Annotated in this window: 211 protein-coding genes, 1 tRNA gene, 2 pseudogenes and 1 riboswitch (2 of these 215 cut by a window edge); of the genes and pseudogenes, 76 read left to right on the forward strand and 138 right to left on the reverse strand. The window is 48.5% G+C overall.

The features are described 5' to 3' along the window. The 12 genes from ACJJI8_RS19220 to ACJJI8_RS19275 all read right to left on the reverse strand — a co-directional run. Positions 1-451, reverse strand: partial view of a hypothetical protein gene (locus tag ACJJI8_RS19220; protein WP_444933402.1) — the 5' portion only. 20 nt of this gene lie to the left of the window's left edge; only the first 451 of its 471 coding nucleotides appear in the window; its start codon is at positions 449-451; its stop codon lies off the left edge, out of view. Between the two features lie 151 nt (positions 452-602). Next, positions 603-761 (reverse strand): hypothetical protein, encoded by a 159-nt coding sequence (locus ACJJI8_RS19225; protein ID WP_444933403.1) that lies wholly within the window; start codon positions 759-761, stop codon positions 603-605. A 284-nt stretch (positions 762-1,045) separates the two neighbouring features. Continuing rightward, positions 1,046-3,085, reverse strand: a complete 2,040-nt coding sequence (asnB, locus tag ACJJI8_RS19230; protein ID WP_444933404.1) for an asparagine synthase (glutamine-hydrolyzing) — start codon at positions 3,083-3,085, stop codon at positions 1,046-1,048. Positions 3,086-3,126: 41 nt separating this feature from the next. Continuing rightward, positions 3,127-4,167, reverse strand: coding sequence for an aspartate/ornithine carbamoyltransferase family protein (locus tag ACJJI8_RS19235; protein WP_444933405.1), 1,041 nt, complete (start codon positions 4,165-4,167; stop codon positions 3,127-3,129). 133 nt (positions 4,168-4,300) lie between these two features. Then, complete coding sequence (locus ACJJI8_RS19240; protein ID WP_444933406.1) at positions 4,301-5,761, reverse strand: efflux transporter outer membrane subunit; 1,461 nt, start codon at positions 5,759-5,761, stop codon at positions 4,301-4,303. Between the two features lie 40 nt (positions 5,762-5,801). Next, on the reverse strand, positions 5,802-6,884 hold the full coding sequence (locus ACJJI8_RS19245) for an HlyD family secretion protein (protein ID WP_444933407.1): 1,083 nt from the start codon (positions 6,882-6,884) through the stop codon (positions 5,802-5,804). Between the two features lie 41 nt (positions 6,885-6,925). Continuing rightward, entirely contained in the window at positions 6,926-7,138 is a 213-nt protein-coding gene (locus ACJJI8_RS19250) for a DUF1656 domain-containing protein (protein ID WP_353057030.1), read from the reverse strand. Positions 7,139-7,155: 17 nt separating this feature from the next. Further along, a complete protein-coding gene (locus tag ACJJI8_RS19255) occupies positions 7,156-9,336 on the reverse strand; it encodes an FUSC family protein (protein WP_444933408.1) in 2,181 nt (726 codons plus the stop codon). A 325-nt stretch (positions 9,337-9,661) separates the two neighbouring features. After that, the gene (locus ACJJI8_RS19260) at positions 9,662-10,510 is read right to left on the reverse strand and encodes a right-handed parallel beta-helix repeat-containing protein (RefSeq protein ID WP_444933409.1); all 849 of its coding nucleotides are present in this window, start codon (positions 10,508-10,510) and stop codon (positions 9,662-9,664) included. Positions 10,511-10,739: 229 nt separating this feature from the next. Further along, positions 10,740-11,276, reverse strand: coding sequence for a Rieske (2Fe-2S) protein (locus tag ACJJI8_RS19265; RefSeq protein WP_444933410.1), 537 nt, complete (start codon positions 11,274-11,276; stop codon positions 10,740-10,742). Positions 11,277-11,528: 252 nt separating this feature from the next. Beyond that, complete coding sequence (locus ACJJI8_RS19270; protein WP_444933411.1) at positions 11,529-13,703, reverse strand: malate synthase G; 2,175 nt, start codon at positions 13,701-13,703, stop codon at positions 11,529-11,531. 176 nt (positions 13,704-13,879) lie between these two features. Continuing rightward, positions 13,880-14,815, reverse strand: coding sequence for a LysR family transcriptional regulator (locus ACJJI8_RS19275; RefSeq protein ID WP_108733532.1), 936 nt, complete (start codon positions 14,813-14,815; stop codon positions 13,880-13,882). 114 nt (positions 14,816-14,929) lie between these two features. On the opposite strand from ACJJI8_RS19275, the gene ACJJI8_RS19280 reads away from it, so the two are divergent. From ACJJI8_RS19280 to pta, 3 genes are all read left to right on the forward strand, one after another. Then, entirely contained in the window at positions 14,930-16,528 is a 1,599-nt protein-coding gene (locus ACJJI8_RS19280; RefSeq protein WP_282932507.1) for an isocitrate lyase, read from the forward strand. 235 nt (positions 16,529-16,763) lie between these two features. After that, a complete protein-coding gene (locus ACJJI8_RS19285; RefSeq protein WP_444928094.1) occupies positions 16,764-17,966 on the forward strand; it encodes an acetate/propionate family kinase in 1,203 nt (400 codons plus the stop codon). Between the two features lie 2 nt (positions 17,967-17,968). Continuing rightward, positions 17,969-20,143 carry a phosphate acetyltransferase gene (gene pta, locus ACJJI8_RS19290; protein WP_444933412.1) on the forward strand — a complete coding sequence of 725 codons (2,175 nt, stop codon included), beginning with the start codon at positions 17,969-17,971 and terminating at the stop codon, positions 20,141-20,143. Positions 20,144-20,149: 6 nt separating this feature from the next. Here pta and ACJJI8_RS19295 read toward each other — a convergent pair whose 3' ends face one another. Genes ACJJI8_RS19295 through ACJJI8_RS19305 form a run of 3 tightly spaced genes read right to left on the reverse strand, consistent with a single transcriptional unit; the run spans position 20,150 to position 24,801 of the window. After that, positions 20,150-22,357 (reverse strand): acetyl-CoA hydrolase/transferase C-terminal domain-containing protein, encoded by a 2,208-nt coding sequence (locus ACJJI8_RS19295; RefSeq protein ID WP_444933413.1) that lies wholly within the window; start codon positions 22,355-22,357, stop codon positions 20,150-20,152. A gap of 22 nt (positions 22,358-22,379) precedes the next feature. Next, positions 22,380-24,614 (reverse strand): acyl-CoA dehydrogenase, encoded by a 2,235-nt coding sequence (locus ACJJI8_RS19300; RefSeq protein WP_444933414.1) that lies wholly within the window; start codon positions 24,612-24,614, stop codon positions 22,380-22,382. After that, positions 24,562-24,801: a hypothetical protein gene (locus tag ACJJI8_RS19305; RefSeq protein ID WP_444933415.1), complete on the reverse strand. Its 240-nt coding sequence runs from the start codon at positions 24,799-24,801 to the stop codon at positions 24,562-24,564. The genes ACJJI8_RS19300 and ACJJI8_RS19305 overlap by 53 nt, the downstream gene beginning before the upstream one ends. Before the next feature lie 154 nt (positions 24,802-24,955). Between ACJJI8_RS19305 and ACJJI8_RS19310 the strand changes: the two genes are divergently transcribed. Continuing rightward, positions 24,956-26,395 (forward strand): di-heme oxidoredictase family protein, encoded by a 1,440-nt coding sequence (locus ACJJI8_RS19310; protein WP_444933416.1) that lies wholly within the window; start codon positions 24,956-24,958, stop codon positions 26,393-26,395. Positions 26,396-26,464: 69 nt separating this feature from the next. On the opposite strand, the gene rraA is transcribed toward ACJJI8_RS19310, so the two are convergent. From rraA to ppsA, 3 genes are all read right to left on the reverse strand, one after another. Then, positions 26,465-26,944, reverse strand: a complete 480-nt coding sequence (gene rraA / locus ACJJI8_RS19315) for a ribonuclease E activity regulator RraA (RefSeq protein WP_444933417.1) — start codon at positions 26,942-26,944, stop codon at positions 26,465-26,467. A 135-nt stretch (positions 26,945-27,079) separates the two neighbouring features. Further along, positions 27,080-27,649 carry a L,D-transpeptidase family protein gene (locus ACJJI8_RS19320; protein ID WP_444928099.1) on the reverse strand — a complete coding sequence of 190 codons (570 nt, stop codon included), beginning with the start codon at positions 27,647-27,649 and terminating at the stop codon, positions 27,080-27,082. A gap of 430 nt (positions 27,650-28,079) precedes the next feature. After that, entirely contained in the window at positions 28,080-30,443 is a 2,364-nt protein-coding gene (gene ppsA, locus ACJJI8_RS19325) for a phosphoenolpyruvate synthase (RefSeq protein WP_282932498.1), read from the reverse strand. A 189-nt stretch (positions 30,444-30,632) separates the two neighbouring features. Between ppsA and ppsR the strand changes: the two genes are divergently transcribed. From ppsR to ACJJI8_RS19340, 3 genes are all read left to right on the forward strand, one after another. Then, positions 30,633-31,460: a phosphoenolpyruvate synthetase regulatory kinase/phosphorylase PpsR gene (gene ppsR / locus ACJJI8_RS19330; protein WP_444896986.1), complete on the forward strand. Its 828-nt coding sequence runs from the start codon at positions 30,633-30,635 to the stop codon at positions 31,458-31,460. 73 nt (positions 31,461-31,533) lie between these two features. Further along, positions 31,534-32,865 carry an aminodeoxychorismate synthase component I gene (pabB, locus tag ACJJI8_RS19335; RefSeq protein WP_444933418.1) on the forward strand — a complete coding sequence of 444 codons (1,332 nt, stop codon included), beginning with the start codon at positions 31,534-31,536 and terminating at the stop codon, positions 32,863-32,865. 175 nt (positions 32,866-33,040) lie between these two features. Beyond that, positions 33,041-33,334 carry a hypothetical protein gene (locus tag ACJJI8_RS19340; RefSeq protein ID WP_444896984.1) on the forward strand — a complete coding sequence of 98 codons (294 nt, stop codon included), beginning with the start codon at positions 33,041-33,043 and terminating at the stop codon, positions 33,332-33,334. A 45-nt stretch (positions 33,335-33,379) separates the two neighbouring features. Here the strand turns inward: ACJJI8_RS19340 and cysB are convergent, their stop codons facing one another. After that, positions 33,380-34,351 (reverse strand): HTH-type transcriptional regulator CysB, encoded by a 972-nt coding sequence (gene cysB, locus ACJJI8_RS19345; RefSeq protein WP_282932493.1) that lies wholly within the window; start codon positions 34,349-34,351, stop codon positions 33,380-33,382. Between the two features lie 313 nt (positions 34,352-34,664). Beyond that, positions 34,665-35,567 carry a 5'-nucleotidase gene (locus ACJJI8_RS19350; protein WP_444933419.1) on the reverse strand — a complete coding sequence of 301 codons (903 nt, stop codon included), beginning with the start codon at positions 35,565-35,567 and terminating at the stop codon, positions 34,665-34,667. Between the two features lie 857 nt (positions 35,568-36,424). Here ACJJI8_RS19350 and ACJJI8_RS19355 point away from each other — a divergent pair. Further along, positions 36,425-38,230 (forward strand): M4 family metallopeptidase, encoded by a 1,806-nt coding sequence (locus ACJJI8_RS19355; protein ID WP_444933420.1) that lies wholly within the window; start codon positions 36,425-36,427, stop codon positions 38,228-38,230. 60 nt (positions 38,231-38,290) lie between these two features. On the opposite strand, the gene ACJJI8_RS19360 is transcribed toward ACJJI8_RS19355, so the two are convergent. After that, on the reverse strand, positions 38,291-39,580 hold the full coding sequence (locus ACJJI8_RS19360) for an NAD(P)/FAD-dependent oxidoreductase (RefSeq protein ID WP_444935177.1): 1,290 nt from the start codon (positions 39,578-39,580) through the stop codon (positions 38,291-38,293). Positions 39,581-39,748: 168 nt separating this feature from the next. Between ACJJI8_RS19360 and ACJJI8_RS19365 the strand changes: the two genes are divergently transcribed. Both ACJJI8_RS19365 and ACJJI8_RS19370 read left to right on the forward strand, forming a co-directional pair. Next, complete coding sequence (locus ACJJI8_RS19365) at positions 39,749-41,083, forward strand: glutamine synthetase family protein (RefSeq protein WP_444933421.1); 1,335 nt, start codon at positions 39,749-39,751, stop codon at positions 41,081-41,083. 421 nt (positions 41,084-41,504) lie between these two features. After that, positions 41,505-43,667 (forward strand): M4 family metallopeptidase, encoded by a 2,163-nt coding sequence (locus ACJJI8_RS19370; protein ID WP_444933422.1) that lies wholly within the window; start codon positions 41,505-41,507, stop codon positions 43,665-43,667. A 126-nt stretch (positions 43,668-43,793) separates the two neighbouring features. Here ACJJI8_RS19370 and ACJJI8_RS19375 read toward each other — a convergent pair whose 3' ends face one another. The 21 genes from ACJJI8_RS19375 to ACJJI8_RS19475 all read right to left on the reverse strand — a co-directional run bounded on the left by ACJJI8_RS19375 (position 43,794) and on the right by ACJJI8_RS19475 (position 61,669). Continuing rightward, positions 43,794-45,452 carry an alanine/glycine:cation symporter family protein gene (locus ACJJI8_RS19375; RefSeq protein ID WP_413662275.1) on the reverse strand — a complete coding sequence of 553 codons (1,659 nt, stop codon included), beginning with the start codon at positions 45,450-45,452 and terminating at the stop codon, positions 43,794-43,796. 109 nt (positions 45,453-45,561) lie between these two features. Next, entirely contained in the window at positions 45,562-46,587 is a 1,026-nt protein-coding gene (locus ACJJI8_RS19380) for a D-cysteine desulfhydrase family protein (protein ID WP_444933423.1), read from the reverse strand. Positions 46,588-46,950: 363 nt separating this feature from the next. After that, a complete protein-coding gene (yajC, locus tag ACJJI8_RS19385; protein WP_282932486.1) occupies positions 46,951-47,283 on the reverse strand; it encodes a preprotein translocase subunit YajC in 333 nt (110 codons plus the stop codon). A gap of 111 nt (positions 47,284-47,394) precedes the next feature. Further along, complete coding sequence (locus ACJJI8_RS19390) at positions 47,395-47,841, reverse strand: helix-turn-helix domain-containing protein (RefSeq protein WP_020415217.1); 447 nt, start codon at positions 47,839-47,841, stop codon at positions 47,395-47,397. Between the two features lie 416 nt (positions 47,842-48,257). Further along, complete coding sequence (bcp, locus tag ACJJI8_RS19395) at positions 48,258-48,734, reverse strand: thioredoxin-dependent thiol peroxidase (protein WP_444933424.1); 477 nt, start codon at positions 48,732-48,734, stop codon at positions 48,258-48,260. A gap of 83 nt (positions 48,735-48,817) precedes the next feature. Beyond that, on the reverse strand, positions 48,818-49,456 hold the full coding sequence (locus ACJJI8_RS19400; RefSeq protein WP_413662277.1) for a DUF2244 domain-containing protein: 639 nt from the start codon (positions 49,454-49,456) through the stop codon (positions 48,818-48,820). 72 nt (positions 49,457-49,528) lie between these two features. Further along, complete coding sequence (locus tag ACJJI8_RS19405; RefSeq protein WP_282932481.1) at positions 49,529-50,509, reverse strand: malate dehydrogenase; 981 nt, start codon at positions 50,507-50,509, stop codon at positions 49,529-49,531. Between the two features lie 133 nt (positions 50,510-50,642). Further along, positions 50,643-51,266, reverse strand: a complete 624-nt coding sequence (locus ACJJI8_RS19410; protein ID WP_444935178.1) for a dUTP diphosphatase — start codon at positions 51,264-51,266, stop codon at positions 50,643-50,645. A 27-nt stretch (positions 51,267-51,293) separates the two neighbouring features. Continuing rightward, positions 51,294-52,070 (reverse strand): TatD family hydrolase, encoded by a 777-nt coding sequence (locus tag ACJJI8_RS19415; RefSeq protein ID WP_444933425.1) that lies wholly within the window; start codon positions 52,068-52,070, stop codon positions 51,294-51,296. Positions 52,071-52,077: 7 nt separating this feature from the next. Beyond that, positions 52,078-52,431: a PilZ domain-containing protein gene (locus ACJJI8_RS19420; RefSeq protein WP_413662279.1), complete on the reverse strand. Its 354-nt coding sequence runs from the start codon at positions 52,429-52,431 to the stop codon at positions 52,078-52,080. 104 nt (positions 52,432-52,535) lie between these two features. Continuing rightward, positions 52,536-53,561: a DNA polymerase III subunit delta' gene (locus ACJJI8_RS19425; protein ID WP_444933426.1), complete on the reverse strand. Its 1,026-nt coding sequence runs from the start codon at positions 53,559-53,561 to the stop codon at positions 52,536-52,538. 47 nt (positions 53,562-53,608) lie between these two features. Further along, positions 53,609-54,229 carry a dTMP kinase gene (gene tmk / locus ACJJI8_RS19430; protein WP_444933427.1) on the reverse strand — a complete coding sequence of 207 codons (621 nt, stop codon included), beginning with the start codon at positions 54,227-54,229 and terminating at the stop codon, positions 53,609-53,611. Then, positions 54,229-55,293: an endolytic transglycosylase MltG gene (gene mltG, locus ACJJI8_RS19435; RefSeq protein ID WP_444933428.1), complete on the reverse strand. Its 1,065-nt coding sequence runs from the start codon at positions 55,291-55,293 to the stop codon at positions 54,229-54,231. The genes tmk and mltG overlap by 1 nt, the downstream gene beginning before the upstream one ends. Further along, positions 55,290-56,060: an aminotransferase class IV gene (locus tag ACJJI8_RS19440; RefSeq protein WP_444933429.1), complete on the reverse strand. Its 771-nt coding sequence runs from the start codon at positions 56,058-56,060 to the stop codon at positions 55,290-55,292. The genes mltG and ACJJI8_RS19440 overlap by 4 nt, the downstream gene beginning before the upstream one ends. Positions 56,061-56,105: 45 nt before the next feature. Beyond that, positions 56,106-57,347: a beta-ketoacyl-ACP synthase II gene (gene fabF / locus ACJJI8_RS19445; protein WP_413662282.1), complete on the reverse strand. Its 1,242-nt coding sequence runs from the start codon at positions 57,345-57,347 to the stop codon at positions 56,106-56,108. 191 nt (positions 57,348-57,538) lie between these two features. Further along, complete coding sequence (gene acpP, locus ACJJI8_RS19450; RefSeq protein WP_020415205.1) at positions 57,539-57,775, reverse strand: acyl carrier protein; 237 nt, start codon at positions 57,773-57,775, stop codon at positions 57,539-57,541. Between the two features lie 225 nt (positions 57,776-58,000). After that, positions 58,001-58,744 carry a 3-oxoacyl-ACP reductase FabG gene (fabG, locus tag ACJJI8_RS19455; RefSeq protein WP_444935179.1) on the reverse strand — a complete coding sequence of 248 codons (744 nt, stop codon included), beginning with the start codon at positions 58,742-58,744 and terminating at the stop codon, positions 58,001-58,003. A gap of 56 nt (positions 58,745-58,800) precedes the next feature. Next, positions 58,801-59,745: an ACP S-malonyltransferase gene (gene fabD / locus ACJJI8_RS19460; RefSeq protein ID WP_444933430.1), complete on the reverse strand. Its 945-nt coding sequence runs from the start codon at positions 59,743-59,745 to the stop codon at positions 58,801-58,803. A gap of 51 nt (positions 59,746-59,796) precedes the next feature. Continuing rightward, positions 59,797-60,855 carry a phosphate acyltransferase PlsX gene (plsX, locus tag ACJJI8_RS19465; RefSeq protein WP_282932473.1) on the reverse strand — a complete coding sequence of 353 codons (1,059 nt, stop codon included), beginning with the start codon at positions 60,853-60,855 and terminating at the stop codon, positions 59,797-59,799. A gap of 3 nt (positions 60,856-60,858) precedes the next feature. After that, entirely contained in the window at positions 60,859-61,053 is a 195-nt protein-coding gene (rpmF, locus tag ACJJI8_RS19470; protein WP_108733564.1) for a 50S ribosomal protein L32, read from the reverse strand. Positions 61,054-61,126: 73 nt separating this feature from the next. Beyond that, on the reverse strand, positions 61,127-61,669 hold the full coding sequence (locus ACJJI8_RS19475) for a YceD family protein (protein WP_444896972.1): 543 nt from the start codon (positions 61,667-61,669) through the stop codon (positions 61,127-61,129). Positions 61,670-61,775: 106 nt separating this feature from the next. On the opposite strand from ACJJI8_RS19475, the gene ACJJI8_RS19480 reads away from it, so the two are divergent. Then, complete coding sequence (locus ACJJI8_RS19480; RefSeq protein ID WP_444914007.1) at positions 61,776-62,372, forward strand: Maf family protein; 597 nt, start codon at positions 61,776-61,778, stop codon at positions 62,370-62,372. On the opposite strand, the gene ACJJI8_RS19485 is transcribed toward ACJJI8_RS19480, so the two are convergent. Together ACJJI8_RS19485 and rluC are read right to left on the reverse strand one after the other, a co-directional pair. Next, entirely contained in the window at positions 62,369-63,010 is a 642-nt protein-coding gene (locus tag ACJJI8_RS19485; protein ID WP_444933431.1) for an HAD-IA family hydrolase, read from the reverse strand. The genes ACJJI8_RS19480 and ACJJI8_RS19485 overlap by 4 nt on opposite strands. A 14-nt stretch (positions 63,011-63,024) precedes the next feature. Next, the gene (gene rluC / locus ACJJI8_RS19490; protein ID WP_444933432.1) at positions 63,025-64,020 is read right to left on the reverse strand and encodes a 23S rRNA pseudouridine(955/2504/2580) synthase RluC; all 996 of its coding nucleotides are present in this window, start codon (positions 64,018-64,020) and stop codon (positions 63,025-63,027) included. A gap of 784 nt (positions 64,021-64,804) precedes the next feature. Here rluC and ACJJI8_RS19495 point away from each other — a divergent pair. Both ACJJI8_RS19495 and ACJJI8_RS19500 read left to right on the forward strand, forming a co-directional pair. After that, entirely contained in the window at positions 64,805-67,771 is a 2,967-nt protein-coding gene (locus ACJJI8_RS19495; RefSeq protein ID WP_444933433.1) for an Rne/Rng family ribonuclease, read from the forward strand. A 165-nt stretch (positions 67,772-67,936) separates the two neighbouring features. Further along, positions 67,937-68,024: transfer RNA gene (locus tag ACJJI8_RS19500), tRNA-Ser, on the forward strand. Between the two features lie 259 nt (positions 68,025-68,283). On the opposite strand, the gene ACJJI8_RS19505 is transcribed toward ACJJI8_RS19500, so the two are convergent. From ACJJI8_RS19505 to ACJJI8_RS19515, 3 genes are all read right to left on the reverse strand, one after another. After that, positions 68,284-69,537: a Y-family DNA polymerase gene (locus ACJJI8_RS19505; RefSeq protein ID WP_444933434.1), complete on the reverse strand. Its 1,254-nt coding sequence runs from the start codon at positions 69,535-69,537 to the stop codon at positions 68,284-68,286. Next, positions 69,537-69,926, reverse strand: a complete 390-nt coding sequence (locus tag ACJJI8_RS19510; protein WP_444908054.1) for a LexA family protein — start codon at positions 69,924-69,926, stop codon at positions 69,537-69,539. The genes ACJJI8_RS19505 and ACJJI8_RS19510 overlap by 1 nt, the downstream gene beginning before the upstream one ends. Positions 69,927-70,027: 101 nt before the next feature. Then, positions 70,028-70,225 (reverse strand): hypothetical protein, encoded by a 198-nt coding sequence (locus tag ACJJI8_RS19515; protein WP_444933435.1) that lies wholly within the window; start codon positions 70,223-70,225, stop codon positions 70,028-70,030. A 156-nt stretch (positions 70,226-70,381) separates the two neighbouring features. On the opposite strand from ACJJI8_RS19515, the gene ACJJI8_RS19520 reads away from it, so the two are divergent. Then, positions 70,382-70,666, forward strand: coding sequence for a helix-turn-helix domain-containing protein (locus ACJJI8_RS19520; protein ID WP_444933436.1), 285 nt, complete (start codon positions 70,382-70,384; stop codon positions 70,664-70,666). Between the two features lie 233 nt (positions 70,667-70,899). Here ACJJI8_RS19520 and ACJJI8_RS19525 read toward each other — a convergent pair whose 3' ends face one another. Beyond that, positions 70,900-71,214 (reverse strand): hypothetical protein, encoded by a 315-nt coding sequence (locus ACJJI8_RS19525; protein ID WP_444914013.1) that lies wholly within the window; start codon positions 71,212-71,214, stop codon positions 70,900-70,902. 187 nt (positions 71,215-71,401) lie between these two features. On the opposite strand from ACJJI8_RS19525, the gene ACJJI8_RS19530 reads away from it, so the two are divergent. Then, positions 71,402-72,529: an ISAs1 family transposase gene (locus tag ACJJI8_RS19530; protein WP_444932648.1), complete on the forward strand. Its 1,128-nt coding sequence runs from the start codon at positions 71,402-71,404 to the stop codon at positions 72,527-72,529. A 400-nt stretch (positions 72,530-72,929) separates the two neighbouring features. Here the strand turns inward: ACJJI8_RS19530 and ACJJI8_RS19535 are convergent, their stop codons facing one another. The 7 genes from ACJJI8_RS19535 to ACJJI8_RS19565 all read right to left on the reverse strand — a co-directional run bounded on the left by ACJJI8_RS19535 (position 72,930) and on the right by ACJJI8_RS19565 (position 76,344). After that, entirely contained in the window at positions 72,930-73,382 is a 453-nt protein-coding gene (locus tag ACJJI8_RS19535) for a hypothetical protein (protein WP_444933437.1), read from the reverse strand. 460 nt (positions 73,383-73,842) lie between these two features. Beyond that, on the reverse strand, positions 73,843-74,274 hold the full coding sequence (locus ACJJI8_RS19540) for a hypothetical protein (RefSeq protein WP_444933438.1): 432 nt from the start codon (positions 74,272-74,274) through the stop codon (positions 73,843-73,845). 117 nt (positions 74,275-74,391) lie between these two features. Then, positions 74,392-74,682, reverse strand: coding sequence for a hypothetical protein (locus ACJJI8_RS19545; protein ID WP_444933439.1), 291 nt, complete (start codon positions 74,680-74,682; stop codon positions 74,392-74,394). 252 nt (positions 74,683-74,934) lie between these two features. Continuing rightward, entirely contained in the window at positions 74,935-75,336 is a 402-nt protein-coding gene (locus ACJJI8_RS19550) for a hypothetical protein (RefSeq protein WP_444933440.1), read from the reverse strand. A 228-nt stretch (positions 75,337-75,564) separates the two neighbouring features. Further along, positions 75,565-75,906: a DUF2793 domain-containing protein gene (locus ACJJI8_RS19555; protein ID WP_444935180.1), complete on the reverse strand. Its 342-nt coding sequence runs from the start codon at positions 75,904-75,906 to the stop codon at positions 75,565-75,567. A gap of 85 nt (positions 75,907-75,991) precedes the next feature. Beyond that, on the reverse strand, positions 75,992-76,141 hold the full coding sequence (locus ACJJI8_RS19560) for a hypothetical protein (protein ID WP_444933441.1): 150 nt from the start codon (positions 76,139-76,141) through the stop codon (positions 75,992-75,994). Continuing rightward, positions 76,138-76,344, reverse strand: a complete 207-nt coding sequence (locus tag ACJJI8_RS19565; protein ID WP_444908045.1) for a hypothetical protein — start codon at positions 76,342-76,344, stop codon at positions 76,138-76,140. The genes ACJJI8_RS19560 and ACJJI8_RS19565 overlap by 4 nt, the downstream gene beginning before the upstream one ends. A 313-nt stretch (positions 76,345-76,657) precedes the next feature. Between ACJJI8_RS19565 and ACJJI8_RS19570 the strand changes: the two genes are divergently transcribed. Continuing rightward, on the forward strand, positions 76,658-77,620 hold the full coding sequence (locus tag ACJJI8_RS19570) for a hypothetical protein (RefSeq protein ID WP_444933442.1): 963 nt from the start codon (positions 76,658-76,660) through the stop codon (positions 77,618-77,620). Positions 77,621-77,808: 188 nt separating this feature from the next. Here ACJJI8_RS19570 and ACJJI8_RS19575 read toward each other — a convergent pair whose 3' ends face one another. From ACJJI8_RS19575 to ACJJI8_RS19630, 12 genes and pseudogenes are all read right to left on the reverse strand, one after another. After that, positions 77,809-78,048 (reverse strand): hypothetical protein, encoded by a 240-nt coding sequence (locus ACJJI8_RS19575; protein WP_444933443.1) that lies wholly within the window; start codon positions 78,046-78,048, stop codon positions 77,809-77,811. A gap of 82 nt (positions 78,049-78,130) precedes the next feature. After that, a complete protein-coding gene (locus ACJJI8_RS19580) occupies positions 78,131-78,781 on the reverse strand; it encodes an alpha-ketoglutarate-dependent dioxygenase AlkB (protein ID WP_444933444.1) in 651 nt (216 codons plus the stop codon). Between the two features lie 73 nt (positions 78,782-78,854). Continuing rightward, positions 78,855-80,401: pseudogene (locus tag ACJJI8_RS19585) on the reverse strand (transposase). A 167-nt stretch (positions 80,402-80,568) separates the two neighbouring features. Then, positions 80,569-80,781 carry a hypothetical protein gene (locus ACJJI8_RS19590; RefSeq protein WP_444933445.1) on the reverse strand — a complete coding sequence of 71 codons (213 nt, stop codon included), beginning with the start codon at positions 80,779-80,781 and terminating at the stop codon, positions 80,569-80,571. 125 nt (positions 80,782-80,906) lie between these two features. Further along, positions 80,907-81,239, reverse strand: coding sequence for an immunity protein Imm33 domain-containing protein (locus tag ACJJI8_RS19595; protein WP_444932599.1), 333 nt, complete (start codon positions 81,237-81,239; stop codon positions 80,907-80,909). Positions 81,240-81,365: 126 nt separating this feature from the next. Further along, positions 81,366-81,713, reverse strand: coding sequence for a hypothetical protein (locus ACJJI8_RS19600; protein ID WP_413662916.1), 348 nt, complete (start codon positions 81,711-81,713; stop codon positions 81,366-81,368). 66 nt (positions 81,714-81,779) lie between these two features. After that, positions 81,780-82,136 (reverse strand): hypothetical protein, encoded by a 357-nt coding sequence (locus ACJJI8_RS19605; protein WP_413662934.1) that lies wholly within the window; start codon positions 82,134-82,136, stop codon positions 81,780-81,782. 147 nt (positions 82,137-82,283) lie between these two features. After that, complete coding sequence (locus ACJJI8_RS19610) at positions 82,284-82,505, reverse strand: hypothetical protein (protein WP_444915937.1); 222 nt, start codon at positions 82,503-82,505, stop codon at positions 82,284-82,286. 174 nt (positions 82,506-82,679) lie between these two features. Continuing rightward, complete coding sequence (locus ACJJI8_RS19615; protein WP_444932938.1) at positions 82,680-84,236, reverse strand: transposase; 1,557 nt, start codon at positions 84,234-84,236, stop codon at positions 82,680-82,682. Positions 84,237-84,762: 526 nt separating this feature from the next. Continuing rightward, complete coding sequence (locus ACJJI8_RS19620; RefSeq protein ID WP_444914640.1) at positions 84,763-84,969, reverse strand: hypothetical protein; 207 nt, start codon at positions 84,967-84,969, stop codon at positions 84,763-84,765. A 79-nt stretch (positions 84,970-85,048) separates the two neighbouring features. Continuing rightward, positions 85,049-85,381: a hypothetical protein gene (locus tag ACJJI8_RS19625; RefSeq protein WP_444914641.1), complete on the reverse strand. Its 333-nt coding sequence runs from the start codon at positions 85,379-85,381 to the stop codon at positions 85,049-85,051. Positions 85,382-85,948: 567 nt separating this feature from the next. Beyond that, positions 85,949-86,386, reverse strand: coding sequence for a netrin-like domain-containing protein (locus ACJJI8_RS19630; RefSeq protein ID WP_413663468.1), 438 nt, complete (start codon positions 86,384-86,386; stop codon positions 85,949-85,951). Between the two features lie 447 nt (positions 86,387-86,833). Between ACJJI8_RS19630 and ACJJI8_RS19635 the strand changes: the two genes are divergently transcribed. After that, positions 86,834-88,066 (forward strand): MFS transporter, encoded by a 1,233-nt coding sequence (locus ACJJI8_RS19635; protein ID WP_444933446.1) that lies wholly within the window; start codon positions 86,834-86,836, stop codon positions 88,064-88,066. A gap of 108 nt (positions 88,067-88,174) precedes the next feature. Here the strand turns inward: ACJJI8_RS19635 and ACJJI8_RS19640 are convergent, their stop codons facing one another. The 4 genes from ACJJI8_RS19640 to ACJJI8_RS19655 form a co-directional block, all read right to left on the reverse strand. Next, entirely contained in the window at positions 88,175-91,819 is a 3,645-nt protein-coding gene (locus ACJJI8_RS19640) for an amino acid adenylation domain-containing protein (protein WP_444933447.1), read from the reverse strand. A gap of 323 nt (positions 91,820-92,142) precedes the next feature. Next, on the reverse strand, positions 92,143-95,301 hold the full coding sequence (locus tag ACJJI8_RS19645) for an efflux RND transporter permease subunit (protein ID WP_444933448.1): 3,159 nt from the start codon (positions 95,299-95,301) through the stop codon (positions 92,143-92,145). Continuing rightward, positions 95,294-96,532, reverse strand: a complete 1,239-nt coding sequence (locus ACJJI8_RS19650; RefSeq protein WP_444933449.1) for an efflux RND transporter periplasmic adaptor subunit — start codon at positions 96,530-96,532, stop codon at positions 95,294-95,296. Before ACJJI8_RS19650 ends, ACJJI8_RS19645 begins: the two co-directional genes overlap by 8 nt. After that, a complete protein-coding gene (locus tag ACJJI8_RS19655; protein ID WP_444897037.1) occupies positions 96,532-97,968 on the reverse strand; it encodes an efflux transporter outer membrane subunit in 1,437 nt (478 codons plus the stop codon). Before ACJJI8_RS19655 ends, ACJJI8_RS19650 begins: the two co-directional genes overlap by 1 nt. Before the next feature lie 320 nt (positions 97,969-98,288). On the opposite strand from ACJJI8_RS19655, the gene ACJJI8_RS19660 reads away from it, so the two are divergent. After that, the gene (locus tag ACJJI8_RS19660; RefSeq protein WP_282932536.1) at positions 98,289-99,473 is read left to right on the forward strand and encodes an acyl-CoA dehydrogenase; all 1,185 of its coding nucleotides are present in this window, start codon (positions 98,289-98,291) and stop codon (positions 99,471-99,473) included. Between the two features lie 411 nt (positions 99,474-99,884). On the opposite strand, the gene ACJJI8_RS19665 is transcribed toward ACJJI8_RS19660, so the two are convergent. Continuing rightward, complete coding sequence (locus tag ACJJI8_RS19665) at positions 99,885-100,784, reverse strand: EamA family transporter (RefSeq protein WP_413662327.1); 900 nt, start codon at positions 100,782-100,784, stop codon at positions 99,885-99,887. Between the two features lie 215 nt (positions 100,785-100,999). Between ACJJI8_RS19665 and ACJJI8_RS19670 the strand changes: the two genes are divergently transcribed. The 3 genes from ACJJI8_RS19670 to ACJJI8_RS19680 are packed head-to-tail and all read left to right on the forward strand — an operon-like array spanning position 101,000 to position 104,226. After that, positions 101,000-101,617: a trimeric intracellular cation channel family protein gene (locus tag ACJJI8_RS19670; protein ID WP_444917379.1), complete on the forward strand. Its 618-nt coding sequence runs from the start codon at positions 101,000-101,002 to the stop codon at positions 101,615-101,617. 60 nt (positions 101,618-101,677) lie between these two features. Beyond that, positions 101,678-103,330, forward strand: a complete 1,653-nt coding sequence (locus ACJJI8_RS19675; protein ID WP_444908032.1) for an alpha/beta fold hydrolase — start codon at positions 101,678-101,680, stop codon at positions 103,328-103,330. A gap of 59 nt (positions 103,331-103,389) precedes the next feature. After that, a complete protein-coding gene (locus ACJJI8_RS19680) occupies positions 103,390-104,226 on the forward strand; it encodes a sulfurtransferase (RefSeq protein WP_444898293.1) in 837 nt (278 codons plus the stop codon). Between the two features lie 311 nt (positions 104,227-104,537). Here ACJJI8_RS19680 and ACJJI8_RS19685 read toward each other — a convergent pair whose 3' ends face one another. The 3 genes from ACJJI8_RS19685 to msrA all read right to left on the reverse strand — a co-directional run bounded on the left by ACJJI8_RS19685 (position 104,538) and on the right by msrA (position 107,694). Next, positions 104,538-105,257 carry a YopT-type cysteine protease domain-containing protein gene (locus ACJJI8_RS19685; RefSeq protein WP_444898294.1) on the reverse strand — a complete coding sequence of 240 codons (720 nt, stop codon included), beginning with the start codon at positions 105,255-105,257 and terminating at the stop codon, positions 104,538-104,540. A gap of 808 nt (positions 105,258-106,065) precedes the next feature. Beyond that, a complete protein-coding gene (locus ACJJI8_RS19690) occupies positions 106,066-106,701 on the reverse strand; it encodes a YopT-type cysteine protease domain-containing protein (protein ID WP_444933450.1) in 636 nt (211 codons plus the stop codon). 369 nt (positions 106,702-107,070) lie between these two features. Further along, positions 107,071-107,694, reverse strand: a complete 624-nt coding sequence (gene msrA, locus ACJJI8_RS19695) for a peptide-methionine (S)-S-oxide reductase MsrA (protein ID WP_444897012.1) — start codon at positions 107,692-107,694, stop codon at positions 107,071-107,073. Positions 107,695-107,851: 157 nt separating this feature from the next. Here msrA and ACJJI8_RS19700 point away from each other — a divergent pair, with 157 nt between their 5' ends. Further along, the gene (locus ACJJI8_RS19700) at positions 107,852-108,361 is read left to right on the forward strand and encodes a DnaJ domain-containing protein (RefSeq protein WP_444908014.1); all 510 of its coding nucleotides are present in this window, start codon (positions 107,852-107,854) and stop codon (positions 108,359-108,361) included. Here the strand turns inward: ACJJI8_RS19700 and ACJJI8_RS19705 are convergent. The 3 genes from ACJJI8_RS19705 to ACJJI8_RS19715 are packed head-to-tail and all read right to left on the reverse strand — an operon-like array spanning position 108,358 to position 110,195. Continuing rightward, complete coding sequence (locus tag ACJJI8_RS19705) at positions 108,358-109,149, reverse strand: methyltransferase (RefSeq protein ID WP_444933451.1); 792 nt, start codon at positions 109,147-109,149, stop codon at positions 108,358-108,360. The two genes, ACJJI8_RS19700 and ACJJI8_RS19705, sit on opposite strands and share 4 nt — an antisense overlap. Continuing rightward, on the reverse strand, positions 109,142-109,477 hold the full coding sequence (locus ACJJI8_RS19710; RefSeq protein WP_444933452.1) for a nucleotide pyrophosphohydrolase: 336 nt from the start codon (positions 109,475-109,477) through the stop codon (positions 109,142-109,144). Before ACJJI8_RS19710 ends, ACJJI8_RS19705 begins: the two co-directional genes overlap by 8 nt. Beyond that, positions 109,464-110,195: a DUF599 domain-containing protein gene (locus tag ACJJI8_RS19715; RefSeq protein ID WP_108733516.1), complete on the reverse strand. Its 732-nt coding sequence runs from the start codon at positions 110,193-110,195 to the stop codon at positions 109,464-109,466. Before ACJJI8_RS19715 ends, ACJJI8_RS19710 begins: the two co-directional genes overlap by 14 nt. A gap of 177 nt (positions 110,196-110,372) precedes the next feature. Between ACJJI8_RS19715 and ACJJI8_RS19720 the strand changes: the two genes are divergently transcribed. The 4 genes from ACJJI8_RS19720 (at position 110,373) to ACJJI8_RS19735 (ending at position 116,684) form a co-directional block, all read left to right on the forward strand. After that, complete coding sequence (locus ACJJI8_RS19720; protein WP_444933453.1) at positions 110,373-113,282, forward strand: insulinase family protein; 2,910 nt, start codon at positions 110,373-110,375, stop codon at positions 113,280-113,282. Between the two features lie 101 nt (positions 113,283-113,383). Next, complete coding sequence (gene cmoA, locus ACJJI8_RS19725) at positions 113,384-114,127, forward strand: carboxy-S-adenosyl-L-methionine synthase CmoA (RefSeq protein ID WP_444933454.1); 744 nt, start codon at positions 113,384-113,386, stop codon at positions 114,125-114,127. A 7-nt stretch (positions 114,128-114,134) separates the two neighbouring features. After that, entirely contained in the window at positions 114,135-115,112 is a 978-nt protein-coding gene (gene cmoB / locus ACJJI8_RS19730) for a tRNA 5-methoxyuridine(34)/uridine 5-oxyacetic acid(34) synthase CmoB (RefSeq protein ID WP_444933455.1), read from the forward strand. Positions 115,113-115,298: 186 nt separating this feature from the next. Then, entirely contained in the window at positions 115,299-116,684 is a 1,386-nt protein-coding gene (locus ACJJI8_RS19735) for an L-serine ammonia-lyase (RefSeq protein ID WP_444917444.1), read from the forward strand. Positions 116,685-117,058: 374 nt separating this feature from the next. Here ACJJI8_RS19735 and ACJJI8_RS19740 read toward each other — a convergent pair whose 3' ends face one another. Beyond that, entirely contained in the window at positions 117,059-117,958 is a 900-nt protein-coding gene (locus tag ACJJI8_RS19740; RefSeq protein ID WP_444933456.1) for an NAD(P)/FAD-dependent oxidoreductase, read from the reverse strand. Positions 117,959-118,073: 115 nt separating this feature from the next. Here ACJJI8_RS19740 and ACJJI8_RS19745 point away from each other — a divergent pair, with 115 nt between their 5' ends. Next, positions 118,074-118,502 (forward strand): Rrf2 family transcriptional regulator, encoded by a 429-nt coding sequence (locus ACJJI8_RS19745; RefSeq protein WP_444933457.1) that lies wholly within the window; start codon positions 118,074-118,076, stop codon positions 118,500-118,502. 636 nt (positions 118,503-119,138) lie between these two features. Here ACJJI8_RS19745 and ACJJI8_RS19750 read toward each other — a convergent pair. Continuing rightward, on the reverse strand, positions 119,139-119,348 hold the full coding sequence (locus ACJJI8_RS19750; protein ID WP_444933458.1) for a hypothetical protein: 210 nt from the start codon (positions 119,346-119,348) through the stop codon (positions 119,139-119,141). Positions 119,349-119,376: 28 nt separating this feature from the next. Here ACJJI8_RS19750 and ACJJI8_RS19755 point away from each other — a divergent pair, with 28 nt between their 5' ends. Beyond that, entirely contained in the window at positions 119,377-120,021 is a 645-nt protein-coding gene (locus ACJJI8_RS19755; protein WP_444914043.1) for a right-handed parallel beta-helix repeat-containing protein, read from the forward strand. A 153-nt stretch (positions 120,022-120,174) separates the two neighbouring features. Next, a complete protein-coding gene (locus tag ACJJI8_RS19760; RefSeq protein WP_444933459.1) occupies positions 120,175-121,338 on the forward strand; it encodes an alpha-hydroxy acid oxidase in 1,164 nt (387 codons plus the stop codon). A gap of 126 nt (positions 121,339-121,464) precedes the next feature. Here the strand turns inward: ACJJI8_RS19760 and ACJJI8_RS19765 are convergent. Further along, positions 121,465-121,665, reverse strand: a pseudogene (locus ACJJI8_RS19765) (UMUC domain-containing protein DNA-repair protein); the annotation flags it as partial. Between the two features lie 386 nt (positions 121,666-122,051). Continuing rightward, positions 122,052-122,288, reverse strand: coding sequence for a LexA family protein (locus ACJJI8_RS19770; RefSeq protein ID WP_444908003.1), 237 nt, complete (start codon positions 122,286-122,288; stop codon positions 122,052-122,054). 469 nt (positions 122,289-122,757) lie between these two features. Here ACJJI8_RS19770 and ACJJI8_RS19775 point away from each other — a divergent pair, with 469 nt between their 5' ends. The 3 genes from ACJJI8_RS19775 (at position 122,758) to ACJJI8_RS19785 (ending at position 125,761) form a co-directional block, all read left to right on the forward strand. Further along, the gene (locus ACJJI8_RS19775) at positions 122,758-123,411 is read left to right on the forward strand and encodes a class I SAM-dependent methyltransferase (RefSeq protein WP_444908002.1); all 654 of its coding nucleotides are present in this window, start codon (positions 122,758-122,760) and stop codon (positions 123,409-123,411) included. Positions 123,412-124,078: 667 nt separating this feature from the next. Next, positions 124,079-124,789: a hypothetical protein gene (locus tag ACJJI8_RS19780; protein WP_444908001.1), complete on the forward strand. Its 711-nt coding sequence runs from the start codon at positions 124,079-124,081 to the stop codon at positions 124,787-124,789. Positions 124,790-125,209: 420 nt separating this feature from the next. After that, positions 125,210-125,761: a hypothetical protein gene (locus ACJJI8_RS19785; protein WP_444908000.1), complete on the forward strand. Its 552-nt coding sequence runs from the start codon at positions 125,210-125,212 to the stop codon at positions 125,759-125,761. A 30-nt stretch (positions 125,762-125,791) separates the two neighbouring features. Here the strand turns inward: ACJJI8_RS19785 and ACJJI8_RS19790 are convergent, their stop codons facing one another. The 7 genes from ACJJI8_RS19790 to ACJJI8_RS19820 all read right to left on the reverse strand — a co-directional run bounded on the left by ACJJI8_RS19790 (position 125,792) and on the right by ACJJI8_RS19820 (position 135,218). After that, positions 125,792-126,760: a UDP-glucose 4-epimerase family protein gene (locus tag ACJJI8_RS19790; RefSeq protein WP_444933460.1), complete on the reverse strand. Its 969-nt coding sequence runs from the start codon at positions 126,758-126,760 to the stop codon at positions 125,792-125,794. 127 nt (positions 126,761-126,887) lie between these two features. Next, complete coding sequence (locus tag ACJJI8_RS19795; protein ID WP_444933461.1) at positions 126,888-127,412, reverse strand: hypothetical protein; 525 nt, start codon at positions 127,410-127,412, stop codon at positions 126,888-126,890. A 138-nt stretch (positions 127,413-127,550) separates the two neighbouring features. Next, positions 127,551-128,441 (reverse strand): AEC family transporter, encoded by an 891-nt coding sequence (locus ACJJI8_RS19800; RefSeq protein WP_444933462.1) that lies wholly within the window; start codon positions 128,439-128,441, stop codon positions 127,551-127,553. 161 nt (positions 128,442-128,602) lie between these two features. Continuing rightward, complete coding sequence (locus ACJJI8_RS19805; RefSeq protein WP_444933463.1) at positions 128,603-128,869, reverse strand: hypothetical protein; 267 nt, start codon at positions 128,867-128,869, stop codon at positions 128,603-128,605. 222 nt (positions 128,870-129,091) lie between these two features. Next, positions 129,092-132,772 (reverse strand): efflux RND transporter permease subunit, encoded by a 3,681-nt coding sequence (locus ACJJI8_RS19810; protein ID WP_444933464.1) that lies wholly within the window; start codon positions 132,770-132,772, stop codon positions 129,092-129,094. Between the two features lie 10 nt (positions 132,773-132,782). Then, positions 132,783-133,892, reverse strand: coding sequence for an efflux RND transporter periplasmic adaptor subunit (locus ACJJI8_RS19815; protein WP_444933465.1), 1,110 nt, complete (start codon positions 133,890-133,892; stop codon positions 132,783-132,785). Between the two features lie 3 nt (positions 133,893-133,895). After that, positions 133,896-135,218: a TolC family protein gene (locus ACJJI8_RS19820; protein WP_444933466.1), complete on the reverse strand. Its 1,323-nt coding sequence runs from the start codon at positions 135,216-135,218 to the stop codon at positions 133,896-133,898. Between the two features lie 367 nt (positions 135,219-135,585). Here ACJJI8_RS19820 and ACJJI8_RS19825 point away from each other — a divergent pair, with 367 nt between their 5' ends. The 9 genes from ACJJI8_RS19825 (at position 135,586) to ACJJI8_RS19865 (ending at position 144,636) form a co-directional block, all read left to right on the forward strand. After that, positions 135,586-136,293 (forward strand): TVP38/TMEM64 family protein, encoded by a 708-nt coding sequence (locus ACJJI8_RS19825; RefSeq protein ID WP_444897631.1) that lies wholly within the window; start codon positions 135,586-135,588, stop codon positions 136,291-136,293. Next, positions 136,293-138,536, forward strand: coding sequence for a glucosidase family protein (locus ACJJI8_RS19830; RefSeq protein ID WP_444933467.1), 2,244 nt, complete (start codon positions 136,293-136,295; stop codon positions 138,534-138,536). Before ACJJI8_RS19825 ends, ACJJI8_RS19830 begins: the two co-directional genes overlap by 1 nt. Next, entirely contained in the window at positions 138,533-139,807 is a 1,275-nt protein-coding gene (locus ACJJI8_RS19835) for a glycosyltransferase (protein WP_444933468.1), read from the forward strand. The genes ACJJI8_RS19830 and ACJJI8_RS19835 overlap by 4 nt, the downstream gene beginning before the upstream one ends. Positions 139,808-139,817: 10 nt before the next feature. Next, positions 139,818-142,247, forward strand: a complete 2,430-nt coding sequence (locus ACJJI8_RS19840; RefSeq protein ID WP_444907991.1) for an endonuclease/exonuclease/phosphatase family protein — start codon at positions 139,818-139,820, stop codon at positions 142,245-142,247. A gap of 239 nt (positions 142,248-142,486) precedes the next feature. Next, the gene (locus tag ACJJI8_RS19845) at positions 142,487-143,170 is read left to right on the forward strand and encodes a Bax inhibitor-1/YccA family protein (protein WP_444897635.1); all 684 of its coding nucleotides are present in this window, start codon (positions 142,487-142,489) and stop codon (positions 143,168-143,170) included. A 71-nt stretch (positions 143,171-143,241) separates the two neighbouring features. Continuing rightward, positions 143,242-143,634: a sulfurtransferase complex subunit TusD gene (gene tusD, locus ACJJI8_RS19850; RefSeq protein ID WP_444933469.1), complete on the forward strand. Its 393-nt coding sequence runs from the start codon at positions 143,242-143,244 to the stop codon at positions 143,632-143,634. Positions 143,635-143,636: 2 nt separating this feature from the next. Continuing rightward, positions 143,637-143,999 carry a sulfurtransferase complex subunit TusC gene (tusC, locus tag ACJJI8_RS19855; protein ID WP_444933470.1) on the forward strand — a complete coding sequence of 121 codons (363 nt, stop codon included), beginning with the start codon at positions 143,637-143,639 and terminating at the stop codon, positions 143,997-143,999. A 1-nt stretch (position 144,000) separates the two neighbouring features. Continuing rightward, a complete protein-coding gene (tusB, locus tag ACJJI8_RS19860) occupies positions 144,001-144,294 on the forward strand; it encodes a sulfurtransferase complex subunit TusB (protein ID WP_444933471.1) in 294 nt (97 codons plus the stop codon). A gap of 6 nt (positions 144,295-144,300) precedes the next feature. Beyond that, entirely contained in the window at positions 144,301-144,636 is a 336-nt protein-coding gene (locus tag ACJJI8_RS19865; RefSeq protein ID WP_444933472.1) for a TusE/DsrC/DsvC family sulfur relay protein, read from the forward strand. A 258-nt stretch (positions 144,637-144,894) separates the two neighbouring features. On the opposite strand, the gene ACJJI8_RS19870 is transcribed toward ACJJI8_RS19865, so the two are convergent. The 9 genes from ACJJI8_RS19870 to ACJJI8_RS19910 form a co-directional block, all read right to left on the reverse strand. Continuing rightward, positions 144,895-145,239 carry a hypothetical protein gene (locus ACJJI8_RS19870; protein ID WP_444933473.1) on the reverse strand — a complete coding sequence of 115 codons (345 nt, stop codon included), beginning with the start codon at positions 145,237-145,239 and terminating at the stop codon, positions 144,895-144,897. After that, positions 145,232-145,996, reverse strand: coding sequence for a hypothetical protein (locus ACJJI8_RS19875; RefSeq protein ID WP_444933474.1), 765 nt, complete (start codon positions 145,994-145,996; stop codon positions 145,232-145,234). Before ACJJI8_RS19875 ends, ACJJI8_RS19870 begins: the two co-directional genes overlap by 8 nt. A gap of 89 nt (positions 145,997-146,085) precedes the next feature. Next, complete coding sequence (locus tag ACJJI8_RS19880) at positions 146,086-146,268, reverse strand: hypothetical protein (RefSeq protein WP_444933475.1); 183 nt, start codon at positions 146,266-146,268, stop codon at positions 146,086-146,088. Between the two features lie 72 nt (positions 146,269-146,340). Then, positions 146,341-147,762, reverse strand: coding sequence for a group II intron reverse transcriptase/maturase (ltrA, locus tag ACJJI8_RS19885; RefSeq protein ID WP_444933476.1), 1,422 nt, complete (start codon positions 147,760-147,762; stop codon positions 146,341-146,343). Positions 147,763-148,373: 611 nt separating this feature from the next. Further along, positions 148,374-148,850: a hypothetical protein gene (locus tag ACJJI8_RS19890; RefSeq protein ID WP_444933477.1), complete on the reverse strand. Its 477-nt coding sequence runs from the start codon at positions 148,848-148,850 to the stop codon at positions 148,374-148,376. Then, positions 148,847-149,653 carry a hypothetical protein gene (locus ACJJI8_RS19895; protein ID WP_444933478.1) on the reverse strand — a complete coding sequence of 269 codons (807 nt, stop codon included), beginning with the start codon at positions 149,651-149,653 and terminating at the stop codon, positions 148,847-148,849. The genes ACJJI8_RS19890 and ACJJI8_RS19895 overlap by 4 nt, the downstream gene beginning before the upstream one ends. After that, entirely contained in the window at positions 149,650-149,895 is a 246-nt protein-coding gene (locus ACJJI8_RS19900) for a hypothetical protein (protein ID WP_444933479.1), read from the reverse strand. Before ACJJI8_RS19900 ends, ACJJI8_RS19895 begins: the two co-directional genes overlap by 4 nt. 12 nt (positions 149,896-149,907) lie before the next feature. Beyond that, positions 149,908-150,120, reverse strand: a complete 213-nt coding sequence (locus ACJJI8_RS19905) for a hypothetical protein (RefSeq protein ID WP_444933480.1) — start codon at positions 150,118-150,120, stop codon at positions 149,908-149,910. Positions 150,121-150,608: 488 nt separating this feature from the next. Next, a complete protein-coding gene (locus ACJJI8_RS19910) occupies positions 150,609-150,839 on the reverse strand; it encodes a hypothetical protein (RefSeq protein ID WP_444933481.1) in 231 nt (76 codons plus the stop codon). A gap of 219 nt (positions 150,840-151,058) precedes the next feature. On the opposite strand from ACJJI8_RS19910, the gene ACJJI8_RS19915 reads away from it, so the two are divergent. Both ACJJI8_RS19915 and ACJJI8_RS19920 read left to right on the forward strand, forming a co-directional pair. Beyond that, the gene (locus ACJJI8_RS19915; RefSeq protein WP_444933482.1) at positions 151,059-151,403 is read left to right on the forward strand and encodes a hypothetical protein; all 345 of its coding nucleotides are present in this window, start codon (positions 151,059-151,061) and stop codon (positions 151,401-151,403) included. A 278-nt stretch (positions 151,404-151,681) separates the two neighbouring features. Beyond that, positions 151,682-152,707: a Gfo/Idh/MocA family protein gene (locus ACJJI8_RS19920; protein WP_444933483.1), complete on the forward strand. Its 1,026-nt coding sequence runs from the start codon at positions 151,682-151,684 to the stop codon at positions 152,705-152,707. A 167-nt stretch (positions 152,708-152,874) separates the two neighbouring features. On the opposite strand, the gene ACJJI8_RS19925 is transcribed toward ACJJI8_RS19920, so the two are convergent. Continuing rightward, positions 152,875-153,738: a LysR family transcriptional regulator gene (locus ACJJI8_RS19925; RefSeq protein ID WP_444933484.1), complete on the reverse strand. Its 864-nt coding sequence runs from the start codon at positions 153,736-153,738 to the stop codon at positions 152,875-152,877. Positions 153,739-153,946: 208 nt separating this feature from the next. On the opposite strand from ACJJI8_RS19925, the gene rimK reads away from it, so the two are divergent. From rimK to ACJJI8_RS19955, 6 genes are all read left to right on the forward strand, one after another. Continuing rightward, on the forward strand, positions 153,947-154,852 hold the full coding sequence (gene rimK, locus ACJJI8_RS19930) for a 30S ribosomal protein S6--L-glutamate ligase (protein WP_444933485.1): 906 nt from the start codon (positions 153,947-153,949) through the stop codon (positions 154,850-154,852). Continuing rightward, positions 154,852-155,904: a succinylglutamate desuccinylase/aspartoacylase family protein gene (locus tag ACJJI8_RS19935; protein ID WP_444933486.1), complete on the forward strand. Its 1,053-nt coding sequence runs from the start codon at positions 154,852-154,854 to the stop codon at positions 155,902-155,904. The genes rimK and ACJJI8_RS19935 overlap by 1 nt, the downstream gene beginning before the upstream one ends. Positions 155,905-155,933: 29 nt before the next feature. Beyond that, positions 155,934-156,461, forward strand: a complete 528-nt coding sequence (locus ACJJI8_RS19940) for a mechanosensitive ion channel domain-containing protein (protein WP_444933487.1) — start codon at positions 155,934-155,936, stop codon at positions 156,459-156,461. Next, a complete protein-coding gene (locus tag ACJJI8_RS19945) occupies positions 156,445-156,933 on the forward strand; it encodes an ATP-dependent zinc protease family protein (RefSeq protein ID WP_444933488.1) in 489 nt (162 codons plus the stop codon). Before ACJJI8_RS19940 ends, ACJJI8_RS19945 begins: the two co-directional genes overlap by 17 nt. Next, the gene (locus ACJJI8_RS19950; RefSeq protein WP_444933489.1) at positions 156,905-157,399 is read left to right on the forward strand and encodes a DUF1003 domain-containing protein; all 495 of its coding nucleotides are present in this window, start codon (positions 156,905-156,907) and stop codon (positions 157,397-157,399) included. The genes ACJJI8_RS19945 and ACJJI8_RS19950 overlap by 29 nt, the downstream gene beginning before the upstream one ends. 287 nt (positions 157,400-157,686) lie before the next feature. After that, positions 157,687-157,893 (forward strand): hypothetical protein, encoded by a 207-nt coding sequence (locus ACJJI8_RS19955; protein ID WP_444933490.1) that lies wholly within the window; start codon positions 157,687-157,689, stop codon positions 157,891-157,893. Between the two features lie 27 nt (positions 157,894-157,920). On the opposite strand, the gene ACJJI8_RS19960 is transcribed toward ACJJI8_RS19955, so the two are convergent. Then, positions 157,921-158,325 carry a secondary thiamine-phosphate synthase enzyme YjbQ gene (locus ACJJI8_RS19960; RefSeq protein WP_444897647.1) on the reverse strand — a complete coding sequence of 135 codons (405 nt, stop codon included), beginning with the start codon at positions 158,323-158,325 and terminating at the stop codon, positions 157,921-157,923. A 53-nt stretch (positions 158,326-158,378) separates the two neighbouring features. Between ACJJI8_RS19960 and trmA the strand changes: the two genes are divergently transcribed. Continuing rightward, positions 158,379-159,467: a tRNA (uridine(54)-C5)-methyltransferase TrmA gene (gene trmA / locus ACJJI8_RS19965; protein ID WP_444933491.1), complete on the forward strand. Its 1,089-nt coding sequence runs from the start codon at positions 158,379-158,381 to the stop codon at positions 159,465-159,467. An 80-nt stretch (positions 159,468-159,547) separates the two neighbouring features. Here trmA and ACJJI8_RS19970 read toward each other — a convergent pair whose 3' ends face one another. Together ACJJI8_RS19970 and ACJJI8_RS19975 are read right to left on the reverse strand one after the other, a co-directional pair. Further along, positions 159,548-159,835, reverse strand: a complete 288-nt coding sequence (locus tag ACJJI8_RS19970) for a hypothetical protein (protein WP_444933492.1) — start codon at positions 159,833-159,835, stop codon at positions 159,548-159,550. Positions 159,836-159,874: 39 nt separating this feature from the next. Continuing rightward, complete coding sequence (locus ACJJI8_RS19975; protein WP_444933493.1) at positions 159,875-160,711, reverse strand: SDR family NAD(P)-dependent oxidoreductase; 837 nt, start codon at positions 160,709-160,711, stop codon at positions 159,875-159,877. Positions 160,712-160,772: 61 nt separating this feature from the next. After that, positions 160,773-160,888: riboswitch (TPP riboswitch) on the forward strand. Between the two features lie 55 nt (positions 160,889-160,943). Between ACJJI8_RS19975 and ACJJI8_RS19980 the strand changes: the two genes are divergently transcribed. The 6 genes from ACJJI8_RS19980 to ACJJI8_RS20005 all read left to right on the forward strand — a co-directional run bounded on the left by ACJJI8_RS19980 (position 160,944) and on the right by ACJJI8_RS20005 (position 166,181). Next, positions 160,944-163,085: a TonB-dependent receptor gene (locus ACJJI8_RS19980; RefSeq protein ID WP_444933494.1), complete on the forward strand. Its 2,142-nt coding sequence runs from the start codon at positions 160,944-160,946 to the stop codon at positions 163,083-163,085. A 61-nt stretch (positions 163,086-163,146) separates the two neighbouring features. Further along, positions 163,147-163,410 (forward strand): hypothetical protein, encoded by a 264-nt coding sequence (locus tag ACJJI8_RS19985; RefSeq protein ID WP_444893550.1) that lies wholly within the window; start codon positions 163,147-163,149, stop codon positions 163,408-163,410. Further along, a complete protein-coding gene (gene pnuC, locus ACJJI8_RS19990; RefSeq protein WP_444933495.1) occupies positions 163,403-164,053 on the forward strand; it encodes a nicotinamide riboside transporter PnuC in 651 nt (216 codons plus the stop codon). The genes ACJJI8_RS19985 and pnuC overlap by 8 nt, the downstream gene beginning before the upstream one ends. A 12-nt stretch (positions 164,054-164,065) precedes the next feature. Then, a complete protein-coding gene (locus tag ACJJI8_RS19995; RefSeq protein ID WP_444933496.1) occupies positions 164,066-164,947 on the forward strand; it encodes a phosphotransferase in 882 nt (293 codons plus the stop codon). A gap of 166 nt (positions 164,948-165,113) precedes the next feature. Beyond that, positions 165,114-165,581, forward strand: a complete 468-nt coding sequence (locus ACJJI8_RS20000) for a nuclear transport factor 2 family protein (protein WP_282932387.1) — start codon at positions 165,114-165,116, stop codon at positions 165,579-165,581. A 156-nt stretch (positions 165,582-165,737) separates the two neighbouring features. After that, complete coding sequence (locus ACJJI8_RS20005) at positions 165,738-166,181, forward strand: YtoQ family protein (protein ID WP_444893547.1); 444 nt, start codon at positions 165,738-165,740, stop codon at positions 166,179-166,181. Positions 166,182-166,515: 334 nt separating this feature from the next. Here the strand turns inward: ACJJI8_RS20005 and ACJJI8_RS20010 are convergent, their stop codons facing one another. Next, positions 166,516-166,815: a GFA family protein gene (locus ACJJI8_RS20010; protein WP_444933497.1), complete on the reverse strand. Its 300-nt coding sequence runs from the start codon at positions 166,813-166,815 to the stop codon at positions 166,516-166,518. Between the two features lie 106 nt (positions 166,816-166,921). On the opposite strand from ACJJI8_RS20010, the gene ACJJI8_RS20015 reads away from it, so the two are divergent. The 4 genes from ACJJI8_RS20015 to ACJJI8_RS20030 all read left to right on the forward strand — a co-directional run bounded on the left by ACJJI8_RS20015 (position 166,922) and on the right by ACJJI8_RS20030 (position 169,988). Next, entirely contained in the window at positions 166,922-167,833 is a 912-nt protein-coding gene (locus tag ACJJI8_RS20015; protein ID WP_444893545.1) for a LysR family transcriptional regulator, read from the forward strand. A 212-nt stretch (positions 167,834-168,045) separates the two neighbouring features. Beyond that, on the forward strand, positions 168,046-168,714 hold the full coding sequence (locus ACJJI8_RS20020; protein WP_444933498.1) for a class I SAM-dependent methyltransferase: 669 nt from the start codon (positions 168,046-168,048) through the stop codon (positions 168,712-168,714). A gap of 126 nt (positions 168,715-168,840) precedes the next feature. Beyond that, positions 168,841-169,467: a hypothetical protein gene (locus ACJJI8_RS20025; RefSeq protein ID WP_444933499.1), complete on the forward strand. Its 627-nt coding sequence runs from the start codon at positions 168,841-168,843 to the stop codon at positions 169,465-169,467. 41 nt (positions 169,468-169,508) lie between these two features. Next, entirely contained in the window at positions 169,509-169,988 is a 480-nt protein-coding gene (locus ACJJI8_RS20030) for a low molecular weight protein-tyrosine-phosphatase (RefSeq protein ID WP_444893542.1), read from the forward strand. Positions 169,989-170,006: 18 nt separating this feature from the next. On the opposite strand, the gene ACJJI8_RS20035 is transcribed toward ACJJI8_RS20030, so the two are convergent. The 5 genes from ACJJI8_RS20035 to ACJJI8_RS20055 all read right to left on the reverse strand — a co-directional run bounded on the left by ACJJI8_RS20035 (position 170,007) and on the right by ACJJI8_RS20055 (position 174,207). Continuing rightward, positions 170,007-170,954, reverse strand: a complete 948-nt coding sequence (locus ACJJI8_RS20035) for a DUF5996 family protein (protein ID WP_444907964.1) — start codon at positions 170,952-170,954, stop codon at positions 170,007-170,009. A 136-nt stretch (positions 170,955-171,090) separates the two neighbouring features. Beyond that, a complete protein-coding gene (locus ACJJI8_RS20040) occupies positions 171,091-172,047 on the reverse strand; it encodes an antibiotic biosynthesis monooxygenase (protein ID WP_444933500.1) in 957 nt (318 codons plus the stop codon). A 250-nt stretch (positions 172,048-172,297) separates the two neighbouring features. After that, a complete protein-coding gene (locus tag ACJJI8_RS20045) occupies positions 172,298-173,293 on the reverse strand; it encodes a zinc-dependent alcohol dehydrogenase family protein (RefSeq protein ID WP_444897661.1) in 996 nt (331 codons plus the stop codon). Between the two features lie 270 nt (positions 173,294-173,563). Beyond that, a complete protein-coding gene (locus ACJJI8_RS20050) occupies positions 173,564-173,785 on the reverse strand; it encodes a hypothetical protein (RefSeq protein ID WP_444933501.1) in 222 nt (73 codons plus the stop codon). A 5-nt stretch (positions 173,786-173,790) separates the two neighbouring features. Continuing rightward, positions 173,791-174,207, reverse strand: a complete 417-nt coding sequence (locus ACJJI8_RS20055) for a hypothetical protein (RefSeq protein WP_444933502.1) — start codon at positions 174,205-174,207, stop codon at positions 173,791-173,793. A gap of 677 nt (positions 174,208-174,884) precedes the next feature. On the opposite strand from ACJJI8_RS20055, the gene ACJJI8_RS20060 reads away from it, so the two are divergent. Together ACJJI8_RS20060 and ACJJI8_RS20065 are read left to right on the forward strand one after the other, a co-directional pair. After that, the gene (locus ACJJI8_RS20060) at positions 174,885-175,757 is read left to right on the forward strand and encodes a M91 family zinc metallopeptidase (protein ID WP_413662402.1); all 873 of its coding nucleotides are present in this window, start codon (positions 174,885-174,887) and stop codon (positions 175,755-175,757) included. A gap of 233 nt (positions 175,758-175,990) precedes the next feature. Then, entirely contained in the window at positions 175,991-176,365 is a 375-nt protein-coding gene (locus tag ACJJI8_RS20065) for a SirB2 family protein (RefSeq protein ID WP_444933503.1), read from the forward strand. Positions 176,366-176,408: 43 nt separating this feature from the next. Here ACJJI8_RS20065 and ACJJI8_RS20070 read toward each other — a convergent pair whose 3' ends face one another. The 4 genes from ACJJI8_RS20070 to ACJJI8_RS20085 form a co-directional block, all read right to left on the reverse strand. Next, complete coding sequence (locus ACJJI8_RS20070) at positions 176,409-177,875, reverse strand: alanine/glycine:cation symporter family protein (protein WP_444933504.1); 1,467 nt, start codon at positions 177,873-177,875, stop codon at positions 176,409-176,411. Between the two features lie 457 nt (positions 177,876-178,332). Next, the gene (locus tag ACJJI8_RS20075; RefSeq protein ID WP_444933505.1) at positions 178,333-178,674 is read right to left on the reverse strand and encodes a hypothetical protein; all 342 of its coding nucleotides are present in this window, start codon (positions 178,672-178,674) and stop codon (positions 178,333-178,335) included. A 225-nt stretch (positions 178,675-178,899) separates the two neighbouring features. Continuing rightward, positions 178,900-179,235: a hypothetical protein gene (locus ACJJI8_RS20080; protein ID WP_444933506.1), complete on the reverse strand. Its 336-nt coding sequence runs from the start codon at positions 179,233-179,235 to the stop codon at positions 178,900-178,902. Positions 179,236-179,966: 731 nt separating this feature from the next. Further along, positions 179,967-180,302, reverse strand: coding sequence for a hypothetical protein (locus ACJJI8_RS20085; RefSeq protein ID WP_444933507.1), 336 nt, complete (start codon positions 180,300-180,302; stop codon positions 179,967-179,969). Positions 180,303-180,914: 612 nt separating this feature from the next. Here ACJJI8_RS20085 and ACJJI8_RS20090 point away from each other — a divergent pair. Beyond that, positions 180,915-181,139, forward strand: a complete 225-nt coding sequence (locus ACJJI8_RS20090; RefSeq protein WP_444933508.1) for a hypothetical protein — start codon at positions 180,915-180,917, stop codon at positions 181,137-181,139. A gap of 257 nt (positions 181,140-181,396) precedes the next feature. Here ACJJI8_RS20090 and ACJJI8_RS20095 read toward each other — a convergent pair whose 3' ends face one another. Then, on the reverse strand, positions 181,397-181,747 hold the full coding sequence (locus tag ACJJI8_RS20095; RefSeq protein ID WP_444933509.1) for a DUF5992 family protein: 351 nt from the start codon (positions 181,745-181,747) through the stop codon (positions 181,397-181,399). Positions 181,748-182,706: 959 nt separating this feature from the next. On the opposite strand from ACJJI8_RS20095, the gene ACJJI8_RS20100 reads away from it, so the two are divergent. Then, complete coding sequence (locus tag ACJJI8_RS20100) at positions 182,707-182,997, forward strand: hypothetical protein (RefSeq protein WP_444933510.1); 291 nt, start codon at positions 182,707-182,709, stop codon at positions 182,995-182,997. 1,149 nt (positions 182,998-184,146) lie between these two features. Then, the gene (gene csrA / locus ACJJI8_RS20105) at positions 184,147-184,317 is read left to right on the forward strand and encodes a carbon storage regulator CsrA (RefSeq protein WP_444933511.1); all 171 of its coding nucleotides are present in this window, start codon (positions 184,147-184,149) and stop codon (positions 184,315-184,317) included. A 304-nt stretch (positions 184,318-184,621) separates the two neighbouring features. Here the strand turns inward: csrA and ACJJI8_RS20110 are convergent, their stop codons facing one another. The 4 genes from ACJJI8_RS20110 to ACJJI8_RS20125 all read right to left on the reverse strand — a co-directional run bounded on the left by ACJJI8_RS20110 (position 184,622) and on the right by ACJJI8_RS20125 (position 193,994). Beyond that, positions 184,622-184,909, reverse strand: coding sequence for a hypothetical protein (locus ACJJI8_RS20110; RefSeq protein ID WP_444933512.1), 288 nt, complete (start codon positions 184,907-184,909; stop codon positions 184,622-184,624). A 39-nt stretch (positions 184,910-184,948) separates the two neighbouring features. Then, positions 184,949-185,380 (reverse strand): hypothetical protein, encoded by a 432-nt coding sequence (locus ACJJI8_RS20115; RefSeq protein WP_444933513.1) that lies wholly within the window; start codon positions 185,378-185,380, stop codon positions 184,949-184,951. Next, the gene (locus ACJJI8_RS20120; RefSeq protein WP_444933514.1) at positions 185,374-192,600 is read right to left on the reverse strand and encodes an FG-GAP-like repeat-containing protein; all 7,227 of its coding nucleotides are present in this window, start codon (positions 192,598-192,600) and stop codon (positions 185,374-185,376) included. Before ACJJI8_RS20120 ends, ACJJI8_RS20115 begins: the two co-directional genes overlap by 7 nt. 539 nt (positions 192,601-193,139) lie before the next feature. Then, the gene (locus ACJJI8_RS20125; protein ID WP_444913362.1) at positions 193,140-193,994 is read right to left on the reverse strand and encodes a beta-keto acid cleavage family enzyme; all 855 of its coding nucleotides are present in this window, start codon (positions 193,992-193,994) and stop codon (positions 193,140-193,142) included. Positions 193,995-194,257: 263 nt separating this feature from the next. Here ACJJI8_RS20125 and ACJJI8_RS20130 point away from each other — a divergent pair, with 263 nt between their 5' ends. Both ACJJI8_RS20130 and greB read left to right on the forward strand, forming a co-directional pair. Beyond that, on the forward strand, positions 194,258-196,204 hold the full coding sequence (locus tag ACJJI8_RS20130; protein WP_444933515.1) for a S9 family peptidase: 1,947 nt from the start codon (positions 194,258-194,260) through the stop codon (positions 196,202-196,204). Between the two features lie 39 nt (positions 196,205-196,243). After that, entirely contained in the window at positions 196,244-196,744 is a 501-nt protein-coding gene (gene greB / locus ACJJI8_RS20135; protein WP_444897666.1) for a transcription elongation factor GreB, read from the forward strand. Between the two features lie 111 nt (positions 196,745-196,855). Here the strand turns inward: greB and ACJJI8_RS20140 are convergent, their stop codons facing one another. The 5 genes from ACJJI8_RS20140 to ACJJI8_RS20160 form a co-directional block, all read right to left on the reverse strand. After that, positions 196,856-198,079 (reverse strand): enterotoxin (HBL), encoded by a 1,224-nt coding sequence (locus ACJJI8_RS20140; RefSeq protein ID WP_444933516.1) that lies wholly within the window; start codon positions 198,077-198,079, stop codon positions 196,856-196,858. Between the two features lie 202 nt (positions 198,080-198,281). Further along, positions 198,282-198,701: a hypothetical protein gene (locus ACJJI8_RS20145; RefSeq protein ID WP_444933517.1), complete on the reverse strand. Its 420-nt coding sequence runs from the start codon at positions 198,699-198,701 to the stop codon at positions 198,282-198,284. A gap of 228 nt (positions 198,702-198,929) precedes the next feature. Beyond that, positions 198,930-199,274 (reverse strand): type 1 glutamine amidotransferase family protein, encoded by a 345-nt coding sequence (locus ACJJI8_RS20150; RefSeq protein ID WP_444914099.1) that lies wholly within the window; start codon positions 199,272-199,274, stop codon positions 198,930-198,932. 260 nt (positions 199,275-199,534) lie between these two features. Beyond that, positions 199,535-199,969, reverse strand: coding sequence for a type 1 glutamine amidotransferase family protein (locus tag ACJJI8_RS20155; RefSeq protein ID WP_444933518.1), 435 nt, complete (start codon positions 199,967-199,969; stop codon positions 199,535-199,537). 185 nt (positions 199,970-200,154) lie between these two features. Then, entirely contained in the window at positions 200,155-200,547 is a 393-nt protein-coding gene (locus ACJJI8_RS20160) for a hypothetical protein (RefSeq protein WP_444933519.1), read from the reverse strand. Between the two features lie 438 nt (positions 200,548-200,985). Between ACJJI8_RS20160 and ACJJI8_RS20165 the strand changes: the two genes are divergently transcribed. From ACJJI8_RS20165 to ACJJI8_RS20175, 3 genes are all read left to right on the forward strand, one after another. Then, the gene (locus tag ACJJI8_RS20165) at positions 200,986-202,710 is read left to right on the forward strand and encodes a hypothetical protein (RefSeq protein WP_444933520.1); all 1,725 of its coding nucleotides are present in this window, start codon (positions 200,986-200,988) and stop codon (positions 202,708-202,710) included. Positions 202,711-202,878: 168 nt separating this feature from the next. Continuing rightward, positions 202,879-203,328 carry a MarR family winged helix-turn-helix transcriptional regulator gene (locus ACJJI8_RS20170; RefSeq protein ID WP_444933521.1) on the forward strand — a complete coding sequence of 150 codons (450 nt, stop codon included), beginning with the start codon at positions 202,879-202,881 and terminating at the stop codon, positions 203,326-203,328. A gap of 5 nt (positions 203,329-203,333) precedes the next feature. Then, positions 203,334-204,080, forward strand: a complete 747-nt coding sequence (locus tag ACJJI8_RS20175; protein WP_444933522.1) for a siderophore-interacting protein — start codon at positions 203,334-203,336, stop codon at positions 204,078-204,080. A 46-nt stretch (positions 204,081-204,126) separates the two neighbouring features. Here the strand turns inward: ACJJI8_RS20175 and ACJJI8_RS20180 are convergent, their stop codons facing one another. Continuing rightward, positions 204,127-204,678: a hypothetical protein gene (locus ACJJI8_RS20180; protein WP_444914104.1), complete on the reverse strand. Its 552-nt coding sequence runs from the start codon at positions 204,676-204,678 to the stop codon at positions 204,127-204,129. 305 nt (positions 204,679-204,983) lie between these two features. Here ACJJI8_RS20180 and ACJJI8_RS20185 point away from each other — a divergent pair, with 305 nt between their 5' ends. The 4 genes from ACJJI8_RS20185 (at position 204,984) to ACJJI8_RS20200 (ending at position 211,261) form a co-directional block, all read left to right on the forward strand. Continuing rightward, the gene (locus ACJJI8_RS20185) at positions 204,984-205,244 is read left to right on the forward strand and encodes a hypothetical protein (RefSeq protein ID WP_444913370.1); all 261 of its coding nucleotides are present in this window, start codon (positions 204,984-204,986) and stop codon (positions 205,242-205,244) included. A gap of 472 nt (positions 205,245-205,716) precedes the next feature. Continuing rightward, entirely contained in the window at positions 205,717-207,852 is a 2,136-nt protein-coding gene (locus ACJJI8_RS20190; RefSeq protein WP_444933523.1) for an acylphosphatase, read from the forward strand. Positions 207,853-208,815: 963 nt separating this feature from the next. Then, positions 208,816-209,436 carry an NHL repeat-containing protein gene (locus ACJJI8_RS20195; protein ID WP_444933524.1) on the forward strand — a complete coding sequence of 207 codons (621 nt, stop codon included), beginning with the start codon at positions 208,816-208,818 and terminating at the stop codon, positions 209,434-209,436. Positions 209,437-209,956: 520 nt separating this feature from the next. Next, positions 209,957-211,261, forward strand: coding sequence for a patatin-like phospholipase family protein (locus ACJJI8_RS20200; protein WP_282932345.1), 1,305 nt, complete (start codon positions 209,957-209,959; stop codon positions 211,259-211,261). A gap of 44 nt (positions 211,262-211,305) precedes the next feature. Here ACJJI8_RS20200 and ACJJI8_RS20205 read toward each other — a convergent pair whose 3' ends face one another. Continuing rightward, complete coding sequence (locus tag ACJJI8_RS20205) at positions 211,306-212,985, reverse strand: NAD-dependent malic enzyme (protein WP_282932344.1); 1,680 nt, start codon at positions 212,983-212,985, stop codon at positions 211,306-211,308. Between the two features lie 282 nt (positions 212,986-213,267). On the opposite strand from ACJJI8_RS20205, the gene ACJJI8_RS20210 reads away from it, so the two are divergent. Then, positions 213,268-215,235: a DUF3604 domain-containing protein gene (locus ACJJI8_RS20210; protein ID WP_444933525.1), complete on the forward strand. Its 1,968-nt coding sequence runs from the start codon at positions 213,268-213,270 to the stop codon at positions 215,233-215,235. Between the two features lie 299 nt (positions 215,236-215,534). Here the strand turns inward: ACJJI8_RS20210 and ACJJI8_RS20215 are convergent, their stop codons facing one another. Together ACJJI8_RS20215 and ACJJI8_RS20220 are read right to left on the reverse strand one after the other, a co-directional pair. Then, a complete protein-coding gene (locus ACJJI8_RS20215; RefSeq protein ID WP_413662422.1) occupies positions 215,535-215,984 on the reverse strand; it encodes a GyrI-like domain-containing protein in 450 nt (149 codons plus the stop codon). 104 nt (positions 215,985-216,088) lie between these two features. Beyond that, positions 216,089-217,042, reverse strand: a complete 954-nt coding sequence (locus ACJJI8_RS20220; protein ID WP_444933526.1) for a helix-turn-helix transcriptional regulator — start codon at positions 217,040-217,042, stop codon at positions 216,089-216,091. 1,049 nt (positions 217,043-218,091) lie between these two features. Between ACJJI8_RS20220 and ACJJI8_RS20225 the strand changes: the two genes are divergently transcribed. Then, positions 218,092-218,427: a hypothetical protein gene (locus ACJJI8_RS20225; protein WP_413662424.1), complete on the forward strand. Its 336-nt coding sequence runs from the start codon at positions 218,092-218,094 to the stop codon at positions 218,425-218,427. Positions 218,428-218,524: 97 nt separating this feature from the next. Here the strand turns inward: ACJJI8_RS20225 and ACJJI8_RS20230 are convergent, their stop codons facing one another. The 12 genes from ACJJI8_RS20230 to ACJJI8_RS20285 all read right to left on the reverse strand — a co-directional run. Then, positions 218,525-220,108, reverse strand: coding sequence for a bifunctional AfsR/SARP family transcriptional regulator/alpha/beta hydrolase (locus ACJJI8_RS20230; protein ID WP_444933527.1), 1,584 nt, complete (start codon positions 220,106-220,108; stop codon positions 218,525-218,527). 658 nt (positions 220,109-220,766) lie between these two features. After that, positions 220,767-221,468: a YopT-type cysteine protease domain-containing protein gene (locus ACJJI8_RS20235; RefSeq protein WP_444928183.1), complete on the reverse strand. Its 702-nt coding sequence runs from the start codon at positions 221,466-221,468 to the stop codon at positions 220,767-220,769. 744 nt (positions 221,469-222,212) lie between these two features. Next, the gene (locus ACJJI8_RS20240) at positions 222,213-222,851 is read right to left on the reverse strand and encodes a LysE family translocator (protein WP_444911025.1); all 639 of its coding nucleotides are present in this window, start codon (positions 222,849-222,851) and stop codon (positions 222,213-222,215) included. A gap of 96 nt (positions 222,852-222,947) precedes the next feature. Beyond that, a complete protein-coding gene (locus ACJJI8_RS20245; protein WP_444933528.1) occupies positions 222,948-223,412 on the reverse strand; it encodes a thioesterase family protein in 465 nt (154 codons plus the stop codon). Beyond that, a complete protein-coding gene (gene sthA / locus ACJJI8_RS20250; RefSeq protein ID WP_444933529.1) occupies positions 223,409-224,806 on the reverse strand; it encodes a Si-specific NAD(P)(+) transhydrogenase in 1,398 nt (465 codons plus the stop codon). The genes ACJJI8_RS20245 and sthA overlap by 4 nt, the downstream gene beginning before the upstream one ends. Before the next feature lie 147 nt (positions 224,807-224,953). After that, complete coding sequence (nqrM, locus tag ACJJI8_RS20255) at positions 224,954-225,196, reverse strand: (Na+)-NQR maturation NqrM (protein WP_282932334.1); 243 nt, start codon at positions 225,194-225,196, stop codon at positions 224,954-224,956. Continuing rightward, on the reverse strand, positions 225,193-226,254 hold the full coding sequence (locus ACJJI8_RS20260; RefSeq protein ID WP_444933530.1) for an FAD:protein FMN transferase: 1,062 nt from the start codon (positions 226,252-226,254) through the stop codon (positions 225,193-225,195). Before ACJJI8_RS20260 ends, nqrM begins: the two co-directional genes overlap by 4 nt. Before the next feature lie 14 nt (positions 226,255-226,268). Beyond that, the gene (gene nqrF / locus ACJJI8_RS20265; RefSeq protein ID WP_108733652.1) at positions 226,269-227,492 is read right to left on the reverse strand and encodes an NADH:ubiquinone reductase (Na(+)-transporting) subunit F; all 1,224 of its coding nucleotides are present in this window, start codon (positions 227,490-227,492) and stop codon (positions 226,269-226,271) included. Positions 227,493-227,509: 17 nt separating this feature from the next. After that, entirely contained in the window at positions 227,510-228,118 is a 609-nt protein-coding gene (nqrE, locus tag ACJJI8_RS20270) for an NADH:ubiquinone reductase (Na(+)-transporting) subunit E (protein WP_020413086.1), read from the reverse strand. Between the two features lie 3 nt (positions 228,119-228,121). Continuing rightward, positions 228,122-228,778 carry an NADH:ubiquinone reductase (Na(+)-transporting) subunit D gene (locus tag ACJJI8_RS20275; RefSeq protein WP_282932331.1) on the reverse strand — a complete coding sequence of 219 codons (657 nt, stop codon included), beginning with the start codon at positions 228,776-228,778 and terminating at the stop codon, positions 228,122-228,124. Between the two features lie 2 nt (positions 228,779-228,780). Beyond that, a complete protein-coding gene (locus ACJJI8_RS20280) occupies positions 228,781-229,563 on the reverse strand; it encodes a Na(+)-translocating NADH-quinone reductase subunit C (protein ID WP_282932330.1) in 783 nt (260 codons plus the stop codon). Next, a protein-coding gene (locus ACJJI8_RS20285; RefSeq protein ID WP_108733655.1) for an NADH:ubiquinone reductase (Na(+)-transporting) subunit B crosses the window boundary here: on the reverse strand, positions 229,556-230,686 show its 3' portion. It continues 81 nt past the right edge of the window; the window shows 1,131 of its 1,212 coding nt (coding positions 82-1,212); its start codon lies beyond the right edge, outside the window; the stop codon is at positions 229,556-229,558. Before ACJJI8_RS20285 ends, ACJJI8_RS20280 begins: the two co-directional genes overlap by 8 nt.

Consider the following 230,686-nt stretch of genomic DNA (forward strand, 5'->3'; position numbering starts at 1 on the left):
TAAGATCTCCCAATCGTCCTTTAAAATTTTTTTTTGCTTTGAAGTACTCCTCGCAATCGATTCGGTATTCTAAAGCGATCAACTTCATCGCAGAAATAGCGGATTTATGTGCGTAAGAAACCATTTGTATCGGATATACGCCTTTGGGGGAATTCAATAACTTTGGATACGTCACATCCATCAGCTGAGCCATTTCGCACACTCTGCGAGGTGTTAGCATATCTGATTGAATGTTGTATTTAACAGCAACAGATGCAAAAGAAATCCAACCAACTAGTAAATTAGTGTATAACTGTGCCTCTCTATTTGGTTCTATACCCTTTTCAAGAAGATCGTACATAAAAGCGAGATTGGTTTCATGTGAGGCAATCAAATCTCGAACCTCTTTATCTTCCGCAAAAACTGGCCCAGTTAAAACTAATATTGCCATTAAAAATAAAGAATATTTCATAAGTTAATTGCCTTTATACGCCACAACATAGGAACCACCAGAACTCTCTATTGCCATCACTACTTGTATTGCTGCAGTCATCAAAGTAGCTCCATCCTTAATCGTACCCTATGACTTTACAGAACTTACTACTACAGTATTGGCTCCCGCATCAAGGATGCGCATTTTGTGCTACACCCGTCGGGATACCACCAAACTTAGAAGAAATTTTGTCATTAATTCTATCTTTTACTGAGATTGATTCCATATAATAAAATTCATTAAAATTATCTATAGCATTAACAGGTTTTTCAGGAGTCCATTGATCCATGGTCCCACGAGAGTATAACTCCCAAAGCTGATGCTCTACAGCGCAATTTGCCTTAACACCAACCTTGAGATGATCAAGCTCATCCTCGCACGAAGAGCCTGCCGAGCACCTAGAAGCACTTGAATGTAATCCTACCCAGCAGATTTCTCTCACGGTGATAAGGATATCGAATAACAGAAAAATGGCTTTACCATAGATTTAAGCGTCTATTTGTTTAACCCGAAAACTCCTATCTATGGATATCCTGAATAATTGGTGAGATATACCTCACACCCTAGCAGCCTCTAACTTTTACGATACTTAACCATACGATCTAAACTCCAACCAAGAAGAGAAGATTTTTCTTGCGCCAACAATGGCAGATCAGCCTCAATAAAACGCTTATGCAATATTTGCACTCCCAAGATATGATTGAGCATCGCATCCAATTGAACCTTTTTTGACCGATGCAGGGTCGGTAACTTATACTCTTCAATTAAAGTATCTATTTCCGAGTATCGCAGTAATCCAGCTAAATTAACCTCCTTTGGGCTGAGAAATTTCTCAATAACTCGTTGCACCCAAGTCCAAGCTCCGGTAACTGTCTCTACCGGAGGAGCCATGAATGCAAATTTTTGCTTTTTATATAGAACATCCGGAAGGACTCCCTTCATCGCTTCGCGAAGGGCATACTTTTCTGTAGTTCCGCTAATCCTGACCGATGGTGGGATTTGTATAGCAAACGCAGCCAGGTGATGATCGAGAAAGGCCGGACGGGTTTCAATGGAGTGTGCCATATCCACTCGATCACTTACCCAGCCCAATATCTGGGTCTCAAACATAGTTTTTATCCAAAGATACTGAGCAACATCCAGCGGATGTCTACCTTCAAGTTGTGATAAATCTAGCGTATCAACAATTGCCTTCCCGGCATCATAACCAGATATTTCTTTGCGCCACTCTTTGTTAAGCAATTTTTCTGCTTGATGATGACAGCTTAACCAGGATTGCAAGCATGTAGGGGTGAATCCTAAAGTCCGTTCCATTCCCTCTGATCGATAACTATCAATTGGCAGCATAGCTCCCCTAAATAAGCTATTGCTCCTTTCTAGATGTTGCTGCCAGGTTCTTCGTTTATTCAACTCAGCTTCAGATGTGCCATACAAGTAAAAATCTTTTTTAAATGCAGGATACCCAGAAAATAGCTCATCTGCCCCCTCCCCAGTAATTGCAACCTTGTAGCCATTAGACTTAACAGCTTTACTGAGCAAAAATTTAGCTACTGATAATGTATTGTAAAATGTCCTTTCGGTATGCCAGATGGTTTCTGAATAATTTTCATATATTTCTTCATCAGTTACCTTTACTATGAATTGGCTGACACCAATCTCACTCGCGGCTTCCTTTGCGATATGAGACTCATCGTAATCCGGATTTTCAAACGCTATCGTAAAGGCGGTGAGATCCTGCTGAGAAAGCGACTGCCCTACCCCAAGCAAGCTACCCGAATCAACACCACCTGAAAGATAATAGGTTACTGGGACATCAGCTTGAAGCCTCAAAGACACGGAGTCTATAATTTGTTCCCGCAAACCCTCAATATAATACTCATCAGACTTGTCACGAGCATACTCATCTGAAACCAAAAAATCGATGTCCCAATATTTATGTTGAGTAACAGCCAGTTCAGTGTTGTCTCGCTTAACTTTTGTAATGCACCCAGGTTCAACCTGGAAAACCCCTTCAAAAGCGGTTGTTCCAGGAATCGATACCTGAATGAGCTGGTGATACACTCCATGCGCTGTCAGTCTTCTTTGGACATCAGGGTGGGCAAACAAACTTTTAATTTCAGAACCAAATACTAAACCTTTTTTGATTCTAGCCCAATAAAGTGGCTTCACTCCAAACCGATCTCTAACCAAGTAGAGGCAATCCTCCATTTGATCGTAAACGGCAAATGCAAATTCTCCTCGAAGATGTTTAATAGCCCGAACAAGACCTAACTCCGCAATAAGATGCAAAATAATTTCGGAATCACTTTTACTTAAAAAATAAACTCCAGAGGCCCTCAATCTGGCTCTTATTCGCTGATAATCATAGATTTCACCATTATGAGCCAAATAGTAACGACCATCTTCTGACACATAAGGCTGAGAAGCGCGCTCATCACTCAGGTCATTGATCGATAAGCGCACATGACTCATCCCAAATCCCAGACCTGGAGGATTTGTAAAACCTACACCATCCGGGCCACGGTGGAACTGGATAGCAGCCATATTTAGAAGGAGTTGACCATCGACAGGCATTGTACGCGCACTATGAAGAATCCCAGCTATTCCGCACATAGACGATACCTTTTATTGGGGCCATTTCGAGACTGGAGAGGCTAGATAATGTCTACGACCTCACTAGGGCGGCCACAAATAGCCATTGCCAAGGCCATTCTGACGTACACACCACCTTTTGCCTGTATAAAATACCAATTATGGGGCGTATCATCCAGATTACTATCAAGCTCCCCCATTCGGGGTAAAGGATGCAGCACAATAGCTTGTTTTTTCAAAGGAGAATTATTATCTATAAAATATCCAGACCCAAAATCTCTATGACCCGCTGTTTTTAGGGATATAGCATTCATATAGACCACATCGAGCCGGGGAAGAATATCTCCAATCTTATCCGTTAACCTTATTTTTAAACCTTTTTCCTGAAGCATTGATAATTGCGCTTGCCTAAACGGTTCTTGTTCTTCCTCATCACAAAGCACAAAAACCTCTGAGAAAAACTCAGGAAAACAGCTCATGAGTATCAAGAGGCTTCTCGCCGCTCGCATTCGAGCTGGCGCTCCAATTAAGCCAATGGAGAGTTTTCGACTTTTTCCTGACAGAATGGAAGGGTTCCACTTAAGAAGTGCATATAGATCGATAAGGGATTGCGTGGGGTGCTCATCTATCCCGTTACCAGCATTGATGATTGGTATACTTAAATTATTAGACATAATTTTCACTGAATCTTCAGAAGAATCCCTCAAAACTACACAATCACCATAATTACTTACCATCTCTGCAACATCTCTTAAGCTCTCTCCGACACCAATACGTGTTGTCCCTTTATCTGTAATTGAAACAGTACTCCCTCCAAGTCGCAGCCAGGCGCTTTCAAAAGATAGCCTCGTCCTGGTGCTCGACTCAAAGAATGCGCTGATTAAGATTTTATTATTTAAATGACATGAGAATTTTCTGTTATCCAGCTCACAACGAGCGGCAAGTCTGAGTAACTGCAATATTCCATCTCTATTAAGCTGACTGCTCGATATAAGACTTTTACCAGTCAGGGACTCTAAGTATCTACCCTGCTCCGGGATAGCCTCTACCAGAGTTTTTGCCATCAAATTTGTATCTTTGTCGAACGGAGCGCTAGTCATCATAACCAAAGCCTAAATCAAATTTGAGGGGACAATTATCGCTTGAATAATCTGCGTGCAGATAAAGCACTTACAATACGGTTACTTAAATTCATACATCTAGTACCACCATCAAACTAAGAATCTTCAACCAATTTTATTGAACCTTGTTCCAATACGGTGTTCTTTCTAGCATTTCCTGCTGAATATCTTCTGGAAGAAGTTGAAATGGTGGAATTCCCTGCTGTATCTGCCATCCACCTCCGAGCGATAGATACACCTGCACCAGGTTCGCTGCCACGGCACCTCGCGCTATCGCCAAAATATCCTGCTGCTGAACATCTGATATCAGCGTAGTTATCACAGTATCAAATTCCACTTGACCATTAGTATATTGAGACAGGGAAATATCGACAGATCGCTGGGAGGCCTGGGCAGCCACCTCATAGTGAACTAATTGCCTTTGAGATTTTATATAAGCGACAATAGCGTTCTCCACATCAGCTTGCGCTAACAGAACTATTTGCTGATAGTCAGACACCAACTGCTGGAAAATCGCATCCTGTAGCCTGACATTGCTCCGAAGTCTTCCGTAGTTAAAGAGATTCCAGTCAAATTCAATAAAAAGGTCCCAGGCACTACTGCTGCCATTAAGTTGACCGCCATTGATATCGATAGCCCCTATCTCCCCACCAATACTAAAATTTGGATAGAGTTCCGCCCTCGCAACACCTATTAACTCACCTTGAGCTGCCAGCCGTCGCTCTGCTGCACGGATATCGGGTCGCTGCCTTAGTAAATCCTGAGGCATACCAACAGTAACGACTTTAGGAATCATAGGTATGGATGAGGGAAAAGAGACGATGTACCTCAAACTATTAGGAGGTATTCCCAGAAGGACTGCCAGGGCATTTTCAAACTGCTGTAAGCTTATCTCCAGTCCCGGCACACTGGCTTCTGTGTTACTGAGCAAAGCCTGCGCTTGCTCCGCATCCAGTGCACTGACCTCTCCTGCACGAAATTTGACTCTCGCGATCCTTAAACCCTCACGTTGTACGCGAATGTTTTCCCTGGCAACTTCTAGCCTGCGTTTCGTTGTGCGAATATTGATATAGGTTTGCGCCACCTGGGCAATAATAGAAACCAGCACACCATCATAGTCAGCTATGCTGGCTTCAAAATCTGCTGCGGCCGAATTAACCAGCCTTCTTAACTGCCCCCAGGTATCTAATTCCCAGGTTAAATTAAAGTTCGGGTAATATTCAGTCTGCAGATTGCCAGTGATCCCCGATCGAACATACTTTGAACGATCAATAAGTCCCTCAAGCTGCTGTGTTTGGGGATACTGGTTACCTATTGCAATAGCTAGCTGTTGCTGGGCCTGGAGAGCCCTGAGAGCCGCAGAACGCAGCTCCAGGTTATTCTCAATCGCAAGTGAGACTAATTCGTCCAGCGTCACATCTGAAAATGCCCACTGCCACCACAATGGGTTAACGGCTTCCAAGGTATCCAGTTTTGAGCTGGTTTGATAGATCCACTCACTTTCGACCTCTACCGGTGGGGGATGGTAATCTGGCCCCAGCATACAACTACTGCCGAAGATGAGCAGCAATGCCAACAGACACCCCTGTAGGCTCCGTATTAACCCTTTCCTGAAACTATTGGGATTGCACCGGTTCATCTTGCTCGGTGCCCGCAGAATTGCTCATTACTAGCACTGAGCTGGTAAATCCAACACGAAGCTTCACAGATTCGGGGACTTCTGTCAGATGAATCCTGACGGGAATACGCTGTGCAAGGCGAATCCAGTCAAATGTGGGATCTACCATTGGCAATAAGTCATTACCTGCAGTTCCATCTTTGCGAGCAATACCCCAGCCAATACTTTCAACATATCCTTCCAATTCTAGATGAGGATAAGCCATCAACTTCATAAATGCCTTATCCCCCGTAGCGATCCGACGAACAAAAGTTTCGCGAAAAAAACCATCAATACGAAAAGTGCTTATATCAACTACAGAAAGTGCAGGTTGGTTGGCGACGGCCTGATCACCGTAACGAAAATCTATATTGGTGACATAACCAGTAACCGGAGCAACAACTGTTGTGTATTCGAGATTTAGCCGCGCCTGCTCCAGCAGCGCAAAAGCCGCACGAACGCCCGGGTTATCGGCTCCAAGCGCTCCCAATTGTGCTCTAACCTGCTCCAGCTCCGCTTGGGATTGCTCCAAAGCAGCCATAGATTCCACCAAGCTGGCTTCTGCACCCGCTCGATACTCAATTGTGGATTCATACTCAGCCTGAGCCGCTTGCAATGCCCTTACTGATGTCGCTCTCTGGGGTAGCAGCTCTCTCTGCCGATCATATTCAGCTTTGGTTCTTGCAATTTCCGCATCAAGCGCGCCGATATTACTTTTTGCCAGATCAATATTTGCTATTGACTCCCTAATCCTGGCCTCATAAGCGAGAATATTCTTGTTTTGCGCTCGGTATGTATCGAGAGCTTCCTCGTACTCTGCCTTGGCCTCTTCCAAGGCTGCTTCATATATTCTCGGATCAATCTGAAACAGTAGTTCCCCTGCTTTAATAAACTGATTATTCTTAATAGGCAACTCAACTACCTGTCCAGTTACCCTGGGAGTCACTTGAATAATGTCCGCCTGCACTTTTCCATCCCTGGTCCAGGGATTATTGAGATATCTCCAGAACTGGATAATAAGTAACAGCAGTGCTACAAGCACTATTGTTCCAGTAAAAATATATTTTCTATACCTAGCCACTACTATATTCCCAAGAATATCCTTCCTATAAAAATTGAATAAATTACACTGAGGGAGATAATAACAACCGGTGGATTGGCAAAATATCGGGATAAACGATACCGATCCAAAAGCCTAGCGGTTAACAAGGCCGCAACAACACCAAACAAAGCTATCACCAATATTGGTGATAGATAGAAACTGCCTATTGATATATCGTGCGGTACTCTTTCCATTTAAAACCCTACAGACATTAAAGACACCTTTCCTCACAGAAAGCCTTCCAATCCACAGATTCTGAAACGCGACGAAACTCTGCCAGATAGTTATTGATGCAGTGGGTAACACCCAAGAAATAAAGAAAGTTTGTTACACCCTCTCTGGATTTTTCACTACATTCCCTTAGCTCCATCAACTCACCGACATCAATATTTGCCCTTTCAAATATCCTCCTATAACCTCTTCGCAGGGATTCAATATCAACCTTTTGGTTGCCACCAGAAAAATAGATAAGTATTTTGCTTGCAAGCCGCCTCCATATAAATGCCTCGCGAAGTAATCTTTTAGGAGCCACAAAATTTATTTTCTTCTTATCTATCTTATATAACAGCTTAACCTGATTGGATATCAACATAGCCAAACCTATAAGGCTTTGCATCTGGCTTCTGGTCATACCCCGCATTTTTTTATCAGAAATGCCCTCCACCCAATAGAACACTCTCTTCCTTGAGATCATAATAATATTCAGGTGGTACAATATATATAACCTGAAAAACAATGATTCTCTCTTTTTTTTCGGAATATCACCCTCCACCACCAGCCATGCGGCACTATTGAGAATCCTATCAATACTTCTCTTCAGGTTTATTTCTGGGTGAGCAGTGAAGGGGATATTTCTTGAAACGGCCAAAATACAAAAAATTATCGCCAGCACAAATAGATAATTTGTGTAAACTACAAAACTATACTCTTGAGAGTTGTTAAAATTAAAAATAATCTGGGGAAAGATAAGAACCAGGGTTCGAATCATCGACTGGGGTCCAAAGACCTTATTCGAAGAAAAGCTTACTACAAACGTCCATACAAAAATCACGACAGCCAATGAATAAAATCCGTGCAATTTCGGCATTAGAAAGAAATATATAGGTGCCGATAATATGCACACTAAAATCGTGAAAACACAGGTTTCAAACAATTGAATTTTAGGGGTCATTGAGGCGAGAATACCTATTACTGTTATCAGTAATATAACCAGCAATCCACCAATCATGTCAGGGATAAAAAGATATGCCAGATAAGCGATCCACATTCCCATCTGAACACGGACAATATTAGTCAACCTGTCCGGGTCGGGCATCAAAGCTCCAAGCCAGCCTATGCCATCACTACTTACCTGTCTCGAATAGGAGTCACCCCGTGTTTGTATATCATTTACTGAATCAATTAGAGATCGGGTTTCAACCTCCAAGTCATTTAAGGATTTTCTAGTAACGGCTAAAGCAGCGGTTTCAAAGGTTGACAACCTCTTTACTTCTTCAATATTTCCTCGAACCACTCTCCCATTGGCACTATCTATAGGCATTTCCTCTGAAAGGGCGCTTTCCACTTGCGCGAGGCGCCCCTCAATGTCAGGTATATATTCCTCTACACCAATAAGGAATTTTGATATACCCAGATCACCTGAGAGTGCTAAGCTTTCTTCCAACTTCAAGAGGGACTGCGTGACGGCTGTCGCAGATTGACCAAAGTGACCCCACTGCTTTCGACATTCCCACACCTCATAACTATCTGAGCTCGCATCGCCAATGGCTGTTTGTAAGCGCGTATCAAGCTCTAAAAGAGCAACACGCTTTTTACGCCTAATCTTTATTTTCTCGCCACTTCTAACCAGAGAAAAACAATTATCCACAAATCGACGATGTTCTCTCAATAAATCCAGAGATGCTCTTCTTAACTCACCACGACTACAGTTAGGCCAGATCAAAACGGCTACCAATCCGTAGACAATTATTCCGAGCAAGGACTCCTGAATACGTAAAACCCCAGCCTTGTAGGAGATAGAGAAGTCGCCACCAGTCACATCCCACAACAAAAAGATGACATACCCACTTGTAAGCCAAAAATACTGATAGTTTGATCTCTGTAAAAAATAAACACAGATAGACACCCAAATAGATAGGGCAATCATAAACAACCAGCGATCTTGTGGAAATAACGCGACGATTATCCAGCCAGCCAGCAAGGCAAATAGCGTCCCTAAAATCCACAAAATGGCTCGATTAAGAGACTGCCCCAAATTCGCCTGACTGCAGACAATAACAGCGAATCCAGCCCAAAAAGGCTTCTCCCAATTCAGGCCCAAGGCAATGGCATAAACGATCACTAAAGCTGTTGCTAGCTTAATAGACTCTTTAACATTACGAGACAACTGCAAAGCTTTCTCCGACCATTTCTACATACTATTGCTTCACCATTTTGATCTTTGGCACAGCAATATGTATCTACCCTAAATACAAGCTGGATAACCAAAAGGGAGTATGGCATATAAAAAGGTAGAGAAATCTAAGACCTGGGGGCTTAGCAAAAACGGCCCAAGGCCTAACAATCCGCCCACTGGTATGAAATACAAATTCTGCCAGCTTATAAAAATAAACGCCTAAAACACCAAAAGGATTAGGCATGCCTTCCTAACCTCTCTTCTCACAATCCTGAAGCCCAAGCCATCCCCCATCTTCGCCCAGCACCTTTAAATACACTAATTATAAATCCTTAAGGCAAGAAGGGAACGCGGTATCAGCGGTATTACCGGACCAAATATTAGTGCCAGAGCTACAATCTAAGGCTTCATTATCATCTAAAAGATCATCTAAGCCGCTTCCTGTTACCGTATTCCCACTGATTACATTGTCCTGATTAGGAAAATCGTATGGGCCACCAATAAAAATTCCATAACTTGCACTACCCAGCACTGAATTGCTGGCAATAACGCAAAACGATGCACCCACCGACATTCCATTAATTGGTTGCTCCGCTAGCACGATCCCCAAATCATTATCCTGCAGATTATTGTTTGAGATGTTGGAAAAGAAACCACTTGCAATTATTCCATACACAAGAAAACCTGAGATGCTGTTACCCACCACTACATTTCTCACACCGAAAACATCAATTCCAGCCGCCTCAGCGTTATTACTATTTGACAGCGTATTCTGGCGAATAAGATTGCTATCACTTTCTACATTAATAGCAATATCATCTGAATCCTCTACAGTTACCCCTACAACCGCATGAAAACCATCCCCACGTAATGACACCCCAATTCCACAGCCTCTCAGTTCCCCACCAGTTAGCCGAGCATAAGATCCAGCCATAAGTATACCAGCGCCACTACCGGTACACTCCACCGAACCATCACCTACCATGGTTAACTTACCATCGGGACCTTCAATAGTAAGAGCAGGATCTTCACTACAGGAAAGGGCCTCACTTAATTCTTGAGCATCAGTAATCGTATCACCACATTGAACATCTGCTGTGGCTAGAGAAGAAAAAGCCGAAATCGATATTATCAATCCCGCCAGATATCGTTTATTCGGAGAATTAAACATAGCTGGAGCCCCGTCGTGAAGTTGAAATTAAGCTTCAGTGTCGGACTCCCAAAGGTAGCCTGCCATAAGAATATATTCTCATTCTAACTTAAACAATAAAGATACACCTTATGACTAAGTTTTATAAAGCCAGCGCCAATGTATCGACAATCGCCCTTCTATAAAAACTTAAGCACTACCCCAGCCTATCAATTGACATGCAACCAAAGAGCATTCCCAGATTAAGAACTTAATTAATCACAATTTGTTTTTTAGGAAACCGTATAACACCGCCACTTTCCCATCGATAATTATCTTCCACTTCCAGATTCTTAAGCTGAACCCCTTCAGGATTATTAACCCCTTTAATAAATCTTCCCGAATAATCCCAAAACCCCAAATGACATGGGTCTAATAGGCCATGCAGCGGTATATCAATCGAAAATCCTGAAGAATCCTTAAGGAGACACGCTGAATGAACACCCAGCGGATAATAAACAAAAAAGTCTGGTATAGCTCCTTCACTATAGTAGGGGCCATTTGTCAATTTATTATTAGCAACAAGTTCCTTCAAATATTCTTCTGTAGGCCGATAAACTGCTAAAGGCCTACCCTCATATTCATAGATTTTCATCTTGCCTTTAGGGATTGAATAAACACTAACAGTCAAAGGCCTATCCGTTACAGCAGATGGTTTCAAGCTTTCAACAAAGGGGTATAAAGAAAATAGTAAGCCGACACAAACCACCCCCCAGACACACCGAACAAGAATTTTCCTTTTGCTCATCACAATTCCCTAAGATGCACTACCTAATTTTGCCTCAGCCACCCACTTCAATAATGAATATTAAAGATGGCAAGTTGCGCAAACCGAAGCCCCATAATACAACTTAAGAGTCAGAGGCTCCCCCACAAAATTAGCTGCGACAATCTGGATTAGCGCAGGGTAATAGAGCTAAAACCGATTAATAGCTGATGCAGATACCCCAAAATAAAAAAGGCCCCATTGGGGCCTTTTCAATCTCAATTAGCTCAGCAATTATGCATTAAGAGCTTTAAACTCGCGTCTACGACGGTGCAGAACCGGCTCGGTATAACCATTTGGCTGGGCACAACCTTCGAATACCAGCTCACAAGCAGCCTGGAAGGCAACGCTCTTATCAAAGTTCGGTGCCATATCGTTATAATTGGAGTCGCCGGCATTCTGGCGATCTACCACAGCAGCCATACGCTCCATGGTTTCACGCACTTGCTTTTCGCTAACGATACCCTGCTTGAGCCAGTTGGCGATATGCTGAGAGGAAATTCTCAGGGTTGCACGGTCTTCCATCAGGCCTACATCATTGATATCCGGCACCTTGGAGCAACCCACGCCCTGCTCTACCCAGCGCACTACATAGCCGAGAATACCTTGGGCATTGTTGTCCAACTCAAGCTGGATATCTTTAGCACTCCAGTTGGTTTCAGCCGCTACCGGAACCGTTAAAATATCTTCCAACTTAGCGTGATGGCGATGTTGAATCTCTTCCTGGCGGCGATTCACATCCACTTTGTGGTAGTGCAAGGCATGCAAGGTAGCAGCCGTGGGCGACGGTACCCACGCCGTATTGGCACCTGCCATTGGGTGGGCCAACTTAGCGTGCATCATGGCTGACATCTGGTCTGGAATTGGCCACATTCCTTTACCAATTTGCGCCCTGCCCTTCAGGCCACTGTTCAGGCCAACATCCACATTCCATTCTTCGTAGGCGCTAATCCAAGTGGATTGTTTCATATCACCCTTGCGAATCATGGGGCCTGCAAGCATGGAAGTATGAATCTCGTCACCGGTGCGATCCAGGAAGCCAGTATTAATAAAGACTACACGCTCTTTCGCTTCGGCAATACAGGCTTTGAGGTTCACTGTGGTGCGTCGCTCTTCGTCCATAATGCCCATTTTTACCGTGTAACGGGGCAGATCGAGTGCATCTTCGATTCGGTTAAACAGAGTATTGGCGAAAGCCACTTCCTCCGGGCCGTGCATCTTTGGTTTTACGATATAGATACTGCCTTCACGGGAATTCTTGATCGGGCTCTCACCACGGAGGTCATGCAAAGCGATCAAGCTGGTGATCATACCGTCGAGAATCCCTTCGGGGATTTCCTGGCCATCGCCGAACAGCACTGCATCGTTGGTCATCAGGTGGCCAACGTTGCGTACAAACATCAGACTGCGCCCCGGCAAGGTAACCTGGTTGCCATTCGGGGAGGTGTACTCACGATCTGCATTGAGCTTGCGCTCAAAGGACTTACCGCCTTTGCTGATGATTTCCTTCAGGTCGCCCTTCATCAGACCGAGCCAATTGCGGTAAACCACTACCTTATCTTCAGCATCGACAGCCGCTACCGAATCTTCGCAATCCATAATGGTGGTCAGCGCGGATTCCATTAGCACATCTTTAACACCGGCATCATCGGTTTTGCCGATGGGGCTCTCGCGATCCACCTGGATCTCAAAGTGCAAACCGTGCTGCTTCAGCAGGATGCTGGAGGGCTCTTCACTGTCACCCAAATAACCAACAAACTGCTTGGCATCTTTTAAGGTGGCGATGTCGCCACTGGCCTGTACCACTTCCAGCAGTGAACCATTGATGCGGTATTGCACCGCCTCAGCGTGACTACCGCAGGTAAGCGGGGCTGACTGATCGAGGAAGTTGCGTGCATATTCGATCACTTTAGCGCCGCGAACCGGGTTGTATTCCGTACCTTTTTCCGCGCCACCCTCTTCACTGATCACATCTGTACCGTAGAGTGCGTCGTAAAGGCTGCCCCAGCGCGCGTTTGCCGCATTGAGGGCGTAGCGTGCGTTCATTACCGGCACAACCAGCTGAGGTCCCGCCAGGATGGCGATCTCTTCATCGACATTTTCGGTAGTTGCGCTAAATTCAGCAGGCTCGTCGGCGAGGTAGCCGATCTCTCGCAGGAAAGTCTGGTAGCCTTCCAGATCGCGGAAACCCTCGGGGTTGTCCGTGTGCCAGCGATCCAGGGTCTCCTGCAGTTCATCGCGTTTTTCCAGCAAGGCGCGATTTACCGGGGCCAGATCGTGGACAATAGATTCCAATTTGGCCCAGAAAGCTTCGGCGCTAACTCCAGTTCCTGGAATCACCTCCTCGCAAACCAGGTTGTAAAGTTCTGGTGCGATTTGCAGATCGCCGATTTGGACTCGTTCCGTCATACCCAGGGCCTCTCATCAGATTGTTGGAATAGCGGCATTCTAAACAGCCATTTCCACATACCGCTAATTTATAGACACAATTCCCACTATTCATAGATCGAATTTTTATGACAAAGCAGTTGATGTGTGTTTGCCCGGACAGAACCGCGCAGACACAGCGCCCACCTGCAACATCGTTACAAAGCGCGGCCAATATCGAGAATTAAACGGCGCAGCCAGCGGTGCGGGGCGCTCTGTTGCAACAGCGGGCTCCAAGCCATTTTTAACTCCAAGTTGGGAATATCCAGGGGCGGATCACGCCTCACCACGCGGGGATTATCACTGGCCAATTGGGCCAAGCGAGTGGGCACCGTTACGATTAGATCGCTCTGTTCAGCCAGCAGCATAGCTACCTGGTAGTGACGGGTGAAAACGGAGATATCCCGCTTCTCCCCCAAACGACCTATGGCCTCATCCACCCAGCCCAAGCGCTGTACATCTTCCGGGTTAACCCCGACACCCACCCCCATACCGGTCTTGCTCACCCAGATATGCTGGGCTTCCAGATAACTCTGCAGATTGTAATCCCGGAGTATCGGGTTATCGGCGCGCATCACACAGGAGAAGCTGTCGCGCCATACGGTGGCCTGGTGAAAGCTCTGCGGCATGCTGTCAAAGCGGTTGATCACCATATCCACTTTGCCCTGCTCTACATCCACAAAGCTAACATCACTGGGCGTCATGATATCCAGGCTGATACCCGGGGCGTCATCCCGCAGTTGCTTTAACAGCGGCGGTATCAGGGTGGACTCGGCGTAGTCACTGGCCATGATGCGGAAGGTGCGGCGTGTATTGGCGGGGTCAAAATCCCGATTTGGCTGGATAACCCGATCAATGGAAGAGAGTGCTTCGCGCACCATCGGCTGCAATTCCAAAGCCCTTTCCGTGGGCATCATGCCCTCGCGGGTGCGCACCAGCAACGGATCGTCAAACAGTTCCCGCAGGCGCTTCAGGCCATTACTCATGGCCGGCTGGGACAGCCCCAGGTAATTGGCTGCACGGGTCACATTGCGTTCGCGCAGTAGCACATCGAGGTAAACCAGCAGGTTCAGGTCAGCTCTTTCCAGTTGCATACATCTATTCGCCAAATCGATAGTGAAAATAAAATCAATAAATTAGGCAAATTATGCCACTCCTCCTAAGATACTCAACACCTAATCGCAGTCACCGTTTAAGGATTTACAGTCATGTCCACTTACACTCAAGACATCGACGCGGTAGCAAAGCTCCGTGAAAGCCATGGCAGCTCCTGGGACGCCATCGATCCCGAATCTGTTGCCCGTATGCGTGCCCAGAACAAATTCAAGCACGGCCTGGATATCGCCAAGTACACCGCTGATATCATGCGCGCCGACATGGAAAACTACGACAAGGACACGTCCAAGTACACCCAGTCCCTGGGTTGCTGGCACGGTTTCATCGGTCAGCAGAAGATGATTTCTATTAAGAAGCACTTCGAAGGCAACACTGACCGCCGCTACCTGTACCTGTCCGGCTGGATGGTTGCCGCTCTGCGCAGCGAATTCGGTCCTCTGCCCGACCAGTCCATGCACGAAAAAACTTCCGTAGCCGCTCTGATCGAAGAGCTCTACACCTTCCTGCGCCAGGCTGATGCCCGCGAACTGAACGACCTGTTCCGCGAAGTGGACGCCGCTCGCGAAGCTGGCGATAAAGAAGCTGAGAAAGCTGCCCAGGACAAGATCGACAACCACAAGACTCACATTGTACCGATCATCGCCGACATCGATGCAGGTTTTGGTAACGCCGAAGCAACTTACCTGCTGGCCAAGAAAATGATCGAAGCGGGTGCTTGCTGTATCCAAATCGAAAACCAGGTTTCTGACGAGAAGCAGTGTGGTCACCAGGACGGTAAAGTAACCGTTCCTCACGAAGACTTCCTGGCCAAGATCCGTGCAGTTCGCTACGCATTCCTGGAACTGGGCGTAGACAACGGTGTTATCGTTGCCCGTACCGACTCCCTGGGCGCTGGCCTGACCAAGCAAATCGCTGTAACCAATAAGCCGGGTGACCTGGGTGACCAGTACAACTCCTTCCTGGATTGCGAAGAAATCGATGCTTCCGAGCTGGCCAACGGCGACGTAATCATCAACCGCGAAGGCAAGCTGCTGCGTCCTAAGCGTCTGGCTTCCAACCTGTTCCAGTTCCGCAAGGGCACTGGCGAAGCGCGCTGCATCCTGGACAGCATCACCTCTTTGCAGAACGGTGCAGACCTGATCTGGATCGAAACCGAGAAGCCTCACGTTCGCCAGATCGGCGGCATGATGGACGAAATCCGCAAAGTCGTTCCCGATGCGAAGCTGGTTTACAACAACAGCCCGTCCTTCAACTGGACCCTGAACTTCCGCCAGCAGGTATTCGATGCCTGGTCTGAAGAAGGTAAAGACGTATCCGCATACGACCGCGCCAACCTGATGAGCGCCGAGTACGACGACTCTGAGCTGTCTGCAGCGGCCGACGAGAAGATCCGTACCTTCCAGGCCGACGCGGCTCGCGAAGCTGGTATCTTCCACCACCTGATCACTCTGCCGACTTACCACACTGCGGCCCTGTCTACCGACAACCTGGCCAAAGAGTACTTCGGTGAGCAAGGTATGCTGGGCTATGTGAAAGGCGTACAGCGCAAAGAAATCCGCCAGAGCATCGCCTGCGTTAAGCACCAGAACATGGCTGGCTCCGACATTGGCGACGACCACAAAGAATACTTTGCTGGTGACGCTGCCCTGAAGGCTGGCGGTAAAGACAACACCATGAACCAGTTCGGTTAATCGACCGGTACGGTTTCAGTAAATTTGAGGCGGCACTTGCCGCCTCTTTTTTTGAACCTATTGGGTTCATCTCAAAGCACCGCAAGTTTGCCTATGCTTTGATCTCTGCAATTTTTATTACTTGGGCCGCTACTGCGGCCCTTTTTTATTCCGAAACTGAACTACGCCGGTTCTTTCCCTCGCAAAGACAACTCCTCGGCTAGCCTTAAAGCACCCTCGTTGAAATTCGCGCATCATGAGCGATCAAAATTTAATTCTGATATTCAATTGCGGCAGCTCGTCAGTGAAGTTTTCCGTGCTGGACCCAGATTCGGGTGCAGAACATCTTGCTGGTATCGCGGAAGCCCTTGGCACCCCCAAAGCCAAACTGAAGTGGCACTATCAAGGAACAGAAGACTCCCATCGGCTCGCGCTGGATAGCGACCACGCGGCGGTAATTAATGAGCTGGTAACACAGTTTGACCGAGCCTGGTCAGAGTTACAGGACGGGTTAAAAGCGATAGGTCACCGAGTCGTCCATGGCGGCGAGCATTTCTCCAGCTCCGTTCTGATCAATCAGAAGGTGATGGCCTGTATCGAAGAGTGCTGTGACTTAGCCCCCTTGCATAACCCCGCTGCTCTCAAGGGGATCTACGCCGCCCTCGATGCATTCCCCCAACTCCCCCAAGTCGCCGTTTTTGATACCGCCTTTCATCAGCAAATGCCGAAGTATGCGTATCTATACGGGCTCCCCTACCCACTGTACGAAGAGCACAAGATCCGCCGCTATGGCATGCATGGCAGTAGCTATCAGTACATTGGCGAGCGGTGCGCCGAACTACTGGGAAAACAGACGGCTGAACTCAATATCATTGCTGCCCACCTCGGTGGCGGCGCCTCTATTTGCGCCATCAAACAGGGTTGCAGTGTAGATACAAGCATGGGGCTTACACCTCTTGAAGGACTGGTAATGGGGAGTCGCTGCGGCGATCTGGACCCGGGAATACTCCTCTACTTACAGCAAGCGCTGGGATATACCCAAGCCTCACTTGAGCAGCTGCTAAATAGAGAAAGCGGTATGTTGGGCATATCCACCCTGAGCAGTGATTGCCGCGCACTGGAGCAAGCTGCCGAGAAAGATCATCAGGGAGCCAAACTCGCCCTGGAAATATTCTGTTACCGCCTGGCCAAATATATTGCTGCTTACACCATCCCCTTGGGTAGCGTCGATGCTTTGGTATTCACAGGCGGTATCGGGGAGAACTCCTCCGGGGTGCGAAGCCGGACCATCGAATGGCTCAAACCCTTAGGTTACCAGCTCAACCCCGAAGCCAATCAGAAAACCAAGTCGCAAGTGGAGGGCTTAATCTCTGCGCAGGAAACTCCCAACATCCTGGTAATCCCCACTAAGGAAGACTGGATTATTGCCCGAGATACATCGCGCTTGGTGCAGTCTTAAACATGCTGCGACACAGTAACGCCAGAACCCTGATGCTGGTTCCCCTGGAAGCGGGGGCCGGTATCACCTCCGTGAGCCTGGGTTTAATTCGGGCGCTAGACCGAAAAAGTATTGAGCTTCAATTTTTTAAACCCGTCGCCGAACCCCCACCACCAGACGGCACTATAGAGCGCACCACTGAAATCTTGCGGCAAACATCCAACCTGGCCATCCCCAGCTCGCTGAGTGCCGAATATGCGGACTCGATGGTATCCACCGGAAAAATGGCGGATTTACTGGAAGAGATTCTCGCCCGTTTCGGACGAATCTCGGCGAAGGCTGAAGTTAATGTGATCGAGGGCGTGCTACCCAGCCGCGACAACCCCGTGACTAACCAACTGAATTATCAAATTGCCAAAACCCTTGATGCAGAAGTGGTACTCGTCGCCTGCCCATCTCCCGGTGCCAGCGATTCAATCAAGCAACTTCGCGAGAGACTGGAATTTGCCGTACGTCTTTATGGCGGCGAGGATGCAAAGCGCGTAGTGGGCTGCATCATCAATAAAGTGGGTCTGCCTGCGGAAATTATGGATACTCCTGGAGCTCATTTAATTGGACTGCATTCACAACTGGAATCTAGTAAAGAAAGCCCCCCTAGCCTGACCCCTGAGATACTTTCAAAGCAGATTCCACTGCGTATTGTCGGTTTTATTCCCTGGAATGCAGAGCTGCTCTCCCCCCGTGCACTCGACCTGGCGCGGCACTTTAATGCAAAGGTACTCAATAAAGGAGAGCTGGAAACACGCAGGTTGCATACCGTCACTTTCTGCTCCCGCTCACTGCCCAATATGTTGAGAAGATTTAAGCCTGGGGCCATGCTGGTAACTTCTGCCGATAGGCCCGATGTGGTTGTGGGCGCATGTTTAGCCGTGATGAATGGAGTCAAAATTGGATGCCTGCTATTAACCGGCGGCTACCATTTGGACAAAGCCATTTTGAAACTGTGCACCCCGGCCATGGAAACAGGCCTACCCATTTTATTAGTGCCTTCCAATACCTGGCACACTGTGATGTCACTGCAGACTTTTAATTTACGCACCCCATCAGATGACAGAAATCGCGTGGACCGGGTACAGGAATTTTTCGCCAGTCGCCTGGATGAAGAGTGGGTGGAATCACTGAGCCAACAAAGTGAAATCCCCAAACGCCTTTCACCTCCGGCATTCCGCTACCACCTCACAGAACTGGCCCGGCGCCGCACTATGCGGATTGTCCTACCCGAGGGAACTGAACCCCGCACCATTCGCGCCGCCCAGCTCTGCCTGGAGAGAGAGATTGCACACCCGGTTTTACTGGGCGAAGAAAAAGATATTTTCAAAATTGCCGAGCAGCAAGGGTTAAAGCTCAATAAAAAGTTAGAAATTGTCGATCCCAAGGCTGTGAGGGCACACTATGTGGAGCCCATGGTTGCCCTGCGTAAAAACAAGGGACTTACTCAAGTAGTGGCACTTGAGCAGCTACAGGATAATGTGGTTCTCGGAACCATGATGTTGGCATTGGGTGAAGTGGATGGACTGGTGTCCGGAGCTATTCACACAACAGCCAATACCATTCGGCCCGCCCTGCAACTGATCAAAACCGCCCCGGATGAAGAGCTGGTTTCCTCGATATTTTTTATGCTGCTCCCTGAACAGGTACTGGTCTACGGAGATTGCGCGATCAATCCCGATCCCGATGCACAGCAACTCGCCGCTATAGCCATTCAATCAGCAGATTCCGCAGCGGCATTTGGTATAGAACCCCGAGTCGCAATGATCAGTTACTCCACCGGCACATCCGGCAGCGGCAGCGATGTCGATAAAGTCCGCAAGGCCACCCAGCTGGCCAAACAGAAGAGACCGCAGCTAATTATTGATGGCCCCCTTCAATACGATGCCGCCTTAATCCGCAATGTCGCTGCCCAAAAAGCCCCGCACAGTCCCGTGGCCGGCAGGGCCACAGTTTTTATCTTTCCCGACCTGAATACCGGCAACACTACCTACAAAGCCGTTCAACGCAGCGCTGACTTAGTGAGTATTGGGCCAATGTTGCAGGGATTGCGCAAGCCGGTTAACGACCTATCACGGGGCGCACTCGTGGATGATATTGTGTATACCATTGCCCTCACCGCCATCCAGGCCCAGGGCAAACTTCACTGATTTTATTTACTCACGGCGCAGGGGCCTTCGCTGGTCGATATACTCTTGTAACGCGGCCGCAACGGTATAGGCTTCCAGCCTGTGCTCATAGGTCTCTGTATGATCGTACCCCATTCGCTGTAAGCAGCGTTGGATATAGTCGGCACTTGAGGATTTATCGTGCCAGACCCGGCGGCCTTTAAAAATATTGGCCAACACTTTCCACCAGCTTTTATCAGCAGAGCGCAAGTGCTGTAGGGCCACCGCTAGCAGGGCTTCCTCATCAGAGAAATCAGTACCCAGTGGATAGTGAGGCAGTTCCGCCAGGCATTTTTCGTCATTGAATACACTGGCGAGATGTTCAGGTGTGTTGTTATTAAAACTCTCGGGAATCGAAAAGCTTTTTTCTATCTTCCCCGCGTGCTTGGCCTGCTCTAGCAATACAGCTTGAAAGCGGGTATCACAGATACTGAGCATAGCCACCATTACATCCCGGTCTGTTTTACCACGCAAATCGACTGCGCCATATTCCGTCACAACCACATCGCGCAAATGCCGGGGAATTGTCGTGTGAGGATATTCCCACACAATATTACTCTCGCAGATACCATCGCGCATTCGTACACTTGGGAGTGCAATAATGGATCGGGCCCCAGGCAAGTCCCAAGCCTGGGCGACAAAGTTATATTGCCCTCCCACCCCACTCACCACGTGGTTATCCACCAAGGCATCCGAGACAACCGCCCCCCCAAGGGTCACCATCATGGCTGAATTTACAAAGCGCGCATGCTGTCGCTGCGCCAGCTTTAGGTCTCTTTGGGATTGGAGGTCATTGGTAAAACTGATGTCAATCATATCGAGACCTGCACCCTCCTTAGGGTCCAGATCCCGCAACTCTCGATACATAAGTTCCGGCCCCAGATAGAAGCCACCATGTAACCAGATCCCCCCAGCGATCTTTTTATTCAGGCAACTACCAATTAGACGGCGGCGCCCATGTTCGCTGTGAAGATCACACTCCTCTTCTTCACCATCAGGAGTCAGCAACTTATGGCCCCGCCAACTGTAGCTGGGGTCCACAATGCCAAGCTGCTGTAAAAAATCTGTATCTGCCACGGTTAAAGGGCAACTGATACGGCCAGCATTCTTTAATGCAAGCAGCGTTTCTTCCTGCACAGTATCAGTAATCTGATCGCTATCGAGCAGATGTTGAATTGTCGCATCAGCGTAGACTTTACGGGTCAGAACCCCCGCTCTACGCAAATGGAGAAAACCGTGGGGCACCATTTCACTGGCCCCATAAAGGCCCCTCTGAAATGTACCGGTACACAGAGGTAATTCCTCTCGGTAGCGCTTTGTATCCTCTTCCACCAAGTCATTCAGAATCCGGCAAAAGAGGGCGTTTTCCTTATGCCTCAAGCGCAGTACATGGCAAACCGCATCTCCCAGGGCGCCGATACCTACTTGAAGGGTTCCCCCATCTTCAACCAGACTGGCGATATGGTAGGCGATACTGTATTCGGTAAAGGTTACCGGCAGGGCCGGAGCCGCAAACAGCGGCGTATCAAAAGTCTCGCCTTTCAACAAAAAGTCAAAAGCACTGGCCGGTAGCTCACTGCTTCCATGGATATAGGGCAGCTGTGTATTTACTTCACCCAATAAAAACAGGGGGTAGTCCTTGCGCTGAGCTGCCAGCTTTAGAACAGGCAGTGTCAGGTCTGGGTTACAACTTAAACTGTACTTGTCTCCACACTCTGAGGGCGCCACCATTTGCGCAATAACGTTAACCCCCCGACTGATCAGCTCACCGGGTACCTGGGTATAATTTGCACTCACGTAGTGTTGCTGTGCATAGTTGTTGCCGAGCAGCGAACCGGGCTCCATAAAGAATTCAATAACCTGGATATTACCTGGCAGGTGCCCTTTCCTCCTCGCGGGAACATAAGCAAGGTCTTGGTATTGACTGTAATGGGTATCCAGAAGTGGCTGGATAAAGCGCCGGGAAATATCACTATCCCCACGGGGGCGCTCCAGCGTCAGGGCCGTAAATATCGTCAGTGAAATCGTATGATCTTCTGCCGCTCGAGCGTATAGCGTATTAGCGAAATGGTTTGCTTTACCAAGCCCCAGCGGTAATGCCAGAACTATTTTTTTGCCGACAACTTCTAAGAGCTTATCGACACACTCCTCGGCACTGGTAAAGCTCTCTGGAGCATTCTTGTGCGCAGATTCCATCGGAGGTAGCTTTCCTCAAACCCTATTGGACTGTGCCCGCACACCCACCCAAGTGCTCGAAGTGATCCACCTGAATTGCCTTCTCTACAGCATCCGCTGCATCGTAGAGTATCTCAGCCTCTTCATCGCTGATTAGATTTTTCTTTAACCCTTTTTCCACGCTATCCCTGCTCAGGTTGCGAATACCGCCTTTTTTTAATTTTTCACGAGCCCGCTCGGAAGCGCATACCCGATCAAACGCCTGCTCAACAATATCCACTCCATCCCCGGGAGTTCCGAGAAAGACTCCACTGGTCAGCCGGTCGCGAGTCGCCGACGGCGTCAACAGTAATTCCGCACAGGCCTTGGCTTGCCGATCCGATGCAGTGTGGACACTGTGACCCCAAGGCATGGTGAGGAAGTGCATTACTTGGCCAATAAATGGCCGGGGGAAATTTTGAAACACCTCCAACAAGTTGACTTCGATCTTATGCAATCCATCTCGCATGGCAAATTCCAGCAGAGGGAGGTCATCCTTAGGGTTGCCATCATCATAAAAGCGCTTCAGGGTGCAGCTGAGCAGATACAGCTGACTCAAGACATCGCCCAATCGGGAAGAAATCAATTCTTTTCGCTTGAGTTCTCCTCCCAGGGTCATCAAGGAAAATTCGGTGACCAGAGATAGCACCGCCGAATACCGGTTCAATTGCCGGTAGTACTTGGCGGCGTGCCCTACGTTGCGGGGGCTGCTGGCAAACAAGCCCACCGTCCAGCCGTGAAAAATACCCCGACAGAGGGTTTTGAATTGAAACCACATATGCTTGGGCAGCAACTTATCCAGTTCGTCCAAACCCGCTTCATGATCCGGGTTTTCTGCCGCCAACATTTCCTTCAAAATATAGGGGTGGCAGCGAATTGCGCCCTGACCAAAGATCATCAAACTGCGAGTGAGAAGATTGGCCCCCTCTACCGTAATTGCTACCGGTATCGCTCGATAAACATTACCCAGGTAATTTAATGGACCATCCATAATGGCCTTGCCCGCATGAATATCCATTGCATCAATAATGGCCTGGCGTAGACCACAAGTAGCATTGGCTTTCATAATTGCGGTGATCACCGCTGGCTTTCGCCCCTCATCCAGGGCACGGGTAGTCGTTTTATGGGCGCTGTCCAATACAAAGGCGATAGAAGCAATTTCAGCCAAGCGGCGTTGCACGCCTTCAAAGCGGCCAACAGGCACATTAAATTGCTCTCGAACCCGGGCGTAAGCGCCGGTCATGCGCGCGGCCATTTTTGCCCCACCGGTAGACAGGGATGGCAGAGAAATTCCTCGGCCTGCGGCAAGGGCACTCATCAGCATCTCCCAACCTTTGCCGACATTCTCCTCGCCGCCAATAATCCAATCCATCGGCATAAAAACATCTTTTCCCCAGTTGGGCCCATTCTGAAATGCTTGCAGCGCTGGGAGATGCCTCTGACCAATGGAAACTCCCGGTGTATCTGTGGGAACCAGGGCAACCGTAATACCCAGCTCTTCTTCATCGCCGAGAATATGGTCCGGGTCATAGAGCTTGAAGGCCAAACCTAACACCGTGGCTATCGGGCCCAAGGTGATATAGCGCTTGTGCCAATTAACACGCATACCAAGGACCTTTTCGCCTTGATATTCGCCGTAACAGACTACGCCACGGTCAATCATGGATGCCGCATCAGATCCGGCCTCCGGACTGGTCAGCGCAAAGCAGGGAATATCAGTGCCATCTGCCAGACGTGGCAAATAGTAGTCCTTTTGCTCTTGCGTACCGTGAGCCAGTAGCAGCTCTCCCGGGCCCAATGAGTTAGGCACCATTACGGTGACACCCACACAGGTACTGCGGGTGGTAATTTTGGTCACTATCTCCGCGTGAGCTGTCGGAGAAAAGCCTAGACCACCATACTTCTTGGGAATAATAATGCCAAAAAAGCGATTTTTCCGAAGGAAATCCCAAACATGCTCCGGAATATTGCGATCCACATAGCTAATTTGCCAATCGTTGATCATTCGGCACAGCTCTTCGACTGGCCCCTCCAGGAAAGCCTGCTCCTCTTCATTGAGCGCAGGTGGCCCCATCCCCAACAATTGATCCCAATGTGGTTTACCTGACAATAACTCAGCGTCCCACCAAACTTCACCCGCTTCCATCGCCTCCCTTTCTGTTTCAGAAATTGGCGGAAGTACCCGTTTAATAATTTTTAAAAGAGGCGCGGTAAAGAATTTTTTGCGCAATTCGCTCATTTTCACCTTCCATAGCGGCAGCCGTTGCAACAAACACTGCCAATTCCCGCAGGGTCAAGAGAGTCATCAATGCACAATAATAGGAGACGTTTGATTGCAGGTAAGAATTCACAGAAGAAATGCATGCCCCTACCCTGATAGACATTTTATTTTTCAACAAAACCGGCGTTATTTTTTTTAGGGCCATTGAAAAGTTATTGAGATTAGCTTTTTCTCACTCCGTCCACAGCAATTCGTATTGTGGGACCCCCTCACCCCCTTTCAATTAAACAACCATTTTTTCCAGGGACTTAGCCTTATAACTTTTTGAAAGGGAAAGAAAAATAAACAAGGATTTTGACATGAAGCGATTAACGGCAATATCTCTCACCAGCATCAGCCTGATGCTCCCTTCATTAATTTACGCCGATCTTATCGGCGAAGCACCGCGCTTAGACCCTGCAGATAGGATTAGCCAGGATGAAATTTCCCAAGGACAACTCCACCTCGACGAAATACGTGAAGCGGGGCTGATTATTTTCAGCACGCCTTTCAATCGTTACGACGGTTTTGGTGATGGCCCCCACGATTTTTCTGAACCGGACAACCACTCCCCCACCGGAGGTAACAGGCCCACCCTGCAAGGTAATGGCACATTCTTACGGGTCAATGGCCTCGATGCGCAAAATTGCCTGGAGTGCCACACCGTTATCAGCAATAGAACAACGCCACCCAAATTAGGCATTGGCGGAGGTGGAGGATTCGGAACCAGCGTATTATTCCGTCCCGCCAATATCGATGTTATCGATGAAAACTTTGACGGTATCGCAGAGTTTGATGGGCGGCTGATTAATCCGGTATTTTTATTTGGCGCCGGGGGGATTGAATTGGTTGGTCGTGAGATGACCCATGAATTACAAAATCTTAAACAACACGCCCTCAACAACCCCGGCACCATCGTTGAACTGGAAACAAAATCAGTCAGTTTTGGGAGCATCATTGCCGACGAGTACGGCAATTTGGATACAACCAATGTCGAAGGCGTCGAGCACGATTTGGTTGTCAGGCCATTTGGTCGAAAAGGTGACAACGCCTCAGTCAGGGAGTTCGATGTCTCCGCCTTGGCATTTCACATGGGGATGCAGGCCTCGGAAGCCTTTGGCGGAGCAACAGCAGATGCTGATAATGACGGAGTCGTCAATGAAATCACCGTTGGGGACTTATCCGCACTGAGTATCTTTATTACCACCCTGGAACCACCATTCGATGTCGATGACAGAGAACACCGTGACGGCCGGAGGCTTTTCTCCGATATTGGCTGCGCCGACTGCCACCGCCCAACGATGGTCACCCAGAGAAGGACCCTCCCTTATAAACTTACCGGCTCTCCAGAAACTCCCTTTGAAGACATTTTTTACGAAGTGGACCTCACCAAGCAACCGACAAATTTTCGCCAAACCCGCAATGGCGGAATAGAGGTCGCGATGTTCTCTGATCTCAAGCGCCACGACATGGGCGAAGGGCTGGCTGAGAACGCCTTCTTCCAAACGGACCAGCAAAACCGTGAGTTTATTACCGCACGCCTTTGGGGAGTGGCCGATACCGCGCCCTATTTACACGACGGCAGAGCCACTACGTTGGCAGAAGCCATTTTTCTCCACGACAGCCCCGGAAGCGAGGCCAGTAACGCAGCACAGAATTTCAAGTATTTAAGTGAAAATGATCAGAATAAGATCTTGGCATTTTTGATGTCCCTGAGAATGCCGGAGAACCCCGCTGATGATCTAATTGATCCCCGCTGAGTTGATTCTCAACAACTGGCAGCGCTTTTTCGCTGCCAGTTTCCAGACCCAATGGACTTACTGGCGTTTTTAAGTCAGTGCCTTACCCGCCACAATTACACCGTTGTTATCCGCGTAGAGGTATTCCCCCGGGCGGAAATCCACACCGGCAAAGCTTACTGCCAAGCCTCTTTCACCAATTCCCTTTTTTTCTGTTTTCATTGGATGGCTACCAAGTGCCTGCACCCCCAGATTCAGTTCCGCGATTTCATCTACATCGCGAATGCAGCCATACATCAGGATACCTTCCCAGCCGTTGGCAACCGCCTTTTCTGCCAACGTATCGCCAAGACAAGCCCGCCGCATAGATCCACCGGCATCTACTACCAAAACCTTGCCTTGCCCCGGTTCAGCCACCAGTTCTCGCACCAGGGAGTTATCTTCAAAACATTTGATAGTGACAATCTGCCCACCAAAACGATCTCGGCCACCGTAATTGATAAACATAGGATCAACTACTCGCACCTCATCAGGGTAGGCATCACATAAATCGGGGGTTGACTTGAGCATCAATATTCTCGCAGCAATCTATGGAAGAGAAGGATAATAGCGGGAAAAAAGTAGAAGAGCTAAGAGGCAAATAAATACCGGGTATCACCACGATGGATAATACCCGGCCAAGCCTTCGCTGCCACGAAATTGAAACTAGTGTGTTACACGAACCGGCGTGCCTACACGCACATGCTGATAGAACTTTCTCGCCATATGTGGGGGCATACGTACACAACCATGAGAAGCGGGATAGCCGGGCACATGGCCAGAAGCATGTAAACCGATACCGCCATTAAAACGAATGTAATTATTCATTTTTGCACCGCGATACACAGTACCCGCAGGGCGACGATGCTTTCGAGTATTTACATTAGATCTCACGACTCTGCCAGTGCGTCTATCAACAAAACTGCCATAAATAGACGAGCGGTGATAAGGGTGTTTGGACAACACACGAAAATGTCCGGGGCGTGTGCTGTAACCGCGCTTTCCCGAAGAAATACGGGAGACACCAACTAATTTCCCACCTTTATACAGATATGCGCGCTGCTCACTTAAATCAATTCTAATTGATGGACTACCACCCCTTGCTGCAGCGCGATCATCAAACCAATTAGATGCGCGTGGCTTTGCATCTGCCGGTGGCGCCGCCATTAAAGCCATAAGGCACATCATCAAAAAGACATGAAGTATGGGGATTTGAAACTGTCTACTCGTTTGCATAGCTCACCTCACCGAGTCTGGGTACCCTGCCCTGAATCCAACAGATAAACAGTCTGTCGGTAATTTTCAGGTGCGCGCCAGTGGGGCCAGGGCCCACGGCGAACATTTTTACGGAGCACATTGCGCAATCTGTTTTTCGATTTACACGCAACCTTAAGACTCTTCCGATTCTATTGAGGCGAGCGGAAAGATTTAGAATGAATTCTTCTGTGCGGATCAGCTGATAGAGGTTTGTATTTTTTGGTTAATGTGTCGTTTAAATTTTTCAAACACAATTAGCAGAACAAAATCAGATGTTTCTGGGTTTAACGGCAACAACGGACTCATTTTCCACCAAGGCAAACATCGCTTCAGCAGAAAAATTACAATTAAATATAGCGAGGGAAGAATTAGGAAAGCGGCCCATAATTGGGCCGCTTAATGAGGAAAATTAACCTTCCTCGTTGGCCAGGAATAGCCAGGTATCTACTGCGGTATCCGGATTCAGGGACACACTGTCAATCCCCTCATCCATCAACCAGCGGGCGAAGTCTTTATGGTCAGAAGGACCCTGACCACAAATACCTACATATTTACCCGCTTTCTTACAGGCTTGGATCGCCCTGGAAAGCAGTGCCTTGACCGCTGGGTTGCGCTCATCAAACAAATCGGCAACCAGTCCGGAGTCGCGGTCCAGACCAAGCGTTAGCTGGGTCAGGTCATTGGAACCGATGGAGAAACCATCAAAGTGCTGCAGGAAGTCTTCCGCCAGCAAAGCATTGGACGGCAGTTCGCACATCATAATGACCTTGAGGCCACCTTCTCCACGGCGCAGGCCGTTTTCAGCCAGCAGACCGACTACTTCCTCAGCTTCTTCCGGGGTGCGGACGAAGGGCACCATGATTTCCACATTGGTCAGTCCCATTTCATCGCGGACTTTCTTCAGTGCACGGCACTCCAGGGCAAAGCACTGGCGGAAATCTTCGGAGCGATAGCGAGCTGCACCACGGAAGCCAAGCATTGGATTTTCTTCGCTTGGCTCGTACAACTGGCCACCCACAAGGTGCGCATACTCATTAGATTTAAAGTCGGACAAGCGTACGATAACGCGATTCGGTGCGAAGGCTGCAGCCAAGGTAGCGATACCTTCCACAAGTTTTTCGACAATAAAGTCTTCTGGAGAATCGTATCCACCGATACGCTCGCGAATATTCTGCTGCAGATCTTCCGGCAGGTTATCCAGTTCGAGCAGTGCTTTCGGGTGAATACCGATCATGCGGTTGAGGATAAACTCGAGGCGTGCAAGGCCAACGCCCTGGTTCGGCAGATGACTGAAAGCGAATGCTCGATCCGGGTTGCCCACGTTCAACATAATTTTGAACGGTAGCTCCGGCATTTCCGCAACTTCAGTTTCCTCGCGCTGGAATTCCAGTTCACCAGCCATTACAAAACCGGTATCGCCTTCCGCACAGGAAACTGTCACCGGGGTGCCGGTTTCCAGCAGCTCGGTTGCATTACCACAACCTACAACTGCGGGGATACCCAGCTCACGAGCGATAATTGCCGCGTGACAAGTACGGCCGCCGCGATTGGTAACAATAGCACTCGCTTTCTTCAGGACCGGCTCCCAATCCGGGTCGGTCATGTCGGTAACCAGGACTTCACCATCCTGCATCAGCGCCATATCTTCTACGGATTCAAGCTTGCGAACGGGGCCCGCGCCAATGCGCTGGCCGATTGCGCGACCTTCACACAATACGTCACTGCGCTCCTGCAAGCTGTAGCGCTCGATGCTGGTTCCCTGATCGCGGGAGCGTACAGTTTCCGGACGCGCCTGTACGATAAACAACTTACCGCTGTCGCCGTCTTTAGCCCACTCGATATCCATCGGGCGTCCGTAGTGCTCTTCAATCTTGCGGGCCTGGATTGCCAGGTCTGTCAGCTCCGCATCGTTGAGGGCAAAGCGCTGGCGGTCTTCGTCTGCCACCGGGATAGTTTTTACGGAACGACCACATTCACCGCTCTCGTCGTAAACCATCTTGATCGCTTTACTGCCGCGATTGCGGCGCAGAATTGCAGGACGGCCCGCATCCAGGGCTGGCTTGTAGAGGTAAAATTCGTCCGGGTTAACCGCACCTTGAACAACGGTTTCGCCCAAACCAAAGGCGGCGGTGATAAAGATCACATCGCGGAAGCCACTCTCTGTGTCCAGAGTAAACATCACACCCGCTGCGCCAGTCTCACTGCGCACCATGTGCTGGATACCGGCAGACAGGGCAACGCCCACATCCGCATAACCGGTGTGCACGCGGTAGGCGATAGCACGGTCGTTGTAGAGGGAAGCAAAAACTTCTTTTACTGCCTTCAATACAGCGTCGATACCGCGGATATTCAGGAAGGTCTCCTGCTGACCGGCGAAGGACGCATCCGGCAAGTCTTCGGCGGTTGCAGAGGAGCGAACTGCAACAGCAGTTTCCGCACCACCCAGGGCCTCATAGCCCTCGCGAATCTCTTTTTCCAGCTGCTCGGGGAACGGAGTCTGTAAAATCCAGTTGCGGATTTCATCTCCCGCCTGGGCCAGCTCGGTGACATTACCAACATCCAATCCTTGCAAACGCTCGGCTATACGCTGCTCCAGCTGTTCGTGAGCCAAGAAAGCCCTAAAGGCTTCTGCGGTGGTAGCGAAGCCACCGGGTACGCTCACACCGGCACCGGCGAGAGAGGAGATCATCTCGCCCAGTGATGCGTTCTTGCCGCCGACTTTGTCGACATCGGCCATGCCCAGTTTTGCGAAGTCGATCGTGAAGTTCGTCAAGTGAAGGCCCTCTAAAATTCAGGTTGAGTGGCGGCAGATTATAAGGATGAGTTTTGTAAAAAATAGCCCGTAAAAATTGGCCAAAATGTTGTAAATTTTCTACAAAAATTGCAAAACGCCAGAATAAAAGACCTTTGCCCCATTCCTCCCCTACAATAGCCCCCTCACGCCGACAAACTGAGAACAAACATGGCAAAAGACAAGCGCACGGCTTTTTTTATCTCCGACGGAACCGGTCTCACCGTCGAAGCGATTGGCCACAGCCTACTCGCACAATTCCGCGATCAACAAGTTGAGCAGGTCACGCTTCCCTATATCGACTCCACCGAAAAAGTTAAACAGGCCCTGCAACGCATAGAAAAAGCTGCCGATGAATCCGGTTTACAGCCGATCATTATTACCAGCATTGTTTCCGACAAGATCCGGGAACAGCTGCACCAAAGCTCTGCGCTGATGCTCGATATCTTCGAGAACTACCTCACGCCACTGGCCAATCTGTTTAACCGGGATCCGGCACAGATGGTCAACGTCTCTCACGGCATTGACGACAACCGCCGCTACACCGACCGGATTGAAGCAGTGCATTTCGCCATGGACAATGACGATGGCCGCAGAGTCAGCGAATTCCAGCAAGCCGATGTAATCCTGCTGGGCGTTTCCCGCTCCGGCAAAACGCCTACCTGCTTGTACCTGGCACTTCAGTTTGGCCTGCGCGCGGCAAACTACCCCATCACCGAAGAGGATATGGACTCCACCACCCTGCCAAAGATCCTGCGCCCGTTTCGCAACAAGCTGTTTGGCCTGACAATCGAGCCCGAGCGTCTGATGCAAATTAGACAGGAAAGGCGCGCCAACAGCCGCTACGCTTCTAAGGAACAATGTGAATTCGAGGTGCGCCAAGTTGAGCAAATGCTGAGGCGGGCCCAGGTGCCTTTCCTCAATGCAACCCAACTTTCGGTGGAGGAACTCGCCACCCGCCTGATGTCTCAGGCCGGTATTGAGCGCAGGATTGACTAAAGATCCACACACCCTTTAATTGCCGCCGCAAAATGTGTAGTGTGCGCCGTCTTCCGGACTGCTGTAGCTTGATATGCAAATTGTCTCACTGCCCTACTCATTAAACACGCCCGCCGCATTTGCGGCGATAGCGGATTTACCTATCCCCGTTTGGCTCGACAGCGGTCGACCTCTCGCGGAGGGTGGGCGCTATGACATCATTAGTGCCGACCCGATAAATACCCTCGAGTTAAGTGCCGACACGCCCGAGCCATTTGCCCGGCTGGATGACCTCGTGTGCGAACTCTGCCCTCAGGACAGGGACTCACAACTGCCTTTTTGCGGCGGGGTTATTGGTTACGCTGGTTATGAACTCGGTGTGGAGGGCAATTATCTACCGGCAGATATGCGCCCTACGGACTTGCCCGCAGGCTTTTTTGGTCTCTACACATGGGCCTTTATTGCCGACCACCAACTGGGCAGCAACCACCTGGTTTTCCACCCCGCCTGCCCCCCCCAGCAAGTTCGCGAATTGACACAGCGATTTAAAGCTATCAACTGGGAGACCACGCTTACGCTCGGGGACTTCCGGCTGCATTCACCATTTGAGCACGAACTGAGTGCAGATGATTATCGGGCACAAATTGAGCAGATACTGGAATATATAGCCGCTGGCGATATCTATCAGGCAAACTTTACCCAGCGTTTCAGGGCCCCTTATAGCGGCGATCTGCTAACCGCTTACCTGGCATTGCGCTCTCAAGCTGCCGGTCCCTTTTCTGCTTATATGGCCCTGCCCCATGGCAGCCTGCTCAGTATGTCGCCGGAGCGATTTATCCGAGCTGACGGCGCCAGTTTGCGCACGGAACCGATTAAAGGCACTGCAGCAAGACACGCTGATAAGATGGCCGATCAGCGCGCCGCCTTCTCGCTGCAGAGAAGCCCCAAGGACCGGGCGGAAAACCTGATGATCGTCGATTTACTGCGCAATGATTTGAGCAAGCTGTGTCGCAGTGGCACCGTACGTGTTCCCGAGCTATTCCAATTGGCGAGTTTTGCAAATGTCCACCACTTGGTCAGCGTAGTAACTGGTGAGCTACCCGAAGAGTCAGTTTATAGCGAAATACTCGAAGCTTGTTTCCCCGGCGGGTCTATCACAGGTGCTCCAAAGCGACGCTCAATGGAAGTGATCCGGGAGCTGGAATCCAGCCCCCGGGGGATTTATTGCGGCAGTATTGGCTACATCAGCAGCTGTGGCCGCGCTGACACCAATATCGCCATCCGGACCTTCAGCGCCAACGATGGACATCTAACCTGCGCGGCAGGTGGTGGGATCGTTGCAGATTCCGATCCCACTTCAGAGCACCAGGAGTGCTTGGCCAAGGTGCGCTTACTACTGGAAACTACTGAACAATTTTTGCAGTAGGCATCAAATCGCCGAAAAACGACTAAAAATTAGCCTATTTTGGCGCCTTTTGTAGCATCACTACAAATTTCAGTTATAAAGGTATCGGCGATTGATATTTCAAAGTTATTAGGGGTTCTGATAGATTCAGTCCTTCTTGCCTTTAATGGCATTGCACTGGATCAAGGAAATTATCGTGAAGATCACACTGGTCAAGAAAATTCTCGCCGACGGCTCGCCCTGCGCCAAGTGTCGCGACGTTGAAGAAAAGCTGGAAGAAAATGGCCAAATGCAATTTATCGACCAGACACTTATCGCCGACGTGCGTGACCCGCAAAGCCCGGGCTTACAGCTGGCTCAGCAGTACAAGGTAGAGCGAGCGCCCTTCTTTGTCGTAGAGCGCGAAGGTAAGGAAGCAGAAATTTTTACTGTTTACTTCAAGTTCGCCAAAGAAGTGCTGCGCCCCCTGATCGAGATGGAGGCTTCATAGCCTCCATCCCTTAGCTTTATTCGGCACTTCCATTCAGCAACACCTCTAGTAAACCGGCAACTCCATATCGGCGAACAGCGCATCGACCTCAGAACGGGATGTCGCCTGTGCCGCTTGGTCAATCAGCTCACGGCTGAGATGGGGGGCAAATTGCTGGATAAACTCATACATAAAGCCCCGCAGGAAAATCCCCTTACGGAAGCCAATTTTCGTAACACTCGATTCAAATAGATCACTGGCATCGAGAGCCACAAGGTCCTCATCTTCGCCATCAACGGCCATATCAGCCACAATGCCAATTCCCAATCCCAGACGCACGTAAGTTTTGATTACATCAGCATCGGCGGCGGTAAAGACTACCTTAGGTGACAACCCTTTCTCCAAGAAAGCTTCATCTAACTTGGAGCGGCCGGTAAACCCAAATACATAAGTAACTATCGGGTACTTCGCCACGTCCTCAAGGGATAGCTTGCTCACTTGGCAAAGCGGGTGATCTTTCGGTACCAGGATGCAGCGGTTCCAGCGGTAGACAGGCATCATCACCAAGTCGCTGAAAAGCTCCAGAGCTTCAGTAGCAATAGCAAAGTCTGCAGTGCCATCTGCCGCCATCTCAGAAATTTGCATAGGGGTTCCCTGGTGCATATGCAGGGAAACCTCCGGATAACGGCCTATAAACAACTTAATAATCGGGGGCAAGGCATAGCGCGCCTGGGTGTGAGTGGTAGCTACAGCGAGACTACCTTTTTTATCATTGCTGAACTCTTGCGCAACCTGTTTGATATTCTCCACTTTGCGCATAATTTCGCCGGCAGTCTTTAAGATTGCCTCCCCTGCCGGGGTCACCCTTGTGAGATGCTTGCCGCTGCGTGCAAAGATTTCTACGCCAAGCTCATCCTCCAAAAGTCGGATTTGCTTACTAATTCCCGGCTGGGAGGTATAGAGGCTCTGCGCTGTAGCAGAAACATTGAGGTCGTGATGTGCCACTTCCCAGATATATCTCAACTGCTGCAGCTTCATAGATCCTCCCTTTCATTAAGTTCGCTCATGGCCGAGAGCGAGTAATACCATTTTTTGATCGATAGTTATAAAAACTATCTTGAGTTATACGAGAAAAGAATAGCAGTGAATCAAAGCCAGGGCCAATGGACGGTTGAATATCCGTGGTAGAGACGAAAGTGTCAATCAACTTTGGGGGATCCCGGACTTTCTGTCGGCTTTATTTTCTAATAATTAGAGCTAAGCCTCTCGGATGAGGGCCGGGAAAAGTTCAAACATTATCGGCATAGAGAGCACTGAGTGATAACGTACACCTTTATCACTTTTGAACTTTTTATACCTCTGCATTTGCGATTCCATGAGGAACATGGCCCGTAGCCACATGCTCACCTGCAGAAACACAGTGACTAGGCTGATCATCAAAGAAGACATCGGCGCCAAAAGCCCGCAGGAACTCACCTTTAGGAAGCCCGCCGAGAAAAACTGACTCATCCACTCTAATATCCCAGGCGCGCAATGTCCTGATGACCCGCTCATGGGCCGGTGCGGAACGTGCCGTTACCAAAGCCGTTCGTATCGGGCAGGTATCCATCTCAAATTCAGCCTGCAACCTCTGCAAAGCCTCAAGGAATCCCTTAAAGGGTCCTCCCCCCAGTGGCTTCTGTGCTGAGGCACGCTCCGCCTCAGTAAAAGCAGCCAGGCCTTCCGTTTTGTAGACTCGCTCAGCCTCATCAGAGAAGATTACCGCATCGCCGTCAAAGGCAAATCGCAACACATCATCACGATATTCGCGGTTTCCTCCGGCAACCAAGGTTGCCGCAGCAACCCCCTGCTCCAACGCCTGGCGGACATCTACACCATCAGCAGACAAAAACAGGTTGCATCCAAATGGACCAATATAGCGGTAAGGGCTCCCACCATTGCAGAAGGCTGCACGAGTAATATTGAGCTCATAGTGCTCAATAGAGTTAAACACCCTTAATCCGGTATCGGCACTATTCCTGGATAGCAGGATCACCTCCACCCGCGGCTCCCCGCCAAGAAGCTCATTGATCTTTAGAAACTTCTCAACCAGAGGGAATGCATCTCCTTTTTCCAGAACATCGTTCTCACGCTCAACTTGATAATGAGAAAAGGCGTGCAATCCCTGCTCCTCAAAAACCTTGTGGCTATCGCTAAGGTTAAACAGAGCTCGAGAGGAAATAGCGATTACTAACTTATCTGGACGCACAGCCATTAGGGAGCCTCTACATCGTTAATCCACCGACACCGCAGCTTCACTGAGGGCAGTGAGAGTCTGCGACAAATCTCAAACTTATATTCCACAAATTGAGCGATATGTACAGATAAGAATGCCAGCCCTTACTGATGTTGCTTCCGTAGCGCCGCACAAGTGCCCAGGGAGTCAAAGTTGTTTGACTGCGGGATTAAGACGATGGAGCAAAACGTTTCAAAATTGAAACCGCTCCAAACTACCGCGTGCATTTTTCTTCAGTAATGTATTGATAGAGTTAATATCCACCCCATCAAATTCAGAAAGGATTAATACTTTAATCCTTTAGTTTGACAACCCCTTAAAGAACCCAGATTAATACACTCCTTCAAACTTAACAAACATATAGCACCCTCTTCATGCAAATTGAATTAAATTGAAGAATTTCGCACCAGAAATAAACAAAAACAACAAAACAATAGAAAGCTAAACCGTTTAAATATAACTCAAAAAAGTTTGCCACTCAGAAAAAAGCTATAAAATAACCAATTAAAACCCCTCAAATAACCAAAGTTGCAAATATCTGAATTCGTGACATACACATCAAAAAAACAATTTGACCTTTCAAGTTTACATCCACCACAAAAAAATTATTGTCAGGAATAACAACAAGGGATATCGTTATTTCGCCTGACAACGGCAAACAACCCCCAAGAAAATTTTGCACATAAACTCCATACAGCTCTCAGCTCATAGCGCGAGATATTCTTGGGGTGTGATTCAATTGGCCGCTTAACCAGACAGCATTAACCACTGAGCGTTTATTTTATGCTCCCGGTTAACTATGGCCATTAAATTATAATCATAAAGAGAATTACTTAATGAAATATTTGTTAGGAGCCGCTAGCACACTCGCACTCGCTATTAGCGCCCAAGCGGCGGAGCGTATTAATGTCACACCAGAGTTACTTTCCAATCAGTCCCTAGCCTCAATCGCTGGCTCAGATATGAAGTTGGAAAAGGTTCGCGAGCGCACGCTTGCCAATGGGAGAACGGTTGCCCGATATCGGCAAACTCATAAAGGCATACCCGTTTGGGGGAGAACCATAACCAGTTCCAGGCAAGGCTTAACTGAAAAAGTGAGAGGCCACGTACTCTCAGGCCTAGAGCTGGAGGTACCTACCGCCCGCGCAACGATTGATGCCGATAATGCTATTGATCGAGCCATGAACCATCAGCTGAATCTGCGCACTCAGGATGGTGACAGTAAAAAAGCTCTCTCAATGTCGTCCATGCGCTTCAACGCACGAAACCAGAAAAAAGAGCTCTATGTCTATGTCGATGAAAACGACCAGGCGCGATTAGCTTATTTGGTTAACTGGGTCGAATACGGAGATGAGCCGAGCAGACCGTTCTATTTTGTAGACGCACTTACTGGCGAAGTTATCAAGCAATGGGACGGCCTTGCCTTCCAGGATGCCACAGGCCCCGGTGGCAATGAAAAAACCGGGCGTTATGAATATGGAACGGACTTCCCTGCCCTCGAAGTTGACAATAACTGCTCCATGAACACTGCTAACGTAGAGACTGTGGATTTGAATCACGGTACAAGCGGAGGTAGCGTTTTCTCCTTCACCTGTCCGGAAAATGATTACAAAGAAATCAATGGTGCTTATTCTCCATTGAATGATGCCCACTTCTTCGGCAACGTCGTTTTCAATATGTATAGTGACTGGTATGGAACATCGCCGCTCACACAAAAATTGAGAATGCGAGTTCACTACAGCAACAACTACGAGAACGCCTTCTGGGATGGCAGCCAAATGACATTTGGTGATGGCTTCACAACCTTCCACCCGCTTGTCAGCTTGGATGTATCCTCTCATGAGGTGAGCCATGGCTTTACTGAGCAAAACTCCAACCTGACCTACGCCAACCAATCCGGCGGCATCAACGAAGCCTTCTCTGACATGGCCGGTGAAGCTGCCGAGTTCTACATGAAGGGCACTAACGACTGGATGGTGGGAGCCGATATATACAAGGCTGATGGCGCTCTTCGCTATATGGATGACCCCACCAAAGATGGCAGATCCATTGGCCATGCTTCCGACTACTATAGCGGCATGGACGTGCACTACAGCTCCGGCGTATTCAACCGGGCTTTCTACCTGATCGCCAACTCAAGCGGCTGGAACACCCAAACTGCTTTCGATATCTTTGTGCTTGCTAACCAAACTTATTGGAATCAAAGCACTGATTACATTGAAGGTGCTTGCGGAGCCCTGTCAGCTACTGAAGATCTCGGATACGATACTGCAACAGTAATCGCAGCGTTCGACACCGTAGGGGTATCTACCAGTAACTGTGGCGATGATGGCGGTTCAAACTCAGAAGGCTGGGAAGAAACCAACTTATCAGGCCGCCGCAACAGCTGGCAGCACTTCACTCTGGATGTACCATCAGGCTCATCATCTTTGACTGTCGAAATGCTCGGTGGCAATGGCGATGCCGATTTGTACGTCCGTTATGGTGCCACCCCAACCAGCGACAACTGGGATTGTCGTCCTTACGTAAACGGCAATAATGAATTCTGTAGCTTTAGCAATCCAGCTGCAGGTACCTGGCACATCAGTGTACAAGGCTATATTTCATACAGAGGCGTAACCCTTTCCGCCCAGAGCCAGTAATATTTAAGGCCGGTGCCGACACATTAGTGTGTCGGCATTCTCTATCACACCACTCAAAGACTAGCTTCCAAACCTATCTAACAAACTGTGGTAAAGCATCCCCAACACCAACCCCGGCCACCTCAATAAAGTGCCACCTGGAAACTCTACTTTAGGAAGAGAAGAAAACACGTTATAACCCTCACTCTCCCCATAAATTGCATCAGCCAGAAGCTTGCCGGCAAAAGTTGCCGTAGGCACTCCATGTCCAGAATACCCCTGACTATAATATAGGCCCGACTGTAACTGTCCTATACAGGGCATCCGATTCATAGTAATGGCCAGCGTACCCCCCCAGCCGAAATCAACAGCAGTATTTTCCAGCTGCGGGTAAACCCTCAACATATACTTACGGACGAAACTGCGAATATCTTTAGGGAAACGCCTGGTGTAATTTTCCCCTCCCCCAAAAATTAAGCGGTTATCGCCAGATAATTTCCAATAATTTATAACAAATAGAGTATCTTGCAGTGCGAAGTCATTGGCTATGATTTCCCCAGCGAGCCCCTCCGGTAAGGGCTCTGTTGCCAGCACAAAATTATTTATTGGCATTATGCGCCCCGCTAAGCGGGGCTCAAGATCTTTCAAGTAACCATTGCAAGCTAAAATCAACTTTTCGGCCTTCACCTTTCCTCGTGCAGTTTTCACCGTAAAGGGAGAAGAGCTCGAATACCCTTGCACACCACTACACTCAAAAAACCTGGCACCAGCAGAAACTGCTGCGCGGGCAAGACCTAATGCAAAATTGAGAGGATGAAGATGTAGCGAACCAAAATCCAGCTGTGCGCCGAGATATCGTTTGCTACTTACAAGCTGTCGAACTTCTTCTTTCTCTATATACTCAACTTGCCTGTAATCATATTTCTCTCTGAGTTCTTCAGTTTCATCCTGCAGATATTTATCGTGACTGGATTTTGCTGCAAGATGCATGATCCCGCGTTTTAAATCACATTGAATCTGATTCCTGACTATAAGACTTTCCACCAGTTGAACAGCGTTGATACTCAAATCCCAGAGCTGCTTAGCGGTGTCGAATCCGAACATGGCTTCCAGATCACCCTGACTTCGCCTTTGTCCAACACCGACATGTCCTCCATTCCTTCCTGATGCGCCCCAACCAATCCTATTAACCTCCAGAAGCACCACACGGTAGCCGCGCTCTGCCAAGTGCAAAGCACTGGAAAGTCCCGTATAACCACCACCAATAACGCAGACATCTGCCTCCACGTTACCTTCCAGGCATGGATACTCCTGAAGGTCGTTAGCTGTAGCGGCATAATAGGATTCCGTGTGCTCATCCAACCTATTCATCACCTTCATATTTCTACCAGATACCCTCAATGCCATTTAAATAAACGGCCCTGTTCCAATCGGCAGTATATAGTTCCTTTACACAGGAGGAATTATTTTCAGCGCAACGCTTTCCGGCACTGATCATAGAATTTCACTCAGGAAGAAAAAGTAAGCAATGGCTATCCAATGGATAAAATTACAAACTGGCTGGCAAATCACAATATTGCAGAAGTTGAATGCCTTGTTCCCGACATGTCAGGTAACGCCAGAGGAAAGTTCACCCCCACCGATAAGTTCTTAACTCAAGACAGCCGTTTACCGGAAAGCATTTTGGTGCAAACTGTCACGGGGGATTATGTCGACGAACACAATGAGCTTGTTGATCCAGCAGACACCGACATGCTCCTAATCCCTGACCCCAACTCAGTGCGCCTAAACCCTTGGGCCAATGATCCGACAGCACAAATCATTCATGACTGCCATTCTCGAGATGGGGACCCTCACCCTATCAGCACCCGTAATATTTTAAAATTTGTCCTCGAAAAATATGCAGACAGAGGATGGAAGCCCATTGTCGCCCCTGAGGTAGAGTTTTATCTTGTAAAAAGAAACCTGGACCCGGATGAAAAGCTATCCGCGCCTGTGGGAAGATCGGGACGCACAGAAAAAACCCGACAATCCTATAGCATTGATGCGGCCAATGAATACGAGCCCATCATTGAAGACATGTATGATTTTTGTGAAGCTCAGGGGCTTGATGTCGACACACTGATCCACGAATCAGGCACTGCCCAGATGGAAATTAACTTTCTACATGGAGATCCACTTCATTTAGCTGACCAGGTCTTTACCTTTAAACGCACAGTGCGCGAAACGGCTCTGCGCCACGGCATTTATGCAACCTTCATGGCAAAACCGATGGAAGACGAACCTGGAAGCGCGCTGCACTTACACCAGAGTGTGGCGGATAGAAAAACCGGTGAAAATATTTTTGTCGATAATACAGGAAAAGAGAGCAATAATTTCTTGCATTTTATTGGCGGCATGCAGAAATACACTCCCGGTTTTATTAGTTTTTTTGCTCCAAATGTAAACTCCTATCGCCGCTTTACACCTGAAATGGCCGCACCCACCAGTCTCCACTGGGGTTACGACAACCGAACAACAGGCCTTCGGGTTCCCGACAGCTCGCCACAAAGTAAACGTCTTGAAAATCGTTTTCCCGGAGCAGACTGCAATCCCTACCTTGCCATAGCAGCTTCTCTTGCCTGCGGGTATTTAGGAATGACCAATAAAGTCGCACCGAGCGCACCTTATCTGGGCGACTGCTCCAAAGAGTCAATTACACTTCCCCGCACCCAGGAACATGCCCTGACACTCCTATCAGATTGTGATGAAGCGACAGAAATGTTTGGCAGTAAATTCGTAAAAGCCTGGAGCGCAATCAAGAGAAATGAATATGAAGAGTTTAATCGTGTGATCAGTTCGTGGGAGAGGGAATTTCTATTATTAAATGTATAAATAACCGTTCCACTAAAAGCTAACAGAAATAATAAACTGTTATCGCCAAATTTATTTTTTCGGAAAAAACAACTCATCTTTTCCACCTCACAGGCAGAACATCACTTCCTAATTTGTGACGATCCGAGCAAAAATATCGAAAACAATTCAAATATATTAGTTTGCCATCACCTTTTTGTTGCCTAGATGCGTATGCAGGGTAATCTCAAGTTGCCCAATTAATTAGGGCAACCGGTTTGAGAAAGCGAACGCCACTGCCGCTACCGCGGTCCCTTCCTGGCGACGGTTATCTTCTGCTGTCTTACCACATAAAAATCCAGCCTGTATTGGCCAACCAGATTTAATACGGTCCCCACAAGGGAAATACGGCTGTATACCGGCGGATTCATATATAAAAAAGCTATAAAAGGGAAAGCTAGCAATGAAGCATTTTGTAGGACTAAGCTGCACTTTAGCCTTGGCTATTAGTGCACATGCTGTTGAGCGCGTCCCCGCCACGGCGGACATGCTCTCACCACAAACTTTAGCTGCCACCGGCGGATCGGATATGGCGCTCGAAAAAGTTCGTGAGCGCACTCTCGTCAACGGCAAAACCGTAGCCCGCTACCAACAGACTCACAAAGGCATTCCTGTCTACGGCCAAACAGTAACCAGCTCCGGGCAGGGTCTGATTACTGAGGTTCGCGGCAATGTCATCACTGGGCTGGAACTGGAAGTACCCAATATCAAAGCATTTATCAATGAAGATAATGCTATTGAGCGGGCAATGGACCACCAGATCAACTGGCGCACGCAGCAGGGCGTTATCCAGGGAGCTTTGTCAGTTCAGGCTTTGAAGCTGGAAGCACATAACCCCAAAAAGAAACTCTACGTCTATATCGATGAGCAAGACAATGCCCGCTTGGCTTACCTGGTCAACTGGGTTGAGTACGGCGATGAACCCACACGCCCCTTCTACTTTATCGATGCAATGACTGGCGAAGTTCTCAAGCATTGGGACGGCTTGAACTTTGCACAAAATGCGACAGGCCCAGGGGGCAATTCAAAGACCGGGCGCTACGAGTACGGTACTGACTACCCCCACATGATTGTTGACGACAGCTGTGCCATGGATACGGACAATGTAGAAACCGTTGATATGAACCACAGCACGAATGGCGGTAGCATCCACTCGTTCACTTGCCCGGACAATGACTATAAGTCAATCAACGGCGCTTACTCACCACTCAATGACGCACACTTCTTTGGCGGTGTGGTCTTTGATCTCTATAGCGACTGGTACAACACATCACCTCTCACACAAAAACTGAGAATGCGGGTGCACTACAGCAACAACTACGAGAATGCCTTCTGGGATGGCAGCCAGATGACATTTGGTGATGGCCAGAGCTACTTCTATCCACTGGTTAGCCTCGATGTTTCCGCTCACGAAGTCAGCCACGGCTTTACCGAGCAAAATTCGGACTTGAATTACTACAATCAGTCCGGCGGTATCAATGAAGCCTTCTCTGATATTGCCGGTGAAGCTGCCGAGTACTATATGCGCGGCAGCAATGACTGGTTGGTAGGGGCCGAAATCTTTAAGTCCAGCGGAGCACTCCGCTACTTTGAAGATCCAACTGACGATGGCAGCTCCATCGGTCATGCCGATGATTACTACAACGGCATGGACGTGCACTACAGCTCCGGCGTCTTTAACCGGGCCTTCTACCTACTGGCGAATACCAGTGGCTGGAATACCCGCACAGCATTCGACCCCTTCGTTCTTGCCAACCAGATGTATTGGAGTGCCAATACTGATTTTGAAGATGGTGCCTGTGGTGTTTTCTCTGCAGCATCAGATTTAGGCTACGACACTGATGATGTTGTTGCCGCATTCTCCACGGTAGGCGTTTCCACCAGCAGCTGCGGTGGCGGCGGTGGTGGTGGCGGTGGTGGTAATGAAGGCGGAGAACTCGAAAACGGGGTTACCGAGACCGACATCGAGGGCAGCAGTGGTGATGAAGTTCACTTCACCCTGGATGTACCCGCAGATGCCACAGACCTGTCTTTTGTAATGTCCGGCGGAAGTGGCGATGCCGACCTCTACGTTCGCTTTGGTAGCGCGCCGACCACCAGCACTTATGACTGCCGTCCGTATAGTTCTGGCAACAATGAAACTTGTGATATCGCTGACGCTGACCTGCAGGGCGGAACCTATTACGTCATGGTGCGCGGCTACTCCTCCTTCTCCGATGTCACCCTGGTAGGCAGTTACACCGGTGGTGGTGGCGGTGGTGGCGGTAGCGATAGCTGGGAAGAAACCAACCTTTCTGGTTCCCGCAATAGCTGGCAGCACTTCACCATTGAGGTTGACGCTGGAGCTTCTACCCTGAGCGCCGTAATGGAAGGTGGCAGCGGAGATGCAGATCTCTATGTTCGCCACAGCCAAGAGCCTACCCGTACAGCGTACGACTGTCGTCCCTACCAGTGGGGCAATGACGAAAGCTGCACCATCAGTAATCCGGATGCTGGAACCTGGTATATCAGTATCCGCGCTTACTCTGCCTACTCTGGTGTTACCCTGAGTGCAAGCACTGAGTAATTAAGCTGATTTCCACCCAGCAGGTCTCTGCTGGGTGGACAAGCTCTAGACCGATCAAAGGATCGGTGGTGCACAAACAAAAAAGGCGGCCATATTGGCCGCCTTTTTTAATCAAACCCAGACAAATTATTTATGGCTTGGGTCTTTCCAGTAGTCCTTCACGGTATCTTTCATCTCCTTGGCCAACACAGTAATACCAAACAGATTGGGCAAGGTCATTATCACAATGGCCACCGCAGAGAGGTTCCAAATAACTGTGGTGTCCTCAATCGCAGCCCAGAAGAATGCAATAACGTAAACTATTCGGTAAGGCATTACTGCCTTGGGGCCGAAAAGGTAAATCATTGAGCGGTCGCCGTAGTATGACCAGGCAATTGCTGTAGAGAAAGCAAACAGCAGAATTCCCAGAGTTACAATCAGACCACCGTATTCACCAAAGTAACCGCGCTGGAAGGCAAGATTGGTCAGGGCCACAGAGTGCACCAGGGACTTACCCCAAATATCCACATCTTCATTGGCAAACTTACCATCTTTCACATCCAGAACACCGCTGAAGCTGTCATCCCCCACACGGAAGTCCAGGTCTTCAGCAATAGAACGGGCGTGGATGAGGGTAAAGTCCTGGCTGTTCAGCGGGTGGCCGTCAGTCACAACAATGGAGCCGTTATAGGCCTTAACATCACTCTCCTGACCGCTCAAATACTTGAACAGCTGCTCAACATCCTGGGTATTCTTCTCATCGTAGCTACCCGCTACAACGTAAGTATCTGCACCTTCAAACAGGTTCTCGTGTTTCTCAGTCCAAACACCAGAAGAAAGAATCACAAGTCCGGTTAAGGTACAAATGATAATGGTGTCGATAAAGGGTTCCAGCAGGGAAACCATACCTTCAGAAACCGGCTCGTCTGCGCGAGCGGCGGCGTGAGCAATAGGTGCAGAGCCCTGACCCGCTTCGTTCGAGAAGAGGCCACGGTTCACACCACGGTTAAAGGCATAGGCAAAGCTCGCACCCAGGAATCCACCTACAGCCGCACTACCGGTGAAGGCATCGCGGAAAACAGCCCCAAAGGACGGCAGAATATTTTCGTAGTTGTAGATGATAACGCCCAAGGCACCTATTACGTAGATAACTGCCATGGTGGGAACAATAGTGGAGGTCACTTTAGCAATTCGGGTAATACCGCCAATAATCACCATGCCCAGCAAAATCGCCAGGATGCCACCAGTCAGAGCCTTCTCAACACCAAAAGAATCGTGCATTGCCTGGGCAATGTTGTTGACCTGGGGCAAGCTGCCGGTACCGAATGAACAGATAACGGTCGCGATTGCAAAGAGCACCGCAAGCCATTTCATATTCAAACGGCGCTCCATGTAAAACATGGGGCCACCCGCGTAGTAACCATCCGCTGCTTTAATACGGTATTTGTGTGACAGGGTCACTTCCACAAACTTTGTGGTCATACCCAGGAATGCGGTCATCCACATCCAAAACAGCGCAGCCGGACCACCGAGGAAAATAGCCAAGCCAACGCCACCGATATTACCGGTACCTACGGTACCTGACAGTGCCGTGGCCAATGCCTGGAAGTGGGAGGTATCACCCGGGTCACCGGGCTTGTCGTACTTACCGCGCACAATCTTGATCGCATGCCCAAAATAACGAAGCTGCGGAAAACCAAGATAAATGGTGAAAAAGAAACCGACTCCAAGTAACACCCAGGGGAACCAAGGTGCTGAGCCGAGCATGCCGTCTATTAACAACAGCAGATTGTTAAAGGAATCCAAACTAACCCCCCACTACTCTGACTTATTTCTGTTTGTTTTATATACAGATACAACTGTAATTTGTTGCGCAGGTTAGCAGCTTACGCGGCACGAGAACAGTAATGTCGTATTATTCGGCCACTGGGAAGAAGTGAGTTCGGTGGGGGAAGAGGCCAAATTGCCCTCCGGTATGAATAAAAACCAGGTTGTCTGAGCCCCGGTAATTTCCTTTTTTTAACTCCTGTAACAGACCATGAAATGCTTTGCCGGTGTAGACTGGATCGAGAAGAATACCCTCCAAGCAAGCCAACTCTTTAATAGTCTGGTAAACCTCTGGCTCCGCCACCCCGTAAGCGGGACCTTTATAGTCGGCATTAACCAAAATCTTGAGAGACTCCAAATCAAGCGATACACCAGACTGTGCCATCCACTGTGAAATATCCTCACGCACTTTCACTTGGAAATAATTAGCATTGTCGCAAACGGCGAAACCCGTAACTTTCACACCGGCTTCCAGCAAATGGCATCCCAAGGTCAAACCCGCTTGGGTCCCACCGCTGCCAGTAGCGCATAAAATATGATCAGGCGAGAAGCCCCTATCTGCACAGTCTGCCAATAATTCCTGAGAGGCCGAGATATAACCCCAGATGCCTAAACCGTCGCTGGCACCAGTGGGGATACAGAAAGACTTCTGCCCTCTGGACAGATACTCAGCAGCCCAGCTATCAAAGAGGCCCTGTAAATTCCGGGAGTATTCTTCCGGTGAGTAAACCGCAATTTCAGCGCCTGCCAACTCATCCAGTAAGAGGTTGCCATCGGGATTTGCAGTGCACTCGCCACGTAAAATCAACTGAACCTTAAACCCCAATCGAGCCCCCACCAAAGCAGTGGTACGGCAATGATTGGATTGCACTCCGCCACAAGTGATCAAAACCTGAGCCCCTTGGGTCCGGGCCTCAGCGGCAACAAACTCTAGCTTGCGCAGTTTATTTCCCGACATGCCGGACTCGGTAAGATCATCTCTCTTTATCCAAATCCTGGGCCCTCCATAAGGAAGGGAGTAAAGATCACTGATTTGGTCTAACGACTGCAGAGGTGTGGGCAGGTTCGCCAGGCGCAACCGCTTAGGCAACTCTATTGGCAGGCTCTTAAGCACGGTGAATTAAACCTGTTATGTCTAATTATTAGTTTTATCGATGTGACTCAGTAAGAGGACACCTCTAGCAAAAAGTTTCCGCAGAGGTAGAGCCAAGCTTGCTGAGTAAGCGGATAGAGGACTAGCTTTTAAAAATGAACATAAGCATGCCTTTCAGTGCTATTTATTGCTTTTTGCCTAACCTGTTTTTTTATTGGAAAATTAATCAGACAAATTGGCCCAGCCTTTGATTAATTCCGCAATTTTTCTGTGGGCTTTCAAGGTCCAACAAATGCCACCCGCGCAAAAATAGTAACCATAAAAAAGCCCGGCAATTGCCAGGCTTTTTTAGTGACGACATTCAAAGATAAACCCTGAATAGGATTAGATCTTTTTAATCGTACCTTTCGGTAATACTGCGTGCACAGCTACTTTTTGGAACTTCAAAGACATGCTGTCTGCAACTTCCAATACGATGTAGTCCTCATCGACCTTGTCGACGCGGCCCAGCATCCCGCTGCTCATTACAACTTCGTCACCCTTTTTCAGGGCGCCAACCAGCTCTTGGTGCTCTTTCTGGCGCTTGCGCTGTGGGCGAATAATAAAAAACCACATGAATGCAAACAAACCCGCAAACATCAGCAGGGTTATCATCGGATTACCCTGTGCTGCCGGCGCCGCTTCCTGTGCCATGGCGGAGGGGATAAAAAAGCTCATGCAAAACCTCAAAGAGTCAGCCTATTAAATTGCCGCCAACTCTAACGGGTTTGCCCCGCCGAGGCAACGGATTGGGCCGATCCCATAGAGACCGGCCAAACCAATCCACACTCAGAACCTCTGGCGGACCTGCCGGCGGTAGCCAGTGGGAGACATCCCGGTCCAGCGTTTGAACGCGCTGGTAAAACTGGTTCGATCAGAGAAATCGAGAATTCGTGAGATTCCATCAACGCTCAGCGCAGTATCTTTGAGGAAATGCACCGCGTGACGAAAACGAACATGGTCACGTAAAGATGCAAAACTGAGGTTGTGTTCCTGCAACCGGCGTTGCAGAGTCCGGGTGGACATACTTAGGTCGGACGCTACCGGGCGAATAGCGAGAGAGGCCTTACCGATACGCTGCTCCAGCACATCTATTACCCGTGCGGCAATACCAAAACTGGTTGCTTCGGGGGGGGCCAGCAGCTGGTCGAGAATATTCGGGTCTCCGGATATTCTGGCCTGCTGAAGTGATTTGTCTTCAGAGAGCGAAGTCTGGTCGGGCTGAGTATGGTTCATCGAGCTGCTCCTATTGAGTTCCGTGAGCCGCAGTTATTTTTCTATGTCCGCATCCAGCGAATCCCGGTTGCCCCTGCCCACACCAACACAACATCAACTTCGGCGGACGACTACGTGATGCGGGATGCACCAAAAAACAGACATCGAATCCTTCACAGAGATGTACAATTTTTAAACTAACCGCTCCGGCAATTCCCGCAGAGAGACTCTCTCTAGCCGGCGCACCTTTCCTTTACAACTGCCAGTATAGACCAAGAATTAAGAAAGCAAGGGGCGACAGTGCTTTTTTTCATCTTATTGTGTACCAAGGGCCAAAAATACTTACTTTCGGTACCCACGTGTCGCCTTTGAGTCCGAAAGGTAGGGGCTACAGCAGACCAAGCACCAGTCCAGCCCCGCCCCTCAGAGTCTGGCAATTAATCCAGGTTCTCGCCAATCCAATTCAAAACATCAGTGTCATGGGTCTTGGTTTTAACTTTGTCGATAATATGGCGAAGGCGCCCACTCTTATCGATAATAAAAGTTGTTCGCAGAAGCCCCATGTACTCCTTACCCATAAATTTCTTCAAGCCCCAGCAGCCATATTTATCAGCAATCTTGTGTTCTTCATCAGACAGCAAATCAAAATTCAGTTCGTGCTTGTCGATAAAGCGCTGCAACTTTGCTTCTGGATCCGGGCTCACCCCCAACACAACAGTATTGGCTTTTTTAAATTCAGCCGCACTATCGCGAATCCCACATGCCTGAGTGGTACAACCGGGGGTAAGTGCTTTCGGGTAAAAGTAGAGGACGACATTACTTTTGTCACGAAAATCCTTAAGTGACACTTTCTCGCCACTTTGGTTGGTCAGCGTAAAAGCCGGAGCCAAATTATCGATCTTCGGAAAAGCCATCTGATATCCCCTGTGGAACAGTTAAGAGTAAAGCGGGGATTATAGCGAAAAGAAACAAACGAGACGCCAGTTCTATAGAGAAATCAGAACTGCTGCAGACGAAACTCTTTCTCTTTCCTGGCACAAATGCCAAAACGACCTAACTTCTGCACCAGCTCCGCCTTTTCAGCTTCGGTGAGGAACTCCCCGACTTCAAGGCACCCCTCAGGACCACTAAAGTTTACCGAAGCCATTTCGGTAGCACTGCTCCCCATCCTTACGAGTACTGCCAACTTATCGCGAGCGAACTCCCGGTGATACACCGTTTGCTGCCTGAACCCCTTACAGCAATCCAGAATTACCAACTCCTCATTGATGCGTATTACTTCTCTGCGGGTCCCTTCGAGGTACACGTAGGTAAACAGGATGCCCAGCAGGATCATTTCAAGCCCGGCAAAGGGAAGAATCATCCAGGCTCCCGCCATCGCAAAAGCGAGGCTGATTCCAAGGGATACCCCAACCAGGGAGAAAAACACCCATAGATTGCCGGAGAGGGACAGGGACTGGTTAGGCTGCAGCAGGATACAGGCGCAACGGGCGGTGTTGCGGCCAACTTCAGTGACCATAGCAGGGACATCCGGCAGATATATAAAATCAGTGTAGTGCCGATGGCGGCAGCTCACACGAAGATACTGACCGGGAAAGTTTCCTGGTCCGGGCCGGGGTTTACAAAATTCAGGCATAAAAAAACCCACACCTCAGTGTGGGTTTTTGGGAGAGGCCTGCGGCCAAGGCCTGGGACCTGTCACTCCCTATTACGGCAGCAGGTGTGCTACTGCATCACGCTCTTCCGCCAGCTCCTGCTCGGTAGCAGACATTTTCTCGCGGGAGAAGTCGTTGATGTCGACGCCTTGAACAATTTCCCAGTCGCCATCTTTGCAAGTGCAAGGGAAAGAGTAAATCAGGCCTTCCTGAATACCGTAAGAACCATCGCTGAATACAGCCATGCTGGTCCAGTCACCTTCAGCGGTACCCAGAGCCCAATCGCGCATATGGTCGATGGCAGCGTTGGCAGCGGAAGCCGCAGAGGAAGCACCACGCGCCTTGATGATAGCTGCACCGCGCTGTTGAACAGTCGGGATGAAGTCGTTTTCGTACCATTCCTGCTCCACTTTATCCATGGCTGCAGCACCGGAAACCTTCACTTGGTGCAGGTCTGGGTACTGAGTGGAAGAGTGGTTGCCCCAAATGGTCATATGGGTGATGTCGTTAACGCTGGAATCAGTTTTGTTTGCCAGCTGAGACAGAGCGCGGTTGTGATCCAGACGGGTCATCGCGGTGAAGTTACGCGGGTCCAGGTCTGGCGCATTGCGCTGAGCGATCAGGGCATTGGTGTTAGCCGGGTTGCCAACAACCAGTACTTTTACGTTACGAGAAGCAACGTCGTTCAGGGCTTTACCCTGTGCAGAGAAGATAGCAGCGTTAGCTTCCAGCAGGTCCTTACGCTCCATACCCGGTCCACGGGGACGCGCGCCTACCAGCAAAGCGTAATCTGCATCTTTGAACGCAACAGTAGCATCATCGGACTGAACGATACCCGCGAGCAGCGGGAAAGCGCAGTCTTCAAGCTCCATAGCAACGCCTTTCAGCGCTTCCAATGCCGGAGTGATTTCCAGCAATTGCAGAATAACCGGCTGATCTTTGCCCAGCATTTCGCCAGAGGCGATGCGGAACAGCAACGAATAGCTAATCTGACCGGCAGCGCCGGTAACAGCAACACGTACAGGTGCTTTCACGATAGTTCTCCCTCGTTTGTAAGCGGCCGCATTATAGGGCCTCGCGAGTAAATTTCATCTTACACAAGCGAAATAGCGGCTCAATTTGTATGACAAAACCTCTCAGACTGTATTGGACACTCTTTGCGAGTGTTTATGTCAGCGCCAATTCCCGGTAACGCGTCTGCAGTGCCTTGTAAACCTGATCACTGTAATCAGCAGCAGATGAGTCCAAAAGTCCGGCAATTTCCGCTAGATGTTCATTGTCTTCACGGCCCGCCCAGTTTTTTACATAACTGCCATCTCTATAGCCGTTATCCTGACGGAATCGGTTGAGTACATTTTTACCAACATATCGCTGGTACAACTCAGCAAAAGACATTTCTGCATCGGCCAATAGTTGAGCAAAGCCAGCAACATCAAACTGTTTGGTGGCCAGGGTGTTCAAGGTGAAAGACTCGAGGTTTTCACGGAAATCACCCGCCGTACGCTCGGAAACGGCAAACTCCTTCAGCATGATCTCAGCCACTTCCTGCGGAGAGCCTTTTTGCAACTCAAGGCTCAAACCGAAATGCCAGATATCCACCAATTCAAGCTTCACCTGATCCATTTCTGGAAGCTGCTTCTTCCACCACTTCCAACCGTAATGGTCTAACAACTCTGCACTTTCCACCCAAATAGCGCGGTACCAGGCAAAGTTTTGCTCACGCCAGTTTTCATTTACTACTGTATTAATCTGGTCTTGCAGAGTCAGCATGACTTGCAACTGCTGCTTCATCATAGGGGAACATCCAATAGACCCGGATCAAACTGCCCGGGGGAATAATCTGAAAAAGTTTTCTGAGGTGATTTCGGCCAGCTCTTCGTAGGGAATACCGCGTAAATCAGCGATAAATTCTGCCACTTCACGCACATAGGCCGGAATATTGGGCTTACCCCTATAGGGCACTGGAGCCAAATAAGGGGAGTCAGTCTCAACGAGCAACCGATTCAAAGGCAACTTGCGGGCGACATCCCGCAGTTCCTCGGCATTTTTAAAGGTCACGATGCCGGACAAAGAAATATAATAATTGAGATCCAGGGCAGCCTTGGCCATATCCCAGCTCTCGGTAAAACAGTGCAGAACACCTGCGGTATTGGTATTGCCGTACTCTTTAATGAGAGCGATAGTATCTTCCCGCGCATCTCTCGTATGCACAATAACCGGAAGCTCTGCCTGCCCTGCCGCTTTCAGGTGTGCAATAAAGCTCTGCTGCTGGATTTCCTGGGTGTCAGTGCTGTAGTAGTAATCCAGGCCTGTCTCCCCCAATGCAACAACATTGGGCTGGTTAGCCATTTCTACCAGTCGCTCAACATCCGCCATGCCAGAGTCGACATCCAGCGGGTGCACCCCAACGGAACAGACTACGTCCTCATGGCGGGATGCGATTTCAACAACCGCATCGGCATTTTCCAAACTGATACCGACACAGAGGAACTTGCCAACACCGCGACTGCGGGCCAGGTCCAATACAGCATCCACATCGCCATCAAATTTATCGAGCTTAAGTCTGTCCAGGTGACAGTGAGAATCAACAAGCATTAGAGAGTTACAACGTATGGGTTGGGCGGCTGGATTCTAAGGTTCCCGCCAAGTGGGTTTCAATCTTGTTTTGCGCGATATTGTCCTTATCGCCAAATTGAACTCCGATTCCGGGAGTGCGGTTGCCTTGAGCACCATTGGGGGTAATCCAGATCACTTTACCGGCAACCGGAATCTTTTCCGGCTCATCCATTAAGCTCAGAAGCAGAAAAACCTCATCGCCAAGGTTGTACGATTTATCCGTACTGATAAACAAGCCACCATTCTTTACGAAGGGCATATAGGCCGCATAGAGCACAGATTTATCCTGGATTTTCAGTGACAGGATGCCGTTGCGGGCACCGCCTCCCATGGCTTTCATGGACAACCTCAATGTTTATATTTCTAAATGATGCGCTAACTTATCTAAGCCCGCTGCCTGTGTCCAGGCAACGTCAATTACCCTACCCGACTTGTGCAAGACGCCTAAGCAAAAAGCTTCGCCCAACGAATAAATAATTCTTCCAGCAGCAAACGACGATTGGGGTTAGCTGTGCCCAGTAACCCTCTCCGCGCCTGAAGCAAATGATCGTAAAACGCAAATACTGACTGCAAGCTTTGCTCACTCGACCCCGGCAACCTCTGCAAAAGAACCATTAGCTGGGCATCTCCACTGAGATCACAACTGCGAATCTGCACCATCTGGGTTAACCAGTGCTGCCAGAAAAGCAGTAGTTGAACCAATTCAACACCCTCGACCGGTGTTTCCCAACGGCCCGCTGTAGAGACTGAACTTGCCGTACCCTGAGCTACAGCAACCAAATCTTTAAAAAACTGCTCGCGTACTTCTCTCGACTTGGGCTCGGCCAGCTCCGCCGCCAATAATGGTGCCCCGCCTGCCAGAGTTAAGACACGCTGTGCCAGCGGCTCTTCCAGTCCATTGCTGTATAGCCACTGTAGCGCCACCTCTCCAGTTGGGGGCGGAAAAGCTATAGATTGACAGCGACTTCGAATGGTTGGCAAAAGGCCTGTGGGGGCATCGGTGATCAACACAAAGATAACGGAGGGTGCCGGCTCTTCCAGGTTTTTCAACAGGGCATTGGCTGCGTTGACATTCATCGCCTCCGCCGGCGACAAACAAACCAGACGCACCCCGCCCCGCCCACTGGTGCGGGAAACAAAGTTGCCCAGCTGACGGATCTGTTCCACTTTCAGCGGGCCACCGGGCTTTTCAGGTTCAACTTGCAGGAAATCAGGATGCGAGCCAGCCATCCACAACCGACAATCCTTACACTCCCCACAGGCCTGACCTGCCCTCGGTTGTTCACATAGGGCCAACGCGGTAAAAGCAGCTGCGAATTGTCGCTTTCCCAACCCCTCCGGGCCAGTCAACAGCAAAGCGTGCGGGCAGCGACCCGCCTGCAACTGCAACCCCAACCGCTGCCATTGCTCGGAGTGCCAGGGAAGAGGTACCGGTATCGATTTATACTCAAAAGTTTCAGGCACAGACATCAGCCACAATTCTTATCATTTAAAAATAGATTCTGGGGCAAGATAGCTTAAAGCAACAGCTCCAATTGCCTGGCTAGATCCATCTGCACCTGTTCCAGAGATTGGCCGGCATCCACAACCGCGTAACGGGCAGGCGCAGCTTCAGCTCGATCGCGATAAGCCGCACGTACTCGCTGGAAGAACTCCAGGTGCTCACTCTCAAAACGATCCGCTTCCCCAGTGCGAGCGGCTCGCCGTAGCCCCACTTCCGGGTCGAGATCCAATAAAAGCACTTTATCTGGGCGCAAATCCCCTTGAACTGTCTGCTCCAACTGCTCGATCAATTGTCGATCCAGTCTGCGACCACCGCCTTGGTAGGCATAGGTAGCATCGGTGAAACGATCACAGATCACCCAATCTCCACGTTTTAAGGCGGGCAGTATAACCTGAGACAGATGTTGCGCGCGGGCGGCAAACACCATCAATAATTCCGCCGTGGGATCAACGGATTCATCCCGTTTGGCCAATAACAGCTCGCGCAGCTGTTCTGCCAATGGGGTGCCTCCCGGCTCCCGGGTTTGGATAAAGTTAATATTGTGCTTTTTGAGCCACTCGGTGATGAAGAGTAAATTGGTAGATTTCCCCACCCCCTCTACACCCTCGAGGGTGATGAACTTGCCGTGCGACACTAATTCTTTCCTTTTGCCGGACTCGAGCGGTAATCCGCGCGCCTTTTCAGCTGATACTCCCGCACCGCACGGTTGTGCTCTGTCAGAGTCGCTGAGAAATGATGAGATCCATCCCCTTTGCCAACAAAATACAAGCTCTTGCCGGGCTTCGGATTTAAAGCGGCCCGAATTGCCGCTCGCCCAGGTAGGGCAATCGGCGTAGGGGGAAGGCCATTAATAACATAAGTATTATAAGGTGTTGCCTGGCGCAGGTGTGTACGGGTCAGATTTCCATCAAAGTCCTCACCCAAGCCATAAATTACGGTGGGGTCGGTCTGCAAGCGCATACCTTTATTGAGTCTGCGCACAAAAACACCGGCTATTTCACTGCGCTCAGATGGCTGCCCTGTCTCTTTCTCGATAATTGAAGCCATGATTAAGGCTTCATAGGGCGACTTATAGGGCAGATCATCCCCTTTTGATTGCCACTCCTCATCCAGTACCTTCTGCATCCGACCATAGGCCTGACGCAACAGCTCAATATCTGTGGTACCGGACCGGTAGACGTAAGTATCCGGGAAAATCCAACCCTCGACCTCATCCTCCTTTAAACCCAAAGCCCGGGCAGCGGCACTGACATTGCTCCCCTCTTCGGACTGAACGATTCTTTCACCGGAGCGGATTTGTCGCAGGGCCTGGCGAAAGGTCCAGCCCTCTAATAGCGTAATGCGATAGCGGGTAACTTCACCGCGATTCAGGCGCGCAATCAAGTCCCGCGCGTTACTGCCAAAGGGAACTAAATACTCGCCGGAATGGATTTCTGTTGTGCCCTCCCAATAGGCATAGGCGAGAAGTATTTGCGGCCACTGGATTATCCCTTCGCCCTGCAGGCTTCGCAGCGTCCGGGACAAACTTCCGCCCTTTTCCACCTGAAGCGTAAGCCCATCTTGTGCAATCGGCAGGGGGGATTCCAAGGCTTCCTTTGCCACATATAGAGAGGCAACTGCAACCAAGCAGGCTAATACCAGCCCACCAAATAACAGCTTCAACACTCTCCAAGCGAAACTCGCTTGCTTTTTCTTCACCACAATTTATCCAATATCAGCTTCTGTAGCTTGCGGGTCTCGGCACCCACAGGCCAGTTTTTGTAACCGATTACCTCTACTACCGGTAATACACCTCGAACACTGTTGCAGAGAGCCAACTCATCGGCCTCACAGAGCTCGGAAAGCTCCATGTCTTCCTCTTGCCAGTGGATATGGCTCGAGAGCCACTGCCGCATCACACCATGAACACCACACCGGTGCAGGGATGGAGTCATCCACTTCCCACCAAATCGGGCCAGGATATTACAGCGCAGGGTTTCGATGACCCTTCCCGCCGAATCCAGCATCAATCCATCGAGAAATTGACCCACCGGCAGCTCTGCTTTTGCCGCATTATATCGGTTACGGAGTAAAGTTTTGCAGCCCTGGTTCGAATTACTACCGATCGGCAAGCTCGCCGAACAAGGGAAAAGGCTAGTGCCCACCTGCCCCTCAGCGGTTTCAATCAGCGGCCGCAGCACCAAATCCCAACATTGCTGCCCGCGCACACTGCCAACACGCAGGCGCGCAATCGCCTCAGGCCAGCGACAGCCGGCTGTCAATTTTAACGTCGACTGCTCAATTTCTCCCAGACAGGCCTCATCCAACACTCCCGAACGCTCCAGGCGAGCGCGGTGGAAAGACCAAAGCGGTAGACCTTTGTTGTGACAGCGCATTGTTTCGAGGATTCCACCCGAGTAATCAGCATCATCTGGCAACTGATCAACGGCCAGCCCCCGAAAGTACATTTGAGGTAACTGGTACATGGAGCTCCCAAGGCAGGTGTGCCCACCTCGCGGTGGGCACGGGAATCAGACTCGCTTGAATATCAGTGACCCATTGGTGCCACCGAAACCAAAGGAATTGGATAGGACTGCATTGATTGCCATCGGCTGGGCCTCTTGGGGCACCAGGTTAATACCGGCACAGGCCTCATCCGGGGAGAAGAGATTGATAGTGGGGGGCGCAACCTGGTCGCGCAATGACAATACCGAGAAAACGGCTTCAATAGCACCGGCAGCCCCCAGCAGGTGACCGGTCATCGACTTGGTAGAACTCACAGCGAGGGAGTCCGTCACCCCCGCGAATACTTTTTTAACCGCCAGGATCTCAGCTGTGTCTCCCAGCAGAGTAGAAGTACCATGAGCATTGATATACTGGATATCACTTGGGCTCATACCGGAATCTCTCAGGGCATTTTCCATTGAGAGAGCAGCGCCAGCGCCATCTTCCGGAGGAGAGGTCATGTGGTGGGCATCACCGCTCATACCAAAGCCAGCTACTTCTGCATAAATCTTGGCTCCGCGAGCGATTGCATTTTCGTACTCTTCCAAAACGAGTACCGCAGACCCTTCACCCAGTACAAAACCATCACGGTCTTTATCCCAGGGGCGGCTTGCTGATTGCGGATCATCATTGCGAGTGGACAGCGCCCTTGCCGCACAGAAACCGCCGAGCCCTACCGGGGTGGTAACCATTTCTGCACCACCACATACCATCACATCGGCATCACCGTGCTGAATCGCACGAACTCCGAGACCGATCGCATGGGTTCCTGTGGTACAGGCTGTTGTCACTGCCAGATTGGGGCCTTTGAGGCCATATTTAATCGAGAGGTTACCCGCAACCATATTAATGATGGCGCCAGGTACAAAGAAAGGTGATACACGGCGAGGGCCTTTTTCGGCAATCAGCAATGAATTATCTTCGATAGCCAAGATACCGCCCATACCAGAGCCAATACAGGTACCCACGCGCGGACCCAGCTCTTCGGTTACCTCCAGGCCGCTATCTTGCATAGCCTGAATACCGGCAACCAGTCCGTACTGCAAGAAAGTATCCATCTTGCGCGCTTCTTTTGCGGGCATGTATGGCGTGGGATCAAAATCCTTTACAGTAGCGGCGAAGCGGGTTGAAAAAGCCGAGACATCAAATGTCTCAATCGGAGCAGCACCATTAGCTCCCTGTAGTACCCCAGACCAAGTATCCTCTAGGGTGTTACCTAACGGGCTAACGACTCCCATTCCGGTTACAACAACTCTTCTTTGCGACACTGCGCTCCCCCCTGAAATTTTCTGCTACCGTCCTTCACCAATGTAGTTAAAAGAACAACATCCGGTCAGCAGTCACAATTCCGTAGTACCAATAACAAGAAAGCCGCGCTATGAAACATAGAACGGCTTTCAGAATCGCTCGGCTAGGTACAGCATATTGAGCTGCCCGTGCCTAAACTACCCAGCAGGAATTAACCAAGGTTATCCTTGATGTAATCCATTGCCAGCTGAACAGTAGTGATTTTTTCAGCTTCTTCATCGGGAATTTCAGTTTCGAATTCCTCTTCCAAAGCCATAACCAGCTCAACTGTGTCGAGTGAGTCAGCGCCCAGATCTTCAACAAAAGAGGCTTCAGGCTTAACGTCTTCTTCCTTAACGCCCAGTTGTTCAGCAACGATCTTTTTAACGCGCTCTTCAATGCTGCTCATGATTCAATTTAACTCCTAGTGGGTAAAAATCTGTTTTAGTCGCTATTGTTTTTCACCGTATCCAATGTTGTTGGTGATAACGACCGGCTCACACAGCTTTTGGATAATTCAGAGGCCATTGTACCCCAAGTTTTTCGGGATGTAATGTGCGGCCCCTCAACACCATCAGCAAAAACATAAATATCTCTAAAATCAATAAGTTAAAGAGACATTTTGAAACACAAACTACGCCATGTACATACCGCCATTGACATGAATTGTCTCGCCGGTGACATAGCCTCCCGCATCACTCGCCAGGAAGGAAACCACCGAAGCAATTTCTTCCGGCTTCCCGAGCCTCCCGAGAGGAATCTTACCCAGAAGCAACTCGCGTTGCGCTTCAGGCAAGACTTTTGTCATATCAGTATCAATAAAGCCGGGGGCTACGGTATTAACCGTGATTCCTCTGGAGCCCACCTCTGAAGCCAGGGAGCGGGCAAACCCTCCCACACCAGCTTTGGTCGCCGCATAATTGCTCTGACCGGCATTACCCATACTACCTACGACGGAGCTGATATTAATAATCCGCCCCCATCGCGCCTTGGTCATATCGCGCAGGCAAGCCTTACTCATGCGATAGACCGCGGTCAAATTCGTATTGACGACTGAATCCCACTCGTCATCCTTCATGCGCATCAACAAGTTGTCCTTGGTGATGCCAGCATTATTAACCAATATCGCAGGAGCACCAAACTCATTTTTTATCGCTGCATGAAGCTCGGAAACACTTTCCGCATTGCCCACATCCAGAACTTTACCGGCACCTGCGATACCGGCTTCTGCGAAGCGGGCGCTTATTTTTTCAGCACCGGATTCGCTGGTGGCAGTACCAATAACTGTGGCACCCATTCCACCGAGCATATCTGCAATTGCCGCACCAATACCGCGACTTGCACCTGTCACCAAGGCAACTTTACCCTCAAGGGACATCTGTAAGGTCATTCTCACTTATCCTTATTCGACTTCTGGACTACTTTTTGAGCGATTTATACCGCTGTAGCTCGCAGAGCTTCATTAAAGTTACCGGGGCTATCGATTGCGTGACAGGAAACACTTCGATCGACACGTTTGATCAGGCCAGACAAAACCTTACCCGGACCACACTCAACCATTTGCTCCACTCTGGAGCCAATAATTTTTTGTGCGCAGGCAGTCCAGCGAACCGGGCGATAAATCTGCTCGATCATCAGGGTCTTAATTTTTTCCGGGTCCGATTCAAGCTCAGCGTGGACATTGTGCACGATGGGTATTTCCGGCGCGTTAAATTCTGTCGCCTCTATTTGAGGTGTCAGCTTTTCCGCCGCGGGACGCATCAGCTCAGTGTGGAATGGAGCACTGACCGGAAGAGGCATAGCCTTCTTTGCACCGGCAGCTTTACAGGCTTCGATGGCGCGCTGCACCGCCGCGCTACTTCCCGCAATAACAATCTGGCCGGGAGAGTTGTAATTCACCGCAGCGACTATTTCGTCCTCAGCAGAAGCAGCACAAGCTTCTTCAACAGCTGCATCATCAAGACCGATGATCGCAGCCATAGCGCCCTCCCCTACGGGAACCGCCTCTTGCATCAAGCGGCCGCGCTCGCGAACCAAATGAACCGCATCTTTAAATGCCAGAACGCCAGAGCACACCAGTGCTGACCACTCGCCCAAACTGTGACCGGCCATAAATACAGGCTGGGCACCGCCGCGAGAGCGCCACATGCGATAAAGGGCAACACTGGAAGTCAGTAAGAGAGGCTGGGTACGCTGGGTGAGATTAATGGCTTCCTGCTCGCCATTCTGGCACAGGTCCCAGAGGTCATAGCCGAGCACATTGGATGCTTCGGCAAAAATGGCCTGAATTTCAGGCGCCTCTTGGGCAATCTCAGAGAGCATACCTATTTTCTGGGAACCCTGCCCCGGAAAGACAAATGCGAGTGCGGCATTGGTCATAAGATATCCTTAACCTAAATGTGGCTGATTTCAGTAAGGGAAAACTGCTTTTTACCCTTCATCCATGGAGCGTCTTTCGCCGGATTGTGCCATAGCGGCATCGACCCTGGCTGCCAGGTCAGCATCGGCACACTCCTTCGCCGTAACCATCGCCCGATAAAAAGCTTCGCTGCTGGCACCGCCGTGACTCTTGATCACGTTGCCCTTTACCCCTACAAAGCTGGCGCCATTATAGCGAGCAGGTTCCACCTGTGTACGCCATTTTCGCAACAGCTTTATGGCCAATTGGCCAAAAAAACGCTTGAAACACCCTCTTTTCTCGATTGTGAACGCTTTTTGACCCATTAGTCGAATCACACCCTCGGCAGATTTCATCGCGACATTACCCATCAGACCGTCGCAAACAACCACATCTACCGAGCCGGTAAAAATATCATGCCCCTCAACAAAGCCAACATAATTGACCCCGGGGTCCGCATCGAGCAGTTCCGCTGCACGGCGTATTTCGGCGCTACCCTTATGTGCTTCCGCCCCAATATTGAGCAGCGCCACCTTTATATCCTTCACACTCTTGCGGGCAGTATGAATCCGCTGAGCCTCAATCCCCATACGGGCGAACTGAAGCAAATCCTCAGCACTGCAATCCACATTGGCACCAAGGTCCAAAAGATAGCAGGAACCCATACCCGAAGGTACAGACTTACCGAGCGCCGGCTTCCTAACACCTTGGATATTACCGAGAATACTGCGACTCAACGCCAACAAGGCGCCGGTATTGCCGGAGGTAACTGCAGCTTGCACATCTCCCGATGCAACACTCTTCAGGGCCATCGCCATGGTTGAATCGCGCTTATGGCGAACAGCCTGCAACGGATTGCACTCTTGAGTGATGACTTGCTCGCAATGGATAATTTCGAGACGGCGGGTAACGCGGCGGCGATGGCGCTGCAGCTCTTGATGAACCAGAGCTTGAAGCTCTGCGCGCGGGCCAAATAGCTTTAGCTGCGCTTCAGGGAAGTTTTGAAGAAATCTAATACATGCCGGAACGACAGAGCGGGGACCTAAGTCCCCGCCCATTGCATCCACGGCCAATCGCAATTGGCTGGACAAAGCTTACTCTTCTTCAGAGCCGCCGCTAACTTCGATCACTTTGCGACCACGGTAGAAACCGTCTTTGGTCACGTGGTGACGACGGTGCTTTTCACCGGTAGTCGGATCGACGGAAAGGGTAGCACCTGCGCCCAGCGCATCGTGGGAACGGCGCATACCGCGACGGGAACGAGTCTTCTTGTTTTGTTGAACAGCCATTGCTAGCTCCTAAAATAAACAAATTTCGCTGGAACCGGGGCGCCTACCGGCGAGCCCAAACTCATCGGGAAACCTAGGATTTACCCGACGAACCCTTCAACTGCTCCAGCACTTTAAAGGGGTTTGCCTGTTGCTCATCCGCCTCGGCAACCTCGTCACCAAAATGAAAGCTCTCCTTGGAGACACATTCTTCCTGGTGATAAGCCACCATTGGCAAATTGAGCAAAATTTCATCTTCAAGGATCTGGTGCAAGTCCAGCTCATCGCCGTCCTGGATCACCGGGTCCAGATCTTTGGGCAGGGCCTTACCCTGCTCCTCAGTCCATACGATACCCCAGCTAAACTGTGCCTCGATCTGCTCATGGACCGGTGACAAACAGCGCTGACACAAGAGGTCAACTGCAAGTTGAACCTTGCCGCTCACCGTTTGGTGACCTTGCAAGTCTCGCTCAAACTGCAATTCAGCAGAAATCTCTCCGTGGACAGACTCAACTGCGCTACCAACCCGAGGCAGGGACTCCAACGGCAAAACACCATCGAGCAACTGCTCTCGCTGTACCAATTTCCGAGCATCAATGCTCTTTGGCAATACTGATTTAGAGGGGGCTATCGACATAAGCGCGCAATTCTATGGACTCACCTTAGCCTTGTCAAAACAAATCAGGCATTGCAGTATCGCCCGGTCACAAACCACTATTCGACCCAGCGGAAAATCCACCAGAATGCCCCACCCTCTGATACTAGCCTCCAGCTCTCCTTACCGCAGAACCCTACTACAACAGCTTGGCATCCCCTTTCAGCAGGATTCGCCCCATATAGATGAAGCACCACAGGCGGGGGAAGCGCCAGCTGCACTCGCCCTGCGCCTCGCCACAGAGAAAGCGCGCGCCCTGGCTGGCCGCCACCCGAAATCACTGATTATCGGTTCAGATCAAGTTGCCTCTTGCGACGGTCAAATACTTGGCAAGCCAGGCAGTAGGGAGCGCGCCATCGCCCAGCTGCAAGCCTGCAACGGCAAAAAAGTGATATTCCACACCGGCTTGAGCCTGCTGAATAGCGCAAGCGGAGAGCAGTTGGGCGATACGGAAACCTTCACCGTCTACTTTCGGCAGTTGAGCACAGAGCAAATTGAACGATATGTAGAGCTGGAACAACCTTACGATTGCGCCGGCTCTTTTAAGGTGGAAGGGCTAGGTATCGCCCTGTTTGAGAGGCTTGAAGGGGCAGATCTCAACACCCTGGTTGGGCTGCCACTAATCCGCCTTACCGATATGCTGAACCACTTTGGCATAGATCCATTGGGCCCGCAGGCCACCTAAAAGAGTGGCGGCCAGCGGAGCAGCTCAGAGAAGCGATCGATAACAACCTTGGGGCCACACCCCTGCAGTCGGGTTGGGCAATGAGCACCATAGCTCACCCCGATAGAGGGCATGCCGATCGCCGCCGCCATTTCCAGGTCGTATACGGTATCCCCCACCATTACCGCCTGCTCCGGACCGGCTCCGGTCTCATGCAGCAACTCATTCAGCATCAGCGGGTCAGGCTTGGAAGCGGTCTCATCCGCACAACGACTGGCGGCAAACAAGTGGCCGAGGCCGTGCTCCTCAAATTCCCGATTGAGCCCCTGCCGACTCTTCCCAGTCGCTACCGCCAACTGGTGACCACCGCACAGCAACTGGTCCAGGGTATCCAGGACTCCCTCAAATAACGGCAGGGGTTCAACCCGGGCCGCCATCCACTCATCAAAGTAAAGTTGGCGCAACGTGAGCTTTTCCTCACTGGCAGCCTCCGGAAACAGAGAGGATATCGCTTCCGGCAGACCAAGCCCGATAATGTTGCTAACCGCTTCCGGGGCAAGCACCGGCAAACCGGCCCTATCTGCTGCCCGCAACATACAATCGACGATACGCGCCTCAGAATTACAAACCGTCCCGTCCCAATCGAGGATTACCAACATAACAAAAGAACGCCCTACTCTTCCCTTAATCTATTCAGCACTGCACTCAGCTCCACAGGGAGTGGAGCCTCCACCTCAACCTTGGAGCCATCTGGCAAAGAGCAGCGCACTGAAGCCGAGTGCAAGAAGAGACGCTTCAGACCGCGACCGCGAAATTCACGATTGACTTCGTCCGAGGTGTACTTGTTGTCGCCCGCCAGAGGACAACCAACAAACTGTGCATGAACTCGAATTTGGTGTGTTCGCCCGGTGACCGGCTCTGCGGAAAGCAGAGTCGCCGCCTTAAATCTCTCAATCAACTTAAAGCGAGTCTCTGAAGGCTTGCCCTCAGGGTGCACTGACACCATTCTCTCGCCGCTTTTCAAAGTGTTCTTGCGCAAAGGTGCCTCAACAACGCGGCGACCTCGGGGCCACTTGCCCACCGCCAATGCCTGATACGATTTACCGATCTTTCCCGCCCGCAACTCCGACTGAACATGCTGCAATACCGCGCGCTTGCGGGCCACCATGATGGCGCCACTGGTATCCCGGTCCAGGCGGTGCACCAACTCAATAAACGGGCTTTGCGGAAACATCTGGCGCAAAACTTCAATCAGGCCCAATCTGACACCGCTGCCGCCATGGACCGCAAGGCCCGACGGTTTATTGATCACCATAAGCCCGTGCTTGTCATAAAGTATGGACTCTTGGATCAGCTGGCGCAGAGATTCACCAGCGAGAGGGGTCTCAGCCTGCTCGGCAACACGAATTGGCGGCACTCGCACCACATCGCCCGCCTTTAACTTGTATTCAGCCTTTATTCGTCCTTTATTTACTCTTACCTCACCCTTACGCAGGATTCGGTATATACGTGAACGCGGCACACCCTTGAGGCGCGCCTGGAGGAAATTGTCGATCCTCTGTCCCGCCAGCTCTTCAGGTACAGTTAAAAGCTGCACGCCGCCAGATGGATTCGAGGTCTTTGATGGGGTCTCGGCCGGAGCCTTCTTAGGGTGGGGTATACTTCGCATGACGCGCATCATAGCGTTGCCAGGGATACAATTGAAGCACCTCCCTGCCCATGCTATATTCGGCCGGCCTGAATTCGGCGTATTTTCGGTCAAAGGCGACTTCCCACATGAAGAGATAGCCGTGACCCCAACGAAAATACCCCATTCGGTCGGTGCGCGGGGATGCCGCGTCATTGATAAAACTTAGCCGTTGAGATGTCCCCCAATTACCAGAACCAGAGGGGAGCTCACCGGCAACAACAGCCCGCGGTTATGCGGGTAATTATCGCGAAGGTAAGACGGGCCGTGACCCGCAGCGCTTGAAAGGACGACTCAAACTTGCGTCCGGTTTTGCAGAATACGACGAGCCAGCAACCGAACTGGCAACCAGGGCAGCACAGCTTCCGCAAGCCTGGTAAAAAAATTAAGAAGAATGGGTATCAGCCAAAAGCTGAACTGCAGAACCTCTGATGATTGACGCAAACCTTGCCGCCCAGCATGAAACAAACCAAGGGGCGGCGCCCAACCCTGCTGCAGAAGCCTGCAGCATAGGTACAGGGCAGTACTAACAAAAGGTATTAAAGGTACCAACGGATAGCACAATAACAGCGCGTATCCGGAGTTTTTGCAGAGCGAATAATAGGCAAATGCCAGTCTCAACAAGCCGCATAGATCCATGGCGCGGTAGAGCTGGCATACCTTATTTTCCCTGCCCTGCCTGGTGGTCCTCTCCACCGGACAGCCAACAAGCAAGCCTGTGAGTAGCGGTGTCACGCCTTTGCGCAACGCAAGGAAAACGACACGCATGAAAAGAATGCTAATCAACGCAACCCAACCTGAAGAGTTGCGTGTTGCCCTGGTCGACGGCCAGTGGCTCTATGATTTAGATATTGAGAACCGAACCCGCCAGCAGAAAAAAGCGAACATCTACAAAGGTAAGATTACCCGTGTAGAACCCTCCCTCGAAGCTGCATTCGTCGACTACGGCGAAGAGCGCCACGGGTTCCTCCCCCTGAAAGAAATCTCTCGCGAGTACTTCCTCAAGCAGCCCAAAGACATCGAAGGCCGCATCAAAATCAAAGATGTTGTCAAAGAAGGCATGGAAGTTATTGTCCAGGTGGACAAAGAAGAGCGCGGCAACAAAGGCGCTGCCCTCACCACCTTTGTCAGCCTCGCCGGCCGCTACTTGGTGTTAATGCCCAACAATCCTCGTGCCGGCGGTATCTCCCGCCGCATTGAAGGTGATGAGCGCTCCGAACTCCGCGATGCATTGGCCAGTGTAGATGTCCCCTCAGGCATGGGCATCATCGTGCGTACCGCCGGCGTTGGCCGCAGCGGTGACGAACTGCAATGGGACCTCAACTACCTGCTGCAACTTTGGAATGCCATCAAGGAAGAAGCTGATACCTCCAAAGCGCCCCACTTCCTGTTCCAGGAAAGCAACGTCATTATCCGCGCCATCCGCGACTACATGCGCGATGATATCGGCGAAGTTATTGTCGACGACAAAGGCGCCTTTGAGCTGGCCGCAGAGTTTGCCCGCCAGGTAATGCCCCACTACGCCAATAAGGTGAAGTACTACGAAGACGCCATTCCGCTGTTCAATCGCTATCAAATTGAAAGCCAGATTGAGACAGCGTTCGAGCGCGAAGTGAAGCTCCCCTCCGGAGGCTCCATCGTTATCGATGTGACCGAGGCTCTGGTGTCTATCGATATCAACTCCTCCCGCGCAACCAAGGGCGGCGATATCGAAGAGACCGCGCGCAATATCAACCTGGAAGCCGCCGATGAAATCGCTCGCCAACTGCGCCTGCGCGATATGGGCGGACTGGTTGTAATCGACTTTATCGACATGCAGAGCAAGTCCAACCAGCGCGAAGTTGAAAAGCGCATGGAGAAGGCCCTCAGCATGGACCGCGCCCGCGTTCAGGTTGGCCGCATCTCCCGCTTCGGACTTTTGGAAATGTCCCGCCAGCGCCTGCGCCCATCCCTGGGTGAAACCACCTTCCGCGTCTGCCCCCGCTGTAGCGGTCAAGGCACTATTCGCGGCACCAAATCTCTGGCTCTCTCCATTCTCCGCCTGGTAGAAGAGGAAGCGAAGAAAGAGCGCAGCGCCGAAATCCGCGCAATCACTCCGGTGAATGTCGCGACCTACCTGCTGAACGAAAAACGCAAAACGATCTCCCAGATCGAGTCCCGCAATTCCACTCGCGTAGTAGTTGTGCCCAGCGCAGAAATGGAAACGCCGCACTTTGAAGTTCAGCGCCTGCGTGACGATGACACTGCCACCCTGGAAACCTCCTACAAGATTTCTGGCACTGCCGAAGAGACAGTGACCAAGAAAGAGGAAAAGCCACAGCGTCCAGCTCCAGTGCAAGCGGCCGTGCAGCAAATTGCCCACACCGCTCCAGCACCCACTCCGGAGAAAAAGGAAGAGCCTGGACTCTTCAGCCGATTGATTAGCGCTATCGCCTCCTTCTTCACCGCAGAAGAGGAAGAGCCGAAGAAGCATCAAAAGTCCAAAGGCCGTGGCAAGGACTACCAGCAGCGCAACCGCAATCGCAACCAGCGCGGAAATCGCAACAACCGCAGTGGCCGCCCCGCACGCCGCAAGGATGATCGCCGCGAAGACAATAAACGCGACGACCAACGCGAAGATAAGCGCAGCGCCAAGCTGGACGAGCATGACAGCGCCTCCGATCGCCAGGGTGAAGGTCAGCGCAGACGTCGCCGTCGCCGCAACGACAACCGCCGCAGCGACAACCGCACTCAAACTGCTGAAACCCAAAATACCGTTGATACCAACGAACAAGCCGGAGACGCTTCCGATCAGCAACGCCCAGCACGTCGCCCGAGCAATGTGCGCGGCCGCCCTCAGGCGCGCCGTCGAGGCGGACGCCGCAGTGAGAACACCGCAGCAACCGCGGTAGCTCACAGCCAGGAAGAGCTGAATCGCGAAGTTCACGAAGCCATCGACGAAGCTGAAAGCGAAGCCCGCAAGACCAAGGAAGTCGCAAAAGAGACTCGTACCGAGGCGCCCAAGCCCAAGGCGAAAGACTCTCACAAGGCTCAGAGAGCTCCCAAGCAAGCAGCTCAGCCCGCCATTACAATGCCGGTGCGAACTGCTCACGAGGAAAAATCTGAAGCACGAGAGACCCAGAAGCCTGCAGCTCAACCGCAAAGCGCCCCGCAGGCAGCCAAAGCAGCCGCCTCCGAGCAGCAACAGCAGCCTACTCAGCCCAAGCCCAAAGCTACCCCGGTAGAAAAAGCAGCTGCGCCAGCTGCCGAGCCGGCCAAGCCTGTAGAGCAAGCGCCAGAACAAAAAGCCACCACGGCAAAAGTTCCGGCTGCCCCCAAAGCTGAAACCACTCCTGCCAAGCCAGAAGTAGAAGCAGCAGAGGAAATCGTGCTTGAAGAAGCACAAGCTGCAGCTGAAGCTTTACAGGAACAGGCAGGCACCAGCGAGCCGGAAGCTCAGGAAGAAATTGTTGCCGCCGAGCAGGCAGCTTCCGAAGAGGAACCGACCGCACCCAGCCAGGGACGCGCAGTAAATGATCCGCGCATCAACCCCAAACCACTGGGTGAATTCTCAATTGTTACTGAGCGCCGTGAAGCGGGCTCCCAGCAGCCTCTGGATACCGCGCAGCCGGCAGCGATTGAGCACAATCCACGCGCCCTCGCCCGCCCGGCCAACGACCCGCGTATCAGCCGCAAGGCCGTGGAAGTTGATGCCAACGCAGATATCGATCGCGACTCTGCAGAAGCGAGCTAAGCGATAGCTGCCAAGCCGCCCCAGCCAATGGCCGGGGCGGCCTTATCAACCTGACAGCAAGCCTTGAGCTGGTCAATAAATCACCTAACTTATTGAACTATATAAAAAAAATCAAAATGGCGCTTGTACATCCCGAGAAGCTATGTATAATGCGCAGCACAATTTGGTGGGGTGGCTGAGTGGTCGAAAGCGGCGGTCTTGAAAACCGTTGACTGTAACAGGTCCCAGGGTTCGAATCCCTGCCCCACCGCCATTATTCATACAGAAAGCCCTGATTTTTCAGGGCTTTTTTGTTTCTGCCTTTTATGGTCCCCACTCAGTCCTCCACTTGTCTTTTTGCTGGCCCGTAACGTTCCAGACGAAGCAAACTCTAAACGCACCAAACGCAGCAGCGCACCAACGTCTTTACCGCCCGCCCTTTCACGTGAACACCAGATCGATTTAGCTCTTTTGCAGGCTCCACAACCGCTCGACCCTCAACCTTACAAAGACCTCATACGCTTACGCAGCAGCTAGACCGTAATCTCTGGTAGCTGGTCCCACTGAGTCGTATAGGCTGGCGATCGATGCTCCTGCCTCATCTTCCACTTCTTGTCGATACCTTCAGCCCCCAGAAACAAGGTGCCCCGGCCAAACCGTTGATTGATCTGGTCCATGGCCTGCATGGTCTCATCTGATCGTATTGGCTGGCCCGTGGTGAACATGTCGCCCTGGCCCAGTGAGCGGGGGATAAGCTCTACCAGCCCTACCCCCGCTTTCAGGAATCTATGTCCCTGCAGGAACAGCTCTGTAATGGCGCGCTTTACCAGCTGCACTATCAGCCGTGTGTCATCCGTGGGGTATGGGCTTTGTACCACGGTGCTGCGGCTGTAGTAGAGCGGCTCATGGGGTGAGGTATGCAGGAAGACATGGATAGACTTTACCAGGGAGTCCTGGGCCCGCAGCTTCTCCGCCGCCCTGCTCGCGTACAAGGTAACGGCCTGCAGTATCGGCTGCAGATCGGTGAGCTTTTCGCCGAATGAGCGTGTGCAATAGATCTGTTTCTTGGCCGGTGGCTGCTCTTCCAGGCTTAAGCAACTAATGCCATTTAGCTCTTCTATCGTGCGCTCAATATTTACATTCGTATGGCTGCGTAGAATTTTCGGGTTGGCTTGTGCCAAGTCATAGGCTGTCTTGATACCCAGGTGCCCAAGTCGCCTTGAAAGGCGCCTGCCTACACCCCACACATCACCCACTTCAGTGCGTCGCTGCAGCCATTGCCACTTTGCGGGGGAGTCCAAGACGCAGACGCCCTGACATTTGGGGATCTTCTTGGCAACTCTATTTGCCAGCTTGGCCAGGGTTTTACTGGGAGCAATGCCAACGCCCACCGGCATGCGAACATCCCGCCAGAGGGTTTGCCTTATTTGCTGGCCGTAATCCAGTAGACACTCTTGCAACCCATGCAGATCCAGAAACATCTCATCGATGCTATAGACTTCAACCTCTGGACTGTACTGCTTCAGCGTTATCATTACCCGGTGGGAAATATCGCCGTACAGGGCGTAGTTACTCGAGAAGATCTTTACCCCGTGCTTTCGCAATAGATGCTCAATCTTGAAGAACGGCTGCAAGTCGGGAATACCTAACACTTTGGCTTCTTTCGAGCGAGCCACCACGCAACCATCATTATTGGAAAGGACTACCACCGGGAGCCCGCGCAGGTCGGGGCGGAATATCTGTTCGCAGCTGGCATAGCAGCTGTTGCAATCAACCAGTGCCAACATCAGCAGGACCGGTGGTACCGCACGGAAGCCTTGACCACTCCCTCAACAATCAATTCCTGCCCCTCCCAAATGGGAATCGGTGCGTATTTGTCATTGGCTGATAGCAGGCGGCCCTGTTGGCGGTCGAGCACCTTGCACGTTAACTGCCCATCCAGGGCAACCACCACCACATCTCCGTGGATTGGTGTTAATGATCGGTCGACTACCAGCAGGTCCCGGTCAAAGATGCCGAGGTTCTGCATAGAGTCGCCGTTGGCGCGGGCGAGGAATGTCGCCGCCGGGCTGGTTATCAGGTGTTGATCCAGGCTCAGTGCCGCTTCTTTGTGGTCATCCGCTGGCGAAGGAAAGCCGCAGCTAACGCCACTGCCGTATAGAGGGGAAAGTTTCATGTGTTCTAGCAATATACTGTATCTTTATACAGTGTATTAGCGAGCACCCACTAAAGACAAGTAGCCAGTGTGACTCCAGGGCCTCACAGGTACTTTTGTACTCAAGCCATCTCGGCGCCGCCACCTCCTTTTGACTCAACCGAATAGATAACACCTTGGATAATGGTGCTCACTTCCTCACCTATCAGCTTTAATACGGCATCCATTCCCGCCAAATCGGGGCAGCCTGTTACCCACTCCAGGGCCACACACAGATTTGTGACCCTCTGTAATTGATCCATTTGCGCTTTCATAGGCATGCTCAGCTCCTTGTAACTGCTAGTCCTATCTCAATCTTGTGTCACCTAACACCGGTTATCTTTATTGCCTTGTGACGACAAGTCGCCAAACGCACCTCGATATTTGAGGCCGGATCACTAGGCGATCTCCTGAGCAACGTACGGAAACGGGAGAGGATGATGATTGCACAGCCGGCAAGACAGCTGGGGCTTGCGTCATCTCAAATTTCGAAAATGGAAACGGGCGTACAAAGAGTTCCGGCGGACCTGCTGCCGGTATGGTGTGAGGCGGTTGGGATTACTTTGGCGGAGGTGTACGGGGTGGAGAACCTGCACCACTTTGCACAGATTCCATTCCCGCCTTTTATTGCTCGACTTTATTCGCAACTACCGGAGAATTTTCGCAAGCATATTCATCCGGTCATTGAGAGTAGATACCAACTCTGGAAGAGGTTGGGATAACGAGGGTGTAGAAAAACTCAGCCCTCTTTTCGTATTGTGCTTCTACGTGAAAAATAGCCTACTCATCAGTGAAAGCTAGATCAGAATTCACGTAGAATCACCATTTATGGTTAATATTTGATCACATCTAAGACAGCAAAGACATAAATTAGTTTTTCTACAGCCTGAACGCTCCCAACAGCGGCTGAGCGTAGCGAGGTCCAGCCCCGGAGAGTCGATGCCACTTGGCCTTGTTAACCAATTTTACGCTCCAATTCTGACCGAAGGGCTTTAAACAACACTTCAATCTCATTACGCTCAAAACCCAAGATAGAATGGAACTTAGTTACGTTTAGCGCAGAAGCTCCGTACAAGATTTCACCGAATGAACTATTTATGGCTAATGCACACTCATATGAGCACTCCGATATACTTTGTGGCCAAGCGGCGCTTATCGATTCCAGCGTTTCTTTCTCAAAGCCAAACAAAGTCGGACATTCCGAGCCCCACTTTTCGATCCAGTATTCAAATGCTGCCGCAATAATCGTATTTTCTCTCTCAGAAATCATGCTTCATCTTTTTGGTTAACGCCTTGCTCAGCCGTCACCGGAATAGAGCCGCATTGTGCTAGCTTAGCGTACAGTACAAAGCGAGTGGAGTGTAGGCAGGGCTGTCCCATATAAATCGGTGTAAAAACGAACAAAATAGACCTAGAATAGCTATCTTTTTTGATAAATAGAGTGTTTTTCAGACAAAATGGATAGCGTAAGCCTTTTACATCACTTTGACGACATGGAAGATCCTCGAGTTGATCGGCACAAGCTGCACGCCCTGCCCGATATTTTACTTATCATGTTTTGCGGTGTTATTTGTGGTGCTGAAAGCTGTAGAGATTTTGTCGATTTCGCAGAATCTAAAATAGATTACCTAAAACGATTCACCCCGCTAAATAGCGGAATACCCTCAAAAAACACTTTTAGCCGTGTTATTTCAAGCTTAGACCCCGAACAATTTAAGCGCTGCTTTCTGCAGTGGGTCCAAGGTATTCAGCAAGAACTCGGTAACGTAATTGCGATCGATGGCAAGGCGCTAAGGCGCAGCTTCGATCAGGCCAGCAAGCGATCTCCTATACATATGGTGAGTGCTTTTGCGTCCGAGGCGCGACTTGTCCTTGCTCAGCAAAAAGTAGAAGAAAAGTCGAATGAGATTACGGCCATACCGAAGTTACTGGAGGTTCTTGATCTTAATGGTGCGATTATTACGCTTGACGCCATGGGCTGCCAGAAAACGATCACCCAGAAAATTATCGAACGAGGCGGCGATTATGTGATTGCTGTGAAGGGCAATCAGGACAAACTGCACCAGCAAATTACCACGCATTTTAATAATTTGTTCGATATGCAGTACCACAAGGATGTCGATACTGATTGTGTGGAAGAGGTGAGCCGAGGCCGAATAGAATCCAGAAAATGTCTCTCTACTAACAGTATTGATTGGCTCGGAGGTAAAGAGCAATGGCACGGTCTAAGAAGTGTTATCGCAGTCCAGGCGAAGCGAACTGTAGATGGGCGAACTAGTTGCGAAACGCGCTACTATATCAGTAGTTTAGAGCCGTGCTCAGCAGAACTTAATCATATTATTCGCTCTCACTGGGGTGTTGAAAACTCGTTACACTGGATTTTAGATGTGGTTTTTCGTGAGGATGATAGTCGCTTCAGATCAGGAAATGCACCAGAAAACATGGCGATCTTGAGGCATTCGGCACTCAATCAGTTGCAAGCGGCAAAGCCCAGCTTTAAAAAAGACATGAGCATTAAAAGGCTTCGGAAAAAGGCTGGCTGGGATAATGAAACCTTGGACAAGATAATTACAGCCACCATTTAGACTGATTTATATGGGACAGCCCTGGGAGTGTAGGTGGTCGAATGCAGCAATTTGTTATGTGTTTCACAGGCATATATTACCTACCTTTCTTAAGGATTACTAAGAAGTAAAGGGAATAGCCAATTAAATACAGGAATAATATGTGCGCAAACATTTCCAGCTCCGTTAGAAAATATGAAGCTTCACCATCAATCGAGAACATCCAATTCAAGAAAGGAACTGGACCAACTACCTCTTTATACATCCACGCATTCCACCAGACAACTGAAATGCCATATGAAATCACTATCCCCAAAAGGAAAAAGATTATTCTACTCAAGTTTCCCTTAATCACTTCCTTAGACATAATGCCAAGCGAAGTACGCAGCACTTTGCCCCGCTTGCGCGTTTTGTTAAACAATTACTTGGCATAAGGCCTAATTTGATCCAATTCATTTACTTGCTTAATTAAATCTACAAGCTCTGGGTCTACGCTCTCGGGCACTTTGCCTACATCTTCGAGGTGTATGCTACACCTTGATCCTGTGATGAACTTACTTTCTGGTGGAGAGTCAATTCTATACACACCATTGGGCAAGAGAAATGCGGTGCACATACTATATCTTTGTTTGAAGGTAATCCCGCTGCCTTTTGTGAGGCCGCTGTTTAGTGGGGCGAAAACTTCAAGTATTGTTGTAACCTCACCCGCCCCCATAAGTTTTTTTCCTTCTTCTTCGCTTACGGGGTAGATCGCTTCGCCCTCTATAGGCATTACGAGGAATGACTTACTCTTGTCAACTTCTCCTATATGCCAGCATGAGCATGCGTAGCTTTGTAGGGGTATTAGGAGAAATATTAGCGTGATGAATTTCATATGTTTAGCGCCTCAATAACCGGCAGGCAAAGTGATGGGGTTTTTGTGCGATAATTTGCGTAAAAAAACGTACAAAAAGGCCAGCAGTTTGACTGTCCTACCACGAAGTGGCGATGGCTGATAAACTTGTTAAATGTTTTGGCACAAAGCCACCTTATTATAAAAAAGCCGCCAACTGAAACAGCTATGGTAAATGCTAAAATTAGCCCGCCCGGATTTAAGAGGCCTACAACTTCAGCCAATACTACCAAGAGAACTACCAATATAACTTGCCCTACGAGTGTAGCCATCACTAGTTTTGACTTTATTGGGAACCCCTTTCTCCTAAAGCTATAAAAATGCCCATTGGCTCAATTCCTGAAATCATTTAGACATTTAACGACTACAACAGGGGTGGCCGGGGCGTAGCTTAGGCTGTCCCGTGAAGGGCCAAAGGCCCGCAGCAACCTACCTATACTTTTTATATTTCAATTTCACTGGTGATGTCCATCGTTTCTGTTTCAATGGCGACTGCAGTGTGCCCACTAAATTGAACTTGGCTGAGGGCAATGCCTTTGACTACAACAAATGAGCCGGAGCCTTTAGTTTGCTCAGTTAACAATTTGGCGTCTTCTACTGTTGACGAAATAACTAGATGAATAACAAAGTAGCCGTCACCCGTTTTCTTTAACTTATATGGCTTATCGCTAAGCGGGGCTTTTTCAAAATGGTGCTTTACAAGCCAGTAAACTGATACTTTTTCTCCATTCTCTTTTATCTTGGAGTCAATTATCTCACCAGCCCAATTAATGGGTGTGTCGTATGCGGATGTGGCCATTATCAGTTTTGGGCTTGGAGATTCACCAAAAGCCAATTGACTGATAAAGAGTAAAGCTAAAAGAATCTTGTTCATAACCTTCCTTGAAATATAACACCTGCAGAAGTGGCCGAAATGTAGCCGCGAAGCTGCGGAATGTAGGTCCAACCCAAGCTTGCTTGGGCGTTGCTTGCTGCATATATTAGGCATGGGCTACTCTCCGTACTCGATTAATTTGAGGAATTCACCCTCGCTCTTTGCGATTACCTCTTCGGATTGTGCCTGATGGCACCAATAGAATATATAGCCACCGCAATGCCTGACCAAAAAATTGCCATTATCATCAACTCCGATCAGGGTTAATTGCTTACCTTTCCACCAGTCTGCTTGTAAGGGGCGCCTATCCTCTTCCCGAAGTAAGCAGGCTAGTTTAATCTGCTTGCCAGAGAAATTTATGGTGCGTTTAATTCCAAGATTACTTATCGCTTTATCTAGAGAAGTCATGGATTTGTTTACTGCCTAACGAGGGTGTAGAAAAACTCAGCCCTCTTTTTGTATTGTGCTTCTACGTGAAAAATAGCCTACTCATCAGTGAAAGCTAGATCAGAATTCACGTAGAATCACCATTTATGGTTAATATCTGATCACATCTAAGAAAGCAAAGACATAAATTAGTTTTTCTACAGCCTGAACGACTACAACAGGGGCGGCCGAAGGCCCGTAGCAACCTGCTTGTATTTGCTAAGCATTGCAACGCTATAAGCCAGAATAAGTTTGGAAAACCTCATGATCTTTGTAGTCCCCTCGCTCATTTAAGTTGATATATATTTGAATGGCACATTCATAGAATAGCCAAAGAAATATAGATTCAACGTTACAGTCAGCCTCATTTTCTCGTACTACGGCCTGATATCTAAAAGAATACTTATCGTAAGAATACACAATGTTAGCTGAGGCTAAATATTCTTCAATTATTTCCTTGCTATCGCCTTGCGATAGATTAGCAAAAATACTTTCCTGTATTTTCTTGACTGTATTAAGACTATTCCCCCAAACAGGATTACTAATTATTACTAGCGCTAATATGGTAGCTATCTTCAATGCTCTTCCTTGAACGCTTAACAGTGTATTCAAAAGCAGCTGCAATATATCACCCACCACTATACCCACAAATTCCTTCGACCACGATATAAAAAGCCTTTAAGTAACATTAACCTATCGACAGTTGGTACCAATGTACACAAATGGGCATATTGCAACTGCATTATATCCAGACATTTGGGGTGCTATATATATTTTTGGAACCCCCTTAAAAGTCAGAAAGTTAACACCTTTTTTCCTGTGCATAAGATGCAGATGCTTTTGATCCCAGATATACGAAGCAGGCTAGGTGACTTGGTTATCCCAGTAAATATTGTTTAACGCTGCCAACACCTGCCCAACCACCCCGGCCAGATCCGTGCTGGTATCCCCAGTGATCTGCGGCAGAGTCGCCGGGCGGTTGGCTACCTGCCAGCCTCTACTGCCGTTGATATACAGCAGGCCCTCCGCCTGATTGAGTGCGACCTTAGCGGGGAAGAATTTCCAGTAGCCGGGGTCTGCTACATAGCGGGCCAGTTGGCCGTCTTGGCTTGCCCAGTCTCCGGTATCGCTGGCCACTATGTAGCGGTCGCCATCGCTGGGGGAGTCGGGGGGATCGTTTTGGATGCCCTGCACTTCGATTTGCAGAAGCGCGTAAGTTCATTGTTACAAACACCCCACTCACCATCATCATCCGCATAAACTCGCTTACCGCAGTTAATTGCAACCATACTCACCCACTCGGAATCGCCATCACCGCAATAGAACTGTGCGCAGTCATGCGATTCGCCACTTCACCAGTGCAGTCAGAAACAAGGCCCGCTGCCTCGTCAATCACATTGACCGCCTGCCCTGCATCTGTGGTGAGTGCCTTCGTTGTCACATAGACCCGATCCATCGGGCATCGGTCTGCACGCTGTTCTGATCATCAATCACAGCAATAACGCACTTGAGCACGGCGACGGCTTGAGCTTCGGAGCTTGCGGGCTCAGCCTTTTGCGTGATTGCAGATCGCACAATCGTACCAGTACAGTGGCGGTCGTCGATGATGTAGGCAAATTGCCAAGCCTGGCACTCTGTAAACAATATAAATATAGGAATTTCTTACTAAACTAGTTATCCCTATATGTTTAAACTTTATTCCCAGCTTTTTGAGATCATCTTCCTAAAGATAACTACCGCAATCCAGCCCTATACTTCCCGTGTCACCTCTATTTTACCTAGACAGCCAGACAAGCAGTAGGAACTCTCTAAGGATGAAATCCTGTATTGGTGACTCCACTTCAACTTTAATGACAAAGATTTGAGAGCATTCTCCGCCTAATTAGCTGTTCAGCTGAGTCCCAAATCGATCAACAGTCTGTAACAAAATTAATCGCTTGATTTTTAAGGGATCATCATGAAAGCTTTCACCCCGATAGCGGCAGCTATCTTCTTAGTAATTAGTGGGTATTCATTCGCAAATGGGAATACTGCCATAGTGAACCAGAATGGAAATGGTAATATGGCTAACCCGGACCAAAGTGATCCCGCAACGATGGACAGTTTGATCGCAATCACCCAGGATGGTGATTTCAACGAATCTGCACCGGTACAGGAGAATGCCACTCAAAATGGCACTATTATTCATATTCAAACTGGAAATCTAAATACCGCTCCTGCCTTACTACAAAATAACAGTGTCTCTACCCAGATTACGGCAATTCAGCAGGGCAATCTTAATGAGGTAGGCATGTCGCAAGTTGACTCTCAGTTAAGTACTGTTTTTGTTAACCAAATTGGGGATACCAATAGCTATGGCGGTGCGCAGATAATGTCAGATAGCGATACTATTTCTGTATTGCAATCTGGAGATTCCCAAATTTCCGGTAATACTCAACTCAATACCTCCTTTAACAGTTTTATAGTGAACCAGACAGGAATGGCCAATAGTGCTATTGGTTTCCAATCTAGCGGTACCTCAAATACCTCAGTTATGATCCAGAATGGAACTGCTAATATCGCTGGCATGGCTCAAAACGACGGCGACTTTAATAGCTTACTTATTCAACAAGACGGAGATAGCAATGATGGCATTGTTACACAGTTAAATAATTCAAATAATAATACTGTGAGCGTATTCCAGTCAGGCATGATGAATATGTCGGAAGTTAATCAAGATGCTTCTGATTTTGGCATAGTTGATACCAACCAAACTGGCATGATGAATATGGCACTAACCAATCAGACGGGGATATCCAACTTTGCCAGTCAATCCCAGATTGGCACATCTAATATGCATGAAATCGGTCAGGCAACATCCGGTAATTCTGCAACTGCCCTCCAATCTGGTACTGGCAATATGGGCGTGATTTTTCAATAGCGGATAAGGTTGACGATTCAACACTGTACTCCCTATTAGCAGCTATGGGTGTTTGACTGTTTTTGGGTAAAAGAGATGCTTTTTAAATAGCTATAACGCCGCCAACACGAGCTAAAATGGAGCAGCAAAGCTGCGGAATGTAGGTCCAGCCAGCTTCGCTGGCGTTCGTGCTTGGCTTTGTTATGCATTTATACGACTTGCTCCTTGAAGAATTGCACCGTGTCACTTTGGTCGTTAACCACAATTAAGCAGCCGCAGGACGGACAGACCTTTTCAATTTTGGACTGAACAATGATTTGTTGTATGTCGGATTCAGTGACAGCTTCGTTATCAATGACTTCTTCAGGAACAACCAGAGACCAGCCGCTACCTGCGAATAGATTTTTATTGATCTTGTCTCCACAGAGACATATTACCCAACTGCTCACGATACCCTATTCACTCCTTGTGCATAACGCCGCACTAAGTTGTGCTAAAGGCGGGTCTTTTGGCATCAACTTGTGTGATTTGTTATACATTTTTTTTGATTACTTGCCTAAATGTCAAAGAAACTCTGCGCGACCTTTGAACTCTCTGCCCGTTTATTAAGTCACTTTTTCTATTTGGAATACTGTGCGTCCAATTATACCGAGCATCTTTTTGGAGTATTACTACCGATCTTGGATTTAACAAAATGGATTGCTTCTCGACCTGTTTATTGCCAAGTACCATTTCTGCTTGTGATCCAATACTTAGAGAAACAATTGTTTCCTTGAAACATGGCACACAATCAATATGTGCTGATATTCCTTGACCTGGCTCGTATTCATTGATGATAAGCTGGTCAAAGGTTTCTGAAATAGACTCTTTGGCATGTAAGCGAGATAGAATTTTGGTAGACCAATCAGGGAGTGCCCCGAGATAAAGTGAGCTATCAACGAACCTAGTCTTATAGTCGTATCGATATCCATAGTGCTGCACTCGCCGCTTTAAACTCGTGAGCCATTCTTCATTATCCAAAGAATTTAGTAGAAATTGCTCTTCTTCTTTGGAGATAAACTCTTCTATGTATGTTAAACCGTGAATCATATTCTTTTCATAAAATGTATAACGAGGCTGTAGAAAAACAATTTTAGAAAAATCTGCCATTTCCCAGATTCCTCCAATTAAAATTTCGGCCAAAATTTATCTATACCATCAAATTTCTTTCATTGTATTAAATTTAAGCGTCTTGATGTCCTTAATTTATACTCAATCAGTAGATACTGCCATATCTCATCAACTTTTCAATGTTATGTATCAAGCAGAACATCTGCCATTGTCCCTGAACCTTACTTTTTCCTCGTAGCGAGAAGCGATTCAATCGCTTGTTGGTACCAATGTTCCCGAACACTGGCTCGACAACAGATATTCGATGTCCATAAATGGTCTTGCCTTCGATACTATCAACCCGCTTTTTCATCCAGTCAGTGGCTGTCCGTCCGTTTGTCCAAGTTAGGGATACTTGCCTTCCGTGTCCTTTTCGAGAGCTGGCAGAATCCGGGTTTCTCATACACTGATTTTTAAGGCTGCATCCCCTGCAGTCAGTGAGGCGCCCTTCGAACAATAGCTTTTTCTTACCTTCACTAACATGCTCTTCCTTTAATAAAAGCATAGATTTTCCTGCCGGACAGATACAGGTTTTCTTTTTCTTATTGAATGTAAATTCACTAGCAGGGAAAGTCTGCTGGACATTAGCCCTACCTTTTTGTTTACGCTTGCCATACTTGGCTTTTTGCTTAGCAAAAGCTTTATCACGTGAACGGAATTTATTGTCAGGTATGTAGGCATTGATGCCGCTCTCTCGCAGGTAGCTGTAGTTAGCGTCGTTGGAGAACCCAGTATCAGCAGTAATGATGACCTGTTTGGCCAAGATGTCTCATCTATTCCTATATGCTGATAATGGCAACTGATGCCATCGAGAATAGGCTTCAATGTATGATGTTCTTGCCCCTCACCAAAGGCCTGTGCTTCAACAACTATCTGATGCTTCCTATCAACTGCGGCAACGCCGTTATAGCCCTGGATGGTTCCCTTGCTGGTAGTCATCTTGGCTGACTCATTGTCTGTGATATTACTTTTTTACTTCTTTAGGGTTTTTACCTTGTCCCATCCTGGGGGAGTGATTCTTTAAGAACTGATCAATTTTATCAAAGTGTTTCTGAAGAGTATCAGCCGCTTTAGCTACCGCTTGTTTTCGCTCTTTTTCTTTAGGCTTCCTGCCATCAAGCCTCTTGTGCTCTTTGAGGCAATATTTGATCTTCTTGCGAATTTTTTCCTGCTTCTGTTCTAGTTCTTTAAAAGTTCCCGAATGTTCTTTGCTGGCATCTTGCATCCATCTATTGCGAAAAGCTCGTTGCCAAGCAGCCCCTGCTGATCGCAGACTAGTAACACTTGCTCAAACACAGACTCAATCGCATCAGGATAACTGCTTATGAAACTCGCAATACTAGTAAAATGTGGAACGGTATCGCATGACAGTGCTTTGAAGAGGATATTGTTCTCACATTGCCATTGAATTTCACGGCTTGAAGTAATGCCTTTTGAGTAAGCAAACAATATGATTTTCAGTAGGATAGCCGGATCATAAGCGGTTCGCCCGCCGCAATCATTTTGATATTTTTTATGGAAGACAGAGAGGTCGATATAGTCATCAATCAGATGATGAAGTGTAAACTCAAAGGTTTCAGGTTGTAGTTGTTCTTCAAAATTGATGACGACCATTGCATCTTGGTTGTAATCGTAACGTTTGAAGTTGGGCATATGGATAATCTCGACATCAAGACCTCCATTTTAACAAAAAAGCTACCTTTTAAGAGTTTTTCTACAGCCTGAACGACTACAACAGGGGCGGCTGGAGCGTAGCGTAGGCCGTCCCGCGAAGGGCCAAAGGCCCGCAGCAGCCTGCTTGTATTTGTTATGTTTTGCACTTAGTTAAACCTTTGGGTAAGACCAACAACAATCATAATGGATAGCAAACCAAAGCCAATTAGCCTGAGAGAAGTTTTAACACCGCTATTAGCCATAGCCTCCATTGTATCATCGGCTTTATATATTCGATCAACTCCACTGATTTTTTCATAGACCATCTCAAGACCGACAGTCAGCATGATAATTAGGATAACGTATAAAAATGTAATCAATTAGGCCTCCGAAAACCAAGTAAGTTAAGAGTGTGAATCTAGAAACTTTCTTAATCATAACGCCTAAAGCACTTGCGTCAAAACTAAAGCGAAGCGGCAGTTTTGACGTCGGGTGCCTTTACTTGTTACATGCTGGTGAGCTGTGGATCATGCCAAACATCCACATACTCTCCAGCTATTAAAAATCTATAACCCGGCGGCAATGCAAGATATTGCTCCACTTCAGGTAAATATTCTGAGATATGTCTAACGTGCAATGGCTTGAAAAAATCTGCATCTTGAGACATTTCTTCGCCGCACCAAATATACCAACCACATGTTCCGTTTTCTGGATTATGTCGCAAGCCATTGATTGGGACCTTGCCAATGGTTTCGATAGCAATACCTAGCTTCTCTTTACCCATGCAAGGAAAAGGTAGAGTATTGAATCTTTTACATACATCCTCTTGACTAGACACAATTTTTCCTAAGGCATGTAACGCCGTGCGCAGCGGCGGCTTACTTTGTGTGCTTTTTACACGAAAATGGGAGCGCAGCGACCGTGCAAAAAGTGCACAAAGTAAGATGTCAGCTGCCGCACCTTGTTATGTGGGCCTCAGGTATTTCTTGCCTACGAAGTAACAAACTATCATTGATACGAGTATGGATGAAACACACCAGGCAAAAACCCTACTGTAGTACTCAAGGCCACTAAAGAGCAAAAAACCATTAGGCACGAGTGCTATGAACATGCCAACCGGCATTGGAGCAAGTAAGACGGCCGAAAGTGGAACAAAAAGCAACAGTTTTATTGCCATATTCCACTGCACGCTTCTGATTTTCTTTGCATAAAAGTAGAGAGCGATTATCAATGGTGTGGACAACAACAACCAAAATGGAATACGCACAAGTAATTGCCAAGCTTGATCAATCATTTGTATCGCGATGTCCATATGCTCTATTTCCTGCTCACATAACGCCCCAAGCTGCGGCGCGAAGCGTCCGACAGCCTTGGCTTGTTATGGGTTGGCCCACATATTTAAAATACTGTCTAGCGCTTTGATAACTTCCTCACGCTTGGCGCCTTTATTTATACCCTTAGGCAGTTTTGAATACCAAGGATGCCAATAATGTTCTAACTCGTGACCCTTTTCCCGAGTAGAAGGGTGTACAGACTTTGAAAAGTAATCCTTACACTCTAGTACTTGGTCAATGCTCGCAAACTGGAAAATGAAATTGCATACGTCTGCAAAGTAAACCCATTTTTCAATTAGATTATCTCTTGAAGCTTCAACTAGTACACCGCCTTCGTTTCGAGTGCTCATGTAGTCAATGTGCTTCTTGGGGTCTGCGATCTCTCTCCATACTTTGCTCATACTTTATGACCCATAACGCCCAGCGCAGGCGCAGCCAGCGCGGAGCGCCTTTTGTGTTAATGTTTGAGCGACAGCGAGTAACACAAAAGGTGCGTAGCGTTGGCTGTCGCTCTGCCGCTGATTGTTATGTGTAGTGGACCTGCCCATTTATTCACCCTCTACTTCTTCGGGAGCCAAAAACGGCACTGATGAGTGAAGTTTTTCTTTTAGGCAAAGTCCATGAGAATAAAGCGACTGAAATTGCTGATCACCTAGATCCAAGTTCATTACCACAAGTGATTTATTATCAATGACCTCCCCACAAAAGCAGCACTGGCCTTTAGGGTGTTGAGACTCACCAAACATCTTTTTTATCTTCTTCAAATTCATGGGAGATAGTCATTCGCTAGGTGCACATAACGAGACTGTAGAAAAACAGTTTTAGAAAAAGCTGTCACTCCTCAGGCTCCTCTAATTTAAATTTCGAGCTAAATTTAGCTATACCACCAAATTTCTTTCATTGTATTAAATTTAGGCGTCTTGACGCCCTTAATTCATCCTCAATCAGTGAATACTGCCACATCTCATCAACTTTTCAATGTTATGTACCAAGCAGAACATCTGCCATTGTCCCTGAACCTTACTTTTTCCTCGTAGCGAGAAGCGATTTAATCGCTTGTTGGTACCAATGTTCCCAAACACAGGCTCAACAACAGACATTCGATGCCCATAAATGGTCTTGCCTTCGATACTATCAACCCGCTTTTTCATCCAGTCAGTGGCTGTCCGTCCGTTTGTCCAAGTTAGGGATACTTGCCTTCCATGTCCTTTTCGAGAGTCAGCAGAATCTGGGTTTCGCATGCACTGTTTTTTAAGGCTGCATTTCCTGCAGTCAGTGAGGCGCCCTTCGAACAATAGTTTTTTCTTACCTTCACTGACATGCTCTTCTTTTAACAAAAGCATGGATTTTCCTGCAGGACAAATACAGGTTTTCTTTTTCTTGTTGAATGTAAATTCACTAGCTGGGGTAGTCTTCTGGACATTAGCCCTACCTTTTTGATTGCGCTTGCCATACTTGGTTTTTTGCGTTGTAAAAGCTTTATCTCGTGAACGGAATTTATTATCAGGTATGTAGGCATTGATGCCGTTCTCTCGCAGGTAGTTGTAGTTAGCGTCGTTGGAGAATCCAGTATCAGCAGTAATGATGACCTGTTTGGCCAAGATGTCTTCATCTATTCCTATATTCTGATAATGGCAACTGATGCCATCAAGAATAGGTTTCAATGTATGATGCTCCTGGCCCTCTCCAAAGGCCTGGGCCTCAACAACTATCTGATGCTTCCTATCAACTGCGGCAACACCGTTATAGCCCTGAATGGTTCCCTTGCTGGTAGTCATCTTAGCTGATTCATTGTCCGTGATATTACTTTTCACTTCTTTAGGTTTTTTACCTTGCCCCATCCTGGGGGAGTGATTTTTTAAGAACTGATCAATTTTATCAAAGTGTTTCTGCAGCGTATCCGCCGCTTTAGCTACCGCTTGCTTTCGCTCTTTTTCTTTAGGTTTCCTGCCATCCAGCCTCTTGTGCTCTTTGAGGCAATCTTTGATCTTCTTGCGAATTTTTTCCTGCTTCTGTTCTAGCTCTCTAAAAGTCCCCGAATGTTCTTTGCTGGCATTGGATGGCATCTTGCATCCATCTATTGCGAAAAGTTCGTTGCCAAGCAGCCCCTGCTGATCGCAGACCAGTAACACTTGCTCAAACACCGACTCAATCGCATCAGGATAACTGCTTACGAAATTTGCAATACTAGTAAAATGCGGAACGGTATCGCATGACAGTGCTTTGAAGAGGATATTATTCTCACATTGCCATTGAATTTCACGGCTTGAGGTAATGCCTTTTGAGTAAGCAAACAATGTGATTTTCAGGAGGATAGCTGGATCATAAGCGGTTCGCCCGCCGCTATCATTTTGATATTTTTTATGGAAGACAGAGAGGTCGATATGGTCATCAATCAAATGATGAAGTGTAAACTCAAAGGTTTCAGGTTGTAGTTGTTCTTCGAAATTGATGACGACCATTGCATCTTGGTTGTAATCGTAACGTTTGAAATTGGGCATATGGATAATCTCGACATCAAGACCTCCATTTTAACAAAAAAGCTACTTTTTAAGAGTTTTTCTACAGCCTGAACGTCTACAACAGGGGCGGCTGGAGCGTAGCGTAGGCCGTCCCGCGAAGGACCAGAGGCCCGTAGCAACCTGCTTGTACTTGTTATACTTTTCTTGCGTCAAGTTAATCACCGACCGTACCAATTGAAAAAATGAAAAATAATATTGCTAGAGAGCCGACAAGAAACCATTGCCCATGCACAGCAAACACAATCATACCAAGCAACAAGAAAATAATTATTAGAGTTGACCCTAGATCGTTAAGAACTTTCTTTCGCTTCAGTCTTTTAATCTTTGATTTTAATGCCTTTCCTGACAATGACTCTACGTTATTTTTCAAATATTAATCTCTCTTAATGTATAACGCCCAGCACACGGGCGGCCGAAACAGAGCGAAGCGGCGTGTAGGCCGTCCAGCCTGGCGCTTTTTGCCGGGCGTTCGTGCTGCTGCTTGTTAGAGTTTGTGGCACTCATGTTAATTTTTAAATGACAATATTTTGAGACCAAGACAAACCAGCGCTCCAATTAACACGCCTTGCCCAGCAGCTATGATCGGAACTAATGGTACGGCTAAAAGCATATTACCAGGGGCGTCAGGTTGTACCAAAGCAGCAATTAAGAACAGCGGCGTAAAGATAACGGAAACACCCGTAGTCCAACCTTTCCATATTTGTGTGAACATTAATTACACTCGGTTTTATTGGTAGCTCTAACGCCCAAAGCTGCGGGTGCGAAGCATCCGTAGCCTTTGTTTGTTAAATTTAGTTCTCCATACCACCAGAAACATACTCCCGCAGGGCTTCAATCCCAACCCTAAACGGATGATTCTCATCTAATGGTTTAGGTTTTTTTGAGTAGTCTGAATAATTTAAAGCCCTCATTTTTCTCTGCATCCATCCCTCGTTTGTGGTGGGACAGTATGCCGCTGTACGTAACATCGTTTGAAAAATGTATTGACTGGGGATCAAATCAATTACTTCAGAAATATTCTTTGACGTTATGTGTTCTAGAAATCGATCACATGCCTCTCCGTTGGGTATTTCACCGGAGTTATAGGCCTCTAATACTTCTTCATATGTACGATAATTATCCATGGTTTTGCAATTTAACGCCCCGCACAAGGGCAGACAAATAAGCGCAGCGTTTTGGCTGTCCCAGCGACCGAAGGGAGCGATTGCTGCGGTTTGTTATAAATCATTTGTAGAAACTGTAGCACCACAATGTATGCAACTTACCCTACCTGTAAACCAGTGAAACACAACGGACGACCAGCTTTTGTGTATAGAGGCAGGATGAACCCCATGCATACCCTGAATGGTTAAACACTTGTTGCAATTCGGGCAACGCACCCAAAACGCCAATACAAAATGAATAATTGCAAACAAGAAAAAACCGCCAAAGATCAAATAGTAGATGGGCATCTCATAAGTAACATCGAAGTAACCAAGAACAAAGGATGCAATCATACCCCCAAGAAACAACCAAGTAATATATATGGCTATTGCATTCAGCTTTCCGAGCACAAAACTCTCCAAGATTTATAACGCCCAGCGCAGGCGCAGCCAGCGCGGAGCGCATTTTGTGTTAATGTTTGAGCGCCAGCGAGTAACACAAAAGGTGCGTAGCGTTGGCTGTCGCTCTGCCGCTGCTTGTTACTAGCGCTACGGAGCACTGCGCTCGCCTTTAGCGAGAGCCCGTAACTTCTCAAGCTCTGGCAACACTTGCGTACCTTCTGGATTGAAATAGCCCCAAGAACCACTTGGTAGAGTTACAAAATCTGTATCGCCAAGATATATAATATATTCCATTCCGGTTAGTAGACCGAGCATACAATTACCTGGGCTGAAAGTAAGCTCTTTTACATAGCCGCTCTTAGTATTACGGCCTTTGTAGGACTCAATCAATTTATATTTTGCTTTAACAATTTCGAAGGTTTCACCTTCCAAGTTCTCAGTTCCCAGCTGAGTTCCGACAATCTTTGCTCGAAATACACGATTTGCATCTTTAAATTTTTCTTCGCCACTACGCTCGCTAAAAGAACAAGCGAGTACGTCTTGGCCAATCACTGAAAGCAATAATGTGATGATGATCTTATTCATATGGTTCTAGTAACAGTTAATTCAAAAGAAGCGTTTTTATATCACCCTTCTATATAATTCTACTCACTTCTTTCAAGATAACCTCAAAAACCCAATAATATCAAAAAGTTAAGAGCTTTGACATAATTCTCAACAGGTAGATATAAAGCAGGCGCTATATATCTACCTGCTTTTTCTGCTCTTTATAACATTATCAACCCTATAAAAATCAAAGAGATAGTTCGTCACCCCCAGAAATAGGAGAAGCTTCTCTTGAATTCTGATATATAGAGCAAGCCTCAACTGTCTTAACCGCCTTTATTCCCGGGTAACTAACCGTGCGCTTAGTCTCAAATAGCTCTATCGCTCTTACCTGGCTTACGCTGCTCAATGACAGGCCCCGTCACCTATTCATCACCTGCTATCTTGCTTTAGGCAGCAAAGCTGAAGCTGGGGGAGGAAGTGGTTATGTCTGCCATGTGCCGTTTAGCCCTTTTGGCAGTAGTTTTTGTAGATCTGATGGGTCAGGGATTGCTGTTCCCGATCATCAATGAATTGGTTATGTCGACAAAATTCCAGTTCCTACCTACTGATACGCCACAATCAACTCGGCACTTGTACTATGGAGTTGTGATCAGCAGCTTCTTTCTGGCGTGGTTTGTTGGGTCCGTATATATCGCCAAACTGTCTGACAATATTGGACGCAAAACTGCCATGGTGCTGTGTTTGGTGGGGGCCATGGCCGGATACGCTATCACTGTCCTCTCTTTGCTAAGCAATAGCCTTTGGCTTCTTATTCTCGGACGAGTGATCAGCGGCTTTACTGCGGGAAACCAACCTATTGCTCAAGCAGCAATGATTGATGCCAGCCAAAGTGAGCTGGAAGCCTCCAAGAACCTAGGGTTATTGGTAGCCGGAATGAGTGCTGGGGCTGTAGCTGGACCGATTATGGCAGGAGTCCTGGCAGACAGGGAGCTATTGGGGAGCATAGCCAGTATCCAACTACCCTTTTACTTTGCTCTGGTACTTGTCGCTATTACTTTGTTTTTGATCCTGACCTTTTATCACGATACCCGGCAAGCCCCGATGCAGCTTAGGCTTCGCTTTCTGGATCTATTTACTCAGTTTATACATCTGAAGGACCGTCCTCGGGTTGTCCGACTTTGCCCTGCCTATCTCTGTTTCATGCTGGTGCATCTCAGCTTTTATATATTTATCACAAACTATTTAAGCAGTAGATTCCAGGCAGGCCTGCTAATAACCAGTATGGCCATGCTGACTATGGGTATTGCGGTGGCAATTTCCAGCCTCTTTATGGTCAAGCCTGTTTTGTCCCGCTGGACTAAACCCCTGGTAGTTACAGTTTCCGCCTTAGTGATGGGCGCGAGCGCGTTAGTCTTCGTATTCAGCAGCCATATTTGGCTATGTTATCTCAGTGTGTTCTTCGCGTACCTTTGCTTTGGGCTCGCTTACCCCGCCCTCTTAAATATATTTGCCAATAGTGTCGATGAAACGGAACAGGGTTGGGTGATGGGAATAGCTACTGCGGGCTTCACGCTGGTAGCAAGCTTGATTTCGCTCGCGGGGGGCATGGCAATGGAAGTTGATATCCGCTTACCGTTTTACATTACAGCAGCTGCATCGATATTAGTATTTGTTTTAATCCGCTGGAGCTGGCGCAAACTCCCTGGCGTAGCATAGTGAAAAATCAGGCAAATAAGTAACCGACCTACTCTGCCAGTGGCACCAGACATGGGCCCATCAGGGTAAGCTGAAAGGCCCAAAACTTTAAACCTCGCCCCTCATTAGTTAATGAATCGCCCGCTCTCTAGCTAATCCACAGTCTACAGGGTTATTTACCTCCACACTTAAATCTAGAATACGGGCGATCCACCATATAAATGGCTCAACCTGACCGCTTAAGGTGCAGCTACCTGTACAAATATCATCAAGCAGCGACTGAACATCGTGAAGCCGCAAGGCCGTGACAGACCTCTGGTTTCTTAGCGTTACTGAGCAAAAAGGAACGTCGTTGACCGAGAGATCACTCAAGGTTACTTTGCCGCCATCAATTAAAATCCTCACTGGCTCAAACTGTTCAGTAACACTCACAGATAAGCACAAGTTGGGCACGGGGCTGGATAGTCGATTGATATATTCCTGTAGGAAGTTAGAAAAGGTATTTGCCCACTCACCAATTTCAGCAAGGGCTTGCCCCAAATCCATCGCCTCCTCTTTTATTTCCTGAGATTGGGCATCAACCTCTTTTTCAGCCTCAATAAGAGCTTCCACGGTCCTATCAACATCCTCCCTCGTGTGAGCTGCCGAGCAGATCAACCTCAGGCGGCCACGGCCGCTCTCAACTATCGGGTAAGTGACAGCCGAGGTTTGAATACCGCGCTGATAAAGCGCTTGGACTATCCCGTATAGTTTATCTTTATCTTTAAAATGGGGCGTGATAATAGGCCCATCACCTGTTCCCAAATCGTATCCGGCCTGCTCGAATTTCCGGCGCATATAGCGGGTCGTATCCCACAATCGATCACGCAGTCCATCGTCAGATTTAATCCGACGCAAGGCAGTCAATGCGGCTGCAATATCTGCAGGACTGATAGAGGCCTGAAATATATATGCCCTGGCTGAGGACCTCAGCAAGTCAACATACTCCTTACTCGCAGCAACCACACCCCCAAGGCTACCGAGCGACTTACTGAGTGTTGTCATAATAAAATCAACTTGATCAGTAACACCTTGAGCCGCACAGATACCGGCACCACGCTCACCATAAAAACCGAATGAGTGTGCCTCATCAACTAAGGTCAAGGCGTTGTATTTCTTTGCTGCACGCACGATTTCAGCTACCGGCGCAGCACCTTCCCCCATACTGTAAACGCCCTCGAGAACCACTAGCGTCGTTCGGTAGGGAGATGCTTCAGATTCCAGCACCGACTCCAGATCAGAGGCATTATTGTGTTGGAAAGTTCTAATTTTGGCACCACTGAGACGGGCACCGTCAACAATTGAGGCATGACAAAGTTGGTCTATAACCACAACATCATCTTTACCTAATATTCCTGCCACCACCCCGACATTGGCCGTATAACCCGTTGGAAACAAGCAGGCTCCAGACTTGCCTACCAAATCAGCAAACTCCGTTTCAAACTGGAGGTGAAGGTCCGTCAGGCCCGATGCCGCCGCTGAAGTGCCCATTCCTGTTCCGAAAAGCTGTACAGCGGATGAAGCCTGTTCGATAACTTCTTTATCTCTATTCAGGCCAAGGTAGAGATTGGTCGTCCAAATAATTGAATCCTGGGTATCATCGTTATAAACATCTGTAACAGTGCCGTGCGTCCCACTACCTGTACGTAAAACCTTACTGTAAGGATTCCTCTTCTGATTGTTTGCCATGGCTATCACCGCCTGCACCAACTTACTTTTGTCAGAGGCAGACCAGGATGATGCCTTTGCGGCCTGGAAAGTTGGATGGCTCAACTGGAGCTGGGACTGGAAATTAGCCAGCGCATCAATTTCAGATTTGGCAACCTCATTAGCTGACTCACTACTGATCTTACCTTCCGTCAAATCAAGCATATAGCCAGCCAATAGCTTCGGCGTGGGATAATCGAAAATTGTCTGCGCAGATAGGGGGTGTCCAATGCTATGACTCAATCGGCTGGCCAATTCTAATGTTGTCAGCGAATCCAGGCCCTGCTTGTCGAAGGCTATCTCTGGGCGCACAACCTCCGGATTTGGGTGATTCATGATGGAAGCCACCTCACCCTGGATAACTGAAGTAAAAATTGCCTCGCTGTCTACTGATAAATCTGCGAAATGCTCGCCCATTCCACGGCTTCGGTTAATATCATCGTTTGCAGCCAAATTGCTTTCAGTTGGGACGACAAGCTCTCCTTCAAGGAGGGCTAATCGTTTGCGATCCAGCTTATTGTTGGGTAGCAGAGGTAACTCTTGCAGATGCTTGACAAACTGGGGGACCATATATTTAGGAAGGCGCTGTTCAAGAAACTCTTTTACTGCTACTTCGGTAATTGTCTTTTCGCGAGCAACAATATAAGCCACCAGAATCTTCTGCCCCGCCCCGCCATCTATAACGGCAGTAGCGGCAGCATCAACGCCCGGTATAGACTCAATTGCCGATTCTATTTCTTCAAGTTCAATACGATAGCCCCTAATCTTCACCTGGCAATCGGCGCGCCCCAAGTACTCTATTTCTCCATTTGCTGTCCATCGGCACAGGTCTCCCGTTTTATACAAGCGCTGATCGGAAATTCGGGGGTTGGAGACAGGCTGTATAAAGCGCTCCTCGGTCAGATGCTCATCATTCAAATATCCCCGAGCAAGCTTGTCACCAGACAAATACAAATCCCCCTCCCCGCCGGGAGCAACTGGCTGTAATCTCTCATCCAAAATATATGCGCGGGAACTTGAAACCGCCCTTCCAATCGTAATTTGGTCGCTATCGGGGCTAACCTCTGTATAAGTTGAGTAAACCGTGTCCTCTGTGGGTCCATAAACATTAACTATCCGCAGTTGTTCAGTTCCCGCATATATTTGCTCGACCAGGGATTGCTTAAGAACTTCACCCCCAAAAATCAGGCAACGCACTCCCTGAGGCAATTTGTCTATCGAAAGTAAAGCCTGAACCGCAGATGGAACGGTGATGCAAGTTCGCACTTGCTCTCGAAAGGGAAGTTTTGGCAGCTCCAAAATATTCTTCGACAATATAACTCGGCCGCCCAGAGAAAGAGTCCCGAAAATTTCCATCACCGAGGGGTCAAAGCAAACTGAGGTCGAAGCCAAAACGCCTTCTAGCTCTCCACCGCTCAACAGCTCACTCATGGACTTACTGAGAGCGATAAGGCTTCGGTGTTCGATAGCAACCCCTTTCGGGCTTCCAGTAGAGCCGGATGTGTAGATTACATAGGCTAAATCACTCGTTTGCGGCCTGGTAAGTTCCGGTAAAAACTCCGGTGCCTGCTCTCGCAACTCATCGATCCATACCAGCTCTTTCACGCCAAGGCACAAGTTTGCGTTTTCGTCACAATCAACGATTGCTGCGGCAGCTCTGGAGTGCTCGAGCATATATCGCACCCGCTCTAGCGGATAAGTTGGGTCCAATGGGACGTAAGCACAACCTGCGCGCATCACGCCGAGTAGAGCCGCGACCAGCTCCCAGGATCGACTCATACAGACTCCAACCAAGGAACCAGGCTCAACCCCTCGATTTACCAAATCAGCGGCAATCCCATCGACCCGTTTCATCAGGCGAGCGAAATTTATTTCTGTGTTGCCATCGATAATAACGACCTGATCAGGACTCTTTAGCTTTTGTCTTTCGATCAAATCGCAAACTGTATCTCCTGATGGTACAACGCCCATTTCTCCCGATTCAAAATCTAAGGACTGGGCGTTATGTTTGTTTATTGAGCTGCACACTGAACATTACCTTTTATACTTATTAAAATCCGGAAACTAACTTTCAATTCATTTCTCTGTCTTTCAAATTTGGTCAAAATTTTCTGTTATTTGAACTAATTGAAAATCAGTTGCTAAATTGGAAGTATGCCGGGAAATAATTTCATAACATTGAACTGGAGCAGTATTTCAGCTAACGGAGTTCCAAGTCATAAAGGAAAATTAAATGAAGGTGGTATTCAGGGAGACAGGAACGTATTTTGGAAACTGATAGTTAAATATCAGTCATAAAATTAAATTTCTGAGGAAAATAGCCGATAAGAAGATACCGGCTACTATTGAATTTATCTCTGTGCGATTGCACCGCTACGACCAAGGCGAGCGATGATATTTTTCAACCTTGCAAACAACTGGGGAATATCTTTACCCATCATTAAATAGAGACAGGGTACCAATAACAATGAGATCGCTGTGGCAGCGAGTATTCCATAGCCCAGCGAGATCGCCATTGGAATCATAAAGCGCGCTTGCACCGAGCTTTCAAAGATCATCGGCATTAAGCCGCAGAAAGTTGTTATGGTGGTCAATACGATTGGGCGAAAACGCCGCGCTGCCGCTCCCTTGATAGCGCTTTCCAAATCGGCGCCATCATTTCGGAGACGATTGCTGTACTCAATCATTACCAGAGTATCGTTAATCACAACTCCTGCCAGTGCCACCATACCCAGCAGACTCACCATACTGAGTCCGTACCCCATACCCAAGTGACCAAGTAACGCACCGATCACACCAAAGGGTATCGCCACCATTACGATCAACGGCTGTACATAACTCTTTAAGGGAATTGCCAATAGCAAGTACAGCACCGCCATCGCAAGGGCAAAGGTCATCGCCAGGCTTGCCAGTCCCTCTCGCTCCTCCGCTTGGCGTCCCTCATAGGAAACACTTAGGCCGGGGAATTCAGCTTTCAATTGGGGGACCACACTTTCATTCAGCTCATTAATCACAAGCGTCGCTTGGTCACTGGGCTCCACATTGGCGGTAATTGTTGTAACCCTGCGGCCTGCCCGGCGATTAATCGTGGCATAGGCACGCCCTTTATCAATCTTTACCAGATCTGGCAGGGGCATCCAAAGTCCATTGCTAGCCCGAATCATAATGCTATTCACATCATTGATATTGGCCCGCTCATCCTCAGGCAAACGCACCATGACCTTCACCTGATCCCGGCCGCGCTGTTGGCGCAGGGCCTCAGCCCCGTACAACGCTGCCCGCAACTGGCGACCAATATCCTCCGCAGACATGCCCAAACTTTTGGCCGTTTCAGTCAGCGTAAGGTCCAACTGGGTTTTACCAAGGGAAATACCGGGATCGATATCACTGACATTGGGGAATTTCTCCAACTCATCCCCTAAACGTATCGCAGCTTGCTCCAAGGTATCCGTGTCGGTATGACGAAGCTCCACGGTTAACGAGGAGCCAGCGCCGGGACCGCCACGGTCAGAAGCTGTTGTCGCGCTAAGGGCACCGGCAATGGGCCCCACTTCCTGGCGCCAGGCGCGAATAAACTCACCGGTGGAAAAAGGACGCTCATCTGCGGGAACAAAGAAAGCGTCCACCATAATCGCGTCATCGCCCATCAAACCGCGAATACCCAGGAAGACCTTTTCTTTATCGTATTGCTCGAGCACCCTATCGGCAGCAATAATAATCTGCGAGCGCGCTTTTTCCAGCTGGGATTGGGCCGTTCCGGTGGGAAAGGTGACAGCAAAGCGACCGGAGTCACGCTCCACCCTGGGCATCAAGGTGAAGCCCATGCGGCCGCTAGCCGCATAGCCGCCAACCACCAGCAGCGCCGCTACCGCCACGGCAATAGTGGTGTAGCGGTGCTTGATACATATATCCAGGAAGGGCCTAAAGCGCTGCTGTACAAAACGATCCAATCCCCGTGCCAGCATTTTCTGCCGCGCGGCAAAGCGGCGCGCCCGGCGACTTTTATAGCCGCGACGAGAGTGGGCCAAGTGACCGGGCAAAATAAACAGGGCTTCCACCCAGGAAATAATAAATACCGAGCCCACCACAAAGGGAATCACACCAAAGATCTTGCCCATAAAGCCGGGTAAGGCCATCAATGGAAGGAAGGCGACAATATTAGTCAGAATCGCAAATGTGAGCGGTACCGATACCTGGCGGGCACCGGCAACGGCAGCCTCCAGATTGCTGTAGCCTTTCTGCCGCCACTCGTGGATATTCTCACCGGCAATAATTGCATCATCCACCACTATTCCAAGGGCGATAATAAAGGCAAACATACTTACCATGCTGATGGAAATATCCAGCCCAGGTAGGAATAGCAATGCCCCCAGGAAGCTGGTAGGAATGCCCAGTGTTACCCAAAAAGCCAACCGCAATTCCAGAAAGGCTCCGAGCACAACAAATACTAACAAGAGCCCAATAAAACCGTTTTTCAGCAAGAGGGTCAGACGCGCTTTGAAAATTTCCGAGTCGTCATCGCGAACTGTCAGGGTCACACCCGGGGGCAGGCTTGCCCTGACCTCATCAACGACTTCATGGGCAGCCTCACTGACACTCATTGGTGTCTGGTCGCCCACTCGGTAGATCTTGATGCTGATAGCTGGCTCGCCGTTGAACACCATATTGCGCGCTTCTTCCTCAAGCGCATCGCTGATATTGGCAACATCCTTTAAATAAACGGCACCGCCACCAATACCTTGGGCAATAACAATATCGCCAAACTCACGAGCCCAATCGCGGCGCTCAGTCACCCGGACCAATATCTCCCCCGCATCAGACTTAACACTGCCGCTGGGAATATCTACCGCTGCATTTTCTACGATGTTTGCCACTTCCAGCAGGGTAAGCCCATAGCGACGCAGGTCATCGCGGCGAATCTCGATCGCCACTTGCAAGTCCCGCATACCCCGCGCTTCCAGCTGGGTAATACCGCTGTGCGCTTCGAGCTTATCGTAAACCTGCATCGCCAACGCACGCAGGTTGTGCTCGGTAAGATCGCCGTGTAATACCAGATCCAGCACATCCCGTTTGCGCTCGGCCAGACTAACCTGGGGCTGCTCAATATCTGTGGGGAAGGTGGTAACAGAATCGATAGCCTGCTGAATATTCTGGTACACCAAGGCAGCATCAGCATCGCCTTCCAGCTCCAGGGTCAAAGAGGCACTACCCTCATTGGCCCTCGCGGTCATCTCTTTGATACCTACCAAGCCCTGCACCGCCTGCTCGGCAGCCACCAGTACACCGCGCTCGACTTCCTCAGGGCTGGCACCGGGATAGGAGATGGACACGCTCACAGTATCCAGGCTGAATTCCGGGAAGACTTCCTTTTTAACGATGGTCGAAAAAATCAAACCACCAATCAAGAAGACCAACATCAACAAATTTGCAGTTACGTGGTTGCGCGCCATCCAGGCGATGGCGCCCGTGCGGGTATCGACCTTATCTTTGGATCTATTCTGTTCAGTCATCTGCGCCCCCAGCGTTGGGTCCACCGGGGCCGCGTCTTGGCGGGCGTTCCGCAGAGGCAGCCGCATCTATCGGCGGGCGCTGCTGGCGATTACTGTCTCCGGCAATTCGCACCGGCATGCCTTCAGTAACGGTTACCAACCGGGTCGTCACTAAGGCTTCTCCACCGCTGAGCCCCTGCTCCAGGACTGCAAAGTCGCCGCTCATATAGGCCACTTCTACCGGCAGAACCGTGGTGCGGTTCTCGCGAACCACCCACACATTGTTGCCGTCTTGCAACGCGGTGAGGGGGATTCGCACACGCTCATCCTCACTTTGGGAAACGATCTCTACTTTCGCCAGATCGTTGAGAAGCAGCTGCGGCTGGGACGGATCCTGTACGGAAAGCGGGTCTTCCAGCTCTACCAACACACTGGCGAGACGACCCTGCTCTTCCAGTACCGGGATAACCCGGACAAACTCACCACGGCGGTAGACGCCCTGCGGCCACTGGCTGCCGTAAATTCGAACTTCAACATCACCGCGTCCAAGCCGGTGCAGTTGCGACGCGGGAACCTCAACGGCAATCTGGAAACGGTCAGCACTAGCGAGGCTGTAGAGAGTATCTCCCGGAGAGACGCGATCACCGACATCGGTATCACGCTCAACTACTAGGGCATCAAATGGGGCGCGAACCTCGGTAAGCCGAAGATCGCGTTTAGCCAAGGCCACATTTGCCTCTGCGGATTTTACTGCCGCCTCTGCTGCTGCTCTCTGAGGCTCGCGCAACACCAGGGCCTTATCCGTTCCAGACAGGGCTGTGCCGAGAAGCTCGTATTCCTCTTGAGCAACTTGCTGCTGTCCTTGCTCCTGCTGCAATTCAGCACGGCGTTCGGCGAGGGTGCTCTGGGCCGTCATCAGGGCCAACTGGTAGGGCTCCTGGTCAATACGCAACAGCACCTGCCCTTTTGGCATTACCGCACCTGGACCCGAATCATAATCGAGCCACTGCACCTGCCCCTGTACCTGGGGCTCCAACTCCGCTAACTCACGGGCACTCACTTTACCCAGCGCGCTCAAGGTCACAGGAAAACGACCCTGCTCAGCAACGGCTACATCGACTGTCGGCGGTGGCGATTTGCGCTCACCGCGACTGACCGACGGTTTTTCCCGCATCATCCAGTTGAAGGCCAGGAATGCCAGCACCACCAAAATTATGGGAATCAGCAGGCGCCAATTGAGTTTCTGCAACATCAGTTATTTCCCTCCAGGTACAACTCCAAATCCACTGGCTCGGGGGCTGGAAGATCCACCTGGGGGATCCCGCCGGAAAGCGCGCGGTAAAGTACTACTCGGTTTTCAATCAGTTCGCGCTCGGCAGACAAGATTTGTCGCGCCAAACTCTGTTGTTCACTCGTCGCGGTCAACACATTGAGGAAGTCGATGGTTCCCCGCGCATAGGCGCGGCTTTGGCGCAGAACCAAAAGGTCTGCGAGACGCTCACGCTCACGTAGATGGTTGAGTCTCTGCTCTATCAGGCTCTCTCGAATCAAGGCCTGCTCTACTTCAGACAAGGCTTCATTAACTGCACTGCGGTAGAGCGCCCAGCGCTCCTGCAGAACGGCGTCCTGTTGCTCCCGGGCTGATGCCAGGGCGCCACCATCAAAAATCACCCCCTCAATAGAGGCTGCGATGGCCAAAAGCCAGTTTTCAGTCACGTCACTAATTAAACTGGTGCCATTGCTGGCTACTGCAGACAAACTAAATACGGGCAGTCTATCGGCCCAGGCCTCATCGGCTACATGATAGCCCTGTAAAAGGTCTCGCTGCGCCTCAACGACATCCGGGCGGCGCAACAACAATTGCGATGGCACGCCGGTCTCTGGCAGGGCTGGTAGTGCCGGCAACCCGGCCTGTTTGTGAATAATGCTGCTAAGTTCCTCGACATTGATACCCAAGAGCACCGCTAACTGTACTTTTAGAGTTTCGGCATCCGCTTCCGCCTCATCCAGTTCCTGCTGTGACTGCTGGACCAGCTGCTGTTGCTGCAAAACATCGGCTGCACCTGAGACGCCGCGACCAAAGCGCAGTTCCAGAACCTTCAGGCTTTTGCGATTGATCTCCAGCTGTTGTTGCAGCAAATCCCGCTGCCCCCACTGCTCCCGCAACTCCAACCAGGTAGCTGCCACCTCGCTCGCCAGGGTCAGGGCTGCCGTCTGTAAATTCTGTTCCTGGGCCAGGTAAGCCGCCTCTGCTGCACTGGCACCGGCACGAACCCGCCCCCAAAGGTCCACTTCGTAGCTGGCGGCGATTCGGGTACTCCAACTATTGCCCTCCGCAGAGGGATCGGTGAACTCGCCGGAAGAGTAGCGCTGCTCAGTATTTTCAATGCTGGCAGTCAGTCTTGGCCAAAGGCCCGATCGCGCTCCCCGCGCGGTGGCTGCGGCCTGCTCCAATCGCCAATAGGTAGCCTGAATATCCGGATTATCTTTCAGTGCCAGCTGTACCAAATTGTCCAGCTGCGGATCTTGCAAATCTCGCCACCAGCGCAAACTCGGTGCGGCAGTGCCCGATGCACGAAAAGATTCTGGTAACCCCAAATTTTCATCGGGCTGAATGGTCTCAATTGGCTGCGAACTACAGCTGACAAGCAGCGGAACACAAATTGCCAAAATACGGTAAAAGGACAAGGAATATCACCGAAATTAAACGTTTAATCGTAAAAAATAGAGATTTATTGCGTGCATTATCCGCCCCCCAAAATCGCTCGCAATGCGTTTTACTCTTGTTTACAAAGCATGCGTAAAATCAGGCAAAAAATTGCTGCCCGCAGGAGTGCCGAAAACCGACTACTTCGGTATGATGCGGCACACTAAACTGAATAGTCATCGGGGTTTGACGCGGAGCTTATCCAAAAAGTCTCCCCTCTGTACAAAGGTGCTCGGCCTTCTTCAGCCGGCCCCCTTGGACGCTCCGGTGGAATTAATAACGGAAGTAGAAGAGACAAACCATGAGTAAACATCAGCCACTCGCCCATTGGGACGATATTTTGCTGCTGGACCAACAGCTGACCGACGAAGAGCGCATGGTGCGCGACACGGCACGTGAGTACTGCCAAAGCAAACTGATGCCCAGAGTTCTCGAGGGTAACCGCCACGAAATCTTCGATCGTGAAATCATGAACGAGATGGGTGAATTGGGCCTGCTCGGTTCCACCATCGAAGGCTACGGCTGTGCCGGTCTCAACTACGTTTCCTATGGCCTGGTGGCGCGCGAAGTTGAACGCGTTGACTCCGGCTACCGCTCCGCCATGAGCGTTCAGTCCAGCCTGGTTATGCACCCGATTTACGCTTACGGCAGCGAAGAGCAGAAGCAGAAGTACCTGCCTAAGCTGGCATCCGGCGAATGGGTTGGCTGTTTCGGCCTGACCGAGCCCGATGCGGGTTCCGATCCCGGCGGCATGAAAACCCGCGCCAAGAAAGTCGATGGCGGCTACCGCATCAGCGGTTCCAAGATGTGGATCACCAACAGCCCAATCGCCGACGTTTTCGTTGTTTGGGCGAAAGATGACGACGATATTATTCGCGGCTTCGTGCTGGACAAGGGTATGGAAGGCCTCTCCGCACCGAAGATCGAAGGCAAGTTCTCACTGCGCGCCTCCATTACCGGCGAGATCGTGATGGACAATGTGTTCGTTCCGGAAGAAAACAAATTCCCGGAAATTGGCGGACTGCGCGGCCCCTTCGGCTGCCTGAACCGCGCTCGCTACGGTATCTCCTGGGGCGCCATGGGTGCCGGCGAGTTCTGCTGGCACGCCGCTCGCCAGTACGGCCTGGACCGCACCCAGTTTAACCGCCCTCTGGCTCAAACCCAGCTGTTCCAGAAGAAACTGGCTGACATGCAGACCGAAATTACCCTGGGCCTGCAAGCCTCCCTGCGCGTAGGTCGCATCATGGATGAGAACAAGCAGTTCGACCCCACCATGATTTCCCTGGTGAAGCGCAACAACTGTGGTAAGGCACTGGATATCGCCCGTATTGCTCGCGATATGCACGGCGGCAACGGCATCTCCGACGAATTCCACGTAATTCGCCACGTGATGAACCTGGAAGCTGTAAATACCTACGAAGGTACCCACGACGTACACGCCTTGATCCTCGGCCGCGCCCAGACCGGCCTGCAAGCATTCGTGTAAAACACGTCTAGTTCGATGCTCACGGTATTTTCCGTGGGCATCGCCCTTATCCCATCACTTCTTATCTGCTTACTTCTACTTCGCCCCCAGGTTGGTAGTACAAAACCATTAAACTAAAGTTCGGAATAGTCACGCAAAAAGGCGGCGCATAGACTGTGGAGCAGTATTAAATTATTACCCACACCAAGCAAAGTACTGCACCGAAAAAAAACGTTTGAATTTAAAGTAAAATAATTTGAGGGCAGACCAAAACTCACTGTGACCATTTACGCATCATCCAACCGCGAAATAAGTAAATACAGCCCTCAGCAATTATTAAACTCTCAATAACGGTATAAAAAGGAAGTTTTGGGAACCGCGGAAAGCCCAAACAGAGAGCCCAACAAGCTGAATAAAGTTATTACCCCTCCCCTAACTTCCCTCCACATCAACAATCTCCTGTCCCGGATTTCGATCATTTAATTTCACTACACAAAGAGCAATACCCAGCAACACGACAAAAGTCGCTACCCACTCGACAAATGTAAGATATTCACCGAGGATAATTGATGAGCCGATTATTCCCACAATAGGAACCAGCAACCCAAATGGTGAAACGCAGGCAGAGGAATAGCGACGAATTAAATCACCCCATAAAATATAACCAACCAATGTCACCATGCACACTTGGTAAACAATTGAAAACCAACTGGCCGTATGCGCCTGAAAAAAGAAAACCCAGGGAGTATGGCTCTCATAAAATATCGACAAGACCAAAAGAGGTACCGGCGGCACCAATGAAGCCCAAACCATTAAGTGAAGTAAGTTAACTCCTGGCATCCTGCGGAATACGATATTCGCTATCGCCCAAGACAGCCCCGCCCCCATGATAAGGATAAATCCCACTATCGTTGTCGACCCACCTTTATCGGCATAGTAGAAGAATACAGAGAACCCTACAGCCGCTATTACCAAACCCAAGCACTGCTGCATATTTATCTTATCGCCAAACAGCATTGCGAATAACAATAGGGTGAATGGCACCTGCGACTGCATAAGCAGTGACGCTACACCCGCTTGAATATCGGCCTTCATGGCGTAGTACATCAACCCCAGAGAGAGAAACTCTAAGAAGAAGCCGAGCGCAACAACATTGAGGATCGAGGTCTTGGGGAATGGACAAAAGAAAACCAGAGGAACAGCGACGAGGGTGAAGCGAACCGAAGCCAATAACATTGGCGGGAAGTCGGCCAGCGCCACCTTGGTTATCGGGTAATTCAGTCCAAAAATTGAGACTGCCAGCAAAGCCAACAGTATGCTTCTATACGGCATCTCTACAGCCAGTGAACAATGGACGTAACCAAAGGGTAGCAGCCTCCATTACTCTTCTGCGTCTAATGGGCCCTTTGTAATTGTTTCAATAGCTCCCTGGTACCGATCTATTGCGGCGCCTCACACTTCTCACCAGTAGATCGTTGCTCTATTCCCTTTGCGTAGACAGAAGTGCTATTCTCCCCTGCCCGCCAATCTCTGGATGTAACGATGATATGGATGAGCTGCTGCACTGGTTTGAATTGATCGGTATCGCGGTCTTTGCCTTCAGCGGCGTACTCGCCGCCGGCCACAAACAGATGGATTTATTTGGTGCCGTGGTACTCGCCTGCGTCACCTCTATTGGCGGCGGCACCGCCCGGGACATTATTCTCAACGTCCCTGTATTCTGGCTTGAGCACACCTATTACCTGTGGATCGCCTCAATTACCGGTGTAGTAAGCTTTTACCTGATACGCTATCTAAAGGTCCCTATGCGCCTGCTAATGGTGGCAGATGCCATTGGACTCGCCGTTTTTGTGGTGCTCGGAACCCAGAAAGTACTTGAACTGGGCTATTCCGCGACCATCGCAATCGTGCTCGGCGTAATGACCGGTACTTTTGGCGGGGTGATTCGGGATGTGCTGTCCGGTGACATTCCACTTTTACTCCGGCGAGAGATCTATGCCACCGCTGCCCTTACCGGTACGGCCATACTCGTTGCCTTGGACAATGTAGGGTGGCTACCCCATGAGCTGGTGGTGGCTATTGCCGTATTTGTGACCCTAGCGATTCGCCTCGCGGCATTGCGCTGGAATATCTCCGCGCCAGTGGCACGCTTCGGCAGGCACTGACCCGCTCAAAGGTCTGGAACCATAAACCACTATTTAGTAGCAGTCACAGGAATAATCTAAGTGCAAAAAGCCCGATTGCGCATACTCCTCATCATTCTCTTTTCCATGGTGATTGGAGCCTGTGAGCGCTCGACAAACTCTGTCCAAACCGGTCAATCCCCGCAAAAACAATACGCTCGCCTGGTCGCAAAGCCCTGCTGGTTCAAAACCGATGAAACCTGGCCTTTCACCCAGTGTTTCATGATGGAGGTGCCGGAGAATTATGCCCACCCAGAAAAGCGCAAAATCCGCTTTCCGGTCGTGCGCTTCCGCGCCACAAACCCCGATCCCAAGAAAATCCCCCTACTCCACCTAGGCGCCGGAGGCCCCGGAGCCAGCATGGGGTTAGAGCCCGAGAACGCCAGCGATTGGTTGTGGCTTAACTATGCCGCCATGACAGTAGAAGATGGCCGGGATCTCTTTGTTATAGATCCCAGGGGCACCGGTATGGCCCAGCCGCGCCTCACTTGCAGCGAGTTTATCGAAGATGCCGATACCGCCTTCCGGCGCAACCTGTCTCCGGAAGAAGAGGCCCGTGTTTTTTCCTTCAGTATGGAGCGCTGTTACAGCCGCCTGAGCAAAGGTGCCGACTTGGCCCAGTACAACAGTTCTGTGATCGCAAGAGATGTAGAAGAGCTGAGAAAAACCCTCAAGCTCGATAAATTCGACCTCTATGGGGTGTCCTACTCCTCCCGCTACGCTCTGACAGTGGCCCGCGACTTCCCAGAGTCAGTGCGCACCCTGGTGCTTAACAGTGCGGTCTTCCCCAATATTGTCTACACGCAGCAGCTCCCACAGGACTCCCTGGCAGCCTACGAGCGCGGCCTGAAGCATTGCATCGAAGACGAGAAATGTAACAGTCGCTATCCCAATTTGCGCCGCAGGCTGGAAAACCTGATCCAGACCTTAGATGAAGAGCCGCGCACCATTCCGATCAAGCACCGCTACTCAAAACAAAGCTATCCCTTTGTGCTTACTGGACAGCGCTTGCTGAGAGTTTTATTCCAGGCGCTGTATAACGAAAACTTCTACAGTGAACTGCCCAAGATGATCGAGGGCCTGGAAAATGAGGGCGATGAAGGGCTACAGCCTGCCCAGGATGCCATCGCACACTTTATGGAGATCGTATTGGACCCCTACTTTGGGGATGCAGCCGGCGTTAGCCACTTCTGCTATGAAGAGGCTCCCTTTGTCGATTTTGATCAGGCCAGGGCCAACGCTGCAGACACCGGCATTCTCGGCGGGGCCGTACGATCAGATTTAAATTTGTTGCAGCTACAGTGTCGCATCTGGGCAATCCCCTCTGCTCCACTCACTGAGTCAGAAGCCATCTCCACCCCAGTTCCAGTGATAGTGTTACACGGCGGCCTGGATCCGGTACTGGCTGCAGATGATGTCGATATCGCACGCAAAGAGCTACCGAATCACCAATGGCTGCTATTTCCCAACCTGGCTCACGATATTATTTCCGCAAGCAACTGCGCGGAGCGGGCAGTTGCGCGCTTTCTCGACAACCCTGCCGAAGATCAAACCGAAACCACCATGACTTGCCGCAAAGCGGAGCTAGCAGACCAGATTTCCACCGAAGAAGAGTCTGAGTCCCAGCAAGAAGCCGAACAACAGGCCGTCGAACCCCAGGCAGCAGAAGTCCCAGCCCCGGAAAGCGGCCAATAACAAAAGACAACAGCTGAAGTTACACGACAAAAGCGGTATCAAGGATTGAGGAGAGGCCGATGGAGAGCAACAACAACCCTGCCCTGATTGAAGTTGCGGATTTGGTAGAGCTCAAAAAGACCGGCGAACCTGTAATATTGGACTGCCGCTATAGCCTGGCGGATCACGATAGTGGTGAGCGGGACTATCGGGCTGGCCATATTCCCGATGCCCATTACGCCTGCCTGCACCGTGACCTCTCTGCCTCCGTGCAACGCTACGGCGGCCGCCACCCAATGCCGAGTGCTGCACAGTTCCAGGACTACGCTCGCAATCTGGGAGTCGATAGTGACACACAGGTAATCGTCTACGACGACACCCGCCTGGGTTTCGCCGCCCGTGCCTGGTTCCTGTTTTTCTTCTTTGGCCACAAGAAAATCAGCATTCTGAATGGCGGTCTAAAAGCCTGGCTCGATGCAGGGGAGGCATTGGACACAAGCGAGCCCACTCGATCCAGGCAAGGAAACTTCAGCGCACAACCAAAAGAAAATCTTTTGGTTCATTACGAGACCATCAAACAAAACCTGGGTAAAGCACCCTGGCAGTTAGTAGACGCCCGGGACAGTCAGCGCTTTGAAGGAATTGAAGAGCCTATCGACCCGATTGCCGGACATATACCCACCGCAATCAACCAGCCCTGGCAAAATATTACTGACAAAAACAATGGGAAAGTGAAATCTATTGCCGAACTTAAATCACAGTTTGGCAACTTGGAAGATGGTAAACCACTTCTCAATTACTGTGGCTCCGGAGTTACTGCCTGCGTTAATTTCTATGCACAATATTTAGCTGGTCGCCACGACTCACTACTCTATCCAGGGAGTTGGAGTGATTGGTGCGCACATCAGTGGAGATAAAATAGGAGTCATGGAACTTAAATACAGCAGTGTGAGAAGGCACATGCAAACTGTATATATAAAAAAAAGCTAATGAGCCAGTGACGGTTTTTACTATTGCTTAAATGCCCACCCCCCCATCTCCAAGTCAGATCACTCCTGCATGGGCGGTAATTGGGCTATTTGATGCTTATTCAGTCGGGCACCAGAGAATTCGCAACGATTTTTACACATAAAGACTATAAAATTAATTAAACCGATATCCAGCAGCACCTCTTTACCGCATAACATGTTAGAGGAAGCCTCCTCATGACACCCCGCTGCTCTGCACTTTATAAGGTGTAAACATGGGTGCGCCAACGATCTGAAAGACCTAGGGAACCAAATCCATTCGACAGGATTTTCCGCCGATAATACTCGCGAAAGAAATTAAAAAAATCCTGTTTGTTATTAAAACAGTACTCTCCATGGTTAGGATCAAAAAAAGTGCACTGTTGAGCCATCCCAGCGGGGCCAATATAGAGGGAGACAGCATGGGCCGCTGAAAAGTGCCCAAAGACTTTACCTGACACAGTGATTATTACGTAATGATCGTTTAATTGATCTAATGATGTTATTAAAAAATCGGTCATTGATAAAGGCTGAATTCCAGGATTAACTATTTGAATATTGGAATCATCCCCAAGCCCAGGTACTGGGTATACCCCACGCTCTCTCAGCCACGCCCCTACATTATTCATATAAGAATTATCTTTATCGTGTGCCCACCCCCACTGATACCTAGCAACACTTCTTAATTCACGAATATTTAGAGAGCGAAGTCGAGTAAATGTAAATGGATCTGTTCCAACTTTCCATTTTTCATACAAGCCCAATTTACTTGATAGAGATACCCCTTCAGAAGCCCTACTATGTATCCAATGTGCAGTTAAGGCTCCACAAATGCCAAACATGCTAAATCCTGCATAGTGCACCCAAACTCTTAGTGAACCCTGGGAAAAACCCCAAATTTTTTGCCCTCGATGACGCTCGGCAATTGTACTAACACGCATACAAGCAACCTCCCAACAGACAATTAAAATCCAAAAATCATCTATTTTAATTCGAACAAAAACCTACAATAAATACTGATCCGCACCTAGCCAGAGGCTTTTACCTACAAGGACTGATAACTCTCTTAGAAAATGGGGTGCGCAGATTGACACACTCTTATATTTACGCCAACCCAACAACAATAAAATAGGTCAATCAATCCTTTACCCATTGACTCAAATGAACATTGCCAAATTGATCAACATCACCAATTTTGTACTTTTAATATCTCTTTATAACCAATTATGACAAGCAACTACTCACAGCCCAATACCCGCACAGGATCTAAGTAATTCCAATATCAGCAAAATTTACTTCTCTAACACTCCCTTTCCCAGACTTAACGCCCACTATATCCAGCGCACTGTTAAAACAGTAAAAGTTAAATATGCCAAACCTGAAATAATGAATTTGGTTATATGGAAAGAATTGCGCCTCCATGGCTTTAAACCACACTTACCCCTTACCGGACAATTTTCCACCCTCTCAACCTTCAACTTAAAGGGTAATTCATCCCTAAAAGCCAAAAGAATAGCTCTCTCTTTAGATCTATATTGTGTCGGCTCTATCAAGTAGCGCTTTAGATATTGGGCAAATTTTTTTAGGTTTTGGACTTTCTTTAGGGAAAGGAAAATACATGCAGATTGGGTTGTTTTGTATGGGGAAAGTAAGATGGCCAGAACTCCAACCATCTTAAGCAAACCCCAAAACTCTATACGAGATGAAATACTTCCTGCAACACTAAGCAGAACCAATTTATGAATAGAGCTAGCTTTTCCATATCCTATCGATCTGCCATGAATCGAATTTATGTTCCGCCCGATAATGCATATTACTGACCAAGTGAAAGAAGAAGTAAAAATCCTCTTTATCCTCAAACCAAAACTCCCCAAAGTTCGGATCAAAGAAACAAGCATCCTGCTTTTGCCCGCCAAATGACTGGGCACCAACCCAAGCAGCTACTGCATGAGCGCCCGGATTCTCGTCTCGACTAGAGCGCATTTCAATTAACGCATAGGCTCCATTAATCTGTTTAAGCCGCTGTCGCAAGGAATCCCTGTTTGATCTTCCGGTAGCTGAAGAAAGCACTCTCAACCGATTTAAAAGTAACCATGCCCTATGAGAAGCTTCCCAGTTGGCACTTTGCTGCCAGGCTTGCTGTTGTGCCGCTATTCGTTGGTATTTCCCCATATTGAAAGGGATAAATCTTCGCTGATCCCAAACGCCACCCAAGTGATTTACTAAAGAGTCGTCATAAGCATGATACTTAATCCAGTGTGAAACCAGCGACAAACAGATTCCACTGCCAGAAATCTGTCGGATATTCAACACAGGAAATGCTTGGGAAAAATCCCAAGTACATACTCCACCCAACTGGCGCGCCATAGAGTAAACGCTGTACATAAAAGGTCCTACGAAAAAATTACTGTGACTCTGTACTTAAGGAGCCTCTGAATAACTACGCGGATAGAGTGAAATCTGTAACGGCCCCCTTATTAACCGTAACCATTTCTGCTCAAGGTGAAAGTGAGGCTCAAGGGTTCTTTTCTCCGACGCAGGAGTTGGAACTTTACGCGCCAGACCCACCGCCGACTTTATGATTTGGGCGCAAGTTTTTAGATTTTGGTCATAATTTAATGACAACCAAATACAGGGAAACAAATTCAGAGAAGGCAGGAAAAAGACAGAAAAGTGGAGGGGAATTGACTGTGTTCAGCGTCACAACAACAGGCAGCAGTCACCGCGCCGCCTGCTTCTGCAATCTATCAATTCTTAGTCATGCATTGGGTTGCGAAGAATTGGGCAAACCGCGTCTTCATTCTTAGCCATATATTGCTGGTGGTACTCCTCGGCGTAGTAGAACGGTTGAGCCATGCTAATTTCGGTGGTGATTGACCCACGATCTTTGGCGTCCAACGCTTCTTGCACAGCCGCCCTGCTCGCTTCCGCCTCCTGTTTCTGGCCTTCGTTCAGACAGAAAACACAGGAACGGTACTGGGAGCCGATATCGTTACCCTGGCGCATACCCTGGGTTGGGTCATGGTGATCCCAAAAGACCCGCAGGAGTTCTGCGTAGCTCACCTTTTTGGGATCAAAGATTACTTTCACCACCTCTGCGTGCCCTGTACGGCCGGTGCAGACTTCATCGTAGTTCGGGTTTTCGGTGGCGCCATCAGTGTAGCCAACGGCAGTGGCAAACACACCATCCGTATCCCAGAACACATGCTCTGCGCCCCAGAAGCATCCCATACCAAAAATGGCGACTTCCAGGTGCTCAGGGAATGGCTCTTTAATGGTGTTGCCATTTACAAAGTGGGTGCCACTGATCTCCATCGGCTGGGGCCGACCGGGCAGCACCTGGTCCGCATCGGGTATCTGAAATTTGTCGTATTGCATACTGTTTTCTCAAGTGCAGGTATTTTCTTTTGTCAGGATAGCTCTAAGGCGCTTATCCTCCCAGATCAAGTAATATTAATCCGCGAATCAAGTAGTTAAGAGGACTCTATGATACGCAGGACAAACATTGGCAGATCAACACTATAAGGAGTCGTCATTGGCGCGCTTAATCCTACTGATTTTAATCGCCATCGGTGCCTGGTATCTCTGGCAAAAAATCAAATCTAGCTCACCGCAGGAGCGGCGCAAGCAGATTTTTATGGCCTGTATCGCCGGCGTCGCCGTAATAGTGGTTGTGCTGGCTATCACCGGGCGCCTGCATTGGGTAGGAGCAGCGCTGGTGCTCATTCTTCCTGTGTTGGGCCGTTTACTCAGTCAGCTCTCCCGTTATTTACCCTGGTTGATGCCACTGTTTGAAAAGTATTCAAACAGGCGCCCAAATCCAGGGGCCACTCAACATCCTCCGCCACACAACTCCGAGGGCCCGCCACTCTCGGAACACGAAGCGCGCCGAATCCTTGGCGTTGATGCCGATGCTGGCAGAGATGAAATCATTAGTGCACACCGCAAATTGATCCAAAAACTCCACCCAGATCGCGGCGGCAACGATTACCTGGCATCGCGTATCAACGCCGCCAAGGAGCTACTACTAAGCATTCTTGGTTAAACCTTACAAAGCAGGTGGATATACCTGGCCAATTGCCGATAGGGGTCCACCTGGGAGTATTCAAGCTCCTTTTCCACAATGGCCGACGCGGGCAACTTTTCCCGGATTGATGGCGTCATAAAGTCGTGGAAGCAGCGGATACCGCTGTGACAAACCACGGAAAAGCCCGCTTCGGTCAGCCAGTCTTCCACCCATTCCGGCAGAAGTGGATTCTGTGGAGTAAGGCTGCCAGGGTGGCCACCCCAATTATCCCCTTCAATATTGCGGTCCAGCTGGCGAAAGCTGCCCCGCTGTAATAGACGGAACTCAAGGGCACGCCGATTGTAGAAAGTGAGCGAAAGATGCCCTCCAGGCTTTAACAGGCTGCGCAGCTGCTGCAATGCCTGTTGCGGCTGTTCCAACCATTCCAGCACAGCGTGGCAAATTACCAGGTCTGCGCCCTTTAATGCTTCTATTTGCGGCAGTTCTTGCAGGGGTTTATGCAGCAAGGTCATTTGCTTTTGCAAATGGCGCTGGCGAATTTCCGCATCTGCGAGTTCAAGCATCTGCGCAGAAATATCTGCGAGAAAAACCTCGTGCCCAGCCTCAGCCAGATCCATGGCAAAGTGGCCCTGGCCACCCCCAGCGTCAACGATTTTTAGAATGCGCTGCTCGCTCCCCAACAGCGGCACCAGATCCCGGTTGAGCACTGCCAGGCGGATATCCCCTTTAAGGCCACCGTAGATACGGTTGCGAAAACGATGAGCGAGATCGTCAAAGTTTCGATCTTTACGCAGGCTGTCACCCATCGGAGCCCTCACCTTGCAAAGCCTCATTGCATCGGCGGCGGTTCTCGGCGAATTTGCGCTGTAGCGCCTCTTCCATATCAACCCCCAGTACAGCGGCCAGTTTGCTCAAGTACATCTGAATATCCGCCAGTTCAGCGGCAACTTGCTCGGCCTTGTCGCCTGCCATTAGATTATGGATATCTTTATCGCTGCACCATTGAAAGTGTCGCCCTAACTCTGCAACTTCCACAGATAGCGCCATGGCCAGGTTTTTTGGGGTATGCAGTGACTGCCAGCCGCGCATTTCAGCGACTTCATCAAAAGCCGCCAGGATTTCACGGTCTTTCATCGAATTTTTTCCTCTGCTGGCGCTCCAGCCCGCCTTCCCGGGCCGCCAAAATTGAATTCAGTGCGCGGGACAGAAACTCTCGCCTGTATAAAACACAGACAACAAACAGATAGCCGGCAACAAACAGGATTGGGTGGATAAACCAGCCCAGCACTGACATTGAGAAATAATAAGAGCGCAGACCGTAGTTGTAACTGTGGCCCGCGTGGTCGATCACCTTGGCAGTACTGATGGCAAATCGGCGTCGCTCTTCCTCAGATAGATCACCGGTTTCCGGCGGCGGTGCTGCCCCAATAAGTACATTGGCGAAGGAGTACTGGCGCAGTGACCAGGTAAAATTGAAAAAGGCGAAGATAAAAATCAGGATCAACAACATCACCTTGAGCTCAAACTGCTCAACGGTGGTGGGCTCCGCAAAAGGCAAACTGGTAAGCACTTCGATGGCGGCCTTGTTCGCCGTCAAAGCCGTCACTAAACCCGCCAGGATAAGAATACTGGTGGAGGCAAAAAAACCAATGACCCGCTCCAGGTTACTGAGAATAGCGGTATCCGCCATGCGCATATCCCTATCGAGCATACGCATCATCCATTCAACGCGGTACCACTGAAGCGATGAAGTAAGGCACCAGGTTTCTTTGGCTTTTTTTCGCGCAAAAACGGTGTAACCCACCCATGTGATAAAAAAGCCAATGACACTGGCAATATCCAACCAGGACAACCTCTAATATCTCCGTGTTCGTCTACATTTATGCCGTAGCTTCGGCAAGCGAAGTCTTCGCCCTACTGGCATCCTTGTCAACACTGTCTTTCCGATGTGCGCAAGCGGTAGAATAGCGCCCTTTCGCCGGCAGCAGTGGCCGGCCAGAAAATTCATATAACTCCAGGGAGCTGTCTTTTGAGCAACTCACATCCTGCATTTGAACTGGTTACCAGCGCAGATATTGATTCTCTCGGCGTGCGCGTCGAGGAATACCGACACATTACGACCGGTGCCCAGCACCTGCACATCGCCGCAGACAACTCGGAAAATGTTTTCCTTGTCGCCCTGCGCACCGTGCCCGAAGACTCCACCGGTGTCGCCCATATTCTTGAACACACCGCCCTGTGCGGCAGTGACAAGTACCCGGTGCGCGATCCTTTCTTTATGATGATCCGGCGCTCACTCAATACCTTTATGAACGCCTTCACCAGTTCAGATTGGACCGCCTACCCGTTTGCCAGCCAGAATCGAAAGGATTTTGACAACCTTCTCGACGTCTACCTGGATGCGGTATTTTTTGCGCGCCTGGACCCGCTGGACTTTGCCCAGGAAGGCCACCGCCTGGAATTTGCCGAAGCGGATAATGGGAGCAGCGAGCTCGTCTACAAAGGTGTCGTGTTCAATGAGATGAAAGGCGCCATGAGCTCCGTCACCTCGCAGCTGTGGCACACCCTGAGCAAATATCTGTTCCCCACCACCACCTATCACTACAACTCCGGTGGCGAACCTACTGATATTCCAAAGCTGAGTTACGAGCAGCTGGTTGCCTTCTACCGCAGCCACTACCACCCCAGCAACGCCACCTTTATGACTTTCGGTGATATTCCCGCAGCGGAACACCAGGCCGCGTTTGAAGAAAAAGCGCTGCACAAGTTCGAGAAACTCGACAAGACTATTTCCGTTGGGCGCGAAGACCGCTACCAGGCGCCGCTGAAAGTTGAAGAACACTACCCGTTAAATGGCGAACCTCTGAAGGCCAAGACCCATATCGTATTGAGCTGGCTGCTGGGTGATGTCACCGATCTTGAAGAAGCCCTGACCGCACACCTGCTCGCCGGCGTACTGCTGGATAACAGCGCTTCACCTTTGATGAAGCTGCTGGAAACCACCGACCTGGGCACTTCCCCCTCCCCGCTGGTTGGCCTGGACGATTCCCAACGCGAACTGGTGTTTGTCTGCGGTATTGAAGGCAGCGAACGCGAAAGTGCCGACGAGCTTGAGCAACAAGTTCTCGACGTGCTGAGGGACGTGGCGGAAAACGGCATCCCCTACGAACAGGTAGAAGCCAGCTTGCACCAGCTGGAATTACAACAGCGGGAAATTGGTGGCGACGGCTACCCTTTCGGCTTGCAATTGATTCTCACCGCATTGACCGGCGCCACTCACCGTGGCGATGCCATCGGCCTGCTGAATATCGATGCCACCCTGGAGCGTCTGCGCGAGCAGATCAAAGATCCGAAGTTTATCGCCAATAAAGCCCGTGAACTTCTGCTGGAGAACCAGCATCGCGTACGTATGGTACTGAGTCCCGATGAGCAGTTGGCTGCGCGCCGCGAGCAGGCGGAGAAAGACCAGCTGGCGGAAATCAAAGCCGCTCTCAGCGAAAAAGAAAAAGCACAGATTGTCGAAACCGCCAAAGCCCTGGCCGATCGACAAAACCGCGAGGACGACGCTTCTATCCTGCCCAAGGTCGGCGTGGAAGATATTCCCGCAGAGCTTCCGGATGTCAAAGGCGAAGCAATAGACTTGGGCCCACAGAAGTTGACCCGCTATAGCGCGGGCACCAACGGCCTGGTTTACCAACAAATGGTCTGCGCGCTACCGGAATTCACCGAAACCGAAAAACAACTGCTGCCCTACTACTGCCAGGTACTGAGCGAAGTTGGCCTGGGTGAAAAAGACTACCTGGAAGTCCAGCAGTGGCAGACCAGCGTGGTTGGCGCCCTGCACGGTTTCACCAGCAGCCGTACTGCCATCGACAACCTGGATCACCTGTCCGGCCACTTTATCCTGTCCGGTAAAGCGCTGGCTCGCAATCAGGGCGGCCTGACTGAACTGATGCAAGCCACTATGGAGCAGGTGCGTTTTGACGAGCACGCCCGCATCAAGGAATTGCTACTGCAAACTCTCGCCCGCCGCGAACAGGGTGTTGTCGGCAACGGCCACGCCCTCGCCATGGCTGCCGCCAGTGCCGGCTACAACCGCGCCGCCTGGGAGAGCCATGCCAGCGGTGGCCTGCTGGGATTGCGCAACCTGCGAGCCCTGGTTGCCGGACTGGAAAAAGAGGAAGGCCTGCAAGACCTTTCCACCCAATTCCAGGCTATCCACCAGAAAATCCTCGCAGCACCGCGCCAGTTCCTGCTGGTGGGTGAAGAAGAGAAAATTGGCGATTTCAGCCAGACACTGATGCCACTGACCTCGACTTCCAGCATCGCCGCAGCCAACCCCGCTGCACCTTTCGAACGCAAACAAATCGAGGAACTCTGGGTTGCCAACAGCCAGGTGAACTTCTGTGCCAAGGCCTACGCCACTGTGCCTATGTCCCACCCGGATGCGGCACCGCTGTCGGTTTTGAGCGGCTTCCTGCGCAACGGCTTCCTGCATCGCACCATCCGCGAACAGGGCGGTGCCTACGGCGGCGGAGCCGGCCACGACAGCAATATTGGCGTATTCCGCTTCTACTCCTACCGCGATCCGCGTATGGGTGAAACCCTGGAGGACTTCGACGCATCCCTGAAGTGGTTGGCCGAAGAGAAGCACAAGGAAGAACAGGTTGAGGAAGCGATCCTCGGCGTCGTCGGCGGTCTGGATAAACCCGGCTCCCCCGCTGGTGAAGCCAAGAAGAACTTCCACTCGGGCCTTTACGGCCGCACCCACGAGACGCGCCAGCAATTCCGCAAACAGGTTACGGAAGTTACCCTGGAAGACCTGCAACGCGTCGGTGCCACCTATCTGGACCCGAGCAAGGCCAGTACCGCCATTGTTACCGGTCCCCAAGGAAGCGAAGCGGCAGCCAAACTCAACCTGAAGGAAGAGAAGCTCTAACTGGAGCTCGACGATTCCCCGGCAATTTGTCCGGGGAAGCTCTGCGGCGCCGGCCAAAAACCGGCGCCGATCCATCGCCGTTATCCTCTAGCGAAGTTCCAATGAGTAAACACGACAATATTTATGCAAACCCACTGGGCCAAGTAGCTGGCTTCGAGTTCGATCGCCAGGTGGTGCAAGTTTTTCCCGATATGATCAAGCGCTCCGTGCCCGGCTACACCACGATCGTAGCCATGATCGGCACCCTGGCAGAGCGCTACGCCCAAGCCGGAAGCCGCTGCTATGACCTGGGCAGTTCCCTGTGCGCGGCAACCCTGGCCATGCGCCATCGCATTCCCGCTGCCGACTGTGAGATCATCGCCGTGGACAATTCGCAAGCCATGGTTGATCAGGCGCGCACGGTCCTCGAAGCCGATAGCGGCGAGGTTCCCGTTCAACTTATCTGCGACAACCTGCAAAACGTTGCTATCGAAAATGCCTCGGTGGTAGTGCTCAACTTCACCCTGCAATTTATTCCGGTGGAAGAGCGCGAAGAAATCCTGAAGAAAATCCACGATGGCTTGCGCCCCGGCGGCATTCTGATTATTTCCGAGAAAGTGGACTTCGCCGATAAAGCCCATAACGAGTTAATGATCGAACTTCATCACTCCTTTAAAGCCGCCAACGGTTACAGCGCGCTGGAAATCGCACAGAAGCGCTCTGCCCTGGAGAATGTATTAATTCCGGAAACCCTGGATACCCACCGCACACGACTGAAAAATGTCGGCTTTACCAGTGTCGATGTCTGGTTCCAGTGTTTTAATTTTGCCTCTTTAATCGCCATCAAAGGCGCGCCGGAAAAGTAAGTACCCCGTGATCGACTACACCCAACTCTATCAAGGCCTGCAACACGTTCCCGCCCTGCGCACCTGGCTGGCCCAGCTGCCAACACAGGTGGCTGAAAACCTGAGTCCTCATCGCTGGGGCGACCTGCCCGATTGGCGCGCAGCGGTGGAAGCCCTACCGGAAATCACGCCCTCCGCAATCGAACTCAACCGCAAGGTCAGCGCAGGCACTGCCGCCGATGCCAGCCCGGAACAACTCGAAGCCTTGGAGCGGGAACTGCGCAAATTACACCCCTGGCGCAAAGGCCCTTGGGAGTTATTTGGACTAAATATTGATACTGAGTGGCGCTCCGATTGGAAATGGGATCGGGTACTTCCGCACTTGGCACCACTGAAAAATCGGCTGGTGCTCGATGTGGGCTGTGGCAATGGGTACCACTGCTGGCGGTCCTACGGTGCCGGCGCGCGCCGGGTCATCGGTATTGATCCTTCCGCCAAATTTATCGCGCAATTTTACGCGCTGAAAAAATACCTGGGCCGGGAAGCACCAGTGGATTTGTTGCCCCTGGGTATTGAAGCGCTCCCGGCAAACTTGCGCGCTTTCGATACCACTTTTTCCATGGGGGTACTCTATCACCGCCGTTCACCCATGGATCACCTGCGCGAATTGCGCGAGACCCTCCGTCCCGGCGGCCAGCTTGTATTAGAGACATTGGTTATCGACGGCGGACTCGGCGATTGCCTGGTACCCGAAGACCGCTATGCAAAGATGCGCAATGTGTGGTTTTTCCCCAGCTGCGCCACCCTGGAGAGCTGGCTGCGCAAGTGCGGTTTCCGCAACCCCAGGACCGTGGACCTGAACACCACCAGCCTGGAGGAACAGCGGCGCACCGACTGGATGCACTTCGAATCCCTGGCAGATTTTCTCGACCCGGAATCGCCAGACAAAACCTTGGAAGGTCACCCCGCGCCCAAGAGAGCGGTTTTGGTCGCGGAAGCGCCGTAGCTTGTCTATACGCTTAAGGTCTGGGAACTCATAAATTCCGCAAAATTTGCTGCTAATAGAATTTTGTACGGAATGGGGAGCACCATCTTGATTGTTGCGACTCATAAGGCAAAGTGCGCCCCTAAATAGTGCAACTATATCCTTTAGGGGTCTGCCGCAGGATGCAGCCCGGCGCAGAGAATATTTATGAGTATTAGCGTTTTTGAGCTCTTCAAAATTGGGGTTGGCCCTTCCAGCTCCCACACGGTGGGCCCTATGGTCGCTGCCCGCCAATTCGTGCAAGATTTACAAGACCGGGACCAACTGCCCCGCACAGACCGCGTACAAGTCCATTTATACGGCTCACTGGCCCTGACCGGGGTTGGTCACGGCACCGATATGGCAGTTCTGATGGGGCTATTGGGTCAATCTCCAGACACCATTGATGTCGACTCGATTGACGAGAAAATGGCGCAAATCCAGAGCGAGCGCCGCCTGTTATTAAATAGTGACCAGGATATCGAATTTATTCGCGAGCGCGATCTAGTTTTCCATATGGAGGAATTTCTTCCCCAGCACTCCAACGGAATGACCTGCCAGGCTTACGCTGGCGAAGAGCTGCTATTCGAGCGCAGCTACTTCTCCATCGGCGGCGGCTTTGTGCTCTCCGAAGAAGATTTCGCTCACAAAGAGGAAATCGCCACCCTTCTGCCCTATGACTTCAGCAATGCAGAACAGCTGATGAAGATCTGTGATCATCACGGTTGGACTATTGCCGAGCTGGCCATGGAAAACGAAAAAGCCTTCCGCAGCGAGCAGGAAGTCAAAGACCGTTTGTGGAATATCTGGAAAGTAATGGATGCCTCTATTGAGCGAGGCTGCCACCAGAACGGCATCTTGCCCGGCGGCCTCAATGTTCGCCGCCGCGCTGCCGAACTCTACCGGGAGTTGAGTAAACAGAGCCCGGAAGAGCGCAACCACGGCCTCGCCATCCTCGACTGGGTTAGTCTTTTTGCCCTCGCCGTCAATGAGGAAAATGCCGCGCGCGGGCGCATCGTCACCGCACCCACTAACGGTGCCGCCGGTGTGATTCCCGCCGTTATCGCCTACTACGTGGAATTTGTACACGACAGCAAAATTCACGGTGAATTGAAAGACCAGGTAGTGAAATTCCTGCTCACCGCTGGCGCTATCGGTATGCTGTTTAAAAAGAATGCCTCTATTTCTGCCGCTGAGGTGGGCTGCCAGGGAGAAATCGGCGTAGCCTGCTCCATGGCTTCTGCCGGCTTGGCCGCCGTAGAGGGCGGCACCAACCAGCAGATTGAAAACGCTGCTGAAATTGGAATGGAGCACAACCTCGGCCTTACCTGCGATCCAATCGGCGGGTTGGTGCAGGTCCCCTGTATCGAGCGCAACACCATGGGTGCAGTAAAAGCCATTAACGGCGCACGCCTGGCCCTGCGCGGTGATGGCGCTCATATCGTACCGCTGGACAGCGTTATCGAGACGATGCGTCAAACCGGTATCGATATGCAGAGCAAATACAAAGAGACCTCTCTCGGCGGGCTCGCAGTAAACGCTGTGAACTGCTGATATTTTTCGGCAGGAGCACAAATCCGCTCCTGCCGCTTACTTAGGGAGCCTCTGAATAACTCCATAATGCCTCTGCGGGTCTTGAAGGCTGCAGATGTTAGGCGCAGCTCGCCGCGAATGGCCGTAGCCCTTTGCAAGAGCTGCAACGCAGCAGCTGTGGCCTTCAAGGCCCGCCCTTCGGGGCTTGCAGAGCGATTCACACTCCGCGTTGCGACTTCTTGAAAGGTCTAGACATTCCTGCGAAGCCGCGCCTTGATTGTGAACCGCTCTGCACGCCAGAGGTATCATGGAGTTATTCAGAGGCTCCTTAGCCCTAAAGATACCAAATTCTTTTTGTCGCATATCTCCAACGAACCCCCACCGGACTTTAAAAGTCACTGGTTAAATATCAGCGAGCGATGAGCCCCAACACCTGCCATGGTACCGGATGCAATCGCAAAGGTTCCGCTTTGCATCGGGTTGGATAAATCCCCAGCAGCAAAAACTCCCTTTACAGAAGTTTCCTTAAAGCCATCCACCTTCACAATCCGCCCGGTAAAAGACTCCTCCAGCTCCAACCCCAATTGATCGATAAACGGAGAGGTCAACTCCGCTTTGGGGCTCACGTAGAGACCCTCCAGTGGCAATTTGCGGCCATCCGCTAAAACAACTTCACGTAAACTATCCCCCTCTCCCTCCAACTGCGTAATCGGGGCTTCTTCCAGCATTACTCCCCGAGCCAGCAGATGATCGAGCACTTCCCCCTGCGGATTAAACTGGCCCTGGGTAAACAAGGTAGTTGCGCCCCAATCGGGAATCATCGCCGCCTGGTGGAAAGACAGCTCACTGGTAGCCAGCACACCTAAAGGGCGATCACTCAGCTCATAACCGTGGCAATAGGGACAGTGAATCACACTCCTACCCCAGCGCTCCTTTACCCCGGGGATATCAGGTAGCTGGTCCGTAATACCCGTTGCAAGAATCAGCCTCTTCGCTTTAAAAGTGGCACCTCCCTGTGCAGCGACAACAAAACCCTCTTCCTGGACATCCACACTATCCGCAGCCCCTTCAACCAGCTGGAAGCTCGGATAAGCTTGTAGTTGAGAAAGCGCCGTGGTTCGGATCTCCTCTGGTGCCTTTCCATCCAGGCAAAACACGCCGTGTGACGCTTTTGCATAGCGGTTTCGAGGTCTCTTAGCATCCAGTACAACGACCTTACGCCTTCCCCTAACCAGCTGCATCGCCGCAGATAAACCGGCAAAACTTCCACCGATGATCAATACATCCGTATCCATAGTCACCTCTCCAATATCATGCAACTTTTATTGTTACATAAATATTCGAACCTAGACAATACACGTAACAGAAAAAGTTTCGTGATAAGCTACAGGACGGAAACCTAGGTGATTTATGCGTAAAGACAGCCGACTATCCAGGGCACTTCATGTCCTGATTCATTTAAACATGACCGACAAGCCGGTTACTTCAGACAAGATGGCAGCTATGCTCCTCACCAATCCTGTGGTGGCTCGCAGAACCATGGCGCTATTGCGGGATCAGGGGTACGTGCGCTCCAGTAAAGGACACAATGGGGGCTGGTCACTCGCGAAGCCCTTGGATGAAATTACACTTCTGGATATCCATAAAGCACTGGGAGACAGCTCAGTTTTTACCATTGGCCTCACAGACGAACACACTAACTGCGTTATTGAACATGCCGTTAACGCCACATTAAAAGACGCAATGGATGAGGCAGAAAATATTTTGCTCACGCGATTTGGTGAGATCACTCTAGACCTGCTCGGGCGAGATTTCGAACCACCAGGAGCCTCGAAATAACTACTATAACCAGACGGCCAGCGAGGCTACGTTGCCTATAATGCCCCCCAAACACCCACTTCTGCCAGAAATTTAGCAAGCGACTTGCCCCTCAAATTGAAAGCCTGGGGGCTCATTAAATATTTTTTCCGTCAAGAGACTTTGGAAACCCCAGGTATTCCTTAAGAATAATAAAACTAAATTTATGGCATCCCTGTTATCTAGTTTACATAGCAGGCTGCAACTATCCTAATCGGAAAAATAGTATAAACATTTTCAAGGACCTTAATATAAGTTAAATTATTTTGCAGCAAAAACCCAAACACACCCTTAAAAATCCCCACAAAGAAACTAGAACTTTGACCATTAAAACAATTAAAAAACCTCCCCCAAAAACCAACCAAAATATGAGCAGACTCACCTAGCAATCACCCATTAAAAATGGCTTATAAAGATTTATTGTAAAATAGTCGCCAATAAGAGCCTCACCTAATAACTACAATATATCCTACCCTGCCAAACCTTAAGAAACCTAACTTTAGAAACCCGAATAAAATCAAATAAAAAACAGATAGTAAATTACCAATCATACTTTTAAGAAAAACGACTATTGAGACAGAATGCAAAATTGATGCGAGATCTAATTAGCCAGGAAACTTACTCGCCATCAATAACTTTCAAATCAATAAAGGAGATACAAATGATTAATTTTCGAAAATCGTATAAAATAAGCACTTTTACCGCAATTCTGTTTGTTGCATCCAACAGCGCAACTGCTGTCAATTGTGGTGATACTATTACAACCCCTACTGTACTTACAGAGAATCTTACCTGCCCGATAGACATAGATAACCAAAATGGTCTCATTGTTGAAGGTCCTTCAGGGAGTCTATATATGAATGGGTATACGCTAACATGCAATCTTGACAACCTCCCACTATTTACCGATGCAGCGGGTATTCGTATCACCGGCATGGCATCTCTTGTTACTGATGGAACGGTAAACAACTGCAATTATGGAATATTTGTAGTTGGCACTGGATTCCATACCATTTCAGATATGACAATCACTAACAGCTTAGAAGATGGCATAGATCTAAGAAGCGACAATAATACCGCCATAAAAAATCATATACAGTTCAGTGGTGAAGATGGTATCGACATGCAGGGAGATTTCAGTAGCGTTATACAGAATTATATTGAATTCAGTGACCGTGACGGCATTGAGGCCGATAATGATTTCGGTACAGTGGCTTTTAACTTCGTAACAGGCAGTCAGAGAGCTGGGATAGAGATGGAAGCCTCAGACAATAATACGATAGTACAAAATACAGTAATGAATAATGGTGATGGTATTTCCGGAGATTCTGGAGGGATTGTAATTACCAGTCAATCTTCATCTAATAACTTAATACTTGGGAATACTGCCGAGAACAATCTACCCTTCGACCTAAAGGATAGAATAGATCCAAACTGTACAGGCAGCAACCAATGGGTTGCCAATAATTTCGTAACTGCTGATCCAGCCTGTCTGGAATGAACTACCTGTATTTCGAAATCCAGCATCACCACTTATTAGAGGGGTGGTGATGCGGTTTTAAGTATTATTATTAAAGCGACACATTCTACCCAAATGAGGCAACAATCACCCACCTAACTAATCTTGAGTCAATAACAATCCTAGGAGCTAAGTGTGACCAACTGCAGCAATGGATTCAATCGCCACTTCGCAAGCTCCCAAAGGCTAAAAAATCGCGCAAAGCAGAGAGTTCCAAAATTCTCCTATGAGTACTTAATAGAGGGCTGTATGGATGATATTGGCTTATGCCGCAATCGCCAAGCATTTGCCTCCGTAAAATTCACTCCCCAATATATCCGTCCAAACTCTACTCCGAATTTAAACTGTGAGCTTCTTGGGAAGTTATACAGTGCTCCATTTGGCATAGCCCCCATAGGGCTACAGGGGCTTATGTGGCCAAATGCACCTGTCATACTCGCTAAAGCTGCATACGAGCACAATATCCCATTCATTCTCAGCACTGTATCCTCAGAAGCACTAGAGCGAATTTCTGAAGTCTCACAGGGAACAGCCTGGTACCAACTCTACAACCCAACAGACCCAGCCATTCTTTCTGACCTGTTATCCCGACTAACCTCTGCCCAATATCAACATTTAGTCATTACCATTGATGTTCCTACATTTGGCTTACGCCCCAGAGACTTCCACAACGGGTTGGCAATGCCACCGAAGTTGAATGTAAAAAACATCTGGCAAGCGATACTCAGGCCAAATTGGAGCCTATCTACATTGCGATACGGTCTCCCTAAATTTAAAAATCTAGAGCCTTACATTGATACCGATAACAAAAAACTTGAACTAACCGAGTTTATGAACACCACAACTATGGGCCCACTGGATTTTGACAGTGTAAAACGCATAAGAGATCTATGGCCCCATAAACTTATTATTAAAGGGATAATGAGTGAACCCGATCTTCAACAAGCGATTAAACTCGGGGCAGATGGAGTCATTTTATCCAATCACGGTGCACGGCAACTTGATTTAGGCGAAGCGACTCTCCCCTTACTGGGACGGTTTTCCAGCTATCAGGATAGGATTTCCTTGGCTATCGATAGTGGAATCAGATCCGGTGTGGATATCGCAAGTGCTTGTGGCCTAGGGGCAAACTTTTGCTTTCTGGGAAGATTTTTTATGTATAGCGTCTGTGCCCTTGGCAATGAAGGAGCCAATCATGCAATTTACCTACTTAAAGCTCAGTTAACTCAGGTTATGCAGAAAATCGGAGCTACTAATCTTGAAGGCATTTGCGGCAAGGTAGAACTAACCAACAGATGAAAAGCTCAGGCAGTTCATCCCGCCGAGTCGTGTAAGCCGGAGGCTTATACTATTGCCGCATTTTCCTATTCTTTTGGATACCCATCCCCCTAGAAATAGTAATCTTCGGCTAAAACATTGGTCAATTCAATCAATGGTTTGCATGATTTTACTGGCCTTAAATGGCTGTCCCAAACAAAACATATCACCTTGCCCAAATGAACAGGGAGTTAACTCCACCAACCCCACTCCAGCTTTAAAGAATCGACAAGCCTGTCGAAATAGCCCCGACACAGCCCTCTTTACCTGTTGCACTATGAGCCGGGTGTCATCAGTTGGGTATGGGAGTCGTACTACAGTACTACAGTACTACAGCGGTAATTGTTGGATTCGTGAGGTGACGCATGCAGGAGAAAATAGCAACTCCATGCTTCCGCAGTAGGTGCTCAATTTTGAAGAAAGGTTGTAATTCGGGAATACCAAGCGATTTGGCCTCAACTGAGCAGGCCACCGCCCAAGTCCGTACGAAATATTTGTTCACAGCTGGCATAGCAGCTGTTGTAATCAACCAAGGCCAACATTAGCAGGGGCGATGGTACAAGGATAGAGGCCTTTACTACCCCCTCAACAATCAACTCCTGGCCATCCCCAATAGGAATTGGTTCATATTAATCGTTTGCTAATAACAGCCTGCCCTTATGACAATCGAGCACCTTACAGGTTATCTGCCCAACTTAAGCGACCACAACAACATCCTCATGAACAGGCGTAAGAGACCGATCTACTACCAGAAGGTCACGATCAAAAATCCCAAGATTCTGCATAGAATCACCACAAGCTCTGGCCGGGAACGTGGCAGCTGGACTCGTGATCAAGTGCTGGTCCAAGCTCAACGCAGCCTCTGCATGCTCATCTGCTGGCGAGAGAAAGCCGCAGGCAACACTACGACTGAATAAAGAAAGGAACTTCATATCCGATACTGCAATACTATATAAATACAAACTATTGTTTAGCCCCAATATTGACAACTAGTACATGTGACTTCAAAGCCACGCACCGTTTCCTAGTCTACATAAGCCCCCATTTACACCAAAGAAGTGATAATCACCCCACCCTATCCAGTGCAAAGCACATACATCAATCTACGCTCTGCTTTTCGATCCTTTTGTGTACCAAAAAACGACCGAAATATAAATAGACAATCCCCTCTATTTGCAGCACCCAAATCAACTTTAGATATCAGATACATAGAAAACCGGATAAAAACAAAGGGATATTTCAAAAAAATATCCGATGGTGCATAACACAACTTATACAGCATCGTGATACTGGACTAAGCCTACTTAAAATGTACGTAACAATTTTTTCCAAGCAACTCAGCATTGCGGAATTTTCGGAGTATACTAATGGGCGAAACAAACAACGGCAAAGTGAACACCAATGCAAGATCAAGATCTGCAATCTATCGCAAACCAACTTTCATGCCCTGAGGGGGATGCTGGTATCGATATAGGCAATAAAATGAATATTCTCAACCAGATTATTACTAGTCAAACCATTGAGAAGTTGTCTCCCCAAAAAGGTGAGTCAATTATCGAGATAGGACCAGGCAACGGATCTCTGTCACTACCAATATTGGAAAACTTAGGTCGTAACGGACACTATCTGGGTATTGAAATGTCGGAAATTATGGCAGAAGAACTTCAGAAAAATTTGGCAGGAAATCATTGTACCACTAAAGTAGTTTATGGTGACTGCTTGGAGGTCCAACTTAAAAATGAAAGCATTGATGGTGTTATTGGGGTTAATCTACTCTACTTCATTAAAGATCTGTCAATTTTTTTCAAGCATATTTTCAAATGGCTTAAACCTGGAGGCCGAGTGGCATTTGGAATTCGATCTGATAAGTCGCTTAAACAATTACCCTTTACTCAGTTCAAATTTCACATACGCACTACAGCCGAAATCAAATTTCTTATGAAAGATGCGGGGTTTAACGCTGTTGAGTCCTCTTTTTTTGATAAGGAAATGGTTCCTTTTGGAGATACTATGATCCAAGCAGACTCAGTGATAATTACAGGGAAGAAATATTAATTACTCATTTACCTGACCTGGAGAAATCCATCCAGGATAGAGAAAACCCCACACTTACCTCATCTCGACAACAATTTTGCAGAACCTCCACGTCAGATAAATAGCAACCCATCACCATGAACAAATGTGAGCGCCCTATTAGAATCCGGAAAAAAACTATTACCCCCTACTTAACATGGAATTTTCTAACATGGATATACTGCAGATAGAGAAATCAACATCGTATTGAATTAAATGACACAAGAACCTAATGAACACCCCTGGGCCGGTCCCTCTATTTTCCATCACATATGATATCAATATAGCGTCTCAAAAATACTATTATAAATGCCCTAAAATTTCTCCACCAGATTTCTCCAATTGGTACAAACACCCAGCAAAAGCCAGGTTTTGCTGGAAAAATAAATATAAAGATGTATATTCTCTCAAGAAATAAAACCAACAACCAGAAGTGATAATAGTTCTCATGAATTCAAGCCAGCATTCGGCGATGACGCCTGCAATAGATAGCCTCACCATCCCCAACATGAAAAACTCACAGCAAGTTTTATACCGCCGCATGCATTGCTTTAAAGCTAGAACATCTATTGGCAGCCCCTACAAATAAACAAAACTAAAAATCCGCCAATTACGAATCTATTCAACCAAGAAAATCCATGGAAGTGATATGCACAAAATTTATATTTCTCTGATTGCTGGTTTAATTGCCGCAACAACTTACCTATATACAAAAAACTCTACAGACGATGCTAATAAACAGTCTTCCCAGACTACGATAACAGGGAACAAAGAAAATAATAATCTAGGACTTGAAAGATCAAAACAGAATCATACCAAACTGGAAGAATATACCCTTACTGGAAGTACAGAAGATGTAGACCTGCCCCAATCAAGCAACGAAGACTCTGAGGCAGTAGCAGAGAGTGTGCTGTGTGCAGATAAAATACAAAACCACTCATGCAATATAAGGCTGGATATTGACTTAGCTGAAATATTAATCGATGGGAATCTAAATGCGGCAAAATCCGAAGGAATTGGGCTCGTCATCAATAGTAAAAACTATAAAGATATAATGAGCACAATCCCCAAACTGCTATCAGAAAATTTAATGAAATCTGAGGATTTCAATCAACTAGCCAGATCCACTACCGCAAACCTCAACATCGAAGTAGAGAGCATTTTTTCATGCAATACAAAATTATGCGCAGCTGAACACCGCGTAAAAAACGATCAAGACTGGAAGATCTTCGAAGCCAACTTCTTTACGGGTGACTCTGCTGGGAATCTGTTTGTTTCCTATGATCCAAATGATCCAAATATCAGAAGATCCATATTGGTTTTTGGAGAAGGCGCACCTGTAATCTTGAAAAAACAATAAGCCTCATAAAGAATACCCCTTGCCGACAATTACGCGGCAAGGCGGTGTTAGCAGCTTTGAAGTGTATTGAGTTATAACCATGGCAATAATATATAGGGACTATACCTAGCTTAGGCTCAGAAGAGTTTGTCAACCAGTGAAACCTCTTCCAGTTAATTCACCAAGATTAATTAGCTAAGCCTGAAAAAGGTATATTTCACTGTATTTGCCACACCTAAAGTAATCTCCCCAAGCTAGCACTTACGACATATTATCTTTTGGCGCCAACCTGCCTCTCTGATAAATCAGTGACATACTCGTACATTTGCATAACAACTTCAGGGCAAAACCCAGCTAAACGACAACCTTGAGTTTCAGCCAGCACTCCAACTATGCGATACTTCCGCCCCAAAAGAAGTGAAAAGAAAACAGGGAAGACCCATGACTAAATTCACACTAACTCTGGTAGCGGTTTTATTGGCTGGCTGTAGTTCAGTCACTCAGCTCTCGGAAAAAACGGCAGGGGAAATCAGACAGGCGGTATCTATACAAGCTAGTGGGGAAAATTCTGGTACTCAGTTCTCAGGGCCGAAATTACAGGCCACTACTGATGGCTCTGACCTGAACCTCTACTACTACAACCTCCGCGCATTTGAACCCGCTGCTAACGAACCAACGAAGTACCATCTACAGATCCATATCACCTATCGCAAGGCGTGGCGTCACTATGAGTCTGCGGAGTTAAATGGCGGACAACCAGTAGAGACGGCCCCTATTAACAAAAATGTCCTTCAATGCGTAAGTGGTAATGAATGTATGCTTGAAGAGATTCTGGATATTGCTCTCACTGAGGAACAAATACAGGCTTCGGTGCGCAATCGAGATAAACTCAAACTTAAACTGAGAGCAAGATCCGGGCACAGCTCTACCATTGAGGTTCCAGCAACCTACTTGCTTGGTTTTTACGCTGCGGTTGCCAATTACGAGGGGTGACTACCCCTCTCCGTAGGCAATAAATGTTGACTAAGTGCTCTTTTGTGGGGTCTGAGAGCTTCCTGCCTGGCAATATGCCTGTGCAGTCTCCGCCAGACCTTCACCTAAGGCCACCGGGGGGGTCCAGTCAAGCAACTCTTTGGTTTTAGTGATATCCACTTGTAGTGAACCGCACAAGCGCTCGGCAACTGCCCCCATTCCTATTAGCTTCAGCCCACTGGTGAGTACGAATTGGGGAAGAGGCAATAGTCGAGCATCACATCCCATGGCATGGGATAAACCACGCAACAAATCTGTTACCGATACATCCATATCATCGGATACCAGAAATACCTGGTTTGCCGCATTGGGATGAGAAATACAAACGCGGATCAGGTCGATCAAATTGCCGATAGATACCAAGCTTCGGCGATTATGAATAGCCCCTAGTGGCAGCGGGATCCCCTTGGTAAGCCAACGCATCATCGCTTGGAAGTTCGCCTTGACCCCAGGCCCATAGACCAGAGGTGGTCGGATAATAACAACTTCCATCTCCGTAGACTCAGCCAGCTCAAGCAGTGCGTCTTCGGCCTCCTTCTTTGAAATCCCATAGGGATCCGTAGGATCACATTGTTCATCCGCATTAAATGGTAAGCGGTTGTCGGTTGACTCCCCGTTAACCTTAATAGAACTAAGATAAATAAAACGTCTAGCACCGGATGAAGCCGCCTGCTGTGCCAGCTTGATAGTGCCTCCAACATTCACCCGACGGAATTCCTCCAGAGGGTTAGCGGAGGTCTCCTCCATTACATGGACGCGCGCAGCGGTGTGAATGACTGTATCTATATCGACAAGCGCCTGTGCCCAATCCGTATTGCTTGACAGGTCACCGATCTGAAAGCCACCCTCAACATCGCGGCGATACACCGGCAAAACCTGGTAACCGTCTTTGCGAAGCTGCGGCAAGAGTGCGGTTCCCACAAAGCCACTAGCGCCGGTTAGTAATATACGTCCTTTCAATGGGGGCCTATTTCTCAGCTGTAGAATTCACGTTAGTTTACACGGACCACTTTTTCGACACACCTTTATCTCGTCAACTACATAGTGAGCATGACAAACTATCCAAGCATCGCTGGCTATTAGAACTCTATTCAATACCACAAAGGCGTTCTTTGTCAGTAATAGCATTTTTAAGCCGAGCCCGGACATTCTTCAGGGCTCTCCCATGTGGAGCTTGAGTATCCGGCCTGCCCCAGCGGGCTTCCCAAGCCTCCCTGGCTTGTAAACAGGCTTTCGCTTGCTTGTACTTCCAATTCGCCTCCTCGCAAAGAGACAACCCTTTAGGTGACTGCCGATCGCAAATCTGGTGGTATTTTTTATGGGCTATCTTCTCCTGAAAGTTCTTGGCAGTAGCACCTTCAAAGTGGCGGATCGGTGGTGTTTGGATTTTTCTATCCGGGCGCACCTGCTTATCCATAGTACTATCCAGATGGAGCATTCGAAAAAATGTAACTCCCAATAGCTCCTCATTAGCATATTGATCATCATTGGAGCTGGTTAATAGCCCTGGAGGATGGGGAGTTGCAAGAACAAGAAGTGGCACAGCCAGCATGAAAAGTAGCAACGTCAACAGCAACAAGAGTGGCCGCCCAGTCAAAATCTGTGTTGGCATTGAAGTCTGGAGCCTCCCTAAATAATCTACCTACGGCTGTGAATTCCGTACTGTGAAGGCCAAATGAACAACACACAGAAGTTTAGTGAACCACCTTATCACTCCCAAATAGCCTGAAGCTCAGGCACTAGCTGTGAACTACTGTACCCAATAAGTCAACACAACAGGCAAAATAAAAATGCTCATAATAGTTGAGAGGAAAATAATACCGGATATCTTCGGGGTATCTTGGGGGCGATAAATAGATATCCAGAGGTAAGTACTAACAGCGCATGGCATCAGGGATTGCAGAATTAGCACCCCTCGCATAGCACCAGTAAAGTTAAACAAGTTTGTCAAAATAAGCGCGACGGCACCACCGAGAATTATATGCCCAATAGCAAAGACCAATCCAATCTTAGTATCACCCAGCTTAATTTGGGCCAAGCTATGTCCGAGGGTCAACAGCATTAGAGGAATTGCCATACCGCCCAAGATATTAAGAGAGGACATGACAGGCTTTGGTAAGCTAATATTGAAGATCAATGCGACTATAGAAAAAGCCACACTGTAAATGGCTGGGCTAAGCATAATTTCCTTGGCAGACCAACTACCCGAAGTTACTCCAGGAGCAACCACAAAGAAGAAAATCATTCCCACAACAACAAAAGCAATTCCGTATAGAACTCCCGCATGCCCAAATGCTAAGGCACATACTGCGAGCCCGATATTGCCTACATTATTCATACTAAGACAAGAAAAATAAGTACGTATATTTTTCCTAAATAAAGATAAGAGCAGAAAGGTTAGCACCGACATCAACGAATACATAAGAAAGGCTGCCAGCAGCATCCACAGGAACTTACCCAATACTATCTTCTGACCCAGCATTTGATCCAATATCAGCGCAGGATATCCAATATGGGCCATTAATTTGGATACCATTTTAGAATTTAATTCTTGCCTACCTGCCGCGAAGAGGTATCCAATGAGAACGCAGATAAATACGGGAATAACAACTTCAAATACGTTCTCAAATAGGGTTGTCATCGAACGTTAAACTCCCACTGCCCTACTTTTCAGTACAGTGCAACAAGTATCCTTTTAATGTGCTAATAGCATTAGCCCACCAGAACGCACCCACAGAAGTACGCTGGTGAAATTGCGATGTTCTGACGACCTTCTAGATGAAAAACCCTAATTATATATATCTATAAATTCAGCTGTAATTCTCTGAGGTTTAGAGTCGGAGTTATCCATATTTCAGCATCAAAGGCAGCAAAAAATTTTTCATTATAGGTCATCAGCTGATCTTGACAGTTCTCTTCAAAAATAAAAATTGCTGCACGCTTTCCTTGCTCCAAAAAGAAGTAGGAAGCCTCAGGATTGGCTGAGGCGATAAAATCATTCATCGCCACAGACATACTATCATCAGCAATGGACTTGTTGCCGGCCTTTGCCGGTATCAGGATTTTCATTAATAAGCGCATTTTGATCCTAGCAGTTGTCGAGGTTGCAGGATCAAAACATAGTCTTTTCACTGTCCAGCTGCGCTGTATTAAGCGACAATTCTCGGAGTATATCAGTGGTAATTTACAACCGATATTCAGTAAGTAGCCATTTCCTTCTTGCCAATAGTATTACTACCTGAAGGCGTCATCGAATCTCTACAACATTCCCCAGGGAAGGGAAAACATGACTTAGGTAGTCACCAAGTCACTGGGATCGCTCCCTTTCTTTGGCTTACGCTCAGTCCACTTAATCCATTTTAAGTCCTCTACCATAGTTGTATAGATGACCGGCACCAAAAATAGTGTTCCAAAAGTGGCCAAGATAAGGCCGCCAATTTGCGCAAAACATAATGGCCGCCAGAGGGGGCCTCCGTGAATAGCTAAGGGAATCAAGGCGAAGGTAGTCGCCGCAATAGTGATTAAAATGGGGCGCAGTCTAAGAATACCTGCATCAAGTAATGCCTGACGAAGCGAATCTCCTGCAGTATGACGCATCTCAATAAAATCAAATAGGACAATAATATGACTGACAATGACGCCTATTAGACTCACTATCCCTAAAAACGCCATAAATCCAAATGGCTGACCAGATATAAACAACGCTACTAGTGCACCCACCATACCTAATGGAACCGTGGCGAACACTACCAGAGGCTTTATCAAACTACTAAATTGGAATACCAAAGCAAGGTATATTGCACTGGAGGAAACAGCCATGATCATTAGTAATTGCAAGAATCCATGACGAGTACTGGCTGCATCTCCAGATATCTGCAATTGATATCCAGCAGGCAAAGAATTTGAGAGTTCTTTTAACTCTTTTTGAACACCAGACATAATATCTGATGAAATGAACCCGGAATATGGAAATGCATAAACAGTAATCGTTCGAAACTTTTCCAATCTATATATTCTTTCTGTCGAAAAGAGAATGGAAGTGGTTGCCACTTGTCGCAATGGAATATGAATATCGCTATCAGATGCGAATACATATAGATTATTGACATCCTCCAACTGTCCACGTTCCGCCAATCGAAGCTGAGCAACAATAGGTATTTCCTTATCTCCCTGACGCAAGGTATCCACTGTAGACCCAGTAAAACCTGAAGACGATGCCAGAGCGATATCAGCATTGGTTACGCCCGACATCTCAGCTCGATCTTCTAGCACATTCATATTCATTACTAGACTTTTTCCTGCCCAATCAGCGCGAACCACGCGAGCATAGGGAGACTTCTCAATAATTTCTTTAACTTTTTCAGCATATTCTCGCAGAAGTGCTATATCCTTCTCCTCCTCCAAAGACCCAACAGCAACTCGCCCAGAAACTCTTATCTCAACAGGGTGATCAACTGTACTTGTTTGTAGCTGGCGAACATCTAACTCCGCTCCAGGAATTCGTTCAGAAAGAGCAGCCTGGATAATTGGAACCAGAATAGGTGTCAGATACTTATCACTTAATCGAACGATAATCTGCCCATAATTGGATTGCTTTTGTTGAGGATTGGAGGTGTACCAAAAACGTGGCGCTCCACCACCTAAAGTGCTGCTAATCCCCTCCAATATGGGTCCGTCACTATTTTTTACATGCTCCCGCTGATAATCTTCGATAGTTTCTCTAATAATTTCCTCTGCGACCTTTGCTACATTATCCGTTGCATCAATACTCGCATCATTTTGCAACCAGATATCAACATAAAATAAATACTGAACATCAGCGGGAAAGAATGCATTCCTCAACTGGCTTTTTATAACAACACCCAATACAAGGATGCCTAAAGCAATTAATATAACAATCTTTCTGTTACTAATAGCCCAATCTGCTGTTCGGTAGTAGTGCCCGGTCAGCCCCTCTTTCCGCCGCACCTCCAAACTGCGCTCCGTTTGATCCGGCGGGCGTAATAACGTATTCCCAAGAAAAGGGATAAATGTCATGGAAACAATGCGGGATGCAACCAAAGCACAAACCATCACAACAGGAAGACTATGTAGAAAATCCCCCTGGTTACCCGTTAGCAATAAAAACGGCAAATACGCAACAATATTTGTCAATGTCGCAAAAAAAATCGCCTTAGCCAGCAAAGTTGGGCCCAACCAAGCAGCAATAATTGAGGGTTTACCGGATGCCATTTGTCGTTTAATCGCGTCACTCGCCACTACTGGATCATCTACCAAAAGGCCCAGAGCTATTATCAACGCAGCAATTGACACCTGTTGAATATCTATCCCCAGCAGCTGCATAAATCCAAAGGTCATTGTCAGTGTTACTGGTATAGATATCATTAACAGTACAGCAGATCTCCAATCTGAAAACCCGATAAATGCAATTATCACAACTAAAATAATCGCCTCTATCAAAGCTTCTAGAAAGAGGCTTACACTCTCTCGCACTTGACGCGGCTGATCAGAAACTCTTTCAATAATAAGGTCTTTTGGTAAATCAACCTTAACCTTTTCCAAGACTGTGCTAACATTGCGACCAAGCTCTCCTATTTGTTTGCCATCCAGCATCTGCACAGAGAGGTTAATGCTGCGACTACGCTGCCAGTCTCCATTTTCATCTTTATTTACGTAGTAATTTAACAGGGGCGGTGGTGCTTGATACCCCATAATAATATCGACAATTCCTCGCAAATATACCGGCGTTCCTGTATCACTCAAAGCTACCGGGACATTGGCAATTTCTTCATGGTTATTAAATTCACCACTGGGCATAATCGCGATACCCAGATCATCCGAAATAATGGTGCCGCCGGGAATAGTTGTATTGCGGGCATTGAGAACAGGGGCAATCATATCCGGTCGCAGCCCATAGGAGGCCAACCTCTCCTGCGAATACAGAAGTTTCACTTCCTGAGTCAGCACACCAGTTCTTAACACCCTTTTCACTTCAGGAATGGCTCTTATATTTGCTGCAATAAGATCAGAGAAATCATCAAGTTGACGATAGCTATATTTCGCACCTGCCACTTTCATTAAGTTGTCACGAGTATTGGCTAGGTTACGAACTACGAAAGGGTCCCAAGCATCGGGAAAAAAGCGCTGGGCACTTAGCCTATCGGATAGGTAGAGCTTGGTAGCCGCTAGTATTTCACTGTTACTTTTATCAGATAAAAAATCCACCCCAAGGTAGCCAGCCCCATTTAATACTTCAAAATTCGTTCCGTATCCTTGGGCCTCCAGCCAGTTAGCAAAAATCCATAGGCCTGTAGCAGAGTACGTATCTGCTAAAGACAAAGGAAGGGCAACAACAATGCTCACCCGTCCCTTACTATTTGACTCTTGCCCTCGAACCTCTGAAATACCTTCCCTAATATCCTCCGCACGTAATGTAATTTCAGTTGGCCCTGCACGGGGACTAGCAACACTGAGTAATATAGCTGCAGTATCACCAAACTCCGAGTTCAGAGAAATTTTGCTAGCTCCAGATGGCAATTGCTGCTGAGCATCAATCAGCTTCAGATTAAGATCATTAAATGCTTTGGTAACATCGGTTTTCGGTGCCAACTGCGCTTGTACGATAGAGATACCATTTAATGTGAGGGACTTTATTGCAAAGGTCCTTGAGTCTGGCTCGTGAAGATATTCACTCTGCGCTATCGCCTCTTCAACTTTTCGAGTTACCAATTCTTCAACTCTTACTGCAGATTGTCCACGCCAATGAGTTGTTGCTACAGCAATACGCACAGGAATATCTGGATCTTTGCTTTTCGGCATAAAGAGATATGCAACTACCCCCCATATCAGGATAGTAACCAGTAATGCAGCGGAAATACTTGGGTTGTCTACAAAAAAGCGGGCAGTATTGAAGCGGTGGTGACTTTCCGCCTCAATAATTTCCGCCTGTCTTTTTTCTTCCTGATCTGCCATTCCCTAGCCCTCAAGGCACGACAATTATGGCTTCCCCATCTCTGAGCTGGGCAGCACCGGTTGATACAACCTCCTCACCTTCGGTTAACCCTTGGATAATGACAATATCATTGCCAACTACTTGCCCCGGGAGAACTTTTCTTAGTTTCGCGCGCAAGACCTTCCCATCATTTTCCAGTACAAATACAGCGAACCCTTCAGATTTACCAGGATGGGCCACTAAACATGAGAGCGGTATAACGACCCTATCTGGAGGTATCGGTATTTTATCCAAGGCCAAAGACATAATCATTCCTACCCGTAATTGCGCCTTAGGGTTGTCAACGGTAACCGTAATCGCAAATACTCTGGTGCGGGGGTCAGCCATGGGCGAAACTTCAGTGATCATGCCCTTGAATGTAAGGTCTGGCAGAGACTCTGTGCGCAATGACACCACACTTCCCAGAGGCGCAAAACTCAACACGATGTCCGGTACGGAAAATACAACCTTAACTCGGGAGATGTCGGCCACAACGAAACCAACCGACTGCGAATGAACCAAAGTCCCCACTTCAATATTGCGCTGCAGGATAATTCCGGTAAGCGGGGAGCGCAGTACCGTATCTTGCAACTCTTCCTCTGCCCGATCTAAGTGGGCCTTGCTGCCAACCACCGAAGCCTGCGCAATTTCATACTCTTCCCTAGCTGAATCATAATCAGGAGCGGTAATACTGGCAGTGGCAAAAAGCGCAGTTGCCCGTTTGTAATTGAGATCAGCTTTACGCCGTTCTGCCTCCGCTTTACTCACATTCGCAGCGGCCTCTACCACGCGATCTCTATATTGCTCGTCATCAATCTTAGCCAGTACTTCATGGCGTTTAACGTAGTCCCCTCCTTGCAGCAAACGCGTCTGCCCGAGCGCCTTTCGAGAGGGAATTACACGCACATAACCTTCTGTACGAAATGCCACATCAACTTGCGTATAAGGATTGACGACTGCGGAGTAAGGATAACCAGCTGCTGCGTCTTGCGAGCGGGCAACAAAAACTTCCACCGGTGTGGGCTTTCTCTCCGGTGGTTGGCGGTGGCAACCACCGACGACCACTAATATAGCGATAATATAGAGGCTGATAATGCGCATTTATCACACCTCCCCCACCGACCTTTCATATTCCGCCAGGGACCCCCAAACAGACAGTATCGCGCGGTTGTAGTCGCTATTCGCACGAAAAAGCTGTTTTTCCGCCTCCAGGACATCACTCAGAACAGCAGCTTGTTCGCGGTAACGATTTGTCATTACCCGTACTTTCTCCCTATAGGCCGCTTGTAATTCCCGCGCAACGCCCACAGACTCTTGAGAAGTGCGCAAGCGACGCAAGCTTTCACGAACCTCTATTTCTATTCGATTTCGAACCTCTTCAGACTTTTTTTCCGCTTCGAGAATTTTATTGGCACGACTGGAAAGTTCATCCCGTTTCCGCCCCCAATCAAAAAATTCCCAGCGCATCTCCAGGGCAATGAAAGCTTCAGCATCGGGTATTAAACTGACGTCATAAAGCTTTAGGTATTCAATATTAAAATCAACTTCGGGGATATACTCGGACTTCTTCACATCGTAACTATATTCAGCCCGCTCAATCGACAGCTCTGATTCAGCGAGATCTGGACGCTGCTCAAAGGCAAGTCCTAAAGAGGTTTCGACATCGAACGCTAAATGATGTGGGTTTGGTAGACTCTGAATATTGAAGGGCGTTTCAACATCCCGGGCCATCAACGCATTGAGACGCTCCTTCGCTGTCGCCATCTCATCGATAAGGCGCTGGCGCTCCAACCTGCGCTGGGCCAGGCGTGCTCGCACATCCAAAAGTTCATATTCAAGGGCAACTTGTTGTGCAACATAATTCCCTACAAGTTCACTCAAAGAAGTCAGGAAGATAATGGCTTCATCCACGGCCTGTAAATCACCAAGGATTCTGCCAATTTCAAAATACTGGATCTTGGTGAGGTAGCCTATATCCTGCTGCACCAAGCGAACCTTTTCCTCCGCCATTTCAGTGACAACATACCCCTCACAAATCTCTAGCTCTATTGTATATAGCTGTGTGATAGGTTGGGTCGCGCTGACAGAGAAGGTCTTGGTCACACCTTCCTCTGATGTGATCTCTATATCCCTAGGAGGGATAGGGCCTATCGGAGAATTCTGCACAAAAACGCCACGATCAAAGGTGTACCTCTGGCGTGTTAAGTTATCGATTATCCCTGCATTCATTTCCAGCCGGGGATAGCGCTTTGTTTTTAATGCCTCGACGTCATCCCAAACCTCATTAACTTCAAGCGCAGCCGCCTGAACCCGTAAATTAGCTGTCACTGCCAAATCGACGGCATCTTCCAGGGTCAAAACAGGCTCGCTGGCATAGCTCCAGGCTCCGCCGCCAGTCAGCAGTATTGCGAGCGCGCACTCGAACAACGGCCACCTCTATTTCCAGCAACAATTTAAATCTGCTCACTGCGCAAATAAATTTAGGATCGAGTAAGTATATCTGTTGACAGCCACTGGCCGGACTGCTGGCCCCAGACTGGCGGATTCCTATTTATCCCCTTGGATAATATTCATATTTTTAATAACTTAATGAATTTATATTCCACCGACTCGCGACTAGAGATTCATTTTCGAAAACACCAGCACCTCTTAGGGCGGACAGCCCCCTCCCATCAGTTTTCCGAACAGAAACTGTGTAGACGCCATAAAGAAGCATCACCTGTCGTGATCCTTTAGCTAGGCTAGTTAATGGCGGCAATCAAAACCGTATTTCTTTGGTTCCGTGGAAAACCCTATGGCGGTGAAGTTTATTCCTCTATTGATTCTCGCGGTTTGCACTATCGCCGTGGCTGGGGTGTTGAGCTTATTGGTTTATTTTGACCTGGATGATCAGATTATTGAGCTGATGCAGTGGCTCAATGAGCAGGGCTGGCAGACAAGTTTGCTATTTATCTTAATTGTGGCCGCAGCAATCGTCTTTTTACTCCCTGGCGTCATTTTTACCATGGGGGCGGGGTTCGTATTTGGCGTTATAAAAGGAACTCTACTGGTTATTGCCGGCACCGTACTTGGGGCAACCCTCGCATTTCTTATCGCCCGCTACCTTCTTGGCGAGAAGCCCTCTCGGTGGGTTATGTCTCATATCAAGCCCGCGACTGTTGGCGAAGTGATTCGTCGCGAGGGCTGGCAAATGATCATGTTGACCCGACTGGTTCCCCTATTTCCCTTCAAGTTGTCGAACTACTTCTTTGGACTGACTCCAGTTCGACTGCGTGACTTTGTGATCGGAAATTTCCTTGGAATTATCCCCCTTACATTGCACAACGTTTACATCGGCTCCATCGCAGCAGACCTCACCTCCCTGGGCAAGGTTGAAGAGCGCACTCCCGTTCAATGGGGATTTTATATTGCCGGATTCGCCCTGGCCGTCATCGCACTAATTGGGCTCACCCGAATGGCTCGCCGAGCTTTGAAAAGAATTATTAAAGAAGAGGACCTCTGATGCCTTGGATGAAATGGCTACCCTGGCGCTTCTTCGTACGCCGCTTTGCCACCGCTCACGGTTTCCTTGATCCACTCACATTGATGGCGCATTTACAGCGCTTTGCCGAGCCTTCAGAGGTGAGTGAACCCATCGAGCTGCTACGCGCAGGGGCGGTATTTCACGCTCGAGCACTGATCAACAGCAAAGTCATACAACACAACCTGGACTGGGTGTGGCCCTACTGGATTCAGCGCCAGTTTGATCCCTATGACAAGTCGTTTATCCCCCGGGCTTTTTCCATTAGCCACTGCAATTTAAGCCACCGCAATTGGACCGCTGTAGGTATACCAGACTGCGAAGAATTGCCAATTGTCGACCCCCGAGGCCTGCTTACACCCCACTACGATGGCTGGTCTATCGATGTCTGGGTCATCAGTGATAGCGGTGAAGAGCTAATGCCTTCCACCCTCGGCTTCTGCAACCAGCACCAGGAACTGGGAGATGATATTGCAATAGTTACCGAATCCCATCGTCGGGGTCTGAAGTTGCACAATAGGGCCTCAGTGAGCCTGCTCCAAGGCCACCCCCGCAGTGTGCTTGAACTCAATGCCCAGTGCCCGGGAGGCGGCTGGTTAATGGTGGTCTTGCGCCCCTGCAATCCGGAGGGCGTCAGCTTTGTTCACAAGGTTCGCCTGGGCGATAGCGGGCGCAATTGGCTTATTGAAGACAAGTCTGCAGTGGAGTTCAGTCAACCGGTGGACAAACACCTGGCATCCAATTACAAGCGTGGCGATATCTACCTCCATCTCCGAGACAAAGAGAGCAATCGCGAGGGGCTCTGCGATATTGGCATGGCCTCCGCTGCTGCTATGTTTCGTATCGAAGACCGAAAATCCCGCAAGATTGAGGTTGCTATTCCCCTGGTCACAGAGGAGAGTAAGCAGCGCTCTCCCCTTTGCTGGGAACACGTGCTGGAAGGTCACTGCGCCTTGACCGTTCCCGACGAAAAGTTTCAGTTTCTCTACGACTCAGCAATACGCACCCTTATTCTCCATTCTCCCAAAGATGTCTACCCAGGCCCTTACACCTACAAACGGTTTTGGTTTCGGGACGCGGCATTTATGATTCAATCGCTGCTTTATGCCGGACTGACAGACCGTGCAGAAAGAGCTCTGGAGCAATTTCCCCACCGGCAAAAGCGGGATGGTTTTTTTCACTCCCAGGACGGCGAGTGGGACTCCAATGGTGAAGCCCTTTGGATCTTCAATCTCTACTGTGAATTAACCGGCAAACCCTTAAAGCAGCCGTGGTGCGAGCCTGTCGTCAGGGGTGCCAAATGGATTATCAACAAGCGCCTGCCGAATGATGGTAGCCCCTGTGGGGGCCTGCTCCCTGCGGGATTCAGTGCAGAACACCTGGGGCCCAACGACTGCTACTACTGGGACGACTTCTGGGGCGTCGCCGGTCTGCAGAGTGCCGCCAGTATTTGCACGCGCGAAGGTATGGATGACAACGCCCATCGCTTCAATACCGCGGCCAGCGACTTCCAGCGCACTATTGATCAAAGCTTGCAGGATGCACAGGACCGCCTGCGCCGCCCCGCGATGCCAGCCTCACCAAACCGGCGCCTGGATGCCGGTGCCGTAGGATCGATCGCCGCAGGCTATCCCTTGCAACTCTACCCACCAGAGGACCCGAGGCTGGTAGACCTGGCTGAATACCTGATGGAAAAGTGCTTTGTGAGCGGCGGGTTTTTCCAGGACATGATCCATTCCGGCATTAACGCCTACCTCACTCTCCACATTGCCCAGATATTGCTTCGGGCTGGAGATGCCCGCTGTATTGACCTTATGCGCAGTGTCGCAGAACTGGCATCGCCAACAGGGCAATGGCCGGAAGCCATCCACCCCCATTCTCTCGGCGGATGTATGGGGGATGGACAGCACGCCTGGGCAGCGGCTGAGTGGGTGGCGATGCAACGCAATTGCTTCGTCCGCGAAGAGCAGGACGCACTGGTTCTCATCTCCGGGCTCCCCCCCGAGTGGCTCAAAGGTACTGACTCAGATCAGCCCATCCGCTTTGGGCCCGCTCCAACCCGGTTTGGCTTAGTTACCCTGGAAATTCAACCTGGCTCCACGCCAACGGTCTCTTGGGCTGCCGATTGGCATGGGAAGCCCCCACCTATCGCCATTAAGGCCATCGGCTTCCGGCCAGTGCTGATCACCGACGAATCGCAGAGTGTGGAGTTGAGCCCCAAGTGAATATCGTGATGCTCACCAACACCTACTTACCTCACGTGGGCGGCGTTGCACACTCGGTCGCCGCGTTTAGTGAGGAATATCGCAAACGTGGGCACAAAGTACTGGTGATCGCACCTGAGTTCCCGCAAAAGTCTGACGATGAAGAACATGTACTGAGAATTCACTCCATCCAGAATTTTAATGGCACCGACTTTTCCATGGCACTGCCATTCTCAGGCGTCTTGAATGATGCGCTGGATAAATTCCGTCCGGATATCCTCCATGCCCACCACCCTTTTCTCCTGGGGCTGACTGCCCTACGTATTTCGCGAGAGCGCGAGCTACCGCTCGTTTTTACCCATCACACATTGTACGAGCACTACACCCACAACTTGATGGGAGATTCACAAGCACTCAAACGCTTTGTAATGGAAGTTGCCACCCGCTTCGCCAATAAAGCAAATCTGGTCTTAGCCCCAAGCCTGAGTGTTGTGAGACTTCTCCGGGAGCGAGGGGTACAAACTCCAATCGCGGAAGTCCCTACGGGAGTGCACCCAGAGCAATACGCCCATGGAGAAGGCAATAAGCTCAGGAAAAAACTGAAAATACCCGCATCAGCATTTTTGTTGGGACACCTGGGCCGCTTTGGGAAGGAAAAAAACCTGGTTTTTCTTTGTCAGGCCGTCGCCAAATTTTTACAGGAATATCCATCCGCACACTTTCTTCTCGCTGGCAGCGGCCCACTGGAAGATCAGCTCCAGCAGTTTTTTACCGACAAAAAATTAATGCAACGTGTACATATGCCAGGGAAAGTCATTGGCGATGCCCGCCGGGATGTCTACAGCGCGATGGACACCTTTCTATTTACTTCCACTACTGAAACCCAAGGTCTAGTGCTGTCTGAGGCAATGGCCTCTGGAGTTCCCGTGATCGCCCTGGAAGCCAATGGATCGAGAGATATATTGAAGCAAGGTATTAACGGCTGCCTGGTAACCAAAGAATCGCTGAATGATTTTGTGGCGGCGATACGTTGGTTCCACAACCTGCCTGATGACCGCCGCCAGCAGATGATCAGGGAAGCCAGAATTACGGCCCAGGACTTTTCCATGAATAGCTGTGCCCAGCGAGCACTGGATCTCTATCAACCCCTCGTGCACTACAACTGGCCGCTTGATAACTCTATTTATGCGCGATGTATACGCACTGGAAAATTAATCACCATACAGTGGGAGATTTTCGAGGGCTTCACAGAAGCCGCAGGCGCAGCCTTGAATCAACCACCCAAGCGTTAGTCCACTAACTATGTTAAGCCGTATCGGACTATCAATCAGACGCTGGCGCCGCCGACTCAGTCGCAGCGAGTGGATTACTCGCTTACTCGGACTATCCACCAACCCAAACAGCCCCCATGCCCCAGGGCTAATTTTGATCCAGATTGACGGACTGGCCTACCCCGAACTTCTCAAAGCACTGGCCCGAGGGCGAATGCCGTTTCTGAAGCGGCTAATTAGAAAAGAACACTATCGCCTGGAGCATATGTATCCGGGAGTCCCCTCGACAACTCCTGCGGTGCAAGCCGAACTTTTTTATGGAGTGCGCCAGGCCGTACCTGCATTTGGCTTCCTCGTCCACGAAACGCAAAAACTCGGACGCATGTACGATCCTGAGGTTGCCGCCCTGGTCGAAAAAAGAATTAAGACTCAACACCGCGATCCTCTGTTGCGAGGGGGCAGCTGTTATCTCAGCCTATTTAAAGCCGGAACAAAAACCGGTGAAGCGCACTTCTGCCCCGCCGACCAGGGATGGGGCCCGGCCCTACGCGAAGCCAGCCCGATGGCAATCGCCATCCTGATTGTCACCAATATTTGGAGCCTTGTTCGCACCACTGCATTAATTTTGATTGAACTGGTTCTATCCCTGATTGATTGCGTACGCGGGATTATCGCCGGCCAAAACCTGATTAAGGAGTTGTTGTTTATCCCCACACGGGTAGGCATCACCATTCTCACTAGAGAGCTGTGCACCATGGGGGTAAAAGTTGATATCACCCGCGGCCTGCCGATTATTTATATCAACCTGCTCGGTTACGATGAGCAATCACACCGGCGCGGGCCAAAGTCAGCATTCGCGCACTGGGTGCTAAAAGGCATAGATAGTGCGATAGCCAAAATCTGGAAGGCTGCACACAGCTCCGAACGGCGGCACTACGATGTGTGGATTTTTTCAGACCACGGCCAGGAACAAACAGTGGCCTATGAAGAGGTCAACGGGCGCAGTCTTGGCGATGCCCTCTCGGAAGCTCTATCCAATTTACCTTCAGCGCCGAAGATCAAATCTACCACCATCCCCAAAAAGGTCCGTTTCGAGCGAGCTCGACTGTTCGGCAGTGAGTGGATGGACAAAAGCAGCATCGAAGAGGAATCCACGCAAGAGGGCGATAGAACGCCTACTGCCATAGCGGCCCTGGGCCCAATCGCCATGCTGTACAACATTGATCTGAACGGTACCAGCCGGGCAGATGCCGCCAAAAGGATGGTGGAGCAAGCCAAAGTGCCCCTAGTACTCTACCTGGAAGACCCATCCTCCCCCGCTTCCTCACCAGTGCATGGGTGGTGGAAAGATGGCCCCATCAAGCTTCCTGAAGACGGCCGCAAATTGATGGGGGACGAACACCCCTACCCGGTTGAAGCCTCAGAGGATATGGCCAGCCTGTGCCGGCACCCAGACTCTGGCGACTTTATGATGTACGGCTGGTGTGCCGGTATGCGGCAACCCATGACTTTCGCCATGGAAAATGGCAGTCACGGCGGCTCAGGCCCCAATGAGACCCATGCCTTCGCCCTGATGCCAGAGGATATCCAGCCCCCAGACCCCAGTCGGGGCTACTGGCGCCCGCAGGATCTGCGCTCCACAGCCCGCGCCTACCTCCGTGGCGCCCGCCCCATGAAGGTAGATAACCACAGGATGCCAAAAACTGTTTTGCGCATCATGACCTACAACGTTCACAGTTGCCGAGGGCTGGATGGCAAGCTCTCCCCACAGCGAATTGCCCGGGTAATTGCCCGCTATCGCCCGGATGTGGTGGCATTACAAGAACTGGATGTCATGCGCAAACGCACCGGAGGCCTCGACCAGGCCGAAAGACTTGCTCGTCTACTGGCAATGGACCTGCACTTCCAGCCCACTATAAATATGAAAGAGGAGCGCTACGGTGATGCGATCCTCACCCATCTCCCCGCCCGGCTCATCAAGAAAGGGATTTTGCCCGGCCCTCCCTCCGGCAAAGGGGGGCTTTTTAACCCTGCTGCAGACGAACCTCGCGGAGCTGTTTGGGTGGAAATCGAGGCCAATGGCAAACCTATCCAGATCATCAACACCCACCTGGGGCTATCCCGTGCAGAGCGGCTGCGTCAGGTAGATGCCCTTCTCGGCCCCGAATGGCTTAGCAATCCCCGCTGCACCGGAGAGCGAGTGCTGCTGGGAGACTTCAACGCGCTACCCAACTCTGCCGAGTGCAAGCGACTCGGAGGCTATCTCAGGGATGCCCAGGAACAGGCGCCCCGCCACAACCCCAAAGGGACCTTCCTCAAGGTCCGTATCGATCACATGTTCCTAAGTGCGGGACTCAATGTGAAGCGGGTACGGGTGCCCAGGACATCGCTGACCCGCCAAGCCTCAGATCACCTGCCATTGATCGTGGATATCGACCTACCCATCAAGGGTGGAAAGTAATCGATCTCGGTTTATCGAGCCCCACACTCTTCGCACCCTCCAACCCGAGCGATAACACTTGAAAAATGCCCCACAGCCCCCACAATAAGCGGAGAATATTTGAATAAATCCTTTAAAAATATAGGGTTTTTGTGAATTCATAGAGACTGGCAGACGGACGCTAAAAGGGTTTTCCCGACTTGAAGGTCCCCACTGCGAGCTATATGATTCTTCTATCACTTAATAGCAGGAGTCGCTAAATGCAACCGCAAGCTTATACTCAAACCCGCGCACTGGATCGCTCGGAATCGGCGAAGGTGTTGCGCAATACCTATGCCCTACTGGCAATGACCGTTCTCTTCAGTGCCATTACCGCCGGTATTTCCATGTCTATTGGCATGGGTCGTGGCATGAGCCTGGTCTGCTCCCTCGGAGCCCTGGCCCTCATCTGGTTCGTATTACCGCGCACAGCAAACTCCGCCGCAGGCGTTGGTGTTGTATTCGCATTTACCGGCTTGCTGGGTGCCTCCATTGGCCCATTGCTTAACCACTACCTGGGCATGGCTGGCGGCGGTCAGATCGTTATGCAAGCCCTGGGCACCACTGCCCTGATCTTCTTTGCCCTGTCTGCCTACGTACTGACTACCCGCAAAGACTTCAGCTTTATGGGCGGCTTCCTGGCCGTTGGCTTGATCGCAGTACTGGTATGTTTCCTGGGCGTTATCATCGCTGGCTTCTTCGGCATCCACATGCCGCTGTTTAGCGTGGCCCTGAGCGGCGTTGTTGCCCTGCTGATGTCTGGCTTCATCCTGTACGACACCAGCCGCATCATCAATGGTGGCGAGACCAACTACCTGATGGCAACCGCCTCCCTGTACCTGAACATCTTCAACCTGTTCACCAGCCTGCTGCACATCCTTGGATTCGCATCCTCTGACGACTAAGCATAAGCATCAGCTTTGTTGAGCAAGTCACAATGCCCCGCACCGCGGGGCATTTTACTATTTGGCCCCCTATGAAGTTTTCCCTAGCCATCTACTCAGCCCCCCACAGCACCCAGTCTTCATCCAGTGCACTCCGGTTTGCCAAAGCCCTTCTAGAGCAAGGCCACGAAATTTATCGAGTGTTTTTCTACTGCGACGGCGTGCAAAACAGCAATGCCATTGCCGCACCTCCCCAGGACGAAACTGATCTGACTTCAGAGTGGCAGGCACTGGGCCACCAGCACCAATTGGACCTGGTAGTTTGTATTGCCGCTGCCCAACGTCGCGGCGTGCTGAATCAGAGAGAGGCCGAGCGTCTGGAAAGACCCGCCGCCAACTTGGCTGAGGGTTTTGAGCTGGCTGGACTCGGCCAACTATCCGACGCTGTCGCCAACTCCGATCGCCTGATTACCTTTGGAGGCTAAGCATGAGTACTAAATCATTGGCCCTATGCCGCACCGCCCCCTACGGCAATGCCCTGGCGCGGGAAGGTATCGAAGCCGCACTGGCAGCGGCGGCGATGGAACAGGACATGGACCTGCTATTTCTCGGCGATGGGGTATTCCAATTGCTGGACCAGCAATCACCTGCGGATATCGGCCAGAAAAGCCTGCGACGCAACTTGCAGGCTCTGCCGATGTTTGGCATTGAGCAGTTTTTCGTTTGTGAGAAAAGCCTCGCTGAACGCAATATCACCCTGGAGCAGATCCAGGTTGCCGGCGTAGAAACTAAAACCGTAAAAGATACTGGCTCACTGATCGCCGCCTACCTCACCGTATTGAGCTTCTGATATGACTTTGCATATTGTCAGTAAATCCCCTTATACCAGCAGTGCCCTTAAAGAATGCCTGGGTGCTTTTGCTCAGGATGACTCGCTCCTGCTTATTGAAGATGGTGTCTATGCGCTAAGGCACGAGGCTCTGGAAACGGTGCCAAGTACCCAAATTTTCTGCCTTGAAGCAGACGCCACTGCCCGAGGCCAGCAGCAACTTGCAGCAAATATGGATAGAGTGGAAATGATCGATGATGCGCGCTGGGTACAGCTCTGTACCGAGCATCAACCCATAGTCAGCTGGTTTCGGTAACAAAAAATGAGCAACCTAGTAGTCAATGGCCAGGAAATCCCCTTGGACAAAGAGGGTTACCTGCGCAACCTCAGCGACTGGAGCCGGGACGCCGCCCTTCAGTTAGCCAATGCTGAGGGTATCGAGTTAACCGAGGAACACTGGCAAGTTATTGGGCTGTTGCAAGAATTTTACCGCGAGTTTGAACTCTCCCCCGCGATGCGCCCGCTGGTGAAATATATTGGCCAGCATCTCGGTGCAGAAAAGGGCCGCAGTATCTATTTGATGCAGCTCTTCCCCCCAAGCCCAGCAAAAATGGCCAGTAAAATTGCCGGCTTACCTAAGCCGACCAACTGCTTGTAATCCCCTCGCAACACTTGGCCAGGTAAGCTAGAAACAACCTGGCCGGCAGACCACCTAAATGGATTTTATCTAATCACCATATAAGGTCAGTGCTTATTTGCGAGTTATTTGCCTCTAAGGCTCAAATCCATATGTGCTGCAAACAACGCCCATGACTCAGGGTCCCAGCGGTTTGCTAAACCTTACCGGGCAGAGGGCTTCCATCTCCAATCTTTTGCCGATTTAACTCGGCGCACGGGGTGTCCAAATCGTGTACCCCTAAAGCTCCAACAAACTCTTATCATCCACGTTAACTGTTGCCCCACAAAGTACCAAAGCCTCACGAAAAACTTCAAGATCGCGGTGAAATCCGGTTGGGCCTTCAGCGTGGCAGCGTAGCCGATTAGCCTGCTGTTCAAATTCATAAAAAGTAGGACGACTATAGTTACACCAGTCGTCCAGCACTTTATCCATTAAAGCCAGGGAGTCTGGATTAAGAGCTTCCAACCGCTCTTCGAGGTAAGCGCCCAGCTGTCCATCACACAAACCTTTAATTAAAACTACCCAGTCTGACAATTGGGCCTGTGGAACACTGATATCAATAGCAAATTGATTATCACTCATACTCAGCAACCACTTCTTGCCAGATTTTTTTAATACTAGGGTCTACGGGGTTATTAGCAATATGACTGTACAGCTCATCTAAAAACTCAAGTTTTTTATCTTCTTTTTCACCCACCTTTTGGCCAAGTAATTGAAATCTAGCTTTTAATAGACGCTTTATGATTCTCCCGCACTTTGGTGCGGGCCCTACCCCATGAGGACCTACATCACCCACTTTATCTAAGCCGGAGAAAAAATAGGCTTGTCGATCAATGATAGGAGTATAAAAACCATCTTCAACATATAAGATTAACCCAGATAACTGCTTAGCCAATAAATCATATAGATCAATTTTTAACTCTATAATTTTCTGATTACGACCTATAGGAACCCGGCTTTTAATTACTGACTGATAGCTTTTAGGGTGAAAATAATCAAAGAATCTTAACCGTGACTCCTGATCCCAAAAAAACTCTTCATAATCACTTGTTAGACTATTGTAAAAATACCGCTTAAATACCTCAGGTTTTACCCTTTCATCCATAAAAGCAAAGTCCCAGCCCTCTGCTTCTTGCAAAGGAAAATATAAGACAATAGATCCTCCACGGGCCAACCCAAAATCTTCACATACCCCAGTTAAAAAAGCATTTTTTATTTTTAAAACCCTTTCTCGGCGATTGTCCTCTTTTAAGAATGCTTCAATGGGCTTCCAACGCTCTAAGCGCTGAGATATCCATTGAGGGTCTTTTGTAAATTCCAAATCGGGCGAAATCAACATATCTAATCCTCTGCAACGGTCACATCAGCAATTTCATCAAAGCCTAGACAGGCTAAACTACTGATCACTTCGTTCGATAAAACCTGGCATTAATCTTCTTCACATCCCACCGAAACCTGAGTTAAAAAATACTCCCGCACGTCATTTGGCAATACAGCTAACCATTCAGCCAAAGCGGTATTTTCATCATCACCTTCCTGGCTAAACTCCCCAACAAAACGCAGGTCATCTCGCACGGCATCAAATCTAATCGCCGTAAAGGGCCAACTCACCCCAACAGGTTTGTTGCCCCTCCGGCACAGATCCGTACGTGCGCTACTAACGCATACGGCTCCTACGATAAGTCAGACACACAGGCGTTGGTTGGGGTATGGATGTAACACTCTCACACTGGGTATAAAACGCTTCAACAAACGTTGTAGGCGCGCCCATATGATCGGCTTTTTCTGCCCCCGGCGACGTAAAGCCTGCAACCAAGCTCGACATATTTCTCTGCGAAATAGGTTTAGCGCTTGATGGTTACGGGGAACCGCAAAATAATTGTAATGCCCTTGCATCACTCTTTGCAGCCATTGCCCTTGCTTATATACGTCCTTATGACGCATTTTGAACAGCTTCTGCCGGATGGCTTTTAACCTAGCGTTAAGCCGCTTTCGGCTGGTGGTGCGCCAGAGTGCAAAGCGACCATCCGAAACACGTTTGCCGCAACGGTGGGTAAACCCGAGGAAGGTAAAGCTTTCAGGTTTTCTACCTCCGCGACGTTTGGCATTGCTCATCGCGAAGCGACCGAACTCCAGTAGCCGGGTTTTATCCGCGTTAAGTTGTAACCCGAATTTTGCCAGGCGCTGGGTTAATGCCACTTGAAAGTGCTCGGCATCCGAACAGTATTGGAAACCCATCACACTATCGTCCGCATAACGGACTATGTAACAGGCTCCACGTGCGGATTGCTGTCGCCATTGATGCGCCCAAAGGTCCAAGACATAGTGCAGGTAAATATTTGCCAGCATCGGCGATATCACTGCACCCTGTGGAGTCCCGATCCTGGTCTTGGTAAAGCGTCCATCGTCCACCACCCCTGCCTTTACGATACGTTCGATCAAATGCAGTAGGCGTCGGTCGGCAATACGATGCGCGAGAAAGCGCCGTAGCCAGCCGTGGTCGATAGTGTCAAAGAACTGGCTGATATCTGCATCCAGTATCCAGCTCACGGGCTTCTGCTCGATAGCTACAGCAATCGCGTCGAGCGCGCGATGCTGGTCGCGACCCGGGCGAAAACCATAACTGAAACCGAGAAAGTCCGCCTCGTAAATGGCCTCTAATACCCATACCAGCGCTTGCTGAACTACCTTATCTTCGACTGCTGTAATCCCGATGGGGCGTTGGCTCCCGTCGGCTTTAGGCAACCAAATACGGCAGACTGCTTGTGGTCGATAGCATTGGCGATGGAGGCGTGTGTGGAGATCCAGGATGCGTTCCCGTAGGTTATTACCGAAGTCGCTCCAGCTTTCTCCATCAAGGCCGCGAGTTTCTTTGCGGCTGATGCTTTTATAAGCTTCGGCCAATAGTCGCGGGGTGAGATGGTGGAATAAGTTAGTGAACCGTTCTTTGCGCTGTGCTTTTGCACGAGTGTGTAGACGCTCCAGCCCCGACGACCCTGCGGCTGCGCTCTGAGTCGCAGTCAGATCCGGCACAGAACGCCATTTCTTATCGTTAGATCCCTTCGCTCCACCGGCTCCGCCATGTGGCACTTTATTAGTTAGCACTTTGTTCACCGGGTTCTTCACTACTATGGATCTATCTGACTTCCTGAAGGCGTAAATGCCCGGCCTTTGCCTAACTGGCTTCGCCGGACCCGACCCGTGCGGGACACGCACGAATCACCTACAGGATCTCCCGAGTTCCGCGCAAAAGACATCAGTACATGCATCAGGTCAATTGACTCCGGAGACCGATGTAGATACTCGCAAGAAACGTATCTACCTCTGTTGCCTTCCCCATCACCCAACAAGGTCGGCGATCTCAAATCTTGTTTTCGGAGCTCAATACTGAGCCTGTACCTTCCCCTGTCAACGCTTAACCCTGGCCGTTACCGGACAGCGCCCATGACTCGGGGTCCCAGCGGTTTGCTAAACCTTACCGGGTAGAGGGCTTTCACCTCCAATCTTTTGCCGATTTATCTCGGCGCACTGGGTGTCCAGAATAATTCTTAGTAATACTGAGCCTGCACCTTCCCCTGTCAACGCTTAACCCTGGCCGCTACCGGACAACGCCCATGACTCGGGGCCCCAGCGGTTTGCTAAACCTTACCGGGTAGAGGGCTTTCACCTCCAATCTTTTGCCGATTTATCTCGGCGCACTGGGCGTCCAAAACATTTCAATTGGCTATGAGGTAACAGATAATTTGCTCAATATTCTTATCAGTGTCATCCAGCCATTTTAGATTACTGAGCGGAAGTAAGTCTGACATATTGTCAGCTGTCAAGCGTTGCATTTCACTTTCTGTTTGCAAGTAAAAATAGCCTAGCCTAGAATCCTCCCCTGAGCTAGCGTCTTCTATTAACGGATCTTCTGCAGTATGCATAAAAACTATAGAAGCACCCATTTTCTCCAAGTTCTTTTTCAATGATAATAAGGAATATGGAGCCTCAAACCATTCCAGCCATAAATAATTTTTTTCTCTCACCAATTTATCAGGTGGAAATAAAAGCTCAACTAATTGAAAAATCCGCTTCCAGCCCGGCTTCACATCTTCAGAAAATGCTGGGCGACCTTTTGATGGTAATAGTGAACTCAGAGCTTCGATGATTTTATCATCGTCCGCATGTAGCAAAAAAGTAATAGCTAAGCTCATTCTTCCTGATCGCTTATTGCGTTTTCCAAAGCTTCAGCTAATAGTGAAGGGGCATCATCAGCTTTAGCTACGGCAATTAACTTCCGTTTAAGCTCTAATCGATATGGACTTAACTCCGTATCATCGAGCCGCAACAAAACTTTGTACATATCCGACAAGGCATTTTTGTGAACAGGCGCCTTGACTAAATCGTGCAAGTCGCAATAGCGCACGCAATCCATAAAATAATCAAAGGTAAAACAACTGTAACTCCATTTATACTTAAATTCATCAGCAACCTCCCAGACTCGAGTAAAACCAACCATAAACCCCAATGGACTAACGGTAATCGCTCTTTGCTGAGAATTTTTCAGCATAAAATAATCTTTATTGAATAGAGCCTCAGCCACTATTTTTACCATTTTATCCCGCTCAGGAAAGCCATCCAGACAACCTGAAACATAACGTGCAGCACCATGCTGTTGTTCGCGCGCATAGCGTTTTGTAACGGCCTCACTCCAAAACTTTTGCACCTGATCAACTGCCTCAAATGGCATGTAAGAAATACGATGCTTGAACTCAAACTTAATTATTTCACGCTCACCAGTATCTTCATCCTCTAAAAAACTGACTGGCTCCTTGCCAAACACATAAAACTCTCCTAAGTACTTGTTCAGCGGAGAGCCTCCCGTCACTTCAACATAGCGACGCCAATTTTCTTTACGCTTTTCTATCCATTGTGGGTCATCGGTTTTCCATAAATACTGGAACTGACCATAAACTTCACAGTCTTTTTGATAACTTTGATCATAACCTGGCTTCATTCCACTATTTCCTCACAAAACAGATCATCAAATGGCTCATGAATTTCAAAGTTCACTAGAGCCTCTCGAGCATCATCACCAATAGCACCAGCCAAACGACTTTGCACATCGTCTTCAATCTCCAACCACCAACCCGGAGTAACCTCATCAATACCCTGCAAAACATCGCCGACAGCCCCCATCTGATCGATGACTTTGTCTTGCACGTTCTTCCGTAATGCCTCTATCTCTGCTCTCGACATCTCGCCTGCATTTTAATAATTAGCAAACTCACTATTAGCAACTTGTTCTGACAATTTCTTTGCTACGTCTTTGGCTTTATCCGCACCCACCTCAATAGTCAGCATATTCATTAGCGTGAATGGCGCTACGGTACTTTTATTTTTGCCCACCTGTTTATCCACATAATTATTCTCATGCTTTGATTTTTCGTATCCAACAGTGGTCTCAAAGGCATCCGCTTTCATTTTACCTGGAGCTTGGGTTAAAAAGCCTTGAACATTATCAAATCCGCTTGCCTTAATCTGTTAGTCCGTAACAATTCCTTCCTCATCAATCCAGGGTATATTACGATAAGTCGACACTATCTTAGTTGACCAATGCCACTTACCATTTTTATCTCTCTCAAGTGGCTGATACTCTCGAGCTTTATCGTACTGTTTCCAGGTTTGTATCCAGGTGCGATTGGTAGCAGCACGTAGTCTTAAATTTTCTGCGCGATCTATCCTATAGCCCCCACGTGTAATAGGTACGGTTTGGAGCCATTCGCTCCTCAACTTTCCCTGTGTCGCCACATAATCCAAAAAATGTCGCTTATGAGCGTGAGGATATTGATCACTGACTTCGATTGCCAGATTCCAGGGTTCAGGGTTCAGGGTTCAGGGTTCAGGGTTCAGGGTTCAGGGTTCAGGGTTCAGGGTTCAGGGTTCAGGGTTCAGGGTTCAGGGTTCAGGGTTCAGGGTTCAATTTTTTCGATAGCAACCTTTTCTTTAAAACCTTTTTTCTTACGCCAGGACTTAAACTCAATCCCAACAAATTCTGGACACCCACCAAATAAGAAGTATAACCCGTCAACCTTATTGACAAAAGAGCGCAAACCCACAAAATACTGGATATTCATACATGCCAATGCGCGTGCAATCAATGACTCTACCGCGAAGAACCCAGATATCTCTTGAGGCAACACCTTATTACCACTGCGTATCCCGCTGTATACGGCGAGCATTCCTTTGTGGTCGGGATACTGTATCTGGGAAAGATTATGATTATCGGCGTGAGTGGGTCGAAAATCGTATGCATAAGTTAGCTGAGGTTTTGCCCTGGATATTGTCGCTTATGCAGTAATGAGTAATCACTACCATGTGGTACTCTACATTGACACAAAACTGCTGATAAGTGGTCTCTATTGGAGGTGATTACTCGCTGGCAAAAAATATTCAAAGCCTCTAGTTTGGCTCAGCGCTACCTTAAAGGCGATACCCTTGACTGCCGTGAGCTGAACACACTAAAAGAAATCACTTCAATATGGCGGAAACGCCTAACAGATATTAGCTGGTTTATGCGCTGCTTAAATGACTCTATCGCTCGCCAGGCTAATACTGAAGATAAGTGTACAGACCGCTTTTGCGAGCGGTCAGATAAAATCCCCGGCTTTGCAATAAGAGTCCTCACTTCCTGCATGGCCGATGTAGATCTCAACCCCATTTGTGCCAATATCGCCAAAGATTCTGATTACACATCAAATCAATAGTGTATTCGCACAGTATTCACCGATTAACAACCCAAATGTTTACTATCGCTTGCAGGCGATGAGTGGGTGCCTTAATCGCTGCCCAAGGTGAAACTATCGACTTATCTAAACTGGTTCAGTTTTTTTAAGCTCCCCCTTTCATTCAAACGAACTGCTACAACTTTGTTTTCTCCAGCATTATCACTGAAGGTTTCTGCAAAAGCGCCTCCTATAATTTACTCTAAACATCACTAGACCGGCGCTCAATTGCTCTCGCCCCCATCTCAAGGCAATCATCAATGGTAAACATACGCTTCGGAATTATTGGCACAGGAAAAATTGCTGACTTTACCGCCCGAGCCATCAGCCAGGCTGACAGCGCAAGCCTTTCCTCCGTCGCCAGCAGGCGGCATTCAGGAGCCAAAGAGTTCGCCCACGAACACGGGATTCCCAATGTCTACCCGGATTGGAGGTCACTGGTAGAGGCGGAAGATTCGGATGCCATTTACGTGGCTAGCCCCACCACCAGCCGCGAGGAAATCTGCTTCGCGGCACTGGCCAACCATAAGCATCTTCTCTGCGAAAAACCTTTTCTCAATACTGCCTCGGTCGACAAAATTGCCGCTCGGGCTCAGTCTGAAGGGTTGGCATTTATGGATGCCACACATTTCACCCACCACCCCCGCACGGCCAAAATCATTCAGCAACAAAAAAAGAATCTGGGCCCGGTTAATAGAATTCACAGCGCCTTTTTTGTCTCGATGATGGACCGCAACAATATTCGCTTTGATTCACACAAAGAACCCACTGGCGCAATCGGGGATATCGGCTGGTACAACATGCGTGCAATCGTCGAATATATGCGCCCTACAGGAGCAATAAAGACAGTTTCAGGAGCGATAAAGCGGGACTCAGAAACAAAGACCATTCTTAGCGGTGCGGGCCTGATTGAATTTGCCAGCGGACAAACTTCAACTTTTGACTTCGGCTATGACTCAGGCGTTTGGCAAATGGACCTGGATATTCTGGGTGAAAACGGCCTGATCCAACTGGATAACTTTGTGCTCGACTGGAGAGACAGCGCAGTCTTTTACAACCCTGAATATACGCCAGAATTTGTGATTCGCCGGGGGGAGGCATCCCCAGACGAGTTCGAGCACCAGCAAGTGCCAATAGAGCGATCGCAGGCGGTACAGATGATCGAAGACTTCTGCCACTTAACAACCCCAGATAATCAAGTTGACCGTATCCAGGCTATCGAGAGGGCCCACGCAACCCAGTCATTAATCGACCAGTACTGCCTGGCAGTTGGCGTAGCTGTCTAACTATTGCCACTAATGGCTATCGAGCTTGCTCTCTTGGCCATGTCGACGACAATATTGAAACCTGTGGTCATAACTAACCGTCGTACCATATATGCTGGCAAACAAATACTGGGGGAACTCCCCCTGCTGTAAAACGAAAAGAACTCAGCCTGACGAAAATTTTTTACCTAGACTGATAACGTTTTGGCCGCACGCTGGGTTAAAAACTCAACCACTGGCATAAAGGCCTTATTGTTTTCACTTTCCTCATTAAAGACTGCAAAAATACTGCGGCTGGCACGATGAACATGCTTCACTTCAAACAGCTTGCGCTCTGCAAGCAGAGGTTCAATTAGATTGCTGGGCAGGAATGCAGCTCCACCATGCGTTAACAAGAACTCTAGTGCTATGTGGCTCTGTCCTGTGTGCAGTACTGGCGCAATAGCCTGATCAAAGAACTTGGCATGCTGTAAGTTAAACGCTGTCCCCCAGTCTACAAAGATATAACCTAGGCGCTCAATATCCTCCGCACAGGAGACATTTTCGCTAGAGACAAACATCAGTTCCATCTCACCTATTGGGCTGGTTCTCAGCTCCGATACCTTGGGTGGATCGAAAAGTACCGCAATATCTAATCGACCACTGAGGAGTGCCCTTGTCAATTCTCGCTGAGGGTTAATCTCGGTACGCAAATAGAGGCCCGGAAATGCCCCAGCCATTTGCGGAAGAAGGGACTGCAAGAAGGTATCCCACAAATTTGATGTCCCTCCAATCGATATTTGCAAGCACTTCTGGTCGGCTACACCTACATCCTGTAGCGCGGCCTGCCAGCCCGCTAGTAAGTTTTCCGCGTGAGGTAACAACCGCTCACCACTTGGGGTGAGCAGTATATTGTTGCGCTCGCGGGTAAACAGTTTCACCCCAACTACATCTTCCAGTTGTTTGATCCGAAAACTGACCGCTGATTGGGTCAAAAACAGGTTCTCAGCAGCCCGACCAAAGTGACGGGTCTTTGCAACCTCCAAAAAAGTGCGCAAAAGGTCTGTATTCATACCACTTCAATCAAAATATTTTATCGAAAACAAAAAAATAACTCGTTTTACCCAGGGTTCTGGGAGGACGTAAGATCGCCGCCAGATCTGAGGCTATGTATTTGTAGGATATAAGCCGATTTAAGTAACAAAATCAACAACCAGTAATATTTATCAAAGTTGAAACATTTGGCTAAATGTGTCCATTTTAGCCCTAGGAGAACTGCTCATGAGAATCGCTATTTTGTCCCGGGGCCCAGGGTTGTATTCCACTCGCCGCTTGAAAGAAGCCGGAGAGGCTCGTGGCCATCAAGTGGACGTTATCGACACGCTGCACTGCTACATGGACATTACCCGAAGCCGCCCGACCGTTCGCTATCACGGTGAAGAATTACCTTATTACGATGCCGTCATTCCTCGAATAGGCGCTTCAATCACGTTCTATGGCACGGCTGTTGTACGTCAGTTTGAGATGATGGGCACTTTCTGTGTCAACGAATCTGTAGCTATTAGCCGCTCTCGAGACAAGCTTCGCTCGCTGCAACTGTTGTCTCGCAAGGATGTGGGTTTGCCCAGAACTGGATTCGCGAGCAAACCCGACAATATTAAGGATTTGATCAGAAATGTGGGGGGTGCCCCTGTTGTGATCAAACTGCTGGAAGGTACCCAAGGTATCGGGGTGGTGCTGGCTGAAACCAACAAGGCTGCCGAAAGCATTGTCGAAGCCTTTATGGGGCTAAAAGCCAACATATTGGTGCAAGAGTTTATCAAGGAGGCCGGAGGCACCGATATCCGCTGCTTGGTTGTTGGGGGCAAGGTAGTTGCAGCCATGAAGCGGCAAGGAGCGGAGGGGGAATTCCGATCTAACCTGCATCGCGGAGGCTCAGCAAAGCTGGTGCGCCTGACCAAAGAAGAGCGCACTACGGCGGTAAATGCCGCCAAAGTTATGGGCTTGAGTGTGTGTGGCGTAGACATTTTGCAATCCAAGAACGGGCCGGTGGTGATGGAAGTCAACTCTTCTCCTGGGCTGGAGGGTATAGAAACAGCAACCAACAAGGATGTCGCCGGTATGATCTATGAGTTTATCGAAGCCAAAGCCAAGCCCAATCACACCCGCACCCGAGGGAAAGGCTGATGCAAGACAATAAGTTGACGATTGCCGGAGTGGACATCCTCCCCGGCCAATCAAGGCGCTTAGAAATACCGGTAGCAAATCTGTACACCGATACGGATATTTTTATCCCTATTCACGTCGTGCGCGCAAAAAAACCGGGACCAACGCTATTCGTTTCAGCCGCAGTGCATGGCGATGAGCTGAATGGCATAGAGATCATTCGCCGCCTGATTAACTCAAAATACCTGAATCTAAAGACAGGGAGTTTGATTCTGGTGCCAATGGTGAATGTCTATGGCGTGCTCAACCAGAGCCGCTACATGCCCGACAGGCGCGATCTGAACCGCTGTTTTCCGGGTTCTGAAAAAGGCTCATTGGCTGCAAGGGTCGCTTCTATTTTTTTGGAGGAGGTGGTTCAGCACTGCGACTATGGCATTGATCTACATACTGGCGCCATCCATCGCTCTAACCTGCCACAAGTTCGAGCGAATTTATCAGATCCAGAAACCCGAGCATTAGCAGAGGCATTTGGTGTACCAGTACTTCTCAACGCCAACCTGAGGGATGGTTCACTGCGTCAAGCCGCAGTGGAATGGGAGACAAAGATTTTACTTTATGAAGCAGGTCAAGCATTACGTTTTGATGAAATATCGATTCGGGCCGGAGTTCGTGGTGTTATCAATGTATTGAGCAAGCTGGGCATGCTAAGGCGCAAGATCAGGCGAAAAAAAGTGATGCCCTTTGTGGCCAACAACAGTACTTGGATACGCGCTTCTGCCAGTGGGTTCGTGAACACTCTAAAAGAGCTGGGCGATCAGGTTACCAAAGGCGATATTCTGGCAGACATAGGTACACCTTTCGGAGATAGTTTAGCCAAGGTCACTGCAAATAAGTCCGGCATTATCATCGGTAAGCAGAACATCCCATTGGCGCAGGAAGGTGATGCCATGTTCCACATAGCTTATTTTTCGGAAAGTGACGAAAACATTGCCTCCATCATTGAAAAAATGCAGGTGGTACTTGAAGAAAGCCCTGAACTGTCCTCGCCTGATATTGAGCCAATAGTAGAGTGATTAGACAGATGCAGTAGTAGGAGAAATTTATGAGTCTATATACAGCCGGGATATTGCTAACTGTAGTCATCGGCTTGGTCCTAGGTAATCGGGCAATAAAAATACTAGTTAATCGAGTAGGTGCTGAACGCCATATTGATGAAAGCCGTATCGATTATGTCATCAAATCCATACAGCTGGTTTGGGTATTTATTGGTGTCGTAGCTGGCATTGCGCTGACGGGTAGCAGTGTTGAGGACGTGGGCGTACTGGTAGGATCGTCTCTGGCTTTTTTAGGTGTTGCACTGTTTGCCCAGTGGTCCCTGCTAAGTAATGCCACTGCCAGCATTATTGTATTTTTCTTCTTCCCTTATCGAGTGGGAAATTGGGTGGAGATTATTGATGGAGACAATACGGTTATTGGACAAGTCAAAGAGATAACTCTGTTTCATGTCATTATGCATGATGAAGATAATGCGATAGTCACCTATCCGAATTCATTGGTATTTCAAAAGGCCGTAAGAATCACTCGCAATAAGCCAGTGAAAAAGGATATTGAAGATGAAATCAACAAGTAAAATTACAATCGGTGCAATAGAGGTCTGTAATTTACCAGAATTAAGCATCTCCGATTTACATGTAAGGGTGGACACTGGTGCTAAAACATCTTCTCTGCACGTGGATAACATCCGGCGCTTGAAAAAAAATGGTCGTGCTTGGGTCACCTTTGATATCCACCCAGATATCCATAATGTTGATAAGGTAGTTGCTTGTGAATCGCCACTTTTTGATGTTCGACGTGTCAAGTCATCTAATGGAAAATCTGAGGAACGCTATGTAGTCAAAACCCAGCTTGATTTGGCTGGCCAGCAATGGCCAATTGAAATTACGCTGACAGACAGATCTGATATGTCTTACCTCATGCTACTGGGGCGTGAGGGTATGGGCAGCCGGGTTCTGATTGATCCCTCAGAAAACTTTATGATCACAGACTCCCCATTGACTGAAAGGAGCGGAAGAGATGAAAAAATATTTTCAGAATTTAACTAAGGCCCTGATGGGAAAGGATATCAAAGAGCTTGGCACTTCCGAAAAGCGAGTCATCAACAGTATCGCCGATCAAACGACCTTGGCAGAGAATGTCAATGATACTTTTGTTGAGTCACTCACTTTCGGTGAGCGAGTTGCTGATAGAGTTTCACGTTTCGGAGGGTCTTGGAGCTTTATTTGCCTATTCTTTTTGATTATCGCGGTATGGATTATTACCAACAGTTATTTTTTTATGGCCGATAACGCCTTTGATCCATACCCCTATATATTGCTGAATTTAGGACTATCAACACTTGCAGCTTTCCAAGCTCCTATAATTATGATGTCTCAAAATCGCCAAGCAGAGAAAGACCGACTCAAGCAAGAAGCCGCGTTCCAGATCAATCTAAAGCTGGAAATTGAAGTCATGCGACTACATGAGAAGCTTGATTCTTTAAAAAACGGTATCGCGGTTTCCATTGATTAGTGATTAAAAGTTCACTCCCCCTACAAAGCGCACCTCCAAATTCTGGTATGGATCAGCGCTTATTGGCCGGAGATGAACTGCAATCGCCCATTAGCGCTTCGGGCGCTTCCAAGTAGTGGGGGCCAGAGACTTTCACAGAGTGGTTCCCCGCTACAGGCGTCATAAGTGATGATCTCTGTCGCATCTAGCAGCGCAGTCTTGAATATGGCCTGATCCAGCTAGACGACTTTGTACTCGACTGGAGAGACAGCGCTGCCTTTTACAGCCTTGAATATACGCCAGAATTTGTGGTTCGCCGAGGTCAGGCATCGCCAGATAAGTTCGAACACCAACAAGTGCCAATAGAGCGATCGCTGGCGGTACAGATGATCGAAGACTTCTACAGCTTAACAACCCCAGATTATCAAGTTGACCATATCCAGGCTATCGAGAGGGCCCACACAACCCAGTCATTGATCGACCAGTACTGCCAAGCAGTTGGCGTAGCCATCTAGCTATCGCCACCAACGCGCGGTATTGAATCAAATATGCAGGATAACGTGCCGAGCCCCGTGGTGATGGCGGTGCTCCCAAAGATAGATCCCCTGCCAGGTACCCAGCATCAAGCGCCCCTTTTGCACTGGAATGGACAAGCTGGTCGCGGTAAGGCTGCATTTGATATGGGCCGGCATATCATCTGGCCCTTCAAGGGTATGGGTATAAAGCGAGTCATTTTCCGGCACCAGTCGATTGAGCCAGTTCTCAAGGTCACGGCGCGCACTGGGGTCGGCATTTTCCTGAATCAGTAAACTTGCAGAGGTGTGCTGTATAAAAAGTGTACACAGACCCTCATCGAGGGCCTGATCACTGACCCAATCAACTACACTGCCGGTAAACTCGTGAAGCCCCTGTCCATGAACCGGAATTTTTATCTCACCTATTGCCATACGGTTTCCTATATAATTCGCGCCCGCTTTTTGTACTGACACCGCATTGTAATATGGCACTGTACCGCGTTAATACTGACGACTACCCACAACAGCTTCAAAACAAGGCCGAGCGCCTGCAAGAGGCTTACAGCAAGTTCACTGACCTGGAGCCGGAACTCTTCCCCTCCCCGCCCATTCACTACCGTCTGCGCGCCGAATTCAAGGTGTGGCATGAGGGAGGTGTAGCCAATTACGCCATGTACCGCCAGGGTGAGTACAAGAAGCCCTTTATCATCGATGAGTTTACCGTCGGCTCTGAGCTGATGAACCAGTTGATGCCGAAGGTGCTGGCTGCTGTCAATAATAGCGAAGTCCTACGCAAACGCCTGTTCTCCGCCGAGTTTCTTACCACGCTGAATGGTGATGCGCTGATTACGCTGATCTACCACAAGAAACTGGATGAGACCTGGGAGCAGGAAGCCAAAGCACTCCAGGCACAGCTGGGATTCCCGATTTTGGGGCGCTCGCGCAAGCAAAAAGTGGTTTTGGAGCGTGACTTCGTTACCGAAAAACTGGATATCGATGGGAAAACTTACCAGTACAAACAGATGGAAGGCAGCTTTACCCAACCCAATGGAGCGATCTGTCGTTCCATGATCCAGTGGGCGAGAAGTGCCTGCGGAGACAGTGATAGCGATCTGCTGGAGCTCTACTGTGGCAATGGCAATTTCACCATCCCGCTCAGCGAGAAATTCCGCAAGGTCCTGGCCACTGAAATCTCCAAGGTATCGGTAAATTCGGCCCAGGAGAATATCGCCAACAACCAGATCACCAATCTGGATATCGTACGTCTATCCAGTGAAGAGTTTACCCAGGCCATCGATAAGGTACGCCCCTTTCGCCGCCTTAAGGATATAGATCTGGATAGCTACGACTTCTCCACCGTCCTGGTTGATCCCCCCCGAGCGGGCTTGGATGAAGACACCTGTGCGATGGTCGCCCGCTTCCCGAGAATCCTGTATATCTCCTGCAATCCGGAAACCCAATTGGAAAACCTGGAGTCGCTGACCAAAACCCATCGCATTGAGCGCTTCGCGCTCTTCGATCAGTTCCCTTATACCGACCATACTGAAACAGGGTTATTGTTGGTGAAGAAGTAATCGCTTCCGTTATTCCCCTACACCACCCCGGCATGCTGATAATTTGGCACGCCGGGTGCTTCTAAATTAGCTGCTCTCCATTAAGCGAATCTGCGATCCAAATTCAAGGCTCCACAGCCCCGACAGTGTTTTATAAACGCCTCTTCTATGCCCAGGGGCTCCTGGCAGTAAAAACAGCAACCTTCTCTCATAGTCAAATGATTAGCAAAATTTTTGCTGTAGAGCATGGGCAGCTTAAGTTCCCTTCTCTGCGCCTTTACTAAGCTTGCAGTAATGCGCCCCTCAGGAAAATCCCGTGCTATCCCTTGAATATTCGACAGGGTCTTAGCAGAAAACTCCCAAACTTCACCACAGTGGTCACAGGACATTATCATTTCCCAATTTACTCCGCCTTTCCAAAGATACAATTATTTTATTCCCAACGGCTGAAGTATTTTTTCCATCTGTTTAAAGGAAAGGCGACACAGCAAAGAGGGAAACAATCTTTCCAGCCACCACAGCAACTTAAGTTTTGCTGGCACAACAATAATTTCTTTGTTCTTTGCAATTTGAGACAAAGCCTTTTCTGCAAAAGCATCAGCAGATATTGGCCCCAGAGGCTCGAACATTTCTGCCTGCTGTTGAGGAGGAATGGGGGTTGGCATCCGCCCATTGACGCCACCTCCCTGCAAAATCGGCGTTGATACTGCCCCGGGACACAAAACACTCACTCGAACACCGCAGGACTCAGCTTCAGGGCGAATAGCCTTTGATATTGCCACCACAGCACTCTTGGAGGCTGAGTAGGCGGCCATTGCTGGCGACGGAACTAAAGCCGCCATTGAGGCAGTATTGATAATATGGCCAGAGCCTTGACGCTTCATAACCTGGAAACCACATTGGAGCCCATGAATAACGCCAAACAAATTGATATCAATCGCCACTTTCCAATCTTCAAGATTATGATCGGAAAAATATCCACCCACCCCTATACCAGCATTGTTAAAAAGGAAATCTAACGGAGATATTTCACTAATGACCTGAAAAAATTGATCAAAGTTACGAACATCCAAGTGAACAAACGATGCTCTCCCACCGGACTCCTGTATTTGGCTGACAACCTGCGTAGCGAGGTCCTGCTGGATATCCGCGATAATGGCTTGAGCCCCAAGTGCTGCCAGTCGACAGGCCAAGGCCGCACCGATTCCAGAAGCACCACCGGTAATCAGTGCCGTCTTGCCACTGAAGTAAGATACCTGATCCATAAGCGCTTTCCCTTCCTTGCTTTTACCACTTTATACCCCAGTTTCTGCTATCATCGCGCCCGCAAAACCTAAGGGGTGGCCTTGCCTGAGATGTCCGGGGATCAAATTGGTCTGTCGCGACAAACCCTTGAACCTGATCCGGTTAATACCGGCGTAGGAATAGGTAGACAAAGCAAAACCTCCCCACGTCGCACTCCGGGTCTCTTTCACTGCCGTTATTCGAGAGAGAACCATGAAAAAACAGTTTCCCACCCACCCTATTGCCTGGTCTGTCAGCCTTGCCAGCAGCCTGTTCGCCGGTATCGCCACCGCTAATACCGCAGAAACCGGGCTTGAGGAAGTGGTGGTTACGGCACAGCTACGGGAAACCAACCTTTTGGAGCTACCTTCCAGTGTTACCGTACTGGATGAAAGCGCGATCGATGCGCGGGGCGCGGCCAACCTGGACCAGCTTTTGAACATGGCGCCCAATGTGAATTTTTCGTCTGGCGCCTCCAGGGGACGATTTGTACAGATTCGCGGCATTGGTGAGCGCAGCCAGTTTATCGATCCAGTAAACCCCTCAGTTGGCCTGATCATCGACGGTATCGACTTTACTGGCCTGGGGCTCGCAGCCAGCACCCTGGATATCGATCAAGTGGAAATCCTGCGGGGCCCACAGGGCACGGTGTACGGCGCTAATGCCCTGGCCGGCCTGATCAACATGACCAGTGCAGCGCCCACCAGTGAGTCGACCACCAAGGTGTCCGCCGAGCTGAGTGAGTACAATGGACAGAGTCTGTCCGCAGCTACCAGTGGTTCTTTGAGCGATGCTCTTGGCTATCGACTGGCTGCCAGCAAACGCAAATCCGACGGCTATACCGAGAATGTGTATCTCAACCGAGATGACACCAGCAATATTGATGAGTCTGTACTGCGCGGTAAGCTGGCCTACTCCCCGTCCGACGATTTAAAGCTGGGCGTTACCCTCTTCTATATCGACGTTGATAACGGCTACGATGCTTTCTCTCTCTATAACACTCGCGAAACCCAATCTGACCAGCCCGGCTGGGATCGCCAGGAAACCTTTGCCGGCGCATTGACTGCTCAATGGTCTGGCAACGAGAACTTTACCCTAGAAGGCACCCTCAGCCTCGCCGATTCAGATACAGAATATGGCTACGATGAGGATTGGAGCTATATCGGCTTTCATTCCTGGGAATACAGTTCCACGGATAATTACCAGCGCGATAAAGACAATATCAGTATTGACCTTCGCGCACTCTCTACCGAAGAGTCCAAGTTATTCTGGGATCGCAGCCACTGGGTAATGGGCCTTTACGGCCGCACGGAGCGCGAGGACCTGAATCGCAACCAGAGCTTCCGCAGCACTTTTGATACTGAAAACTCTGCCATCTACGGCCAGCTCTCTACAGAAATCACCCCAGCGATCAACTTGATCACCGGTCTGAGACTGGAAAGACGCGAGGCCGATTACTCAGATTCCTATAACATCGATGCAGATAATGGAGAAAACCTGTGGGGCGGCAATATCTCCCTGCAATACCATTACACCGACAACACCCTGCTCTACGCTACGGTTTCCCGGGGCTACAAAGCCGGCGGTGTAAACGGCAGAATCATCTCAGAATCAACAATCAACCCTGAGATCAACAGTGACATGTTCGAGTTCGATACCGAACATATGATCAACTATGAATTAGGTATTAAAGGCAGCTGGCTGGAGAATCGTTTGCAAGCCCAGGCTGCCGCTTTCTACCAGGACCGGGATGACGTTCAGGCCAAGGTTTCTATTTTTGACTCTGACGAAAAATCATTTAGTGACTACCTTGCCAATGCTGCTGGCGGAAATACAGTGGGTCTCGAAGTAGAATTGAACTATCAGGCTACCGATACCCTACGCTTTTTCGCCTCAGCCGGCTGGTTGAATGCCGAATTCGAAGGCTACGAGAGCAGCTCCCATGTCGATGCCCGCGATGACAGCGCCGAGGTCAGTTTGGCCGCTGTCGATCTGGATGGCCGCGATGTCGCTCACGCCCCCAACTACCAGTTCTTTACCGGTACAGAAATCGATCTGCTTCCAAACCTGATCTTGCGATTGGAGCTTGAGGGCAAAGACGAATTCTACTTCTCAAATAGCCACGACGAAAAATCCACAGCCTACGAGCTGGTTAATGCTCGCCTGACCTACCAGGGAGATAACTGGGATGTTGCCCTGTGGGGAAGAAACCTGACTGACGAAGATTACTATGTGCGTGGGTTCTACTTCAGCAACCAGGGTGGCAATAACCCGGCCAATGGCTACTCACCCGAGCCCTACTATCAATATGGTGAGCCCCGGATTGCCGGGATAACAGGCACCTACACCTTCTAATCACTCAGTGGCTTTGGGGCAGCGCTTCGCTGCTCCAGAACTCTCTATCAAGAGGGAAATTATGCAGCTCTCTGTCGAAATCAGTATGTATCCGTTAAAGGACGAGTACATCCCGGCTATTCAAGCGTTTATCGCACAATTAAACAGCCATCCAGAACTCAAGGTAATCACCAATACAATGAGTACTCAGGTGTTTGGGAATTACGATCTATTGATGGATGTGCTCAAGTTGGAAATGCGCAAATCCTACGAACAGTTTGGCCGCGCCATTTTTGTATGCAAGTTTATTGACGGCGACCTGGCCCCGGGAGAAGCGCATGTTTGACCAGGATATCAGCACCGCAATCAGCGCTTCGGTTGCGGCCATGTCCCTCTGGGAGGTAGCCGCTGTAATACTGGCTCTGGCTTATTTGCTTCTGGCCATGAGGGAGAAAATCAGCTGCTGGTATGCCGCGTTTGTCAGTACGGCGATCTATCTTTTTCTGTTTTGGGATGTCAGCCTGTTAATGGAGTCTGCACTGCAGGTTTTCTATCTGCTCATGGCAATTTATGGCTGGTGGCAATGGAGAAATCACCGCAACCGGCAAGACGATTTAAAAATCCACCGCTGGAGCGGAAAAACCCACTCGATAGTTATTGGCGCTACCCTGATACTGACGTTACTGATCGGCTACCTGCTGGATCGCAACACCAGTGCCGCCCTCCCCTACCTGGATTCATTCACGACTCTGGGGGCAATCGTCACCACCTATATGGTCACCCGGAAGGTACTGGAGAACTGGCTTTACTGGATTGTCGTAGACGGAGCTTCAATCTACCTCTACCTGGACAGAGAACTCTACCTTACTGCCGTATTGTTTATGCTGTACCTGGTGCTGGTTGTGATTGGCTATTTCCAGTGGTTAGCCATTTACCGAAAAGAGAAACTACAAACCGCTAGCGCTCCTCAAACAATGGCAGCGGCATAGTGACCAACTGATATGAACCAGGACTTGAGCAACATTATCCCCAACGATTGGCATCATTGGAGCAAGGCCCGGCCCACGGTGGTCAGGGCCCTGGCTGGGGGGCTGACCAATAACGCCTTTCTGGTTGAGTCCGCCGATCAGCTGATGGTGCTGCGGATAAACTCCAGCATCAGCGATCAGCTCAATCTCGACAGGGCTGCTGAACAGCAGGCGCTGCAAGCTGCCACATATTCCGATAGTTGTGCCCCTTTGGTTTACTGTGATCCAAATTACCGATATCTGGTGACCCGCTATATCGAAGGCACTCCCTGGGATAAAAATGTCGCCCACAGTTTGGAAAAACTTGCCGATCTGCTGCGCCGTATACACGGTTCCCCTGCAATTGATGCCCAATTAAACATCAGTGAGAAAATCTCTAGTTATCGGCAGTTTATCGACAAGCGAGCCAGTTATTTCCACTTGCTCGACACACTGCAAGAGAAGCTTCCGCAATTAATTGATGCTGCTTATCGGATGGGCGACGAAATTTGCCTGTGCCACAACGATCTAACGGTTGGCAACCTGATCTGGGCTCCCTCTGACAAGCTATACGCTATCGACTGGGAGTACTCAGCAATGGGGGATAAATTCTATGACCTCGCTGTTTTGGTAGAGGAACACAACTTGAATCAGCGAGAGCAAAATAGTTTACTGGAGTGCTATCTTAATCGCACTGTGTCACCTGAAGACAATCAGCGCTTGGGGTTATGGCAGCTGATCTACGGTTACCTTTGTATTCTCTGGCACGGGGTACAATGGAGTAACCAAACCCTAAGGTCCACGGAGCAAGGGAGATATATCGGGAAAAAAGCCCAACAGTTATTGAAAGGCCTATCGGCTCACAGCCTCAGCTGAGTAATCCCTGCTAGAATAGGCCTAATCCCTAAGAAACGACTTTCAGTCACTGCGGCGCAATCCAAGTTGCTTTCGAGGTTGCTGTCGAAGTAATTCAACTAGGGCCGACTCGGCTAAAATACCCCCCTTTTTCACACCCCTAAAAAATAACCACAGAGGTACTCCTGTGATCAGATCATTTTTTGCAATACTACTTACCTTGATCGCAATCAACGCACAAGCGGTAGAGAAACCCGAGGGTTTTAAAACGATAGACGGGCTGTTTGCTGCGCTTTCAAACCTGGACCACCAGGCTATGCGAGACGGTGTCAGCGACGATTTTATACTCCTTGAGCACGGTGAAGTCTGGGATATTGAAGACCTTATCGCCGTAATGAAGCCCAAGCCCTCAAAGCTGGAAAGAATCAACTACTTCAGCATTATCAATTTTGAAGAGCGTGAGAACCTGCTGACCATCAACTACTGGACCAAGTCCATTTTTAAATCCGAGGATGGCAATAAAGAAGCGGTGTGGTTGGAAAGCGCCATTGTTAAGAAAATCGATGGCAAGTGGCTAGTAGCCCAATTGCACTCAACCCGCCTGCCCGCAGAGAAATTCCCCAAAGATGTCCAGTTTGAGCAGCAAGTCCTATAATAAAATGCCTTACAGGCCCTGCCCGCACAGGGCCTGTGTCCATTTGATCTCTCTCAGGTCCCTCCCAACTGGAACAACTACCGGATTTCAAAGCTTCCAAGTGCTAGTATGTGACTCTAAATTGCATATTAGTCTCCAGTTCTAAAGGGCCACTCAATGAAGCTTAAAGTTTACCTCTCCGGCGAAATCCACTCCGATTGGCGTGCGCAAATTATCGAAGGTTGCCAAAAAGAAGGGCTGGATATCTCCTTCTCTTCCGCAGTCACCAACCACGATGCCAGCGATGCCGCTGGTGATGGCCTGGGTGAGGAGCAGAACGCTTTCTGGCGGGATCACAAATCTGCCAAAGTTAACGCAATCCGAATCAAGCACCTGATTGAAAACTGTGATTTGGCGGTGATTCGATTTGGCGAGAAATACAAACAATGGAACGCCGCATTTGATGCCGGCTTTTGTGCAGCCTTAGGCAAGTCCTATATCACACTTCACGATGAATCCTTGGTGCACGCACTCAAGGAAGTGGACGGTGCCGCCCAGGCCTGGGCACAGACCCCCGCACAGGTTGTCGATATTCTGAAGTACTTAACCACTCAGGCCTAAGGAGCCTCTGGATAGCAAGCCGGCAGGCATCTACTGACAAAACTGCACAATCAGTAGGTGCCGCTAGGGAGCCTCCGAATAACTCCGTAATGCCTCTGCGGGCCTTGAAGGCTGCAGATGTTAGGCGCAGCTCGCCGCGAATGGCCGTAGCCCTTTGCAAGAGCTGCAACGCAGCAGCTGTGGCCTTCAAGGCCCGCCCTTCGGGGCTTGCAGAGCGATTCACACTCCGCGTTACGACTTCTTGAAAGGTCTAGACATTCCTGCGAAGCCGCGCCTTGATTGTGAAACGCTCTGCATGCCAGAGGTATCACTGAGTTATTCGGAGGCTCCCTAGTTAAAAGCCGTAATTAAGGACACCGGCATAGTTCGGCCGAGAGGCTGCCTCTGATGATGGGTTGTGCACTACCTCGCCGCTACGATTGATCGCATAGATTTCCGCACCGCAGTGCTTGCAGAATGCTTTCTCCCGCAAAGCCCCCTCTTTAAAGTGATATTTGCGCAGTGACTTTTCAGGATCGCTGATATGGATAGCGACTTCAGTATCAGCGTGCCCCCTTTGGCCCGCTGGTACAAACAGGGCATCTATAAGCTTGTTGAAATGAATCGCTCCACAATGACAAGTTAACGGATTCATAGCCTTATCTCCCTGGTCGATTAGTATGGGGAAGCAGTTTACTATTTACTTTAATTTAACAAAGGGGATATATTGAAAAGATCTTTTAGCTTTAAGGAAACAGTCTGTGCGTAGAGAGTACGACAAATACCATTTGATCAACGTTTTTTGTAGTGTTGTTGATCACGGTTCCTTAAGCAAAGCTGCCAAGCACTTGGGCCTGTCTACGCCCACCGTGAGCAAGACTCTCGCCCAACTTGAACAGGCCCTTGGCCAGGTATTACTCAATCGCACCACCCGGGCAATCGCTGTCACAGACGCCGGAAGGATTGCTTACCAGAAAGGGCAAAAAATAATCAGCTCATTCACCGAGCTGGAAGACCAGATTGCAGAGGCGGCAACGCTCACCCGAGGAAAATTAAAAATCACTTTTCCGGAAACCCTCGGCTTAAAAGTATTCAGTCATATCTGCAATGATTTTCAGAAAGCATTCCCCGATTTCAGCTTGGAGCTTATCTTCAGCCCCTATCACCTGGATTTAATCGAGGACGATATCGACATTGCTTTTCGCGTCTGGGAAACCCTGCCCGATTGCCAGTTTTACGCCCAGCCCCTATTTAGTATCCGCCCTATTTTTATTGCCGCGCCGACCTATCTGGAAGAACACGGCTGCCCCAAATCCATTGCCGAGCTCAGCCAACACAACATCATGCTAACCCGCCTTGACGGCCTGGAAGATGGCTGGTCAATTGATGGGAAGTTCTATCAATTCAATGGAAATTTAATATCCAACAAAACTTTCCATACCCGAGCAGCCGCATTAAACGGGAATGGCATTGCCAAGCTTCCCTCCTATTTTTGCCAACGGGATATCAAAAAGGGGCGACTGGTAGAGGTACTCCCTGACTTGGAGCGAAAAGATAAAACTGTAGGCGCTATCTATAAAGTAAAGCGAAAAGATTCAAAGAAAATTGACGTGTTTTTGAACTTTGCACAAGAGCGCTTGCAGGAGTATGACTTTAGCCTGTTTGATGAGTGAGAATGTGCCACTAAAGAACTCTGCAGCGATTAGAGATCCTCTGTGAAACACTCAGCTGTTTAGCACCACATTAGGTGGTACCATAGAACAATAATAAGCGGCTTGCTACTGGGGCTGAAGAGAGTGAAAACAATACTCTCGAAATACACTGTAGATACATCCCCTCTCCTTTATTGGTAAAGCCGCACAACAGTCATACATTGGAGATTGAAGTGACAATCACTAAAGAGGTCGAACAAGGCCAAGCTGTCTATTCCAAACCCGTACTTTGGCTTTATGATATGTGGGTTCTGGGCATATCAAACCGCTTTATTTGGAAGTGCCCAACTCCTGGAATACTAGAGCACTTCAATCGAAATATATCCTCCAACCACTTGGATGTAGGTGTTGGAACGGGCTATTTTATGGACAAGTGCCATTTCCCCTCCGACAAAGTCCGCCTCGCCCTGATGGACCTGAATCAAAACAGCCTGGATATCTCAGCGCAAAGAGTGGCCCGGTATAATCCAACACAGTTCCGCTGCAATGTCCTGGATAAAATTACTTTAGAGACTGAAGTTTTTGATTCAATCTCCTTAAATTACCTATTTCACTGCCTTCCCGGCAAGCTATCAGAAAAACTGGTTGCGCTGGATAATGTCGCAACCCTGCTATCGGATTCAGGCACCGTATTTGGTTCCACCATCCTGTCCGAAGGCGTACCGAAAAGTGGAGCTGCCAAGAAATTAATGGCTATCTACAATAAGAAAGGGATATTTTCTAATACTCAGGATTGTGAAGAGGACCTCAATACATTCCTTGCCAGTCGATTTAAGGAGTACAAAATAGAAGTTCGCGGGTGTGTGGCACTATTCAGTGCGCGGCACAAAATCACTGGCTAGAGCATCTACAGGGCACTTATGAGGATGAAGTTCTCGTTTAAGCTGGGGCTGAGAAATCCGCTGATATTCGTTACCTTGTCAGCTTTAGTAGTAGTTCCCAATTATTGCCTGGGCCTGCATTTCAGTGTGTTTGAAGATAAATTTGAATGTCCTGACATTCACAACTCCTTAGACTGTGCAAGGTCAATCGAAAGTGGATTGAGTAATCAGGTCGACCATATCCAGCGAACGCAACCAAGGCACCTGACTATAGCCCTGAATAGCGGAAAATCACTGACGTACACAGACATCCTTCCCGCTAATAATCCCGCAGAAAATATAGCCTACTCTGCAATTGATCAAATAACTGATAACCTGCTACTGATTCATCAACAGCTCTGGGAAGCACATTCCTATATTTTGCTCGACTTGAGAAACGGCCATGAATATTCTCTTGCCGGCTACCCTTTGCTGTCTCCACAAGGCGGCTACCTTTTTGTTGCCGAACAAGACCTGGATGCCGGTTTTAATGAAAATGCCTTACAGGTTTACAAGCTATCTGAAAATACTTTGGGCTTACTATACGAGCTAAAGCCTGAAAAGTGGGGGCCAGACCAAGTTTACTGGACAACAGAAAACACAGTCTCTTTCACAAAAAAGCAGCTTAATCCCAACTATGTTTCAAATGAAAATCAGCCATTTTATATTGAAACTAAAGCTGTACTTTCTATTACCCCTGATAGCCAGCGTGTAAACATTCGATATTTTGATTAAAATGCGCCTCTTTAATTTACCCGAAGTATCTTGGAGCTATTTTGACAGCCAATTCAGATCTCTCGATATTATTTGTCTGCCTCGGTAATATTTGTCGTTCTCCCTTAGCCGAAGCTGTTTTCCGCACCAAGGCACAGCAGGCGGGTATTCCTGTTTCTGTCGACTCTGCGGGCATTATCAGCTACCACGCGGGTAAGCGACCAGATCCGCGAACTTTGGCTATTGGTGAAGAAAATGGCTATTCATTTGAAAATAGCTACGCTCGCCAGGTAGCCACTACCGACTTTACAAAATACGATCATATCTTTGCGATGGACAAAGATAACCTGGAAGCATTGCAATCCTTGCAGCCTGACTCATCAGACGCCCAACTAGGGTTATTTTTATCAGTGCTGCAAGATAGTGATTTCGCTGAAGTACCCGATCCTTACTATGGTGGTATTGAAGGGTTTCAACATATTCTCCAGCTTATAGAACAAGCATCTGATGCATTTATCGAGCAGCTTAAAAGCAGAAAATAAGCAAAGACCCCACAAATTCTACCGGGCTTGTGGGGGGAAACTTTCCTCCAAGGCAGACCTATCCCACATTCCTTTATCGGCTGCAGCTTCATAAGTACTCTGCAAAAAGTCAAACAGTGCCTCATCAGGGGAGCGTGAAGCTCTCACCGCATCATAGGGCAGTAAGAACTCCCCCAAATCTTTGGAATAGTAAGCCGAGGCGGGCGCGACCCTTGCTTCGGGAAATCCTTGGGGCTCTGGGTAAGTATATGAATAGAAGCAAGCACCATCTACACCACCGCCACCAGGCCAAAAACCGGCACTGCTAACTTCATGGGAGTAGGCTTCCCTGGCCACCCAATCGGGAAAGTGTGGAACGCCTCCAGGGTGCGGAGGCGCCTCCCTGCCAGAAAAACGGGTAAGTGCTAAATCAAAACTTCCCCAAAAAAAATGAATTGGACTGCACTTGCCAATAAAACGACTGCGAAACTCAGTGAAAACCCGATGAATTTGCACCAACGCCTGCCAAAGCTGTCTAGCATAATCCGGATCATACTCGTAGTTATCCTGATCCCTCTCAAAGGGTATCGCATCCGCCACTTCGGATGGCATAGTGTTAATCTCAACCGGTATACCTAGCTGCTTGAGTGCAGCCATCACTTCCCAGTAGAAATCAGAAACTGTGCGGGACTCCAAGGGTAATACCCATTCCCCCCCCTCAGTGGTCAATAGCTTCAGTACGTGATGATAGAAATCAAAGCCAATAGAAAACGACCGTCCTCCATAAGGGATAAGGGATGTCTCCAGCCCTCTGGCGGTAATATATAAAGGAACATGCCAGGAGTGATTGATCCAAGGGGTTTGTACCAGGCGAATCTTGCCAATAACTTGCATCCACATATGCAAGGTGGCAATCGTATTTACCGACTCAGCGTAGGGTAACTCTGGCCAGTCTTTACTCTCAGACCGATTCTTTAAGTTGCTCACTATACGTGCTCCATCTATCCTTTGACTCGCTCAATACCTAGTGCCTTCTGTTAACCGCCAAGCTTAGACCACTAAAAATACCCCGTCCGAAAAAACTAAAAATAGATAAACGCTCTCTTTTGATCATCATGAAAGACTACTTTAAATTCAGACTCGACAGCCAAGCAACAAGCATTATCGAGACCCCATAGAGAACAATAATGATAAGGGTTCCGATAGTGTTGATTTTTGTTAGCTGTCCTGACTTGTCAGACAACCAAATATTAAAAGCTCTAGTTATCAGCGGCATCGCCACCCAAGTAAGCGACGCAACAATTAATAAGTTGATAAAGAAGTTAGTCGTCGCAAAGGGCCAACTCTCTACCAAAGGTAACAACCACATCGTAATAACCATAACTATCGGATATAACATCAATAAAATGAGCATGGCCATTTTCCACTGCGAGGGCGCGGTGTCTTGAGCTCGGCCACGAGCCCGAGAAAACCAATCCTCAAAGCCATGCCCTATCCGCTTGATTTTTACATCTTCAAAAAACCCTTCACCACGTTTTACCAATCGCCTATGTTCATCAGAATTAAGCCAGCTGTCTAAATGCTTATTTGAGTCAAATCGAAATATTGCAACCCATTCCTCTTGAACCCCCTTTATTGGCTTAGTTAGACCAGCACCCAAGAAGCCTGGATATTTTTTAAGTGCTTTATCAATTTCTTTCTGCCACTGCATATATTCGCGAAAAAATTCAGGCTTCACTTTTTTGGATATCACAATCGTTACGGGCACTGTTAGTTGATCTGCACCAGCGATAACTTGAGATACTACTTCAACCGAGAATTTCTTCTCTAAAAAAGCAATTAGATCTTTAAGTAAGTTATTTCCAAGAAACGTTTCAAGGTGAGCAACCGTATCAAATTGAAATATTTGAACCCACTCATTTTGGATATTAGAAACGGGCTCTAACAAATTCACCTCGAGCAGCCCATCACAATCTAGCGCAACATCCACCAGCTTCTGATGCCATGATCGATACTCATCCCCCAGGTACTTTGGCACCTCCTGAGACAATACGAGACAAGCACTGGAACCTTCTTCCATTATCTGGCAGCAGCCTCCGGCGGATGAACTAGAGATCAAAGTATTATGCAAGCAGAATGTATTTGTGTTCATTTTTGCGAACGAATGCTTTTGCTGAAAACTATCGCAACAAACAAACTTAGACGAAATGTCAGGGCTGACATCAAGGGTAGCATTTGGGAAGTAACGCTCCGTACGAATGACGGAGCGGTCTGCAGAAGTGTCGCCTATTTGGGTGGCACTTCCGCTAGAAAAATAAATGCGCGAGCAATCAGCTAGTCAGGCTTTCACTAACAACCAGTACTTTGCCGTCACGCCCGCCTGCCGCAGCTATTCGTACCGCTTCTTTAATTTCAGACAGAGGGTATGTGCCATGAACTGGTGCAGATAACTTACCTTCCGCTACAAGCTTTGTGATAGTGCCAAAAACTTCCTGTTGCCGCTCTGGGGATGCCGAGCCGAACCATTTGGCCAACCAGAACCCGCGCACGGTGATATCTTTAAAGATGATCATCCCCGGTGCGATAACGCAAGGTTCCCCACTAAGCGCGCCATAATTCACTAAGGTTGCGCCATTTGACAGAGCTTCACCCATGCGAGCAGTTGCCATTCCACCAACAGCATCAATGCCTAGCTTGATCTCAGCACCACCAGTAGCCTCAGCCACTCGCTTACCCAGGTGCTCACCATCCACGAGAACCACATCAGCGCCTGCGGCCTTCATCGGCTCAATCAAAGACTCACGGCGGACAACATTGATCACTTTCAGGCCCCGCAACTTGGCCAGGGTTGTCAGATAAGACCCCACACCGGAATTTGCGGCATTCTGAATAACCCAATCCCCCTCCTTGAGATCTACAAATTCGCTCAACAGCAAGTAAGCTGTTGGCGGATTAATCGTTATCATGGAAAGCTGTAGAGGGTCTACATTATTCGGGAGCGGAATCAGCCCCTGGGCATTGGCCACCATATGTGTAGCCCAGGTGCCGCTTCCTACCGGCAGGAGAACGACCTGGCCAATGGCTGGCGCGGTAACATTAGGTCCATGTTTGACGACCTTGGCAACACCTTCATTGCCTCCAACCGCAGGAAGAGGAGGCAACATCCCATAATCGCCCGTCAGGGTCAGAACATCTGAAGGGTTAATTGGTGCTGCCAGCATCTCCAGCAACACCTGCCCCTCTTGAAGTTCAGGGGTATCAAAGGACACCGCCTCAATAACATCCTGCGGCACTGGTCCGCGCTCTTGATATTCCGCCTTTAACATATCGCCGTATCCTTTTTTCGATTGATTATGAACAACGACCTTCACGCTGTACAAAATGTACCATGAACACTAGAGTTTGACGCTTATTAACAGTGGGGCCATTTAGATTCCTCCTGATAAATCAAACCCATTTACAAATCGCCATTTGGATCTACTTATGTGTGGTTCAAGCTAGCAATTTCAAGTCAGCCACTTGAAGATACTAAAAAGGGAGAAGGGAAGAATACACCGCGCTTGGGACCCTATGAGGCATGGATGCCGATTAGGAGCTTACAGGGATGTATTCACAGCGTGTCTCGAGTGCGGTGTATTCTTTCCTTCCACCCCAGTAGTAAGTCCAATGAAGCAAATTGCAGCAGCGATAACAATAAGCAGATAAGAAGTTAAATTAAGCAGGCCGGAGTAAACAACGGCACTTTTGTGTTCTACCCGATCAATTACCGCCTTAAGCACCGGGTCCGCAACAGCAAATGCAGGGTCAGGCTCTATCACAGAAGCTAATTCCTGCCCTTTATTATTTCGAATACATGCAGTGTTTTTCCCATTGTTGCCCCCCAAAATCCTGAGGCCTTGTCACCGCTCTTACCCACTGCAACCTCGACCCCCTCCTCTAAAATTGCCCAATCGATAGCCAGCGTTTCAGAATAATCTTTACACTTTTCCTTATCAAGAAATTGAATACCCAACCGACAATTTTGCTCGCGAAAATCAAGCACCCTTTCTGTCTGCAACTCCAGCTCGTAAGGCACACTTAATTGCGATCGGAAGTTAAATTCACGTCTTCCCTTTTTTGTAACATCAACGGGATACTCAACCGCTACCCATTTATATTTGCTATAGGAAACAGTTGCATATACCAGAATCAAACCCGCAACAACAACTAACACCAGCACTAATTTAATGGTTAATCCCACATCTCTCCCCCAAATACTTTCCTTAATACTTTACAGCTACATCCCTTGAGGCCCAATCAGAACCAAGAAAACACACAATGCAAGCCAAACTTAGCATTTCGCAGTACCCAAAAGCAGACAAGCACATACTAAAAAGGGAGAAGGAAAGAATACACCACGCTTGGGACCCTATGAGGCATGGATGCCGATTAGGAGCTTACAGGGATGTATTCACAGCGTGTCTCGAGTGCGGTGTATTCTTTCCTTCCACCCCAGTAGTAAGTTGCCAAATAGCGCTCTCCAACACTGCTCAACAGGCAATTATTTAAATTTATTAAAATAATCATCATGGAAAATAAAATATATAGCAAAACGTACCAGTTGGGAGTAGAGTCGTAGAGGCATCCCTAAAATAATCATTTAGATAGTTACAAGATGTATTTCAAAAAAATTACAAAAAAAAATTTAATTTTCCAGGAATTCATCCTGCCTCGCTTACAAAACATACAACCTGACCAAAGAGAACTTTTCAGTTCAGAAATTCTAGGCAAGTACAGAACACTATTATCAAAATCATATCGATTAATACCTTTAGCTTTATGCTGCTTACGTATTAATTTCCATTTAAGAAACTTCAAAAAGTCACAGCTTTTCTCAGCCACGATAATTCGTATTGCGAGCAGGACGGGAGAATAACAATGGGACTCTGCATTGACTCCAGTAATATCACGTTTATCACACAAGTAAGGGCTGCCCTGAATACTCTTGTCGGCGGTGTCGGTACCGCGCTTACCTATACACAGGAGCGATACCGAACCGGGGGGCGACATGTGCTGCGAATTACAGAGGGAGTTGGTATTTTGACTGCAGCTGGTTTGAGGGCAAACAGCACCACTCTGCTACGCCGACTAATTACCAGCCGCCACGACACCAGAATTACTGAGCACCACGCTCTCGGATTTCGTCCCGACCAGTGGCTGATGGATCAGGTATGGAGCGGCTTTAAGAGCTACCTCCCACTAGTAAGCCCAGACAGAGGCTTTATGGCCAAAGTGATGAGCAGCGGCTCCAGCGGAGTTGTAATGTGGAACAATACAGCCCTGCAAACCGCCAACCTGGCCAACAACGGCACCGTGGCAATGGGGAATTGCCCAAGCTATATCACCCTGGCCCATGAATTGGTCCACGCTGACCGCTGTAATCGCGGGCGATACCTGTCGGGCAGTGCAAATTCCACTTTCCTGGCGGATGAACGCCAGGCTCCCATGGGTAGAGTGCTCCGCCAGCAAAATGCTCCCTTAACCATGGCCCGCATTGCCAATGGCGGTCTAAATATTGTTTATAACAATATAACTATCCCAAACCGTAACAACCTGATCTCAACCAGAACTAGCGGCTGGATTTGGGTAGGTGGCTCCATGGAATTGCGTGAGGAGATCGCCACTGTCGGGCTCAGTGACGATGACGGTAATGTACCTACTGACCCGCTAGCCATTAACGAAAACATGATTCGGGCTGAACATGGCGTAGCGCAACGGATGAAGTATGGCCAGATCAGAAACCTGAACTAATCTCGCGCATATGGGCCCCGCCAGCACCAAAGCAAACTGACAGATATGATCTGTACCTACTGCTAACGGTATCAACTTATGAGATATCGCTAGCAGCAGGTTTCTTGCCCTCCCCGCTTTACATATTGCATCCGACCGCAGCATGTCGTTATGCTTTGGCGGCTAGAATCACACCTTCCCTTTGCATGGAAGGCACACAGAACACCTTGGTCAACATACAGCAGATCATAACCATGATTGATTATGCCCTTATAAAACACGTCCACATGACCGCCGCAGCGCTCAGTATCCTGCTGTTTACCATCAGAGTGGGGTTGGAGTTCAGCCACAACACGGGCTGGCGAAATGGCCCCCTACGCTGGGTGCCACACCTCAACGACACCTTGCTGTTAGCTGCGGCTGCCGGACTGGTGGTTCTCGGCAGCTGGAACCCGGGCACATCGCCCTGGCTAGCTGCGAAAGTAGCCCTGGTATTTGGCTACATTATTGCTGGCATCTTTGCTTTGCGCCCCAACTTCTCCAAGCCAATTAGAATCACTGCCTGTGTACTTGCCTTCCTGCAAGTAGTCGCTATTTTCTATCTGGCGATGCACAAGCCCAGCTTGTAACTGGATGGCATTGAGCACTCTTGGTATCAACCTCAAACTGGTATCAACCCCAAACATCGTGCTCAATGCCTTTTATTTTAAATTTACTTCCATTGAACACCGGCTCACGCACCCCGGAAGACAACTGGCTCTCGTAATCTGCCATTACCTTAAAGGCCACACCAGACAAAAGTAAGATAGCTATAAGGTTTGCCGATGCCATAAAACCCATCGAGACATCGGCCATACGCCAAAGAAAGACAAAATTTTCTGCACTTCCCGTATCTGCCACCCAAGCCCCAAAAAGTACGAACATCAAAAACAATAGCCGATAACATAAGATGGATGTTCGAGTGTGGTAGAGATAATAAATATTGGTTTCGCCGTAATAGTAGTTACCGATAATTGATGTAAAGGCAAAAAACATCAATGCAGTAGCAATAAAACTACTCCCCCAGGTACCCACCTCACTCGCCAGCGCGTCTTGAACCAACTCAACCCCTTCCAAATTACCGACCATAAAGACATCTGCCACCAAGATAATTGCTGCCGTGGAAGTGCAGATAATAATGGTATCGAGAAATACCGATGCCATTTGCACGTATCCCTGCACCATTGGGTGTTTTACATCTGCAGCAGCAGCGACATTGGGCGAGGAGCCAAGTCCAGCTTCATTGGAAAACAGGCCCCGCTTGATTCCATTGGCCACCGCCGCACCAAAGGCCCCCGCCCCAGCCTCCTGAAACCCGAAGGCATTTGCCAGAATTTCCAACAGCACCCCAGGTAATTCAGCAATATTGGCGACCAACACATAGAATGCTACCAACAAGTAACCAATTGCCATAAAAGGGACAACAATACCGGCAAAGCGCGCAATTGAACGAATACCGCCAAAAACAATAATCCCGGCAAAGAGCGCAATAAAAAAACCCACCCATAAAGGGCTTACACCCCAAGCTCCATACAATGCGGCAGCCATCGTATTTGACTGCACAGCATTAAAGGTAAATCCGTAACAAATCATGAGAAAAACTGAAAAAGTCAGGGACAACCATTTCCACTGTGGTCCCAGCCCCTTTTCAATGTAATAGGCAGGCCCGCCGCGAAACGCCCCGGGAACATCGCCGCGCTCTTTGTAAGTTTGCGCGAGAGTATTCTCCACCAAACTGGTAGCCATCCCCAGCAAGGCCACCAGCCACATCCAAAACACCGCTCCGGGCCCGCCAGCGGTTATAGCCACAGCCACACCAGCAATATTTCCGGTGCCGATTCTCGCAGCTGCGCTAGTGGCAAATGCCTGAAATGCGGTTACTGAATTTTCATTTTCCTTATGGATGCCACGAATCATGACTTTGACCATATGACCAAAGTGACGAAATTGTATAAAGCGAGTCCGAATAGAAAAGTAGAGCCCCGCCGGCAGCAATCCTAAAATCAAGATTCCAAGCCACCAGATGCCACCGACGCCACCCCAGGCAAGCAGGTTTGCCCACTCGATCAGGGTAGTGAAATGATCTAGAAAATCCTGCATTACCTAACCCATTGACCGCTTATAGTTATAAATGCCGCCAGCCCGCTGGTAGTAAGATTAGCAGATATTTCAAGAATTAATTTTGAGAAAAAAATGGATCTGTAAAGATACATGACAGAGTTGGCGTAGAAATTATACCAACCTCAAAAACCTTCCTATTAACCTTGGAATACTCAGAGAATGGTATGTTGCAACACTTTAAGAACTACTAACCGCTAATTAAGCTTAACTAGCTTTAAGAAATAAGGTCTAGCAACTATAGCCGTTTCAAAAGACTTTTATTTACTTCAAAATTGAATCGTTGCGCAAGATATAGTACTTAGGAGGCATGCAAAACCAGTAAAACAAAATGATAATAATGAAATCTGTCAAATTCATAAGATCTATTAATGCGCTGAAGATCATTCATTAAAACGACACTCCAACACCCTCAGCGCGAAACCACTATAAAGCTGACTTAGAACACCAAATAAATATTTCGAATAAGAGTGGAAGTACCCTCACAGATCACATTTGAATTTCCTTCAATCTTCACTTTCTTCCCGGCCATAACAGAAGAAAGCAGCATTGAATATTGGGCCGCACCAGCTTCAGACGTCAAATAACCAGTCCACTGTCCACCACCACAAGTATCGTCAGACATATCTCCATCTAGCCTGACAATAAATCTATTCCCTAAGGATGAGTCTGACTCAGGCGTTTTATGGACCTGTAGAAAATTAATCTCACCCTGCTCTTCAGGAAAGTCCGCAAAAACACTAGCAGAGAAAAAAATCAAAAATAACGAAAAAAATCTCACATTAACACTCCAATAAAAAATTATTGTGCTTCTATCTACTAACGGGACAAAGTAAATTGTCCCGTTTAAAAAATCAGCAACACCTATCGTAATCTAAAATTACAAAAATCAGTTTGTCTATTGTAAAACCTGACCGTTTATACGGTGCGCTTAGCTTGATTCAATTTGCCTTACAGTTGTCGCACCGCCTCTAACCTAGATATATATCACTTTTACTTTTATTAACTATCTAATCAATAGAGAAAGCAATCTAATATTACCGCCAGTTGAACAGCTTTCATCATCGATTACCAGGTTTACTTCTTTTCCTGCTGAATGAGCGGTGAGAGCAATAGAAAGGATATGATCTAAATTCGGTGCATTTTCATCTGCCTGTACCATTAAATTAGCATCACTACAATCAAGTGGATCAGGCATCTCATCCTTTAACATTAAGTTAACCCTTTTACTTCCCCATCCAAGAGAAATTTGTTCGATGCTTGTCCATCCGGAGTATTCTGCTGCATAGCTATTAGCACTCAGCAAACCTGCCGCTATAATTGCCGCTAACTGACTTTTCATTATAAACCCTTATCCCTATTTTGGGACGATAATTATTTCATTTGTACCAGTTATAATAACTTTGTCTCATTTTTTAGAAATGAGGCAAAATCCAACTTATCTATTTTATACACAGCGAATTTGTTCGGCAATTTATACGAAAGTAAATGTTAGAACCATATTGTAATTTTATCGATTCGGAACCCCTAAACACCTGACTAAACCTTAAGGTTAATACCCACTGCCAGCAACTATTGAAAGATTACGAATTAGCCCTGCGTTTTTAGGGGGTAATCCATTTGATCACAGTGAAATAGAAACGTCCGAATTCCATTGCACCTTTTTGGCGGACAACTCTGTAAAAGATCAATTGATCTACTTGCTGTTGAGGCTGAGGTTTTCACGTGCCAGGCCAATCCCGAAGGTGATCGTGCAGCACTCTTTTAAGCCCCAGGGCTTGGTAGATGTATAAGCCCTTGCCAACTGTATGACCGACCCATATCACCTTTTAACCAATAGGTGTCCTGAATTTTTCGCTTACTAAATCCTACTAATTTCCACCCAATATTCTAACACTATCTGTTCTGTCTTTATCCAAACCCACCGTTTCGAGCCCCAAGTAGAACTCCCCACGATTTCATAGCGCTTAACTCTAAACCAGAAAGAAATAGCCATTAGAATAGGCATCAGAAACAAAAACCAGAGAAGGCGAACCCGTCTGATCCGCCGCTCGCAAAATCAAACTATTACCTTTAAGAAGCTTTTAACCTTATTCGATTCGCCTTACAGTTATCGTTTAAAGCAGTAGATACTTTAAACTGTATAGATACCGGAAGCCCCATACTGAAAGCGGTCAAAAGAGTACTATAAGCCGCAGAACTGTTAACCGCATTCTGCTCAATGTAAAAGCCATCGGGGCAGCTTGCATTGGGCTCTGTACTTGGCACAATCGATATCGCCCACGCATTACTACCAGAAGGCCAAACATCTAACTTCTCAATCGTATCCGTATGAGTTACCCAGTCTTCAGCTAGCGCAGATGTACTCATTAAGAGTACTGCTAACATTGCAGTTATACTTCTTCTCATCAATATATCCTAAAAATCACTATAATAAAAAGGTGAGGCTTGTGTATCATAGCACAATTTTGCACCTCTCCTACCCGGCACTCAACAATAAATTAAGCAGAATCAACGCTTCAATTAGAGTAGCAATCATCATAAGCTTTCTGTTTTAAAAGGCAAATACATTTTATTCATCATTCTATATAACTCACACAACAATTATCTTCTGGGCAGCTTGCCGCCCAACTTTAACATTTTTATATCGTGAAAATCACGCAATTAACTCTATATAAAAACAAAAGAAAGAAAAATAATCCACCTATCAAATAGCACTCAGATACTCTTTCCCAGCTGCTTCACCTCCCAAAAAAAGAGAGTTTCAAATGGAGCTAATGCACCAACAATTAAAGGTATCAACCTTTACACCTAATTCTGAGACGAACTCACTCGAAACCGAAAGAAAAACAACGAACGTATTTCCGGAAAGAAGCATCCGTATTTTCGGGCACTCATCAAAGAAATATATTTAAATGTTAAATCCATTAACTTAGTGTAAGGATCTCCACAAAATACTGGATATAAAAAAGATACCCTTTAATTCCATGACCCCACCTTGATACTCACAGATATCTCTTGATGCGGCACCCTATTATCATTGCATCTCTCGCTGTGTACGTAGGGCATTCCTTTGCTAGAGATGCTCAGTCTGGGAAAAACTATGAGCACCGACGTCACTGGATTGAGGCCAGAATACAAAAACTGGCTGGTACCTTTGCCCTTGATATCGCAGCCTATGCGGTAATGAGCAGTCACTACCATCATCTTATGCTCTATATTGACTCAACTACGGCCAAAACTTAGTCCGACACTGAAGTCATTCATCGCTGGCAAGAGCCTTTTAATACATCAATACTAGCTCAATGCTATATTCAGGGCAGCCCCCTTGATCACAATGATATGGAAAAACTCAAGGTGCTTATCGCCCTCTGGAGAGAAAGATCGATGGATATCAACTGGTTTATGCGTTGCATGGACGAATCTATGATCACTAAAGAGTCTAGAGCTTAAATTTTACAAATTTGCCTAGATACAGTGAGGATGCACCTAGGCCGATAAGCTTATTTAAGCAACTTAATATGTGCTGCTCCACTACATATTGAGTTGTCAGAATAGCTATATATGCTGACTCTTTTCCCAGCAGTTAAGGCTGTAATGGCTAAGCTAAATGCTCTGTTATGAATACCTTCATCCCCGCCTTCCTTGCCTGCAGCACCAAGAGGAAAACCTATTGTTGTATCTTCACATGGATAATTTCCATCACCATCAGTCACAACCACTGAAAAGCTTTGGCCATTAGAATTGGTATTTGTAACAGCTGTTACCTCAACATCTGTAGCAATCCAGCCTTTATCTGCAACTGCCTGCATGGAAAGCGCCATTAAGCTAGTGGCTATAATTTTCTTCATCATTACTTCCAGTGTAGTTTCTTAAATAGAGGGGAAAATCTTATTATTCTTGCCGGACAAGGTCAACTTGACTGCCCGGCAAGGTGGCTTATCTACCCCTAATCGCCACCAAGAAAACTAATGTTCTACTTAGCACAAACCCGCCTTCCAATAAGCTTACCCAAAGGAAGCGAACAGCGTCTACTTCTAGTTATTCAAAATATAAGAAGTCTCGACTAAATCACTACCTGGAGCTTATAGGCTGAAGTGGTCAACACTTGGGTTCCAAAAAGCGCGTCTCCAGTTCTAAGGGCGCCCCCTATACTCGAACGCCTGGGAGTACCACCAAAACACTGGTTGTATCTCAGCCGTAATTTTGAATACCGTTTTCAAGGCCTGACTGGATCGCGACAAGCCTGTATCAAACTCGGGAAACGCTGGGTACACGGCATCAGCGATCGCTGACGCTACCATTCTAGAGCACCCTGCTGATTATCTTTTCCTTCCCTAGCTACCTCCACTCCTCTTGGCTTTTACCTAAAGCCTCAATTTTTAAAGCCAAAACCTAATTCTTGCTCCTTTCAACCCTCGGGCGTCCAGAAACACCTTCCACATCTCACCCAATTAAAACTAAGTTGTAATCTTTCCAAAAATGAACTTAATGTTGACGGATTGGTAGCAGGGCTCACCAACCAAAAACCAATGCTTGAGAAATAAAAATAATCTTAGTTATAAGCGCCATGGAATTGAAACAAGGATCAAATGCTTTCTCGAACCTACATGCACAACCAAGCAGACTAAATAGATGGGATGGCAAACGATATAAATTTGCACGCTGCTAGCGCAGCGTAGTCAAAGTATTGTACCATACAGCCTCTACACTAACACCTTTATATTTTTTACAATTTACTACAAGGAAATCAAAATGAGAATTTTGGTAGTGGTTTTACTGGGCTTTTATTCCACATTCAGCAATGCCGAGTTTGTTTATTCAGGAAAGATTTCCCAAATTCATACAGGCCCCCTCATATACAAGCTCTGAAGATGAAGGAAAAGTCTTTATTGAAACTGAAGACGCTCCAACCGGGGAAGTAGCCTGCTCAACAAATACTAGTTTTTCATTTGCTTTCATAGGAACCACTGAAGAAGGGAAGATGTATTTAAGTATTCTTTTATCAGCACTGGCAGCCGGAAGAGATGTAGTAATAAAGAGCACAGATGACTGTAGTGTTCATTCAAATGTTGCTGATTTAAGAAATCTGTCTATACATTAATTTAAGCAGCAAAGACAGGTTAGCATATTGATGTACTGGGGGATGGCTACTTCACCATCCCAATTAATACTATTAAAGTCACCTTAAGGCTGAGCGAGCTCAGTTCAGGCGGTAATACAACCTCGATAAACTCTAAGTACAAGGTATAACCGACTAGTTACACTTTCTTATGTGGAACTTTTGAACCAATACAGTCGGTATATAGCCCCTAGAAAACGCGGTGGTATTGCCGGCAGCGCTCTTCCTGCCCACGAGTGATTGGGTATCAATTCCAAGCACGGGTTTTACTTCAATCAAAACTTGGAAGGCCGATTTACAGGTTGGGCGAGTTGAGTAGAGGCGGTGGAGAAAGCCAGCAGCCTCTTGCATTATACTAATCGCCCTTCAGCTAAACTTCTACTTAGATATAGAGCCCTACTTTTATTGCGAATACGCAAATACCCTCTAACTAGAATTTTCTCACCATTGAAGCTGGATGGGCTACTTACGGCCTAAATCACGGAGACAAGCTTTACATGATTCAAACCACACCTATTCAAAGCTACCAATCCAAAACTTATAATTAAGAATCTACAAAAACTCACCGTGAAACCTTCCTACAACTTTCAATCTATGGGTGCTCCATGCCCTATCCATGGATGAATAGGCCATAAAATATAGGCACGAAAATAATCTTATTAGATTTTATTCAGTTTGCTTTAGTGTCAAAGCTACGTAGAATTGACAGATATTTATCGATATTTTGGCCGTAATTGAGTATGCCTGAATAGGCTCGCAACCAAAAGATCAAGAGACCCAAGAGTTTTCCAACCCCATCTCTCAAAGGAGAACGGTAGCGTGACGTAAGAGTAAGTAAAAGGCGCTGACCCAAGGTGCGGACACACCAGGGGCCAGCTAACCAAATTGATAACCAAACTATCAAAGTGGCTCAGTGGATAATACGCTAGAAACCCGCTCGTCTTCAATAAAGTGGAGCAGATTCAGAGGCTTGAAGAGATTCTTCAAGCTCTGGCAGCGTTGCGTCTGTCTTTTCTTATTCTACGCTTACCGCTCTCGTGCACCGCCGCTCACTTCTGCCACCCATTACTTACCAAGCATCCCCCATGCGGAAGATCCGCACACGATTTTTAATCTCTGCAGGAAATGACCATGTTGATTTTAAAGCGCCGGACCGGCGAGAACTTGAGAATTGGAACCAATATCTCAGTTACAGTATTGGAGGTTAAGGGCAATCAAGTGAAGATAGGGATCAATGCCCCCAAATCCCTGCCTGTTTACCGCGAAGAGATTTATGTGCGTATCAGGAGGAGTAGCCAGTGAGAAACTGAATATGCCGAAAGGGCTGCCCTTTCGGCTGGATCGCTATTTAAAGCTAGCGGACTGGAACGGTCGACATTTAGATCCCAGAAAGCACGGCTCCATTTCTGAGAAGGCTCCCCCATACTCGAACGCCTGGGTATATAAGCAAAACACTGGTTGTATCTCAGCCGTAATTTTACAGCCGCTTTAAAGGCTTGGTGGGGTCAGCAGAGACTGTATCCAGTTCGATATGCGCTGGGCACAGGGTATAAGCGACTGCTGACGCTTCCTTTCTACTACATCCTGAAAATTTATACCCAATTTCTCAATACAATCCCTTCTGCTTGTATCCAAATTCATCATTTTGCGCCTTGATTGAAACTCTCCACGACTTCATAGCGCTTAGCTCTGAACCAAATTGAAATGGCCAATAATCATCAACGCCAGCAATACTACTAGGACCTTTCTCGAATTTATGGATATCTAGATTTGTTGCATACGCAGCCTGCGCTACAACGGCTTCACTACAACCATTAATGCCAATAGTGCATATGGTTTGACCTCTTAAGTAACAATGCTTCCCAGGGAGAATGGGATTCTTGGAATAGTCCATTTGTGTAGAATACCCTCCCCCGATCAATACTGATTCTGACTAATCATGATAGCAAAGCAGGCGCTTAACCCCTTGCTCCTCATTTGAGATATCAAAGGAGCTAACAGATCGAATATTTTTTAATGATAACTTACCAGTGATAGGTGAAACTGAAAAATTCCCCACAACCGTCGCATAAGACCATGGGCATTTTTCGAATACGGCTTCAGATGTAGAAGATCTATCAAAGTTAATTTTGTTCACCGTATTAGAGATTAATGCGTCAATTTTCCTAACGAATAAGCCTCTACTAGGGCCATTTTTTCCGCCAATATAACCGGATACCATCACAAGCTGGCCATCATATTTTTCAGGATCGACTATGAGCTTATAAATTGATATATGATTCGCTAATTCACCTCCCTGTACATTACAAGCAAGTAAACTGGCTAGTCCTACATAAATAATTTTAGCAATCGTTTTTTTTAACATGCCCCATCTTTCCATCCAGTTCTCATACATTGATCCTGCTGAAACCTCCAGCTAGTTTTATACCAAGGATAACTATTATCATTAATAGTCACAGAAACAGGCCCATCAATTTGACTAGACCAGTTTAGATAAACCCCTTTACTCCACTGCTCTGGAGATCTCCATGTCCCAGATACATCATTAATGGCTACGGCAGCTATACTTACCGCGTCAAGATCAACAGCAAATGAAGTGCCCGCAAACCCTTGATTATCAGGGTTAATCATATAACCACCCTCCACATCTGCAGGAAAGGGTTGTGACAGAATATACTTCCCATCGACTTCATATACATACATTCCTAAGTATTGACCTTCCCAAGTTGAGTTTGCACCTTCAAGGCCGCGCCTAAGAGCATCAAGTCGCGAATGAGCGTTATCAATAGCCTGATCTAGCGGGGACTCATGCAATGCATGATTAAGCACATAACTAAACGCCCCCGTAACTGCCCCATTGGCAAACTTCCCGCCTGTGAGCACTGAGGCTGTCCCACCAATAACCGCTGAGCCGATAATCCCTTCTGGAGTGAAAGTTCCTGGCTCACCTAAAATACCGCTAGCTGAAGCTGCCGCACTAAACCCTGCGGCTAAGAAGCCGTGGCCAAACTTACCACCTTGAAGCTCAGCAGTAATACCTCCCACCATTGCATGGGCAGCAATCCGGGCGGCTCCCGCCCCAGCACCTGAAGTTCCCTGAAAAGCGCTACCAATCCCATAAAAGGCCGCTGCGCTGGCTCCGCTGATTGCGCCTGCTCTTAAGGACTGTCCAAAATCCCCAGTTCTCGCATAGGCTACATCCGTCGAGAATTGAGCGGAAAAAGCAATTGAGCAGGGACCACAATAATAAGCGCTGATTGCCGTTCCTACAATTTGCAACGCCGCCGTAAACTCAGGACTTTCGGCAAATAAACTAGTAATTGGTTTATTTAATCGAGCAGAAACATACGACATTTCCAAAATGTCAAGAAAATATCCACTGGGGTCCGTGGCATTCAGGGGATTGTTGCGCACATAAGAATAGCGGTTGTACATCTGTGTATCAGCAGCAGCCTGAACAAAAGGATCTGCCTGCATAAACCGCCCCAATCGAGGGTCATAAATACGGCCATTCATGTGAATAATACCAACCGCATCCAGCATCTCATGGCCGGTATATCCGCGCGTTGTATTATCAGTATCATACTCAGCCAAGGACGATAAGCTCAAGCCACCCCAATCTGTACTGTTTCGACGTTGCCCCCAAATATCGAAAGACATCTGCTGAATTACCTCACCAGTATCATCAGTCAGCAAATCTATCGAACCCAGATGATCCAAATATTGGAATACTTTCTCAGTTGACTGGACAGCGTAACTAGCATCTGTAGTCAGGGTATAAATTGCTGTGCCGGCAAGATAGCGCTTCCACTGAATCTCCCCAGGCTTGGACGAGTTTTCAATACGTTCAATATTACCGAGGTACCAAGTTTCAATCACTTCCCCTGTAGCATTATTGGTATCTTTACGATAATAGCGGGAGCGCTCAGTACCATACAGAAATTCAGTAATATGGTTTCCTTTTTCTATACGCTCCGCTTTATCAAAAGTGGTGTAATCGATATCCCGGCCACCATCAAAATCATCGGCAGTCATATTGCCATTATCATCATAACGATAGGCGACACCTCCGGCAGAAGTGACCGCATGGGGACCAGAACTGTTTCCATAGGCGTAATCACCCACACCAGCCTTATAAATGACATTGCCAATAGCGTTGTAACGCAAGTCCTGGTCAGAAGAGGCCAAGCCAGAACAATTATAATCATTACCGCCAATATGACTCTTTACCAAGCGATTAAGATCGTCATAGCAGAAACTTTCACGTAGGTCTTTATCCCCACTCTGGTTATGACGACTTGTCAGATTACCTAAGGTATCCCAGTTATAGCTGATATGCTGGACACCAAATACACCCAGCACATCGGAAGTCTGGTTAAGGAGCCGCCCAGTTTTGCTATCGTAACCGTAGCTATTGGTTGCACCATTACCTAGCAATTGTTTCTTTAGCTGTCCTCGAGCAGTTTGTTCCAATACTTGCTGAATTAAGTCACCTGAAGCAAGATCGGTAATTTTGTCAAGATAGCCGTAATCATTATAGTGATTTTCAATACCTGACTGGCCGCCGGCCAACAAATCATCCAAGGCATCGTAGGCTTTGTAAATACGCCCAAATTCATCAAACTCTGTGGTCGTAACATAGGATACTTGGGAGCCACTACCATCAAAGTCCACCAATTGCGTGGTATTTCGGCCAATATCGTCATACTGATAGAGCACTTGGTAGCCACTAACAGAATCCTCAACCAGCTCTATCTGTCCCACACCATTGTTAGCAGAGTCGTATTGCCAGGTGACATTGGCAGAAACTGTAGATCCATTCTCAAGATCGATACGAGTTTTCATTCGGCCTAGAGCGTCATAGGTAAACTCAACCCTATGGCCATTTGCATTAGTCTGGGTTTCCAGCTCACCAAACTTGGTATAAGTATAAGACCAATCACCTTTATCAGGGTCGCTCATACTGTTTTTTCGCCCCATATCATCGTAATCAATCACGACCGAAATGGGGTAAGTCAAGCCATCATTTTCCTCAATATGATTCCCAGAAGAGTTTGTTAGACCCCAAGAGTGAATTTTGCCCAGATTGCCCTGACTATCATACTCATAGGTAATACGTCCACTGAGTGCATCGACAACCTCCACCAGCTCACCGAGAACATTCTTTCGTTCAGTTTTTTGTTGCCCCTTATCATTAACAGTAACAATTTCAAGACCGTCATAACTTATTGATAACTCTGAGTCATCTGGTGCACTAATATGAACTGGGCGGCCTAAAAGATCATAGCCTGTCTGTGTCCATAGGGTACCATCACCGGCGAAATAGGGTTCGCTGACATACTTGACCCTTCCCAGATCATCATATTCCTGATCCGTATAGATAGTTTTACTAAAGCCTTGAATTTCTGTGCGGATTATTCTCCCAAGCGCATCCATATACTCCGTAGCATTTGCACCAGTACTACTGCTCTTTATAACTTTATATTCAGCTCCAGCAATACACCCGGAATTACAGAGCAAGTATTGGATTTCTGTATCAGCGCCGGAAGAATCATATCGATACGTCTCCCGCCCAAAAACATCATAAGTGATATAACTTATTAATCCATTTAAGCCATTAACCTGAAGAGGTGCCCCAAATGAATTCCTGCTAACCACTTCCTCCGTAAGATGCTCAAGGCTATTGTATATCCTTTCTGCAAAACGGCCTGAAGCATCATATTCAGTTCTTGTATAACGACTTTGTTCACCAGAAGCACTTGACGTCTTTTTCTGAATATTACCAAAATCATCATATTCATAAGTCGTTGTTAATCTATATTCTGCTTTATTAGGTTCAACAGTTTCGGTGTGTAATAGGCCTTTTAATTCTCCGCTATCGTAATAAGAGAATTCAGATTCACGCACATGGTCAGCAAGCCCCGGTCGACTGTTTGTCACCCGGGTAAAAGTCAAGCGTCCTTTTTCAGACTCCCATTCACTCCCAGCTGAGCAGCTAGAATTAGGGTGGGTTGCCATAACTCCGCCAAAACAATTGAGCGTCTCTTTAGTAAACTGTTCACCAGATACCTCATCAACTGTTCTGACTTTTATTGAAGTTGCATTACCATCGTTATCATAGCTACTTTCAGTCATTACCGTTTGTAGATGATCGCCATGTGAGGCGCCATCATTTTCAAGCGAGTAAGTCTCCTCAATCACATTTTCTAAATAAGGCTGATAAGGAAACACAGACGTATTTGAACCATTCCATCCCTGTAAATTCCAGATATTCGCGGCTTTTCGAATCAAAGCATTGGATGCAGTTCGGACTTCAGTCTGCAGGGGCATTCCTATAAAAGGATAATCCTGACGATAGTAAGTGGATGTTTCTACGCCAGTCTGCTCATCAATGGTAGAAATTTTTCGGAAGCCAAGCATTCCTCGCCCTGCGGCTTGCAATTTCATTTGCGAATATTCGTAGGAAATTGCATTCATTGCTGAATAATCAACAGAGCCAGGGGATACACTTGCGGAAGGAGAAGTGCTCTCAACTTTAGAAACCAAATACATTGGTATCAAAACATCTAAAACTGGAGTGTCTTTTCCTAATGTAACGCTCTCCTCCGGCAGCGCCCAAGGGCCGTTGAGCTCAGAATAAAAATCATTGGGATTTGCCGTTTTCGTTAGATAGCAATATGGGGCCCCTGGAATTTCCAATCCATTCTCATCGTATTCGGTAGGCGTGGTGGTACACTCTTTTCCATTTACAGATTCAGACATCTCAAGGCGGCTGTAGAACCCAGCATCTACCGTATTACTATAGGAAATATTGGTAACATTCCCCAAACCATTATCAATTTCTGTAATTACTTTACTGGGAATATCCCGGCTTGCAGAACTATCATAATTCGAGACATAGGAAGTCAGCTTTCCTCCGTCTGTAATTTTATGAAAGTCCGGCTGGTTATCACCATTAATATCAACAAAGATATATGTGTAATCTTCGTCACTAGGTATAGAGATTACTGACTTTGTAGTGGCAAAGCTCGACGTCTGAGAGTCCCAAAGCTCAACTTTCAATACTCCAGAATCATGATCTGGCCAATAGACATCCAGATTTCCATCCTGGTTTAAATCCAATACCCCTGCATCCTCTGAAGCGAAGCCACTGGGAGTAACCTCGACCATTTCAGTGCCAGTGCTCAGATAAACACTTGTTGATGAGGATTCATGCAACAATAAATCTGTCAGCCCATCGCCATTAAAGTCAGCTGCAACATGAGACTCCATGGGGTATCCCCCAAGACTGTCAAAGAGATCGTAGCTATCTGTTTCAGAATTATAAACATATATCGCATGCCCAGAATGAGATGCTGTATAGGTATAGGAATACCCTTCTTTTATGTCTCCATTCTCATCAAGGCAAATATCCAAGTCTACAGATCTATTAGTACGATCGTCTTTACACCCACTAACTGAAGGCCTCTGTAAAGCGACCATTATATCGACATTACCATCACCATTAAAATCTGCTGATGCAGCTTTTAATGGTGTATTAGTAATCCTATTTATATTCCTATTGGATGGGAGATCAATAGAGTAACTTTTAGGATCCCCAAATTTATAGTAGGAGTCTGAAGTAATCGGGGCTGATCCGGTTTCAAGGTGATACACACGCAGGCTATCCCCACTTAAAACCACCAAATCAGAAAGACCATCAGAGTTTACATCAACAAAGACACCATCAGGCTCTTGTACTCCCGTGTCAATACCATTGGATGATAGCCTCCACTGAGAGCCAACATATGTGGACAGGTAAACATGCCAAGTTTTACTGGCATAGCGATTATCATATACAGCAATATCTGAGCGGCCATCGGCATTGTAATCAAGCACTCCAATGCTGATATCCTCGTCGGCATTGGCCCCTGAATATAAGTAGCTCTTACCATTAGTATAAGTTGTCGGATCAAATCGTACCCCATTTGACAGAGCATATTTGACCTGGTGATCTTGATCACTTTCACTGTCAACATCCAGCTCCAACCAAACAACATCTTGGTATCCATCACCATCGAAGTCGCCAACCTGGAAATCCTTCAACGACCTACTGCTGTTAGCGGTAAAGTCTACCGTACCACTGGCTGAGCCATAGCTCAGGTCATACTGGGACCAATCAAAAGTGAGGGCGGGCAAACAGTTACTACCCACACATTCCTGAATTCCATCAATTAGGGAGACTTGGTTTTTAGACAGGTCATCTATTACTAACTGATAACTAATATTGTATTCGCGAAGGGTACTACCATCTGAAGTGGAGGTAATCTTAGATAGGCGCTTAGTGGTTTTAAACAAGTGCCCAGCGGTATAAGCTTCCAGGTAGTCAGGTCTAGGGGTATAGGTAAACTGTACAGCTGCGGCATTATCTCCCGCTCCGTAAGCATATCTTACTTCATGAACACGCTTGCCAGTATTCGCGTCACCTTCATATTCAAACTCAATTCGGTTGCCAACACTATCTTGAAACTCGTTCTGTAACCACGAAACAACGTTTTCATCAGAACCATCTGCAGTTGCTCGGGAGTTAGCTGTATTACCATACCAGCTCGTAGAGCCGTCTTTTCTCTCAGCGGTAAAATACGCTGGCCCATCTCCTAAACTGCCAAATGAAGTAACCTTGATAAAGGAATCAATCTCCGTGCGGTACACAGCACCCTCAGAGCCATAAACCTTATTAGAGACGTTAATAAGCCTCTGTCCATCCAGGCAAAATCTATCTGAAGAAGTGAAATTAATAGGTAAAGCCTGCCCATCTGTAGCAAGGGTCTGCCTACAACGAGTTATACCTGACAGCCCCCCTATAGACCACCCTTTCCCTAATAAGCCATTACCACTATTACCTTGGTAATTAATGGATAACTGGGGGGCAACACCGGCGGTACCTACTCCAGTTGCTATTGCTAATGAATAAGTAGCGCTACCTGATTCGTTGACCCTAAACTGACCTGCAGAACTACCAGCAATGGTTGCGGATTGCATCTCGCTCGATAGAATATCTTGCTCTAACTTGGGTAGTTCCCCATCAGAAAGATAAGCTGTATAGGCTAAGTAAACTTCATCAGGTTGTAAAACTAGGTCATCAAGACCATCCGAATTTATATCATCTATGTAAAATCTATTTTGAGTATCAGACAATAAAGCTGACAAATTGTCAGATGACGGAAATGCGACGATATTTGCTGGAACCTCTTCTCCATTTACGCCAGTCAGAACAAACGGGGAACCATCTGCATATTGGTTCCTAAAAAGCGTATCTGTTATAGAGTCGCCATCAAAATCACCATAATAAAAATCAACCCCTTCTGTAAGAAGTGTATACCCTAACAGCTCACTATCAGACACCGTAAAAGGGGCAATTAAACCATCTGCATAAACTACATAAGAGGGGCTAGGAGGCAAAGTAATCGGAGTAGGAATTTCACCATGTAATATCAGATACCGTTCACGACCAACAATATAGTAGTCCTGCTCACCATCCCCGTCGATATCCTTGGTGTAAATTGCTTTCCCGGTCGAGTCAAAGGCATGTGCGCAAAATGACATCAGCAACACACCCAACAACAGTATAAACCTTACAGTTATATTGCCGCTCGGAACAACAGTACGCACCGCAATCATCCGACTTCCTTACCTATAGGGCATAAAAAATGGAGCGGATTTTGTACAAAAACACCATCAAAGTCAACAAAGTTGTGCTAATCACGACATTACGAATAAGGATAGATCGTGCTCGGCCACAGCCTAATCCATTTCCTGAAGAGGCCTGTAGCTTCCAAACAACTGTTTACTAGAAACTATACTTTGGGGGGCAGTAATTCTTTGCGACTTAAGATTGATCAATTTTTAGCAATCAGAGACAACATTATCACTAACTTCTGAAGAGAGCCGATTGCATTCTGAAACTTACCTCAGCAGCTGGTCCTAACAGTTTCAGATAAACCACCAAGATTTAGAAATACCGAGAGCCCCGACAATTTTAAAATAACCCTATTATTTCTTAAATTGTCGCCCCAGCAGAGGTGCGCGCAGTGTTCAAAATAGTCCGACCCAGTGCCGGGCTATTTTGCAGAATTAAACCAATCTCAACAAAAAATCTCCCGCGCCCGGCTCGGCGATACCACCTTTCGCCCAGTCTCTTCAGCTACAGCCGCAAGAGCCTCAATCAATTGACCATTCCCTGAAGTCCGCTCTCCTCCCGGCAAGTAAAAGGTATCTTCAACTCCAGTGCGCAAATGGCCGCCCAATTCTGCAGTCTTGCGATGCACCGGCCAGATTTCCTCACGGCCGATCACTGTGCTCTGCCATAAGCTGCCGGGCTTCATATATTTTGGAATAATTTCCAGTAAATCGGGATCGGCAGGCATACCTGAAGCCACTCCCATCACCAGGTTGTAGTTGGGCTTATCCACCATCCCTACATCCGCATACATTCCCACAGAGCGAACGATACCAATATCAAAGCACTCAAATTCCGGGCGGGTACCGGTCTCCCGACAAACTGCCAACAGCTCCTCTACCTTATCGACCGGATTATCAAATACCATGGGTGGCCAAGCCCAGGTGCCGTTGGATCGCGCCTTTAAATAGTTCAGGCTTCCCGCATTACAGGCGGCAATTTCCGGCTTACCGGCACGCACACAACTCAAGGGGCCTTGCTGATCCCGTCCGATAGTGCCAGTTGAAAAATTTAGAATAACGCCAGGGCATTTATCGCGAATTGCATCGGCAATTTCCAAGGCTATTTGCGGGTCCCAGGTGGGTAAATGGCCTTTGTTTTCCTCTTGCGCGCGGAAATGAACATGCATAACGGAAGCCCCCGCATCGTAGGCTTCACGGGCGGATTCCGCCATTTCCTTGGGGGTAACCGGGACCGGGTGCTGCTGGGGGTTGGTAAGCACTCCGGTTAGGGCGCAAGTAATCACCACTTCATCAGACATCGCTGGCTCTCCTGAATTATCTTTGTTAAGGCCGCTGTTTACAGGGCTATCCAGCGTGTGCGCGTCGCTCCTACAACACCAACTGATCGTAAAAGGACCAGAGCGAGTGGAAGAGCTGATTCTGGATAGCGCATCGACAAAATACAGCACCAAGCGCTTGCTTGGTTATACGAGACTATCATAGGGCCCCCGCCAAGGCACCTTGTTTCCCCGGATTCATCTCGGCAGAATGCGAAAAAACCCAATAAGGAAGTAAGTACCTCATGAGCGAGACTATCACTCCAACCATCGCCCCTTACGGCAGCTGGAAATCTGCAATCAACGCAGAACTTCTCGTGGAGGGCAGCGTTCGCCTGGCAGAAGCCAATTTAGTAGATGGCCGCTATTACTGGCTGGAGTCCCGCCCGTCTGAAAAAGGCAGGAATGTACTGGTGCAGTATTGTCCAAAAAATGGGCGCAGAGATCTCACCCCCGCTCCTATCGCCGTACGCACCAAGGCCCATGAATATGGAGGCGGCAGTTATCTTGTTTACGGTGACACCGCCTATTTCGTACTGGCAGAAGATCAGCGCATTTATCGCATGAAGCTCGACAATGCGATCCCCGAAGCAATCACCGCAGAAAATAGCTCCCGCTACGCCGATCTGATTGTCGACCCCCTGAGAAATCGATTAATTTGTGTCGAGGAAGATACCAGTGGCCACCAGCAGGGCGAGGAACCCCGTGCGCGCATTATCGCGGTAGACCTAAACAACCCACTGGCAAATCCGCCGACAATCCTTCAAGAAGGGGCAGACTTTTATTCGAACCCAACCCTGAATCCGGCCGGTGATCAACTGGCTTTTCTGCGCTGGCACCACCCTAACCTCCCCTGGGACGCGACAGAGCTCTGTATCGCCAAACTCGATCAGGTGGGGGATATCGGTGAAGTCACCCAAGTAGCCGGCGGTGAGAATGAATCCGTCTTTCAGCCCCAGTGGTCTCCTGAGGGCGAACTCTGCTATGTCTCTGATCGCAACAACTGGTGGAACCTATATAGGCTGGGACAAAGCGAACCCTTGTGGAAAAAAGAAGCAGAATTCGCCACTCCGCAGTGGGTATTTGGAATGTCCACTTACGGCTTTATTAGCCCCACAGAAATCCTCTGTACTTACACCCAGAATGGCACTTGGCACCTTGGAAAGGTCGACATAAAAAGCGGAGAGTATCAAACTCTTCCCCAGCCTTATTGTGATATCGAAAGCCTGCACTGTGAAAATGGCAACGGGGTGATGATTGCCGCAGGTGCAGAGAGTTTTCCCGCTGTTATTAGCTTTAACCAAAAGACGGGTAAAACGGAACAGATTGCCAGTAGCAATAGCAGCTCGCTGCCAACCGATTTGTTCTCCATCGCTCAAGCCGTCACTTTCCAAGTGGATAATCGCGCCGTACACGGGTTTTATTACCCACCCCACAACCCCAACTTCCAAGCACCTAGTGGCGATAAGCCACCGCTGATTGTATTTAGTCATGGAGGCCCCACCGGCGCTACATCAGCGGGCCTCAGCCTGAAAGTTCAATACTGGACAAGCCGGGGATTTGCCATTCTGGACGTAAACTACTCCGGCAGTACCGGCTATGGCCGCAAGTATCGGGACCGCCTCGCCGATAAATGGGGCATCTATGACGTGGAAGATGTCTGCGCCGGTGCAGAATACCTGGTAGAAGATGGGCTCGCCGACCCCAATCGCCTGCTGATCAAAGGTGGTAGTGCCGGCGGTTACACAGTGCTGGCAGCGTTGACCTACCACGATACCTTTAAAGCAGGTGCCAGCCATTATGGAATCGGGGAGTTGAGCAGCCTCGCCAAAGACACCCACAAGTTTGAGTCCCGCTACCTGGATAAACTGGTAGGGCCCTGGCCTTCCGCAGAAAAAGTCTACCTTCAGCGCTCCCCCATTAACGATGTGGAAAAGCTGAATTGCCCTGTGATTTTCTTCCAAGGCATGGAGGACAAGGTAGTACCACCCAACCAAGCCGAAACCATGGTGGATGCCCTGAGGGAGCGAGGTATCCCGGTGTCTTATATTACATTTGCCAATGAAGGGCATGGGTTCCGCAGTGGCGACAGTATCAAGTTGGCCCTGGAGGGAGAGCTTGAATTCTACAGCCGCATATTTAATTTCCCGCTCGCGGAACCCGGCCCGGGAATTACCATCGAAAACCTATAATTAAATAATATTGAATTAAAAAGAGTTTAAAAAAATACCATGGGAAGATGGAGACCGCCGCGTCCACGCGGCTCCCGCTACATCACCGCAGAGGGCGCGCAACGTATGCGCGCCGAAGTTAAGCACCTCTGGGAGGAGGAGCGCCCCCGGGTAACCCAGGCAGTTAGCGACGCCGCCAAGCTGGGAGATCGCTCGGAAAACGCAGACTATATCTACGGTAAAAAAAGACTGCGGGAAATCGACAGCCGCGTGCGCTTTCTCACCAAGCGCCTGGAAGAGATTACTGTTGTAGATCGAATACCGGACGATAAGGAAAAGGTTTTTTTTGGGGCCTGGGTAACGCTTGAAGATGATGAGGGCGAGAGCGTTTGCTACCGCATTGTAGGACCCGATGAATTCGATGTAAAAGCTGGCTTGATATCCATGGACTCCCCCGTTGCCCGTGCCTTATTAGGGCGCAAGCTCGATGATGAAGTGGATATCCGTCAGGGGGAAAAGTGGCAGGCTTTCTATATTACTGACATTCGTTACGAGGAATAAAAACCTTGGCACTCTCAAACACTTAGTTTGGGAAGTCAATTTAGCTGCCGCGCAATTAAAAAGGCTTATTCCACAGGAATAAGCCTTCAAAGCTAAACTGCAAAAATATTCTCAGAGATTATTATAATACTGAATCACACCAACAGTGCTTCCAGTAGAAAAAGCAGATTTAACCTGTTCGGAACTCATTCCAATGTTCAATTCTGCATTGTTCACGTTGAGCTCAATAAACAGGCTGCCCGCTTGGGAATAAGCATCATTCCACTCGGCCACGGCATCGTTAAGGTCATTGATAACAGCTGTATAGTTCGCCCCCTCTTCATCAGAGATCGCAGTTTGAATGTCACTTATCGCATCGGAAACATCACTTTCAAGCGTTTGCCACTCTTGTAACACGGCCTGTAAATTATCTTCAACTTGCTGGGTTTCTTCTGCTAGCTGCCCAAAGCTCTGAGACAACATTTGTAGAGTAGATACATCAGCAGTGATCAGGTCCATCTCTGCCTGTTTATCCTGAATACTCTTTTGATCGGCAACAATTTTTGCAGCATCCAGAGCAATAAAGGTTGATGCCACAGCAGCCACCGGCCCCATCACAAACCAGGTCAACAAGCCCTCAGGAAAAGCCACGATAGAAGCAACCGTCCCCAGAGAGATAGCAGTGGCATCGGCAATACCCAGAGCAACGATGCTGGCAGTCAGGGATTTGATATCTGCCTGTAAATTCTTGATATCCTGCTTTAGATCAGCAATTTTCTTCTCGTCAGCCTGGGAATCCTTTACAGAATTGTCGGCAATTGACTGCAATTGTGTCGCCATATCTGGCAGTTTATCTTGAAACCCTTGAATTGCCTTAATCGCACCACTGATAAAGGTTGAAACAATTCCCAGTTGCGAGGTAATTGAGTTCAAATCATTCTTGAGTATTTGCAGTGCAGAACTATTACTCGGGTCATTTTTGAGGATATTCGCTTGAGAAAGGGCATCCTGTAAAAGCTGGCTGATAACACTGTTATAGCTCTGTACTTCACCAGGCACATCCAGAAGCCTGGCTAGTACATTGTTTACCCAGTCCAAAGCATCTGCATTGGCCTGTGTGTAGGCTGTTACAAAATCACTCCAGTCCGGTGGGTTTTGATTTAAAGTGGGCAAACTCGAGGACAACACACTGGTAACCAGAGTGTTAATTGCAACAACATTCTGTTTGTAAGTAATCTGAGTATCACGAATAGGTTCGGCACTTTTCTTAAACGCTTTGGCTAATGAAAGTTTCACCACCACTGGGCTGGACGTTTTCTTCGCCACCAAATCTAAGTCATCACTTACCTGTGACATATTTATTTCTCTCTTAATGAAAATTAAAGATGAAACCAGCGAAACGCCATGGAAAACACCTTTGTTGAACCGCGGCCAAATATATCAGGCTTTTTTATAATCAATAGGTTACTTCTTATAATGAATCGCAAACAAAAATATATTTATATTCACATTGCTGCTATTAAGGCGAACTCTTAAGGCAAATAACCGCCAAACAGAGTCACTCAACCAGGCAATTATCTCCGTCAAATGCTGCAACCAAGTCCAGAACACTTCCAACCTGTTTGTAGACCAGTAGCTTCCGACTATAAGAACCCAGCAGCCACGAGCCACACGCCACCCAATAAGTATCTTTTTTTGAGGTAACACAGAAGACACTTTGCGCATCAGATACACGCCAAAACAATCGTCCTTTGGAAAACCCCCTACTCTCGAGTCTCAAAACGCCAATATTATTCTGTTTAGCCCATTGAAGAATCTGCGCCCTGAAAAACTCGGATCTAATCGGCATTAACAAATAGGGAACCACACCCAATAGGGCCAATAAGGCCACTATTACATTATTCCCCAGAGAGGGGCTAAATACATAGGCCAGCTTTCCCAAAGTTACCGATATTATTAATACAATAAATGGACGCATATTCACTGCCGCCGATTTCAGTTCCCTTTAGAAAGAATGGTAGATAAATATGCAGAGACAAGATTTAGCTACAGGGCGATCGAGTGATCCCGAGTTGGTTACCCGCGTTATAGCATATTGAGACTAACAGGTAGAGATTGGTCGCATTGAGGCCAAACTCGTTAGAGCTTGACCCGCAGAATGACTGCCTAACGATAGAGCAAATACACAATAAGGTACTGGAGCAATTTAGTTGCTCTCGATTAAACCCAGCATTTCTTTTGCAACCAGCGCAGAAGAAGGTAAAAACATTGTAGAAACAATACGCTGATCGGATATGACATCATGCTTATCTGCAACATTATCCTTATTAATAATAATGGCTCCATTCTCTCGAAGGCGTTCCTCTACCAAGAACGGTAATAAAGTACCCTGTTTAGCCCAAGACTTCTCTTTTTCTGTGGAATCCGGGAAACCGGCAACCTTCTTGCCCTTTACCATATAATGGCCATCTTTCAGTTTCACATCAGCAAACGCACCTGCCCCATGGCCACAGCTGCCCACAACTCCCCCTTTCTGGTAAATCCCACCCATAATATTAGGGAGCCTCTGAATAACTCCGTGATACCTCTGGCATGCAGAGCGGTTCACAATCAAGGCGCGGCTTCGCAGGAATGTCTAGACCTTTCAAGAAGTCGCAACGCGGAGTGTGAATCGCTCTGCAAGCCCCGAAGGGCGGGCCTTGAAGGCCACAGCTGCTGCGTTGCAGCTCTTGCAAAGGGCTACGGCCATTCGCGGCGAGCTGCGCCTAACATCTGCAGCCTTCAAGACCCGCAGAGGCATTACGGAGTTATTCAGAGGCTCCTTAGCAGCTCACGATTAGATGCCACATCAAATAAGGTTCCATAGCCTCCACCGATATAAACAGCTGCATAATTCTCTATAACTACTTGCTCAGGCTTTAGTGAACTATTAGCCCGCTCTAAAAAACCTTCATGTTTGATGGTGTAACTACTAATTCCCAGTGGATCCATCATAAACGGGACCACCCCACCTTTTGGCGAAACAAAGTCCACGTCATACCCATGGGAAACAAAAATATGGTAAGGCGGAGCGTACTCCCACAAATTATTTCTTGCATCGTGTTTCTCCGGATCACCCATATCCTGAAGATTAGAAGCAACGATTAGTATCCGCTTAGTCTCAGCTGCTTGTGAAGTTGTAATAAAGCCCATCACAAGAATTATCATAGAGCAGATAAGGCTACAGATTTTTGCCGTTTTTCCCACGTTCAACTTCCCCATTCGAATAACTTTGATACGAAATAGATAGATTACATGAGTAACGTACAACCTTGACATAAGATCGATAGTTTGCAGGAGAAAAGCGATATAGCGAGGTCGAACTGCCCCTGAAGTAACAGCGGCCAACATTTCTATAGCGCCAAGCCTACCACCACAAAGTTAACACCCTATTACCGAGCAGCCTTAATAGTTAGGGCAGTAACAACACCCCAAATCCAATTGAAAAACAATACCAGGACTGGTGTTAAGACTCCCAACTCAAATCCGGCAACACCCTTCCCCGCCATCACAGGGAAAACCACAAACAATTGAAATGCAGAGGGAAAAAAACTAAGAAGAGCTCCTTTTACAAGTAACTTTGATGACCAGAACGGAAGAATAAATAGCAGTCCCCACAAGCCACCCCAAACAATACGAGGATAAAGCCACTCAGGAGATAGAGGAGGGGCAATTGATACGCCCAAAGCGGCATTAATCCCCAACTGGCCAAATAGCCACACCGCAATACTGTTTGCCAAAGCACCGAGGCTTCCGGCTGCGAAGAATATCAGTAGGTTTTTCATCTCCCTCTCCTAGAGCTGTAGAAACACTGCAATATTTACTGGCGAATCAAACCACAATATAGAAGAACCATCGTCACTCAACGGAAAATAACCTCTCGTACGAATCACAACCCCACCCGAGATGACAGAGTAACTTTTCTACTTTACCCACCCAATAATACAGAGCATAAACCAGATTTATCTTGAGTACGTCTGCGTACCAATTAGACACAGCGGAAACGCCAGAAAAATTAGATAAAGCACCAGCCCCCTACTTCTCAAGAATGACTACTTAAAAAATATTTTCAATTTGAGAACCAGCAATATCCACTGATCGTTTTTGCAACTAATCCCGAAAGAAAATAACTAGCTTCTCAAGCGCCAAATTTATGTAATAGATAAGTGGTACGCTTGTATTTATTTTATAAATCAATTAAAACCAAATAGGAACTAGTACTTATGAAAGTGCCATCAGCAGGAGTGCTGTACCCGATTTTATTAGGATTGGCGATTCAGTCAGCGACGTCTCAAGCCCAGTCCTTTGATGAGAACGCCTATATTGACAGGCAGCTGCAATATATTGAGGAAGGAGTCACCTCTACCAACGATACTGCCGTCGTACTTCAGGCATACACCGGTGATGATCTCAACTGGGATGCGCTAAATAAGAACCTGGATGTACTCCGCAACGGCGGCAAGAAAAATTCTGACTTCACTCTCACCCGCCTAATCCGCATCTTGTTCTTCCGCCCCGAAATAAAAGACGAACTCTTTGCCGCACTCGACGGCTATCACTTCTGGTTTAATGAAGGCGGGACGGGTGACCATGTCTTTGCTTCAGAAAACCATATGATCATGTACACCTCTGCCCAATATCTCCTCCAGGAGAAATATGGGGCATTTGAGGACGACAGAACTTATAAGCGCCTAAAGCGCTACCTGGAAGTGAAGAACCAATATGGTTTCTATGAGTTCTACTCCCCTGTTTACTACCCCTATACCCTCTCGGCACTGCTAAACCTCGTAGACTTTGCAGAGGATGAGGAAATCCGTGAACTAGCAATCGGCGCTGCTCATCGCTTGCTGCAAGATATTTTATTGGTGACCAACGACCAGGGGATCAACTTCGCCGCAGCCGGGCGCAGTAATGACGGCTACCGCCGCAATGGGTCCGGTGGGAATATCAACCGGATTATCTACCTCCTGACAGGCCTGGGCAAAGAGTCAGTACGCACCCCCAGTCCCGCCGGAGTAATGCTCGCCACTTCCGGATTGGAAATCACCGATGAGGTTTTCGAATATTTCGGTAAAGATCTCAACATAAATTATTCAGTCGGCCATTCGTTGGGGGATGCCAGAAACGAGATCTATGCAGACTTTCCCCGGGAAGAGCGCGTACCCTTCTATTGGAGCCAGGGAGCCTACTTCCATCCCGATGTCGCAGCGGATACCGCCTGGTTCGCCAGCAAATACCAACTCGAAGGTTATGAGGGGCTCAAAGCATTTGACCAGTTCCTGGGACTATCAGAAGCAGCCGCCCCTGCGGCCGCCAAGGCCGGGGCTGTATTCAGCCGCAGTTCTGTACTCTCTTCGGCCAACTTCTCCATGTACAAAGATGGCGGAGTCATGATGCACTCCATCCAGAATTATTGGGGAGGCCGCCAGGGCTACCAGCAAACCCCCTGGATAGCCACCACCGGTTCCCAATCTATCTGGGCAAAAGTCGGCGACGGCAATAGCACCATGCAAAATGACCACCTGCCGAAAATAAAGCAGGTAAACAATGTTGCCGTGATCCAATACAACCCCTACCCGGAGATAGAACTGTTTCACTCCGGCGGCTCCGATGTCGCACTACAGTGGCCCGAAGAGTTCGAGGAGGAGTCCCGCAGCGGTAACTGGAAGTTTGGTAGGGAAGATGATGGATACGTGGCCGTCCGCTACCCCTGTGGCAATGGTGACTCCAACACTGTGACCTGCGATTGGAACGAGCAGACCTGGGTCGTCATTATGGGAAGTGAAGAGCGCTACGGCAGCTTTGATGCTTTTAGACAGAAGGTGCTCAATGAAGTCAGTTACGATGCCGACTGGGAATGGCACGGCTCCTTCTGGAAAGGCACCTTGAAGTATGTGTACGATTCAGATGTAAAGTTTGATGGAACCGATATCAGCTTAACTTGGTAACACCTAATTAAGCTCACGGGAAGGGGATACCCCCTTCCCAGCCTCCCTGCACCCCCAACCAAATTACCCTCCACAGACTATCAACCCAACCTCCTTCCATCTGAATTTAGTTGACAGAGTCAACCAATATCAATAAAGTTGACACTATCAACCAGTTAGCATGGCGCCATGAAAGATACCGCAATCAATGAATCCCTCCACCAGCTTATTCACGCCTACAAAAGGCGTTTGCGAGCTGGAATACAGGAGCAGCAAATTGGCTTGCCGGTGAGCCATTTACGGGTACTCAAAGGTGTCTTCAAATTTCCACTGAGTACTGCCCGGTCAATTGCTCAGCGGATGAATTTGGACAAAGCCCAAGTAACACGAGTGCTAAACGACCTGGTGCACTCAGGGCTAATCGCAAAGACCGACAACCCCAATGACCGGCGCAGCCAGTTTTTGACACTAACTACTGACGGAATAAGCACGCTGGAAAAAGTGAGCGGACAAGAAGCTGAAGTGGCCAGACAAATGACTCGCAACTTGAGTACTGAAGAGCTAGAAAACTTCGCCCGCATTGCCAGCGTTATGGTCGCCAATATGAAAGAGCACTTCACCCCTGACGAAAGGAGCTAAACCCTATGGCCGAGAAAGTTACCAGAGAATTGGTCGTTATTCGCAGGACACAAGTTACTGAAAATATGCTGCGCATCACCCTCGGTGGCGATGACCTAAAAACCCTCGCCCCCAATCAGGAAAGCGCCTATATCAAATTTCTGTTTCCACAAGCGGGAAGCGAGCGCCCGCTATTGCGAAGCTATACCATCAGACACCAACGTGAAACTGAAATTGATATCGACTTCGCCCTGCATGAACACGAAGGGCCCGCTCTAAGCTGGGCACTTAAAACACAGCCTGGCGATACGATTTTAACCCGCGGCCCCGGCCCCAAAAAAATGACCAATCCCGAGGCAGACTGGTTTTTACTATTGGGGGACATGACTGCACTGCCAGCCATCAGCGTAAACCTTGCGGAGCTACCCAAGGATGCAAAGGGCTACGCATTAATTGAGGTCTCCAGTGAAGCTGATATTCAAGAGCTGGAACACCCAGAGAACCTGCAAATCCAATGGATTATCAATCCGGCTCCATCCGGCGAGAAACTCCTGGAAAAATTACGGGCTCTAACCTGGCTCGATGGACAGGCCTCCGTATGGGCCGCCTGTGAATTCGACAGCATGCGCACCCTACGGCAATTCTTTAAGCAGGAAAGAGTAATCCCCAAAACCCATATTTATATCTCCAGTTACTGGAAAATTGGGCAGTCGGACGAAGGCCACAAACTCGCCAAGCGCATGGACAATGAAAAGATGGAAGGACAGGGATAACTTATAGATAGGCGGGAAGAGAAAGCGTTCTGATTATAGGCTTTCCCTACTCAACAGAAACAGGCCTATCTAACCGATACCAATAATTAGACAAAAAACCCCGGGCATCGGGTTTAGATATCTGCCTGATAATTTCCGGGGCACCCGACCTACAGCGCCATTCATACATAGAGGCACGGCCAGCCACTACCGCAGGAACGGTCCCGGAACTTTGATTATCTTTGCAATATGAAAGCATCGCACTACTCGGCTCCCGACTGGTGTCAGCTTTCTCATCACAGGGGAGATTAGCCCCAACAAAGCAGGCAAAGACATTTCCATCCATACATCGCCAATAGGTCCCCCTCGCGATCCAATCTTCAGGCGCTTCTGCACCGAGATTGGCCGCTCTTCTGATACCATCAACGATTTCCTTTGGCATAGCTTGGCCGGCAAAGCGCTGAACTGGGTTATCATCGTTTACCACCGCCGCACAGTAGTCGAAAGGACTAGTGAGAACGCTTACCTCTCCCACTTTTTTATCTATAGAGTTAGCGTAATTTATTGCAGCAAAGAAGAATACAAAACCTAAAACTGTTGCACCCAAGTTTTTCTGCATCAATACTCTCCTCAAATAAAAAACAAGCCAACCACCTAACTGAAGATTCAATACACCATAAATATCAGAAGCATCCACTTTAGTTTGATCAAACTCTCCCCTTAAGACCGAACAAAAAGTAGTTACACATAACTTGCTTTTTCAAACTGACAGTAAAAAAACCGCTACCACAAATCAACCAATAAATCTAAAAGCGATACTCGAATAAAATTTAAAAAGAAAAAAATGGGACGCCTAAAAAAAACAATCTAGAAAAAGACAGAAAAACTGATATATTTCTTAAAAATTTGAACCGGAGACTTCCATTGAGCCAAGATCTGTCACCCTCTGCCAAAGGTGTACCCAACTTAGAATTGCCCCAATGGATTAATTGCCAAGAACGCTTGCCAGAACAGTCCGATGCGACTTCTCGCGGTTACGTCCGAGTCATATGGAAATCCACCAACAGCTCTAATGGTGTTATTACGCGCACCTGGGAAGTTGGCATGGACCACTATGAAAATGCCCACAATTATCTGGGCTGGATGCCCATATCACTCATTGTCGAATCTACCGAAACCAATTAAAGCGAACAGTTCAGTTCTGACAGGTATGAACTCTTCGACAGCTGCTGATATTGCACAGCGCACCAGTAGCAACTACAAATCCCTCACTCTAAAAGGGGGTAACCAGACAGGTCAGCCCCTTCCAAGCCATATTCCATCTCACTGATTTACCCCACTCGTCACTGAACAGCAAACAACCAGCCCAACTCCTTAAAGTAGAAACGAGCTTTCAACAGCATCCCATTGACTACAATCATACTGCGCCTACCGATATCCAATTGAGAGAATCTGGCTAAGGCTCCACAAGAATCATCCTGCATTTCGCTGTTCAATCTTATCGACGCCAAAATGTTAGCAAGCTTGCCATCACCCAATTCTTGCGAAGTGGTCTCAGATACTATGACGAGCGGCCTGACTCTCGGCAGGATACTTGCCTTTTTGATTGCGTTTCTCAGTTCAAATCTCCCATCAATGCAATGAATAGTGTTCAGCCATGACCCAAATTGTTGAAAACGTCAATGCCAAGCAATCACCCTCGTTCTCCTTAGATAACCTGCTAAAAAGCGACCTCTTTGAGCGTGAAAATAGCTATCTCGATTCGAAGTATTTCGGAATGAAAGGAGAAATTAATCAGCTGTTGATTACTGAAACAGCCAAAGATATGGGAATGCAGGTCGACTACTACTCCAAAGATTTATACAAGATTACATATCAAGGAAAATATGTACTCTTTTGTGGAAACTCTGCACTGGTATCTGAGGCCTATCGTGCTTGCGCTCAACAGAAGCATCTGACGAAAGACTTGCTTGCTAGGAATGGTGTCCCCGTGGCAGCAGGTCGGGTCTTCGACGATATCAAAGCTGCAACAGACTATTTCTCAACACTTCACTACCCTGTGGTCATAAAGCCAGTTACGGGTAGTCATGGCCGGGGTATTACCACGGGGATCACATCGGTCGATGCATTGCAAGATGCTTGGAAAACCGCCAGCGCCAAATCAAATAAAATAATCATCGAGCGTCATATCAGTGGCTGCGACTTAAGAGTGAATGTTATCGGGGGATGCGCGGTGTCTGCTTGCCTGAGAATTGCTCCCAACGTCATTGGAGATGGAACGCATAACATCAACGAACTAATCTCGGAGAAAAAAAACAGCAAAAGCAAACGCAATCCAAAGTATCGTGTGGACTCGGAGTACATACTCAGAACAGAACTGCTGGATGTGAATGGTATCTCCCGTGAATATGTGCCTGCTGAAGGAGAACGCATCTGGTTGGCGGGCGTAGCAAATATTTCTGCGGGAGGAGAAAGTATTCAGTTATTGGACAGACTCGACACTGAGGTCATTCAGGTTGCAGAGCGTGCGGCCAATGCATTTCCTGGGATTTACTATGTTGGAGTGGATATTATTGTCCCTGACAACTCCTCCGAGACAGCCAGCTCTCCCTATGTGATCGAAGTTAATACAAACTCTGCAACCTCAACACCAGTTTTTCCTGATTTTGGTAAACCGATCGACCTCCCAAGGCTACTTCTGGAATATCTATTCAGTGCCTCCGGGCCAGCCCGCACCATTCAGCACGCTGAGAAAGGCCAGTATTGTCCCGAGCTCCACCCTATACGACTAGCGGCACCATGGAACTATCCATTCTACACACCAAGATTCCGAAACCGACAAAACTCGCTGATCAGCTTGGCTGCATATAAATACGATTTGAAGCCCTACAACATCAGCACCAGTATCTCTGGTATCGTATACGGCGACAAACATGTCTTGTTTCATCAATCGACCCCCGATGTTGTGCCTCAAGTTGCGCGTCGTGCCTGCCTAAACCGTGTATTACGAAACAACAGGCTAAACGAAGCAGGGATCAATACGAGCTTGACCTCATCCACTCATGATCCTGGTAAAGTGCCTTCTCGGCTCCGAAAATTTCGTGCCCTTACCATTGGCGGACAGGTTGTTGCCGCATTGGAAAGAGGGATTGAGCCAATCCGCAATTATGAAAGTAATAACATTGAGACACACCAACAGCGCTTCGGAGAATTTTTTCGCGACGTCAGTGAAATATTGCATGCAGATTTCGCATCAATTGCGACCCAATCTGTAGAGGCGCTATTTAATCCACTAATTGCGGGAGTCGACATAGTCGCAGAAGACATTAGTCGGCCATTACCCTCTCAGTACTGGATGGTAAGCCAAATCACATGTAGCCCCTCGCTAGATTGGCATTACTTTCCCACTTATGGTGTTGGGCGCGATGTCGCCTCGGCATTGCTACTGCAACTCTTTCCCAAGTTGGAACAAACCATAGTTCAGTTGCAGCACTGGAGAATCAGGGTCAAAGGAAAAGTTCAAGGTATTGGATATCGAAAGTGGGTTCAACGTTCAGCATTTAGTAAAGGCATCGTCGGAAAGGTATTGAATAGACCTGACAAAAGCGTAGAGATATGGGCGCAGGGCTCTCATACCGCCCTTGCCGCGTTACTTGACCAATGTGCATATGGCCCACATGAAAAGCCAAGCTTCGATATCGATCTGGAACCTCTCCCCATTACCGAATATCAAGGCTTTCGGGTTGATCACTCAAGTTCCGCCGCACATCCTGGAACTTCATTGAAAGAGTGAAGTTCCAATGACCGTCAGCCACTACTCAATACAATGAAGCTGGCGCATGTATCCGCCACAGACCGACGCTATGTCGCGTAGCCTCGCCGTATTGAGAGTTTTTTCCCGGGACTCAAATCAACCGGGGAGACCGCCATCACTTAGCTTCTCAGGAAATCATCACAACCCTCAACGCCCCCCTTGTTCCTGTAGCAGCAGTAGAAAGCTTGAACGCCGTGTATTTCTTTCACTCTCCGCTTTTAGTAACAGCCCGCTTCCTGCCTGATAAAACCTCTCAGAAAATGCAATAAATAAATACCCGCCGCTCAAGCGAAGCTGTTTACCTAAGTGTTTCGAAGCTGCTAAATCACTGAGAAAAGCTGACAGAAATTCTATCCCACAAGCCAGGATTATTTGATAAACGCGCCAAGGCGAAAAACTATAAAAATCAATCCAACTAACCCACGCTATTTGGTAGTTCTAATCGGCCTTATATTTACTAACCACTACCAAAAGGCACCAACCACCTGTAGCAATCCCCGCCCTTTTAGTCGAGGAGGATTTTAAACCACAGCCCTTTGCTTTAAGATCGCTTGAAACAACTGATTAGGAGGTTTTTATCAAGCCGAGTGGCCAGTTCTATTAATTAACCCAGCCTTTTAGTGAATAGAAATATAATTAGCCACAAAGCTACAATCTCACTTTTTGCAGTAATAGCCGCCATTGGATAGACCACAGCCGGCGAATGGAAAATAAATAGGCCAGCACAATATAGGTCTTTGCTGGAAAGTGCTAAGCGCATCTAAAACATCTTTTCTTTCAAAAGGCTGCGCATACTTTTTGTCTGAAAACTGTCAACAAAATGTAACCAAAACTCCAACTGGATTATTTACTAGCTTTCAAATGAATTCACTTTAAGCCTTAAAATTTTGACACCCCTGGGTATCAGAAAGCCCTAATCTAAAAACCCTAAGGAGGTTTATCATGGAAATGAACTTTAAAGATAGAGGATTTCTCTCAACGTGGCATTTAAATATGGTCACCTTTGATAGAGAAGATAACCTGTGGTGCGTTGGAACTTCAAATAATATCGGAAAGTGGAATTCAAGAACTTTTGGTCTCGTTGACAAAAAAGAGTACAACCAATCCTGGGATTCCAAAATGATTGCATTTGACAAGACAAATGCAATGTGGGGTGTTGGGACTAAAGGTAATCTTGCCAAGTGGAATACCACCACTGGGGCCTGGGAGGAACCAGACATTGAAAAGCCCTGGGATCTAAAAATGATCGCCTTCGATAACACTGGGGAAATGTGGTGTGTTGGCACTGAGGGCAATGTAGGCAAGTGGAACCCAATTGACAACAAGTGGGATAATCAGGGGGATCTTGGCGGCTGGAAACTGGATTGGATTGCCTTTAGACCCGGTGACCCAAGAGGTGATATCTACTGTGTGGGAACCAAGGGGAACCTGGGACTCTACGACCCCAAATTTCCGAATGACACTTTCCATATTGCATCCAATTTTGAATGTAAAAGTCTCTATTTCCATGAAATATTTGGGTACTGTGTCGGTACTGAAGGCAATATGGGTGTCTCAATTTAATAAGCAATAACTTTATCTGCTGGAAAATATTCATTATTTTCAAGCTATTTGGCTGCCCCACCCAAAGTGCTCCTCTGAGCCTTTTTGGGTGGAGCGTGGTACTTATCAAGTAAATAATCCAACAACTAGATACTCCCCTAACCAAACCATTTTCCAACCAATAAATGAAGCTCTCAGTGGGTTTCAAGAGCTGGACAAGTGGACCTCCCACTTCGCAGTGAAGGGAAGCTGTTCTCGCAAATGACATCGTCCTCCTGAACGACTCACCCTCAGTCTCCATCAGGTAAGCACCACGCCATTGCATCGACCATGCCAGTAAGTACGAATCCTGCTATATCTCCAAACATAGCCACAGCGAGATATTTCGTCGTTTAATGAGTCAAGTAGTATTCAAGGGGAAAAGCAAATAAAGACGACTAGATACTATGACGAATTTGATCCTGGGTGATACCCTGGCTTTTTCACCAACCTGCACATAAGTTATCTAAAGTAGATCGCTGTCACACTACGGAAAGCCGACATGCAAAAATCGCCATGGGTTGAAAACGCCATCGCAAAAGCGGATGCACACTGGCAGGCATCCAAGTCCACCATTGAGGGCAAAGTATTCAGTGATGTACAGGACAACCAGGGCCTTCAGTATGTCGATATCGTGATGGAAGGTGGCGGTATGCTGGGGATCGCCCTGGTGGGATATACCTACATTTTGGAAAAGGCGGGAATTCGGTTTCGCAAAATTGCAGGAACCTCAGCGGGCGCCATCAACGCACTCTTCTTGGCAGCGGCCGGTACACCGAGCACTGGCAAGAGCGAAAAGCTCTTGGGTATCCTGGCCAATGCGGACTTTGCCAGTTTTGAAGATGGCGAGCGCTATGCGCGCAAAACGGTACAACGCCTGCTCAAGGGCAAAGGCTTGATAAGTAGTTTGGCATTGCACCCCTTCGATTCTATCCGCACCTTGCGGCACCTGCTCAGGCATAAGGGGCTAAATCCGGGAGATACCTTTACCCAGTGGTTACAAACGGAGTTGAAACAGCTGGGCATTACCAACACCGCACAGCTCAACCAGAGAATTAACCAGTTCCCACAGCTTCTGTACCGCGGCACACCAGATCACTTGATAGGTAGCGGCGAGGTTGCCCTGGTGGCAGCGGATATCACTACAGAGACCCGCGCAGTATTTCCAGCCAAGGCGCCGCTCTACTTCGATAATCCGAGCGCAGTAAACCCTGCGGAGTTCGTGCGTGCCTCCATGTCGGTACCCGGTTTCTTTAAGCCCTACACCGTAAAGGGCATCCCCCAATTAAGTGAGTGCAATACTGTCGCCGAGAATTGGCGCAGCATTAAAGGCATCGGTGATCCCAAACGTTTTTTCCGCGCTGGCTTTCCCAAAGATATTGAATTTGTCGACGGCGGCCTTGTCTCCAACTTCCCTTTCGATATCTTCCATAAACCCATAGGCACCCCCAAATTGCCAACATTTGGGATCAAGTTGGAAGTGGACCTGTACCAGCCAAAATCAGATAAGGTAGGAAGGTTTGCGATGGGGCTGATCAGCACTTGTCGCAATATGCTCGACAACCATGTGCGCGCGAGCTTGAACGCTGAATACCATGCGCTGGTAAAAGAAATCCCCATCAACCCCACCGATACCGGAGAAAACCCGCACTGGCTGGATTTTTCCATGCCGGACCACCACTGCGAACACCTGTTCTTATCTGGCGTCAATGCAGCAATTGAGTTTTTGAATCAGGGATTCCACTGGGAGGATTACTTGGTATTGCGCCAGCCGGACTCCTTCTATACCGGGGAAAAGCTGGCTTAAATGCAGGCCCGATGCGATAGTCGCAGCGGGCCCAGCACTCTCATTTAGAAAGAGCGACGACGATAAGAGCGGTAATCTGCACGCCAGAAGTTACGCTCTAGCAAACGCTCTAAATGCTCACGGCTCACCTTGGGCGCAACGCCATCCAATTGCGCCTGGGCAGCTACTGCCCTGGCAATATGCATGCTCACCTCGCGAATATCATTTAGATGTGGCAATAAGGCGCCCTCGCCATCTTTCACCACCGGCGCCTGCTCTGCCAGGGCGTTGGATGCTGCCATCAACATACTGTCAGTCACTTTCGAAGCACCGGAAGCAATCACGCCGAGGCCAATACCTGGGAATATGTAGACATTGTTACACTGCGCTACCGCATAGTGATGACCATCGATTTCTACCGCTGCAAAGGGGCTGCCGGTAGCTACCAAAGCCTCGCCCTTGGTCCAGCTGAATATCTCAGTTGGAGTCGCTTCAGCTCGGGATGTGGGGTTTGACAGTGGCATCACCAAAGGACGGCGGTGCCCCTTATGCAAAGCTTCGATTACTGGCTGGGTAAACAAGCCACCCTGCCCCGAAACACCAATCAGGATGCTGGGCTCAACATTGCCGATCAGCGTCTCAAGATTCCAGCTGGACACTCCATCGTACTTGCTCGGGTCTTGGGCTAGAGCCGCTTGGAAATCGTGTAGGCCTTTCATATCGGAAGTCACAAGCCCGTAGCGATCGAACATAAAGATCTGTTCACGAGCCTCAGCATCGGATAGACCGGCCTGCACTTTTGCACTAACGATTTGCTCGGCAATACCACACCCGGCTGAGCCGGCACCCACTATCGTCACCTTCTGCGCGGCGAGGGTTTCTTGCCAGGTCTTACAGGCAGCCAGGATAGTGCCCAGTGCTACAGACGCCGTGCCCTGAATATCATCATTAAAACAGCACAGGCGGTCGCGATAGCGCTCTAACAACGGCGTGGCATTAGTTTGGGCAAAATCCTCAAACTGAACCAATACCTTGGGCCAGCGACGTTTTACCGCTTCAATAAATTGCTCCAGGAATTCATCGTACTCTTCCTGGGAAATCCGCTCATGGCGCCACCCCATATACATGGGATCATTCAGCAAAGTGCGGTTGTTGGTGCCAACATCCAAGGTGACAGGCAAGGTATAAGCCGGGCTGATACCACCACAGGCGGTATACAGAGAGAGCTTGCCAATAGGGATACCCATGCCGCCGATACCCTGATCACCCAACCCGAGTATCCGCTCGCCATCGGTCACCACAATGACTTTGACGTTCTCTTTAGTGGCGCTGCGCAGTATATCGTCGATATATTCCCGGTCCGGATAGGAGACAAATAATCCCCGGTGGTTGCGATAAATACTGGAAAACTCTTCACAAGCTGCACCTACAGTTGGGGTGTAGATAATCGGCAGCATCTCTTCCGTATGATGTTCGATCAGATAGAAGAACAACGTCTCGTTGTCGTCCTGGATTCCCCTCAGGTAGATATGTTTTTCCAAGCCAGTCTTACACTGCTGGAATTGGAGGTAAGCGCGCTTGGCCTGCTCCTCAATCGTCTCAACGGTATTCGGCAGAAGACCGACCAAATTAAATTCGAGACGCTCTTCCAAGCTAAATGCGCTGCCTTTATTGAGCAGTGGTATTTCCAGTAGGGAGGGGCCTGCGTGGGGGATGTAAAGTGGACGCTTTTCGTTGTTACTCATATGCCTGCTTTTGCCTATCGCCCGAAGCGATGATTATTGCGTAGCCATATTTCAATATGACTGAATTAGCCAACCATGTTCTTGAAGTTGCATAAATGTGCTAACTCAACTGGAGCCGAAGACTATCTATTGTGCCGATAGATAACAAGGCCCCCAGTGTGGCCCAATTCGCGAATAAACAGAGTCGCTCAACTATGCTAGCTGTAATTTATCTTCTCTTCGCAACGAATTCTTTTACGTTAAAAAGCGATCCGACACATTCAGGAAATGGAGCCGCCATCGATGCACAAGAGCAAAGCTGGATTAACCCTGCTCCTCTTTATTCTTGTACTCAGCCTTTATAGTTGCAGTAAAAAGCCCGATGGAGATAAAAATACAAATTCAAATGCCCGACAGACAGAGGGCGCCACTCCAGAAAAACAACCGCCGCTCACGGCGATGGCACCGGAGATAGAAGCGGAGCTGGAAGCCCAACGGGACAGCGATAAACGCATCGCTCGCAATGTCTATTTTGGCGATACACATGTCCATACTGGCTGGTCGGTAGATGCGGGGTTGGATGGCGCAATTCTTACTCCCGATGACGCCTATCGATTTGCCCTGGGAGAAACTGTTACCTCCAACAGCGGACTGAAAGCCAAGCTCAGCCGCCCTTACGACTGGTTCATGATCACCGATCATTCAGACGGTATGGGAGTTATCAGCGAGATCGTCGATGGCAATCCGGAAATGATGTCCAATGCCACCTTGAAGAAATGGCACGAGGCATTAATTTCAGGCAGTGAAGAAGCGACCAATGAAGCAAAAAGTGAAGTCATCGTGCTTCAATCAGAAGGCAAACTGCCCGAGCAGGTAATGGACCCCAAATGGATGAAATCCGCCTGGGAAAAAACCGTTGAAGCCGCAGAGAAATATTACAAACCCGGAGAGTTTTCTACCTTTATCGCCTTTGAGTGGACAGTTAACGCCGATGGTGGCGACAACCTGCACCGCAATATTATTTTTCGTGATGGCGCAGACCGCACTAAGACCCTGCTCCCCCTAACCACCTTTGATACCGAGAACCCGGTAAAACTCTGGGAGTGGATGAAAGCCTACGAAGACAAAACCGGTGGCCGGGTGCTCGCCATCCCCCACAACGGCAATATGTCTAATGGCCGTATGTTTATCGAGCGGCAGTTTGATGGCTCCGAACTCACTCCGGAGTGGGCACAAATGCGCGCCCGTTATGAACCCCTTTATGAGCTGGTACAGGTAAAGGGACAAAGTGAGTCCCACCCTGCCCTCTCCCCGGAAGATGAATTTGCCAACTGGGATCTGTGGGATAGAGGCAACCTGATCTTAAAGCCCAAGCCCCCCGGTGCCCTGCAATACGAGTACTGGAGGGAGGCACTGAAGTCTGGCCTACGCCTGGAGGAGAAGCTGGGCACCAACCCTTTCGTGCTAGGCGCAAACGCAGCCACCGACACCCATACCGGGCTTTCGACACCTGACCAGGACAACTTCTTTGGCAAGTTCAAGACCCTGGAACCCAGTAACAAGGAGCGCTGGGCATTTCCCCTGCTCAAGGGGGTTGGTGGAGAGTACTTCGGCTGGGAACAAGCTGCCTCAGGCGTTACGGGAGTCTGGGCCAGCGAGAATACCCGGGAGGCAATATGGGATGCAATGTACCGCAAGGAGACTTTCGCCACCACGGGCCCCCGGATCTCAGTTCGCTTCTTTGGAGGCTATGACTATAACGATGGGGATATTCGCGGTGATCTGGTCGCCAATGGCTATAAAAAAGGCGTGCCAATGGGCGGGACGCTACCTCACGCCAGTGAGGGACAGGCACCGACATTCCTTATCGCAGCACTGAAAGACCCTGAGGGCGCCAACCTGGACCGTATCCAAATCATCAAGGGTTGGCTGGATAGCAGCGGACTCGCCCGAGAAAAGATCTTTAATGTGAAATGGTCTGGAAGCCGTAAGCTGGATACCGAGGGAAAACTACCCCCAGTTGGGACTACTGTGGATATGAAGACGGCGGAATACACCAACTCCATCGGCTCCCCTCAGCTAATCGCGGTATTCAAAGATCCCGACTTTAACCCCAAGGAAAGAGCCGTCTACTACCTGCGCGCCCTGGAGATACCCACACCCCGATGGACTCTATTTGACAAGGTACGCTTCGGTATTGAAATGGATGAAAAAGTACCCCTTACCCAGCAGGGGCGAGCATTCAGCTCGCCAATTTGGTATTCACCCTAGAGTTAAGGAGCCTCTGAATAACTCCGTGATACCTCTGGCTTGCAGAGCGGTTCACAATCAAGGCGCGGCTTCGCAGGAATGTCTAGACCTTTTAAGAAGTCGCAACGCGGAGTGTGAATCGCTCTGCAAGCCCCGAAGGGCGGGCCTTGAAGGCCGCACCTGCTGCGTTGCAGCTCTTGTAAAGGGCTACGGCCATTCGCGGCGAGCTGCGCCTAACATCTGCAGCCTTCAAGACTCGCAGAGGCATTACGGAGTTATTCAGAGGCTCCTTAAATAGCCCGAATATATACGCGATTCAACTACTTGATGGATATGGCTATCTGAACCTCGTTTCCATCCACATACTGCTCAAAATCTGTGGTGAAAGCTCGCTGATGGGGGCAATCCTCCGCAGCGAAGTAACTCCAAACCTCGCCCCACAAATCAATGGCGACCTGAGGCATTTCCCCTTTGGCGGAAAACATCAGGTATTTGCCTGGCAGTATTTGAATCGACTTGAAATCCTCAGACATATCCTTCGACAACATATCTGAACATGCATAGACATCAAAAAAGCCGGTATGGTCAGATTCGTAGTTGGAGTAAACACCAAATACCTTAGGGTTGCCCCTTAATTTAGGGGCCGCCTCTGCGCCGAAGCGCTCCCACATTGGCGTTATCTTTGCTGTTTTTGGGTCAGACTCATTGGCGTTCTTAGTGCGGGTATAAAAACCCACTAATTCCAGGCCTTCTAATTCTCTAACTTCCATTTCTGTGGACCAACTATTTAGTTATTCGAAGAGTGCCGAATACTATAACAGCTCTCCGGGAACTGGCCAGGCGCACACGGTCACAAGAAATCACAAGTACCTTTTCAAGCTGACTTTACGGATTTCTGCCTTACCTCTGAAGGGGGGTACCCATACATCGATTTATAAAGCTGGGTAAAATAAGATTGACTTGAGAATCCGCTCTCCAGAGCTATATCGACTAAACGCTTATTGGTAGTCTTCAACTGAATATCAGCATGTTGTAACCTACGTTCGTTAATCCAAGCCTTTGGTGACTCAGCTTTAAAGACTTGGCCAAACTTATTCTTGAATGATGTAAGACTCATCCCAATCTGTTTAGCATAATTTGCTACAGACCAGTGCTGAGTAGCATTTTCCTCCATAAATCGACGGAAACGCTCGTTCACCGGATTAACCTGCCGAAGCAGCTCGTCAGCTAAGCGACAACCGCAAGCACCCTTCAGCTTTAAGAGAAGTAATTCTTCCAGCTTTAAATAATTCAAACTCTCATCATTTAACTTGCTAAATGCACTCAGTGAATCCAAAGTAAAGCGCGTGAGATCACACTCTGGAAAAACAAAAGGCCCGCTTTTGGGGAGCGTTGTCACGCTGGATGCAAGAGCATTCTTTGCTTTAATCAGTACTCGAGTGTGTCGCTCATAAAATCGTGTCAGCATGACCGGGCTAATACTCGCACAGATGATTATTAGGTCTTCTCCCTCAGACAAATTATCAACTGTAACATGGCTCATTTCACCCGATAACCAGATCTCCCCCGAAGCCATAGTGAATTCGCAAGCATCACTATTGATATCAGCAACACCTGAAATCACCATTGTCAGATTAAAATCTGAAGAAAACCCAATTGAAAAATTTCCATTTGGTGAAACAAGTATCTTTTGAAACCGAAACAAGTCACCTAAATACTGACTTTCAAATAAGACATTTTGCCTTATGTGAGTGTCCAAATCCTTTTGGCGAGGGGCAATCATGGAATTCACCACTAAATTTACTTCTTTTGTATCTTTACGCTTCACCTGACTCAGCTGAAGCCAAGCTCCAATCACGACACTTTTGTTTCCACTGTGCTCAGGGAGCACTCATCAAGAGATCCGTGCACGGGGTGCGTGGTCGCCAAGGGGGAGACAAAGCCGCTTTCGAGTTCAGCCATTAAAACTCACAATCGTTGAATTGAGCGTTTGAAGAATCATTTGAAAGGCGGATACAGTGAAACTATTTGCAGGACTAAAGTGCCAACCTCTTTGGGAAGGGCAACTTTATTAGCCAGGATAAGTGGGAAGTCTCGTAAATTAACCTATAAAAAGGAGCATACAATCCTGCACTACTTAGCGGGCCCTTCCGAGAAATTCAATTATTCTTCATGCGCGACAAAGCAGGTAGACACCCCAATGCACCCTTTACATTTATTTACACTACCTTAAACGGAACAAGATGAGCCTCTGAGAGCGGAGAATTGTGAGGTTTAAGCATCGCCTATTCTATTAGAAATAGTGTCACCATATGAAAATTACTGACTTAAAAACCCTAAGCATTCACTAGCAGCCCGGTGGTAATGAGAGACCTCAGGTATTTGGCAAAAGATATCTAAAACAGGCCCCATAACCATCTACTGGCTTTGTAAATTATGGAAAACCCAAACAATTTGCCTGATTAAGCCCCTCACTCTGGTGTAATCACCCAAAAACCGCTAGGTAATCACAAAGATACTGCCGGGTAATGCAGCTGTTAACTTAACTATCTTTAAACTTAATAAACATTTGATTTGTACCAGGTATGATTTTTTTCTAAAATGTGAGAAGATAGCTTTTAACAATATCCCTCGGCTCGTCATGACGGACTCTGCACCAAATAGGTGCCATGGAACCAAGTGGAATATTTATTGATAAATTGAGAGAAGTTTTATATATAAACTATGCAAGCGGATAAGGTCATACCCATACTTAACTTCTATTTTTCAATTATAGATTAGTATTTATTAAGATCTTTTCTGTTAACTCTTTAATTTGCCAGTATTAGTAATCAGCAAAACACCCTAAACCAATAAACTCTTAAGCCTTTGAGATTTATGTCAACTAGTTACTCTAAAGAATTAAATCGGCTTGCCCAACTTATGTGGGAGCAAGAAGCGGAGTTGGAGCTTAAGCCCCAGGAAGAGAAAGAAGCAGCCCCTGAAAAGTCCTCAGTCAACAACGCTCCTAATGACGTTTTTTGGGGCAAATGGAAAGGGCGATATATCGTGGTAATGCGCTATATATCGGGTAGAACAACCTCCAATGTTAAGCTCCCCAATATATATGCCGATGAGGCCGATGCCCGCTCTGCCGCCCTCGATATCATTCGAAAATTTCCAGAAGCATCTATTCGCTATCTTTCAGCTAAAGAACTGGCTGTTTACCTATAGCCAACCCTCGAGAGCTTTAGTTGTTGGTTTTTGAGCAGGGTGGCTGCACTGCAGAACCGCCCCCTCATATTATTTATATAGGTCACACTATCGGCGATTAATGCTTTGATATAAATTGACGAACTTCCTCCACAAATACATTGGAGGCAGGCTCACGCCCCAGGAGTAAGTGACCGTCGCTATTGAGACCAACAAATCGAGCGCCAGGTATAGCAGAAGCAATTTCACAGCCCGTCTGAACAGGAATACGCTGGTCCCCTAGTGAATGGATCACCAAAGTGGGCACATTAATCTCTTTGAGCTTGTCCCGCACATCAATACTGCCAAAAACCGATAGGAAGCGGACTGCATTTTCCGGCGAAGTAGTCAGTCGCTGAAACTCATTAAACCACTCTAATTCGCGGGCATTCGCGCTTGGCATAAATGTCGTGGAAAAAATTTGCCGATAAGCAGGGTTATCCTGCCCCCAGCCCGTCGCTGTCAGGGTCATTACTGCTTCGCGCTCTTTTATCGTGGCCTCACTGGCACCTATTCGCCAACCTGCGTGATAACCCCCAAACAAAATCAGCTGCCTAACTCGCTCTGGATGCCTTACTGCATATTCAATAGATACTGCCGCTCCTTGCGATATACCTAGCAAAGTAAAGTTATCAACTTCACAGGCATCGACGACTGTCTCAAGGTCTGTAACAAACGACTCAAAAGAGATATTTTCAACTTCCCAATCCGACAGGCCATTCCCACGCTCATCGTAACGAATAAACTGGTGGTCGACAGAAAGCTCCCGAAACAATGGACTCCATATGGGAGAGTCCCAGTCATGCTCTAAATGACTCAACCAGTTTGCGGCTTTAACTATTGGAAGCCCCTCTCCCATCTTGGCATAGGCAATACGCACACCATCGCTGGCCGTACAAAATTCAACCTTCTGTTGAGTTAGCAGTTTACGCCCCGTAGCTAAATCATCAACGGACTCCTGAACTACCGACTCACCAAGCCTGCAGGGCGACCATGTAATGCCTGCTTTGCGGAATCTTTCAGCAAGCCTTGTCCGTTCAAACTCCACTTCACTACTCAATCCCAATGAGTTCAACAAATGCAGTAACTGCGTTGCAGCGTTTGGGTTATAGGGCTCCAATGCCACCCAGCTGCGGGCCCAAGTTAACTGGTCCGGTATAGGAGCGCCCGGGTGAGAGGACAAGCGGGACAGCACCCTCCCTTGCAATTGAACAATCTCTTGACGTTCAGACAGCAACCACCGTTGAAATAGTTCTTGATCGGGCAGATCGATCCCATCCAGGAAAGGCTCCTGCAGCTGTCGATGGATATCTTCCAGCTCTGCTGCCAGAACGCCGGGGGAATCAAGCTTAAGTGCTATTTCGGCAACATCAATACAAATGCCTTCCGTATCCAAGCTGACACGCTCTCTATCAGCAATGAGGCGCTCTATTTCTGGGTCGTTGACAATGGATCGAATTTTACTCAAAGACCAGCGCAGGGAGGCACGCGGATCATCGGGCAGCTCCCAAAATATCTCACATAAGCGATCTCTCCTGTGAGGTCTCGCAGCCAACAGTAAGAAAGCCAAAAGTGCTCGAGTTTTTCTTGAAGGTGGTAGATTAACTGGGCTGCCATCTCGGGAGACCAGCAGGTCGCCCAGCATTTGGATTGAGATTCCCATTGATAAGTTATTAACCCCTGAAATGTAAGGTACTAGCAGTTCTCAGAGAAAGGCGCCGGTGATTTTCTCAAGGATAATTGTTAGCTGCAAACACCGCTCGCGAAAGATGTGAAACCCTCTGCCAAAACCGCTTACTCCAAGTCGCTTGGCAATGACAGTATAAACCCCACTGTGAGGCTTATCCCTACCCCAAAAAGCGTAATTCACTAGGTTTCTTTGAGGGCCTAGACTGAAATTGAAAGATTGGTCTAATCCGATAGCCTCTTCAAGAGGTACTGAGAACGCCAAAAATAGACCCAAGAAAAGGGCTGAATACACCTGAGCCAGGCGAACATATCATCAGCAATTATAAAAAGTAGAAAAAGTATTGAGAGGCCAAGTGAACGTATTGAAAGTGAGTTAAAAACCTATTTTTACAAACTCAAAAACTATGTCAGCGCGAGACTTATAATTCAGGCGAATAGCCGGAGATTTGACTCACAAAGGCCCTTCAAAGTTTATGCTAAGACACGCACGAAAAACGGAAGGTCAAAATAAAAACTGTATAAGCCTAAAGTAGAAGGGAGAGCGGCTCCTCTAGGTTTACAACCCGTAGACACCCTACCCAACTACCCAAAGTGCTCTTCAAATGCGCAAGCGCTAACTCACAAGCCCTAATTTATCTGTCGCTATGCACAAAGATATCAAACCCCAAAGCCCTTGAAGTTCTATATAATCTCGAATCACTATGATAGTGCTCATACCACTTTCTAAATTGTGAATATTTAAGAAATTTAAACTCACCCTTATTAGGATCAAAAAAGTAACTTACTTTATCAGCAGATGGCTCAACACGAAATGCCATCGCATGTCCCCAACCAGTACCAGCCGTCCTTAAGACGCAGTGGATAGTATTGGACTGCTGCTTGAAGCAGTCTTTGGATTCAAGAACATCAAAAGATGCTGCGAACTGATCTTTCAACGAAGGACTTTTCTTTTTCTGTGCAATACCGCTACCCGCCTGCCCAATATTGCGAAATCCCTGAGATTCCAAATATTGTTTAGTCTCCTTAATCATCTCATGAGATGTGCTAGGCCTGCCCTCACTTCCATTTGCAAACTTAAATCGATACATAGAGGCGAAGCGCTGGGCGACCACCGCTATTTTTGTCTCATCGATACTATTACCAGTCGTTAGAGCATCCTGAAGCCCCGACTGAAGGGCTTTACTGATCCAACTAACTGACAGAGCCTCACAAATCCCACCCTTGGTATGTGGATGCTTTTTGGTGATTTTTGAATAGCTTCCCTGACTGAATTTCCAGGTTAACTGCCCACCGTAATTGGACGCACTTGCATCACTATTCAGTAAACTTGGCATTTTTTATCCTCACATCACAACCGAATATTCGGCTTTATTTATATTATCCGGGCTTTATGCAAACAATGTGCAAATTTAGTGATTAATTATTATTAGAAAAAATATCACCCGAACATTTCCTTTAAAAACCACGACAAAAATTCAAAGACTGCACCTCAACCGATCAACTCATCACAAGAAAGTGACAAACAAAACACTGAGGTATCACCCACCTTTAAGGGAACCTTAAAATTAAAACACAGCTTAGCAATGACTATATTAGTTTGAATGGTCGAAAATATAACGTTTTCAACATGCTATATTTTTACAGACTACAAGTCCACGACAAGCGTTCAATGTCACCATCAGGCAAAACAACCACAAAATAATTATTGTTATTAAAACTCACTACAGGCAACAAGGTATTTCGGTTTACTAAATAGAGACTGGTTTTAAATATACTTATCAGTACAGCAATTTGACTAAACACCCAGTTAATTTTAAATCAATACAATGATTTCATTACCCTCGATAAACAGGCAGCAATCAGTACCTTCCGCTACACCGCATAACGTACTCAAAAGAGACATAAACAAACGATCAGAAGAAAGAATCAATGAACTTGGATCAAAAAGGCTAAAGAGCCACTACATCGTGGCTCTTTTTTGTCTCGGAGGGATACTGCTACTGTTGTGCTCCATACCCGCCAGGGGGAGTTTTAACCTAGGGCGGAAGGAATAAGCCCTGTAAACAACATCAGTTATCTTAAGTATCCTGGCGAACCACTAAACTGCCAAAACCAATCAATAGGCCACCACTAAAACGCTGAACCCATCTTTGCATATTCCCACCAATGGAAGCCACTTTCCACTTCGACAACATAGTCGCAAGTGCCAGAAACCACAGGAATATTATTGATGCATGAAGTGAGACCAGCAGGAAAGCCTCATAGTAACTAGAGCTGCCAACTGAGATAAACTGCGGAAAGGCCGCGAGATAAAACATCGATACCTTGGGGTTAAGAATCTGGGTTAGAAAGCCCTCGCCAAAATTTCGGTATGAGTTCCCAGGAGCTGCTGTAATTGGTAACAATTCATCCCCGGTATCCTTCACGGAAGATTTTGACAGCGTGGCTAATATCGTTTTCACACCCAAATAAACCAGGTAGGCAGCCCCAAGATATTTGATAATTGTATAAACCTCAGACGACTGCAATATAATCGCCGACAAGCCCAAAATTGAAATGGCACCATGGGCAAATGTTGCTGAAACCAGCCCCAAAATATTCTCTACTCCCGGCCTCAGCCCCCTACTAGCTACTGTTTTAAGAATCAGGACGCTATTCGGCCCTGGTGAAATAACCAACAAAAGAGAGATTGCAGCAAATGCGAGGATTTCACTCATAACAATAAACACCTTAAAGAAAGCCAGTGGATAAGGGGTACATCTAAGGGGTATATCTAAGGAAGTCGCCGAGCCAAGGGTTGGCTCGGACCAGGGTCAATACAGGTAAGTTGCCGTACCGGTAGCAATCAATTCATCCGTGTCGTTAAACAACTCCATTCTCGTTACAACCAGCTTGTTACCGGTGCGCAGAATTGAGCCATGGCAGAGAAAGTGTTCTCCCCTGCCCGGCTTTAGGTAGTCTACACGCATGTCGACCGTACCCAGCTTTAATAGGCGATCCACTTTTTCTTTCCAGTGCACATCTCCCAGATGCTGGTAGGCGGCGACCATTGCGGTCAAACCACCAACCGTATCCAGGGCGGTGGCAATTACGCCACCGTGCAGGATATTCTTCCACACATTGCCGATCAACTGTGGGTTCAGTTCAAAGCCTGTGGAAAGTGTGAGCGCCTCCAGGTCCAGGTCGCGCATCTCAAGTCCAATTTGTTGATTAAAAGGAATCTGCTCAAAAAATTCCTTTACCAACGCCTGAAACTCACTGGGTGAGGGTTCTGTCATAGGCGGGCAACCCGGTTGAGCCCATCCAGCGCAGCACTGCGATATGCCTCTGCCATGGTGGGGTAGTTAAAGGTGGTATTAACGAAATAATCGATTGAATTATTCGGTGCTGGCTGTTTCATAATGGCCTGGCCAATATGCACAATCTCAGCAGCCTCTGCTCCAAAGCAGTGAATACCCAGGATCTCGTGAGTCTCGATATGGAACAAAATCTTGAGCATGCCTACGCGCTCACCAGAAATCTGCGCCCGCGCAGTATGCTTGAACAGTGCGCGGCCCACTTCGTAGGGTACTTTGGCTGCGGTGAGCTCTGATTCGGTTTTACCCACAGAGGAAATCTCTGGAAGGGTATAAATCCCGGTAGGCGCATCTTCAATTACTCGATGGCCACGGCCCGCAATCGCTGCTGCAACCGCACGCCCCTGGTCATAAGAGGCACTGGCAAGGCTGGGCCAGCCAATCACATCACCTACCGCAAAAATATTTTCAATTTCGGTACAGTAGTGATCGTCAACGCTCAATTGTCCGCGATGGTTCGCTTCCAGGCCGACATTCTCCAGGCCGAGGGAGCTGGTGTTACCAGTACGGCCGTTACACCAGAGCAGTGCATCCGCATGAATACGCTTGCCGGACTGCATCTCCATAATTACGCCCTGCTCATTGGGCAGTACCCGCGCATACTCCTCCTGGTGGCGAACAGTCACGCCCATATCGCGCAGGTGATAGCTCAGCGCATCAGAAATCTCATCATCGAGAAATTCCAGCAGGCTGTTACGGGTATTAATCAAATCCACTTTAACGCCGAGGCCAGCAAAGATAGACGCGTATTCACAGCCGATAACACCAGCACCATAGATCATAATGGAGTGAGGGGTGTGCTGCATGTCCAGGATCATATCGCTGTCGTAGACCCGTTCGTGATCAAAGTCTACATCGGCGGGGCGATAAGGGCGTGAGCCAGTAGCAATAATAAATTTCTTCGCGGTAATAGTTTCCGCCGCACCATCGGGCATAAGCACCTCGACAGTATGTTCATCGTGGAACTTGGCTTCGCCGACGATCAGCTCAACCCGGTTGCGGGCATAAAATGAAGTGTGCATTTCCACCTGATAGGAAATGACTTTATTCACCGTCTGCATTACCTGGGGGAAAGTAAGGCGGCGGGGTTCACCCAATGCGCGAAAAACGCTCTGGGTGTTATAACGCATCAACTGTTTGACAGAGTGGCGTAGCGCCTTGGAGGGAATGGTACCTTTGTGAGTACAATTACCACCAACCACTTGACGCTTTTCAATAACCGCAACGCGCATGCCCTTTTTTGCTGCGCTCATTGCGGCGGCCTCTCCAGCCGGGCCAGAACCAATTACTACCAGGTCAAACTTTTGCTCTGCCATTAAATGCTCTAATTCTATTTTCCAAACAGAGTCCACAGCGCGCTAACGCCATTTACTCAATACTAAATATACGGTTATCGGCACCACTTGTGCCAATGACATAAAACAACAAGCCCGTTGATCACGGGCTTGTTGGAGAAGGAAAGCTTACTTGCGTTTAGATGCGTCGTAAGCGAGATCTTCAGCAGTCATCTGCTGCTGTCTTTGCCTCTCCTGTTCCTTTTCACACTCATCGTCATCGCCACCGCAGACTGTGCAATCCTGCTTCATGCCGATATTGTTGAGCCCGCCACAAGTTCCCTTCAACGGTTTGTTCTGAACCATGGCCCCGATCGCCATACCGGCAACAACGAGCAACATGGCCACAAAGGCAAATATGAAAATTGTCACTTCTCAGACCTCTCTACATAAGGTTTAAAGCCAGAGCTAGAACGCTCTTCGAAACCTGAATCAGTTTTCACCACCATAAAGACGGCTAGATTATCTCTTTCTGCCAGCGCCATGCCGGCATCAGCACCGAGGACATTGATCGCGGTAGCCAGACCATCGGCTTCTGCACAGGTGTCGGCAATAACGGTTACCGATGCCAATTTGTGCTTAATGGACCGCCCGGAGCGTGGGTCAATGCTATGGGAGTAACGAACACCATCCCTTTCGTAGTAGTTGCGATAGTCTCCACTCGTAGCTACTGCCTTCCCACTCACCGCGATTGGCTCCTGCACCATCTGCCCTGCCGCGCTGGGTACTTCAATGCCAATTACCCAGGTCTTACCCTTTGGATTCACACCCTTAGTTCGCAGTTCACCGCCAATTTCGACCAAGTAGTTTCGAATACCCAGGTCTTCCAATAGCTCCGCAACCCGATCAACGCCATGGCCCTTGGCAATCGCTGAAAGATCCACCTCAACCGGGCGGCTCTTGATAACAGTGTCTGGCTTACGGGTCAGGGTTAACGCATCGGAACCGACGACGGTTAGCAGATCGGCAATGTCTTTATCTGAGGGGATATGCTCCGGTTCGGGCTGGGGACCAAAACCCCACAAGTTGACCAGAGGGCCGACCGTCACCTCGAAAGCGCCTTCACTGCGGCGATAAATATCCAGGGACATTTCCAGTACATCCGCCAAGTGTTGGCTAACCGGGATCGCCTGCCCTACCGGGCTTTGGTTAAAGCGCATTAACTCAGAGTCGTCGATATAGGTCGACATCTCCTGGTTGACCTGCTGCAACTCATCGTCGATCAACTGCTGCAACTCACCCTGCTCCAGCCCAGAGGGCACCTGAACGACGGTGATGTGATAGCTGGTTCCCATGGTGCGGCCAGCCAACTGCCAGGACTCCGGCGAAGGAGCACAAGCCGATAAAATTACAGCCGCCCAAAGCAAAAACAGGGCCGTAAAGACGGGCCCTGTTTTTGAGTTTGTCGGGCCTGTGATTGCTTTTAGCAAGCTAAGCCCTCCAATTATCCGCCGAAGTCATCCAGCAGGATATTTTCATCTTCTACACCCAAGTCCTTGAGCATATTGATGACTGCCGCGTTCATCATGGGCGGCCCACACATGTAGTACTCACAATCTTCCGGAGCCGGGTGGTCCTTCAGGTAGTTTTCATATACCACGTTGTGGATGAATCCGGTGTAACCGGTCCAATTGTCTTCCGGCTGCGGATCGGACAGAGCCACATGCCACTGGAAGTTATCGAACTCGGAAGCCAGACCGTTGTAGTCATCTTCGTAGAACATCTCGCGCAGGGAGCGCGCGCCGTACCAGAAGCTGATCTTACGGGTGGAGTTCAGGCGCTTGAGCTGATCAAAGATGTGTGAGCGCATTGGCGCCATACCGGCACCACCACCGATAAATACCATCTCGTTGTCAGTTTCCTTGGCGAAGAACTCACCAAAGGGACCGTACACCTTAATCTTGTCACCTGCCTTCAGGCTGAAAACGTAGGAAGACATCTGACCCGGCGGAATGCCCTCAGTGCGGGGCGGCGGAGTCGCGATACGGATGTTGAACTTAACAACACCTTTCTCTTCCGGGTAGTTAGCCATGGAGTAAGCACGAACCACTGGCTCGGTCACTTTGGACTCCAGCTTGAAGAAGCCAAAGTGCTCCCAGTCGCCACGGTACTGCTCTTCGACATCGAAGTCGGCAAACTTGACATGGTGAGCCGGAGCTTCCAGCTGTACGTAACCACCAGCGCGGAAGTCAACGTTTTCACCTTCGGGCAGACGCAGGGTCAGCTCTTTAATAAAGGTGGCCACGTTCGGGTTGGATTCCACAGTGCATTCCCACTGCTTAACACCAAACACCTCTTCCGGCACTTCGATTTCCATGTCTTGCTTAACCGCAACCTGACAGGAAAGACGCTTGCCTTCTTTTGCATCGCGCGGGGTAAAGTGAGCCGCTTCAGTCGGCAGCATATCGCCACCACCGGAATTCACCTTACAGATACACTGCGCACAGCTGCCGCCGCCGCCACAGGCGGAGGCCAGGAACAGGTTGTTGGCAGCCAGGGTTTGCAGCAGCTTGCCGCCGGCCGGTACGGTGAGAGTCTTCTCACCGTTAACCAGGATGTTGACGTTGCCGGTGTTTACCAGGCGCGAGCGGGCCGCAAGGATCACCGCTACCAGCGCCAAAACGATGACGGTAAACATCGCTACGCCGAGGATAATTTCAATACTCATTCTATTGTTTTCCCCGCTTAGATATCGATGCCACCGAAGGACATGAAGCCCAGGGACATCAGACCAACAGTTACGAAGGTGATACCCAGACCTTTCAGTCCATCCGGAACGTCACTGTACTTCAGCTTTTCACGAATACCGGCCAGAGCGGTAATCGCCAGTGCCCAGCCGAGGCCAGCACCGAAGCCATAAGCAACACTCTCGCCAAACGCGTACTCGCGCTCAACCATGAACAAGGAAGCACCCATGATGGCGCAATTCACGGTAATCAGCGGCAGGAATACACCCAGCGCGTTGTAGAGAGCCGGTACATATTTATCCAGGAACATCTCCAGGATCTGTACCAGTGCCGCAATTACACCGATGTAGGACAACAGGCCGAGGAAGCTCAAGTCCACGTCGGGGTAACCGGCCCAGGCCAGTGCACCGTCTTTCAGCAGGTAGGTGTAGATCAGGTTGTTCACTGGTACTGTCAGAGTCAGCACCACGATAACCGCAACACCCAGGCCAATAGCGGCCTCGATCTTCTTCGATACCGCCAGGAAGGTACACATACCGAGGAAGAAGGCCAGCGCCATGTTTTCAACGAAAACGGCGCGGATAATCAAAGAAATATAATGTTCCACGGATTAGGCCTCCTGCGCTTGGGAATTAGGCGCAATCTTGAACTCATCTTCTTCCACCTGTGCCGGTTTCCAGGCACGGATCGCCCAGATGAACAGGCCGATCAGGAAGAATGCACTCGGCGGCAACAGCAGCAGGCCGTTGGGGATATACCAACCGCCGTTGCTCACGGTAGTCAGGATATCTACACCGAACAGTTTGCCGGCGCCGAAGAGTTCACGAACCACCGCGAGACCGATCAGGATCACACTGTATCCCAGACCGTTACCAAGACCGTCGAAGAAGCTGGGCAGCGGCGGGTTCTTCATAGCGAAGGCTTCCGCACGGCCCATTACGATACAGTTGGTAATGATCAGACCAACGAATACAGACAGCTGCTTGGAGATGTCGTAAGCCAGGGCCTTGATCAGCTGATCTACCAGGATTACCAAAGAGGCAATCACGGTCATCTGTACAATGATACGGATGCTGTTCGGGATCTGTTTGCGGATCAGGGATACCGCAACGTTGGAACAGGCCACAACCGAGGTCAGTGCGATACACATTACCAGGGTAACCTGCAGCGAGCTGGTAACAGCCAGTGCAGAACAGATACCCAGGATCTGCAGCGCGATCGGGTTGTTGTTAAAAATCGGCTCTAGCAGAGTATCTTTAATTTTCATGCTTATGCCTCCCCTGCTTTCAGGTTTTTCAGGAAGGGACCATAACCCTGGTTACCCAACCAGAAGTTCACCAGGTTGCTAACGCCCTTACTGGTCAGAGTTGCACCAGACAGGCCATCTACTTCGTGAATCGCATCTGGGCTGTTGGGGTTAACCTGACCCTTGATCACTGCGATATCCACGTCGCCCTGGTTGTTGAAGACTTTCTTACCAATCCACTGGGCTTTCCAGTTGGGGTTGTCAACTTCACCACCCAGTCCCGGAGTTTCCTTGTGCTCGTAGAAGCCGAGGCCCGCTACGGTGTCGAGGTTGCTCTCCAGAGCGAGGAAGCCGTACAGGGTGCCCCACAGGCCATAACCGCGAATCGGCAGAATGATCTTGTCCAGCTTGCCGTCTTTCTCTACCAGGTATACCTCTTTGGTATTTTCCCGGCGGATAATTTTGGCAGTGTCCTCGTCAGCCGGCAGTTTTTCACTGTCAGACGGGATCTTGGCAGCAGCGCGACCGCTGCCACCAGCCGGAGCCTGATCGGTAAACTTACCGGTATTCAGGTCGACGTATTTGATTTTTACGTCGGCGAAGGCCTTTTCGACTTCCGCTTTATCAGCGTGAGAGTCTTTCAACAGGCCGCCAGCCATCAGTACGTTGCGCTTCATGTCCAGCTCGGCATTCGCCTGCTGGGCAGGCTTCAGCATTACCGCAGCGGTGGATACCACTACGGAGCACACCAGGCACATTACCAGCGCGACAATCAGAGTACCGGTTACGGAATCTTTATTAGCCACGTGCCAACCTCCGTTTGATATTGGACTGCACCACAAAGTGGTCAAACAGCGGAGCGAACAGGTTGGCGAACAGAATCGCCAGCATCATGCCTTCCGGGAAGGCCGGGTTCACCACACGAATCAGGACAACCATCACCCCGATCAGGATGCCGTACCACCAGCGACCGGTGTTGGTCATCGCAGCGGATACAGGGTCCGTAGTCATAAAGATCAGACCGAAGGCAAAACCGCCCACTACCAGGTGCCAGTACCAGGGTACCTGGAACATCGGGTTGGTCTCGGAACCAATCATGTTAAACATGAAAGAGGTGGCCATCATGCCCAGCAGAGTGCCGGCTACGATGCGCCAGCTGGCGATCTTCATGCCCATCAGGATTACGCCGGCAATCAGGATAGCCAGGGTAGAAGTTTCACCAATGGAACCATGGATCTGACCGAAGAAAGCGTCGAACCAGGTTACCTGGCCAACAGCAGCATTGACGATACCGTTCTGGATACCTTCGCTGGCCATAACAGACAGCGCAGTAGCACCGGTATAACCGTCAACCGCAGTCCAAACCGCATCTCCAGACATTGCTGCCGGATAGGCAAAGAATACGAAGGCACGGCCGGTAAGAGCCGGGTTGAGGAAGTTCTTGCCGGTACCACCGAATACTTCCTTACCGATAACCACACCGAAGCTGATGCCCATAGCCACCATCCACAGAGGCAGATCCGGCGGACAGGTCAAGGCGAACAGGATGGAGGTTACAAAGAAGCCTTCGTTGACTTCGTGACCGCGCACCGCAGCAAACAGGACTTCCCAGATACCGCCCACAATAAAAGTGACCGCATAAATAGGCAGGAAGTACATAGCGCCGTAGACAAAGTTGTCCCACAGGCTAGCTGGGTTGTAGGAAGTCAGAGCGCCGATAATGGCGTGACGCCAGCCGGACAGATCCGGGTTGGTCATACCTTCCAGAATGGTGTTGGACTGGAAACCGATATTCCACATACCGTAGAACGCCGGGATCATAGCACAAGCCCAAACGGTGATCATAATACGCTTCAGGTCGATACCGTCGCGCACGTGAGCAGTGGTTTTGGTCTTGTCTGCCGGCTGGAACAGACCGGTGTCAATCGC

The sequence above is a fragment of the Microbulbifer maximicatervae (SeqCode) genome, from assembly GCF_052467695.1.

Bases quoted from the DNA above. Each gene is read 5' to 3' on its own strand.
- ACJJI8_RS19800 (WP_444933462.1), bottom strand. From the start codon at position 128,441: ATGACAACCCTATTTGAGAACGTATTTGAAGTTGTTATTCCCGTATTT.
- ACJJI8_RS20170 (WP_444933521.1), top strand. From the start codon at position 202,879: ATGAAAGATACCGCAATCAATGAATCCCTCCACCAGCTTATTCACGCC.
- msrA (WP_444897012.1), bottom strand. From the start codon at position 107,694: ATGCAATACGACAAATTTCAGATACCCGATGCGGACCAGGTGCTGCCC.
- ACJJI8_RS19950 (WP_444933489.1), top strand. From the start codon at position 156,905: ATGAAAAAATATTTTCAGAATTTAACTAAGGCCCTGATGGGAAAGGAT.
- rluC (WP_444933432.1), bottom strand. From the start codon at position 64,020: ATGCGAAGTATACCCCACCCTAAGAAGGCTCCGGCCGAGACCCCATCA.
- ACJJI8_RS20045 (WP_444897661.1), bottom strand. From the start codon at position 173,293: ATGTTAAAGGCGGAATATCAAGAGCGCGGACCAGTGCCGCAGGATGTT.
- ACJJI8_RS19935 (WP_444933486.1), top strand. From the start codon at position 154,852: ATGCAAGACAATAAGTTGACGATTGCCGGAGTGGACATCCTCCCCGGC.
- ACJJI8_RS19985 (WP_444893550.1), top strand. From the start codon at position 163,147: ATGCAGCTCTCTGTCGAAATCAGTATGTATCCGTTAAAGGACGAGTAC.
- ACJJI8_RS19485 (WP_444933431.1), bottom strand. From the start codon at position 63,010: ATGTTGGTAATCCTCGATTGGGACGGGACGGTTTGTAATTCTGAGGCG.
- ACJJI8_RS19980 (WP_444933494.1), top strand. From the start codon at position 160,944: ATGAAAAAACAGTTTCCCACCCACCCTATTGCCTGGTCTGTCAGCCTT.
- ACJJI8_RS19390 (WP_020415217.1), bottom strand. From the start codon at position 47,841: ATGAACCATACTCAGCCCGACCAGACTTCGCTCTCTGAAGACAAATCA.
- ACJJI8_RS19900 (WP_444933479.1), bottom strand. From the start codon at position 149,895: ATGTCGAGAGCAGAGATAGAGGCATTACGGAAGAACGTGCAAGACAAA.
- ACJJI8_RS19270 (WP_444933411.1), bottom strand. From the start codon at position 13,703: ATGACGGAACGAGTCCAAATCGGCGATCTGCAAATCGCACCAGAACTT.
- ACJJI8_RS19710 (WP_444933452.1), bottom strand. From the start codon at position 109,477: ATGAAAGACCGTGAAATCCTGGCGGCTTTTGATGAAGTCGCTGAAATG.
- ACJJI8_RS19735 (WP_444917444.1), top strand. From the start codon at position 115,299: ATGAGTATTAGCGTTTTTGAGCTCTTCAAAATTGGGGTTGGCCCTTCC.
- ACJJI8_RS19865 (WP_444933472.1), top strand. From the start codon at position 144,301: ATGAGCAACCTAGTAGTCAATGGCCAGGAAATCCCCTTGGACAAAGAG.
- ACJJI8_RS19810 (WP_444933464.1), bottom strand. From the start codon at position 132,772: ATGGCAGATCAGGAAGAAAAAAGACAGGCGGAAATTATTGAGGCGGAA.
- ppsR (WP_444896986.1), top strand. From the start codon at position 30,633: ATGGCAAAAGACAAGCGCACGGCTTTTTTTATCTCCGACGGAACCGGT.
- ACJJI8_RS19890 (WP_444933477.1), bottom strand. From the start codon at position 148,850: ATGAGCTTAGCTATTACTTTTTTGCTACATGCGGACGATGATAAAATC.
- ACJJI8_RS19845 (WP_444897635.1), top strand. From the start codon at position 142,487: ATGCAACCGCAAGCTTATACTCAAACCCGCGCACTGGATCGCTCGGAA.
- ACJJI8_RS20200 (WP_282932345.1), top strand. From the start codon at position 209,957: ATGCAAAAATCGCCATGGGTTGAAAACGCCATCGCAAAAGCGGATGCA.
- ACJJI8_RS19400 (WP_413662277.1), bottom strand. From the start codon at position 49,456: ATGCCTGAATTTTGTAAACCCCGGCCCGGACCAGGAAACTTTCCCGGT.
- ACJJI8_RS20070 (WP_444933504.1), bottom strand. From the start codon at position 177,875: ATGCAGGATTTTCTAGATCATTTCACTACCCTGATCGAGTGGGCAAAC.
- pabB (WP_444933418.1), top strand. From the start codon at position 31,534: ATGCAAATTGTCTCACTGCCCTACTCATTAAACACGCCCGCCGCATTT.
- rraA (WP_444933417.1), bottom strand. From the start codon at position 26,944: ATGCTCAAGTCAACCCCCGATTTATGTGATGCCTACCCTGATGAGGTG.
- ACJJI8_RS19355 (WP_444933420.1), top strand. From the start codon at position 36,425: ATGAAATATTTGTTAGGAGCCGCTAGCACACTCGCACTCGCTATTAGC.
- ACJJI8_RS19525 (WP_444914013.1), bottom strand. From the start codon at position 71,214: ATGATTTCTGAGAGAGAAAATACGATTATTGCGGCAGCATTTGAATAC.
- ACJJI8_RS19970 (WP_444933492.1), bottom strand. From the start codon at position 159,835: ATGTCCTGTGACCACTGTGGTGAAGTTTGGGAGTTTTCTGCTAAGACC.
- ACJJI8_RS19440 (WP_444933429.1), bottom strand. From the start codon at position 56,060: ATGTACCAGTTACCTCAAATGTACTTTCGGGGGCTGGCCGTTGATCAG.
- yajC (WP_282932486.1), bottom strand. From the start codon at position 47,283: ATGAGCTTTTTTATCCCCTCCGCCATGGCACAGGAAGCGGCGCCGGCA.
- ACJJI8_RS19425 (WP_444933426.1), bottom strand. From the start codon at position 53,561: ATGTCTGTGCCTGAAACTTTTGAGTATAAATCGATACCGGTACCTCTT.
- ACJJI8_RS19540 (WP_444933438.1), bottom strand. From the start codon at position 74,274: ATGAACAAGATTCTTTTAGCTTTACTCTTTATCAGTCAATTGGCTTTT.
- ACJJI8_RS19475 (WP_444896972.1), bottom strand. From the start codon at position 61,669: ATGTCGATAGCCCCCTCTAAATCAGTATTGCCAAAGAGCATTGATGCT.
- ACJJI8_RS20210 (WP_444933525.1), top strand. From the start codon at position 213,268: ATGCACAAGAGCAAAGCTGGATTAACCCTGCTCCTCTTTATTCTTGTA.
- trmA (WP_444933491.1), top strand. From the start codon at position 158,379: ATGGCACTGTACCGCGTTAATACTGACGACTACCCACAACAGCTTCAA.
- ACJJI8_RS19705 (WP_444933451.1), bottom strand. From the start codon at position 109,149: ATGGGTGACAGCCTGCGTAAAGATCGAAACTTTGACGATCTCGCTCAT.
- ACJJI8_RS19350 (WP_444933419.1), bottom strand. From the start codon at position 35,567: ATGGCTGTGCGTCCAGATAAGTTAGTAATCGCTATTTCCTCTCGAGCT.
- ACJJI8_RS19310 (WP_444933416.1), top strand. From the start codon at position 24,956: ATGAAGCGATTAACGGCAATATCTCTCACCAGCATCAGCCTGATGCTC.
- ACJJI8_RS20215 (WP_413662422.1), bottom strand. From the start codon at position 215,984: ATGGAAGTTAGAGAATTAGAAGGCCTGGAATTAGTGGGTTTTTATACC.
- ACJJI8_RS19920 (WP_444933483.1), top strand. From the start codon at position 151,682: ATGGTAAACATACGCTTCGGAATTATTGGCACAGGAAAAATTGCTGAC.
- ACJJI8_RS19665 (WP_413662327.1), bottom strand. From the start codon at position 100,784: ATGCCGTATAGAAGCATACTGTTGGCTTTGCTGGCAGTCTCAATTTTT.
- ACJJI8_RS19740 (WP_444933456.1), bottom strand. From the start codon at position 117,958: ATGGATACGGATGTATTGATCATCGGTGGAAGTTTTGCCGGTTTATCT.
- ACJJI8_RS19775 (WP_444908002.1), top strand. From the start codon at position 122,758: ATGCAAGATCAAGATCTGCAATCTATCGCAAACCAACTTTCATGCCCT.
- ACJJI8_RS19650 (WP_444933449.1), bottom strand. From the start codon at position 96,532: ATGTTGCAGAAACTCAATTGGCGCCTGCTGATTCCCATAATTTTGGTG.
- ACJJI8_RS19625 (WP_444914641.1), bottom strand. From the start codon at position 85,381: ATGGATAATTATCGTACATATGAAGAAGTATTAGAGGCCTATAACTCC.
- greB (WP_444897666.1), top strand. From the start codon at position 196,244: ATGGGAAGATGGAGACCGCCGCGTCCACGCGGCTCCCGCTACATCACC.
- ACJJI8_RS19365 (WP_444933421.1), top strand. From the start codon at position 39,749: ATGGATAAAATTACAAACTGGCTGGCAAATCACAATATTGCAGAAGTT.
- acpP (WP_020415205.1), bottom strand. From the start codon at position 57,775: ATGAGCAGCATTGAAGAGCGCGTTAAAAAGATCGTTGCTGAACAACTG.
- ACJJI8_RS19250 (WP_353057030.1), bottom strand. From the start codon at position 7,138: ATGGAAAGAGTACCGCACGATATATCAATAGGCAGTTTCTATCTATCA.
- ACJJI8_RS19940 (WP_444933487.1), top strand. From the start codon at position 155,934: ATGAGTCTATATACAGCCGGGATATTGCTAACTGTAGTCATCGGCTTG.
- ACJJI8_RS20010 (WP_444933497.1), bottom strand. From the start codon at position 166,815: ATGAATCCGTTAACTTGTCATTGTGGAGCGATTCATTTCAACAAGCTT.
- csrA (WP_444933511.1), top strand. From the start codon at position 184,147: ATGTTGATTTTAAAGCGCCGGACCGGCGAGAACTTGAGAATTGGAACC.
- ACJJI8_RS19770 (WP_444908003.1), bottom strand. From the start codon at position 122,288: ATGAAGTTCCTTTCTTTATTCAGTCGTAGTGTTGCCTGCGGCTTTCTC.
- ACJJI8_RS19805 (WP_444933463.1), bottom strand. From the start codon at position 128,869: ATGAAAATCCTGATACCGGCAAAGGCCGGCAACAAGTCCATTGCTGAT.
- ACJJI8_RS19295 (WP_444933413.1), bottom strand. From the start codon at position 22,357: ATGGAATCTGCGCACAAGAATGCTCCAGAGAGCTTTACCAGTGCCGAG.
- ACJJI8_RS19520 (WP_444933436.1), top strand. From the start codon at position 70,382: ATGATGATTGCACAGCCGGCAAGACAGCTGGGGCTTGCGTCATCTCAA.
- ACJJI8_RS19750 (WP_444933458.1), bottom strand. From the start codon at position 119,348: ATGAGACCATTTTGGTTATCTATGTCTATCGGGCAGGTAAGATTCTCT.
- ACJJI8_RS19415 (WP_444933425.1), bottom strand. From the start codon at position 52,070: ATGCTTGTTGATTCTCACTGTCACCTGGACAGACTTAAGCTCGATAAA.
- ACJJI8_RS19975 (WP_444933493.1), bottom strand. From the start codon at position 160,711: ATGGATCAGGTATCTTACTTCAGTGGCAAGACGGCACTGATTACCGGT.
- fabD (WP_444933430.1), bottom strand. From the start codon at position 59,745: ATGACCAATGCCGCACTCGCATTTGTCTTTCCGGGGCAGGGTTCCCAG.
- cmoA (WP_444933454.1), top strand. From the start codon at position 113,384: ATGAGTAAACACGACAATATTTATGCAAACCCACTGGGCCAAGTAGCT.
- ACJJI8_RS19815 (WP_444933465.1), bottom strand. From the start codon at position 133,892: ATGCGCATTATCAGCCTCTATATTATCGCTATATTAGTGGTCGTCGGT.
- ACJJI8_RS19600 (WP_413662916.1), bottom strand. From the start codon at position 81,713: ATGGACATCGCGATACAAATGATTGATCAAGCTTGGCAATTACTTGTG.
- ACJJI8_RS19275 (WP_108733532.1), bottom strand. From the start codon at position 14,815: ATGCAACTGGAAAGAGCTGACCTGAACCTGCTGGTTTACCTCGATGTG.
- ACJJI8_RS20175 (WP_444933522.1), top strand. From the start codon at position 203,334: ATGGCCGAGAAAGTTACCAGAGAATTGGTCGTTATTCGCAGGACACAA.
- ACJJI8_RS20090 (WP_444933508.1), top strand. From the start codon at position 180,915: ATGCGGCACCCTATTATCATTGCATCTCTCGCTGTGTACGTAGGGCAT.
- ACJJI8_RS20275 (WP_282932331.1), bottom strand. From the start codon at position 228,778: ATGAAAATTAAAGATACTCTGCTAGAGCCGATTTTTAACAACAACCCG.
- ACJJI8_RS19645 (WP_444933448.1), bottom strand. From the start codon at position 95,301: ATGACTGAACAGAATAGATCCAAAGATAAGGTCGATACCCGCACGGGC.
- ACJJI8_RS19615 (WP_444932938.1), bottom strand. From the start codon at position 84,236: ATGCCCAATTTCAAACGTTACGATTACAACCAAGATGCAATGGTCGTC.
- ACJJI8_RS19630 (WP_413663468.1), bottom strand. From the start codon at position 86,386: ATGAATAAGATCATCATCACATTATTGCTTTCAGTGATTGGCCAAGAC.
- ACJJI8_RS19280 (WP_282932507.1), top strand. From the start codon at position 14,930: ATGTCCACTTACACTCAAGACATCGACGCGGTAGCAAAGCTCCGTGAA.
- ACJJI8_RS19535 (WP_444933437.1), bottom strand. From the start codon at position 73,382: ATGAAATTCATCACGCTAATATTTCTCCTAATACCCCTACAAAGCTAC.
- ACJJI8_RS19265 (WP_444933410.1), bottom strand. From the start codon at position 11,276: ATGAGCAAAAGGAAAATTCTTGTTCGGTGTGTCTGGGGGGTGGTTTGT.
- ACJJI8_RS19480 (WP_444914007.1), top strand. From the start codon at position 61,776: ATGCCCCACCCTCTGATACTAGCCTCCAGCTCTCCTTACCGCAGAACC.
- ACJJI8_RS19660 (WP_282932536.1), top strand. From the start codon at position 98,289: ATGAGTAAACATCAGCCACTCGCCCATTGGGACGATATTTTGCTGCTG.
- ACJJI8_RS19830 (WP_444933467.1), top strand. From the start codon at position 136,293: ATGCCTTGGATGAAATGGCTACCCTGGCGCTTCTTCGTACGCCGCTTT.
- ACJJI8_RS20120 (WP_444933514.1), bottom strand. From the start codon at position 192,600: ATGTCATTTTGCGCACATGCCTTTGACTCGACCGGGAAAGCAATTTAC.
- ACJJI8_RS19530 (WP_444932648.1), top strand. From the start codon at position 71,402: ATGGATAGCGTAAGCCTTTTACATCACTTTGACGACATGGAAGATCCT.
- ACJJI8_RS19235 (WP_444933405.1), bottom strand. From the start codon at position 4,167: ATGATGACTAGCGCTCCGTTCGACAAAGATACAAATTTGATGGCAAAA.
- ACJJI8_RS19685 (WP_444898294.1), bottom strand. From the start codon at position 105,257: ATGCGTGTTAGTACAATTGCCGAGCGTCATCGAGGGCAAAAAATTTGG.
- ACJJI8_RS19420 (WP_413662279.1), bottom strand. From the start codon at position 52,431: ATGAAAGCCATGGGAGGCGGTGCCCGCAACGGCATCCTGTCACTGAAA.
- ACJJI8_RS20160 (WP_444933519.1), bottom strand. From the start codon at position 200,547: ATGAAAAACCTACTGATATTCTTCGCAGCCGGAAGCCTCGGTGCTTTG.
- ACJJI8_RS19505 (WP_444933434.1), bottom strand. From the start codon at position 69,537: ATGTTGGCACTGGTTGATTGCAACAGCTGCTATGCCAGCTGCGAACAG.
- ACJJI8_RS19510 (WP_444908054.1), bottom strand. From the start codon at position 69,926: ATGAAACTTTCCCCTCTATACGGCAGTGGCGTTAGCTGCGGCTTTCCT.
- ACJJI8_RS19825 (WP_444897631.1), top strand. From the start codon at position 135,586: ATGGCGGTGAAGTTTATTCCTCTATTGATTCTCGCGGTTTGCACTATC.
- ACJJI8_RS19495 (WP_444933433.1), top strand. From the start codon at position 64,805: ATGAAAAGAATGCTAATCAACGCAACCCAACCTGAAGAGTTGCGTGTT.
- ACJJI8_RS20040 (WP_444933500.1), bottom strand. From the start codon at position 172,047: ATGGAAGAAGGTTCCAGTGCTTGTCTCGTATTGTCTCAGGAGGTGCCA.
- ACJJI8_RS20205 (WP_282932344.1), bottom strand. From the start codon at position 212,985: ATGAGTAACAACGAAAAGCGTCCACTTTACATCCCCCACGCAGGCCCC.
- ACJJI8_RS19690 (WP_444933450.1), bottom strand. From the start codon at position 106,701: ATGTACAGCGTTTACTCTATGGCGCGCCAGTTGGGTGGAGTATGTACT.
- ACJJI8_RS20140 (WP_444933516.1), bottom strand. From the start codon at position 198,079: ATGTCACAGGTAAGTGATGACTTAGATTTGGTGGCGAAGAAAACGTCC.
- asnB (WP_444933404.1), bottom strand. From the start codon at position 3,085: ATGTGCGGAATAGCTGGGATTCTTCATAGTGCGCGTACAATGCCTGTC.
- ACJJI8_RS19895 (WP_444933478.1), bottom strand. From the start codon at position 149,653: ATGAAGCCAGGTTATGATCAAAGTTATCAAAAAGACTGTGAAGTTTAT.
- rimK (WP_444933485.1), top strand. From the start codon at position 153,947: ATGAGAATCGCTATTTTGTCCCGGGGCCCAGGGTTGTATTCCACTCGC.
- tusD (WP_444933469.1), top strand. From the start codon at position 143,242: ATGAAGTTTTCCCTAGCCATCTACTCAGCCCCCCACAGCACCCAGTCT.
- ACJJI8_RS19755 (WP_444914043.1), top strand. From the start codon at position 119,377: ATGAATGGGTATACGCTAACATGCAATCTTGACAACCTCCCACTATTT.
- ACJJI8_RS19680 (WP_444898293.1), top strand. From the start codon at position 103,390: ATGGAGAGCAACAACAACCCTGCCCTGATTGAAGTTGCGGATTTGGTA.
- ACJJI8_RS20235 (WP_444928183.1), bottom strand. From the start codon at position 221,468: ATGCCAAGTTTACTGAATAGTGATGCAAGTGCGTCCAATTACGGTGGG.
- ACJJI8_RS19300 (WP_444933414.1), bottom strand. From the start codon at position 24,614: ATGAGCGAATTGCGCAAAAAATTCTTTACCGCGCCTCTTTTAAAAATT.
- tusC (WP_444933470.1), top strand. From the start codon at position 143,637: ATGAGTACTAAATCATTGGCCCTATGCCGCACCGCCCCCTACGGCAAT.
- ACJJI8_RS20165 (WP_444933520.1), top strand. From the start codon at position 200,986: ATGAAAGTGCCATCAGCAGGAGTGCTGTACCCGATTTTATTAGGATTG.
- ACJJI8_RS20225 (WP_413662424.1), top strand. From the start codon at position 218,092: ATGTCAACTAGTTACTCTAAAGAATTAAATCGGCTTGCCCAACTTATG.
- ACJJI8_RS19905 (WP_444933480.1), bottom strand. From the start codon at position 150,120: ATGAAAGCGGATGCCTTTGAGACCACTGTTGGATACGAAAAATCAAAG.
- ACJJI8_RS19925 (WP_444933484.1), bottom strand. From the start codon at position 153,738: ATGAATACAGACCTTTTGCGCACTTTTTTGGAGGTTGCAAAGACCCGT.
- ACJJI8_RS19960 (WP_444897647.1), bottom strand. From the start codon at position 158,325: ATGGCAATAGGTGAGATAAAAATTCCGGTTCATGGACAGGGGCTTCAC.
- ACJJI8_RS20145 (WP_444933517.1), bottom strand. From the start codon at position 198,701: ATGCGTCCATTTATTGTATTAATAATATCGGTAACTTTGGGAAAGCTG.
- ACJJI8_RS20190 (WP_444933523.1), top strand. From the start codon at position 205,717: ATGACCCAAATTGTTGAAAACGTCAATGCCAAGCAATCACCCTCGTTC.
- ACJJI8_RS19620 (WP_444914640.1), bottom strand. From the start codon at position 84,969: ATGTTCACACAAATATGGAAAGGTTGGACTACGGGTGTTTCCGTTATC.
- ACJJI8_RS19360 (WP_444935177.1), bottom strand. From the start codon at position 39,580: ATGAATAGGTTGGATGAGCACACGGAATCCTATTATGCCGCTACAGCT.
- ACJJI8_RS20110 (WP_444933512.1), bottom strand. From the start codon at position 184,909: ATGGACTATTCCAAGAATCCCATTCTCCCTGGGAAGCATTGTTACTTA.
- ACJJI8_RS19605 (WP_413662934.1), bottom strand. From the start codon at position 82,136: ATGAGCAAAGTATGGAGAGAGATCGCAGACCCCAAGAAGCACATTGAC.
- ACJJI8_RS20245 (WP_444933528.1), bottom strand. From the start codon at position 223,412: ATGACAGAACCCTCACCCAGTGAGTTTCAGGCGTTGGTAAAGGAATTT.
- ACJJI8_RS19260 (WP_444933409.1), bottom strand. From the start codon at position 10,510: ATGTTTAATTCTCCGAATAAACGATATCTGGCGGGATTGATAATATCG.
- ACJJI8_RS19875 (WP_444933474.1), bottom strand. From the start codon at position 145,996: ATGTTGATTTCGCCCGATTTGGAATTTACAAAAGACCCTCAATGGATA.
- ACJJI8_RS20005 (WP_444893547.1), top strand. From the start codon at position 165,738: ATGAAGCTTAAAGTTTACCTCTCCGGCGAAATCCACTCCGATTGGCGT.
- ACJJI8_RS20065 (WP_444933503.1), top strand. From the start codon at position 175,991: ATGATTGATTATGCCCTTATAAAACACGTCCACATGACCGCCGCAGCG.
- ACJJI8_RS19320 (WP_444928099.1), bottom strand. From the start codon at position 27,649: ATGCAAACGAGTAGACAGTTTCAAATCCCCATACTTCATGTCTTTTTG.
- tusB (WP_444933471.1), top strand. From the start codon at position 144,001: ATGACTTTGCATATTGTCAGTAAATCCCCTTATACCAGCAGTGCCCTT.
- rpmF (WP_108733564.1), bottom strand. From the start codon at position 61,053: ATGGCTGTTCAACAAAACAAGAAGACTCGTTCCCGTCGCGGTATGCGC.
- ACJJI8_RS19610 (WP_444915937.1), bottom strand. From the start codon at position 82,505: ATGAATTTGAAGAAGATAAAAAAGATGTTTGGTGAGTCTCAACACCCT.
- cysB (WP_282932493.1), bottom strand. From the start codon at position 34,351: ATGAAGCTGCAGCAGTTGAGATATATCTGGGAAGTGGCACATCACGAC.
- ACJJI8_RS19305 (WP_444933415.1), bottom strand. From the start codon at position 24,801: ATGGCCCTAAAAAAAATAACGCCGGTTTTGTTGAAAAATAAAATGTCT.
- ACJJI8_RS19635 (WP_444933446.1), top strand. From the start codon at position 86,834: ATGTCTGCCATGTGCCGTTTAGCCCTTTTGGCAGTAGTTTTTGTAGAT.
- ACJJI8_RS19795 (WP_444933461.1), bottom strand. From the start codon at position 127,412: ATGCCAACACAGATTTTGACTGGGCGGCCACTCTTGTTGCTGTTGACG.
- ACJJI8_RS19225 (WP_444933403.1), bottom strand. From the start codon at position 761: ATGGATCAATGGACTCCTGAAAAACCTGTTAATGCTATAGATAATTTT.
- ACJJI8_RS20130 (WP_444933515.1), top strand. From the start codon at position 194,258: ATGAGCGAGACTATCACTCCAACCATCGCCCCTTACGGCAGCTGGAAA.
- ACJJI8_RS19785 (WP_444908000.1), top strand. From the start codon at position 125,210: ATGACTAAATTCACACTAACTCTGGTAGCGGTTTTATTGGCTGGCTGT.
- sthA (WP_444933529.1), bottom strand. From the start codon at position 224,806: ATGGCAGAGCAAAAGTTTGACCTGGTAGTAATTGGTTCTGGCCCGGCT.
- ACJJI8_RS19545 (WP_444933439.1), bottom strand. From the start codon at position 74,682: ATGACTTCTCTAGATAAAGCGATAAGTAATCTTGGAATTAAACGCACC.
- pta (WP_444933412.1), top strand. From the start codon at position 17,969: ATGCTGCGACACAGTAACGCCAGAACCCTGATGCTGGTTCCCCTGGAA.
- ACJJI8_RS20150 (WP_444914099.1), bottom strand. From the start codon at position 199,274: ATGGGTGGGATTTACCAGAAAGGGGGAGTTGTGGGCAGCTGTGGCCAT.
- pnuC (WP_444933495.1), top strand. From the start codon at position 163,403: ATGTTTGACCAGGATATCAGCACCGCAATCAGCGCTTCGGTTGCGGCC.
- ACJJI8_RS19570 (WP_444933442.1), top strand. From the start codon at position 76,658: ATGAAAGCTTTCACCCCGATAGCGGCAGCTATCTTCTTAGTAATTAGT.
- ACJJI8_RS20195 (WP_444933524.1), top strand. From the start codon at position 208,816: ATGGAAATGAACTTTAAAGATAGAGGATTTCTCTCAACGTGGCATTTA.
- nqrF (WP_108733652.1), bottom strand. From the start codon at position 227,492: ATGAGTATTGAAATTATCCTCGGCGTAGCGATGTTTACCGTCATCGTT.
- ACJJI8_RS20180 (WP_444914104.1), bottom strand. From the start codon at position 204,678: ATGCAGAAAAACTTGGGTGCAACAGTTTTAGGTTTTGTATTCTTCTTT.
- ACJJI8_RS19780 (WP_444908001.1), top strand. From the start codon at position 124,079: ATGCACAAAATTTATATTTCTCTGATTGCTGGTTTAATTGCCGCAACA.
- ACJJI8_RS19285 (WP_444928094.1), top strand. From the start codon at position 16,764: ATGAGCGATCAAAATTTAATTCTGATATTCAATTGCGGCAGCTCGTCA.
- ACJJI8_RS19370 (WP_444933422.1), top strand. From the start codon at position 41,505: ATGAAGCATTTTGTAGGACTAAGCTGCACTTTAGCCTTGGCTATTAGT.
- ACJJI8_RS20085 (WP_444933507.1), bottom strand. From the start codon at position 180,302: ATGAGAAGAAGTATAACTGCAATGTTAGCAGTACTCTTAATGAGTACA.
- ACJJI8_RS20230 (WP_444933527.1), bottom strand. From the start codon at position 220,108: ATGGGAATCTCAATCCAAATGCTGGGCGACCTGCTGGTCTCCCGAGAT.
- ACJJI8_RS20115 (WP_444933513.1), bottom strand. From the start codon at position 185,380: ATGTTAAAAAAAACGATTGCTAAAATTATTTATGTAGGACTAGCCAGT.
- fabG (WP_444935179.1), bottom strand. From the start codon at position 58,744: ATGTCCCTTGAGGGTAAAGTTGCCTTGGTGACAGGTGCAAGTCGCGGT.
- ACJJI8_RS19945 (WP_444933488.1), top strand. From the start codon at position 156,445: ATGAAATCAACAAGTAAAATTACAATCGGTGCAATAGAGGTCTGTAAT.
- ACJJI8_RS19745 (WP_444933457.1), top strand. From the start codon at position 118,074: ATGCGTAAAGACAGCCGACTATCCAGGGCACTTCATGTCCTGATTCAT.
- ACJJI8_RS20240 (WP_444911025.1), bottom strand. From the start codon at position 222,851: ATGAGTGAAATCCTCGCATTTGCTGCAATCTCTCTTTTGTTGGTTATT.
- ACJJI8_RS19995 (WP_444933496.1), top strand. From the start codon at position 164,066: ATGAACCAGGACTTGAGCAACATTATCCCCAACGATTGGCATCATTGG.
- ACJJI8_RS19515 (WP_444933435.1), bottom strand. From the start codon at position 70,225: ATGCCTATGAAAGCGCAAATGGATCAATTACAGAGGGTCACAAATCTG.
- ACJJI8_RS20080 (WP_444933506.1), bottom strand. From the start codon at position 179,235: ATGAAAAGTCAGTTAGCGGCAATTATAGCGGCAGGTTTGCTGAGTGCT.
- ACJJI8_RS19870 (WP_444933473.1), bottom strand. From the start codon at position 145,239: ATGAGTGATAATCAATTTGCTATTGATATCAGTGTTCCACAGGCCCAA.
- ACJJI8_RS20125 (WP_444913362.1), bottom strand. From the start codon at position 193,994: ATGTCTGATGAAGTGGTGATTACTTGCGCCCTAACCGGAGTGCTTACC.
- ACJJI8_RS20060 (WP_413662402.1), top strand. From the start codon at position 174,885: ATGGGACTCTGCATTGACTCCAGTAATATCACGTTTATCACACAAGTA.
- ACJJI8_RS19840 (WP_444907991.1), top strand. From the start codon at position 139,818: ATGTTAAGCCGTATCGGACTATCAATCAGACGCTGGCGCCGCCGACTC.
- ACJJI8_RS19410 (WP_444935178.1), bottom strand. From the start codon at position 51,266: ATGAAGCAGCAGTTGCAAGTCATGCTGACTCTGCAAGACCAGATTAAT.
- ACJJI8_RS20095 (WP_444933509.1), bottom strand. From the start codon at position 181,747: ATGATGAAGAAAATTATAGCCACTAGCTTAATGGCGCTTTCCATGCAG.
- ACJJI8_RS19670 (WP_444917379.1), top strand. From the start codon at position 101,000: ATGGATGAGCTGCTGCACTGGTTTGAATTGATCGGTATCGCGGTCTTT.
- bcp (WP_444933424.1), bottom strand. From the start codon at position 48,734: ATGGCTTTTCCGAAGATCGATAATTTGGCTCCGGCTTTTACGCTGACC.